The organism is Thalassobellus sediminis (assembly GCF_044386045.1).
GTDB classification, from domain to species: Bacteria; Bacteroidota; Bacteroidia; order Flavobacteriales; family Flavobacteriaceae; genus Thalassobellus; species Thalassobellus sediminis.
This window is the reverse complement of record NZ_JBISCD010000040.1, coordinates 288,357-519,042: the sequence shown is the minus strand read 5'-3', so window position 1 is coordinate 519,042 and position 230,686 is coordinate 288,357. Positions and strand designations below refer to the sequence as shown.

175 protein-coding genes, 3 tRNA genes and 1 pseudogene (1 of these 179 running past the window's edge) are annotated in these 230,686 nt (G+C 31.4%); 112 read left to right on the top strand and 67 right to left on the bottom strand.

Translation table 11 applies throughout. The features are described from left to right. The 3 genes from ACH5TW_RS08935 to ACH5TW_RS08925 all read right to left on the bottom strand — a co-directional run. Positions 1-49, bottom strand: partial view of a SusC/RagA family TonB-linked outer membrane protein gene (locus ACH5TW_RS08935; RefSeq protein WP_439336159.1) — the start only. 2,984 nt of this gene lie to the left of the window's left edge; 49 of the gene's 3,033 nt are visible here — the first part of the coding sequence; its start codon is at positions 47-49; its stop codon lies off the left edge, out of view. A 457-nt stretch (positions 50-506) separates the two neighbouring features. Next, positions 507-4,667, bottom strand: a complete 4,161-nt coding sequence (locus ACH5TW_RS08930; protein ID WP_439336158.1) for a two-component regulator propeller domain-containing protein — start codon at positions 4,665-4,667, stop codon at positions 507-509. 664 nt (positions 4,668-5,331) lie between these two features. Further along, positions 5,332-5,411: transfer RNA gene (locus ACH5TW_RS08925), tRNA-Leu, on the bottom strand. A 145-nt stretch (positions 5,412-5,556) separates the two neighbouring features. Here ACH5TW_RS08925 and ACH5TW_RS08920 point away from each other — a divergent pair. From ACH5TW_RS08920 to pth, 3 genes are all read left to right on the top strand, one after another. Further along, positions 5,557-6,498, top strand: a complete 942-nt coding sequence (locus ACH5TW_RS08920) for a ribose-phosphate pyrophosphokinase (protein WP_439336157.1) — start codon at positions 5,557-5,559, stop codon at positions 6,496-6,498. A gap of 82 nt (positions 6,499-6,580) precedes the next feature. Continuing rightward, positions 6,581-7,207, top strand: coding sequence for a 50S ribosomal protein L25/general stress protein Ctc (locus tag ACH5TW_RS08915; RefSeq protein ID WP_439336156.1), 627 nt, complete (start codon positions 6,581-6,583; stop codon positions 7,205-7,207). Positions 7,208-7,348: 141 nt separating this feature from the next. Beyond that, positions 7,349-7,915: an aminoacyl-tRNA hydrolase gene (gene pth, locus ACH5TW_RS08910; RefSeq protein WP_439336155.1), complete on the top strand. Its 567-nt coding sequence runs from the start codon at positions 7,349-7,351 to the stop codon at positions 7,913-7,915. A gap of 14 nt (positions 7,916-7,929) precedes the next feature. Here pth and ACH5TW_RS08905 read toward each other — a convergent pair whose 3' ends face one another. After that, complete coding sequence (locus ACH5TW_RS08905; protein WP_439336154.1) at positions 7,930-10,587, bottom strand: zinc-dependent metalloprotease; 2,658 nt, start codon at positions 10,585-10,587, stop codon at positions 7,930-7,932. Positions 10,588-10,671: 84 nt separating this feature from the next. Between ACH5TW_RS08905 and ACH5TW_RS08900 the strand changes: the two genes are divergently transcribed. The 13 genes from ACH5TW_RS08900 (at position 10,672) to ACH5TW_RS08840 (ending at position 23,013) form a co-directional block, all read left to right on the top strand. Beyond that, entirely contained in the window at positions 10,672-11,607 is a 936-nt protein-coding gene (locus ACH5TW_RS08900) for a bifunctional riboflavin kinase/FAD synthetase (protein ID WP_439336153.1), read from the top strand. Positions 11,608-11,727: 120 nt separating this feature from the next. Beyond that, complete coding sequence (gene serS / locus ACH5TW_RS08895) at positions 11,728-12,999, top strand: serine--tRNA ligase (RefSeq protein WP_439336152.1); 1,272 nt, start codon at positions 11,728-11,730, stop codon at positions 12,997-12,999. Between the two features lie 540 nt (positions 13,000-13,539). After that, a complete protein-coding gene (locus tag ACH5TW_RS08890) occupies positions 13,540-15,324 on the top strand; it encodes a tetratricopeptide repeat protein (protein ID WP_439336151.1) in 1,785 nt (594 codons plus the stop codon). Between the two features lie 33 nt (positions 15,325-15,357). Continuing rightward, entirely contained in the window at positions 15,358-15,681 is a 324-nt protein-coding gene (locus ACH5TW_RS08885; RefSeq protein WP_439336150.1) for a DUF4286 family protein, read from the top strand. 71 nt (positions 15,682-15,752) lie between these two features. Beyond that, positions 15,753-16,544 carry a 16S rRNA (adenine(1518)-N(6)/adenine(1519)-N(6))-dimethyltransferase RsmA gene (rsmA, locus tag ACH5TW_RS08880; RefSeq protein WP_439336149.1) on the top strand — a complete coding sequence of 264 codons (792 nt, stop codon included), beginning with the start codon at positions 15,753-15,755 and terminating at the stop codon, positions 16,542-16,544. 21 nt (positions 16,545-16,565) lie between these two features. Continuing rightward, a complete protein-coding gene (gene mgtE / locus ACH5TW_RS08875; RefSeq protein WP_439336148.1) occupies positions 16,566-17,939 on the top strand; it encodes a magnesium transporter in 1,374 nt (457 codons plus the stop codon). 209 nt (positions 17,940-18,148) lie between these two features. Continuing rightward, complete coding sequence (locus tag ACH5TW_RS08870; RefSeq protein WP_439336147.1) at positions 18,149-19,084, top strand: 2-hydroxyacid dehydrogenase; 936 nt, start codon at positions 18,149-18,151, stop codon at positions 19,082-19,084. Between the two features lie 8 nt (positions 19,085-19,092). After that, entirely contained in the window at positions 19,093-20,016 is a 924-nt protein-coding gene (locus tag ACH5TW_RS08865) for an AraC family transcriptional regulator (RefSeq protein WP_439336146.1), read from the top strand. Between the two features lie 26 nt (positions 20,017-20,042). Further along, positions 20,043-20,807 (top strand): sulfite exporter TauE/SafE family protein, encoded by a 765-nt coding sequence (locus ACH5TW_RS08860; protein WP_439336145.1) that lies wholly within the window; start codon positions 20,043-20,045, stop codon positions 20,805-20,807. A gap of 95 nt (positions 20,808-20,902) precedes the next feature. Beyond that, a complete protein-coding gene (locus tag ACH5TW_RS08855) occupies positions 20,903-21,367 on the top strand; it encodes an NINE protein (protein WP_439336144.1) in 465 nt (154 codons plus the stop codon). A 95-nt stretch (positions 21,368-21,462) separates the two neighbouring features. Further along, on the top strand, positions 21,463-21,786 hold the full coding sequence (locus tag ACH5TW_RS08850; RefSeq protein WP_439336143.1) for an ArsR/SmtB family transcription factor: 324 nt from the start codon (positions 21,463-21,465) through the stop codon (positions 21,784-21,786). A 100-nt stretch (positions 21,787-21,886) separates the two neighbouring features. Beyond that, positions 21,887-22,381, top strand: a complete 495-nt coding sequence (locus tag ACH5TW_RS08845) for a DUF6428 family protein (protein ID WP_439336142.1) — start codon at positions 21,887-21,889, stop codon at positions 22,379-22,381. Between the two features lie 11 nt (positions 22,382-22,392). Beyond that, the gene (locus ACH5TW_RS08840) at positions 22,393-23,013 is read left to right on the top strand and encodes an arsenate-mycothiol transferase ArsC (protein ID WP_439336141.1); all 621 of its coding nucleotides are present in this window, start codon (positions 22,393-22,395) and stop codon (positions 23,011-23,013) included. Positions 23,014-23,059: 46 nt separating this feature from the next. On the opposite strand, the gene ACH5TW_RS08835 is transcribed toward ACH5TW_RS08840, so the two are convergent. Genes ACH5TW_RS08835 through ACH5TW_RS08825 form a run of 3 tightly spaced genes read right to left on the bottom strand, consistent with a single transcriptional unit; the run spans position 23,060 to position 26,643 of the window. Then, positions 23,060-24,889: a GNAT family N-acyltransferase gene (locus ACH5TW_RS08835; RefSeq protein WP_439336140.1), complete on the bottom strand. Its 1,830-nt coding sequence runs from the start codon at positions 24,887-24,889 to the stop codon at positions 23,060-23,062. 13 nt (positions 24,890-24,902) lie between these two features. Further along, positions 24,903-26,162, bottom strand: coding sequence for an aspartate kinase (locus tag ACH5TW_RS08830; RefSeq protein WP_439336139.1), 1,260 nt, complete (start codon positions 26,160-26,162; stop codon positions 24,903-24,905). A 1-nt stretch (position 26,163) separates the two neighbouring features. Continuing rightward, entirely contained in the window at positions 26,164-26,643 is a 480-nt protein-coding gene (locus ACH5TW_RS08825; protein ID WP_439336138.1) for a GNAT family N-acetyltransferase, read from the bottom strand. A 122-nt stretch (positions 26,644-26,765) separates the two neighbouring features. Here ACH5TW_RS08825 and fbp point away from each other — a divergent pair, with 122 nt between their 5' ends. Further along, a complete protein-coding gene (fbp, locus tag ACH5TW_RS08820) occupies positions 26,766-27,773 on the top strand; it encodes a class 1 fructose-bisphosphatase (protein WP_439336137.1) in 1,008 nt (335 codons plus the stop codon). Positions 27,774-27,851: 78 nt separating this feature from the next. Here the strand turns inward: fbp and ACH5TW_RS08815 are convergent, their stop codons facing one another. From ACH5TW_RS08815 to gltB, 3 genes are all read right to left on the bottom strand, one after another. After that, a complete protein-coding gene (locus tag ACH5TW_RS08815) occupies positions 27,852-30,422 on the bottom strand; it encodes a carboxylesterase family protein (protein WP_439336136.1) in 2,571 nt (856 codons plus the stop codon). 161 nt (positions 30,423-30,583) lie between these two features. After that, positions 30,584-32,050, bottom strand: coding sequence for a glutamate synthase subunit beta (locus ACH5TW_RS08810; RefSeq protein ID WP_439336135.1), 1,467 nt, complete (start codon positions 32,048-32,050; stop codon positions 30,584-30,586). A gap of 4 nt (positions 32,051-32,054) precedes the next feature. Further along, on the bottom strand, positions 32,055-36,569 hold the full coding sequence (gene gltB / locus ACH5TW_RS08805; protein WP_439336134.1) for a glutamate synthase large subunit: 4,515 nt from the start codon (positions 36,567-36,569) through the stop codon (positions 32,055-32,057). A gap of 465 nt (positions 36,570-37,034) precedes the next feature. Here gltB and ACH5TW_RS08800 point away from each other — a divergent pair, with 465 nt between their 5' ends. The 4 genes from ACH5TW_RS08800 (at position 37,035) to ACH5TW_RS08785 (ending at position 41,202) form a co-directional block, all read left to right on the top strand. Continuing rightward, complete coding sequence (locus ACH5TW_RS08800) at positions 37,035-38,039, top strand: outer membrane beta-barrel protein (protein WP_439336133.1); 1,005 nt, start codon at positions 37,035-37,037, stop codon at positions 38,037-38,039. A 103-nt stretch (positions 38,040-38,142) separates the two neighbouring features. Then, positions 38,143-39,429, top strand: a complete 1,287-nt coding sequence (locus ACH5TW_RS08795) for an ammonium transporter (protein ID WP_439336132.1) — start codon at positions 38,143-38,145, stop codon at positions 39,427-39,429. A gap of 156 nt (positions 39,430-39,585) precedes the next feature. Next, positions 39,586-39,924, top strand: coding sequence for a P-II family nitrogen regulator (locus ACH5TW_RS08790; RefSeq protein WP_439336131.1), 339 nt, complete (start codon positions 39,586-39,588; stop codon positions 39,922-39,924). Between the two features lie 36 nt (positions 39,925-39,960). Further along, entirely contained in the window at positions 39,961-41,202 is a 1,242-nt protein-coding gene (locus ACH5TW_RS08785) for an ammonium transporter (RefSeq protein WP_439336130.1), read from the top strand. 313 nt (positions 41,203-41,515) lie between these two features. On the opposite strand, the gene ACH5TW_RS08780 is transcribed toward ACH5TW_RS08785, so the two are convergent. Further along, entirely contained in the window at positions 41,516-44,107 is a 2,592-nt protein-coding gene (locus ACH5TW_RS08780) for a phosphoenolpyruvate carboxylase (RefSeq protein WP_439336129.1), read from the bottom strand. Between the two features lie 336 nt (positions 44,108-44,443). On the opposite strand from ACH5TW_RS08780, the gene ACH5TW_RS08775 reads away from it, so the two are divergent. The 3 genes from ACH5TW_RS08775 to nadB all read left to right on the top strand — a co-directional run bounded on the left by ACH5TW_RS08775 (position 44,444) and on the right by nadB (position 48,988). Further along, positions 44,444-46,273 (top strand): hypothetical protein, encoded by a 1,830-nt coding sequence (locus ACH5TW_RS08775; protein WP_439336128.1) that lies wholly within the window; start codon positions 44,444-44,446, stop codon positions 46,271-46,273. Positions 46,274-46,498: 225 nt separating this feature from the next. Next, positions 46,499-47,425 (top strand): quinolinate synthase NadA, encoded by a 927-nt coding sequence (gene nadA / locus ACH5TW_RS08770; protein WP_439336127.1) that lies wholly within the window; start codon positions 46,499-46,501, stop codon positions 47,423-47,425. Positions 47,426-47,431: 6 nt separating this feature from the next. Then, complete coding sequence (nadB, locus tag ACH5TW_RS08765; protein WP_439336126.1) at positions 47,432-48,988, top strand: L-aspartate oxidase; 1,557 nt, start codon at positions 47,432-47,434, stop codon at positions 48,986-48,988. Between the two features lie 54 nt (positions 48,989-49,042). On the opposite strand, the gene ACH5TW_RS08760 is transcribed toward nadB, so the two are convergent. Beyond that, on the bottom strand, positions 49,043-49,375 hold the full coding sequence (locus tag ACH5TW_RS08760; protein ID WP_439336125.1) for a single-stranded DNA-binding protein: 333 nt from the start codon (positions 49,373-49,375) through the stop codon (positions 49,043-49,045). A 185-nt stretch (positions 49,376-49,560) separates the two neighbouring features. Between ACH5TW_RS08760 and ACH5TW_RS08755 the strand changes: the two genes are divergently transcribed. From ACH5TW_RS08755 to ACH5TW_RS08740, 4 genes are all read left to right on the top strand, one after another. Further along, complete coding sequence (locus ACH5TW_RS08755) at positions 49,561-50,121, top strand: HNH endonuclease (RefSeq protein ID WP_439336124.1); 561 nt, start codon at positions 49,561-49,563, stop codon at positions 50,119-50,121. 5 nt (positions 50,122-50,126) lie between these two features. Continuing rightward, positions 50,127-50,657, top strand: a complete 531-nt coding sequence (locus ACH5TW_RS08750; RefSeq protein ID WP_439336123.1) for a GNAT family N-acetyltransferase — start codon at positions 50,127-50,129, stop codon at positions 50,655-50,657. A 41-nt stretch (positions 50,658-50,698) separates the two neighbouring features. Next, positions 50,699-51,046 carry a hypothetical protein gene (locus ACH5TW_RS08745; RefSeq protein WP_439336122.1) on the top strand — a complete coding sequence of 116 codons (348 nt, stop codon included), beginning with the start codon at positions 50,699-50,701 and terminating at the stop codon, positions 51,044-51,046. A 64-nt stretch (positions 51,047-51,110) separates the two neighbouring features. Continuing rightward, on the top strand, positions 51,111-51,812 hold the full coding sequence (locus tag ACH5TW_RS08740; protein ID WP_439336121.1) for a hypothetical protein: 702 nt from the start codon (positions 51,111-51,113) through the stop codon (positions 51,810-51,812). A gap of 5 nt (positions 51,813-51,817) precedes the next feature. Here the strand turns inward: ACH5TW_RS08740 and ACH5TW_RS08735 are convergent, their stop codons facing one another. After that, positions 51,818-54,244 (bottom strand): CehA/McbA family metallohydrolase, encoded by a 2,427-nt coding sequence (locus ACH5TW_RS08735; protein ID WP_439336120.1) that lies wholly within the window; start codon positions 54,242-54,244, stop codon positions 51,818-51,820. Positions 54,245-54,440: 196 nt separating this feature from the next. Beyond that, positions 54,441-54,908 carry a CBS domain-containing protein gene (locus ACH5TW_RS08730; RefSeq protein ID WP_439336119.1) on the bottom strand — a complete coding sequence of 156 codons (468 nt, stop codon included), beginning with the start codon at positions 54,906-54,908 and terminating at the stop codon, positions 54,441-54,443. A gap of 298 nt (positions 54,909-55,206) precedes the next feature. Here ACH5TW_RS08730 and ACH5TW_RS08725 point away from each other — a divergent pair, with 298 nt between their 5' ends. Continuing rightward, positions 55,207-55,929 (top strand): tetratricopeptide repeat protein, encoded by a 723-nt coding sequence (locus tag ACH5TW_RS08725; protein ID WP_439336118.1) that lies wholly within the window; start codon positions 55,207-55,209, stop codon positions 55,927-55,929. A gap of 66 nt (positions 55,930-55,995) precedes the next feature. Here the strand turns inward: ACH5TW_RS08725 and ACH5TW_RS08720 are convergent, their stop codons facing one another. Then, positions 55,996-56,514, bottom strand: coding sequence for a hypothetical protein (locus ACH5TW_RS08720; protein ID WP_439336117.1), 519 nt, complete (start codon positions 56,512-56,514; stop codon positions 55,996-55,998). 224 nt (positions 56,515-56,738) lie between these two features. Here ACH5TW_RS08720 and ACH5TW_RS08715 point away from each other — a divergent pair, with 224 nt between their 5' ends. The 4 genes from ACH5TW_RS08715 to ACH5TW_RS08700 all read left to right on the top strand — a co-directional run bounded on the left by ACH5TW_RS08715 (position 56,739) and on the right by ACH5TW_RS08700 (position 62,468). Then, positions 56,739-57,329, top strand: coding sequence for a HupE/UreJ family protein (locus tag ACH5TW_RS08715; protein ID WP_439336116.1), 591 nt, complete (start codon positions 56,739-56,741; stop codon positions 57,327-57,329). Between the two features lie 209 nt (positions 57,330-57,538). Beyond that, positions 57,539-57,970 (top strand): deoxycytidylate deaminase, encoded by a 432-nt coding sequence (locus ACH5TW_RS08710; protein ID WP_439336115.1) that lies wholly within the window; start codon positions 57,539-57,541, stop codon positions 57,968-57,970. Next, positions 57,970-59,562 carry a S41 family peptidase gene (locus ACH5TW_RS08705; protein WP_439336114.1) on the top strand — a complete coding sequence of 531 codons (1,593 nt, stop codon included), beginning with the start codon at positions 57,970-57,972 and terminating at the stop codon, positions 59,560-59,562. Before ACH5TW_RS08710 ends, ACH5TW_RS08705 begins: the two co-directional genes overlap by 1 nt. Positions 59,563-59,747: 185 nt before the next feature. Continuing rightward, complete coding sequence (locus ACH5TW_RS08700; RefSeq protein WP_439336113.1) at positions 59,748-62,468, top strand: T9SS type B sorting domain-containing protein; 2,721 nt, start codon at positions 59,748-59,750, stop codon at positions 62,466-62,468. A gap of 21 nt (positions 62,469-62,489) precedes the next feature. On the opposite strand, the gene ACH5TW_RS08695 is transcribed toward ACH5TW_RS08700, so the two are convergent. The 3 genes from ACH5TW_RS08695 to ACH5TW_RS08685 are packed head-to-tail and all read right to left on the bottom strand — an operon-like array spanning position 62,490 to position 63,902. Next, a complete protein-coding gene (locus tag ACH5TW_RS08695) occupies positions 62,490-63,092 on the bottom strand; it encodes an FAD-dependent oxidoreductase (protein ID WP_439336112.1) in 603 nt (200 codons plus the stop codon). Further along, positions 63,092-63,295 carry a hypothetical protein gene (locus ACH5TW_RS08690; RefSeq protein ID WP_439336111.1) on the bottom strand — a complete coding sequence of 68 codons (204 nt, stop codon included), beginning with the start codon at positions 63,293-63,295 and terminating at the stop codon, positions 63,092-63,094. Before ACH5TW_RS08690 ends, ACH5TW_RS08695 begins: the two co-directional genes overlap by 1 nt. Positions 63,296-63,314: 19 nt before the next feature. After that, positions 63,315-63,902 carry a MarC family protein gene (locus ACH5TW_RS08685; RefSeq protein WP_439336110.1) on the bottom strand — a complete coding sequence of 196 codons (588 nt, stop codon included), beginning with the start codon at positions 63,900-63,902 and terminating at the stop codon, positions 63,315-63,317. A 187-nt stretch (positions 63,903-64,089) separates the two neighbouring features. Here ACH5TW_RS08685 and ACH5TW_RS08680 point away from each other — a divergent pair, with 187 nt between their 5' ends. The 3 genes from ACH5TW_RS08680 (at position 64,090) to ACH5TW_RS08670 (ending at position 68,592) form a co-directional block, all read left to right on the top strand. After that, complete coding sequence (locus tag ACH5TW_RS08680; protein ID WP_439336109.1) at positions 64,090-64,659, top strand: DUF3109 family protein; 570 nt, start codon at positions 64,090-64,092, stop codon at positions 64,657-64,659. Between the two features lie 294 nt (positions 64,660-64,953). Further along, on the top strand, positions 64,954-65,934 hold the full coding sequence (locus tag ACH5TW_RS08675) for a ribonucleotide-diphosphate reductase subunit beta (protein ID WP_439336108.1): 981 nt from the start codon (positions 64,954-64,956) through the stop codon (positions 65,932-65,934). A 174-nt stretch (positions 65,935-66,108) separates the two neighbouring features. After that, positions 66,109-68,592, top strand: a complete 2,484-nt coding sequence (locus tag ACH5TW_RS08670) for a ribonucleoside-diphosphate reductase subunit alpha (RefSeq protein WP_439336107.1) — start codon at positions 66,109-66,111, stop codon at positions 68,590-68,592. A gap of 156 nt (positions 68,593-68,748) precedes the next feature. On the opposite strand, the gene ACH5TW_RS08665 is transcribed toward ACH5TW_RS08670, so the two are convergent. Together ACH5TW_RS08665 and ppnP are read right to left on the bottom strand one after the other, a co-directional pair. Next, on the bottom strand, positions 68,749-69,612 hold the full coding sequence (locus ACH5TW_RS08665; RefSeq protein ID WP_439336106.1) for an OmpA/MotB family protein: 864 nt from the start codon (positions 69,610-69,612) through the stop codon (positions 68,749-68,751). Positions 69,613-69,688: 76 nt separating this feature from the next. After that, a complete protein-coding gene (gene ppnP, locus ACH5TW_RS08660; RefSeq protein WP_439336105.1) occupies positions 69,689-69,970 on the bottom strand; it encodes a pyrimidine/purine nucleoside phosphorylase in 282 nt (93 codons plus the stop codon). Between the two features lie 58 nt (positions 69,971-70,028). Between ppnP and ACH5TW_RS08655 the strand changes: the two genes are divergently transcribed. Continuing rightward, on the top strand, positions 70,029-71,798 hold the full coding sequence (locus tag ACH5TW_RS08655; RefSeq protein WP_439336104.1) for a Na/Pi cotransporter family protein: 1,770 nt from the start codon (positions 70,029-70,031) through the stop codon (positions 71,796-71,798). A 96-nt stretch (positions 71,799-71,894) separates the two neighbouring features. Here the strand turns inward: ACH5TW_RS08655 and ACH5TW_RS08650 are convergent, their stop codons facing one another. Then, on the bottom strand, positions 71,895-74,195 hold the full coding sequence (locus tag ACH5TW_RS08650) for an inorganic phosphate transporter (RefSeq protein WP_439337503.1): 2,301 nt from the start codon (positions 74,193-74,195) through the stop codon (positions 71,895-71,897). 78 nt (positions 74,196-74,273) lie between these two features. Continuing rightward, positions 74,274-75,479, bottom strand: a complete 1,206-nt coding sequence (locus ACH5TW_RS08645) for a porin (RefSeq protein ID WP_439336103.1) — start codon at positions 75,477-75,479, stop codon at positions 74,274-74,276. 384 nt (positions 75,480-75,863) lie between these two features. On the opposite strand from ACH5TW_RS08645, the gene ACH5TW_RS08640 reads away from it, so the two are divergent. Next, entirely contained in the window at positions 75,864-76,214 is a 351-nt protein-coding gene (locus ACH5TW_RS08640; RefSeq protein WP_439336102.1) for a toxin-antitoxin system YwqK family antitoxin, read from the top strand. A 67-nt stretch (positions 76,215-76,281) separates the two neighbouring features. Here the strand turns inward: ACH5TW_RS08640 and ACH5TW_RS08635 are convergent, their stop codons facing one another. From ACH5TW_RS08635 to ACH5TW_RS08625, 3 genes are all read right to left on the bottom strand, one after another. Further along, positions 76,282-77,499: a beta-helix domain-containing protein gene (locus ACH5TW_RS08635; protein ID WP_439336101.1), complete on the bottom strand. Its 1,218-nt coding sequence runs from the start codon at positions 77,497-77,499 to the stop codon at positions 76,282-76,284. 46 nt (positions 77,500-77,545) lie between these two features. After that, positions 77,546-80,389 (bottom strand): TonB-dependent receptor, encoded by a 2,844-nt coding sequence (locus ACH5TW_RS08630; RefSeq protein WP_439336100.1) that lies wholly within the window; start codon positions 80,387-80,389, stop codon positions 77,546-77,548. A 276-nt stretch (positions 80,390-80,665) separates the two neighbouring features. Next, positions 80,666-81,049 carry a carboxypeptidase-like regulatory domain-containing protein gene (locus ACH5TW_RS08625; protein ID WP_439336099.1) on the bottom strand — a complete coding sequence of 128 codons (384 nt, stop codon included), beginning with the start codon at positions 81,047-81,049 and terminating at the stop codon, positions 80,666-80,668. A 183-nt stretch (positions 81,050-81,232) separates the two neighbouring features. Between ACH5TW_RS08625 and dgt the strand changes: the two genes are divergently transcribed. Beyond that, positions 81,233-82,573, top strand: a complete 1,341-nt coding sequence (gene dgt, locus ACH5TW_RS08620; protein ID WP_439336098.1) for a dGTP triphosphohydrolase — start codon at positions 81,233-81,235, stop codon at positions 82,571-82,573. A 119-nt stretch (positions 82,574-82,692) separates the two neighbouring features. Further along, positions 82,693-85,872, top strand: coding sequence for a PA domain-containing protein (locus ACH5TW_RS08615; protein WP_439336097.1), 3,180 nt, complete (start codon positions 82,693-82,695; stop codon positions 85,870-85,872). A 34-nt stretch (positions 85,873-85,906) separates the two neighbouring features. Here the strand turns inward: ACH5TW_RS08615 and dxs are convergent, their stop codons facing one another. Further along, positions 85,907-87,679, bottom strand: coding sequence for a 1-deoxy-D-xylulose-5-phosphate synthase (gene dxs, locus ACH5TW_RS08610; protein WP_439336096.1), 1,773 nt, complete (start codon positions 87,677-87,679; stop codon positions 85,907-85,909). 22 nt (positions 87,680-87,701) lie between these two features. After that, the gene (locus ACH5TW_RS08605; RefSeq protein WP_439336095.1) at positions 87,702-88,691 is read right to left on the bottom strand and encodes an energy transducer TonB; all 990 of its coding nucleotides are present in this window, start codon (positions 88,689-88,691) and stop codon (positions 87,702-87,704) included. 88 nt (positions 88,692-88,779) lie between these two features. On the opposite strand from ACH5TW_RS08605, the gene ACH5TW_RS08600 reads away from it, so the two are divergent. Further along, positions 88,780-89,229: a nucleoside deaminase gene (locus ACH5TW_RS08600; RefSeq protein ID WP_439336094.1), complete on the top strand. Its 450-nt coding sequence runs from the start codon at positions 88,780-88,782 to the stop codon at positions 89,227-89,229. Between the two features lie 115 nt (positions 89,230-89,344). Here the strand turns inward: ACH5TW_RS08600 and ACH5TW_RS08595 are convergent, their stop codons facing one another. The 3 genes from ACH5TW_RS08595 to aspS are packed head-to-tail and all read right to left on the bottom strand — an operon-like array spanning position 89,345 to position 93,170. Continuing rightward, positions 89,345-89,581, bottom strand: a complete 237-nt coding sequence (locus ACH5TW_RS08595; protein WP_439336093.1) for a hypothetical protein — start codon at positions 89,579-89,581, stop codon at positions 89,345-89,347. Next, a complete protein-coding gene (locus ACH5TW_RS08590) occupies positions 89,582-91,369 on the bottom strand; it encodes a chloride channel protein (protein WP_439336092.1) in 1,788 nt (595 codons plus the stop codon). It lies immediately after the preceding gene. A gap of 46 nt (positions 91,370-91,415) precedes the next feature. Next, positions 91,416-93,170 (bottom strand): aspartate--tRNA ligase, encoded by a 1,755-nt coding sequence (gene aspS / locus ACH5TW_RS08585; protein ID WP_439337502.1) that lies wholly within the window; start codon positions 93,168-93,170, stop codon positions 91,416-91,418. Positions 93,171-93,496: 326 nt separating this feature from the next. On the opposite strand from aspS, the gene ACH5TW_RS08580 reads away from it, so the two are divergent. Continuing rightward, the gene (locus ACH5TW_RS08580; RefSeq protein WP_439336091.1) at positions 93,497-96,412 is read left to right on the top strand and encodes a TonB-dependent receptor; all 2,916 of its coding nucleotides are present in this window, start codon (positions 93,497-93,499) and stop codon (positions 96,410-96,412) included. An 86-nt stretch (positions 96,413-96,498) separates the two neighbouring features. On the opposite strand, the gene ACH5TW_RS08575 is transcribed toward ACH5TW_RS08580, so the two are convergent. The 4 genes from ACH5TW_RS08575 to ACH5TW_RS08560 are packed head-to-tail and all read right to left on the bottom strand — an operon-like array spanning position 96,499 to position 103,170. Beyond that, the gene (locus tag ACH5TW_RS08575) at positions 96,499-100,023 is read right to left on the bottom strand and encodes an efflux RND transporter permease subunit (protein WP_439336090.1); all 3,525 of its coding nucleotides are present in this window, start codon (positions 100,021-100,023) and stop codon (positions 96,499-96,501) included. A 32-nt stretch (positions 100,024-100,055) separates the two neighbouring features. After that, a complete protein-coding gene (locus ACH5TW_RS08570) occupies positions 100,056-101,225 on the bottom strand; it encodes an efflux RND transporter periplasmic adaptor subunit (RefSeq protein WP_439336089.1) in 1,170 nt (389 codons plus the stop codon). 12 nt (positions 101,226-101,237) lie between these two features. Next, positions 101,238-102,563 (bottom strand): TolC family protein, encoded by a 1,326-nt coding sequence (locus ACH5TW_RS08565; protein WP_439336088.1) that lies wholly within the window; start codon positions 102,561-102,563, stop codon positions 101,238-101,240. 1 nt (position 102,564) lies between these two features. After that, positions 102,565-103,170, bottom strand: a complete 606-nt coding sequence (locus ACH5TW_RS08560; RefSeq protein ID WP_439336087.1) for a TetR/AcrR family transcriptional regulator — start codon at positions 103,168-103,170, stop codon at positions 102,565-102,567. Positions 103,171-103,294: 124 nt separating this feature from the next. On the opposite strand from ACH5TW_RS08560, the gene ACH5TW_RS08555 reads away from it, so the two are divergent. Next, the gene (locus tag ACH5TW_RS08555; RefSeq protein ID WP_439336086.1) at positions 103,295-104,269 is read left to right on the top strand and encodes a polyprenyl synthetase family protein; all 975 of its coding nucleotides are present in this window, start codon (positions 103,295-103,297) and stop codon (positions 104,267-104,269) included. Beyond that, positions 104,269-104,619, top strand: a complete 351-nt coding sequence (locus tag ACH5TW_RS08550; protein WP_439336085.1) for a hypothetical protein — start codon at positions 104,269-104,271, stop codon at positions 104,617-104,619. Before ACH5TW_RS08555 ends, ACH5TW_RS08550 begins: the two co-directional genes overlap by 1 nt. Before the next feature lie 21 nt (positions 104,620-104,640). Here the strand turns inward: ACH5TW_RS08550 and ACH5TW_RS08545 are convergent, their stop codons facing one another. After that, positions 104,641-105,186 carry an alpha-ketoglutarate decarboxylase gene (locus ACH5TW_RS08545; RefSeq protein ID WP_439336084.1) on the bottom strand — a complete coding sequence of 182 codons (546 nt, stop codon included), beginning with the start codon at positions 105,184-105,186 and terminating at the stop codon, positions 104,641-104,643. A gap of 141 nt (positions 105,187-105,327) precedes the next feature. On the opposite strand from ACH5TW_RS08545, the gene ACH5TW_RS08540 reads away from it, so the two are divergent. Continuing rightward, positions 105,328-108,069: a 2-oxoglutarate dehydrogenase E1 component gene (locus tag ACH5TW_RS08540; protein ID WP_439336083.1), complete on the top strand. Its 2,742-nt coding sequence runs from the start codon at positions 105,328-105,330 to the stop codon at positions 108,067-108,069. A gap of 40 nt (positions 108,070-108,109) precedes the next feature. Further along, a complete protein-coding gene (odhB, locus tag ACH5TW_RS08535; RefSeq protein WP_439336082.1) occupies positions 108,110-109,318 on the top strand; it encodes a 2-oxoglutarate dehydrogenase complex dihydrolipoyllysine-residue succinyltransferase in 1,209 nt (402 codons plus the stop codon). Positions 109,319-109,783: 465 nt separating this feature from the next. Here the strand turns inward: odhB and ACH5TW_RS08530 are convergent, their stop codons facing one another. Next, entirely contained in the window at positions 109,784-110,416 is a 633-nt protein-coding gene (locus ACH5TW_RS08530; RefSeq protein WP_439336081.1) for a response regulator, read from the bottom strand. 35 nt (positions 110,417-110,451) lie between these two features. Then, the gene (locus tag ACH5TW_RS08525; RefSeq protein WP_439336080.1) at positions 110,452-110,892 is read right to left on the bottom strand and encodes a retropepsin-like aspartic protease; all 441 of its coding nucleotides are present in this window, start codon (positions 110,890-110,892) and stop codon (positions 110,452-110,454) included. 83 nt (positions 110,893-110,975) lie between these two features. Here ACH5TW_RS08525 and ACH5TW_RS08520 point away from each other — a divergent pair, with 83 nt between their 5' ends. From ACH5TW_RS08520 to ACH5TW_RS08485, 8 genes are all read left to right on the top strand, one after another. Beyond that, positions 110,976-111,743, top strand: a complete 768-nt coding sequence (locus ACH5TW_RS08520) for a TatD family hydrolase (RefSeq protein ID WP_439336079.1) — start codon at positions 110,976-110,978, stop codon at positions 111,741-111,743. 3 nt (positions 111,744-111,746) lie between these two features. Continuing rightward, on the top strand, positions 111,747-112,775 hold the full coding sequence (locus ACH5TW_RS08515) for an asparaginase (RefSeq protein WP_439336078.1): 1,029 nt from the start codon (positions 111,747-111,749) through the stop codon (positions 112,773-112,775). A 76-nt stretch (positions 112,776-112,851) separates the two neighbouring features. Next, positions 112,852-112,939 (top strand) — tRNA-Ser (locus ACH5TW_RS08510). 75 nt (positions 112,940-113,014) lie between these two features. Continuing rightward, entirely contained in the window at positions 113,015-113,785 is a 771-nt protein-coding gene (locus ACH5TW_RS08505) for a MotA/TolQ/ExbB proton channel family protein (RefSeq protein WP_439336077.1), read from the top strand. 116 nt (positions 113,786-113,901) lie between these two features. Further along, complete coding sequence (locus ACH5TW_RS08500) at positions 113,902-114,336, top strand: hypothetical protein (protein WP_439336076.1); 435 nt, start codon at positions 113,902-113,904, stop codon at positions 114,334-114,336. A 1-nt stretch (position 114,337) separates the two neighbouring features. After that, positions 114,338-114,943 (top strand): ExbD/TolR family protein, encoded by a 606-nt coding sequence (locus ACH5TW_RS08495; RefSeq protein WP_439336075.1) that lies wholly within the window; start codon positions 114,338-114,340, stop codon positions 114,941-114,943. A gap of 33 nt (positions 114,944-114,976) precedes the next feature. After that, entirely contained in the window at positions 114,977-115,450 is a 474-nt protein-coding gene (locus ACH5TW_RS08490) for an ExbD/TolR family protein (RefSeq protein ID WP_439336074.1), read from the top strand. A gap of 84 nt (positions 115,451-115,534) precedes the next feature. Then, a complete protein-coding gene (locus tag ACH5TW_RS08485) occupies positions 115,535-116,233 on the top strand; it encodes a porin family protein (protein ID WP_439336073.1) in 699 nt (232 codons plus the stop codon). Here ACH5TW_RS08485 and ACH5TW_RS08480 read toward each other — a convergent pair. The 12 genes from ACH5TW_RS08480 to ACH5TW_RS08425 all read right to left on the bottom strand — a co-directional run bounded on the left by ACH5TW_RS08480 (position 116,228) and on the right by ACH5TW_RS08425 (position 130,476). Further along, a complete protein-coding gene (locus ACH5TW_RS08480) occupies positions 116,228-116,833 on the bottom strand; it encodes a hypothetical protein (RefSeq protein ID WP_439336072.1) in 606 nt (201 codons plus the stop codon). The two genes, ACH5TW_RS08485 and ACH5TW_RS08480, sit on opposite strands and share 6 nt — an antisense overlap. Then, complete coding sequence (gene rpoN, locus ACH5TW_RS08475; protein WP_439336071.1) at positions 116,833-118,290, bottom strand: RNA polymerase factor sigma-54; 1,458 nt, start codon at positions 118,288-118,290, stop codon at positions 116,833-116,835. The genes ACH5TW_RS08480 and rpoN overlap by 1 nt, the downstream gene beginning before the upstream one ends. Before the next feature lie 86 nt (positions 118,291-118,376). Next, entirely contained in the window at positions 118,377-119,810 is a 1,434-nt protein-coding gene (gene asnS / locus ACH5TW_RS08470; protein WP_439336070.1) for an asparagine--tRNA ligase, read from the bottom strand. A 116-nt stretch (positions 119,811-119,926) separates the two neighbouring features. Further along, the gene (locus ACH5TW_RS08465; protein WP_439336069.1) at positions 119,927-122,332 is read right to left on the bottom strand and encodes an efflux RND transporter permease subunit; all 2,406 of its coding nucleotides are present in this window, start codon (positions 122,330-122,332) and stop codon (positions 119,927-119,929) included. A gap of 47 nt (positions 122,333-122,379) precedes the next feature. Then, positions 122,380-123,639 carry a DUF5686 family C-terminal domain-containing protein gene (locus ACH5TW_RS08460; RefSeq protein ID WP_439336068.1) on the bottom strand — a complete coding sequence of 420 codons (1,260 nt, stop codon included), beginning with the start codon at positions 123,637-123,639 and terminating at the stop codon, positions 122,380-122,382. A gap of 61 nt (positions 123,640-123,700) precedes the next feature. Further along, positions 123,701-124,258 (bottom strand): ribosome recycling factor, encoded by a 558-nt coding sequence (frr, locus tag ACH5TW_RS08455; protein WP_439336067.1) that lies wholly within the window; start codon positions 124,256-124,258, stop codon positions 123,701-123,703. A 46-nt stretch (positions 124,259-124,304) separates the two neighbouring features. After that, positions 124,305-125,012: a UMP kinase gene (gene pyrH, locus ACH5TW_RS08450; protein ID WP_439336066.1), complete on the bottom strand. Its 708-nt coding sequence runs from the start codon at positions 125,010-125,012 to the stop codon at positions 124,305-124,307. Positions 125,013-125,422: 410 nt separating this feature from the next. Continuing rightward, on the bottom strand, positions 125,423-126,397 hold the full coding sequence (gene tsf, locus ACH5TW_RS08445; RefSeq protein ID WP_439336065.1) for a translation elongation factor Ts: 975 nt from the start codon (positions 126,395-126,397) through the stop codon (positions 125,423-125,425). 85 nt (positions 126,398-126,482) lie between these two features. Beyond that, positions 126,483-127,259: a 30S ribosomal protein S2 gene (gene rpsB, locus ACH5TW_RS08440; protein ID WP_439336064.1), complete on the bottom strand. Its 777-nt coding sequence runs from the start codon at positions 127,257-127,259 to the stop codon at positions 126,483-126,485. Positions 127,260-127,447: 188 nt separating this feature from the next. After that, the gene (gene rpsI / locus ACH5TW_RS08435; RefSeq protein ID WP_345273950.1) at positions 127,448-127,834 is read right to left on the bottom strand and encodes a 30S ribosomal protein S9; all 387 of its coding nucleotides are present in this window, start codon (positions 127,832-127,834) and stop codon (positions 127,448-127,450) included. Next, on the bottom strand, positions 127,834-128,289 hold the full coding sequence (gene rplM / locus ACH5TW_RS08430; protein WP_439336063.1) for a 50S ribosomal protein L13: 456 nt from the start codon (positions 128,287-128,289) through the stop codon (positions 127,834-127,836). The genes rpsI and rplM overlap by 1 nt, the downstream gene beginning before the upstream one ends. A gap of 207 nt (positions 128,290-128,496) precedes the next feature. Then, positions 128,497-130,476, bottom strand: coding sequence for a heavy metal translocating P-type ATPase (locus ACH5TW_RS08425; protein WP_439336062.1), 1,980 nt, complete (start codon positions 130,474-130,476; stop codon positions 128,497-128,499). Between the two features lie 218 nt (positions 130,477-130,694). Here ACH5TW_RS08425 and ACH5TW_RS08420 point away from each other — a divergent pair, with 218 nt between their 5' ends. Further along, the gene (locus ACH5TW_RS08420) at positions 130,695-133,346 is read left to right on the top strand and encodes a DUF5916 domain-containing protein (RefSeq protein ID WP_439336061.1); all 2,652 of its coding nucleotides are present in this window, start codon (positions 130,695-130,697) and stop codon (positions 133,344-133,346) included. Between the two features lie 89 nt (positions 133,347-133,435). Further along, positions 133,436-135,388: a YgiQ family radical SAM protein gene (locus tag ACH5TW_RS08415; protein ID WP_439336060.1), complete on the top strand. Its 1,953-nt coding sequence runs from the start codon at positions 133,436-133,438 to the stop codon at positions 135,386-135,388. A 2-nt stretch (positions 135,389-135,390) separates the two neighbouring features. Here the strand turns inward: ACH5TW_RS08415 and ACH5TW_RS08410 are convergent, their stop codons facing one another. Further along, a complete protein-coding gene (locus tag ACH5TW_RS08410; protein ID WP_439336059.1) occupies positions 135,391-136,353 on the bottom strand; it encodes an L-threonylcarbamoyladenylate synthase in 963 nt (320 codons plus the stop codon). A gap of 412 nt (positions 136,354-136,765) precedes the next feature. On the opposite strand from ACH5TW_RS08410, the gene ACH5TW_RS08405 reads away from it, so the two are divergent. After that, positions 136,766-137,833 carry a methyltransferase gene (locus ACH5TW_RS08405; RefSeq protein WP_439336058.1) on the top strand — a complete coding sequence of 356 codons (1,068 nt, stop codon included), beginning with the start codon at positions 136,766-136,768 and terminating at the stop codon, positions 137,831-137,833. 213 nt (positions 137,834-138,046) lie between these two features. Here the strand turns inward: ACH5TW_RS08405 and polA are convergent, their stop codons facing one another. Next, entirely contained in the window at positions 138,047-140,899 is a 2,853-nt protein-coding gene (gene polA / locus ACH5TW_RS08400) for a DNA polymerase I (RefSeq protein ID WP_439336057.1), read from the bottom strand. A gap of 162 nt (positions 140,900-141,061) precedes the next feature. Here polA and ACH5TW_RS08395 point away from each other — a divergent pair, with 162 nt between their 5' ends. Together ACH5TW_RS08395 and ACH5TW_RS08390 are read left to right on the top strand one after the other, a co-directional pair. Then, positions 141,062-142,294, top strand: coding sequence for a metallophosphoesterase (locus ACH5TW_RS08395; protein WP_439336056.1), 1,233 nt, complete (start codon positions 141,062-141,064; stop codon positions 142,292-142,294). 142 nt (positions 142,295-142,436) lie between these two features. Beyond that, the gene (locus tag ACH5TW_RS08390; RefSeq protein WP_439336055.1) at positions 142,437-142,733 is read left to right on the top strand and encodes a thioredoxin family protein; all 297 of its coding nucleotides are present in this window, start codon (positions 142,437-142,439) and stop codon (positions 142,731-142,733) included. 146 nt (positions 142,734-142,879) lie between these two features. Here the strand turns inward: ACH5TW_RS08390 and ACH5TW_RS08385 are convergent, their stop codons facing one another. Together ACH5TW_RS08385 and ACH5TW_RS08380 are read right to left on the bottom strand one after the other, a co-directional pair. Next, positions 142,880-143,542: a polysaccharide deacetylase family protein gene (locus tag ACH5TW_RS08385; RefSeq protein WP_439336054.1), complete on the bottom strand. Its 663-nt coding sequence runs from the start codon at positions 143,540-143,542 to the stop codon at positions 142,880-142,882. Positions 143,543-143,552: 10 nt separating this feature from the next. Then, complete coding sequence (locus tag ACH5TW_RS08380) at positions 143,553-146,918, bottom strand: glycosyltransferase family 117 protein (RefSeq protein WP_439336053.1); 3,366 nt, start codon at positions 146,916-146,918, stop codon at positions 143,553-143,555. Between the two features lie 237 nt (positions 146,919-147,155). On the opposite strand from ACH5TW_RS08380, the gene ACH5TW_RS08375 reads away from it, so the two are divergent. Further along, positions 147,156-147,228 (top strand) — tRNA-Gln (locus tag ACH5TW_RS08375). 25 nt (positions 147,229-147,253) lie between these two features. On the opposite strand, the pseudogene ACH5TW_RS08370 reads toward ACH5TW_RS08375, so the two are convergent. Next, positions 147,254-147,448: pseudogene (locus ACH5TW_RS08370) on the bottom strand (universal stress protein); the annotation flags it as partial. Between the two features lie 426 nt (positions 147,449-147,874). Here ACH5TW_RS08370 and rimP point away from each other — a divergent pair. From rimP to ACH5TW_RS08350, 4 genes are all read left to right on the top strand, one after another. Continuing rightward, positions 147,875-148,336, top strand: coding sequence for a ribosome assembly cofactor RimP (gene rimP, locus ACH5TW_RS08365; protein ID WP_439336052.1), 462 nt, complete (start codon positions 147,875-147,877; stop codon positions 148,334-148,336). A 13-nt stretch (positions 148,337-148,349) separates the two neighbouring features. Next, positions 148,350-149,582: a transcription termination factor NusA gene (gene nusA, locus ACH5TW_RS08360; RefSeq protein ID WP_439336051.1), complete on the top strand. Its 1,233-nt coding sequence runs from the start codon at positions 148,350-148,352 to the stop codon at positions 149,580-149,582. Positions 149,583-149,611: 29 nt separating this feature from the next. Then, the gene (infB, locus tag ACH5TW_RS08355; RefSeq protein WP_439336050.1) at positions 149,612-152,428 is read left to right on the top strand and encodes a translation initiation factor IF-2; all 2,817 of its coding nucleotides are present in this window, start codon (positions 149,612-149,614) and stop codon (positions 152,426-152,428) included. A gap of 203 nt (positions 152,429-152,631) precedes the next feature. Further along, positions 152,632-153,015, top strand: a complete 384-nt coding sequence (locus ACH5TW_RS08350; protein WP_439337501.1) for a phage tail protein — start codon at positions 152,632-152,634, stop codon at positions 153,013-153,015. Here the strand turns inward: ACH5TW_RS08350 and ACH5TW_RS08345 are convergent. Further along, positions 153,012-153,410 carry an SPOR domain-containing protein gene (locus tag ACH5TW_RS08345; RefSeq protein WP_439336049.1) on the bottom strand — a complete coding sequence of 133 codons (399 nt, stop codon included), beginning with the start codon at positions 153,408-153,410 and terminating at the stop codon, positions 153,012-153,014. The two genes, ACH5TW_RS08350 and ACH5TW_RS08345, sit on opposite strands and share 4 nt — an antisense overlap. Positions 153,411-153,623: 213 nt before the next feature. Here ACH5TW_RS08345 and ACH5TW_RS08340 point away from each other — a divergent pair, with 213 nt between their 5' ends. The 13 genes from ACH5TW_RS08340 (at position 153,624) to queG (ending at position 174,103) form a co-directional block, all read left to right on the top strand. Continuing rightward, the gene (locus tag ACH5TW_RS08340; protein ID WP_439336048.1) at positions 153,624-154,919 is read left to right on the top strand and encodes a cytochrome c3 family protein; all 1,296 of its coding nucleotides are present in this window, start codon (positions 153,624-153,626) and stop codon (positions 154,917-154,919) included. 34 nt (positions 154,920-154,953) lie between these two features. Then, positions 154,954-158,055, top strand: a complete 3,102-nt coding sequence (locus tag ACH5TW_RS08335; protein ID WP_439336047.1) for a TAT-variant-translocated molybdopterin oxidoreductase — start codon at positions 154,954-154,956, stop codon at positions 158,053-158,055. Positions 158,056-158,083: 28 nt separating this feature from the next. Beyond that, positions 158,084-159,808 (top strand): helix-hairpin-helix domain-containing protein, encoded by a 1,725-nt coding sequence (locus tag ACH5TW_RS08330; protein WP_439336046.1) that lies wholly within the window; start codon positions 158,084-158,086, stop codon positions 159,806-159,808. A gap of 9 nt (positions 159,809-159,817) precedes the next feature. After that, entirely contained in the window at positions 159,818-160,348 is a 531-nt protein-coding gene (locus tag ACH5TW_RS08325; protein WP_439336045.1) for a DUF3341 domain-containing protein, read from the top strand. A 7-nt stretch (positions 160,349-160,355) separates the two neighbouring features. Next, positions 160,356-160,901, top strand: coding sequence for a c-type cytochrome (locus ACH5TW_RS08320; protein WP_439336044.1), 546 nt, complete (start codon positions 160,356-160,358; stop codon positions 160,899-160,901). A 20-nt stretch (positions 160,902-160,921) separates the two neighbouring features. Further along, entirely contained in the window at positions 160,922-162,304 is a 1,383-nt protein-coding gene (locus ACH5TW_RS08315) for a quinol:cytochrome C oxidoreductase (RefSeq protein ID WP_439336043.1), read from the top strand. Between the two features lie 31 nt (positions 162,305-162,335). Beyond that, positions 162,336-163,403, top strand: coding sequence for a cytochrome c oxidase subunit II (locus ACH5TW_RS08310; protein ID WP_439336042.1), 1,068 nt, complete (start codon positions 162,336-162,338; stop codon positions 163,401-163,403). Positions 163,404-163,431: 28 nt separating this feature from the next. Further along, a complete protein-coding gene (locus tag ACH5TW_RS08305; RefSeq protein WP_439336041.1) occupies positions 163,432-165,225 on the top strand; it encodes a cytochrome c oxidase subunit I in 1,794 nt (597 codons plus the stop codon). A 226-nt stretch (positions 165,226-165,451) separates the two neighbouring features. Then, entirely contained in the window at positions 165,452-169,093 is a 3,642-nt protein-coding gene (locus ACH5TW_RS08300; protein ID WP_439336040.1) for an Ig-like domain-containing protein, read from the top strand. A 27-nt stretch (positions 169,094-169,120) separates the two neighbouring features. Continuing rightward, positions 169,121-170,080, top strand: coding sequence for a PorP/SprF family type IX secretion system membrane protein (locus ACH5TW_RS08295; RefSeq protein ID WP_439336039.1), 960 nt, complete (start codon positions 169,121-169,123; stop codon positions 170,078-170,080). A 19-nt stretch (positions 170,081-170,099) separates the two neighbouring features. Further along, complete coding sequence (locus tag ACH5TW_RS08290; protein ID WP_439336038.1) at positions 170,100-171,986, top strand: OmpA family protein; 1,887 nt, start codon at positions 170,100-170,102, stop codon at positions 171,984-171,986. 174 nt (positions 171,987-172,160) lie between these two features. Continuing rightward, a complete protein-coding gene (ruvB, locus tag ACH5TW_RS08285; RefSeq protein ID WP_439336037.1) occupies positions 172,161-173,183 on the top strand; it encodes a Holliday junction branch migration DNA helicase RuvB in 1,023 nt (340 codons plus the stop codon). Further along, a complete protein-coding gene (queG, locus tag ACH5TW_RS08280; protein ID WP_439337500.1) occupies positions 173,183-174,103 on the top strand; it encodes a tRNA epoxyqueuosine(34) reductase QueG in 921 nt (306 codons plus the stop codon). The genes ruvB and queG overlap by 1 nt, the downstream gene beginning before the upstream one ends. A 139-nt stretch (positions 174,104-174,242) precedes the next feature. Here the strand turns inward: queG and ACH5TW_RS08275 are convergent, their stop codons facing one another. Next, the gene (locus ACH5TW_RS08275) at positions 174,243-175,268 is read right to left on the bottom strand and encodes a LacI family DNA-binding transcriptional regulator (RefSeq protein WP_439336036.1); all 1,026 of its coding nucleotides are present in this window, start codon (positions 175,266-175,268) and stop codon (positions 174,243-174,245) included. Positions 175,269-175,529: 261 nt separating this feature from the next. Between ACH5TW_RS08275 and ACH5TW_RS08270 the strand changes: the two genes are divergently transcribed. The 31 genes from ACH5TW_RS08270 to tsaB all read left to right on the top strand — a co-directional run bounded on the left by ACH5TW_RS08270 (position 175,530) and on the right by tsaB (position 212,861). Then, positions 175,530-178,163, top strand: coding sequence for a TonB-dependent receptor (locus ACH5TW_RS08270; RefSeq protein ID WP_439336035.1), 2,634 nt, complete (start codon positions 175,530-175,532; stop codon positions 178,161-178,163). A gap of 221 nt (positions 178,164-178,384) precedes the next feature. Then, complete coding sequence (locus tag ACH5TW_RS08265; RefSeq protein WP_439336034.1) at positions 178,385-178,756, top strand: glutaredoxin family protein; 372 nt, start codon at positions 178,385-178,387, stop codon at positions 178,754-178,756. Continuing rightward, on the top strand, positions 178,743-180,071 hold the full coding sequence (locus ACH5TW_RS08260) for an MFS transporter (protein ID WP_439336033.1): 1,329 nt from the start codon (positions 178,743-178,745) through the stop codon (positions 180,069-180,071). Before ACH5TW_RS08265 ends, ACH5TW_RS08260 begins: the two co-directional genes overlap by 14 nt. Positions 180,072-180,094: 23 nt before the next feature. Beyond that, the gene (locus tag ACH5TW_RS08255; RefSeq protein ID WP_439336032.1) at positions 180,095-181,021 is read left to right on the top strand and encodes a carbohydrate kinase family protein; all 927 of its coding nucleotides are present in this window, start codon (positions 180,095-180,097) and stop codon (positions 181,019-181,021) included. 12 nt (positions 181,022-181,033) lie between these two features. Further along, a complete protein-coding gene (locus ACH5TW_RS08250; protein WP_439336031.1) occupies positions 181,034-182,767 on the top strand; it encodes an alpha-amylase family protein in 1,734 nt (577 codons plus the stop codon). Between the two features lie 148 nt (positions 182,768-182,915). Then, on the top strand, positions 182,916-185,213 hold the full coding sequence (locus ACH5TW_RS08245) for an NADP-dependent malic enzyme (RefSeq protein WP_439336030.1): 2,298 nt from the start codon (positions 182,916-182,918) through the stop codon (positions 185,211-185,213). Positions 185,214-185,263: 50 nt separating this feature from the next. Then, positions 185,264-185,845, top strand: coding sequence for a Holliday junction branch migration protein RuvA (gene ruvA, locus ACH5TW_RS08240; protein ID WP_439336029.1), 582 nt, complete (start codon positions 185,264-185,266; stop codon positions 185,843-185,845). A gap of 6 nt (positions 185,846-185,851) precedes the next feature. Then, positions 185,852-193,159 carry a T9SS outer membrane translocon Sov/SprA gene (gene sov / locus ACH5TW_RS08235; protein ID WP_439336028.1) on the top strand — a complete coding sequence of 2,436 codons (7,308 nt, stop codon included), beginning with the start codon at positions 185,852-185,854 and terminating at the stop codon, positions 193,157-193,159. A gap of 66 nt (positions 193,160-193,225) precedes the next feature. Then, complete coding sequence (gene gcvH / locus ACH5TW_RS08230) at positions 193,226-193,606, top strand: glycine cleavage system protein GcvH (RefSeq protein ID WP_439336027.1); 381 nt, start codon at positions 193,226-193,228, stop codon at positions 193,604-193,606. Continuing rightward, complete coding sequence (locus ACH5TW_RS08225; protein WP_439336026.1) at positions 193,599-193,970, top strand: VanZ family protein; 372 nt, start codon at positions 193,599-193,601, stop codon at positions 193,968-193,970. The genes gcvH and ACH5TW_RS08225 overlap by 8 nt, the downstream gene beginning before the upstream one ends. A gap of 69 nt (positions 193,971-194,039) precedes the next feature. Next, positions 194,040-194,759, top strand: a complete 720-nt coding sequence (locus tag ACH5TW_RS08220; protein ID WP_439336025.1) for an energy transducer TonB — start codon at positions 194,040-194,042, stop codon at positions 194,757-194,759. A 182-nt stretch (positions 194,760-194,941) separates the two neighbouring features. Next, positions 194,942-195,679: an energy transducer TonB gene (locus tag ACH5TW_RS08215; RefSeq protein WP_439336024.1), complete on the top strand. Its 738-nt coding sequence runs from the start codon at positions 194,942-194,944 to the stop codon at positions 195,677-195,679. A gap of 114 nt (positions 195,680-195,793) precedes the next feature. After that, the gene (locus tag ACH5TW_RS08210; protein ID WP_439336023.1) at positions 195,794-197,893 is read left to right on the top strand and encodes a gliding motility outer membrane protein RemB; all 2,100 of its coding nucleotides are present in this window, start codon (positions 195,794-195,796) and stop codon (positions 197,891-197,893) included. Positions 197,894-198,107: 214 nt separating this feature from the next. Continuing rightward, on the top strand, positions 198,108-199,001 hold the full coding sequence (gene cyoE, locus ACH5TW_RS08205; protein WP_439336022.1) for a heme o synthase: 894 nt from the start codon (positions 198,108-198,110) through the stop codon (positions 198,999-199,001). Positions 199,002-199,003: 2 nt separating this feature from the next. Continuing rightward, on the top strand, positions 199,004-199,585 hold the full coding sequence (locus tag ACH5TW_RS08200) for a cytochrome c oxidase subunit 3 (protein ID WP_439336021.1): 582 nt from the start codon (positions 199,004-199,006) through the stop codon (positions 199,583-199,585). 126 nt (positions 199,586-199,711) lie between these two features. Then, positions 199,712-200,695: a cytochrome c oxidase subunit 3 gene (locus tag ACH5TW_RS08195; RefSeq protein WP_439336020.1), complete on the top strand. Its 984-nt coding sequence runs from the start codon at positions 199,712-199,714 to the stop codon at positions 200,693-200,695. A gap of 53 nt (positions 200,696-200,748) precedes the next feature. Continuing rightward, positions 200,749-201,129 carry a cytochrome C oxidase subunit IV family protein gene (locus tag ACH5TW_RS08190; protein ID WP_439336019.1) on the top strand — a complete coding sequence of 127 codons (381 nt, stop codon included), beginning with the start codon at positions 200,749-200,751 and terminating at the stop codon, positions 201,127-201,129. Between the two features lie 65 nt (positions 201,130-201,194). Beyond that, positions 201,195-201,908, top strand: coding sequence for a hypothetical protein (locus ACH5TW_RS08185; RefSeq protein ID WP_439336018.1), 714 nt, complete (start codon positions 201,195-201,197; stop codon positions 201,906-201,908). A 19-nt stretch (positions 201,909-201,927) separates the two neighbouring features. Beyond that, positions 201,928-202,674 carry an SCO family protein gene (locus ACH5TW_RS08180; RefSeq protein WP_439336017.1) on the top strand — a complete coding sequence of 249 codons (747 nt, stop codon included), beginning with the start codon at positions 201,928-201,930 and terminating at the stop codon, positions 202,672-202,674. Beyond that, a complete protein-coding gene (locus tag ACH5TW_RS08175; protein WP_439336016.1) occupies positions 202,667-203,194 on the top strand; it encodes a DUF420 domain-containing protein in 528 nt (175 codons plus the stop codon). Before ACH5TW_RS08180 ends, ACH5TW_RS08175 begins: the two co-directional genes overlap by 8 nt. Position 203,195: 1 nt before the next feature. Continuing rightward, a complete protein-coding gene (locus ACH5TW_RS08170) occupies positions 203,196-203,414 on the top strand; it encodes a hypothetical protein (protein WP_439336015.1) in 219 nt (72 codons plus the stop codon). 98 nt (positions 203,415-203,512) lie between these two features. Continuing rightward, positions 203,513-204,334 carry an ABC transporter ATP-binding protein gene (locus ACH5TW_RS08165; RefSeq protein ID WP_439336014.1) on the top strand — a complete coding sequence of 274 codons (822 nt, stop codon included), beginning with the start codon at positions 203,513-203,515 and terminating at the stop codon, positions 204,332-204,334. A gap of 3 nt (positions 204,335-204,337) precedes the next feature. Continuing rightward, on the top strand, positions 204,338-205,141 hold the full coding sequence (locus ACH5TW_RS08160; protein WP_439336013.1) for a hypothetical protein: 804 nt from the start codon (positions 204,338-204,340) through the stop codon (positions 205,139-205,141). A 1-nt stretch (position 205,142) separates the two neighbouring features. After that, a complete protein-coding gene (locus tag ACH5TW_RS08155; RefSeq protein WP_439336012.1) occupies positions 205,143-205,508 on the top strand; it encodes a GntR family transcriptional regulator in 366 nt (121 codons plus the stop codon). A 1-nt stretch (position 205,509) separates the two neighbouring features. Further along, complete coding sequence (locus ACH5TW_RS08150; protein ID WP_439336011.1) at positions 205,510-206,223, top strand: hypothetical protein; 714 nt, start codon at positions 205,510-205,512, stop codon at positions 206,221-206,223. 214 nt (positions 206,224-206,437) lie between these two features. Beyond that, positions 206,438-207,139 (top strand): ABC transporter ATP-binding protein, encoded by a 702-nt coding sequence (locus tag ACH5TW_RS08145; protein WP_439336010.1) that lies wholly within the window; start codon positions 206,438-206,440, stop codon positions 207,137-207,139. Further along, entirely contained in the window at positions 207,132-208,361 is a 1,230-nt protein-coding gene (locus ACH5TW_RS08140) for an ABC transporter permease (protein WP_439336009.1), read from the top strand. Before ACH5TW_RS08145 ends, ACH5TW_RS08140 begins: the two co-directional genes overlap by 8 nt. 2 nt (positions 208,362-208,363) lie before the next feature. After that, entirely contained in the window at positions 208,364-209,608 is a 1,245-nt protein-coding gene (locus ACH5TW_RS08135) for an ABC transporter permease (protein WP_439336008.1), read from the top strand. A gap of 12 nt (positions 209,609-209,620) precedes the next feature. Further along, a complete protein-coding gene (locus tag ACH5TW_RS08130; RefSeq protein ID WP_439336007.1) occupies positions 209,621-210,739 on the top strand; it encodes an efflux RND transporter periplasmic adaptor subunit in 1,119 nt (372 codons plus the stop codon). Continuing rightward, complete coding sequence (locus ACH5TW_RS08125) at positions 210,723-212,078, top strand: TolC family protein (RefSeq protein ID WP_439336006.1); 1,356 nt, start codon at positions 210,723-210,725, stop codon at positions 212,076-212,078. The genes ACH5TW_RS08130 and ACH5TW_RS08125 overlap by 17 nt, the downstream gene beginning before the upstream one ends. A 102-nt stretch (positions 212,079-212,180) precedes the next feature. Next, on the top strand, positions 212,181-212,861 hold the full coding sequence (gene tsaB, locus ACH5TW_RS08120) for a tRNA (adenosine(37)-N6)-threonylcarbamoyltransferase complex dimerization subunit type 1 TsaB (RefSeq protein WP_439336005.1): 681 nt from the start codon (positions 212,181-212,183) through the stop codon (positions 212,859-212,861). A 13-nt stretch (positions 212,862-212,874) separates the two neighbouring features. On the opposite strand, the gene ACH5TW_RS08115 is transcribed toward tsaB, so the two are convergent. The 5 genes from ACH5TW_RS08115 to ACH5TW_RS08095 form a co-directional block, all read right to left on the bottom strand. Beyond that, positions 212,875-213,690: a mechanosensitive ion channel family protein gene (locus tag ACH5TW_RS08115; protein ID WP_439336004.1), complete on the bottom strand. Its 816-nt coding sequence runs from the start codon at positions 213,688-213,690 to the stop codon at positions 212,875-212,877. 69 nt (positions 213,691-213,759) lie between these two features. After that, the gene (locus ACH5TW_RS08110) at positions 213,760-214,113 is read right to left on the bottom strand and encodes a DUF1304 domain-containing protein (RefSeq protein ID WP_439336003.1); all 354 of its coding nucleotides are present in this window, start codon (positions 214,111-214,113) and stop codon (positions 213,760-213,762) included. Next, the gene (locus ACH5TW_RS08105) at positions 214,110-216,146 is read right to left on the bottom strand and encodes a thioredoxin domain-containing protein (RefSeq protein WP_439337499.1); all 2,037 of its coding nucleotides are present in this window, start codon (positions 216,144-216,146) and stop codon (positions 214,110-214,112) included. The genes ACH5TW_RS08110 and ACH5TW_RS08105 overlap by 4 nt, the downstream gene beginning before the upstream one ends. Before the next feature lie 143 nt (positions 216,147-216,289). Next, positions 216,290-216,490, bottom strand: a complete 201-nt coding sequence (locus ACH5TW_RS08100; protein ID WP_439336002.1) for a dodecin family protein — start codon at positions 216,488-216,490, stop codon at positions 216,290-216,292. A gap of 92 nt (positions 216,491-216,582) precedes the next feature. Continuing rightward, positions 216,583-217,485 carry a NifU family protein gene (locus ACH5TW_RS08095; RefSeq protein ID WP_439336001.1) on the bottom strand — a complete coding sequence of 301 codons (903 nt, stop codon included), beginning with the start codon at positions 217,483-217,485 and terminating at the stop codon, positions 216,583-216,585. 173 nt (positions 217,486-217,658) lie between these two features. Between ACH5TW_RS08095 and ACH5TW_RS08090 the strand changes: the two genes are divergently transcribed. Further along, positions 217,659-218,663, top strand: a complete 1,005-nt coding sequence (locus ACH5TW_RS08090; protein ID WP_439336000.1) for a PorP/SprF family type IX secretion system membrane protein — start codon at positions 217,659-217,661, stop codon at positions 218,661-218,663. A gap of 33 nt (positions 218,664-218,696) precedes the next feature. On the opposite strand, the gene ACH5TW_RS08085 is transcribed toward ACH5TW_RS08090, so the two are convergent. Then, the gene (locus ACH5TW_RS08085) at positions 218,697-219,854 is read right to left on the bottom strand and encodes a vWA domain-containing protein (RefSeq protein ID WP_439335999.1); all 1,158 of its coding nucleotides are present in this window, start codon (positions 219,852-219,854) and stop codon (positions 218,697-218,699) included. Positions 219,855-220,060: 206 nt separating this feature from the next. Here ACH5TW_RS08085 and ACH5TW_RS08080 point away from each other — a divergent pair, with 206 nt between their 5' ends. The 3 genes from ACH5TW_RS08080 (at position 220,061) to ACH5TW_RS08070 (ending at position 223,565) form a co-directional block, all read left to right on the top strand. Then, positions 220,061-222,223, top strand: coding sequence for a tetratricopeptide repeat-containing sensor histidine kinase (locus ACH5TW_RS08080; protein WP_439335998.1), 2,163 nt, complete (start codon positions 220,061-220,063; stop codon positions 222,221-222,223). Then, complete coding sequence (locus ACH5TW_RS08075) at positions 222,224-222,958, top strand: LytR/AlgR family response regulator transcription factor (RefSeq protein ID WP_439335997.1); 735 nt, start codon at positions 222,224-222,226, stop codon at positions 222,956-222,958. A 91-nt stretch (positions 222,959-223,049) separates the two neighbouring features. Beyond that, positions 223,050-223,565: a gamma carbonic anhydrase family protein gene (locus ACH5TW_RS08070; RefSeq protein ID WP_439335996.1), complete on the top strand. Its 516-nt coding sequence runs from the start codon at positions 223,050-223,052 to the stop codon at positions 223,563-223,565. A 39-nt stretch (positions 223,566-223,604) separates the two neighbouring features. Here ACH5TW_RS08070 and ACH5TW_RS08065 read toward each other — a convergent pair whose 3' ends face one another. The 5 genes from ACH5TW_RS08065 to ACH5TW_RS08045 all read right to left on the bottom strand — a co-directional run bounded on the left by ACH5TW_RS08065 (position 223,605) and on the right by ACH5TW_RS08045 (position 230,664). Further along, complete coding sequence (locus ACH5TW_RS08065) at positions 223,605-226,733, bottom strand: glycosyl hydrolase 115 family protein (protein ID WP_439335995.1); 3,129 nt, start codon at positions 226,731-226,733, stop codon at positions 223,605-223,607. A gap of 205 nt (positions 226,734-226,938) precedes the next feature. Continuing rightward, positions 226,939-227,835 (bottom strand): T9SS type A sorting domain-containing protein, encoded by an 897-nt coding sequence (locus tag ACH5TW_RS08060; protein WP_439335994.1) that lies wholly within the window; start codon positions 227,833-227,835, stop codon positions 226,939-226,941. A 317-nt stretch (positions 227,836-228,152) separates the two neighbouring features. Further along, positions 228,153-228,932: a glutamate racemase gene (murI, locus tag ACH5TW_RS08055; RefSeq protein ID WP_439335993.1), complete on the bottom strand. Its 780-nt coding sequence runs from the start codon at positions 228,930-228,932 to the stop codon at positions 228,153-228,155. 69 nt (positions 228,933-229,001) lie between these two features. Continuing rightward, positions 229,002-229,508, bottom strand: a complete 507-nt coding sequence (locus ACH5TW_RS08050) for an OmpH/Skp family outer membrane protein (RefSeq protein ID WP_439335992.1) — start codon at positions 229,506-229,508, stop codon at positions 229,002-229,004. A gap of 40 nt (positions 229,509-229,548) precedes the next feature. After that, complete coding sequence (locus ACH5TW_RS08045) at positions 229,549-230,664, bottom strand: OmpH/Skp family outer membrane protein (protein ID WP_439335991.1); 1,116 nt, start codon at positions 230,662-230,664, stop codon at positions 229,549-229,551. Between the last annotated feature and the right edge of the window lie 22 nt (positions 230,665-230,686).

The following is a 230,686-nucleotide window of genomic DNA, read 5'->3' as shown; positions in this document are numbered from 1 at the left end:
ATCCTAACTGTTTAAAGCTTTCTTTTTTTAATAGTAAAAAGTTTGTCATAAAATTTAGTTTAGAATGTGATTAGTAATTTAGTTTTATTTGGTTTAAGAAAGTTTTTTAGATTAAAAAACAATTATGATTAGAAATAGAAATAATGCAATAATTGCAATTATTAAAAATATTTCTATAAACTGTTTCTTGTTATCTGAATTATTTCCCATGTTTTCAAATGTATATTTATGACAATAATATAAATATGAAATATTGCGCAATGAATAAGACGAATCAAGCAAAGCTCTATTTTAAGCAGCTGATGCAACATTTGTAATAATTTTATGCTTCATAATTTTCAAAGTATGTTTTCTAATTGAAAAAATATAATTAACTTATAGAAGTTACTATTCTAACAGTTAGGTTGTTAAGATTAATTTTTTAGATGTTTTAAGCTTATTAAGTAAGAAGTAAGGATTAATAATTCTAATTTTCAATAATAAGTATAGATAAATTATATAGCTCTTTATTTAACTTCTGTAGGTAAATAACCGAAATAACTTTTAAAGCATTTAGTAAAGTAAGAAGGTGATGAGAAACCAATTTTATAACATACTTCACTTATATTAGTATTTCCTTTTTCTATTATTTGTTTGGCTTTTTGAAGTCTAATATTTCTTAAAAATTCATTAGCTGTTTGGTTTGTTAAGGCTTTTATCTTTCTGTAAAATTGACTTCTACTTAAATTCATTTCACTTGCCATAGATTCGACACTTAAATCTGGATTTCCAATATTATTGTTTATGTAATTGAGTACTTTATTAATAAATTCTTTATCTAAAGATGTTGTTTTAATATTTTCAACATCACTTATTAGGCTGAAATATTTATTAAAAATAAGTTGTCTGCTAGTAATTAATTGAGATAATCTTAATTTTAAGAGTCTAATATCAAATGGTTTTATCATGTAGGCATCTGCTCCATGCTCAATGCCTTCCATTCTATCATCTATTTGTGTTTTTGCTGTGAGCATTAATAGAGGAATATGACTTGTTTTTAAATCATTTTTTATGTTTTTACAAAAGTTAAAACCATCCATTTCAGACATTACGACATCTGTAATAATGATATCTGGTAATATTTTTTTTGCTTTTTCAATTCCTTCTTTTCCGTTATTTGCTGTAATTACTTTGTAAACATATTTAAACTCTTCAGTTAAATAATCTCTTAGTTCTACATTGTCTTCAACTATTAGTAAGGTGTAATCTTCATTTGTTTCATTTTCAGATATAGAAGTTACACTTTCTTCTTTAGTGTTATCTATTTTAGTTCTTATAAATGGTTCTTTTTTATTTGAGGTGTCAATTATATTAGTTGACAATTCATTTTCACTAAAATGCATGTTTCCAGATGGTAATAGAATTCTAAAAGTTGTGCCTTTACCTATTTTACTTTTTACTTCTACTTTTCCTTTATGTAATTGAACAAAATTTTGAACAACCTCTAAGCCTATACCGGTACCTCCGTAATACGTTTTATTTAAATTATCGACTTGATAAAACCTTTCAAAAATTCTTTTCACTTGATCTTCTTTTAATCCAGGACCTGTATCTGATATTGCTAGTTCAATTACTTTTGTTCGATTTTCAGTATCAACTAGAGGTAATTCTATTAATTCCTCTTTTGAAATAAGATCAATTCCTATAATACCACCATCTGGTGTTAGTTTTATAGCATTTGATAATAAATTAAATATAATTTTTTCTAGCATACTTTCATCTGCCCAAACACAAAGTTCTGCTACGTCTGAATCTATAGATAGATGTATATTTCTAGAAAAGGCTTCTTCTTTAAAATGGCTAACTACGTCTTGAGTTAAGGAAACTAAATTTAATTTTCTAGCATTAATTCTAACTTTATTTAATTCTAGTTTTCTAAAGTCTAATAATTCATTAATTAATCGATATAGTCTATCTGTGTTTTTATGTATAATATTATGTTTTTGTTTAATTCGCTCTGGAAGATTTAAGCTGGTTTCTCTAATAATATCTTCTAGAGGGTTTTTTATTAAGGTTAAAGGGGTTCTAAATTCGTGTGAAATATTAGTAAAAAATTGAAATTTCTTTTCATTCAATTCCTTTTCTTGAATTCTTTTATTTCTTTCATTATTTATTAATTCTTTTTCCTTAATCCTGCTTTGAGTCATTTTATTTAAGAGAAGAAGTCCTAATAAAAATAAAATGATATAGGTCATTAAAGCCCAATTTGTTTTCCACCATGGCGGTAAAATAGTTATTTGAAGAGACAAAGGCTCTTCGTTCCATATACCATCATTGTTTGAGGCTTTTAGTTTAAAGGTATAGTTCCCGGGATCTAAATTAGTATATGTTGCGCTTCTTAAATCACCGACATAATTGTAATCTTTTTCATAACCTTCTAAATAAAAAGCATATTCATTTTTTTCGGGTCTAGTATAGTTTATTCCAGAGTACTCAATGGTAAAAACAGATTGTTTACTAGTTAGTGAAATGCTATCAGTTTCTGAAATAACTTTTTTTAAAGGAGAGTCTTTTTGAGAAGGGTGAATCCATTTGTTAAATATTTTAAATTCTTTGAGGTATAAAGATGTTAAACTCGTATTTATTTTTATGTCGCTTGGTTTAAAATAGTCAACACCTTGAAAGTTTCCAAAGTAAAGAATTCCATTATTATCTCTAAATGCAGCATTTATATTAAAATCATTAGATAAAAGCCCATCATTATTTGTAAAATTTGTAAAAGTATCTTCTTTTATATTTAATTTAGAAATCCCTGAATTTCCGCTTAACCATATATTGCCATCTAAATCATTAATTATTCCTGAAACATTTTCTTCTGCTAAATCGTTTAATTTATTATACCAAGTAAATGTGTCTTTGTTGTAATCGTATTTACAGAGTCCGGCTCCTCGAGTACCAATCCATAAAGTATTGGTGTCTTTTTTTTCTTGAAATAATGATAAAATATAGTTTGCGCTTGTGTAATTTTTATATTCTTCAGACATTTTGTCTCTCATTGAAGTAATAATCAAATTATCAGGGTTTTCTTTGTTAATTTTAAATAATCCAATTTCTGTTCCTAACCATAAATTATCTCTTGAATCTACCAATACTTTTCTAATATCAGCATTGTTTAAAGAATTTTTTATAAAAGGTTCAGTGTCATAATAGGTGAATTTTTTTTTATTTGGATCGTAGGAGTGAAGCCCTTTATAGAATGAGCCAATCCATATAATTCCATTAGAATCTTCAGCAATGCTAAAAATAGTATTAGACTTAAGCTGTCCTCCTGTTGAGGCCATACTATAATTAATGAATTTTTTAGTTCCTTTCTTTAAAAAAAACAGTCCATGATTCCAGCTTCCTGCCCATATATTTTGTTTACTATCTATAAATAATGTTTCAAAATAATCATTATTTATACCAGAATACGAACTGTTATCAAATTGATTTATGTGAGTAATTTTATTTGTAACTTTATCGTAAACATCTATTCCTCCACCATCCATACATATCCATATTTTACCTAAATGACCTTGAACTATACCAGTTACAGATCCTATATGTAATGAATTGGGGTTGTTAGGGATACTTTCTAAATTTTTAAATTTATCGTATAGTTTGTCATAAATTGCTACTCCTTTATTGTAATATCCTAGCCAAATTCTTTCATTTTTATCTACAAATAATGACCAAATAGAATTGGATAATATGCTTTTTAGATTTGATTTATTTGATAGATAATTTTTTAAAACAACACCATTGTTTTTTATATGAAATAAACCATCATTTTCTGTACCACACATTATACTGCCATCTGGTAACTGTGCCATCGATAAAAATCGATTATTTGAAAAGGAAAAATTATTAAGTTCATAAAAAGAATTAGTATTCATTTTTATATTAAATAATCCATTAGAAACACTTCCAACCCAAAGAGTGTTTGTATTGTCTATTAATAATGTTTGTAAGGGCTCTTTTATACTTATATAGCCATGTTCGCCATTAAATAGTACTGTTTTTAAAGTGTTTGTTTTGTAGTCATACTCTTTTAGACCTTCGCTTGTACCCGCTAAAACACGGCCGTTTTTGTCTGTTTTTAAAGCATGTATTGCTAATATTTTTTGGTCTGGGTTCTCATTAGCAATTTTTTCAATTTCTAAATTACTTAAGTTTAGCTTAAACAATCCTCTTCTAACAGTACCAATAAATAAGTTGTCGTTATTGTCACTTGTTAAGCTGCGAATAGAAATATTAGTTTTATTATTTTTATTTGATTTTAAAATTGGGATTCTTTTAAATTGGTCATTTTCTCTGTCATAAAGATTCAGTCCGTCTTCTGTGCCAATCCAAAGTTTATTAGTCTTATCTATTAAAGAACAATAAATCAAATTGTTACTAATAGATGTGGAGTCATTTAAAACATGTTTGTAATAGTCATAATCAATACCATCAAAGCGGTATAAACCAGAGCCGTTGGTTCCCAGCCAGATAAACCCGTGGTGATCTTGATTGATTGTAGACACACCAGCTTTTGAAATACCATCTTTTATATTCACAAAACGGTATTCTTGATAGTTGTTTTGTGCCCAAATATTTATATTAAATAAATAGATAAAACCAAGGAATAAATAAATTATTCTCTTCATAAAATTAATTGTTTTTAAAAACTATTTGGCACATAAATATATACATTTATTATTCAATGAAGCGTGTTTTTTTGATCGAATAATTATAGTAAAGTTGTTTAAAAGCCTTAAATTTTAATGCCGGTAAAACCTAATATATTATGTTAGTTTGTTTTGTGTAAAACTATTTCTTATTAGTTTTTTTTAGTAGTAAGAATTAAGCACACACTAAAAGATTTGTTGCATCAGCTATCTGGAAAGATATTAATAGAAATATGTTGGGTTATATTTTTTTGTTTGTTAATTTTATAACTTTAGCTACTATGGAGGTTTCATATAATTGATAAAGGCTCAAAATTAATATCAAACCATAAAGAAGATATCAAAATAGAGCCTTTGTAAATTGTAGAAAAATAAGTGTTTCTTTTAGAAGCAAAAAGCTATCTCTTTATGTTTCACTTTTTTAATTCATGTAGCTAACATAGTAAAAATATTTAATAAAATCGTTAAAACGCTTTTTTTTTCGACAAAACGCAATATTGTTGTGGTTTTGATTGATAATAAGGCTCGAATGAATCCTTAAAATTTATTTAATAGAATAAATGTATTATTAGCAGAGCTATTGGTAAAATAAAAACACCCTGTTTTCTAGACTAAAAGAAAATAGGGTGTTAAAAATTAATTGTACTCAAGGCGGGAATCGAACCCGCACTCCGAAGAATCGGATTTTGAATCCGACGTGTCTACCAATTCCACCACTTGAGCTAATTTGGATAGCAAAAATATATATTTTTTCTAGATTAATCATAAAAATACTAGTCAATATACTTTTTAGGTTAAAATAAATGTATAAATTTGCACCTCGTTTAAAATAAGGTGCTGTTTTGCGCTATAAAACAACAAGTTAACTATGCCAATTGTAATTACCGAAGCTAAAATTTTTGCATGTACACAGAGTAAAATGCTTGGTGAAAAAATTGCTAAGGCCTTTGGTGCCGAATTAGGCAACGTAATAACATCTACTTATAGTGATGGTGAGTTTCAACCATCTTATGAAGAATCTATTCGTGGTACGCGTATTTTTATTATAGGTTCTACAAATCCTGGACCAGAAAATTTAATGGAAATGTTGTTAATGATTGATGCCGCAAAACGTGCTTCAGCTAGACATGTGACAGCAGTATTACCATATTTTGGATGGGCTAGACAAGATAGAAAAGATAAACCAAGAGTGCCTATTGCAGCAAAATTAGTAGCTAAAATGTTAGAAGCTGCAGGAGCAACCCGTATTATTACTATGGACTTGCATGCAGACCAAATACAAGGGTTTTTCGAAAAACCTGTAGATCATTTATTTGCTTCTACTATTTTTTTACCGTATTTGAAAAGCTTGAATTTAGACAATTTAACAATTGCTTCGCCAGATATGGGTGGTTCAAAACGAGCGTATGCCTATTCTAAAGCATTAGCGAGCGATGTAGTTATTTGTTATAAGCAGAGAGAAAAAGCTAATATTATTTCTCACATGGAACTTATTGGTAATGTAGAAGGTAAGAATGTGGTATTGGTAGATGATATGGTTGATACTGCCGGAACTTTAACAAAAGCAGCTGATTTAATGATGGAACGTGGTGCCTTAAGTGTAAGAGCTATATGTACACATCCAATATTATCGGGTAAAGCTTACGATAATTTAAACAATTCAAAATTAGAAGAATTAATAGTAACAGATTCTATACCAGTTAAACCTTTAAGTGATAAAATTAGAGTTTTAAGTTGTGCCGATTTATTTGCTGAGGTTATGGAAAAAGTGCATAACAATCAATCTATTAGTTCAAAATTTGTAATGTAAAACCTTGTTAATTCTCTAAAAAAGAATTGGTAAGAAATATTAAATTAAGAATAATTATTAATTAAATTATATATAAACAAAGATGAAATCAATTACAATCAACGGATCTCAAAGAGAAAGCGTAGGCAAAAAATCAACAAAAGCCTTACGTAATGCTGGTCAGGTTCCTTGCGTATTATACGGAGGAGATAAGCCAGTTCATTTTTCAACAACTGAATTAGCGTTCTCTAAATTGGTATACACACCAAATGCGCATACAGTTGTAATTAGTTTAGAAGGAGGAGAAACTTTTAATGCAGTACTTCAAGACATTCAATTTCACCCTGTAACAGATAGAATTTTACATGTAGATTTCTATCAATTATTTGAAGACAAAGAAATTTCTTTAAATATTCCAGTTAATTTAGTAGGTAACTCTAAAGGTGTTAAAAATGGTGGTGTTTTAAGAAGACCTTATCGTAAATTACGTATAAAAGCACTTCCTGCAAATTTACCAGATTTTATTGAGGTAGATATTACACCTTTAAAAATTGGAGATAAAATTGCTGTGGGAGACTTACCAAGTGATAACTATACTTTTTTACACAATGATAATGCAGTAGTGTGTGCAGTTAGAACTTCTAGAACTGCAGTAGTTGATGATGAAGATGAAGATGAAGCAGTAGCTGAAGGAGCAGAAGCACCAGCAGCAGAGGCGGCTCAAGAATAACATATATTCTTAACTAAATATTAAAAAGCATTCTGTTTATTCAGGATGCTTTTTTTATTTTTACAAAAAACAATCTTTTTTATGTGTAGATTTTTGTTTCAATTATTTAAGAAGAAAACACATACTAAAGAGCAAGATTATATGAAGAAATATTTAATTGTTGGCTTAGGGAATATAGGAGGAGAATATGCCAATACACGTCATAATATAGGTTTTAAAATATTAGATTATTTTGCAAAAGAAGAAGACTTAATGTTTGAAACTAAAAAACTAGGAGATATAGTTACATACAAACTTAAAGGTAGAACCTTTGTGTTTTTGAAACCTAATACCTATATGAATTTAAGTGGAAAAGCAGTTTTATACTGGTTAACTAAAGAAAAAATTCCTTTAGAGAATTTATTAGTAATTACAGACGATTTAAACTTACCTTTTGGAAGTATAAGGCTTAAAATGAAAGGAAGCGATGGTGGACATAATGGGTTAAAGGATATTCAAGAAAAGCTAAATACCACAAAATATAACCGTTTTAGATTTGGTATAAGTGATGCTTTTAGTAAAGGAAGGCAAGTAGATTATGTTTTAGGCGAATGGACCGATGAAGAAAACAAAGGTTTAAATAAACGCTTAGAAAAATCTGTAGCACTTATAAAATCTTTTGTACTAGCAGGTGTAAATAATACGATGAATACTTTTAATGGAAAATAAAATAGAGCTTCTTTTTATTCAATTATAATTTTTCTGGTAGATTGTTTAATACCGTTACTAACATTTAAAATATAGATGCCTGATTGTGCATTTTTTAAGCTAATTTTTTTATTAAAATCAGTTCTATTTTCAAAACTATTTTTATAAATACTTCTACCTCTTAAATCGTAAACACCAATATTAATTTTATTTTTATTTAAAGTTGTACTATTTAGTTTAATGATAAATTCTCCCTTATTAGGGTTTGGGTAAACTTTAAAATCAACAAAATCAAATTCATTAATACTTAGAGGTGTTTCTGTTGTTTCGCAAACTTCTATAAACCAAGAATTTAATGTTCCTGTATCTCCATTTTCAAAATCACCTAACTTAATTGTCCAACTCCCAAAAGTATTTTCACCATTAAAACCAGTTAGTAAATCATTTATAGATTTAGAAGCAATATTACTTGCAGCATTAGAACAATTATAAGTAATAGCACTATCATCAAAAACCCCAACAATATTCTCCTCAGAATCGCAGTCATTAGAAGATTTTAGTAATAGTTCTGTGCCATTAGGGCTTAATATAGCAATAGCTAAATCTCCAATATAGGAATGTGAAATATCTAAACCAATATTAATATCTGAAATAATTGAAGAATCATTAATATTAAAAATATGACTTTCAGTAAAATCAGCTCCATTATCAGTAATAGCCAAATCTAAATTTGAAGGCGAATTATATTGAGTACAAGTTGTATTTACAATATAATCTATTGCAAAATCTTCAGAATTTATAGCAAAGAAATTATTATTTGTTGGTTCAATCATTAGTCTACAATAAGGAGCTGGTATATTTGGTACAGTAAGCGAATAACTTCCATTGTTAGGAATATTATTTACAATAGTATTATAGGTTACACCTCCATCTGTTGAAAGTAAAATATTAACATTTGAAGCTCCTGTTAATGCATTAGTGTTATTTACATTCCAGGTAATTGTTTCGTTAGTTCCGCTTGTCCATAAAATTCCAGATGTATTTTGAGAGGTTATTTCAAAAGGGCCATAAGAAGTATCAAAAGTAACTTGCGTATCATCATGCGCATTGTTCGCGCCACCAACTTTATTATCTCTAACAGTTAATCTAAAATCTGCAGTTCTATCTGTGTTTGGTATTTTTTCCCATTGCGTGGAGTTTATACCAAACTTTAGGTCAGTTAAATTAGGAAAATACCTTGTGCTACTTGTTGTTGGAGAATACGATCTAAAAAGAACGGAGTTAGAATTACTTGAATTTGAATTTGGATATATAGTTGCTGCGTTATCTTCATTAATTTGTTCCCAGCAAAAAGTAATAACATCTCCATCAGAATCACTACCAGAACCATTAAGTTTAAAAGCTGTACCTATAGGTAATAATAAATCGCTACCAGCATTTGCTGTAGGTGTTGTATTTCCAGTATTTACAATTGAAGCACAAGACGTACTTTTAATATAGGTAGTAACTTGCTCTATAGATATGGCATGAAAGTAAGCATCACTATGAGATTGAACATTTGTAGAGCCAGTAATACCTGCATATCCCATAATTGTTGAGCCGCTTCCTGGTTCCATTTGAACATCTTCTCCCTCATTTCCATCATGAGTCCAAGTGTGATTAGCTCCAAATTGATGTCCTATTTCATGTGCTACTAAGTCTATATCAAAATTAAATCCATCAGGACTTGTATCTGATGTATATCCACTCCCTTTTATGCCATCAACACAAACACACCCAATACATCCAGAGTTTCCATCAAACCCTATTGCAGATAATAAATGACCAACATCATAATTTGCTTCTAGAATTTGAGTGTCTAAAGTAGATTGTAATTCAGAACCGTAGTTTGAAAATCCTGAGTAAGGATCTGTACCTGAATCTAAATATATTACAACATCATTAGTTGAAATTAATTGTAATGAGACATTAAAATCGTTTTCAAAAACAGCATTTACATTGGTTAGAGTTGATGCTATAGCGGCATTTATTGACGCAAGTGTACCTCCATGAAAAGAAGCATATTCACCAGTAACAGAAATTGCTATTCTGTATGTTCTTTTTAGACTATCATCAGCGTCTTTTGTACTAAACGATTTTGATAAATTTTCTAAATTAGAACTTATTGTAGAGCAATTAAACCTATCTGTTTTATAACTATTAGATTTGTTTAATACCGTAAATTGGTTTGTTATTTTAGAATTAGCTTCGAAAATTTGAGTTTCTTTTTTCCCTAAAACAATTCCTGATAAACCTTTATAAGGAGATAAACTAAATCTTAAATATGCTGATGGATTATCTATACCGTAACCAATATAAGATTTTATATCAGGATATTTAGCTTGTAAATCAGGATGCATAACTGATGATTCTTCAATTTTAAATCTTTCAAATTCGCCTTTAGTATTAGGTAAACTAATTATTATGTTGGGTATTTTTCCTTTAGAAGATTTATTTGAAGAATTTGATAATGCATTTGATAATGCCTTATAATCAAACTCAAAAGTAATTTCTTTTTCAAGATCTTTACTTTTTGTTTTAGATTGGAGGGTGATGCTCTTTTCAATTTTGACAAATAAATTTTTTTGCCCAAAAACCGAAAAACTAATCAAAAATATGGTAGTTGCTAAAACATAATGTAGTTTTGCTTTCATAAAATATTATTTGGGGGTAATCTTATTTAACATTACTTACAAATTTAGTTTTTTTTTAATTAAAATGGCAAATTAGTGCTTTTTATGAGTGAGGTTAAAAATATTGAAGCGTATAAATCTAAAGAATCTACAGTCGTTACTATTGGTACTTTTGATGGCGTACATATAGGGCATCAAAAAATAATTAAGCACTTAATAAATACTGGTAAAGAGGAAGGTTTAAATTCTGTAATTCTTACTTTTTTTCCACATCCTCGTATGGTCTTACAAAAAGATTCAAACATTAAATTAATTAATACTATAGATGAGCGAAGTCAAATCTTAAGAGATTTAGGTTTAGATTATTTACTTATTAAAAAATTTACGAAAGATTTTTCAAGACTTTCTGCCGAAGATTTTGTAAAAGAATTGTTAGTTGATAAGTTGTATGCAAAGAAAGTTATTATAGGATACGATCATCGTTTTGGAAGAAATAGAAATGCCGATATTAATGATTTAAAAAACTATGGAGACTTTTATGGTTTTGATGTTGAAGAGATTTCAGTTCAAGATCTAGATGATGTTGCTGTGAGTTCTACAAAAATAAGAAACGCTTTAGGTGAAGGAGATATTGCTAAAGCTAATAGTTTTTTAGGTTACAATTTTATGTTAAACGGTACGGTTGTAAAAGGTAAAGCTTTAGGAAGGCAAATAGATTATCCTACGGCTAATATTTTAATAGAAGAAAATTATAAGTTAATACCAAAACAAGGTGCTTATATTGTTAGCTCTGTAATTGATGATGTATTAATTTATGGTATGATGAACATAGGAGTAAACCCAACAGTTAATGGCGAAAAAGAAACTGTTGAAGTTCATTTTTTAAATTATAGTGAAGATATTTATGGTAAAAAAATTCAAATAGATTTGTTAGAGCGTATTCGCGATGAGAAAAAATTTGAATCGGTTGAAGCTTTAAAAATTCAATTAGCAAAAGATAAAGAAACCACACTTGAATATATAGCAAAACATTTTGATTAATAATAAGCTGATTTAAAAAAACATCTAATTCCTTTTCATCAATTTTTTAGAAAGTTAGTTTCAAAATAATTCCTTACTATCTCCGCAATTCCCTAAATTTGTTCCTTAAATTTTAAACAAATGTTACAAGTACCTTTTATTAGAGACAACAAAGATTTTGTAATTACTCAATTAGCAATTAAGAACATAGATGCTACGAGTATAATTGATGCCGTTATTGCATTAGATGAAGACAGAAAGCGTATTCAAACATTATTAGATAATACGTTGGCAGAATCTAATGTGTTGTCTAAAGAAATTGGGAATTTGTACAAATCCGGAGAAACTCAAAAGGCTAATCTTTTAAAGAAAAAAACCAGTCAGTTAAAAGACAAATCAAAAGAATTAACCGATGAGCTTGGTAATAAAGTTAACGAGCTAAACGAATTACTTTATAAAATACCAAATGTTCCAAATGCCATTGTACCTGCTGGAAATTCAGAAGAAGATAATGAAGAAGTTTTTAAAGAAGGAACTATTCCTGTTTTACATGAAGGTGCATTACCACATTGGGAGTTAGCAAAAAAATATGATATTATAGATTTTGAACTTGGTAACAAAATCACAGGTGCTGGATTTCCTGTTTATAAAGGAAAAGGTGCTAGGTTACAACGTGCATTAATTGCTTATTTTTTAGATAAAAATACAGCAGCAGGGTATACCGAATATCAGTTACCACATTTAGTAAACGAAGCATCTGCTTTTGGTACAGGACAATTACCAGACAAAGAAGGGCAAATGTATCATGTTACTGGAGATAATTTATATCTAATCCCAACGGCCGAAGTACCAGGTACTAATATTTTTAGAGACACGTTGCTTAACGAGAGTGATTTACCTATTGGTATTACAGGGTATACACCATGTTTTCGTCGTGAGGCAGGAAGTTATGGTGCGCACGTAAGAGGTTTAAATAGATTACACCAGTTTGATAAAGTTGAAATTATTCGTGTTGAACACCCAAGTAAATCTTATGAAGCTTTAGAAGGTATGATTGATCATGTAAAAAGCATTTTAAATGAGTTAAAATTACCATACAGGCTTTTACGATTATGTGGAGGAGATACATCGTTTGCTTCGGCTTTAACATACGATTTTGAAGTGTTTTCAACAGCTCAAGACCGTTGGTTAGAAATTTCATCAGTATCAAATTTTGAAACTTTTCAAGCAAACCGTTTAAAGCTTCGTTTTAAAAATAGTGAAGGTAAAAACGAACTAGCACATACATTAAACGGAAGCTCTTTAGCGTTACCAAGAGTACTTGCTGGTATTTTAGAAAATTATCAAACTAAAGACGGTATTGTTATCCCTGAGGTACTTCAACCTTATACTGGTTTTAATATTATTGATTAAAAAATATCATACCACAAAAAGAAAGTAAAAACCTGCAAAATTGCAGGTTTTTGTATTTATAATCGATTAAGTGTAGTATAATTAAGCTGTTTAACGATTTTAGGTTCATTTGTTTTGTGTTTTCATATTTGTTTTTGACATTAGCATAACCAAACCTAGTAAACTTAACCTACCATGAAAAATGTTAAACGCCTTGTGCTTTTATTTGCATTGATTTTTTTCGCAAGTAAGGTTTTGTTTTCAGATTTCGAAATATCTAAATCCGAAAATAAAACAGTAGCAATTGTAAGTAAATAATTAACGGTTTTATGAAAATTATACCTTAATACAACGTGTTAAGGCTTCGTTTATAATGGATATTTTTAATAAAAATTAAAGATTGTCCCCAATCATGTACGACATTGTTTTTTTTTAACGGTTAGTTAAATAAAATAGGACATTTATTTTGGTTGGTTAGTGCCCGAATTTTATTCGGGCATTTTTTATAATAATATTTAAACGAGTTCAACATCTAAAAATCACAATTGTTATATTTACAGCATGAGATTTTCAATTCTTTTTATTGTTTGCCTTTTTACTAGCACTATTATGTTTGCTCAGGCAGATGATATACTTGCTAAAGACTATTATAAAAATGGGGAATACGAAAAGGCTTTACATGAATATAAAAATCTATATAAAAAATCGCCTTCTAATATTACGTATATAAATCAAATAGTTAGTGCATATCAACAGTTAGAACAATATAAAGAGGCTGAGGTTTTTTTGTTAAAATTATTAAATCGAGTAAAATATCCTGCTTTTATAGTAGAGTTGGGGTATAATTATCAACTTCAAAACGATTTAGAAAATGCTACCATAAATTATAATAAGGCTATTGCTACTATTGATGATAGGCCAATTAATGCATCACGTTTGGCTAGAACTTTTCAAAGTCACTCGCTCTTAAAAGAAGCCATTGTTTCTTATGAAAAAGCGATGTTACTAAAACCCGATTATAATTTTAATTTACAATTAGCTCAGCTATATGGAGAACAGGGTGATATTGAAAAAATGTTTATTAGTTATATTGATTTTATAGAAAAAACCCCTAATCAATTAAGAAACATAAAACGTCCGATTAATGATTTTATATCTGAAAATAGTGAGAGTGAAAATAATATATTGTTCAGAAAAATTCTCCTTAAAAAAAATCAACAAGAACCTAATTTACTATGGAATCACTTATTAAGTTGGTTATTTATTCAGCAAAAAGATTATAAAAAAGCTTTTATACAAGAAAAGGCTATTTTTAATAGACAGCCAGAAAGTTTAAGTAGTATTGAAGATTTGGCTGATATGTCTTCTAGTGATAATGATAATGAAACTGCAAAAGAAATTTATGCATTTATAATACAAACAGCGCAAGATCAAGATACATTATTACACGCGCAATACAGGCTACTTCAATTAGAAATAAAAGAAGCAACAAAAGAAGATTATAATATTATAAAGATTAAATATTTAGCTTTATTTGAAGAATTTGGAAACTTTTCACAAACGTTAAACCTTCAAATATCATATGCGCATTTTTTAGCGTTTTATATGAATGAAACAGCAAATGCAACATCTTTTTTAGAAAAAACTTTAAAATTACCTTTAACCGAATTAGAAAAAGCAGCTGTTAAATTAGAATTAGGAGATATTTTAGTATTACAAGAAAAATTCAATCAAGCTTTAATTTATTACACTCAAATTCAGCGGAATTTAAAAAACAGTACCATTTCTCAAGAAGCTAGGTATAAAGTAGCAAAAGCAAGCTATTATAAAGGCGATTTTAAATGGGCAGAATCTCAGCTTAAAATTTTAAAAGCATCTACATCTCAGCTTACAGCTAATGATGCACTCGAATTAAAACTACTTATTACAGATAATAAATATGAAGACTCTCTACAAACAGCACTAAAACTATATGCAAAAGCTGATTTGTTAGCTTTTCAAAATAGAAATAATGAAGCTATTAGTTTATTAGGCAAAGTTTTAAACGAACACAAAACTGAGCCTATTATAGCACAAGCATTATACAAACAAGGACAATTGTTTGAAGGAAAACAACAATTTGAAAAAGCAGCTGCAAATTATAAATCTATTATTGCTAACTATCGAGACGGTATTTTAATAGACGATGCCCTTTATAAATTAGCAGAACTGTATACAAAGTATTTAGAGCAACCCGAAGAAGCTAAAGAATTATACGAGCAAATTCTTTTTAATCATGCCGATAGCATTTATTTTGTTGAAGCTAGAAAACGTTTTAGGGCTTTACGGGGCGATGCAATTAATTAGATAATTAAACATACAAAAAACGAATAACTTCCAATGTACATATATAACGTAACAGCAAACATAGACGAATCTATTCACGATGAATGGTTAATTTGGATAAAGCAACATATTCCAAAAGTATTAGCCACTGGTAAATTTGAAAAAGCAACTTTAACCAAGGTTTTGGTTGAGGAAGATATGGGAGGGCTTACTTATTCGGTACAATACCGTTCGTATTCTCGCGAAGCTTTAGATGCTTATTTTAGAGACGATGCCGATAAGTTAAGAGAAGAAGGTATGAAAAAATTTGCCGATAAAATGTTAGCTTTCAGAACCGAACTTCAAATTATTGATGAGTATACGGTAAACTTTAAATAGTTTTTGTTATTCCTGTAAAGGCAGGAGTCCATTTAATAGATTACTTTTGCATTTCAAACATTCGTAAATTCGTGGCATATAACAACCAAAATCAAGTTAAAGCAAAGAAACATTTAGGGCAACACTTTCTAAATGATGAATCTGTAGCGCAACAAATTGCCGATACACTAGCTTTAAAAAACTATAAAAATGTTTTAGAAATTGGTCCAGGAATGGGTGTGCTTACTAAGTATTTACTTAAAAAAGACATCACAACTTATGTTATTGAAATAGATACCGAATCGGTAGAATATTTACAAGCCAATTACTTAAATCTGGCGCCTAGAATTATAGAAAAAGATTTTTTAAAATACGATTTAAACGAAGTTTTTAAAGAAGAACCTTTTGCAATAATAGGAAACTTTCCATATAATATTTCAACACAAATTGTTTTTAAAACGTTGGAAATGCGTAATCAAATTCCAGAATTCTCTGGAATGTTTCAAAAAGAAGTTGCACAACGTATTTGCTCGAAAGAAGGCAGTAAAGTCTACGGGATTTTATCGGTTTTAGTACAAGCATTTTATGATGCCGAGTATTTATTTACTGTACCACCAAATGTTTTTAATCCGCCACCAAAGGTAGAATCTGGTGTTTTAAGACTTACTAGAAAAGAAGATTATTCATTACCATGTGATGAAAAGTTGTTTTTTAAAGTTGTAAAAACAGCCTTTCAGCAACGTCGAAAAACCATTCGTAACAGTTTAAAAACATTGAATTTAAGCGATAGTTTAAGAGAAGATAGTATCTTTGGAAAACGTCCAGAACAATTAAATGTGCAACAGTTTATAGAACTTACCCAATTAATTGAAAAAGACGTTTAGAATTTTTTAAATTTTTTCCATTTGTTAGAAGAAAACGAAAACATACAATTTCAGTTAACCGATGAACTTATAGAGCAAGTTGAGGTGCTTATCGAAAATCAAAGCGATAAAGAACTTCGAACCTTATTAGATGAGTTTCATTACGCCGATATTGCCGAAATTTTAGATGAATTAAATCTAGAACAGGCTATGTATGTTATTAAGCTTCTAGATTCTGAAACAACTGCAGATATTTTAATGGAACTCGATGAAGACAATCGAGAAAAAGTTTTAAAAAATCTATCATCAAAAGAAATAGCGGAAGAAGTTGAAGAGTTAGATACCGATGATGCTGCCGATATTATTGCAGAATTATCAGAAGAACGCCAACAAGAAGTTATTTCTCATATTGAAGACGAAGAGCATAAAGAAGAAATCACAGAACTTCTTGCCTATGATGAAGATACTGCGGGTGGGCTTATGGCAAAAGAACTTGTTAAAGTTTACGAAACATGGACGGTTGCTGGTTGTATGCGAAGAATTCGCGGTCAAGCCGAAGAAGTAACACGCGTACACTCTATTTATGTAGTAAATAAGCAAGAAAAACTTATTGGTAGACTATCTTTAAAAGATTTAATTGTTGCTAAAAACGAGCAAAAAATAGCAGATCTAGTTAAGATTAATGTAGACTATGTTAATGTACATGATGATGTAGAAGATGTTGCCAGAGTCATGCAAAAATACGATTTGGAAGCCATTCCTGTAGTTGATGATAATCATAAACTTTTAGGGCGTATTACTATTGATGACATTGTAGATGTCATGAAAGAAGAAGCTGAAAAAGATTATCAATTAGCAGCAGGTATTACACAAGATGTGGAGGCCGATGATAGTATTTGGGAACTTACAAGAGCAAGAATTCCTTGGCTTTTCCTAGGGCTCATTGGGGGTATAGGAGCTTTTTTAATTATGGGAGGTTTCGAAGAGTCTTTCACAGGAGATGCTTTTAAACTTTTCTTTTTTACGCCTTTAATAGCAGCAATGGCAGGTAATGTTGGAGTGCAATCAAGTGCTATAATTGTACAAGGTCTTGCTAACGACGATGTTAAAGGAAGTATTAATAGCCGACTAATTAAAGAAATGCTTTTAGCTGCATTAAACGGTTTAATATTAGCTGTCTTTTTATTCCTTTTCGTATGGATTACGCAAGCTGATTTTAATTTAGCGCTTGCCATTTCGGTATCACTTGTTGTAGTTATTATTGTGGCAGGATTAATTGGAACATTTGTACCTTTATTTTTAGATAAACGTGGTATAGATCCAGCAATTGCCACAGGGCCGTTTATAACAACAAGTAACGATATTTTTGGCATTTTAATCTATTTCATGATTGCCAAACTTATTTTAGGAATTTAATATTTGGGCGTTCCCTTTATCCTGAATTTAGTTCAGGAACAGGTCGCGCTTTCCGTTATATCTTTTTAAAAGGTTCTAGCTAATTACGAAGTTCTCTGTTACCTGTTAAATCTAGGGCTTCATTAAAATCAGTTTTATAATTTTTTAAAAAGGATGCCACTGCAATCGCTAACGCAAAACTTCGTAAATTTGAACCTTAATTTTTTCAAATGAAAATCCTTCACCTCGATACCAATCACGAACTATTAATAAATCAACTAAACGATTTAGGATTCACTAATCATGAAGATTATACTTCTTCAAAAGAACACATTGAAGCTAAAATTCAAGATTACGATGGCATTGTTTTAAGAAGCCGATTTACTATAGATAAGCAATTTTTAGATGCAGCAAAAAACCTAAAATTTATTGGTCGTGTTGGTGCAGGATTAGAAAACATAGATTGTGATTATGCCCAAACAAAAGGCATCACCTTAATCGCAGCTCCCGAAGGCAACCGAAATGCTGTTGGCGAACATGCATTAGGAATGCTTTTATCTTTGTTTAATAAACTTAATAAAGCAGATGCGGAGGTAAGACAAGGTAAATGGCTACGCGAAGATAATCGAGGTTTTGAGTTAGATGGAAAAACCGTTGGACTTATTGGCTATGGAAATATGGGAAATGCTTTTGCAAAAAAGCTGCGTGGCTTTGATGTAGAGGTACTGTGTTATGATATTAAAGCAGGCGTTAGTAACGAAAATGCGAAACAAGTTTCCCTGCAGGAGTTTCAAGAAAAGGTAGATGTTTTTAGTTTACATACGCCACAAACACCGCTAACTTTAGGAATGATAAATTCCGATTTTATTAATGGTTTTAAAAAACCGTTTTGGTTCATAAATACAGCACGCGGTAAAAGTGTTGTAACTCAAGATTTGGTTTCAGCATTAAAATCAGGAAAAATATTAGGTGCAGGGCTCGATGTTTTAGAATACGAAAAAGCATCGTTTGAAAACTTGTTTACAGATAAAATGCCTGAGGCTTTTCAATATTTAATAGATTCAGAAAACGTATTACTATCTCCTCATGTTGCTGGCTGGACCATAGAAAGTAAGGAGAAATTGGGACAAACTATTGTAGATAAAATTAAAGCTAAATTTTGTTAGTTTATTAAATGAGTAATTTAGAAAATGATATACAACCCGATTATATTTTCAGAATCAATAAAGCTTTAAAGTTTATTGATGCTAATCTTGATTCCAATTTAACATTAGATAAGATTTCAAAAGTAGCTTTATTTTCTCCTTTTCATTTTCATAGAATATTTAAAGCCATTACAAATGAAACTTTAAATTTATACATAACTAGAATACGCATTGAAAAAGCAGCTTCTGTTTTAATGCGAAAAAAAGACGTGTCTATTTCAGAATTGTCTTTACAATATGGTTTTACAAGTAACACATCTTTTACAAGAGCATTTAAAAAGTTTTATGGCGTATCTCCAAGTGAATTTAGAAAACAAAGCCCAAGTAAATTTAGCAAGATACGTCAAGTTGAAAGCAAGAACGGACAAGAAAGTTTAGTTTTCGAGAAATACATTTGCAACATTAATAATCTAAAACAATGGATAGAAATGAATGCAAAAATTGAGATTAAAGAAACTCCAGAATTAAAATTAGCGAGCATCATTCAAATAGGTGTTGATGGCATTGAACATACTTTTGAAAGATTAATAAAATGGGCGATTCCAAAAGGGTTAATGAACCATCCTGAAGCTAAATTGGCTAGAGTTTTTCATGATAGCTTTAAAATTACAGCACCAAATAAAGTACGTATGAGTATTGGTTTACTTACAAACGAGCCTTTTGAAAATGAGGGAGAAATTATATTAGAAACCATTAAAAAAGGGAAGCGTATTGTCGCGCGTTTTGAGATAACACCAAATGATTTTGAAAAATCATGGAGCAGCCTTTTTATTTGGATGAATGAGAATGGCTATAAAAAAGCAACACAAAATCCTTTCGAAATATATCATAACGATTTTAGAACGCATCCTGATAATAAATTTATTGTAGATTTTTATATTCCTATTGAATAAAACAACTTTTTTAAACCATAATTAATTTGGACTTTTTTGAAATTTTAAGAGATTACCATTTAACCTTATTACAATGGTCAGCCATTGGATTAGCCGTTTTTTTATTAGGTTTATCAAAATCCGGAATTAAAGGTATAGGCATTATTATTGTGGTTATTTTAGCCTTTGTTTTTGGTGAAAAAGCATCTACAGGTATATTATTACCCATGCTTATATGTGCTGACGTCTTTGCCGTTATTTATTATAATAGGCATGCAAAATGGGACATTATAAAAAAACTAATTCCTTGGATGATTACTGGTGTTTTGGTAGGTGTTTGGGTAGGAAATGATATTTCGGAGGTATTTTTTAAAAGACTTATGGCAATCATTATTATTGTGTCTGTACTAATCATGTTTTATTCAGAAAGCAGAAAATCAAATAAAGTACCAACAAATAAATTGTTTTCTAGCGGAACAGGTTTTTTGGCAGGTTTTACAACTATGATAGGTAATTTGGCAGGTCCAATTTCAAATATTTATTTTCTCGCCATGCGTTTTCCTAAAAATGAGTTTATTGGTACTGCAGCTTGGTTGTTTTTTATAATAAATGTCTTTAAACTACCCTTTCATATTTTTGTTTGGAAAACGGTTTCAATAGAAACTTTGGTTTTAAACTCTGTTTTAATTCCACCAGTTATAATTGGATTTTTCTTAGGAGCTTATATTGTTAAGCTTATTTCTAACGTAAACTACAGACGTTTTATATTAATTGTTACTGCGATTGGTGGTGTTATTATGCTTTTCAAATAAATTAATTTTTGTAACATTATTATTAGTTGTTATACAAACAGTTAGTAATAATTCAATTTTTACTATTTTTATAATCTAACCAAAATAATAATATTATGTCTGATGAAAAAAGTTTAAGCGATGACCTAAACGATATGTTAGGAGACGCAAAAGAAGGTTCTAAAAAAGCAGCTGATAAAGCTGGTGAATTTGCAGAAGATGCAAAGGAAAAAGCTAAAGAATTTGCTGAGGATGCTAAAGAAACAGCATCAGAGTTTGCAGAAAGTGCCAAAGAAACCTTTGATAAAGCAACTGGAGAAAATAAAAAAGTGCTAGCAGGTGTTTTAGGTATTTTACTTGGAGTTTTTGGAGTTCATAAATTTATCCTTGGTTATCAAAAAGAAGGTATTATAATGTTATGTATTACAGTTATATCAATACCATTGATGTGTTTAATTATTGGGGCCTTAACTATATATATCTCTCCTTTAATTGGTTTAATTGAAGGTATTATCTACTTAACAAAATCAGATGAAGAATTTTATAACACATACCAAGTTGGAAAAAAACCTTGGTTTTAATTAGATAGATATTCTAAAAAAAGTCAAAAAAATACGTTTTGACTTTTTTATTTAAAATTAACATCGTAATATTGCAATATATAAATAACAAGAATATGGGAATTACTAAAACAGATATGTTTACTGAAAAGCAAAATGATTTAGCACAGTTTTTTAAAGTGCTAGGTCATCCAGCACGTGTTGCCATACTTCAATATATAAGTAGTCAAAATACTTGTATCTGTAATGATTTAGTTGAGGAAATTGGTTTAGCACAAGCTACGATATCGCAACATTTAAAAGAATTAAAAAGTATTGGTTTGCTTAAAGGAGAAGTAGAAGGGAAAAGCATGTGTTATTGTATTAATGTAGAACGATGGATAGAACTCCAGAATCAATTAAACATGTTTTTTAATACAACTAAGTCTAACTGTTGTTAAACTTTTTGTCATTACTGCAAAGACAGAAATCTTTTAAATTGAAAATAAAATAAAGAAAAAATTTCCTCTTTTGAGGGAAGGAAAATAAAATTACTTAATTATGAAAACACAAGAATTATTTAAAGTATTAGAAGCTAATCAAGACAAATCTTTATTGTTTGAATACGCTCCAAATTTATTAGTTGGAGCTAATTATCATATTACTGAAGTGAAACATTTAACAGTTGATTCTGTAGATTGTGGTTCGCAAACAGATGCATGGAAAGAAACCATTATTCAACTTTGGGAAAGCCCAAGTGAATTAGGTAAAACGGAATACATGACTGTTTATAAAGCATTAGCAATTCTTAAAAAAGTTGGTAAAATGAAACCTTATGTTTTAGATACTGAGGTAAAATTTGAATATAGCAATGCAACATTTCATACGGCACAGTTATTTGTTAACGATTTTGATATACGAGGCAATAATTTAATAGTTAAATTAGCCGTTGAAAAAACAGATTGTAAAGCCAAAGAAATATGTGGTGTTCCAGAGGTAGAAGAAACGGTTTCAAGTAACGAACCTTGTTGTTCACCTGATGGAAATTGCTGTTAATTATAGATAATATGAATAAAACATTATTTACTGAAATTTCTAATAGTATAGATTCACTAGAAATAAATGAAATTTCTGAGGAAAGACAAGAAACCCTTCAAGGCTTAATAGATTATTTAAAAGATAAGCTTGAAGCAAAGCAACCTATTCGCTTAAATTTTATTTGCACGCATAATTCACGCCGTAGTCATTTATCTCAAATTTGGGCACAAACTATGGCTGCTTATTATAATATTAATAATGTGTCTTGTTATTCTGGAGGTACAGAAGCAACCGCCATGTTTCCAAAAGTAGGAGAGACTTTAACAAATCAAGGGTTTAAAATTTCTAAGCTTTCAGAAGAGAATAATCCTGTTTATAGTATTAAGTTTTCTGAAAACGAACCTGCTGTTATCGCATTTTCTAAGCAATTTAGTGATGATTTTAATCCTGCTTCAGAATTTGTAGCAATTATGACTTGTTCTTCAGCAGATAAAGGTTGCCCTATGGTTTTTGGATGCGATAAACGTATAGCAATAACATACGAAGACCCAAAAAAATCTGATGGTACCTCACAGCAAACAGAGACGTATTTAAAAAGAAGTTTGCAAATAGCAACCGAAATGAAATTTGTTTTTTCTAGTTTAACTTAGTTATATAATTGAAAATTAAAACAGAAATTTTTTAAGAGTTTCTGTTTTAATTTCCATTATTGCCCATAAATTTACGTTCTAATTCTGCTTGGAATTCTTCCATAACAGGCTTTACAGTGCTTTCAGGCAAGTCTGCAATTTTAATATACATAAGGCCGTCTACCGAGTTGTTAAATAACGGATCTACATTAAATGCTACTAAGCGAGCATTTTGTTTAATGTATTTTTTTAGCAGTACTGGTAAGCGTAAAGCACCTGGTTCAATTTCGTCAATAAACTTATCGAACTTATTTAAATCGGCCTCGGTTTCATCAAAAACAAAATCTTTGTCAGCATCTTTAAGTTTTACTTTAAACTCTTTTTTAGGATGCACGTATTGAGCAATATAAGGATCGTAATAATGTGATTTCATAAACTCAATCATCAATGATTTTGAGAAATTTGAAAATTGATTACTAATACTAACACCACCAATTAAAAACTTATGTTCAGGAAAACGTAATGTGGTATGTACAATACCTTTCCAAAGTAAAAATAAAGGCATTGGTTTTTGTTGGTATTCTTTAATAATAAATGCGCGCCCCATTTCTATAGATTGACTCATCATTTTATAAAGTTCGGGTTCAAACCTAAACAGGTCTTGTAAATAAAACCCATCAATACCATAGCGTTCAAATATTTTAGAACCTAAGCCCATTCTGTACGCTCCTGATAAAACTTTTTTTTCATTATCCCATAAAAACATATGATGATAGTACGAGTCAAATGTATCTAAATCTATGGCTTCATTGGTACCCTCTCCAACTTCTCTAAAAGTAATTTCGCGTAATCTACCAATTTCTGTAAGGATGTTTGGAATTTTTTCTGCTGGTGCTAAAAACACCTCATAGTTTTTACTTTGTAAAAGTCTAAAATCACCTTTGTAAAGCCCATCAATCTCTTTTGCCATTATAGCACTATCAACAGGTGTTACAATGTTTTTAGGGGCTTTAGGAGTTTTTAATGTAGATGATATATTGTCTAATATTTTCGATTTTTTTTCAAAAGTATTAGATAGCATATATGTTTTACGTCTTAAAAATTCTGAAAATTCTTCAATTGTATTATGTTCTTTTTGATCGGATACTGATATTGGTTTTCCAATTCTTACTTTTATAACACGTCGTTTTTGAGTTAATACTTCCGAAGGTAATTTGGCAGTTCTAAAAGTGTCACTAATTTTTGAAAGTTTATAAAACAGTTTACTGTTTTTAGCATGAAAATAAATAGGAACTACAGGAACTTCTGCTTTTTTTATAAGTTTTATAGCTGCTTCTTCCCAAGGCTTATCAACGACTAATTTACCATCACGATACGTTGATACTTCTCCAGCAGGAAATATGCCTAAAGGGTGTCCTTCTCTTAAATGTAAAATGGAATTTTTAAAACCTGCAATGCTAGATTTTACATCTTTTCTATCCTCAAAAGGATTAACGGGCATGATGTAAGGTTTTAAAGGCTCTATTCTGTGTAATAAAAAATTAGCAATTATTTTAAAGTCTTTTCGTTGCTCTAACATGAGTTTTAAAAGCAGAATACCATCAATACCACCTAGTGGATGGTTTGATACGGTTATATATGCTCCGTCTTTTGGTAGACGTTTTAAGTCTTCTTCAGGAATTTCAAATTTAATTTGGAACTCGCCTAAAATACTATCTAAAAAGTCAATATCTTTTAGATGTTTATTTCTATTGTAAAATTTATTTAGAGTAGATATTTTTAGCGTTTTCATAAGTAACCAACCAATAAATGTCCCGATAAATCCATATTTATCTAAATTTATTGCCTTTGCTACTTCTTTAGCCGTTACTAGTCCCGTATTTTGAGGTTTGGTCATGAATGTAAATGTACTAAATTGTTTGTTTAGTTACTACTTGAACGGTTTCTTGGGTTAATTGTTTTAATAACACAGTTTTATCACTTTCAATTTGAGTAATGGCCTTGTCATTATAATGCCTAATAGTGTAAAGAGACACGTTTTCATGGCATGTAACTTTAAATTTTGCTTTTAAATGATGTAATAATTTTTCAAGATTATTGTAAATATTATCAATACATACTGAAAAGCTTATTGCAGAATTTTGAATAACATCAACTTTCATTTTATACAAATGTAAAAGGTTGAAAATTTCACTAATGTTTTCTTCAACAATGTATGAAAAATCTAAAGATGAAAGTGAAATAAGTACTTGGTTTTTCTTAACAATGAAGCAAGGAATCATTGGCTTTAAAGTAATATCTTTCCCGATTTTTGTACCTGAATCTTCCGGATTTAAAAATGATTTAACAAATAGAGGGATTTCTTTTCCTTGTAATGGTTGTAATGTTTTTGGATGAATGACTGAGGCTCCATAAAATGCTAATTCTATTGCTTCTCGATAGCTTATTTTATTTAATAATTGAGCATTATCAAAATAGCGTGGATCTGCATTTAATACACCAGGAACATCTTTCCAAATGGTAACGCTTTCGGCATTTAAGCAATAGGCAAAAATTGCAGCAGTATAATCGCTACCTTCTCTACCTAGAGTTGTGGTGAAATTATTAGCATCACTACCTAAAAAACCTTGTGTTATATTTAATGTAGATTTATTGAATTTTGAAGATATTAACCGCTGTGTTTCTTCCCAATTAATATTAGCACGTCTGTAATAGTTATCGGTTTTAATATAGTCTCTTGCATCTATCCAATTGTTTTTTAAGCCAATAAAATTTAAATACTCACTTATAATGGTAGTAGAAGTTAATTCGCCAAAACCTATAACTTGGTCGTATAGGAAATTATAATCAGGCGATTTATTAACATTTAAAATACTCTGTAATTCATCAAAAAAAGTATTTATTTTTTTAAAAATAGCGTGGTTTTTGTTTTTAAATAATTCTAAAAGAATATCGTTATGATACTTTTTTACATCTTTAATTGAGTTTTGTAATTCAGCTTTATTTTCAAAATAATTTTTAATAACAACTTCTATACTATTTGTAGTTTTTCCCATAGCAGAAACCACAATAAGGGTGTTTTTAAAACCAACTTTTTGTAAAACAGATGCTAAATTTTTAATACCATTGGCATCTTTTACAGATGCACCACCAAATTTAAATACTTGCATATTATAATTTTGATATATAATTTTTAATACCTTTTTCGTTTAAATGTACAACGCGCCAGTCTTCCATAATATTGGCACCCTTTTTTTTGTAAAACGTTATAGCAGGTTCATTCCAATCTAATACATCCCAAACAATACGTTTTACATTTTCTTTATGACCGTGTTTTATAATTTCATCAAATAGTGCAGAACCTAATCCAGCACCTCTTATTTTTTCTCTAACTATTAAATCTTCTAGGTGTATTGCTTTTCCTTTCCAGGTAGAATAGCGGTTGTATCCTAAAGCAATGCCTTCTATTTTTGAGTTTGCTTCTGCAACAAAACAAAAGAAAGCTGGATGTTCACCAAAACCATCTTTTTCTAAATCTTCTACAGTTATTTCTACAGCTTCAGGCTCTTTTTCAAATTCGGCTAGCTCTTTAATAAGTTGATGGACATGTAGCATATCCTTTTTTTTAGCTTTTCTTATTGTAAAATCCATAATGAATAATAATGTTTTTCAAAGATACTTTAAACTTGTGATTTGTTAAGATTAATCTGTAACGAAAACGATGTAGTTCTTTAAATTTTATAGATATTTGTACAAACCAAAATAACATCTTTATGTCTCATAAAAAGCAAACATTAGGGGAATTTATTATTGAAAACCAGTCATCTTTTAAATACTCTTCAGGAGAATTATCTAGTTTACTTAACTCAATTAGATTAGCAGCAAAGGTAGTAAACCATGAAGTTAACAAAGCGGGTTTGGTGGATATAATTGGTGCTGCTGGCGATACTAATATACAGGGCGAAGACCAACAAAAGCTAGATGTATATGCAAATGATAAGTTTATACAAACGCTAACTAAGAGAAATATTGTTTGTGGTATTGCAAGTGAAGAAGAAGATGATTTTATAACAATTAATAGTCAAGATGAAAATCATCAAAATAAATATGTTGTTTTAATAGATCCGTTAGATGGTTCATCAAATATTGATGTAAATGTATCTGTAGGAACTATTTTTTCTATTTATAGAAGAGTAACTCCAGTAGGTACTCCAGTTCAACTTGAAGATTTTTTACAAAAAGGAAGTGAGCAAGTTGCTGCTGGTTATGTGGTTTATGGTACGTCTACTATGTTAGTTTATACTACAGGTGATGGCGTGAATGGTTTTACTTTAAACCCAGCAATTGGATCATTTTATTTATCGCATCCAGACATGAGTTTTCCTGAAGATGGTACTATTTATTCAGTTAATGAGGGAAATTATATTCATTTTCCACAAGGAGTTAAAGATTATATTAAATATTGTCAGCAAGAAGAAGGAGACAGACCTTATACATCTAGGTATATTGGTTCTTTAGTTTCAGATTTTCATAGAAATATGATTAAAGGAGGAATATATTTATATCCTCAAAGTTCAAAAAATCCTAAAGGAAAGTTACGTTTACTTTACGAATGTAATCCTATGGCGTTTTTAGCAGAACAAGCTAACGGAAAGTCTAGCGATGGATTTACTAGAACTTTAGACGTTGTTCCAACCGAATTACATGAACGTGTTCCTTTTATTTGCGGAAGTAAAAATATGGTTGAAAAAGCAGAAGCATTTATGCGAAATGCTAAGTAGATAATAAACATTAATATATAAAAAAAGCGAACTGAAAAGTTCGCTTTTTTTATATATTATATTAACAAACCATTTAGTTTATTTCCATTCAAAATCACCATTTTCAACAGACCAATCATTCCCAAAAAAACCAGCACATTTCACAGCTGTCATTCCGTTTGTTAAAACCTCATCGTTAAACAATAGTAAATCAGGAAATGTGCTGCCATTAACTAAATAATGATTCATATAGGCTGCTTTCATGCCTTTTTCTCCTGTGGCTGTAATAACGCCAATACTAGCATAGTCACTGTTTTTATTAGGTAGAATAAAATACATTCCCCACTGGTTTCCTTTCAGTTTTTTTCCGTTAAAATCTATTTCATTATTTTTTACTTGGATTGGGCTACCTTTCAATAATTTTTTCCAAGCTGTATTATTACTTTTATTTCCATAAATTATCACATTACGATTGGTGTATTTTTGTATCGAAAAATCAACATCTTTTACAATCTCAACAGAACCATTTGCTCTATACCAAAAAGTTTGAGCATCAAATTTTGCTCGATTATAATACCATTCATTTTCAATTTCAGATCCTTTTGTTGCATAAACAAATACAACATTATTTCTAAAGGCATCTTTAAAACCACCATTTCTATGAGGCCCTTTTTCTTGTAAAGAAGGAGCTTTAGTTAATGTCCAAATATTATCTGTTTTCTTAAAAAATGCTTTAGTATTATTTGATACTTTAAATTTAGCTCCATCAATATCAATGGAGTTAATGGTATCCCTTAATTTTGAAAAATCGATTTCAATCAAAGTAGTATTATCTGTTTTCAAGACATATGATTTTTCTTTTTTAAAATTAAAAGAGCTTATTTCAAAAGGAATTTCTTGCTGATGTATTGTTACAAAATGAGATTTAGAAGATACACCAGGAGATCCTGTATAGAATTCTAAAGTCTTTATATCTGCATCATTTTTTATACTATGCCATTTAAAATAATTAAATATGGGATCCCAATCTAAACTATGATTTCCATACCAGTGTTCACCATCAGGATATTCATAGTAATTATAATCGTTATGAAATTTACCTAAACGTTTTCTCATATCTTGTGCTATATAAGTAGGCACAACATTATCTTTTTCTCCATGTAAAATATAAACGCCATAATGTAAATAATTACGAATTAGCTTAAGAGTTCTACTTGGTGTACCTGCTCTTTCAATTATGGTTTCAACGGGAGTTTTTATATGGTCTATTTTTAAACGTTCTATAGTTTTTGGTGCCATACCTAATTTAAAAAGATCTTCGTCTGGCATTTTTAATGTTTGTTTTAAAAAACCGTCTCTATACAAAAGTAAATCTGGATATCCTGCACAAGGCGCAATTGCAGCAAATTTATCTGGATAGGTTGCTCCTAAATACCAAGTACCATGACCTCCCATAGAATGCCCTGTTAAATATATATGTTTAGGGTCTGGATTGTATATTGTTTTTGCATTTGCTAAAACTTCTATAGCATCCAATCTACCCCAATCTTCCCAGGCAAAACCAAATGGACGTCTATTGGTAGGTGCTATTATGTTACCCCAATCTTTTTGTTTATAAGCATTAGCTTGATTAACAGCTTCTACAGAAGCACCATGAACAGATAAAAACAGCGCGCCATTTTTTAATGTATCATTACTAGATGGTGCCACGCTATAATATTGTATGCTTCCATCTATATTACTTACAAAAGTGCGTTTATGATGTTTATGGTTTGATTTAATTTGTAAGGTGATATCCTGAAAATCTATTGTTTCTTTTTTCTCATTATTTAACTGTAGATTTAATTGACTTTCACCGATTTTGGTATCTTTTGATACAGCAGCTATTTCAAAAGTAACTTTTCTAACACTCATAGGTGAGATACTAGGAATATTAGAGGTTAATGTAATTCCATTAAATTGAGACGTAATAGTATAATTTTTTACCCAATTTTCACTTGCATTTACAATACGTATGGCTCCTTTATATTTGTTGCTTTCTTCTATTAATATGTCAGGTAGTGTTAAATCTCTAGTAGTAAATTGTACTTTAGTTTTCGGTTCTATCAATCTTGCACGAATTCTAGGAAATCGTCCAACTTTTAAAAGAAACGTATTGATGCCTTTCTTTAATGTTAATGGAATTAAATTCCAACCAAAATCGTAATGGTCTCCTTCATGGGGTAGCCCATTAATTAAAATCAAAGAATGTCCAGATGCTTCAAATAGTACTGTTTTTGTGTTTTTTGAATTATAAGTAAAATATATATAGCTAGACTTTAAATTTTTTCCAGTAAAACTATTTGTTGAATCTGTTGTTATTGATTTCCATATCATTTCATTGCCTAAATAATCAATATCAAAAACATCATTATTTTTAACTTTGTATTTAGTGTCTTTTAAAAACTTATCAAAAATTGGATCTTTTGGAAATGATGATGATTCAAAACCAAGTTTTTTAGTTTCTAAAATGAATGCAGATTTGAAGATATGTAAAAGTTTGCCTTCTTTAATATCATTCACTTTTTCTTTTCCAAAATATTCTACAATATTTCCTGTTTTATTCTGCGAGAAAAGAATACTAGCTGAAAAGAAAACAAAAATAAAAATAGAATAATTAATTTTAAGCATAACAAATTTGATTTAAAAGGTATGTAGTAATTAATAAAATTAATTACTACATACCAGTTTCAAATATTTTTCGACTAATAACTATAGATACGAGTTAAATAACAAATAAAAAGCCTCAACATCTGTTGAGGCTTTTTATTTGTTATTTATATTCTATTAATTTAATGTATACCTACTAAATCACCAGAAATATTTTTTGAGGGTAAATCTGATTTACCCATTAAGTATATATCAACTTGACGTGCAGCTTCTCTTCCTTCAGAAATAGCCCATACAATTAACGATTGTCCACGACGCATATCTCCAGCAGTAAATATATTAGGGATATTTGTTTGGTATTTACCATAGTCTGCTTTGTAATTAGAACGTGCATCTCTGTTTAATCCTAATTGATCGGCAATAGTGCTTTCAGGTCCTGTAAATCCAAGTGCTAATAATGCTAAATCACATGGCCATGTTTTTTCGGTTCCTTCAATTTCTATTAATTTAGGACGTTCGCCAGGAATCATTTCCCATTCAACATTAACCGTTTTTAAAGCAATTAGCTTTCCGTTTTCGTCCTTTACAAACTCTTTTGTGTTTATTAACCAGTTACGTTCAACACCTTCTTTATGAGAAGACGATGTTTTTAACTGTAATGGCCAATAAGGCCATGGAGTAGTTGGAGAACGATGCCCTGGAGGTTTCGGCATAATTTCAAAATTAACTACCGATTTTGCACCATGACGGTTAGACGTTCCAATACAATCTGAACCTGTATCTCCACCACCAATAACGATTACATCTTTATCGGTTGCCATAACTTGGTTTTCAATTTTTTGACCGAAAACAACTTTGGTTTGTTGCGTTAAGAAATCCATAGCTTGCACCACGCCATCGGCATCAATACCAGGAGTTGGTAAGCTTCTTCTTTCTGTAGCACCACCACAAAGAACAACTGCATCAAAGGCTTTTAATTCTTTTACATCGTAGTTTACACCAACATTTATATTGGTTTTAAATATAATGCCTTCAGCTTCTAAAATAGCTACACGACGATCTATAATACCTTTTTCCATTTTAAAATTAGGAATACCGTAGCGTAATAAACCACCAATAGCATCATCTCTTTCAAAAACAGTTACTAGATGTCCTGCTCTATTTAATTGTTGTGCAGTTGCTAAACCAGCAGGTCCAGAACCTACAACTGCAACTGTTTTACCGGTTCTTTCCTTAGGTGGTTGTGGTTTTATCCAACCTTCTTTAAAAGCACGTTCAACAATATTTTTTTCAATATTTTCAATAGAAATAGGATCTTCAATAATACCTAATACACAAGCTTGCTCACAAGGAGCAGGACACAAACGACCTGTAAATTCAGGGAAGTTGTTTGTAGAGTGTAATATCCAAGAGGCTTTTTGCCATTCACCTTGGTGTACCATATGATTGAAATCTGGAATTAAATTACCAAGTGGGCAACCACTATGGCAAAAAGGAATACCACAATCCATACAGCGAGAACCTTGTTCGGTAATATCTTTATCACTTAAAGGTACTGTAAATTCATTATAATGTTCTACACGTTCTGGTACAGGCGTGTACGTTTCATCTTTTCTTTCGAATTCTTTAAAACCTGTTACTTTTCCCATCGTATTATGCTATTTCTAATTCTTCAACCATTACTTCTCCTTTTGCTAAACGCTCTAATGCTTTCTTGTATTCAGTAGGCATTATTCGAACAAAGTTCTTTAAGCTATTATCCCAATCGGCTAATAATTTTTTAGCAAGATTACTATCTGTATATAAAACATGTTTTTCAATCCATGATTTTAAATCGGCAGCATCTTCTGGTAAGATATCTTCAAAATCTATAGTTTCTGTATTACACAAACCATTTACAAATTTGTTTTCTGGATCGTATACATAAGCAATACCACCACTCATACCTGCAGCAAAGTTTCTACCTGTACTACCAAGTACGATAACTTTACCCCCAGTCATATATTCACAACAGTGATCTCCTACACCTTCAACAACTGTAGTTGCTCCAGAGTTACGAACTGCAAAACGTTCGCCGGCAATACCGTTAATATAAGCTTCACCTTGTACAGCTCCAAATAAACATACATTACCTACTATAATGTTATTTTCTGCAATAAAATCTGCTTTAGCAGGTTTTTTAACAATAATTTTAGCTCCAGATAAACCTTTACCTAGGTAATCATTGGTATTTCCTTCAAGGTTGAAAGTAAGTCCGTGTGCACCAAATGCTCCAAAACTTTGTCCAGCAGAACCTTTAAAGTTTATATTTAAAGTGTTTTCAGGTAAACCTAGATGTCCGTGAGCTTTAGAAATTTCGTTACTAATAATAGCACCAACTGAACGGTCTATATTGTTAATAGGGAATTCTAAAGTTGTTGGAACTTTATTAGCAATCGCTGTTCTAGAGTGTTTTAAGATGGTAAAATCTAAAACATTTTCTAAACTATGATCTTGTTTCTCAGAATTTTTAACCGGCATCTTGCTATAAGAAGCTGGTCTGTGTAAGATAGATGACAAATCTAATCCTTTTGCTTTATAATGCTTAATGGCTTTATTAGCATTTATTTTATGAGTTTGACCAATCATTTCATCCATTGTACGGAATCCTAATTGTGCCATAATACCTCTTAATTCTTCAGCTATATAGTAGAAGAAATTAATAACGTGTTCTGGTGTGCCTTTAAAGTTTTTACGTAAATCTTTATCTTGAGTCGCAATACCTACAGGGCAAGTATTTAAATGACATTTACGCATCATAATGCAACCTGAAGCTACTAATGGTGCTGTTGCAAATCCAAATTCTTCCGCTCCTAATAAACAAGCTATAGCAACATCGCGACCAGTTTTTAATTGGCCATCACATTCTACAACAATACGAGAACGTAAATTGTTTAATACAAGAGTTTGTTGTGCTTCTGCTAACCCAAGTTCCCAAGGAAGTCCTGCGTGTTTTAATGATGTTAAAGGAGAAGCTCCTGTACCACCATCATAACCAGCAATAAGAACTACATCTGCTTTTGCTTTAGAAACACCTGCAGCAATAGTACCAACACCTACTTCTGATACTAGTTTTACATTAATTCGTGCTTCACGATTTGCGTTTTTTAAGTCGTAAATTAACTGCGCTAAATCTTCAATAGAATAAATATCGTGATGCGGTGGAGGTGAAATCAAACCTACAAAAGGTGTTGAGTTACGTGCCGATGCAATCCATGGTAATACTTTTTCTCCAGGTAATTGCCCACCTTCTCCAGGTTTAGCACCCTGAGCCATTTTTATTTGAATTTCTCTTGCATTAGATAAGTAATGCGAAGTTACTCCAAAACGACCAGAAGCTACTTGCTTAATAGCAGAGTTTCTGCTATCTCCGTTAGCATCAGGAATAAAACGTTTTCTGTCTTCTCCACCTTCACCAGAATTAGATTTTCCTCCAATTCGGTTCATGGCAATGGCTAAATTTTCGTGAGCTTCTCTAGAAATAGATCCGTAAGACATGGCACCTGTTTTAAATCGTTTTACGATATCGGTCCATGGTTCTACTTCATCTAATGGAATAGGATCTAAATTATCAAACTCAAATAAACCACGAATGGTCATTAAGTTTTCTGCTTGCTCATTAACTGCTTTAGCATATGTATCATAACTAGCTTGATCGCTTAATCTAACCGCTTGTTGTAGTTTTGCAACTGTTGTAGGGTTAAACATGTGGCGTTCGCCATTTCGTCTCCATCTATAATCGCCACCAATATTTAAACCTAATCGTTTATCAATATAAGTGTCTGGATACGCATATTTGTAGCGTTCGCTAATTTCTTTTTCAATTTCATATAAACCAATACCTTCAATTCTTGAAGCCGTATATGGGAAATATTTTTCTACGAATTGCGAGTTGAAACCAACAATTTCGAATATTTGAGAACCTCTGTACGAATGTAATGTAGAGATTCCAATTTTGTTCATCACTTTTAAAATACCTTTTCCAATGGCTTTGTTGAAATTATCAACAGCTTTTTGCTCGTCAATACCTTCAATAAAACCTTCTTTTACTTGCATTCTAATTATTTCGTTAACCATGTATGGGTTAACGGCGCTAGCTCCGTAACCAAACAATGTAGCAAAATGATGCGGTTCACGAGGTTCGGCAGATTCAATAATAATATCGAAATAAGAACGCTTACGTAAACGGTTCAATTGATGGTGTACATAAGAACAAGCTAGTAAAGACGGAATAGGAGCAAACTCTTTATTAACACCTCTATCTGATAAGATAATGATATTCGTTTTTCTTAATAAGGCTTTTTCTATTTGTACAATAATATCATCTAAAGCGTCTTCAAGTCCGTTAAGACCTTTTTCTTTTGGATATAACATTTCAATAGTTTCAGCTTTAAAGCTTTCTATTGATATGTTTCTTATTTTTTCTAAATCTGCATTAGAAATAACAGGGTTTTGAATTTTTAATTTTCTACACTGTCTTTCTGTAATACTGAAAATATTTCTATCCTTACCTAATGATAAGCTAATATCTGTTACAATTTCTTCACGAATACCATCTAAAGGCGGGTTTGTAACCTGCGCGAATAATTGTTTAAAGTAATTAGAAATAAGTTGAGGTCTATCAGATAAAACAGCTAAAGGCGTGTCAATCCCCATAGAGCCTAAAGCTTCTTTACCAACTATTGCCATTGGCGTGATAACTTCTTGAATATCCTCGAATGTATAGTTAAATAAACGTTGTCTTGTTTTTATATCGATAGTTTCGATAGGACACGTTGTATTTGTATATGGTACATCTTTTAAATGCAATCTTGTTTTTTCTAACCATTCTTTATAAGGTCTTTCAGAAACAATTTTACTTTTAATTTCTTCATCGTTAATAATACGCCCTTCATTCATGTCTACCAAGAACATTTTTCCTGGCTCTAAACGACCGTGGCTTTCAACGTCTTCTGGTGCAACTTCTACAACACCAATTTCTGAAGACATAATTAATTTGCCACTTTTGGTAACCGTATATCTTGAAGGTCTTAATCCATTACGGTCTAATAAAGCTCCAACATAATCACCATCAGTAAAAGGAACAGAAGCTGGTCCATCCCAAGGTTCCATAATACAAGCATTATAATCGTAAAATGCTTTGCGTTCCTCAGACATGGTTTTGTGTTTTTCCCATGCTTCAGGAATCATCATCATCATTACTTCTGGTAACGAACGTCCAGTATGTGTTAATAATTCAACAACCATATCCATTGAAGCAGAATCTGACTTTCCTGGTAATATAATTGGGAATAATTTATCTATTTGAGGTCCGAAGACATCACTTTTCATAATTTCTTCACGAACACGCATTCTACTTACGTTACCTCTCAAAGTATTAATCTCTCCATTCTGACACATATAACGGAATGGTTGTGCCAATTCCCATGCTGGCATGGTGTTAGTAGAGAAGCGTTGGTGCACTAAAGCTAAACGTGTTACTAAATCTTCTTGTTGTAAATCTGTAAAATAAGGCCCAATATCTTCTGGCATTATAATACCTTTATATATTAAAGTTGTAGTAGATAAACTTGGTATATAGAAGTAATCACTTTGAGATATTTTTGAAAGTCTTATAGTGTGCTCAGCAATTTTTCGAGCAGCATATAATTTTGCTTTAAAAGTAGCTTCATCAATAGCTTCTGTTTTTCCAATAAAGATTTGCTCTATATTAGGTTCTGAAGCTAAAGCTATTTCTCCTAATTGCGAAGAATCTACAGGAACTTCACGCCATCCTAAAATAGAAAGTCCTTGTGCTTTTATTTCTTTTTCAAAAGTGTCTTTACAAAATTGATATTGGTTTGATACTTTTGGTAAAAACAGCATACCTACTGCATATTCTCTTTGAGCTGGGATTTCAAAATCACATACTCTTTTAAAATAATCATGAGGTATATCAATTAATAAACCAGCACCATCACCAGTTTTTCCGTCGGAGCTAACACCTCCACGGTGTTCTAATTTAACTAGAATTTCTAACGCATCATGAATGATTTGATTTGTTTTTTCTCCTTTGAGATTACAAATAAAACCTGCGCCACAATTTTCGTGTTCAAATTCAGGTAAATAGAGTCCTTGTTTCTTCAGCATAATCAACAAATTTTGGTTTAAAAACTTGAGTCGAAAGGCTAAGATATAACCTAGTTTTTAAATAACAATAGAGGATAATTCATTATTCCGATTTTTTAAGAGAAGCAAAGCTAAAAATACTTATATATCAATAATAATGAGATTTTTTAATAAATATTCAATTCATAATAATTAGGCATAAATACATATATGTGAATTAATATTAAAGAATTCTCTTAATGATAAAAATAAAATCATTAAAAACTGACAAATATTGATAAATCCTCAAAGGATTTGATTGCTGAAAAACCAAAAAATCAAAAAATAAACAAAATACCTCTAAAAAAATGGGGTAAAAAATAGAATATTGACAAAAGTAACTCAATTACCCCTATTTTTTATGGGGGTTAAAACTTTTTGATATAGTTTTACGCCATTCTTAAGGAAAAATTAACCAAAAAATTAATAACTTAAAAATTAAACATTATGAAAAAATTAATTACACTTTCAATGCTTCTTATGGCAACTGTATTATTTGCACAGGAGGAAGAAAAACCAGCTTTAACAATTAGTGGTAGTGTTGATGCTTATTATCAAACATATTTAACTGCTTCAGATAATGCAGGACAATCTTTCGGTACTGCTTTTGCAGGTCAATCTGGTTTTGCTGTTGGTATGGGTAATATAATAGCTAGCTACGAAGGAGAAAAAGTAGGAGCTGTTCTTGATTTAGTTACTGGGCCAAGAGGTGCAGGTGCAACCTTTAATACTGATATTGTTGATGGTATTGTAAACCAAGCTTATGTTTACTGGAATGTTTCAGAAGGAACTACTTTAACATTTGGTAGATTTAATACTTTTTTAGGATATGAAGTTATTGCTCCTGCAGCAAACTTTAACTATAGCTGTTCATATTTATTTTCTAACGGACCTTTTTCTCATGTAGGTATGAAAGCAGATTTTGCTTTATCTGATGATTGGAGCTTAATGTTAGCAATAACTAATCCATGGGATACTAATGATATTTCTACTTCTGGTGAATATGCACTTGGAGCACAATTAGGTTTTTATGGACAATATTTAAACTTATATTATGATAGCGGAAATGCTGGAGGTTTAGGTTTTGAAATTGATTATACAGGTGGTTTCGATTTATCTGATTCTTTCTTCTTAGGTATTAACGCTGCATACAACGATAATGACGGTTCTGGTTTCTATGGTGCTGCTTTATATCCTCAAGTTGCTGCTTCTGATGCTTTTTCTTTAGGATTAAGAGGTGAGTACTTTGGTTTACATGGAGATGCTAATCCAGCTGAGGAAAGTGTTTTAGCACTTACTTTAACAGGAAGTTTAGTTATTGAAGATAATTTAATTATCAAACCAGAAATCAGATTAGATTCTTGGACTGACGCTATGCCGTATGTAGATTCAGATGGTCTTGCATCAGATAATTTAGCTGCATTTACTTTAGCTGCAATAGTGACTTTCTAAGGAATTCACAAAATAAAATTAATAAAGAGAATAAATATAGTTTCTGTTCTCTAAGAACAGAAACTATATCCCTTTTTAACACTAACCCTTAAAATTATATATTATGTCAATGTTAAACATGCCCCTTATAATTCAAGACACCGCCGCAATAGAAGGCGACATGGGAATGATGTGGATGCTTATTTCAGGTATCTTAGTATTCTTCATGCAAGCAGGATTTTTCTTAGTTGAATCTGGAATGACAGATTCTAAAAACGCAGTGAATATCGCCATGAAAAATTTCTTGGACATTGCAGTTGGTTCTTTAGCTTTCTGGTTTGTTGGATATTCATTAATGTATGGTGCTGATCAAGGTGGAGGTTTCTTTCACTGGGGAGGATTTACTTTTTCTCAAGGAGCTGCCGATTTATTCTTTCAAACTGTGTTTGCTGCTACAGCTGCAACTATTGTTTCTGGAGCTATTGCTGGAAGAACAAAATACACAACTTATGCAATTTTTAGTATTATATTAACTGCTGTAATTTACCCTATCGCTGGTGGTTGGGAATGGAACGGTGGTTGGTTAAATAATACTGACGGAATTATGCCTGCTGAATTTATTGATTTTGCTGGATCTTCTATTGTTCACTCTGTAGGTGGATGGGCTGCTTTAGTTGCTGCTTGGATGGTAGGACCAAGAATTGGTAAATTCTTAGACGGAAAACCTGTTGAAATGCATGGTCATAACCAAATGTATGCCACTTTAGGTGTATTTATTCTTTGGTTAGGATGGTTTGGTTTTAATGGTGGTTCTCAATTAGCTTGGGGTGGTGACGATGCTACTGCTGCTTCTCAAGTAGTACTAGTAACTAATTTAGCTGCTGCAGCTGGTGCGTTAAGTGCATTATTATTTACTTGGATTAAAAACGGAAAACCTAATTTAGGTATGACATTAAACGGAGCGCTTGCAGGTCTTGTAAGTATTACTGCAGGTTGTGGTAATATGAGCGAAGGTGGTGCAGTATTAGCTGGTTTAATTGGTGGTATTCTTGTTGTACTTTCAATAGGATTTATTGAAAAAACATTAAAAATTGATGATGCTGTTGGTGCTATTTCAGTACACGGTGTTGCTGGTGCTTGGGGGACTTTAGTTATAGGTCTTTGGGGTATTGATGGTGATACTGGTATTGGATTATTCAATGGTGGAGGTGCTGCTCAATTAGGAGCACAAGCTATAGGCGTGTTAGCATATGCTGTATGGGCAATTGTTTTATCTTTTATTTTCTTAGGAATTATGAAAAAGACAGTTGGACTTAGAGTTTCTGAAGCAGAAGAAATTGCAGGTCTTGATATCTCTGAACACGGAACATTAGCTTACCCAGGAAAAAGACAAAGAGAAATGGAAGATTAATTTCTATTACTATAATACACTTTTTTTGAAAATTTGATAAAAAGATGCCTTATTTATAAGGCATCTTTTAATTGTTTAAAAATGGTGGGTTTAGATTTTAAAAGAACCTAAATATTCTTTAATATTGAATACTAAACAATTTAAGATAATATTATTATGAAGAAAATTGAAGCAATTATTAGAAAATCAAAGTATCGCGTCGTTAAAGAAGCTTTGCATGATGTTGGTGTTAATTTTTTCTCTTACTGGGATGTTACTGGTTTGGGAAATGAAAAAGAAGGCCATGTTTATAGAGGGGTATCTTACAGTACCAGCGATATACAAAGAAGGTATATATCAATCGTTGTGAATGATGATTTTGAAGAGGCAACTATACAAGCAATTCTTAATTCTGCTGGAACAGGAGAAGTTGGAGATGGTAAAATATTTGTATCAGATGTTACAGAGTGTTACAGAATACGTACAGGAGAAAAAGGAGGAGATACTTTAAAATAACTAACCGTCAATAAAATAAGACAATAAAATATAATTATGGAATTATTAACAACAAATAATGTATGGATGATGATCTGTACAGCGCTGGTTTTCTTTATGCATTTAGGTTTTGCATTTTTAGAAATCGGATTAACTAGACAAAAAAACACAATAAACATATTATTTAAAAACATTTTTATTATTACTATCGGGCTATTATTATATTGCTTAGTAGGTTTTAATTTAATGTATCCAGGTTTTGCTGAAGGTTCTTCAGGAATTTTTGGTTTTGCAGGTTTTGGCTTAGATTCACCACTAACAGCTGAAGGTGCTTTAGATTTAACATATAATGAAGGCTATACGTATTGGACAGATTTCTTATTCCAAGGTATGTTTGCAGCAACTGCAGCAACCATAGTTTCTGGAGCTGTAGCTGAGCGTATGAAAATTGTACCATTTATGATTTTTGCTATTGTTTATGTTGGGTTTGTTTACCCAATTGCAGGGTCTTGGAAATGGGGTGGCGGATTTTTACAAATGCTAGATACACCTTTTTATGATTTTGCAGGTTCAACTCTAGTGCACTCTGTAGGAGGCTGGGCAGCTTTAGTGGCTGTTTGGTTATTAGGATCTCGTATTGGGAAATTTAAAGATGGAAAACCACAAGCTATTCCAGGTCATAATATTCCATTAGCTACTGCAGGAGTTTTAATCCTTTGGTTAGGATGGTTTGGGTTTAATGGAGGTTCTGTACTTTCTGCCGATCCAGAATTAACATCGTTAACTTTAGTTACTACATGTTTAGCTGCAGCAGCTGGTGGTGTAGTTTGTATGTTAGTTTCTACTGCGATGTTTAAGAATTTAGATTTAACAATGTTCTTAAACGGAATACTTGGAGGTTTAGTTGGTATTACTGCAGGAGCAGATCAAATGAGTCCAACAGATGCTATTATAATCGGAGCTATAGCAGGTGCTTTAATTGTATTTGCAGTGAGTTTTGTAGATAAATTAAAATTAGATGATCCTGTTGGAGCCATTGCTGTACATCTTATTTGTGGTATCTGGGGAACATTAGCAGTTGGTTTATTTGGTAACTTAGCAGGAATGGATCAATTTATTAGCCAATTAATAGGTGTTGGTTCTTATGCCGTATTTTGTTTGGTAACAGCGTTTATTATTATTTATACGCTTAAGAAAACAATGGGAATAAGAGTTTCTGAAAAAGAAGAATTAGAAGGATTAGATGCTCATGAACACGGTATGGATGCTTATCCAGACTTTAGATTAAATGAGCATTAGGATATAATAATATTTAGTTAGTGTTAAAAAGGATGTCTTACTTTATGTAAGGCATCCTTTTTATTTGAATATATCTTTTTAACCTAAGCAGAATTCAATTTATTACACAACAGGATTTATTGCTACTGTAGGTGTTAAGAATAACGGTTGTTTTTAAAGCCTTTCTCCTTCTCTAATGGTTGTTGAAAAATCCATTTTAGGTTCTGCTAAATATGGTTTTAGTGGTAATTATTAAACTTAAGAGCGTGAATTTAATGCATAAAAAAACCTTCTCATTGAGAAGGTTTTTTTATATAAATATTTTAAATATTAATTAAGCAGAATTTCTACTCGCATTAATATTTCCAAATAAAGAACGTGTTACAATTTTTTCATATATTTTTAATTGTTCTTCGTCTTTTACGTCTTCTTTCATAAGCTCTTGAATCTTTTTAAGAGCATATTGTTGTATTGTAAGTAATGGTAAAACTATAGATTCTCTTACTTCAATAGATGCTTTTCCAGAAGGCTCATTTTCCATAAGTTCTTTGTAGCCTGTAAGTTTAAGTAAAAGCGATTTTGTGGTATTGTACTCTGCGTAAATAATCTTCCAGAAATCACCAAATTCTTCGTCTTTAGACATATATTTAGTTAAATCGAAAAACGATTTGGTTAAAGACATCATACTATTTTCTAAAAGTGTTTTAAAGAATTTAGAGTTTTTGTAAAGTTGTTCTACTTTATAAAATTCTCCTTTTTCTTCATATTTCTTTAGAGCTGTACCAACACCGTAAAATCCAGGAACGTTTTGTTTTAACTGACTCCAAGACCCTACAAAAGGAATAGCTCTTAAATCTGAAAATATTAATTTATCAGAAGTTCCTCTTTTAGATGGTCTACTACCAATATTGGTCTTTGCATAAAACTTTAAAGTACTCATTCTTTCTAAGTAAGGAATAAACATCTCATGCTTTTTGAAGTTTTTGTATGCTTCATAGCTTGTTTCAGCTAAATCAGTCATAACAGCTTTGTCTTCTTTAGACATTAAATGTTTGTCTTTTCCAATACGGTTAGACATACCAGAACTAATAAGTTGTTCTAAGTTGTATTGCGACGAATCTAAAGTTCCGAAATTAGAACTAATGGTTTGTCCTTGTATAGTAAGCTGTACTTCTTTGTCTTCAATAGTTGGTCCTAAAGAAGAATAAAATTGGTGTGTTTTTCCTCCTCCACGAGCAGGAGGTCCACCGCGCCCGTCAAAGAATATGGCAGTAATGTCGTATTTTCTAGACATTTCAGTAAGCAGTTCTTTGGCTTTATAAATTCCCCAATTTGCCATTAAATAACCACCGTCTTTTGTTCCGTCAGAGAAACCAAGCATAATAGTTTGTTTGTTGCCACGACGTTCAAGATGTGCTCTATATGCAGGGTTAGTATATAGTTGTTCCATAACATCTGGTGCATTTTCTAAATCTGGAATTGTTTCAAAAAGCGGTGCTACGTCTACTGTTAAATCTTCTTGAAATGCTGTTAGTTTTAGCATCGCAAAAAGTTGCATCACATTAAGAGCTGTTTGGTTGTTACTAATAATGTATCTATTAGCACCTCGTTCACCATTAGATTCTTGTATGTCTTTAATAACTTTAATAGTTTTTAAAGTATTATGAGTCATTTCATCTTCAAAAACATCAACATCTATTAGTGAGTCTGTTTTTACTTCTGATAAAATTTTCACTTGCTCCTTATCGGATAAATCATGATAATTTTTAGGGAACGATTCGTGTCCATTTTCAATTAAATTATTAATAACAGTTGTAAATACACCATGGTGTATTCTACTATCTTGACGAATATCTAAAGTTGCAAAATTAAAGCCAAACAGGTGAATTCTATTTATTAAGTTATTTATTTCACTTACATACAAAGATTGGTGTTTTTCTATAATAAGGTTTCTAATACTCAATAATTCTGTAAGAAGCTCTTTAGCTGTAATGGTTTCAGAAGCGTTTAAATTTACGCTATAGTTATACATGATAGTTTCTAAACGAATAATACGATTTTCAACGCCTCTAAAGGTTAGTTTACGTCTTAATTTTTTAAGATCTGAATAGTATTTTTTTAATATAGCTTGTTTTAGCTTATTAGCAACTTTTAATGTGGTGTCTGGTTTTACAAAAGGGTTTCCATCTCGGTCACCACCAGGCCAAAAGCCAATATTAATTATTTCATTGTGTTTTTTACCATCGTCGTAAATATTCTGTTGAATATAATTGTAAATTTCTCCAAAAGAATGATAAAACACATTTTCTAAATACCATATTAAGCTTTTTGCTTCATCATAAGGTGTTGGCTTTTTGTGTTTAAAGAAAGGTGTTTTTCCTAATTGAGCAAACAAATCATTAATACCAGATAGGTCATTGTTTTTAATAGCGGCTGTTAAATCGGTAATAATACCAAGTACAGTTCCTGGATAAAATTGTGTTGGATGCGCTGTTAAAACAATACGAACTTTAAATTCTTCTAAATAGTTTTTTAATTCTTCTAATTTGTTTTCAGAAGTAGCCGTTTCTTTAAGATTTCTTAAAGTGCCAATACCTTCCATATTATTTACAACTGGGAAAGCAGCATCTTCAACGGCGTCAAATAATACAACTTGTCGTTCTATATATTGTATAAATCTAAATAATAGATTTATTTGACTTTCTTTAGAACGTCTTCCTTGGTATTTCTTGAAAAAAGTATCAACAATAGTGGTTGGGTCGTCTCCGTTTTTAAACCCTTTTTCACAGGTTTCATGAAATAAAGGAAGAAGAACTCCTGTTTTTGTTATAGTATCAAAAGGTAGTGTCATAAATATACTGTTGTATATTTGATATTTAGACAAAACGCTTTGTTTGAATCGTGTTAATTTCGGCTCTACTGACATGGTATCGTTCTATTGAAAATTAGTCATAAAAATAGTAAAGCTAAAGTTAAGGATCATGGTCTTGCTAAAGTTTTATCAATTTTTGTTGTTTGATGAATTCTAGTTAAGAATAATTAAAAAAAACAGGAGCTATCACCATATCTTTCTAATGAATAACCCTATTTAAATAGTCTTTTTTAAGAAACTGCTTATAAGAGACTATGATATATATCATATTTCTAGGTAAAAGAACAGCATACTTTTACAGATTATTATATTAAAAACATATATAGATGAAACACCCATAATTATTATGGATGTTACATGTGATAATTGATAAACAATAAACATAAACACATGAAAAAAGCACATTCATTTCATATTCCAGTAATGGGAATTGGATTCACAATAGATTCTCCTTTAAAGGTGGCTCAATATGGTATAGATTCTGTTATTTCTTTGGTAGATGATATTCTTATAGAGAAATTAAGAAAAATGTATAGTGAGAAATTTGAGATTCCTTATAGCGAAATCACAGATAAAGTAGACGATTTTAGAGCGAAAAGAATCACTTCTTATTTAAACTTGATAAACGATGCTGTTGATAAAAAGTTTGAAGCGTTAAAAAATATAACACTTGAAAAGAGTGATGATATGAAGGCTTATATAAATATGTTGCCTTCAAACTCATCAATAAAAGCAGAGTTTAAAAAATTAACAGAAACAGGATTTAATGTTAATGAAATTAAAAGTTGGGCGTCTAAAAACTTAGTAAAAGGAAGCATAGATGTTAATATCATGACTAAGGTTGATAAGGACAACTATATTAAAAACGAACAATTACCTTCAGAATATAATGATGCTCATGCTGCTTTAAGAGGTTTTGCAAATAGCAAATTAAATGCTTCGGTAGTATTATCTGCAGGAATGAATCCTAGACTGTATGCTTATATGGGGCAGTTTGATGATTTTTATCCAACCGAAGATGGAACTTTTAAAAAGAAAATTATTTTAAAAGTAAGCGATTATAGATCGGCGTTAATTCAAGGTAAGTTTTTAGCTAAAAAAGGATTGTGGGTTTCAGAATACAGAATAGAATCTGGACTTAACTGTGGTGGTCATGCTTTTGCAACAGACGGTTATTTATTAGGGCCTGTTTTAGCAGAATTTAAAGAAAAAAGAGAAGAGTTAAGAGCGTCTATTGAAACATTATTGAATCAAGAATTAGAAAATCAAGGACGTATTATTTCTAAAACACCGTTAAAAATAGATATTACGTCTCAAGGAGGTATTGGTACGCATGAAGAGCAAGAGTTTTTAATTGATGAATATAATTTAGATGCCGTAGGTTGGGGAACGCCTTTTTTATTAGTTCCAGAAGCTACAACTGTTGATGAAAAAACTATAGATAATTTAATTGATGCCAAGGAAGACGATTTGTATTTAAGTGATATTTCTCCTTTAGGAATTCCGTTTAATAACCTTAGAGCAAATACAAAAGATTTAGAAAAAGAAGCCTTAATAAATAAAGGGAGACCAGGGAGTTCTTGTCCTAAAAAGTTTGTGTCACTAAACAAAGAATTTAACGACAAAGGCATTTGTATAGCGTCAAGAGAATACCAATATTCAAAAATAATGGAGCTAGATAATGAAGGTTTATCAGAAGCAGATTATCAAATAAAATTTAATAAAATAGTCGAAAAATCTTGTACATGTGTTGGTTTAGGCACGTCTGCTTTATTGGCTTATAATATAGAAACAAAAGGATTAGGAACAGGGGTGTCTATTTGCCCAGGTCCAAATATGGCATATTATTCTAAATTAATGAGTTTAAAAAATATGACCGATCATATTTATGGAAGGGATAATATGATTTCTAGAACAGATCGTCCTAATATATTTATTAAAGAGCTTTATATTTATATTGATTATTTGAAAAACAAATTAGAAGAAGTAAGTACAGACTTAACTAAGAAAGAAGAGAAGTATTTTAAAACATTTACTCGTAACATGAATGAAGGTCTGGGGTATTATAAATCGTTATTTAACGACTTAAAAAACACATTTCATGACATAAAAGATGAAGTTTTAAATGAATTAGATAAAGGAGAAGAAATATTAAAGCTAATAGCTTTAGAAATTGAAAACTTGTCAATTAACAATCAAAAATCTAAAGTTTTAGCCTAGTTTAAATTTTAGTTTTAAAAATTAGAGTTTTAGTTTTAGTAATTAAATAAGTATTTGTTTAATGAGAATTTAAATAATTGCTAAAAAGCTAATATCTCTTCAATTCTGCCTTATTTTTTGAGGTAAACTTAATTCGTTATAATTTTAATTAAGATATTTGTAAAAAGTAAAGCCTTGGCATAACTATTGGTTTTACTTAATTAAAACTATTTATTTTAATTAAGGATGGATTTAGTAAAAGAAATTAAACGACTTAAGGAAGAAAAGAATGCTGTAATTCTAGCGCATTATTATCAGGTTGCTGAAATACAAGATATTGCAGATTATGTAGGTGATAGTTTAGGTTTGTCGCAAAAGGCAGCTGAAACTGATGCCGATATGATTGTGTTTGCAGGTGTTCATTTTATGGCAGAGACCGCTAAAATTTTAAGTCCAGATAAAACAGTTGTTTTACCAGATTTAAATGCAGGTTGTTCGTTGGCAGATTCTTGTCCACCAGATGCTTTTGAAAAATTTACCAAATCACATCCAGATCATGTGGTTATTACTTATGTAAATTGTTCGGCAGAAATTAAGGCCTTAAGTGATATTGTTTGTACGTCTTCAAATGCTTTAAAAATAGTAGAATCTATTCCAAAAGAAACACCTATTATTTTTGCGCCAGATAAAAATTTAGGCGCTTATATAATTAAGGAAACAGGTAGAGATATGCTTTTATGGGACGGTAGTTGTATTGTACATGAGGCTTTTTCTATGGATAAATTAATTGAGTTACATAAAAAATATCCTGATTATAAAATTATAGCACATCCAGAATCTGAAGAACATATATTAAATACAGCAACGTATATTGGTTCTACTTCTGGGATGATAAATTATGTGAAGGATCATCAAGATCAAAAATTTATTGTAGCTACCGAAGCCGGTATTTTGCACAAAATGCAACAAGAAATGCCAAATACAGAGCTTATTCCTGCACCTGCTAAAGAAGATAATACTTGTGCTTGTAGTGAGTGTCATTTTATGAAAATGAATACACTTCAAAAACTATATGATTGTTTACTTAACGAGTCGCCACAAATTGATGTTCCTCAAGAAATACGAGAACGAGCTTTATTACCAATTGAACGTATGTTAGAGCTTTCTAAATAAACAATAATGACAACAAACTATTTAGTAATTGGTTCTGGAATTGCTGGTTTAACATTTTCGGTTAAAATAGCTGAAAAATTCCCTGACAGAAGGGTTGTTATAGTTACCAAGGCAAGTGAAGATGAATCTAACACTAAATATGCACAAGGAGGCGTTGCCGTTGTTTTAGATAAAGAAAACGACTCTTTTAAAAAACATATAAAAGATACATTAAAAGCAGGCGATGGGTTGTGTAATGAATCTGTTGTAAAAAAGGTTATAGAGGAAGGTCCTGCTAGACTAGAAGAGTTAATGCTTTGGGGGGCAAATTTTGATGTAGATGCAAGTGGAGAATTCGATTTAGGGAAAGAAGGAGGACATTCAGAATATCGCGTGTTACATCATAAAGATATTACAGGTTTTGAAATTGAACGTGCTTTACTTAAACGGGCACATCAATTAACAAATATAACTATTTTACCACATCATTTTGCTATAGATTTAGTTACAAATCACCATATAAAAGATCTTGAAGAAGAAAACTTGAAATGTTTTGGAGCTTATGTTTTCGACCAAAAAACAGGTGATATTTTTACCATAAAAGCGAATAGTACGCTGTTAGCTTCTGGAGGTATTGGTTGTGTGTATGGACATACTACAAATCCTCTAATTGCAACTGGCGATGGTATTGCCATGGCTTATAGAGCAAAAGCACGTATTAAAGATATGGAGTTTGTTCAATTTCACCCTACGGCATTATATGAGGAAAAAGGAGAATCTTCTTTTTTAATTTCAGAAGCTGTTAGAGGTTTTGGAGCCTATCTTAGAAATAAAGATGGTTACCGTTTTATGCCTAATTATGATGAGCGTGCAGAATTAGCATCTAGAGATATTGTATCTCAAAGTATTGATAGTGAATTAAAAAAATCGGGAGAATCTCATGTGTATCTAGATTGTACACATTTAGATATGAATGCTTTTGTTAAGCATTTTCCAAATATCTATAATAAGTGTTTAGAACATCATATTGATATTAAGACCGATTGGATCCCTGTAATTCCTGCATCTCATTATTTATGTGGTGGTATTAAAGTGAATAAAAAAGGAAAAACAACTATTGCAAATTTATTTGCTTGTGGCGAATGTTCTAGAACAGGCTTACATGGTGCAAACAGATTAGCATCTAATTCATTATTGGAAGCTTTGGTTTATGCGCATAATATTTTTAAATATCATACTAAACATGAAGAGTCAATTGTAGATGTAACAATCCCCGATTGGAATGATGAAGGCACAATTATACCTGAAGAACATATTTTAATTCAGCATAACCTTAAGCAATTACAAGCTTTAATGCGAAATTATGTTGGTATAGTAAGAAGTAATAAGCGTTTAAAACGTGCCATAAAACATTTAGATTTAATTTATAATGAAGTTGAAGATTTATATAAAGAATCTAAAATAACAACATCGCTTTGTGAGTTAAGAAATATGGTGAATGTTGCGCATTTAATTATTAGACAGTCTTTAGATAGAACTGAAAATAAAGGCGGTTATTACAATGTTGATAATGTTAAAAAATAAACGAGACTAATTTTTAAATAAAGTCTCGTTTAAAAACTATAATAGGTTAAGTGTTTATTTTCCTAACATTAAAAGTTCGTTACATACTACTTCTGTAATAAAACGTTTATTACCCTCTTTATCATCATAACTTCTCGATGTTAGTTTTCCTTCAATAGCAATTTCTTTTCCTTTGGTAACATACTTTTCAATTATCTCTGCTGTTTTTCCCCAAGCAACAACATTATGCCATTGTGTATCTGTAATTTTTTCACCTTTATTATTGGTGTAACTTTCGTTAGTTGCAATATTAAATTTTGCTAATGTTTTTCCTGATTCTAGATTGATGATTTCTGGATCGTTTCCTAAGTTACCAATCAACTGTACTTTGTTTCTAAGTGTGCTCATAATTTTATATTTAATCGTTAAACAGTTAATACTATCGAGTTCTTATGTTTCGACACTGCAAAGATGCGCTAGGGTACAAATATTATTCGGTACATAAATACTTACTTGCGTTTGTAAGTATTTGTAGTCGTTTGTAAACGGATAAAAAATATTGTAAATTTCGAGCTCTCTCAAAAACTAAAATTATGTTAACTAAATTAAAAAATGAAGAATGGTGTGTTGTACAAAAAGAAGACTGGTTACCTAAAGAGTGTTATCACATTTCAAATATAGGTAGGGTTTATAGTGAGAAGCATGCTAAACGTAAGCTTAATTTTAAACTGACAAATATTAATGGATATGAAGCTTTTTCAGCTATTAGAAAAAATAAGACTATTCATTTAGTATATGTACATAAAATTGTAGCCGAATGTTTTATTCAAAACATTGACAATAAAAGATTTGTAATTCATAAAGACCATGATAAATTAAATAATTTGGCTGAAAATTTAGGATGGGCTACTCGTGAGGAAATGATAAAACATAATCAAAATAACCCTTTAGTTATTGAAGGAAAAATAAAACGAAAAAAGAAACGTTTAAATGCAAAACTATCCATAGGGAAAGTGAAAATGATAAAGCGAAAACTTTTCGATCCAAACCGAAAAACCAGAATGCGACTTATTGCAAAACAATTTGGAATTTCTGAAATGCAGTTATATAGAATAAAATCTGGAGAGAATTGGGGTGATATAACAGATTATTAAAAGCTATGAAATTTTATTTAGAAACTGAGCGTTTGATTTTAAGAGAGCTACAGATTACTGATTTAGAAGATATGTTTGAATTAGATTCCGATCCTGAAGTTCATAAATATTTAGGGAATAAGCCAGTTAAAAAAATTGAAGAATCACAAAAAATTATAGAATCTGTAATTAATCAATATAAAGAAAGGGGTATTGGACGTTGGGCTGCTATAGAAAAATCTACCGGAGAATTTATTGGTTGGTCTGGAATTAGGCTTAATACAGAATATAATATGAATGGTTTTACCAAATATTATGATTTAGGTTATAGGTTTATTAAACGTTATTGGGGTAAAGGCTATGCAACAGAATCAGGTAAGGCTTCTGTTGACTATGCTTTTAATGTATTAAAACTTCCAGTGCTATATGCTACTACCCAAATAGGAAATGAAGCATCTCACAACGCCTTAATAAAAATTGGATTGAAATATCTAGAAGATTTTTATTTTGAACAAGAAAAATTAAACTTAAGATGGTATAATATTGTAAACCCATAATAAGCTTTTAGCAATATAAAAACAACTAAATAATTAAATAAATGCAAAAACAATGTTTAGAATGTGGCGATAAAATTATTGGCAGGATTGATAAGAAATTTTGTAGTGATGGATGTAGAAATACTTATAATAATAAAGTTAATAAAGACAGTAAGAATTTAATACGAAATACGAATAACAGGCTACGAAAAAATTACAGAATTTTAGAAACCCTTAATCCAGAACAAAAAACAAAAACATCTAGAGCAAAACTAATTGAAGCTGGGTTCGATTTTAATTACTTTACAAGTATTTATACCACTAAGGCGGGTACGATATATTATTTTGTTTACGACCAAGGATATTTACCATTAGAAGGCGATTATTACGCTTTGGTTAAACGAGAATAAATGTTTTGTTAGTAACATTTTATGAAATTTATACACTTATTTGGTAAAGGCTTTAATTAACGATATGTCACAAAATACAGAAATATTGATTCCTATTTTGATTGTAGTAGCGGTAGCAATAATTATTTTTTTTGCTATTTATTTTCGTAAAAAGAATATTATTTTAAGAAAATTATCAAAATTTAAGTCTAAGCGAATTTCTCAATTTAAAAATAATGAGCTAACAAAAGTATCTGGTAAAGTTTTACAAGTTGAAGACCCTTTTATTTCCCCATATAGTAAAAGACAATGTGTAGCCTATATTTTTGAAGTTAAACAGAAAGTGAGTTCGGGTAAAAACTCACGATGGAAAACATTGATTAAAAAGGAAGATATTCAAGATTTTTTTATAGAAAAAGAGGGTGAGTTAGTTATGGTGAAACCATCTATTGAAATTAGTAATTATTATAGTTATATGGTTGAAGATAAAAGTGTTTCTTCTGGAACATTTAATGATCCTTCTCCGGAGTTTAAAAAGGTTTTAAATGATTTTGGAATTGAAAGTGAAACATGGTTGGGTTTTAATAAAACATTGAAATATTCTGAAAGAATTATTGAAATAGGCGAAACTATATCTGTTGGTGGTATTGCTAAGTGGAAAGTTTTAAATGAACCCATTGAAGGATATCATTACAGTAAAATAGCTGCATTAGAAAGCAATGAAGTTCAAAAACTTATAATTACAGATTTACCTGAAGCTATTGAAGTAAAACAACGAAAACTTTGATTGTCTTATATCTTGTTTTTTGAAATCATATCCATTAATTTTGCTCGTGCTTTAGCCGAATGCTCCATTAAATTAGGTGTTTTAGATTTTCTGTAGCTTTGCTTTATTGTTTTTTCTGAAAACTCTAACAACTCAAGGAGTTTTTTTGCAGCATTAATTTTAGTATTTGGCATGGTACTGCCAATAGAGTTAAACCATATAGGAGAGCTCTCTGCAAAGGTGTAACTATCCATCATAGGCCACACAGATTTGCTTCCATAAACTCTTGCTGTAATCCATCCGCCCTTTGGAATTTCAATTTTGCCAGTATATGTTTTGCTAGTTCCGTTTTTGCTTTTTTTCGTATCAACTATATCGCCATTCACAAATATTTCTACTTTGTCATAAGGAACAGGGGAATGTACTTCAAGTTTCCAATTGGCTTTACTTTTCTTGGTTTTAATAGCATCACCAACCTCAAAATTTTCTACAGTAAATAATAGCTGAGGTCCATTGGTCATAAAACTTTTTCCTTTTTTTAATGCTTCTAAATAATTTACAACTGTTAATTCTCCTTCTGGTTTTGCATAAACACGAGTGGCTCCAATAGCCATAGTTCTATACAAATCATTCATAACATCACTTCCAGCAGACAAAGCTAACGGAATACCAATATTAAGAAATTCATGCCATAAAGCAGCTGTGCCAATTTCATCACTCCATAAACATCCTAATTCTAAAATATCAACATCTTCCATAATAGCATCGGCTACTAACCCAGTAGGTATATAATAACCACCATTTTCTTGAAAAGGATTTTTTATTGAAACAGGGTGCACATAACCTCCTATTCCACCTTGTTTATGTGCAAATCTAAGTGGTTCGGCATTTGGCCTATCTTCTTTATCGTAAATATCATAATATGGCCCCCAAACCCATGGCCAGTAAACTTCTTTAGTACCAAGAAGATTTAAATGGCCTAAAAAATGCGAACGAGTTTCTTGACCTATTGATACAATTGGTAAGGACTCATGTTTAAAGTTAAAAAGATCTTCTTCAAGAAATCGATTTCCAAGATTTGCTAATAATGGAAATGCAATATCTATTTCTTCAGCTTTAAGATCAAGTAAAATATCTTCTGGTTCTAATTGACTTGTGCCACCGTAATTGAGATGAAAATGTGCGTCAGCTGCATACCAACCATCTTTTTTAGCATTCCAAATTCTATTTAAATCTATTTCTGTTGTTGTATTGTCTGTTTCGAATATAATGGTTTTTGTTGTTTTAACAGTTGAAAACCCATGAACACTAGTAATTGTAAGCGTACCAAGTGGTGCTTCTATTTCAATTTCTCCAGGTGAATAGAAAAAAACAATACCGTTTTGCCCTTCAGAATGTACCAAGCCAGTATTAGGAATTATAGGATGTCCATTTTGGTCTATAATATTCATTCTAACAGCTTCTATTTTTTCATCAACACGACTAATTATTTTTAATTTACCTGTAACTGTTCCCCAATTCCATTTTTTAATATCTAAAGTTTCTACCTTACCGCCGTATATAGTAATACGTTTTAATTCTGAAACTTCATTTTTATTGTTTTCAGAAAAGTAAACCCATTTTCCGTCAAAACTAAATTTTGGTGATAATGGTAACCCTTTACTTTTGGTAAGTAACATTTTGCTTTTTGGAACCGTAATATTTAATAATTTGAGTTCGTAATCATCGCCATTTGGCCAAGTGTAAACTAAAGTTTTGTCATCATTTGATAACGAAAATGAAGCTTGAGATGTGAAGTTTTCTTCAATCAAAGCATTAGATGTTTCTTTGTCTAAATCTAATAATTCTATAGAATCATAAGAAAACCCATTTTTACGAAGATATACAAGGTTTCCTTCTTTTGTTGGAACCGGAAGGCGCTCCAGACCATTATCATTTGTTAAAACTGACTTTTCTAATGACGTTAGATTTATTTTCCATAAGTCTAGAGATCCGTTTTTTGCTGAAGCATAATACACATCTTTTCCATTTGTTGAAAATATTGGATTTAAATCTAAAGCTTCAGAATTAACTAAAACAGTTTCTTTTTTTGTATTTAGGTCTAATAATACGATACTGGTATCCATACTATTATCTCTAACAAAAACGATTTTACTTCCATCTGGCGACCAATTTGGGCTGAAATCCATACCAGAAGAAAACGTTATGCGTTTAGCTTCTTGCGTTTCTAAATTCATGATCCATAACCAACCTTTAGCTGAAAAAACAACTTGGTTGTTTAATGGTGATGGAGCAGGATCTGTAGGTCCTGAATTTAAAACAGGTAATTCATAACCTTCTAAATAAACATGATGCCCATATCCGTTAACTTTTGGGTATCTGTTTTTCCATTGGGCATTTAAAGAAAAGTTAATTAAAAGGAAAAGTGTAAAAAGAATTTTAAAGTTTTTCATTTTAAATACAAAATGTTAAAAACACGACATTATAAATGCTTGTAATTATTATAAAAATGGATAGAAAAGGAAATAGATTTATTAGGCCTGTAAGTAAAATTGTTTTTACAGTTTTATTGCCAATATTTTAATGTCAAAACCTCCAACCAGCTATGTTAGGATATATATGCTTAATATGAATAATAAAATGCACTAGTTATTTCCAAGTTTGTCCTTTAAGTTTCATAGCAGCTTTGAGCACATCTTTCTGGCTTATTTGGCCAACTAATTTACCGTTTTCTACAATAGGAAAACGGCGTCTTTTAGCATTTAAAAACTTGTTGGCAGCATCAAAAATATTCATGTTGCCATCAATAGTTTCAACATTTAAAGCCATGTGTTTTTCAATAGTTTTATCTTGCATGGGCATATTGTAGTAACGACTTTCACTTATTTGTTTTATACAATCACCTTCAGATATAATACCAATTAATTCATTTTTTTCATTTACAACAGGCCCACCAGAAATTCTGTTTTTAATTAATGCCTGCATCACACTTTCAATAGTTTGATTAGGAGTAAACGTAATTAAATTTGTAGTCATATAATCACTAACCTTTAAAGGTGTATTGTCTGTTATATTTGCTTGTTGCCTTCTGGCTCCTTGAAAACTCTTTATCCCCATAATTAATAATTTAGTAATCTTAAATATAGATATTTAATTTTAGAATACCTAAAAAAGTTAATTTCTAAAATAGGATATGGGCGACTTTTAGTGTTTTTTTGTTTGAATAGTTTCATAAAGGGCATAATAATTAAAATAATTAGCATTCTTTTAAGAGTTTAAATGTTAATTTTTTATAGTTTTATCACATTAAATAAGAAATAAAATGATGAAATATGCGTATATAAAAATTCACTTATAATCAGGAATTATTATATGAATGTTACATTTGATTATTGATAACAATTAAAACTAACAAATGAAAAAATTACTAGCGTTGCTATTATTGGTGGGAAGTATGCATTTAGGTGCTCAAGAAAACACAAATTTACTAAAACATTATGAAGCTTATTATAAGCAAATGAAGGCCCAAGGCGATGTGCAAGGTATTATAAACGCGATGACACATTTAAATGTATTATCGTCTTCTGAAGCAAGAAAAGATACTTTGGCCTATATATATATGTCTGAGGGGAAATATTCACAAGCATTAAATACTATTGGTGTAGAAAGAAAAGTTGATGATTCTGAAATTGCTGTTGAGGTAAAGGCTATTTCATTAAAAGCTTTAAAGCAGCCAAAAATGGCTATTGGTCATTTTGAAGAAATGTTTAAACGTAATCCAGATGCTAAAGTTGCTTATGAATTAGCAGAACTTAATTTGCAGATACAAAATATTCCTGGAGCAGAAAAACATATTAATTATGGTTTAGCAAATGCTAAAGATGATATGAAAAAGGCGTTTTATGAAACACAAACACCATACGAAGTTTCTTTAAAGGCAGCTTTTATGTATTTAAATGCATTATGTACTTTTAATAAAGACACAAAAGCAAATATTGATGCCGCTGTAGACATTTTAGATGCGGCTTTAAAAACGGCACCTAATTTTAATTTAATTCAATTAACAAAAACAGAGTTGTTAAGGCAAAAACAAGCCCTACAAGCACAGGCTGCACAATCTAAAAATAATAACAAATAACAAGTTATTAAATAAAAAAGAGGCGTTTCTAAATTAAAAACGCCTCTTTTTTATTGAAAATAATTTTTAAGGCTTTTCAATATTCTGATTGTCATTTTCTATTTTTTTATTCATTTGAAAATTAAGGTTAGAAAAAGATTCTAAAAACTCTTTTATACTTTCCAGTAATTCTTTTTTACTAGTAGATAATAATGTCGATACATCTTCTAGTTTGTAAAGTTTTGTTTCTAAAACTGTTATTCTTGCTAAAATAGGATCGGTATTTACTATGCTAGGAATAGTTTGTATAGCATTTTTCATAAGCTCCTTTATTGGGTCTTCCTCATTATCAAAATAACTTAAATCGCCTTTTTTAACATTGGTTACAATAATCTGTAATTCTTTATAATCATTCCAATCTTCAATGGCTTTTTCGGTTTTTTTATCTAGAGCAAATTCAATATAATTTAGTTTAGAAATATCTTTTTCTGTTATACCACTAATTGTATTAGTGTCTTTATTATTCTCTAAATTAGTTTCTTCTTTTTGTTTACAAGAGAGAAAAATTACAAATAAACTAAGTGCTGCTAAAAATTTAATATTCATGTGTTTTTATTAATTACATCTTTTAATTACATGCTTTGAAAAAAGATTTAGTTCTAGATGATTTACAAAGATATATTAATAGTTTATTTTTTAATTAAGTAAACGCTAATCAAATTGAAAATATTATTTATATGATGCTATTTGTTTTAACAACAGATAAGAATAGTATGATTTTAAATACATCTAATTAATTGTATATTTGAACCACCCTAAATTTAATTATTATGCTTGAAAACTTTTGGTTTAATGTAGAATACGGTATTAACCATGTTCTAGATATTAATGCTTACGATCATGTTTTATTTCTTATTGTACTAACAGTTCCCTATGTTTTTAAAGACTGGAAACGTGCTTTATTGTTGGTTTCTATGTTTACATTAGGACATACACTCTCATTAGTTTTAGCAGCATACAATGTCGTTAGTGTTAATGGTGAAATTGTCGAATTTTTAATTCCGGTTACTATTTTAATTGTTGCTCTTTTTAATGTGTTTACAGCAGGAAAAGGGGCGCAAAAAGAAAAGGTAGGCGTTTTATTTTTATCTACTTTGTTTTTTGGATTAGTGCATGGTTTAGGTTTTGCACGCGAGTTTAAAATGCTTTTAGGAGATACAGATAGTAAATTACTATTATTGTTTGAGTTTGCTTTGGGTATTGAATTCTCGCAAGTTATTATTGTGTTTATAGTGCTGTTTTTGGGCTATTTAGTGCAAACTATTTTTAGATTTTCTAAACGCGATTGGATAATGGTAATTTCTGCTATAGTAGTTGGTTTAGTTATTCCTATGATTTTAAACAGTGATTTTTTATCATAAAACTTTCATAAAACTTTAACGAACTTGCATTGTAATTAAAATACGAACTAAGTATCTTCGTTATATTATTTTGCGTTAAGGATTGCAGTGAAAATCCTTTTGCTTTTTTGCAAAAGATTGTAACGAAAAGCCTGACCCGAATTGTTAAATGGTTTCTTTTTAAAACGTAAAATTTTAAATGAGGGAAACGCCATAATTAAAAAAATTTAATGCCAAAAAATAAACAACTTAAGTACGATAAGGCTTATTTGAGAATTGCACAAGAGTGGGGGAAATTGTCGTATTGTAACCGTAGACAAGTAGGAGCACTTATTGTAAAGGATAGAATGATTATTTCTGATGGGTATAACGGTACGCCATCTGGATTTGAAAATTTTTGTGAAGATGATGAAGGCTACACCAAATGGTATGTGTTACATGCCGAGGCAAATGCTATTTTAAAAGTAGCTGCGTCTACACAATCTTGTAAAGGCGCGACGCTTTATATAACTATGTCGCCTTGTAAAGAGTGTAGTAAGTTAATCCATCAAGCAGGTATTGTAAAGGTGGTTTATAAAGAAGGTTATAAAGATGATTCTGGATTAAAATTCTTAGAAAAAGCAGGAATAAAACTTAAACAAATTGAAGATATAAAAGCTTAATGTCATACCAAAAAAAATATTTGCCCTTAATTTTAGGTGCTGCCATTGCAGCTGGTATTTTTATTGGAGGAAAGTTAAATTTTGCAGATTCGCCAGAACGATTGTTTTCTAAAAACACAAAAAAAGATAAGCTTAATAGGCTAATTGATTATATTGATTACGATTATGTTGATGATATAAATACTGATAGTATTGTTGATGTAACAGTAAATGGTATTTTAGAAAATTTAGACCCTCATTCGGTATATATTCCTAAAGAAGATATGCAGCGTGTTTCCGATAATATGAAGGGTGATTTTGTTGGTATTGGTATTCAGTTTTATACGTATAAAGATTCTATTGCAGTTATAAGAACTACAGAAGGTGGTCCAAGTGAAAAAGCTGGTATTAAAGGTGGCGATAGAATTGTTATGGCAAATGGCGATTCGTTGTTTGGCGAAAAATTAGATGACGGCGAACTCATAAAAAAGCTTAAAGGAAATATAAATTCTAATGTGAATTTAAAAGTTTTTAGAAAAGGAGAACCAGAGCTTTTAGATTTTAAACTAAAGCGTGATAGAATTCCTTTAAAAAGTGTTGATGCTGCTTATATGCTAACCGATAAATTGGGTTATATTAAAATAAATCGTTTTGCAGAAAGTACGTATAGAGAATTTAAAAAAGGTTTAGATAAATTACAAGATTTAGGTGCCACAGAAATTGCTTTAGATTTACGAGAGAATCCAGGTGGGTTTTTAGATATTGCAGTAAAAATAGTAGATGAGTTTTTAGAAGATGATAAACTTATATTATTTACTAAAAATAAACGCGGGAATACCGAAGAAAGTTTTGCTACCGATGAAGGTGATTTTGAAGACGGAAAAATTTATGTGCTAATAGATGAAAATTCAGCTTCGGCAAGTGAGATTGTTGCTGGAGCATTACAGGATAATGATAAAGGAACTATTGTTGGGAGACGCTCTTATGGTAAGGGACTCGTGCAACACGAAATGGAATTAGGAGATGGTAGTGCAGTGCGTTTAACCGTAGCACGTTATTATACACCAACGGGTCGTTCTATACAGCGGTCTTACGAAAATGGAAATAAAGATTATTACGACGAATATTCTATGAGAATTCAAAGTGGTGAGTTGTTAGATTCTGAAAAAATAGAAGTTGTCGATTCTTTAAAATATACTACACCAGGCGGAAAGGTTGTTTACGGTGGTGGCGGTATTATTCCTGATGTGTTTGTACCTATTGATAATACGATGCATAATGAAACGCTTACTTTTTTACAGCGTCGTGGTTTTATTGGGTATTTTGTTTTTGAAGAATTAGAGAAAAGCAGAAATATTTATCAAGATGTTACCAAACAAGATTTTATAGATTCTTTTGAGGTAGATGACGATATGGTATTTGCTTTTCAAGATTATATAAATGTAAGAATGAATTCTAAAATTACATTTGTGGCTTATCATGATGAGGTAAAACAATACCTTAAAGCTACTTTGGCAAATCAATTATATGGTACTGATGCTTATGAAGAAATTATAAATCAGCGCGATATTATGATTGATGAGGTTGTTAGGTTAAGTAAGGGAGAAGAGTAGTTTAATTTTCAATTTTATTATGAACCTTTATGTTTTGTATTATTCCCTAGCTTTATATTTATTCTTTTAGAGGTGTAATACTAATCCGTCTTCGTCGTATTTAATTTAGTTGACCAAATATTTAATATATTTAGTCAACTAAATTAGAGATGTATTGAATGTATAAGTTGGTTACATTGAGTTTTATGCTTTTAATATGCAAGTCGGTGTTTTCTCAATGCCCACCGGGTGATGTGTATTTATTAACTCAGGAAGATGTAATTAATTTTATAGAGGATTATCCAAATTGTGAGACTATATTAGGAGATTTAGTTATTAGCTATTCAGCAAATGATATATCCAATTTAAAGAGTGTAAAACGAATTGAAGGTTCGCTTATAATAGAAAGTTCAGAAATAACGAGTGTTACTAATTTTCAGAATCTAGAGTTTATATTGGAAAATATTTACTTAGAAAATAATAGGAGTTTGGTAACCATTGAAGGGATTAATAAACTTAGTGTTATTGGAGGGGATTTTGTTATTTTTCAACCAGGACCGCTCAAAAACATTGGAGGCTTTGATAGTTTAGAAACAATTGAGGGTAATCTTTATATAGAGGATAATTTTAGGTTAGAAAGTATAACTGGATTTGAAAATTTGTCTAGTATCAATGGTTCTTTGAGTATTTCAGATAATTTAAATTTAATTAGTATACCAGAATTTAAAAAATTAAGTGCCATAGGTCGTAATTTAACCATAGAAGATAATATTGATTTACCTTCTATAAATAGTTTTAATTTTTTAAAAAAAATAGGACAAGATTTAATTATTCAGTTTAATTATTTACTAGTATCAGTTCAAGGTTTTAGAAACTTAAATACGGTTCAGGGTAAAATACTTTTTCATGGGAGTAAAATTCGAAGTATACCTAGTTTCTCTAAATTAGAGACTATAGGCAGTAGTTTAGAAATTGATGATACTAGCCTTACAGATATTAATGGATTTAATAATGTTATTTATATTGGTGGTGCTATAGATACATCGCAACGTAATATTCATATTCATCAAAACACATTACTAACAGTAATATCAGGGTTTCAAAAACTCACTAAACTACAAGGTGGGTTGGATATTACAAATAATGAAAAATTAATCAGCTTAATAGGGTTTAGTAATTTATCAACTACAGGAATTTTAAATATTTCTTTTAATGAATCTATAACAAGTTTATTAGGTTTAGAGAGTTTAAGTAAAGTTGGAGTTACTGGTGGGTCAGCGATACTTTTAAGAGATAATATACTATTAACAGATTGCGCTGCTTTATGTAATTTATTAACTAACGGAACTGTTTTTGGGGATATTAATATTTTTGGAAACCCTTCTGCATGTTTAACTAAATCTGAAATAATAGAAAATTGCCCTAATGATTTTGATGAAGATGGTGTTACAAATGATATTGATTTAGACGATGATAATGATGGTATTTTAGATGTTGTTGAACAAGCAGGCCTTTTAGATAGAGATACTGATAATGACAATTTTCCAGATTATCGTGATTTGAATAGTGATAACGACGGTTGTTTGGATGTTATAGAAGCTGGTTTTTCTGATGGTGATCAAGATGGGGTATTAGGTAGTTTACCTGTTTCTGTTGATTTAAATGGTTTGGTAATTGGAGTTTTTGATGGTTATACAACTCCTCTTGATGCAGATGGTAATGGAGTTTTTGATTTTCAGCAAGATAGCTCTTTTGATATTGGTGAAAATGGTAGTGTAGTAGTTTGTATTTATGACGCTCCAATAGATTTATTTAATAGTTTAATGGGGACACCAGATGCTGGAGGTGATTGGAGTCCTACTTTAACAAGTGAAACAGGATTGTTTGACCCTGCTATTGATTCTGGAGGTGTTTATAAGTATACTTTCCTTAGTGATGCCTGTAGTGGTTTTTCAGAAGTTAGTGTTGACATTAAAACAGAGCTGCCGGTAGCAGGAGGAGATGAAGTTTTAAAAGTTTGTTATACAGATGACCCAATAGATTTATTCGATGTTTTATTGGGGGATCCTGATTCTGGAGGTGTTTGGAGTCCAGAACTAACAAGTGGCACAGGCGTTTTTGACCCTATTATTGATGATGCTGGTGTTTATATCTATACCATTTCGTATGGTTTATGTGGTAGTGATTCTTCTCAGGTAGAAGTTCAAATAGAAACGTTACTGCCTAATGCAGGAACCGATAGTGAATTGGAAATATGTATAAGAAGTCAACCTGTCGATTTATTTGATTCCCTCTTAGGAAATCCCGATTCTGGAGGTGTTTGGAGCCCTCAGCCGTCAAGTGGCACAGGCGTTTTCGACCCTTTAATTGACGAACCAGGTTTGTATTCGTATAGTGTTGGTTTAGAAAGTTCTTGCGCAACAGTGTCGTCAACAGTTGAAGTAAAGTTTATAGAGCTTTTTAAGTTTTATAATTATACTATAAAAACTAAAGGACTTAGTGATAATAATAGTATTGAGATATTTGTTAATTCTCCAATAGAATACGAATATTCAATTGATGGAATTAACTATCAATCATCGTCAATTTTTAATAATTTATTGGGAGGGGAATATACTGTTTTTGGCCGCGAGAAAAATGGTTGTGGTTGGTTTGAGGAATTAGTTTCAATTTTATATTTCCCAAGATTTTTTACACCAAATAACGATGGAGTTAATGATTTTTGGAATTTAGCTGGAGATACAGATTTAAATTATTCCCTTTATATTTATGATAGATATGGAAGACTTTTAAAACTTTTAACTTCGAGTAATAGAAGTTGGGATGGTAATTATAATGGTATTAGTATGCCTTCAAATGATTATTGGTTTAGAGTTATTTTTTCAGATGGAGTATCAAAAAATGGGCATTTTACATTAAAGCGATAAATGTTATTTCTTTATATGAAATTAAATTTTATCATGCACTTTAACGTGCTTCCCATTATTCCAAAGCGTAAGAATATCTGTTGCTACATGTGCGCCACTACCTGAACAAATAGCAAATTGACTACGCCAACCAGCTAAAGAGCCTGCGACATATAAGTTTTCTTCAATTAAATGGTCTGTGTTTTTTAGCCAAATACGATCTTTTTCAATAGCAGCTCTTGGATGTGGTTTTATATAATTTTCAAGACCTTTAATAGTCATTAAATTGGTATAGCCAACGGCTATAACAACAATTTTAGAAGTGTAGGTGTTTTTATTGGTCTTAACTATAAATCCGTTATCAGATTTAGATACGTCGCAAACTTTCTCTTTGTCTATTTGTTCAACATGAGGATATAAAGAGGTAAGTTGTTTTTTGCCATTTTCTAAAATAGAAGCGCCTGTTGTTCCGGGTTCTAGACCTAAAACATTATTAAATAAGGCTGTTTGTAAATGCGATGTTTTTTGGTGTGTAATAATACCAACACGCTTATTTGTAGCAAAGGCTTTGTTTTTAGCAGAACCTAAAACCAATACGCAAGACATGCCAGCGGCACCGCCTCCAATTATTAAAGCATCATACATTAATGGCGTCCTTTTACTTTTTGTTCAATACGTTTTGAAGTTCTTAAAATAGCCATCATTAATATCACGCAAAGAGATGCTGCAATAGTAATTAATGCAATCGTACTTTCTCCTTCAAAAGGAGTGTTAAAGTCAACTTTAGTAAAGTTGAAAATCATAAGCCCTAAAGCAATGACACTTATTGTAATAGTTAATATTTTCATGCGTTTCTATTTATCATTTTTATACAAGATCAAAAAGTGCTTTAATATTATGTGCAAATAATTTAACAGCAATAGCTAGCAAAATTACCCCAAAAACTTTACGAATAATGTTTATACCATTAGCTCCTAAAATACGCTCAATTTTCCCAGATGTTTTTAATACTATAAAGATAATAAGAACATTCATTAAAACTGCAACAATAATATTTTCTATTCTAAATTCGGCTCTTAATGAAAGTAAAGTGGTTAAGCTTCCTGGTCCAGCAATAAGAGGAAAGGCTAAAGGAAAAATAGAGGCTGTTAGAGCAGTATGTTCTTCTTGTTTATATAATGTAATACCTAAAATCATTTCTAAAGCAATAAAAAATAATATAAAAGCACCTGCTACAGCAAATGAATTTACATCAATACCAATAAGGGTTAAAATACTTTTTCCTAAAAAAAGGAAAACAATTAAAATAACTCCAGCAATTACAGCCGCTTTTCCACTTTGTATATGACCAACTTTTTTTCGTAAATCAATGACAATTGGAATATTTCCAATAATATCTATTACTGCAAATAGTATCATAAAAGCAGTAAATATTTCTTTAAAATTAAATTGCATCGTTTTGAGTTTTAAATTGTCTCACAGCTTGCTGCGCTTCTATTGGTTTGACATTCTTGGAAAAACTGTAATTTAAAATTCATAACATCTAAAAAAATGATTTGAATTTTTCCGCAAAAGTAGCTTATTATCTTAATAAAATTCACCTAAAGTTAACTATTTTTGCAGACAACAAGATAAATAATTTATGTTTCAAATAGGAAAGACCATTGTTTCGGAAGATATTATAGAAAAAGATTTTCTATGTAACCTATCTGCTTGTAAAGGAGCCTGTTGTATCGATGGTGATGCTGGAGCGCCTTTAGAGGCAGATGAGGCTAAAATATTGGAAGATATTTATCCTAAAGTAAAACCTTTTTTACGAAAGGAAGGTATAAATGCTATAGAGTCTCAAGGTTCATATACAACCTCTGAAGATGGTGAATTAGAAACACCTTTAATTAATGGGGCTGATTGTGCATATGTTATTTTTGATGATAAAAAAGTAGCGCTTTGTGCTATTGAAGAAGCCTATAATCAAGGCGAAGTGTCTTGGAAAAAACCAGTATCTTGTCATTTATATCCTGTTAGAGTACAAGATTATAGTGAGTTTTCTGCTGTAAATTATCATAAATGGCAAATTTGTGATGATGCCTGTACTCTTGGTGAAGAATTAGGTGTTCCTGTCTATAAATTTGTAAAAGAAGCCTTAATTAGAAAATTTGGTGAAGATTGGTACATGGAGTTGGAAAAAGTAGCCAATTCTAAAAAAAGTTAATCTAGCCTATTTTAAAATTTAAAATAATCTTCAATTTTTTTTGTAAACTTTTTAAAATTAAGAATCCTTATTTTATAGTGCTTAAGCGATTTTTGTCAAAATTAAATTGCTGAAAATCAAATAATTACAATAACGTAAGGTTTTTTGTAATTGTCAAAATTTGTTAAGTTTTGTTAAAAACTTGTTGACAATGTTTATAACTATGCCTTTCATTTATGGCTACATTTTCCAATCTTTGTTAACCCGAAATCAAAGCAAATTTTCGTTTAATTTTATAAAAAAAGAAAAAATCCAATGTCTCAAGCTATAGAACCCATTCTTCAAGAAAACAAAGATCGTTTTGTTATTTTTCCAATTCAACATCATGATATTTGGGAATGGTATAAAAAGCAAGAGGCTAGTATTTGGACTGCCGAAGAAATTGATTTGCATCAAGACCTTAATGATTGGAATAATAAATTAAATGATGACGAACGTTATTTTATTAAACATGTTTTAGCATTTTTTGCAGCTAGTGATGGTATTGTAAATGAAAATTTAGCTGAAAATTTTGTATCTGAAGTACAGTATTCAGAAGCTAAATTCTTTTATGGATTTCAAATTATGATGGAAAACATTCACTCTGAAGTGTATTCATTATTAATTGATACATACGTAAAAGACGATAAAGAAAAAGATGCGTTATTTAATGCTATTGAAGTGTTTCCTGCTATTAAAGAAAAAGCAGAATGGGCACTTAAATGGATAGATTCTCCTAGTTTTGCTGAGCGTTTAATTGCTTTTGCAGCTGTAGAAGGTATTTTCTTTTCAGGAAGTTTCTGTTCAATATTTTGGCTTAAAAAACGTGGTTTATTACCTGGTTTAACCTTTTCTAACGAACTTATTTCTAGAGATGAAGGTTTACATTGTGATTTTGCTGTGCATTTACATGAAAATCATATTGTAAATAAAGTGCCAAAAGATAGAATTACACAAATATTAACAGACGCCTTAGATATTGAGCGTTCATTTATTACTGAATCGCTTCCAGCGAGTTTAATTGGAATGAATGCTAAGTTAATGACAGAATATTTAGAGTTTGTAACCGATAGATTACTAACTGAATTTGGATGCGAAAAAGTTTATAATTCATCTAATCCTTTCGATTTTATGGACATGATTTCTTTGCAAGGGAAAACAAATTTCTTTGAGAAACGTGTTGGAGATTACCAAAAAGCTGGTGTTCTTAATAAAGAAGATGATAAGGATAAGTTCAGTTTTGACGCCGATTTTTAATTGAATTTTCAATTAAAATGACATTCCATTCAATGGAAAACTAAACTAAGTACCATTTATTTAAATTAACCAAAGTAACTGAATTTTAGCTTATTATCATAAAAGCTAAAATGTAGAATAAATAACTAACCATTTTTCTGAAGGTGTGTCAGAAAAACTAAAACCGTGTAGACAATGTATGTAGTAAAAAGAGATGGCAGAAAAGAACAAATAATGTTCGACAAAATTACAGCAAGAGTACGTAAGTTATGTTACGGATTAAACGAATTAGTAGATCCGTTAAAAGTAGCAATGCGTGTTATTGAAGGACTTTATGATGGTGTTACTACCAGCGAACTTGATAATCTAGCTGCAGAAATTGCTGCAACCATGACTACTGCACATCCAGATTACGCACGTTTAGCAGCACGTATTTCTGTTTCTAATTTACACAAAAACACAAAGAAAACCTTTAGTGAGGTTATGGAAGATTTGCATAAGTATGTAAATCCAAGAACAGGTAAAGATGCACCTCTTTTAGCTGATGATGTATATGAAGTAATTATGGCTAATAAAGATCGCCTAGATTCAACTATTATATACAATCGCGATTTTGGTTATGATTATTTTGGTTTTAAAACACTAGAACGTTCATATCTTTTGAAATTAAACGGGCAAATTGCCGAACGTCCGCAGCACATGCTTATGCGTGTTTCAATAGGCATTCATTTAAACGATTTAGATGCTGCTATTGAGACATACGAACTTATGTCTAAAAAATATTTTACACACGCTACACCAACATTATTCAATTCAGGTACACCAAAACCGCAAATGTCTTCATGTTTTCTTTTAACAATGAAAGAAGACAGTATTGATGGGATTTACGATACATTAAAACAAACTGCAAAAATTTCACAATCTGCCGGAGGAATAGGATTAGCTATTCATAATGTGCGTGCTACAGGAAGTTATATTGCAGGTACTAATGGTACAAGTAATGGTATTGTACCAATGCTTCAAGTGTTTAATGACACGGCTCGTTATGTAGATCAAGGAGGAGGAAAACGTAAAGGAAGTTTTGCTATTTATATTGAAACTTGGCATGCCGATATTTTTGATTTCTTAGATTTAAAGAAAAATCATGGTAAAGAAGAAATGCGTGCGCGTGATTTATTTTATGCGATGTGGATTTCAGATTTATTCATGAGACGTGTTGAAGAAGATGGACCTTGGACATTAATGTGTCCTAACGAATGTCCAGGAATGGATGAAGCCCATAGTGAAGCTTTTGAAGCTTTATATTTGAAATATGAAGCAGAAGGAAAAGGACGTAAAACTATAAAAGCACGTGAACTTTGGGAGAAAATATTAGAATCTCAAATTGAGACAGGTACTCCATATATGTTGTATAAAGATGCAGCTAACCGTAAATCTAATCAACAAAATTTAGGAACCATTCGTTCTTCAAATTTATGTACTGAGATTTTAGAGTATACATCACCAGATGAGGTAGCTGTATGTAATTTAGCATCTATAGCGTTGCCAATGTTTGTTAAAAATGGTGCGTTCGATCATAAAGAACTGTTCCGTATTACAAAACGTGTTACTAAAAATTTAAATAGAGTTATTGATAGAAATTACTACCCAGTAATAGAAGCAGAAAACTCCAATATGCGTCATAGACCAATTGGTCTTGGGGTTCAAGGATTGGCAGATACATTTATAAAATTACGTATGCCTTTTACTAGTGATGAGGCTAAAAAATTAAATCAAGATATTTTTGAAACACTTTATTATGCTGCTGTAACAGCAAGTATGGAGGAAGCAAAAGCAGATGGTCCTTACCAAACATATGAAGGGTCACCTATAAGTAAAGGCGATTTTCAACATAACCTTTGGGGATTAAATGATGCCGATTTAAGTGGTAATTGGGATTGGGAAAAACTACGTAAACAAGTGCTTAAAAACGGTGTGCGTAACTCATTATTAGTAGCACCAATGCCAACAGCATCAACATCTCAAATACTTGGTAACAATGAGTGTTTTGAGCCATATACATCTAATATATATACACGTCGTGTATTATCTGGTGAGTTTATTGTAGTTAATAAGCACTTACTTGAAGATTTAGTAGACTTAGGTTTATGGAATGAAGGTTTAAAACAAGATATTATGAGAGCTAATGGTTCGGTACAAGGAATCGATATCATTCCTCAAGATATAAAAGACTTATACAAAACAGTGTGGGAGTTAAGCATGAAAGATATTATAGATATGTCTCGTCAACGAGGATACTTTATAGATCAATCACAATCGCTTAACTTATTCTTAGAAGGAGCAACTATGGCTAAGTTAACATCAATGCATTTTTATGCTTGGAAAAGTGGCTTAAAAACAGGGATGTATTATTTACGTACTAAAAGTGCTGTTGATGCCATTAAATTTACTTTAAATACAGCTAAAAAAGAAGAACCAGTTGCTGAAGTAGTAGAAGTTAATGATGTTGCTCAAGAGAAAGAAGAATCAAAGAAAAAGAAATTAGCAGCTCAAAATGCCGCTAAATTTGCTAAGCAAAATGAACCAGAAGTAGAACCTATGACTGCCGAAGAAATGAAAGCACTTATAGCACAAGCTAAAGAAGCTGAAGGAGATGATTGCTTAATGTGCGGATCTTAATTTATTATATTGGGTTTGTTCCCTCGAAAGGGGGAACCCCAAATTTTTAGAAAAGCATCTCGAAAGAGGTGCTTTTTTTGTGTTATGAAGTAAATAAAAATTAAAAAGCATCCTAATTAGGATGCTTTTTTTATATCAAAAAATTCAATTTATAAATTAATCTAATAAATTATTTTCCGCAACAGTTCCTTCATTTTCAGACATTAAAGCGAAAAATTTGTTAATGTTTGGAAGTATAATAATTCTTGTACGTCTGTTTTTAGATCTGTTTTCAGAAGAATCATTATCTGCAATAGGTTGGTAACTACTTCTACCAGCTGCAATTAATTTTTCAGGAGCTACATTGTATTTTTCTTGTAATTTACGAACAACAGATGTAGATCTTAATACACTTAAATCCCAGTTGTCTGCAATGTTTGCAGTACTTATTGATCTAGAATCTGTGTGGCCTTCAACCATAACATCTAAACTTGGTTCAGAGTTAATAACATCCGCCAATTTTTGTAAAACTGTATCAGCTTTAGAACTTAATCTGTAGCTACCAGTATTAAATAACATATTATCAGCAATAGAAATCATAACAACAGTTTCATTAATATTTACAGCAAAATCGTCATTCTCATCCATGTTACTTTCGCTAATCGTTTTTTCAAGATTGTAAGCAACCGCTAAATTCATAGAGTCTTTAAGTGTTTTAGCCTGACTTAATTTGCTAGCATCAACATGTTTTAATGTTTCACGTATTTTTACTTTAGTGTCATTTGATATTACAGCAACATTACCAACAACATCTAACTTGGTGTCATTCTCTTGTTTAAGAGTCGCTATTTTAGAGTTGTAAGCACTAACTCTAGCTTGAATTTTATCAAACTTAGCTTCTAAATCTTCTTTAGCAACTTTTGTTTTTTGTAATTCACTTTTAATTTCTCCATTTTCTTGTTGTAAGGCTATATATTTCTTTTTAGAAACACAAGAAACTGTAATAATTGTAGCTAATAATAAAATTGAAATGTTCTTCATAATTATAACTTTAGGTTTACATCATTTACGTAATGAAACTCATTATAGATTATGAAGCATGTAACTTTTTTAACAACTATTTATATTGGCATAAATAAGCCGTTTGTGTAGATACTTTTACTTGAAATTTTTCATTGGCTTCAATTTCGTATGATGATCCTGCTTTATAAGTAGCCCAATCTGAAGCTCCGGGAAGTTTAACAGTCATTTCACCTTCTATTACAATCATTGTTTCGTGTGTAGAAGTACCGAATTCGTATTCGCCTGCTTCCATAACACCAATAGTAGATTTTCCTTTTGCTGATGTATAACCTAAAGATTTTACATGCCCTTCAAAATATTCGTTTGTTGAAATCATAAATAGTTTTTTCGTGTCAAAAATACTATATTTAATTTCAATTATTAAATAATTTTATATGATAAGAAAGTCTTTTTTCTTTGGGCTTTTAATTGCCTTAGGAGTTATTCTTTATTTAAATCCAAATTTTAAAACAATTTCAGCAGGAGTAGCTATTCTGCTTTTTGGAATGATAATGTTAGAAGAAGGGTTTAAAGTTTTTACAAAAGGGCCATTACAAAACATTTTAAAAAAGGCTACAAATAAACTTTATAAAAGCATTACGGCAGGAGCACTTGTTACAGCATTAATACAATCTAGTTCATTAGTTTCTGTTATTACCATATCATTTATAAGCGCAGGCTTAATTACCTTGGCAGAAGGTTTAGGATTAATATTTGGAGCAAATATAGGTACAACAGCTACTGCTTGGTTAGTTGCAGGTTTCGGACTTAAAATAAAAATTTCAGCATTAGCAATGCCAATGCTTGTTTTCGGAATTATTTTTTCATTTCAAAAAAAGGTCGCTCTTAAAGGTGTTGGAAATGTTTTAGCAGGATTAGGCTTTTTCTTTCTTGGTATTCATTACATGAAAGAGGGTTTTGATGTGTTTAAAGAATATATAGACTTATCTGAATATGCTGTTTCTGGGTTTTTAGGCGTACTAATTTATACGGGTCTTGGCATTATAATTACCACCATTTTACAATCTAGTAGCGCAACACTGGCGTTAATTTTAACAGCTTTAGCTGCTGGACAAATAGAGTATGAAAATGCCTTAGCATTGGCTATAGGTGCTAATATAGGTACTACTATTACAGCTGTATTAGGAGCGCTTAGTTCAAACAGTGCGGGAAGAAGATTGGCAACCGCACATTTAATTTTTAATGGTATTACAGGGTTAGTGGCCATGGCTTTAATATTTCCGCTGGCAAGATTAGTAAATAACTTATCTGAAATATTACACATTGCTTTTACTAATTATACTTTAAAACTGGCTTTGTTTCATACCATATTTAATGTTTTAGGAGTACTTTTAATGTTGCCTTTTATTAAAAGATTAGAACGCTTTTTATTGAGATTCTTTAAAGAGCATGTTGATAAGGATGTAGACGAACCAAAATATCTTAATCCGGCAGCTTTAAAGTTTCCAGGGTCTGCAATTTCTGCATTAGTAAAGGAGTCGAAATATTTATATAAAAACAGTGTTTTCGAAATAGTTTCACATGCTTTAAATATTCATAGAGAAGATATAAAGTCTGATGAAAAGCTAAAATCAGTTATTAAAAAATCGACAGTAGATTTTAAGACTGATATCGAAGATTTATATTATACAAAGGTTAAAACTATTTATGGTGAAATTATAAAGTATGGTTCCACTGCTCAAAGCACTTTAAATTTAAATAATAGACAAGATAAAGCTATTATGGATATTAAAATTGCTAATAGAAAAATGGTAGAGATTGTAAAAGATGCAAGAGAATTAAATAAAAATATAAGTTTAGTTCTTACTATGAATAATAAACATTTACAAAACGAATACGATAGTTATAGAAAAAAATTGACTAAAGTTTTAAGAGTTATTTATTTGTTTAGAACGGAAGAAAATAATGTAGAAAAATATGCAGCAAAATTAAAACAGTTGAAAAGTAATGCGAAAGAAAATATAAGGCAAAGTAATAAATCTATTGATAGATTAATAAGAAAAGATTTAATAACTGCAGAAATGGCTTCGTCTTTATTTAATGATTATACCAATGTAAATGATATGATTAAAAAGTTAATTGATGTTGCTGAATTATTATATGGTAAAAATGATTCGTTATTAGAAGATACTGATAAAAATTAATAACCCATATCAAAAAATATTTCTGATATGGGCTATGTAATATTTGTTACGAAGTACCTAATAAATTACTCTGTAAGTTATTAGGGTATTGTCTATTTATTCTTCTTCCTTATCAGCAACTAGAGTTTCAGGCTCTATTGTTGCAGGCTCTACGGAACTATCATGAGCTTTGTAATATTCCTCTAAAAGATTCATAGTAGCAGTAAGCAAATCTTTTGTTTCTAAAAGAAGACTAAAGTATAAGGTCGTATTTTTTGGACTAGATTCTTCAGTTCTTGTACGTTCAACTTGTCTTTGAATTTTTTCTGTTACTAAATCAAAAACTTCTTTTTTGTTATTTAAAATATCACCAATTTGCTCGAAAGATTGAGAATCAAAGGCGTTTTTGGTTGTATTAAATAATGTTTCAAGAGTTTCGTCTATTAATTTAAGTTCTTTAATTTGATTGAACTTAAGTTTTTTGTGGTTATTGTTTACGTGTTTATGACTTACTTTAGATATATATTCTAAAGATTGTGTCATGTCTTGTAAGTAACCTAAAATGTTGATGTAGAAATTACTAGCGCCAACACTTGATTCGTCTAGGTTTTTAATAAAGTAGAAAATATTGTCTCGAAGGTTATCAATTTCTTCAGATAGTTTTACAATATTTTTCTTATTCTTTTTTAGTAAAACTAAATCTTGTTTTGCTAAACCATTTATAGCACTAGAATAAATTTTATTACCACGTTTTACAACATTAGCAATATTATTTGCGCTTTCATGAATAACACCTTGAACCGAACTACTTTCTGCTTGAGTTAAGCTGTCTTCTTCAATAGCTTTATTCGATTTTTTCTTATGAGATAAATAGTTTCTTGTTAATAATATTGTTGTTAATAATAACAATATTGGAGCCATTACTTGTGGGTTCCATTTAATTAAGAAAACAACAATACCTGCAGCAATAAAAGCACCTAATGCAGTTCCAAACCAACCACCAATAACATTTAATACACCAGCTACTCTGTAAACAGCACTTTCTCTTCCCCAAGCACGATCTGCAAATGAAGACCCCATAGCAACCATAAAAGTTACGTAAGTTGTAGATAAAGGTAATTTCATTGAAGTAGCAATAGCAATTAATACACCTGCTACCATTAAGTTAACAGAAGCTCTAATCATATCAAAAGCAGGAGCATTAATACTTTGATCTTTTGTTATTGTTTGAGTTGTTGGTTTTTCAAAACTTCTTCCTATTTTTTCTTGAGTCGATTTTGGGACTATAGCACTTAAAGCATCAGATAACCAAGAAGAACCTTTTACAATACCTCTTGATAACATATTAGGCTCAAATTTTTCATGAGTATCTCCTTGACGAGATAAGCTCAATTCAGTTTCTGCAACTGTTTTAGCTTTCTTAGAAAACCATAATGTTAATACCATAACACCTCCAGCTATAAATAAAAGTAAAGGTTCTGCAGGAACTTTTTTATCTAAAACCTCCATAGAAAACATTGTAGGGTCTATTCCTGAAGCAGCCCATGCATCATAAGAATGGTATGCGGCCATTGGTACACCAATAAAATTTACTAGGTCGTTACCAGAGAATGCTAATGCTAAACCAAATGTTCCTACAGCTATAACTACTAATAATATTGATTTTTTAGTGATGGCTTGAAATGCAAAAGAAACTCCTAACCACAAAACTGAACTTGCTAAAATGATAAAGATTTCGTTTCCTTGAACAAGGCCTTTTAAATCTTTATAATATGGCGTACCTTTTAATCCTTTTAAGAAGATAAAATAAGTAATTGCTGTTAAACAAATAGCACCAAATATTGCTCCAAAGTTTTTTATTTTATTTTCATATTGAAATGTAAATACTAAACGAGAAACCCATTGTACCAATGCACCAACAGAAAAGGCTATAAATACAGACATTACAATACCACTGATTATAGTAATTGCTTTTTCTGTGTTAATATAGTTGCCTAAATCTGCAAATGTTTGTGTGTCAGAAGCACTAATTTTTATTAATGACATAACAACAGCAGCACCTAATAAATTAAATACAATAGAAACAGTTGTAGATGTTGGTAAACCTAGTGTATTAAAAAAATCTAGTAATAAAATGTCTGTAATCATAACAGCCATGAATATATACATGATCTCTTCAAAATTGAACATTGCTGGAACAAAGATTCCCTTACGAGCAACTTCCATCATACCACTTGAAAAAACGGCTCCAATAAAAATACCTAAACTTGCAACTATCATTATAGTTCGCATAGATATTGCTTTAGAACCAATTGCAGAGTTAAGAAAATTTATCGCATCATTACTTACTCCAACTATAATGTCAACAACAGCTAAAACTGTAATTGCTATTAACATTAATAAATAAATATTATCCATAGGTTTTAATTGTAAAATGTCTGCAAATATCATGACAATATATGATTAAAATGTTATGTAATTGTTATTTTATAATAATTAAAAGTGAATATCGAAACCTAGTCTAAATGTGATGTTGTCTGCATCACCATTTAAACTTGTATAACTAATGTCACTTTGTACTTTTAATTTATGTCCTACTATAAATTTGTTTACACCAAGCGTATATTGTTTTGTAGGTAATGTGCTAGTAATAGCTTCGTATTTTAAAGTTGTAAAACGTGCAGCTATTTCATAGTTACTTTTAAATAAATAACCGGCTTGTAAGTTTAATGCGTTTCCTGTTAAAACAACATCTCCTGTTGGAGTTGTACCATCTAATTCTGTAGCAATTTCATCATTAGCTGTTCTTTTAGCGTATTCACCCATAAAAGAAAATCCATCGTATTTAAACATAGCATCTGCAAAAATGGTAGTTTGATCTGTTTCGTAAATAGATCCATCCGTTCTAATCATATAATCACCTGCAAAACCTCTTTCTCTAACGGCATCTTGATTGTAGTTATATGTATAACCTAACATTAGTTTTGGTTTATCCTCACGTTTTAAGTCAGATTGACTGTAATCTCCTTTAGATTTGAATGTTCCAAAAGGAAGAAGTTCTAAACGAGCCGTATATTGTAAACCACCTTCATTTCCTTCAGTAACGTTTCGTCCTTCACCTTGAGAAATTGCGAATTTTTCACGCATTAAAAAGTTACCTCCTAAATTTGATTTATGACGAATTTGAATTCCTAAATCACGATCTATATTAAAACGACTATTTAATAAAGAACGATCTATTAATTGAAGATTTGCTGAAGATACCACACGTTCTACGTTTCCAGGTAATTTAGTTTGTCCAGCCCATAATTCCCAGTTTTTTGCAAAACTCCACATAATTACAGCATCTAGTATATAACGAGGCGTGTTTCTATTAAATTGATTAGCACCAGAAATATCTCTATTAGATAATCCTAACTCTAATTTATACTTTAGTTTAGGGCTGTATGCAAAACCATCAAATTTTAAACGGGCGCGTCTAACAATAAAATTATGATCTGGACTACCATATTGGTTACCATCATGATCCCATGAAGACATAGATCTAACTTGAAAACGAGGTGCAAATTTTACACTAAAAGAGCTGTCTTTTGCTGTAAAGTTGATTAATCCTTTTCCAAAGGATGTGTCGCTAATTTCTTGTGCGTTTAAAGAAGTAATTGCAAGTAAAGCTACTGCAATAAGCGTGATTTTAAGTTTCATTGTATTTATTAGTTTTTGTCGCTGCAAATAACTAAAACCAATGTTAACTTAATGTTTCCAAATGATTAATTTAATAACAAAAAAAGACTGCCTTGGCCTAAGGCAGCCTCATTAGAAATCATAATAATGTAGTCGACAAAAACTAATAGATTATATGAAATACTAATTGTTTGTCTTAAGACTAATACAAATATCAAGTTTTAAGGTAACTTTAATGTAACCTCTATATTAAGTAATTATTAATATTCCAATGTTAAATATTTGTTTTTAATCTATTGAAATACAGTTGATTGTGTTTTTAATGTTAATTTAATGTTATGTGAGTATTGTTTAAATGTTAAGCAATTTGTATATTTGATATATAATGTTAAATCCCCCATAATTATGAAGAAGTTTATTTTATTTTTTACCTTTTTAATTACTGTGGTATCTTTTGCTCAGCAAAAGAGAGATTTAAAACTTAATAAAGAAACCAATTTAATTGATGTTGTTTATTATCATGACAATGGAGAAGTAAGTCAAACAGGGTCTTACACTACAGATGGTAAATTACAAGGCGAATGGTTAAGTTTTAACGCAGAAGGTAAAAAAACAATTTCGGGAAATTATGATAATGGTAAAAAAGTCGGCAAGTGGTTCTATTATACAAATGAAACCATTAAAGAAGTAGATTATAACGCTAATGTTATTGCTGGTTTAAAAGAAACAGACGCCAAAGGCGGAAATGATTTTTAAGCAAAATGAAGCATAAAAAAAAGCATCCCATTTGGGATGCTTTTTTTGTTTATAATGGGTTCTAAAATTAATTTCCAACAGTCCAGCTTGCTCCCCAAGTAGCATAATCTGTACCAGTAGCTAATCCATCTCCAGAAATAAAATCAGCTTCAGTAAAAGTTTCACCAGTATCGTTTTTCATTTTAGTAGTAACATCTGTAAAAGTTACGTTAGTAACATCTAAATCACCATTTATTACTCCAGTACCAGTTGGGTTATCGCTAGATGCACCAGCATCACCATCAAGATCGAAACCTTCTTCAAAACCTTGAATTAAGATATTATCAAAAAGGCCTTGAGTACCTGCTCTTAAACGAATAGCTTCAGTTCCAGCTGTATTACCTAAGCCAACTAAAGTTACATCTTTTACAGTTGGTTTAGACCAGAATTTTGGGCTTGATAAGTTTCCTATATCTGTGTTATAACCATCACATTCAAATGCTTTATCGTGGTCTGCACCATGTTTTACGTATGCGTTTGTTACAGAACCAGAGAATCCTTCTGTCCAGTCTATTGAATCATCTTGACAGTTAATAACTGCTACATGATTAACTTCAACAGTACCTCCAAAGAATTCAACACCATCATCAGCACCTTCATATGCTTGAATATAATCAACAGTTGTTCCTGCACCAACTCCGTAAAATGAGATTCCGTTGTTTTCTGAAGATCCATCGGCAGCTCCACCAGAGTATTCTACACGTACATAGCGTAAAATTCCTGAGCTATCTGAAGCATCAGTACCTCCATAAGGTAAACTTCCAATTTCAGAAGTAGATGTTGCACTACCAGTTACAGAATTAATTGGTGCTTTTCCTAATAAAATTAATCCACCCCATTGTCCAGCAGCAGGATTTGCAGATCCAGATGTCATTACAATTGGATTTGCAGCTGTTCCGTTAGCAATAATTTGTGCTCCTTGTGAGATTGCTATATATACATCAGCTCCGGTTGCTACAGCTTTAATAGTTACACCTTCGCCAATAATTAAATTAGCACCATCAGCTAAAATTACAGGACCACTTATTGTATACGTTTTGTTAGCTTCTAAAGTTAAATCTGAAGAATATTCAGCAGCATTAATGGCTATTTCTTCATCAGAATTTCCGTTTCCTCCACCATTATTGGTAGTCGTGTTATTAATGACGCTGTTGTCTGTGATATTAATATCTGCAGTGTCATCTGTAGAGCAAGAGTTAAAAAGCAAAGCTGTAATTGCTAATCCTAATAATAAATTATTTTTCATCGTTTCTAAGTTTTATTTTTTTGTTATTGTTATTAATTGTTTGTGTTTAAAATTTATATTTTAATTGTAATCCTATATTCATTCCTTTTTTATAATTAGAAACATCTTTTCCGTTTGGAGATGTTACAATAATATCACCTTGAGTAGTTTCCCTTATGTATTTTATACTTGGATTTAAAAGGTTTTTAGCAGCTAGATTAATTTCAAATTTTTTACCTATGGTGTTTTTAAATATGAAGTCTAAAGTTGGAATACCTTTTTCTATAACATTACCTAATTGTCCAGAGCCTAAAGCATCAATTCTATCTGAAAAATAAGAGAAAGCTAAAGTTGCAATAGGTTTATAGTTTTCAAAAGATTTAGGAGAATAGCTAATGTCTGCATTAACAATTAGTGGAGAAGCTCCTTGTAACTCTTCTTTCTCTTCAACAAAACTTACATTAAAGTTACTACCAACTATATCAGAATATAAATCTTGTTCGGTATGCATGTATGTAGCATTAATGCCAAATGAAAGTTCTGTTTCATCATCTTCATTAGTGATAATGTTTTTTCTAACTTCAGCTTCAATACCATATATTTGAGCTTTATTTCCTGTTCTAAAGAAACGTTGTGTTCCTGTTGCATCAAATGCTACAATTTGGTTAATAGGGTCTTCTATTTGTTTGTAGAATGCACTTATCGCAATTAATTCAGATTTTGTTACAAACCATTCGTATTTTAAATCGAGGTTTAAAATTTTTGAATAAGACACGTCTTTTACATTTGTATAAGTTTCTCCTTCTTTCTGCCCTAATAAATCCGGGTTACCACCAATACGTTGTGATACACTTTCGTAAACAAAAGGAGCAACTTCTTTAAATTCTGGTAATGAAATAGTTTGACTTGCAGAAAAACGTAAGTTTTGATCGTCGTTTAAAGCATGTTTAATACTTAAGCTAGGTAAATACAATACATCTGATGCGGCTACACTACTGTTACCATTTACACCTAAATTAATAACATCGTATTCAATATATTGTTGGAAAGATTCTAATCTTAAACCTGGAATTACTAACCATTTTTCGCCTAAATTAACTTCGGCATTTAAATAACCTGCATATATATCTAATTTTCCTTTATACGTGTTTTCAGATAAACCAGGTCTGTTAGTGTTACTTAAAGTTGGTGCAGGTTTTATAACTTTTATTTCGTATGTACCTTCATTACTAGTAAGGTTTAAATTATCTAGGGTAAAAAAGCTGTTTAAATTATTAACGTTTTCAATACCACTGTTGTCTATAATATCATAACCGTATCTAATATTGTCAAAACGACGTTCTTTTGTTCTAGCGTTATATCCAACATTTATTTTAGTTTTTTCTGATGCTTTGAAAGCTAAGTTTAAACGACCGTTTAATTCTTCATCTTGAATATTCTGAAAATAACGTTGGTTGTCAAAATCTACATTACTATAAAAAATAGGGTTTGTAGCAGGGTCGTTATCTAAAGCAAATTGATAATTTTCAAAACTTAAACGTTTTCTGTCTGGTTCATGTGCATCAACAAAGTTGTGACCAAATCCCCAATCAACATCTATTTTATCAAATCTATGTTTTCCAATAAGTTGGTTAACATAAATTAAGTTTTCATTAAATTGAATGTTTTGTTGGTAAAAGCCTTCGTCTGTATTGGCAATAGCATCTCTATTTCTTCCTTTACCATCAATACCAAAATATCCAACTTTATCTGATGAACTATTAACAAATAACGAATTAAATTTAATGGTGTTACTAGTATCTATTTTGTAAATAATAGAAGCCATAGCGGTTGTTGTTGTTCCGTACTCAAACTCTTCAGCTTGTTCAAAAGCTTTTTTCTCTACATTGGTGTAATCTATTGAAGATCCTTTTCTGTATTGATAATCGTTTTCAAAAGATCCTGTACCATAAAAGCTAAGTTTAGATCCGTTTTTAAAATCAAATGACTTTCCAAAAGATCCACCAAAATTTGTGTTTATTGGAGCTCCAGCATCTACAGGATCGAAACCATGAGATAGTATTACAGCAAATGGATTGTGCTCATATCTATTGTAAAATCCAAAGTGACCAGTACCTTCGCTTCTTACAAAGTCTTTTCCAACAGCATTTGTGTTTATTTCAGATCCAATTCCAAAATCAAAGAAACCAGAACCCGAATAGTCTTTTGAAGAGATATCTACATTTCCTGCAGCAAAATCGGCATAAAACTTTGAAGAATAGGCTTTGCTTATCGATACGTTTTCAATAACATCTGAAGCAAATAAATTTAAATCAATATTCTTTTTACTTACATCGTTAGATGGTAATGATAAACCATTCATTGTAGTATTTAGGTATCTATCACCTAAACCACGTACATAAACATTACTAGAACCTTCTTGTTTTGATACTCCAGAAATTTTAGCAACAGCTCCTGCTGCATCACTAATTCCTTTTTTAGATAATTCTACAGCTCCAATACTTTGTTTAATTTCAACAGCTTTCTTTTGTTCTAATAATAAAGCCGTTTCACTTTCTCTTTTAGTCGTAGTTGTTATAACAACTTCATCTAAAGACGCAGCACTTGCAGCCATTGATACATTAACCTCTATTGCTTTTCCGGCAACTATTGTTACAGTAATTTCTTGAGTTTCGTAGCCTACAAAACTATATACTAAAGTGTAATCTCCAGCGTCAAGATTTTCAAAACTATATAAGCCATCAAAGTCTGAAGTTGTTCCTGTTGTTGTACCTTTAATTAAAACATTAGCAAAGGCAAGTGGTTCATTGTTATATTCTTTATCTGTTAGTGTTCCTGTTACAGAACCCGTGTTTTGAGCATACGTTAATGTTGCAGTAAACAGTATAAATAATAGTATAAATTTTTTCATTAGTTTTTTTGTAATTTCTTGGTGCAAAGAAACCACAGCATTGTAAAAAGAGTGTTACCTGTAGATTAAAGAACTGTAATAAAAGTGTTAGATAAATGTTATCTAAATGTTGCTTGATTTACCTGTTGGTTACAATTAATTAACATTAAGAATCGAAAATGATTTTTAATACAAGATGTTAGGAAAGTAAAGAGCGTAAAAGTATATCTAGAAAATGAATTATATTTTTCTGTAGACTTAAAAACAACTAAGAATAAAAGTTATGAATTAACTTGCTTATTGAGCAGAACTTGTTTTAGTGTCAGAGTCTGCACTTGCCATAACTAGAGCTAAATCGTCTAAAGAAATGCTGCTAGCAGCTAACGATAATTTTACTTCTGCAGGATTCATAGAATCAACATGAATGTTCATTTCTTGAGATTCATAACCAACAAAGCTACAAACTAAAGTATAATCTCCGGCTTCTAAATTTTCAATAACAAATAAACCTGTTAAGTCTGTTTCAGATTTTATAGAAGTCCCTTTAATAGAAACATTAGCAAGTACTAAAGGAGCGTCATTCATTTCTTTATCTAGTACTTTACCAACAACTAAACCTGTGTTTTGCCCAAAAGAAAAAGCAGTAATAAGAAATATAGAAATGTATAATAAATGTTTCATGTAATATGCTAATAAACAACACAACAAAGAAAAAGATTAATAAATAGGTGTGTGTTACCAAAAGGTTAATGGTTTATAATTAAAATGTTACCTTAATGTTAACTGGTCGGTATTTAAATTTTGATTGTTTAAGTTAAATTTTAAAGCAAGGCTTTATTATATTGCAACTCTTAATAATTTACTATGAACTGGGAACAACTATTATCTTTAAAACGTTTTGGCGATACCAATAAACGTATTAGAAAAGAACAAGACGAAACACGTTTAGGATTTGAAGTTGATTATGATAGAATTATTTTTTCGTCAGAGTTTAGAAGTTTACAAGATAAAACGCAGGTTATTCCATTATCTCAAACCGATTTTGTGCATACGCGCTTAACTCATAGTTTAGAAGTTAGTGTTGTAGGGCGTTCTCTAGGGCGATTGGTTGGAAAAAAATTATTAGAAAAACATCCGCATTTACAAAGTGCTCTTGGGTATCAAGCAAACGATTTTGGAGCTATTGTTGCTGCAGCGGCTTTAGCACACGATATTGGAAACCCACCCTTCGGACATTCAGGAGAAAAAGCCATTGGTGAGTTTTTTAAAACAGGATCAGGAAGCCAATATAAAGCAAAATTAACAGATAAAGAATATCAAGATTTATGCGATTTTGAAGGGAATGCAAACGGCTTTAAAATTTTAACCGAAAGTAGAGCAGGACGCGAAGGCGGATTGCGTTTAAGTTACGCAACACTAGGAGCTTTTACAAAATACCCTAAAGAGTCCTTGCCTAAAAAACCAACAACACATATTGCCGATAAAAAATATGGCTTTTTTCAAAGTGAAAAAGATGCTTATATAGATATAGCAAACGAACTAGGTTTATCAAAACGAAGTGAAAAGGATATTAGTTATGCACGTCATCCGTTAGCTTTTTTAGTAGAAGCGGCTGACGATATTTGTTATACCATCATCGATTTTGAAGATGGTATTAACCTAGGACTCATTCAAGAAGAATTTGCCCTAGAATATTTATCTAAAATAATAAGAGACACCATTAAACCCGAAAACTATTATGCACTTTCTACCAAACAAGACCGTATTGGGTATTTACGAGCTCTTGCTATTGGAACCCTAATAAACGAGGCTGTCGAAATTTTTATGCAGCACGAAGATGCTATCTTAAAAGGTGAGTTCGATTGTGCTTTACTCGATAAAAGTAAATACGAAGCACAAATAAACGATATTCTAAAAATTAGTATCGAAAACATATACCAGTCTACCGAGGTGGTCGATAAAGAAATTGCTGGCTACGGCGTTATAAATACGCTGTTAAGCACCTATACCAATGCTGTGAATAATTGTTTTAATAATACCGCTTCCAATTACGACAAACTCATTATAAAAGGTTTGCCAAAGTCTATAAACACTAACAGTAATAGCTTGTACGAACGTTTATCTAGTGTGTGTTATTATGTGTCCTTGTTGTCAGACAGCAAAGCTATTTTAGATTATAAGAAAATAAAAGGAATAAGTATTTGATACAAAGTGGAATGTAAATTTGTATAAACATTTAAAAATGTAAGTGTTTGTTGTAAATTTTTAAAAAATTTTAATTTTTTATTGCTAAAAATGTATATTTGGTAAATAAAAAAAGCAACATGAGAAAGATATTATTTTCCTTTTTAGGGGTGTTATTTGTATTAACTATTGTCTTATTTCTTAGTAGGTCAGAAGAATCAAATAATATTGCTGAGTTAAGAATACAGCATCAAGAATTTTTAAAAAACAGCCCATTTAAGGAGACTTTAATGCTTTCAAAAAAAGAAAGAAAAGCAAAAAGATTACCTCCTAATAAGTATTCAGAAAGAATGTGGGATCTTACAATGAACCCTGCAATTGGAGCACCAGAGCCTGAAAAACTATTTCAACTTCAAGAAAAACTAAAAGAACAAGCTTCATTTTCAAAAGTACCAGGTGAAAAATTAAATAACTGGGAAGAAAGAGGTCCGGATAATGTAGGAGGACGAACTAGAGCTATAATGTTTGATCCGAATGATGCTACAAATAAAAGAGTATTCGCTGGAGGTGTTAGCGGTGGTTTATGGGTAAATAATGATATAACATCTTCTCTTTCTCCTTGGTCGGAAGTTGATATCCCTAATAACCTAGCTATTTCTTGTATAACTTATGATCCAAACAATCCAATGGTTTTTTATGTAGGAACAGGAGAATCGTATGTTCAAGGTAGTGTAAATGGTAATGGAGTATGGAAATCTACAAATGGAGGTACAAGCTGGTCTAAAGTTTTTGGAGGACCTAATGGAAATACTGCTGTAATTCCAGGGTCTTTTAATCCAAGCAGTGCAAGAGTAGCAGTTAATAGTCCATCTGGTATTGCTGGCGATTATTTTGGAATTAGAGCCGCTTTTGGTGAAAGCTTAACACCAATATCAGGAAGCTTAGTCCTTGCCGATGATGGTACTGCTGCACCTAATGAAGCTTGTAATGCTTTTGTAAATGCAGGAGCTATTAATGGAAATATAGCTATTTTATATAGAGGAACTTGTGATTTTTCACAAAAAGTATTGAATGCTCAAAATGCAGGAGCAGTCGCAGTTATTGTTGTTAATAATGTTGCTGGTGGTCCGAGTATAATGTCTGCAGGTGCGCAAGGAGATTCGGTAACAATTCCTTCTTTAATGCTATCAATGGAAGACGGACAAACTATTATTGACCAATTAGGAAGTGGTGTAAATGTTTCTATAAATGGTTATGCAAATTACTCTGGTTACACTGCAAGATCTGGAGTACAACATATAAATGATGTAATAGTTAGAGATATTGGAGGCGGAAATAGTGAAGTTTATGTAGCTGCTGGTTCTTCTTTTTATGGAAAAGCAAGTCCAAGTGTTTTATTAGGACCAGAAGAATTTGGTTTGTATAAATCTACAAATAGTGGTTCTAATTGGTCTAAAATACCATTATTATCTTCTTCAAACAGTAATGATTATCAACTTCAACCAAATGATATAGAAATAAGTGCAGATAATACCGTTTGGGTTGCTGCAACCACAGATGTTTTTACAGATGGTGGAGGTGAGATTTTATCATCTTCTGATGGTGTTAATTTTACACTGAAGTATAAAGTTCCTTCTGGTCAGCGTACAGAAATTGCAGTTTCAGGAACAAATGCATCAACTTTATATGTTTTAGCTGAAACTTTATCAGAAACTGCTCCGGTTAAAATTATACATACGGATGATGCTTTTGCAACAACAACGAATTTACCTTTACCTGTAGATCTTGATACAGGGATTGATCAAAATGATTTTACAAATGGACAAGGGTATTATAATTTAACTATAGAGGTAGACCCAACAAATGATGCTATTGTCTATGCAGGAGGAATTGATCTTTTTAGGTCGTCTGATTCAGGAAATACTTGGGTACAAATTGCAGAATATTATTCTAGTACAGGTTTGAGTGAGGTTCATCCTGACCATCATGCTTTTGTTTTTGATCCATCTGATCCAACAAAAGCTGTAAATGGAAATGATGGAGGTGTATATTATGCCACTTCATTATCAGGAACACCATCTATAACTGCCAGAAATAAAAATTATAATACGTTACAATTTTATCATGGTTCAATAGGACAGGAAGTAGCTAATGTGAAGTTTTTAGCTGGAGCTCAAGATAATGGGTCACAATTTATAAATAATGCTGCTGCAGGTATAAACGAATCTTCATCGCCTACAGGTGGTGATGGAACGTATGTGTTTATTGATAAAGATAACCAGTATATTATAACCTCTACACAAAATGGTAATTATTATTACCGTGATTATGCTACTGGTGTAACAAGTGGCTATACAATTGAAGGGACAGGTGCTGGAGGGCAATTTATTAACCCTGCGGACTTAGATAGTGAAACAAATTATCTTTTTTCTGATGGAACAATTTTTGAGCCTACAACAACCTATCAAATAAATAGATACAGAGTATTAGTTAATCGTTCAACATCTAGCACAATAAGTAATGCATTGTTAGATTCTTCTCCTACCGCTTTTAAATCTTCTACGAATACTTCACAAACATTATTTGTAGGAACTGAAACAGGTAAGTTGTTAAAAATAACAAATGCCAATGGCACTGAAACATGGGAAGATATTACTGGAGGCGATTTTTTGGGTAGTATTTCTTCAATTAATTTAGGTGCTACCGATTTAGAAATATATATCACTTTCTATAACTATGGAGTTACTAGTGTATTCTATACTTCAGATGGAGGTACAACATGGCAAAATAAAGAAGGCGATTTGCCAGATGTTCCTGTAAGAGCAATATTAGCTAATCCATTAAATACAAGTGAGGTAATAATCGCTACAGACCTAGGGGTTTGGGGGACTTTCAATTTTAATGATATTAGTCCTAATTGGTACCAATCTCAAAACGGAATGAAAGATGTTATTGTTACTAGTTTTGATTTAAGAACATCAGATAATACAGTAATGGCAACAACTTATGGAAGAGGTATTTTTACAGGTGAATTTACTGCAGATGCAAGTTCTTTATCAGTAAATGATAATACTTTTAAGGATTTAGTTAAAGTCTATCCAACAGTGTCTTCTGGGAAATTTAAAATTTCAGCCAGCAATGAAATTAGAAATGGGTTGTTAAGTGTTTTTGATATGAATGGGAGAGAGGTTTTTAAATCTAAGATTGATTTTAATAAAAACCAAACACAAGATATTTCACTTAAAGCATCAAGCGGATTGTATATTGTTCAATTTAATTCTGAAAATAAGCAATCAACTCATAAGATAGTTATTGAGTAAATAATAAACTTAATTTGCATAAAAAAAAGGGAAACTAAACACTTCCCTTTTTTTTATGCAAATTCCTTATGTAGTTACTAAGGTTTTCAACATCCAAACCTATTCGTTTTTGAAGTTCATCAACCTTCCCGTGTTCAATAAATACATCAGGAATTCCTAATGTCTTTATAGTGTTTTTATAATTATGTTCAGCAGCAAACTCTAAAACAGCCGTTCCAAAACCACCTTTTATACTATTATCTTCAACAGTAATAATAGTGTTATGTTTTTCAAAAATAGTATGAAGTAATATTTCATCTAAAGGCTTCACAAAACGCATATCATAATGAGATACATCCATATTCAAAATTGCTTCCGAAACATTTTTAGACATAGTTCCAATACTTAAAATAGCTAGATTCTTTCCTTCTTTAAGCTGAATGCCTTTACCAATTTCTATTTCAGAAAATGGTTGTTTCCAATCAATAGTAATACCTCGCCCTCTAGGGTAACGAATCGCAATAGGTTGTTCTAATCCTAATTGCGCTGTGTACATAATGTTTCTTAATTCAATTTCATTTCTAGGTGCAAAAATCATCAAATTAGGAATACATCTTAAAAAACTTAAATCGTACACACCATGATGTGTGGCACCATCTTCACCAACCAACCCAGCACGGTCTAAACAAAAAATAACGGGTAGTTTTTGAATAGCAACATCATGAATTATTTGGTCGTAAGCCCGTTGTAAAAACGTAGAATAGATGTTGCAAAACGGCGTTAAACCTTGCGTTGCCATACCTGCAGCTAAAGTTACCGCATGTTGTTCAGCAATACCAACATCAAAAGCACGCTCTGGCATTTCTGTCATCATATGTTTTAACGAACTTCCTGTAGGCATTGCGGGTGTAATACCAACAATACGTTTGTTTTGTTTAGCAAGTTCTACTATAGTATGCCCAAAAACATCTTGATACTTTGTGAATTCAGAAGGTGTTTTCGAAATAATATCGCCAGTAGACGCATTAAATTTTCCAGGTGCATGGTATTTTACTTGATCTTCTTCGGCTTGTTTTAAGCCTTTGCCTTTGGTTGTTATTATATGTAAAAACTTCGGACCTTTAATCGATTTTAAGCGTTCAAGTTCCGAAATAACTTTGTCAATATCATGACCGTCAATAGGACCCGAATAATCGAAATTTAAGGCTTTGATAATATTGTTTTTTCTCTGAATCCCTTTTTTAACGTTGGTTAAATATTGTTTTAAAGCTCCAACACTTGGGTCAATACCAATGGCATTATCATTTAAAATCACTAGTAAATTAGCATCTGTAACACCGGCATGGTTTAAGCCTTCAAAAGCCATACCGCCAGCAATACTAGCATCACCAATAACAGCAATATGTTGTTTTTCTGTTTCTCCTTTTAATTTAGAAGCAATTGCCATACCCAATGCTGCCGAAATAGAGGTTGAGGCATGCCCAACACCAAAGGCATCATATATGCTTTCATCGCGTTTAGGGAAACCACTTATGCCGTCTATTTGTCTGTTGGTATGAAAATCATCTTTTCTACCAGTTAATATTTTATGTCCGTAAGCTTGATGTCCCACATCCCAAATAAGTTGATCGTCTGGGGTGTTAAAAACATAATGTAGTGCAATGGTTAATTCAACCACACCCAAACTAGCGCCTAAATGACCTTCTTTGGTGGCGATAATATTAATGATGAACTCACGTAATTCTTTGGCAAGTAGTGGTAATTCTTCTAGCTTTAAAAGACGAAGTTCTTTGGGAGAATTGATATGTTTTAAAAAGGATTTTTGCACGAAGCAAAAGTACAAGTTTTTATTATTCTTCTATTTGAAAAATAATGGGTAAATAATAAACTATCTCAACAGGTTCTCCTTTTTGTTTAGCAGGAATAAGTTTTGGTAAAAGTTTAAGAACACGTTTTGCTTCTTCTTCAAATAACGTGTGAGGTGCTCTGGCTTTGATACCTATTATATTTCCATTTTTATCAATTTTAAATTTTGTGTAAACTTTTTGTTTGCCTTTTAAATCTAAACAAATAGCTGTATTGAAGTTTTTTGAAACAATCTTTGATATTCGTTTTGAAAAATAATCTCTTTTTTCTTTTATTGATAAGTTTTTAGGAGTGTCCTTAAATTCTGGAGGAGTTTCAACGACCGTCATTCCGAAAACGATTTCTTGTTCAATTTCATCTTCTGAGATTATGTCTCCCATAATTTCAACTTCGGGTATTTCAGGAATATCTAATGAATCTTTACTAATTATTTGTTCTTCTACAATTTCAATATCTCCAACAGTTTCAATAACTAATTCCCCATCAGTTACTATGTCAATAATTGTTTCCTTTTTAGGTTTTGTTTTACAAGATTTTTTTTGAAGAGAATCTATTTCTGTTATTTCTCCAATACCACCAAGTATATCAATTCTATTGTTATTTAAAGTATCTATAACTTCAATACTGTCTATTTTCTGTTTGTTCCCATTTTTATTGGTGCAGTTCATTAAAGTGGTTCCCATTACAATAAGTAAAGCTAATAGAAAGGTTTTATGAAAATTTTGACGTTGCTCTAAAAACTTTGATGGAATATAGATATTAATGCTATCTAATTGACTTTGTTTAAAGTGCCCGCAGATACGATTGTTTTTATTGTCGTTTATAAAATTTTGAATTTCGTAAGTGTTCATTTTTGTGAAATCGACCACTGTTTTAACACAAGAATTACAAAATCTACCTTTATCTTTTTGTGTCATTTTATTCCAATCTTCGTGGCAAGGTTCTGGTATTGAAATTGAATAGTAGTTTTTCATGTGTTTATAATGAGAAGTTTAGGCTATATAGGCATCAAATTTCCTGCCGAAACCTTAATAAAGAATCTGAAATTGTATTTTTGCTATTATGATAGAACCTTTTGATGACACCTATTTTATGAAAAAAGCCCTAAATGAAGCTGAGGCTGCTTTAGATAAAGGAGAAATTCCTGTGGGTGCTGTTGTTGTTATTGATAATAGAATTATTGCACGCGGACATAATTTAACTGAAACTTTAAATGATGTGACGGCACATGCCGAAATGCAAGCCATTACCGCTGCTGCTAATTTTTTAGGTGGAAAATATCTTAAACAATGTACGCTATATGTTACTTTAGAACCTTGTCAAATGTGTGCAGGCGCTTTGTATTGGAGTCAGATTTCTAATATTGTTTATGGTGCTAGAGATGAAGCACGAGGTTGTATTAATTTGAATACGAAACTACATCCTAAAACAATTATTAAAGGTGGTGTGATGGCTGAAGAAGCTTCGGCGCTTTTAAAACGGTTTTTTATAGAAAAGCGCAATTTAAATTAAGGACTGTATTTGGCAGACATTTCCGTGTTAGCGATTGCAACGGAAATCCTTTTTGTGAGGTACGAGCAAAAAGATTGCAGTGTAAAGCGCGACCTGAAAGGGAACACCAAAAAAATCACTTACGATTATCGCCTTCTCGTTCTCGCATTTTATCTAAATTTTCTTTTGTTAGCATATAATCTTTAATGTCTTTGCCTTTCCAGCGGTAATATGCGAATAGTGGAAATACTATTAGGAAAAGACCGACTACGCCAAATCCAATAAGTTTTTGTGAGTATTCTAAATTTATAGTAAAGCCTAAAATAATACTTGTAAATGTTGCAATAGCTAATAATAAAATGAGGTATTTCATTTATTTAGTGAAATTAATTAATTGGCGACGGTATGCGGTTAGTAGTTTAGATTTTGAAATGTAACCAAAATATTTGCCGTTTTTTATAACCGGTAAATTCCATGCGCCACTAGTTTTAAATTTATCCATAATTTGGTTCATAGAATCGTTGTCGTAATCAATAATGCCCGCATCTGCATGCATAAGACTTGCGGCATCTACTTTATCGTATAGCTCTGAATTAAACATCATATGTCTAACATCATCAAGTCTAATAACGCCTAAAAATTCGTGTTCATCATTTACCACAGGGAAATGATTTCTAGAAGATTTTGAAACGGCGTTTTTTAAAATATCTCCAAGTAGCATCTCTGGTTTTAAAATAACAAAATTGGTTTCAATAACTTTATCAATATCTAGAACCATGAGCACATTCTGGTCTTTATCGTGTGTTATTAATTCGCCGCGTTCGGCTAATTTCAGCGTGTATATAGAATGAGATACATAATACTTTGTTATAGAAAATGATATGGCCGATACGAGCATTAAAGGAACAAACAACTCGTAACCGCCTGTTATTTCTGCAATTAGGAAAATAGCTGTTAATGGTGCGTGCAGTACGCCAGCCATTAATCCTGTCATTCCTATTAATGTAAAATTAGATTCTGAAACATTAAAATCTAAACCTAGGTTATTAATTATTTTAGCAAAGGCATTACCTAAAGCGCTTCCCATAACCAATGTTGGAATAAAGACGCCTCCTACACCACCAGCTCCAAAAGTAGTTGTCATGGCAATGGCCTTAAATATTGCGATGCCAAGTAGTAAAGCAATAACAATCCAGATGTTTGATAAATCTAACTGAAAAGGTGTGTTTCCAATAGCTGCTAGATGGTCTCCTTTTAGCAGGTTGTTCATAATACCGTAACCTTCACCATATAATGGAGGGATAAAATAAAGCATGGTGCCTATGGCGACACCTCCGATTAATAATCGTAAAGCCCGACTTTCAAATTGTTTGAAAAAATTGGTAATACCAAAAAATACTTTTGAAAAATATACAGAAGCTATGGCAGTCATGAGTCCTAAAAGGATATAAAAGGCGATATCGTTAACTTCAAATTTATCAGTTAATTTAAAATTAAGTAATATATCGGTTCCTAAAAACATATAGGAGGTTACAACTGCCGAAATAGAAGCTAATAAAAGCGGGACTAAGGAAGTGAACGCAATATCTAAACTAAAAATTTCTACTGCAAAAATAATAGCTGCAATAGGCGCTTTAAACATAGATGCCATAGCACCAGCAGTAGCGCAGCCAATTAATAGCATGCGTGTTTTTGTGTTCATATGGAATAACTGAGCTGCGTTTGAGCCTAGAGCTGAACCTAAACTAACTGCAGGACCTTGTAAACCAACAGAACCACCAAAACCGGCAGTTAATGGCGCCGTAATTAATGAGGCGTATATATTATATCTGGGAATAATACCATTTAGTTTTGAAATAGCATGTAATGTTGATGAAATACCATGCCCAATATGTTTTTTTAACCACGTTTGCTTTATGATATAAACGAGTAGTAACCCAATAATTGGAAAAATAAAGTAGAACGTATTTTGGTGATTTTTAAAAAAGTTTAAATCAAAGAGTAACCGGATGTAATGGGTTATATTTTTGAGTGTTACTGTCCCTAAACCTGCTAAAAATCCAACTAGAATACTAAGGATGTAAACAAATTGAAGTTCGGAAATATGTTTGTATTTCCAGATTAAAAATTTTCGTAAAAGGCTTTTAGAATTAAAAGGCATGTTTAAATTTACTAAAAAATCCTGCTTATGCAGGATTTTTTAATTTTTATGATTTTAAATTAAGTTTTAAACTTAATTCTGTTAATTGTTCATCGTCAATAGGAGCAGGCGCATCAATCATAACATCGCGTCCTGAATTATTTTTTGGAAACGCAATAAAATCACGGATGGTTTCTTGTCCGCCTAAAATAGCAACGAGTCTATCTAATCCAAAAGCTAAACCGCCGTGTGGTGGTGCGCCATATTGAAAGGCATCCATTAAAAAGCCAAATTGTGCTTTTGCTTCTTCTTCGGTAAAGCCTAAATGTTTAAACATAATGGCTTGTGTTTCTTTATCGTGAATTCTTATAGAACCACCACCTATTTCATTTCCGTTTAAAACTAAATCGTATGCATTAGCTTTTACGTCTCCTGGATTTGTATCTAATAATTCTAATTGTCCTGGTTTTGGAGATGTAAAAGGATGATGCATCGCATGGTAATGTCCTGTTTCTTCATCTAATTCTAATAAAGGAAAGTCTATTACCCATAACGGAGCAAATACTTTAGGATCTCTTAACCCTAAACGTTCTGCTAATTCCATACGTAAGGCACTTAATTGTGCTCTTACTTTGTTTTTATCGCCAGAAAGCACACAAACTAAATCTCCAGGTTTTGCACCTGTAATGTCTGCCCATTTTGCTAAATCGTCTTGATTGTAAAATTTATCTACGGAAGATTTAAAAGAACCATCATCATTACATCTTGAATAAATCATGCCTAAAGCACCAACTTGTGGACGCTTTACCCAATCAATTAATTTATCAATTTCTTTTCTGGTATAACTATTTCCGCTAGGAACTGCTATTCCAACTACTAATTCAGCATTGTTAAAAACACCAAACTCTTTATGTTGTGTAACGGCGTTTAGTTCGCCAAATTCCATTCCAAAACGAATGTCTGGTTTGTCATTACCATATAAACGCATAGCGTCATCATACAGCATTCTTGGGAATTTTTCAACCTCTACACCATTTACTTCTTTTAGTAAGTGACGCGTTAAGCCTTCAAAAACATTTAAAATATCTTCTTGCTCAACAAATGCCATTTCACAATCAATTTGTGTAAACTCTGGCTGTCTGTCGGCACGTAAATCTTCATCTCTAAAGCATTTTACAATCTGAAAATATTTATCCATGCCACCAACCATCAACAATTGTTTGAAGGTTTGTGGTGATTGTGGTAATGCGTAAAACTGACCTTCATTCATTCTAGAAGGTACTACAAAATCTCTGGCGCCTTCTGGGGTTGATTTTATTAAATAAGGAGTTTCTACCTCTATAAAATCTTCTTTAGATAAATAGTTTCGAACTTCTTGAGACACTTTCGATCTGAAAATTAAGCTGTCTTTTACAGGATTACGGCGAATATCTAAATAACGATATTTCATACGTATATCTTCACCTCCATCGGTTTTGTCTTCAATAGTAAAAGGAGGAAGTAAAGCTTCATTTAAAATGGTTAATTCTGAAACTAATATTTCTATATCTCCTGTTGGAATCTTAGGGTTTTTTGAAGCACGTTCAATAACGGTTCCTTTAACTTGAATAACAAACTCACGACCTAAGTTTTGAGCTTGTTCCATCATGTCTTTTGAGGTGCGTTCTTCGTCAAAAACAAGTTGCGTAATGCCGTAGCGGTCACGTAAATCTACCCAAACAATAAAACCTTTATCTCTTGATTTTTGAACCCACCCAGAAAGGGTTACTTCTGTATTAATATTTGTAGCTGTTAATTCGCCACAATTATGACTTCTGTACATTGTTGTAAAATTGAAGTGCAAATTTAGTGAAATAGAATGGAGTTCAAATTTTTTCATGTTTTTTTTACTCATTTTCTATAAACTAGAAATAGAAAATCATTTTTTATTTTTTTGATTTATTATATAACTAAATCAAATGGTTTTGTTCTTTGAAACCCCTTTGTTAATGCTTTAAAGTGTTGATTATATTATTCTCAAAAAGAATAGCATTTTTTTATTGATATTATTAAAAATTAATAGTTTTTTTATTAAAAAATAATATGCAAGCATAATATTGTTTCAAATTATGCATATCTTAGCCTTAACTAATTCAAAACTATTTAATTATGAAAAGATTATTACAATGTAAATTAATGTTTTTTTTGATGTTTATGGTAACATCAAACTTTATTAATGCTCAAGATGTTTCAGGTACTGTTATCGATGATACATCGCAACCTTTACCGGGTGTTTCTGTAATTGTAAAAGGAACTACTACAGGAACTATTACAGATTTTGATGGGAACTATTCGCTTAGTGCGAATAATGGAGATGTATTAGTGTTTTCTTATGTAGGGTACGACACTCAAGAATTAACCGTAACTGGGAGTAAATTAAACGTTACAATGAAATCTGGAGTTGCTTTAGATGAAGTTGTTTTGGTTGGTTCTAGAAACCCAAGTAGAACAGCAATTGACACTCCGGTTGCAATTGATGTTATTGATGTTACAGAGTTAGCATCAAAGGGCGCACAGACTTCTGTAAATGAAATTTTAAATTATGTTGCGCCGTCGTTTACATCACAAACGCAAACAGTTTCAGATGGTACCGATCATATAGATCCGGCATCATTAAGAGGTTTGGGGCCAGATCAAGTATTAATATTAATTAATGGGAAACGTAGACACAATACGGCATTAATTAATACAAATGGTACGGTGGGTGCTGGTAGTGTTGGTACAGATATGAATTCTATTCCTACGGCTGCTATTAAAAGAATTGAAGTACTAAGAGATGGGGCTGCGGCACAATATGGATCGGATGCCATTGCTGGTGTTATAAATATTGTATTAAAGAAAGCAACAAACGAATTGGACTTAACACTTACAACGGGCGCTAACTTTAGCGAAAATTCAAATCATTTTGAAGGCGGTAGTGATGGAGAAAAAGTTCAAATTGATGCGAATTATGGATTGCCAATTGGCGATAATGGTGGTTTTATTAATTTTACAGGTTCTTTATCTACAAGACAACCTGCTTTAAGAAATAAAGATTATTCAGGAGATATTTTTAAAGGTTTTCATGGCGCAGAGAGGGTTTTCGCAGCAAGCGGAGGTGTTGTAGCAGATATGACATTAGCAGATTACCAAACAGCAGCAGGATCATTATCTTATTTAGACCCAGCTATAGCTTCACAAATTTCGGGTCTAGATGTAACTCAAGAAGCCGATATTGCTACGTTTAGAGATTTACTTGGTTTTGATGCAGACGAACAAGAGTTAGCTGCAAGAGGACAAACAAGAGCCGATTATAGATTTAAAGTTGGAACTTCTAAACTTAGAGAAGGTAAGTTTTTTGCTAATATGTCTATTCCATTAAGTGATGATGCCGAAATTTACTCTTTTGGAGGTATTAGTTACAGACAAGGTTTGGCTTCTGGTTTTTATAGAAGACCTGCTCAAGGAGATGGACGTGCTAATACACCTGCATTTCCAAATGGATTTTTACCAAACATTGGAAGTGATATTGTAGATAAATCTTTAGCTGTTGGAATTAGAGGAAAAGTTAATGATTGGAATGTAGATTTTTCAAATACATACGGACAAAATGCTTTTGGTATTACCGTAGGAAACTCAAGTAACGGAACATTAGGTGTAGCAACACAACGTTCATTTGACGCTGGTACTTTAAGTTTTTCTCAGAATACAACAAATTTAGACTTTAATAAATTTAATGAAGATATCTTTAATGGATTAAATGTAGCTTTTGGAGCTGAATATAAAGTTGAAAATTATAGTATTGAAGAAGGAGAAGAGGCGTCTTTTACAAGTTATGATATTAATGGAAATCCAGTAAATAGTATTACTCCTAGCGATTTATTAGTTACTAATAATTTTACAGGTGCACCACTTGGTGGAGGCGCTCAAGTTTTTAGAGGTTATGACCCTAAAAATGCAACTAATAAATTTAGAAACAGTATAGCTGCTTATGTAGATTTAGAAGCCGATTTAACAGAAGCTTGGTTGTTAAGTGTTGCAGGACGACTTGAAAGTTTTTCAGATTTTGGTGAAACGTTTAATTATAAAATAGCAACGCGTTATAAATTAGACGAAAATGTAGCTTTAAGAGGAGCTCATAGTACAGGCTTTAGAGCGCCATCATTGCATCAACAATTTTTTAGTAGAACGAGTACTGTTTTTGTAGATAATCAACCTTTTGAACAAGGAACATTTACAAACGATAGTAGAGCAGCAAATTTAATAGGTATTGAAAAGCTTAAAGAAGAAACTTCTAAAAGTTTTAGCTTAGGTGCTACTGCTAAATTTGGGAATTTTAAAATTACAGCTGATGCTTACGTTATTGATATTGATGATCGTATTGTGTATAGTGGAAGTTTTGGAGCAGGAACTAATGCCGAACTTCAAGGTATCTTTGATTCTGCTGGAGCTACAAGCGCTCGTTTTTTTGTAAATGCTATTGATACAAAATCTAAAGGAATTGAGGTTGTTGTTTCTCATAATGGAAATATTGGAGATAAAGTTAGAGTTCAAAGTGATTTATCTGCAACTTTTTCTGAAACAGAAGTAGAAGCTATTAGAGTGCCGTCTAAAATTGCTGCAGCAGGACAGAGTGGTTCTTTTTTCGATGGGCAAGAAGAAGCCTTTTTAACTTTAGCTCAACCAAGAACTAAGTTAAGTTTAACAAATGTTGTAAATGTTGGTAAATGGGATTTCTTATTAAGAAATGTTTTCTTTGGTGAAGTTACAGACCCAGATGATTTTTCTGGAGATGCAAGAGTAGCTGGTACACCTGTTAGTGCAGATGCTATTTATGGAGGAAAGTTAGTAACTGATTTAACTATTTCTACAGCATTAATGGATAATTTAACTGTAACTCTTGGAGCTAATAATTTATTTGATGTTTACCCTGATGAAAACAGACCAGGAGGCACTTCGGGAGATCAATTTGTATACTCAAGAAGAACGTCTCAATTTGGTTATTTAGGACGTTATTTATTTGCGAGGCTAAATTTTAAATTATAGTGTTTACTTAAAATACAGAAATGTAAAAGGCTTCAATATAACGTTGAAGCCTTTTTTTGTAATTTGAATTAGTCACTCTATTTAAATTACTCTAATCTTTTATCCATATTAAATGTTTCTTCTTGAGATACGATATTGTATGTCGCAACTCTGTCTTTATATAGCCACATTTTAAATTTGGTAGCTAAGTAAAAAAGTATTGGTACTACTATTAGAGTTAAGAATGTAGCAATGAATAGTCCGTAAATTACGGTCCAAGCAAGTGGTCCCCAGAAAATAACATTATCACCTCCCATATAAATATGAGGATTAAATTCACTAAATAGTGTAAAGAAGTTAATGTTTAATCCTATAGCTAAAGGAATTAAACCTAAAATGGTAGTAATTGCTGTTAATAATACCGGACGCAAACGTGCTTTACCTCCTTTTACAATAGCCTCTAAGAGTTCGCTGTTTTCGATGTATTGTTCTTCATCTAAATGATGTTCTGCTTTCTTTCTGTCAATTAATAATTGTGTGTAATCTAAAAGTACCACACCATTATTTACAACAATACCAGCAAGAGATATAATACCCATCATGGTCATCATAATAACAAATGAACTTCCTGTGGCAACAATACCACCAAATACACCTATTAAGCTCAAGAAAATAGCAATCATAATGATACCAGGTTTAGATACCGAGTTAAATTGAAATATTAAAATGAAAAAAATCAATCCTAAACCGGTAAAAAAAGCACCCATTAAAAAGGCCATTTGTTTGTTTTGTTCTTCAATTTGTCCTGTGTAATTTATTTTAACAGTGTCAGGTTTTTCAGTAAATGCTTGCATTTCATTTTGAATTTGAGATACAATGGCACCAGCATCAGAATAACCTGCCGCTAATGCAGAATATAATAATACAACACGCTTAACATCTTTATGTTTAATGGCACTAAATCCAGATGCATTATTTTGTTTAGCAACAGCAGATACGGGGATTTCTTTAATTTGCCCAGAAGCCATGTCTCTAAATGTTATTTTCTGATTAAACAACGCACTGGTATTATACCTGTTCTCTTCATTAAAGCGAACATAAATATCGTAATCTTCACCGTTTTCTTTATAAACACCAGCTTTTGCTCCAAAAATAGAATTACGCAATTGTTGTCCAACTTGACCCGAATTTACACCTAGTTCTCCAGCTTTTTTTCTGTCAACATGAACTTGCATTGAAGGCTTTGACTTATTCACATCTATTTTTAATTCATCAATTCCTTGAATGTTTTTAGAATTGATAAAGTCTTTCATTTTTTCGGCAGTAGCTATTAATTCAGAATAATCTTCTCCTTTTAATTCTATATTAATAGGATAACCAGCAGGAGGACCAGCGGCATCTTTTTCTACAGAAATTGCTACACCTGGATAAATGCCTTTTAAATCTTCTTGTATTTTTCTAAGTAATTCGTTACTGTCTTCGCCTTTTCTATATTTATATTCGCGCATGGTTGCTGTAATCTTACCACGATGTGGCATGTCGGCAGCAGAACCACCATCTGTCATTGGGTTTCCTGCACCAGCACCTACTTGAGAAACAGCGCTTTCGGTTAAGTAATTAAAATCTCCATCTAAATACATAGGGTCATTTATAACTTTAAAAACACGTTGCTCAATATTTTTTGTAATCGCATTGGTTTTTTCAATATCCGTTCCTTCAGGATATTCTATATATACAGTAATTTGATTGGCAGTAGTATCTGGAAAAAATTCAACTTTAGTACGTTTACTTCCTACAGACAATCCAAACCCTATAAAAGCTAAAAACAATAAAACAAATGTTCCAATTGTAATTATGGCTGGTTTTTTTCCGCTTAAGGCACCTCGTAAAATACGTTCGTAAAAACGTTCCCATTTCGGTAAGCTATTGTTTTGAAAGTTGTTAGCCCATTTTCTAAGAAATAATCTATAAACCCAAAGTAAAATAACAGTAAAAACCATTAATGTACCTAGGCCTCTATAGCTTCCTCCAATTACTAAAATAAAAACCCCTATAGCTCCAAATATTGCTGAGATTTTAATAATTTGTTTTAAAGGCATGTCTTTGTCTTCTGTAGTCATGTATTGAGATACTAATACAGAATTAAAAAAGATTGCTACGAATAGGGAAGACCCTAGCACTATAGATAAAGTTACTGGGAAATATATCATGAATTGCCCCATCATTCCAGGCCATAGACCAAGAGGAATAAAAGCAGCAACAGTTGTTGCTGTTGAAATGATTATAGGAAAAGCAATTTCACTAATTCCTTTTTTTGCTGCGTCTTTCCTGTTCATGCCTTCTTCAGTCATTAAACGGTAAACGTTTTCTACAACTACAATACCGTTATCTACAAGCATACCAAGTCCCATGATTAGTCCAAATAGAATCATGGTGTTCATAGTATAACCCATTAAATCTATTATCATAAGAGACATAAACATAGACATTGGTATTGCGAAACCAACAAACAGGGCATTTTTAAACCCTAAAAAGAACATTAAAACGGTAACTACTAGAATAATACCGAAAATGATATTATTTACTAAATCATCAACCTGACCAATGGTTTTTGAAGATTGGTCGTTGGTAGTGGTTACTTTTAAATCGGGAGGAAATACATTTGCAATAGCATCATCTACAATGACCTTTATTTGTTCTGATGCCGCAACCATATTTTTTCCTGTACGTTTTTTAACATCCAACATGACTACAGGTTTTCCAAACTCTCTAGCATACGTAGTTTTGTCTTCGTCCTTAAAGGTTATTTTGGCAACGTCCTTTAAATAAATTGGATTATTACGTTCAGATTTTACAACAAAGTTTTCAAGTTCTTTTGGGTTTTCTATTTCACCTAAAATTCGAATGGTACGTCGTTGCCCACTTGTAATTAAATTACCAGCAGACATTGTTAAGTTTTCTCTACTTATGGTGCCAATAATATCGTCAAAACTAACTTGCGCAGCCATCATTTTATAGATATCAACAGCTACTTCTACTTCTTTGTCTTGAGCTCCTCGAATATCTACTTGTTTAATTTCTTGAAGTCCTTCAATTTCGTCTTCAAGGTATTCACCAAACTCTTTTAGTTTATCTACAGGGTAATCACCAGAAATATTAATATTAAGTATTGGGATTTCTTCAGACATACTTAAATCGAAAATATTTGGTTCTACTTTGGCACCATTAAATGTTGGCCAATCTTCACCAGACGTTTCAGTATCTACTTCATCCTTTACTTTTTGTTTAGCAGCTTCAACCGATATGTTTTCATCAAATTCTACAACAACTATGGAATAATCTTCTTGAGATGTTGAGGTAATTTCAATAACATTACTAACGGTTTTTAGCTTGTCTTCAATAGGGTCTGTAATAAGCTTTTCAATATCTTCGGCCGTATTTCCTGGGTATACAGAACTAATGTAAATTTTAGTTTCTTTAATTTCAGGAAAATTTTCCCTAGCCATACTAAAATAGGCGCCTGTACCAAGAAATAGGATTAAAGCAATTAAAACATACATGGTTGTTTTATTATTAATTGCCCAAGATGATAATCCAAACTCTTTATCTACTTGTTTTTTCTTTTTTGTCATTTTAAAGTTTTTTTACGGTTTGAATTATTTTATTATTCAACTACAAGAATTTTAACATCTTGTCCGTTTTTAACGCTACGAGCACCTTCATTAATAATTTCAGCGCCATGTTTTAAACCAGAAAGAACTTCTATGTCATCGCCTTGAGTTTTACCTGTTGTTATAATGGTTCTTTTGGCTTTAGCTGTTTCACCGGTTTTATTAGTTACAGTATATATATATTGCTCGCCATCAGCATTTTCTGAAATAATACTTTGCGGAATTAATATAGCTTTAGGATTTGTGTAATCGTTAATTTTAAGTTTTGCCGTTAAATTTGGCTTTATTGATTGATCTTTATTTGAAACAGCAACTTCAACTTTAAAAGAGCGATTGGCAGGATTAATAAAGTTACCCGCTTGACGAATTTTTGCATCCATAGATTTTCCAAGAATAGGAAATTCTATTTGTACATCTTTACCAACTTTAATAGTTGAAATATAACGTTCTGGAACTTCAGTTTCAATATACATGTTTTGTAAATTTACTATTCTAAAAAGTTGGGTTTGTCCAGGTGCAACAACACTTCCTTGTTCTGTAATAACATCGTCTATAGTTCCAGAAAATGGTGCTTTAACAATTGTTTTTGCTACTTGTTGTTTTAATTGACTTACAGCTTGTTGTTGAGCTTCGTAACTAGATTTTGCTTGTAAATATTGAATTTCACTACCTATTTTTTGATTCCATAAACGTTCTTGACGTTCAAAAGTAGTTTTTGCTAAATCTGCTTGAATTTGTAATTGTGCTACTTGTTGGTTTAATCCACCATCATCAATTTTTGCTAGCATTTGTCCTTTAGAAACTTTTTGTCCTTCTTTTACATAAACACGTGTTAATGTTCCAGAGTATTCAGGGAAAATAACAAGATTTTGTTTTGTACTTACGCTTCCTTGAAGTTCCACAAAATGATTAAATACAGATTCCTTTACTTCAAAAGTTGTAATTAAAGGAATTCGTTCTTGAGGGTCTAATTCTTTAATTTTTGCTTCAAGCTGTTTTAGTTGTGTGGCAATGACTTCTTGTTCGCCGTCTAAGGTTGTTTTTCTTTCTCTAATTTTTTCTAAATTATTAGTTGAAATAATATCTTCAACAGATTTTTTCTTATCACCTCCACAAGAGGTTAAAAGAATTGTTACTAGTAAGAGTGAATATATATTTTTCATTTTATGATTTATTTATTGGTTGTTTATTGTGTTTAATACAGTTTCTAATTCTGCTTTTTTGTTTATAACATCAAGCATGGCTTGAAGAAACTCTTGTTGCGAACTATATAATTGTGTTTGCGCTTGTCTTAATTCAAAGCTAGATGCGATTCCTTCGTAGAATTTGGTTTGGTTTTTTCTCTCTATACGTTCTGCGAGATTCAAGTTTTGTTTTTTATTATCGTAATCTTCAATTGCAAATTGATAATCGCTTTTTGCTGATGCAATTTGTAATTTTAGTTGTTGTTCCGTTTCTGTTAAATTGTCTTTAGCTTTTTCTAGATTTATTTTAGCGCGTTGTGTTCTTGCACTTTTAATACCTGAACCAAAAATGGGAATGTCTAAGTTAAACCCAAATGCTGCAGTGCCAGCCCAAACTTGATTGTTATCAGTAAATCTAAATTTATCATTATTTCCAATATATGAACTAGTTATGAAGCCTTTTAAGGTTGGTAGTACTCTGCTTTGCTCTAGTTTAACCAAAAGCTCTTTTGAAACTTTATCATTTTCTGCTATTTGATAATCTATAGTGTTTTCTACATTATTTTCTGTTTCTAACAATGATAGCGACATGTTTTGAATTGTTAAGGTCTCAAGTGTATCTGTTAAACTTATTGTTTTATTGATGTCTATTCCTAAAGTTATATTTAATAATTGATATGTAATCTTTTTTAAACGTTGGGTTTTATTTAGATTACTTTTAACACTAGATAATGTAATTTGTAATTGCTCTATGCTTTCTTCGTCACCTAAACCATTTTCATAAATTTTTGTGGTTTCGTTTAGGTTTTTTTCAAGTATTGAAATATTACTTTCTAATATTTTGATGCTTTCTGTTGCTAAAAGTACGTTGCCATAAGCATTAATTACATTTTTTCGAACTTCCAAATCTGTTTTTGTTTTTGCATTTTTTGAAATTTCTAAAAACACTTTAGCAGATTGTAAGCCTACTAAATAGGAGCCATCAAAAATAAGTTGATTTAATGTTACAGAGGGAGTTATGTTTTGTTTTGCACCAAAATCTACAACATTATCACCATTAAAATCTATACCAGGAAATTGTTGTTTAATATTGTTAGTATAACTTATTTTTCCATCAATTTGAGGTAAACCTGTAGCAATAGTTTCCCATTTTTGTTTTTGTGCAGCCTCTATATCTCGAGATGAATTTTTAGCTATTCTATTGTTTTCTAAAGCATAATCAATAGCTTCTTTTAAGCTGAAACTTTGGGGGGTTTCTTGCGTAAACCCTTTGAATATTATTAGTAAACTAAAAATTAAAATTAGTTTGTTTTTCATTTTATGATTGATTTGATTTAATAAATTTATTTAATAATTGTAATCCTTTGTCTGTAACAATAGCTCTTAAATGGTATTCTAGGTAACTTTCCATTAGATAATCCATAGTGAATAATTTTTGAGGAAAAATAGTTGGGTCTTTAATTCCAGTCATACCATTAAAATACATTCTTGATATAAATTCAACATCTATATTAGATCTAAACAATTCTGTATCTACGCCTTTTTGAAGACTAACCATTACGCAATCTTGCATTTTTTCAAACTGCTTAATCTTTAGTACTTCATATATTTGCGGATAGTATTTTTTTAATTGATATTGAGGCGATGTTTTTTCATTTTTTAAATGATGCATTACAAACATTTTTATATCATAAAGTTCCTCAATAGGATTTTCTGATGTATTACATATACCATCAATGCCTTCACATATTTTTGCAAATATTTCAAAAGTTACAGCTTCAATAAGTTTGGTTTTATTAGCAAAATGGACATATATAGTCTTTTTAGACATGCCAAGTTCTGTAGCTATATCATCCATTGTAACACTTTTAAACCCTAGGTTTAAAAACATTTCTGCTGCTCTATGTATTATTTTTTCTCTCATATTAGAGCGCAAATCTACAACAGGAAACTATAAAAACCTATAGAGTTTCCAAAGTTTTATGATTTTTTAACACTTAATTTACATTCAGACTTTTTAATACCACTAATTAATTTATTTTTACAGTATGCTTTCAATAGAAAAATATCAAAATGTATTTGTTGAATATTTAGAAAAATATTCAACTGTTAAAGAGCCAAAAACCTTATATAATCCTATTCAATATATATTGAATTTAGGAGGAAAAAGATTGCGCCCTGTTTTAACTTTAATGACATCAGAAATTTTTAATCAGGACTATAAATTGGCTTTAAATGCTGCTTTAAGTATAGAGGTGTTTCATAATTTCTCGCTAGTTCATGATGATATTATGGACGATGCACCTTTACGAAGGGGGCAAGCAACCGTGCATGAAAAATGGGATGTAAATACAGGAATTCTATCGGGTGATGCTATGCTTATTATGGCATATCAATTATTTGAAAATTATGAGCCCGATACATTTCAAGCTTTAGCCAAATTATTTAGTAAAACCGCTTTAGAGGTTTGTGAAGGACAACAATATGATGTTGATTTTGAAACTAGAAATGATGTTACTATTGCAGAGTATTTAAAAATGATTGAATATAAAACAGCTGTTTTGGTTGGGGCTGCTATGCAAATGGGTGCTATTGTAGCGAATGCTAAAGAAGAAGATCAAAAAAATATTTATCAGTTTGGAAAGAATTTAGGGATTGCATTTCAGCTGCAAGATGATTATTTAGATGCTTTTGGCGATCCAAAAACGTTTGGAAAACAAGTTGGTGGTGATATTATAGAAAACAAAAAAACATATCTATATATTAAAGCTTTAGAGTTTTCAAATGAAATTGATAAAGCTGAAATTATAGAGCTTTTCTCATCGAACCCAGAAGATGTTTCTTCTAAAATAGAAATTGCTAAGCAGTATTTTGAGTCATCGGGTTCTGCCGAAGCTACTAAAAAAGCCATTCAAGAATACACGCAAGAAGCTTTTAAAACTTTAGAATCATTAAATATTTCTTATGACAAAAAGGAATTATTAAAAGTTTTTGGTAATAATTTAATGAATAGAACCGTGTAATGCAATCACCAAAAACCTTTGAAAATTTAATAGAAGAAGCTAATCAATTAGATTTATATAAAAAGCTTATACAGCAATTAAATAAAGACTTTTTATTAGCTAATATTGATTTAGATTTTCATGAAGAAATTTTGCCTTCTAGTTTAAAACTTCTCCTGCATGAAATTGTTTATAAGCTAATACAAGAGAAGTTTGCTGAATATTTAAACTTGCTATACATTATTGATGTTCCTGAAAAAGAGATAAAAGCATTAAGCGGAGATGATACTCTTAAACTCTCAGAAGAGGTGTCTTTTTTAATTTTAAAGCGCGAATGGCAAAAAGTGTGGTTTAGAAATAAGTATTCTTAATAATTAAATACAAATTTTTGATTAAAAATAAAATCTAACAAATGGCGCCCACGGATCTAAATAAATACTTTTTTCATTGTCATATAAAATATCATATCTAATACCAAAAGTAATATTACCTTGTCTGTAACCAGCTCCAAAATATAATGCAGGAATCCAATAATTATCATTTGGAATATTTAGGTTAACATTATAACGTCTATTTACATTTAATTGTTCAAATTCTGCCGAAAGCTGAACTTCATTAATAACATTAAAAAGTCCAATAATACTGCCACCAACAATAGTCGATTTATAAACGTTTTTTTGATTATTGAATGTGGTGTTTAATCCTAATCCAAAAGCTAATTTGTTATTAACTTCGTATATAGCACTTGGAGCTATAGTAGTGCTAAAAAAACCGTTAGTGAAGTTTAATCCAAAACCGCCACCAAAACGAACATCTTTCCAGAAATCATTTTTGTTATCTTGAGCGTTTGAAAAATAAAAAAAAGAGAAAACAATTAAGAAAATTAATAGTTTTGTTTTGTTGATTGTAGAAATTAGGGGCATAAATTTATAATTCATTAAAAAATTAACATTAAAAATAACTTATTAATGATAACGATTCTCATTATCTTATAAATATAGTAAAAGAAACATCTATTTTTGTTAAAAGTTGTATTTTTGACCCCAAATTTGACTAAACGATAGTGAATAATAATAATAATGGATAAATTTTCCTTTTTAAACACAGCACATACGGCATATTTTGCTGATTTATACGATCAATATTTACAGAATCCAGATGCTGTAGAGCCAAGTTGGAGAGCTTTTTTTCAAGGCTATGATTTTGGTAGTGAGAATTATGAGCTAGAGGGTGAAATAGTAGAAGGCGTTTCAACTCAAATGCCTGAAAAACTTCAAAAAGAATTTCAGGTTTTAAAACTTATTGATGGTTACAGAATGCGAGGGCATCTGTTTACTAAAACAAATCCAGTTCGTAGTAGAAGAACCTATACACCAACATTAGAAATTGAAAATTTCGGTCTTTCCTCAAACGATTTAGATACTGTTTTTAATGCAGGTGAGATTTTAGGAATTGGTGCTCAAACTTTAAGACAAATTATTGTTCATTTAGAACGTATTTATTGTAGTTCTATAGGTGTTGAATACATGTATTTACGTAATCCTGAAGTAATTTCATGGTGGCAGGGTAAATTGAATTCTAATGATAATCATCCAGATTTCTCTGTAGATAAAAAGAAATATATACTTTCAAAATTAAACCAAGCGGTAAATTTTGAAAACTTTTTGCAAACCAAATATGTGGGGCAAAAACGATTTTCTTTAGAAGGAGGCGAATCATTAATACCTGCAATAAGTAATGTACTTTTTTATGCTGTTGAAAAATATGATGTAAAAGAGTGTGTTTTAGGAATGGCGCATCGTGGACGTTTAAGTACGCTTGTAAATATTTTTAGAAAACCAATGAATGAGCTTTTAAGCGAGTTTGATGGTAAAGATTTTGAAGATGAAGATATAGATGGTGATGTAAAATATCATTTAGGTTTAACCTTAGATAAAACGTATCAAAACGGAAAAAGTATCAAAATGAATTTGGTGCCAAATCCTTCCCATTTAGAAGCAGTAGCATCTGTTGCTGAAGGGATTACAAGGGCGAAAATTGACGCGGATTATGATGGAGATGACCAAAAAATAATACCAATAATCGTGCATGGTGATGCTGCAATAGCAGGTCAAGGTATTGCTTATGAAGTAGCACAAATGAGTCAATTAAATGGCTATAAAACAGGTGGGACTGTACATATAGTAGTTAATAACCAAATTGGTTTTACAACTAACTATTTAGATGCACGTTCAAGTACCTATTGTACCGATGTTGCAAAAGTTACTTTATCTCCAGTATTACACGTTAATGCCGATGATGCAGAGGCGGTTGTTCATGCTGTAGAATTAGCATTAGATTATAGAATGCGTTATAAAAAAGATGTTTATATCGATTTATTAGGCTATAGAAAATATGGGCATAATGAAGGTGATGAGCCTCGATTTACTCAGCCAAAATTATATAAAGAAATAGCAAAGCATCAAAACCCTTTTCAAATATATTCTAGTAAGTTAATTGCTGAAAATACAATTGATAAAACATATTTAGATACTATTGTAGCAGAGTTTAAAGATACTTTAGAAAAAGAGTATATAAAGTCAAAAGAAGCAGATTCTTCTAAAGTTAGAGAGTTTATGCAAGAGCGTTGGACAGATTTTAAACGCCAAGGTATAGAAGGTATGTTAGTGTCAGCCGACACATCATTCCCTAAAGAGAATTTAGAAAACATTTCTAAAATTGTTTCTACGGTTCCTGAAGGTGTTAAGTTTTTAAGAAAAGCTGAGAGGATTTTAAACGGACGTACAAAAATGGTTTTTGAAACCGATACTTTAGATTGGGGTATGGCCGAAACATTAGCTTATGGTAGTTTATTAGAAGAAGGCTTTAATGTGCGTATTTCAGGTCAAGATGTCGAGCGTGGTACGTTTAGTCACAGACATGCTATTTTACGAGATGAAATATCTGAAGAACGTATAAATTTACTAAATACGAACCCTGAGAATAAAGGTAAAATGGATATTTATAATTCCTTTTTATCAGAATACGGTGTTTTAGGTTTTGACTATGGTTATGCTATGGCAAATCCAAATACATTAACTATTTGGGAAGCACAATTTGGAGATTTTAGTAATGGTGCTCAAATTATATTTGACCAATACTTATCGGCTGCCGAAGATAAATGGAAAGCACAAAATGGTATCGTTGTATTATTACCACACGGCTATGAAGGTCAAGGATCAGAACACTCGTCGGCAAGAATAGAACGTTATTTACAACTTTGTGGTAATGATAATATGACGGTTGCAGATTGTACAACGCCTGCAAATATTTATCACTTATTGCGTCGTCAAATGAAACGCGATTTCAGAAAACCATTAGTTGTTTTTACTCCAAAAAGTTTATTGCGTCATCCAAAAGCAGTTTCAAGCTTAAATGAATTAGCTTCAGGAGAATTCCAAGAAGTTATTGATGATACAGTAAAACCAGAAAATGTAAAGAAACTTGTTTTCTGTACAGGTAAGTTTTATTATGATTTATTAGCTGAAAGAGACGTATTAGGAACAGAAGATGTTGCTTTAGTTAGAATTGAGCAGTTATTTCCTTTACATTTAGAAAAAATACAAGAAGTAATAAATAGATACCCTAATGTTACCGAATATTCATGGGCTCAAGAAGAACCAAAAAACATGGGTGCTTGGAGTCATATGTTACAGCGTATGGATTTAGTTAAATTAGAAGTTTATTCTAGACCATATAATTCGGTGCCAGCACCAGGATCTAGTACAAGAGATAAAGGCAGACAGCGTCGTGTAATTAATGCTGTTTTTGATAAAAATTAGTTATAAAAAAGAGAATCAATTAAAGTAAAATTATAAAAAAATGATTTTAGAAATGAAAGTGCCTTCACCAGGCGAGTCTATTACAGAAGTAGAAATAGCAACATGGCTAGTAGAAGATGGCGATTATGTAGAAAAAGATCAAGCCATTGCTGAGGTAGATAGCGATAAAGCAACGCTAGAGTTGCCTGCAGAAGCTAGCGGAATTATTACGCTTAAAGCTGAAGAAGGTGATGCTGTAGCTGTTGGAGCTATAGTGTGTTTAATTGATACAAGTGTAGCAAAACCAGAAGGTGATGCTCCTAAAGTTGAAAAACAAGAAGAAGCACCTAAAGTTGAAGCTCCAAAAGTAGCTGTAGCAGAAGCAAAAACGTATGCTACTGGTTCTGCAAGTCCTGCTGCAAAAAAGATTTTAGCAGAAAAAGGTATGGATGCTGCTTCAATTTCTGGAACAGGAAAAGACGGTAGAGTTACTAAAGAAGATGCAATAAAAGCAGTTCCTTCAATGGGAACACCAACGGGAGGTAATCGTGGAACTACTAGAAGTAAAATGTCTATGTTACGTCGTAAAGTGGCAGAGCGTTTGGTTGAGGCTAAAAATACAACGGCGATGTTAACTACTTTTAACGAGGTTAATATGTCACCAATTTTTGCTTTACGTAATGAATATAAAGAAACCTTTAAAGCGAAACACGGTGTTGGTTTAGGTTTTATGAGTTTCTTCACTTTGGCAGTAGTAAGAGCATTAGAAATGTATCCTTCGGTAAATTCAATGATAGATGGTAAAGAAATGATTTCTTATGATTTTTGCGATATCAGTATTGCCGTTTCTGGACCTAAAGGTTTAATGGTGCCGGTAATTAGAAACGCTGAAAATTTAAGTTTTAGAGGTGTAGAATCTGAAGTAAAGCGTTTAGCAATTCGTGCTAGAGATGGTCAAATTACTGTTGATGAAATGACTGGAGGAACTTTTACAATTACAAACGGAGGAGTTTTTGGTAGTATGTTATCTACACCAATTATTAACCCTCCACAGAGTGGTATTTTAGGAATGCACAACATTATTGAAAGACCTATTGCTGTAGATGGAAACGTTGTTATAGCTCCAATGATGTATGTTGCTTTATCTTATGACCATAGAATCATTGATGGGAAAGAAAGTGTTGGCTTTTTAGTTGCAGTAAAAGAAGCTCTAGAAAACCCAATAGAATTATTAATGAATAATGATGTTAAAAAGGCTTTAGAGCTTTAATCTTAAAAAAATAGAATATAAAATAGCTGCCAATTTTGGCGGCTATTTTTGTTTTTAGATTATAGTAATAATATTAATGGATATAATAATGACTACTAATACGGCTAAGCCAATGGTAAGATATTTTTCTATATTACTATTATTTTTTTTCATGATTGGGTTTGAAAACAAGTTTTATTATTTTATTAATAAAATAATAAAACTTTTATGTGCTGTTTTACTAGTGAATAAAAGTACATGTAAGAGAGTTTTTTTGTGAATTAAAAACTCAGTAAAAGTATACAGCAAAAAGTATATAAAAAATACGCACTTCTACGTATTTTTTATATTTGGATAGTTTGTTAAAAGCGAAAACTCTAAATCATAACAATTTAGAGTTTTCTATAATTCTCCCTAAGAACTAATTAATAGCACTGTAAATGTAAAGTATATATACGTTAAAAAAAATACGCAGTTCTACGTATTTTACAAATTTGTTTTATTAACGTTTGCCCAAATAGAAAGTGATGTAGGTTTGTTGTCTAAGCCTAGCTTAGCAACTATATTACTTCTATGCTTGTCTACAGTTCGTACAGAAATGTTTAGTTCTTTAGCTATGTCTTGACTAGTTTTGTTTTCAGATATCAGTTTTGTTATTTTTAGTTCAGATCTAGTTAAAAGTTCTAAACCTTTTGGTTTTTCATTATGTATGTTATGATTTAAATAAGATTGAATTTCTTCACTAAAATAAGGTTGATTATTAATGACATTTTCAATACAAATTTCAATTTCTTCAATTGCAAAATCTTTTAAAATATAACCATATACATTATGTTCTTTTGCTTTATCATATAAATCTTCTTCTTTATCAAAAGTGATAAGAATAATTTTTGTTGGTAAGTTGTTTTTTTTACAAGCCTCAGCAATTTCTATACCGGTTTTATGCGGCATTCTTATATCTAGGATGGCAATTTCTGGTTTTAATTTTACGATAAGATTATAAGCACTATTTCCATCTGTAGCACTACCTACAATGTCAAAGTTTTTAGAAGTTAAAAAATCGGTTAAACCTCTTAACATTAAAGGATGGTCATCTGCAATTACAATAGAGGTACTCATTAATTAAGGGTTAAATGCTATTAGTAGTTGATAATTTATAATTTTAAATATAGATATTTCTTTTCGTAATCTATAATGGCTTTTCCCTTTTTCAAAATATCCGCACCAATAATACCATCTACAGGTTTTGAGTTATGATTAATTAAAGCCGAATTTACGTGGCTAAGGTTAAATAAAACTAAAATAACTTTGTCATTTTTCCATTTGCCAATTTTCACCTTGTTTTTTTTAGACATTTTTGTTTCCATACCTGTAGCTCCAGCTCCAGCAGCTTTAATTTCAGAATCCTTAACTTTTAGGTTAAAGGTGTCAACAGCTTCAAAACCAACACAAGAACTTGATGCTCCAGTATCTAAAATAAATAACCCTTTTTTGCTATTTATTGATGCTTTAATTTCAAAATGATTAGTTTGGGTTAAATGTAATTTTATTTTAGTGTAGCCTTTGTCGAGAAGAAATTGTTGAAGCTTTGCCATAAATTAATTTTAAACAAATATAATGATGTAAAAACAATTATTTTTACAAAAAAAATATAAGTAGAAATTTTAAACTTTAGTATTTGATAGTTACAGACACACATACACATTTATATAGTGAAGCATTTGATGAAGATAGAAGCGACATGATGAGTCGTGCTATAGAACAAGGTGTTTCCAGATTTTTTATTCCAGCAATTGACTCAACGTATACCGAATCGATGCTTCAGCTTGAAAAAGAGTATCCAGAGAATGTATTTTTAATGATGGGGTTACACCCTACGCATGTAAAAGAGAATTATAAAGAAGAGTTAAAGCATATTGAAGAAATGCTTGCAAGCCGAAAATTTTATGCAGTAGGCGAAATTGGTATTGATTTGTACTGGGATAAATCAACATTGGGAATTCAAAAAGAAGCCTTTAAATATCAAATTCAATTAGCAAAAAAGTATCAGTTGCCAATTAATATACATTGTAGAGATGCTTTTAATGAAGTTTTTGAGGTTTTAGAGAGTGAGAAAAGCGATGATTTATTTGGCGTTTTTCATTGTTTTACCGGAACTTTAGAACAAGCACGTCAAGCTATTTCTTATAATTTAAAATTAGGAATTGGTGGTGTCGCTACTTTTAAGAATGGAAAAATAGATCAGTTTTTAAATCAAATAGATTTAAGGCACATTGTTTTAGAAACCGATGCGCCATATTTAGCACCAACACCATACAGAGGGAAGCGAAATGAAAGCGTATATATTATAAAGGTGTTAGAGAAATTAGCTGTCCTATATAATAGGACTCCAGAAGAAGTTGCAACTATTACAACTCAAAACTCAAAAAACGTTTTTAAAGTTTAAAGTATGAATAAATCAAAAGCTAACATATTGCTTATATATACTGGTGGAACTATAGGTATGATTAAAGATTTTAAAACGGGAACGTTAAAGGCTTTCGATTTTAAAACACTTCTAGAGAAAATACCAGAGTTACAATTATTAGATTGTAATATAGATACAGCTTCATTTGAGCCAATAGACTCTAGTAATATGAAACCTGAGTATTGGATACAAATAGCAGAACTTATAGAAACAAATTACGAAAAGTTTGATGGTTTTGTTGTTTTACACGGAAGTGATACCATGAGCTATACAGCATCTGGTTTAAGTTTTATGTTTGAAAATTTAGATAAGCCCATAATATTTACAGGTTCTCAATTGCCAATTGGCGATTTACGCACTGATGCAAAAGAGAACTTAATAACCTCTATTCAAGTAGCGTCTTTAAAAAGCGAAGGAAAACCTTTAATAAAGGAAGTATGTTTGTATTTTGAATATAAATTATATCGAGCAAATAGAACAACAAAAATTAATGCAGAAAATTTTCAAGCATTCGCTTCTTTTAATTATCCAGATTTAGCAGAATCTGGAGTGCATTTAAAAATTAATAACAAATATTTATTCAAGCCGAGTTTGAATAAAATGTTTCAAATTCATAAAAAATTAGATAATAATATAGCTCTTATTAAGTTGTTTCCGGGTATTTCTGAAGATATAATTATGGGAATTATTAAATCACCTAAGCTAAAAGCAGTCATAATTGAAACTTTTGGCTCTGGAAATTGTACTACAGAAAAATGGTTTATCAAGATGTTAAAAGAAGCAATTTCAAAAGGGATTCATATTGTCAATATAACACAATGTTCTGGTGGTAGTGTTATGATGGGGCGGTATGAGACTAGTAATCAGTTAAAAGAGATAGGTGTTATATCAGGAAAAGATATCACTACAGAAGCAGCAATTGCAAAGTTAATGTTTATGTTGGGGCAAAATATTTCAAGTGAAAAATTTAAAAGCTTGTTTGAAAAATCGCTGAGAGGAGAAATGTCTTAAATTTAACTTATAAAATTTTAGCTTTTAAACTTTTTTTCGTTATTTCATACCCTGTAATTTAACTAAGATTAAATACAGAGAGGTGGCCGAGTGGCTTAAGGCGCACGCTTGGAAAGCGTGTATACGTTAATAGCGTATCGAGGGTTCGAATCCCTTTCTCTCTGCTGTTATTTTTTACTTTTAATTACTTTATTTTTTATATCTTTAACACTTTAACTAATAAAATTAAGATCGAGAACATGAAAAGATTATTTTCTATCCTTGCTATCGCTGGAATGATGGCATTCGGAACTGCTAATGCAACTACAAGTAATAGTGCAGCAGTAACAACTGTAACAACAACAACAACTCAAGAAGCTGATCCAGCACCTGCTGAAGAGCTAGGATTTCATCAAGAATTAAAGAAGCGTTTTATTGAAGGTGGCCCAGGTTTTATGGGAATAGTACTTTTATGTTTAATTCTAGGTTTAGCTATTGCTATTGAAAGAATTATCTTTTTAAACCTTTCTACTACAAATTCAAAAAAATTAACTCAATCTGTTGAAGATGCGTTATCATCTGGTGGTGTTGAAGCTGCAAAAGAAGTTTGTAGAAACACTAAAGGGCCTATAGCCTCTATTTTCTATCAAGGTTTAGATAGAGTAGATGAAGGTGTTGAAGCTGCAGAAAAAGCTGTTGTAGCTTATGGTGGTGTACAAATGGGACAATTAGAGAAAAATGTATCTTGGATTTCATTATTTATAGCATTAGCGCCAATGCTTGGTTTCATGGGTACTGTAATTGGTATGATTCAGGCATTCGATAAAATTGAAGCAGCTGGAGATATGAACCCATCTTTAGTAGCTGGTGGTATTAAAGTAGCACTTTTAACTACAGTATTTGGTTTAGTTGTAGCAATCATACTTCAAATTTTTTACAATTATATTATTGCTAAAATTGATAGCATAGTTAATGATATGGAAGATTCTTCTATTACATTAATGGACTTGTTAATTAGAAACAAGAAGTAATAATTTAAAAATTGTAAGTATTATGAAATGAGCCATATATAATTAGGGTTGTATTAACCTTATATATGATTTTGGTGAATTACATCTGACTTATTAACACAATAAAATTTAAACAGATGAAAAAAATATTAACTATATTATTAGCGGTTGTAGGAGTGCTTTCTATTGTATTTCTAGCTATGATAATATCGGCAGGAGATGAAGCTATAAAAGCTGGGGAATCAAGTGGATCTGTAAATTCGTTTATGTATATAGGATACATTGTTTTCTTTTTAACATTAGCTTTTGTAGTTATTTTTAGTTTGAAAAACATAGTGTCTGATGGAGATAAGCTAAAAAGCACTTTAAAAGGTGTTGGAGTTTTTGCTTTACTATCAGCTATATGTTATTTCGGATTAGCTAATGGAGTTGAAACACCATTAAAAGATGGAGGTTCTTTGTCAGCAGGAGGTTCACAATTATTAGGAGCAGGATTATGGTTATTCTACTTACTTCTTTTAATAGCAGGAGGTTCTATGTTGTTTTTCGGAATTAAAAAAATGGTAAAATAATATGGCAAAAAGAGCAGCACCAGAAGTTAATGCAGGCTCAATGGCCGACATTGCTTTTTTACTATTAATTTTTTTCTTGGTTACAACTACCATTGAAAAAGATTCTGGTATTAATCGAAAATTACCACCTATTGATGATTCTGAACAAGATGTTGTTATTAAACAGAAGAATATATTTACTGTTATAATAAATAAAAATGATCAGTTGTTAGTCGAAGATGAGGTGATGGAACTTAAAGATTTAAGGCAAGCAGCTGTTGAATTTTTAGATAATAATGGAGATGGTTCTTGTAGCTTTTGTCAAGGAAATAAAAACCCATCATCTTCTGATAATCCTGTGAAAGCAATTATCTCTTTAGCTAATGATAGAGAAACTTCTTATTCATCATATATATCTGTACAAAATGAATTAGTTGCAGCTTATAATGTTTTAAGAAATAGACGAGCACTCCAATTAGGTCCTCAAAAAGGATTTTCTGGTATGGATTTTGTTCAAATGCAAAATAACTATAAAAATGTTCAATGGCCTGGTAACAAGGATAAGTTGAAAGACCTTATAGATTTGATTAAAGAAGAAATTCCTCAAAAGCTATCTGAAGTGCAATAGTAGGTAATGTAGAATTAAATAAATAGAGATAATATGTCTAAATTTAAAAAGAAAAAAGATGGAGGATTAGCTCCAATTAACACAGCATCATTACCAGATATTGTATTTATGTTATTATTCTTTTTTATGGTTGCTACCGTAATGAGAGAAGATACACTTAAAATAAAGAATGCATTGCCATTAGCTAACCAAATAGAAAAACTAGATAAAAAGAATCCTGTTAGTTATATATATATGGGAAAACCTAGTGATAACTATAAGAACTTTGGTACTGAGGCAAGAATTCAATTAAATGATAATTTTGCTGAAGTTACTGATATAGCAGCTTTTATAGGTGCCGAAAGAGCTGCGTTAAGAGAAGAACTTATACCTTATTTAACAGTTTCTTTAAAAGTAGATAAAGATGCTAATATGGGTATAGTTGGAGATGTTAAGCAAGAGTTGAGAAAAGTAAATGCATTAAAAATTAATTACACAACTGGTAGTGGAGATGCATTGAATAATTAAGTAAAATAATCTTAATTTGTTAAATATATAAGGGTGTTCTTTAATAGAATGCCCTTTTTATTTTCGGTATATTATAATCTAGTTATGATGAAGAAATTGTTTACTTTGATACATATTACTTTTTTTGTGATAACAATTAATGCCCAAGAAGTTGTTAATGCAGAGATTGATTCACTATATCGCGAAGATCAATTTTATATAGGTGTAACAAATAATTTATTTGGGAATAAGCCTAAAGATTTATCCCAAAGCGGATTTTCAAGTGGTTTTCATTTAGGTTTCATTAGAGATATGCCAATAAATAAAAATAGAAACGTTTCTATTGGTTTAGGGTTAGGTTATTCTGCTAATTCTTTTATTGAGAATTTACTTATTAGTAAAGATAATTTAGGGATCGTATCTTATAGTGTTTTAGTAGATGATAATACATATACTAAAAATAAATTTTCTAGTCACTTACTTGAAGTTCCTCTAGAGTTTAGATGGCGAAGTTCCACGCCAACAGAGTATGATTTTTGGCGTATTTATACAGGTTTTAAGATTAGTTATATGTTTGCGCATACAACTAAATATATTGGAGATTTAGGTAGTTTTAAATATACTGATATTGATGCTTTTAATAAGATACAATATGGTTTAACATTAAGTGCTGGTTACAATACTTGGAATGTTTACATGTATTATGCTTTAAATTCCGTTTTTTCTAATAATGCTAAATTAAAAAATGGTCTGTCATTAAATATGAATGCTATAAAAGTTGGTTTAATGTTTTATATACTATAACCAATATGGTACTAATATGAGTTGAGGAATTATACCAACAAATATTCCCATAATTAATTCTTTGTAGGGATGTGCTTTTAAATGTAATCTAGAAGTAGCTACGGCTCCAATTAAAATCATCATTAAAGCCAAAGTAGCGTTAATGTTAATACTAAAATGAATACTTAAGGCTACAGAAAACATAAAGACTCCTGAAACAGAAATCATATGTATACTTGCTTTAAACTTCATAACGGCAAGTAATAAACAGGCCATTGTAGATATTAATATGCCAACAAAGAAATAGTAGAGTTCTAAAACTTGTGTAGGAGTTAAAATACGTTGAATTATAATAAGAATAACAATGCAATTAAGTGCTAAAGGGTAAATTCGTTCGTTTGTGCTTTTTAAGTAAATAGATTTTACCTTCCCCAATGTTTTTAATAAAAAATAGAGTAATATAGGCAGAATGATGGTAAGTATAATTAGAGAAACTATTTTCGCCTGTTTAATCTCAGTAGGTATAAATCTAGGCGATTTTGAAAAATAAAAAAGAACACCTAGAAGCGGCATTAGTAATGGATGGAATATATACGATATACTTTTTAAAAGCCAATTCATTATATTTTTTTACGTAATCGTGCTACTGGTATATCTTGTTGTTCTCTGTATTTAGCAACAGTACGACGCGCAATGGGATAGCCTTTTTCTTTTAAAATAGAAGCTAATGTTTCATCTGTTAATGGTTTTTTCTTGTCTTCTTCTTCAATAACAGTTTCTAATATTTTCTTTATTTCTCTTGTTGAAACATCTTCTCCTTGGTCATTTTTCATCGATTCAGAAAAGAATTCTTTTATCAATTTAGTTCCGTAAGGTGTGTCAACATATTTGCTATTTGCAACTCTAGATACTGTTGAAACATCCATAGAAATTTCATCTGCAATATCTTTAAGAATCATAGGTTTTAAATTGCGCTCATCACCTGTTAAAAAATACTCACTTTGGTAGTGCATAATAGCACTCATTGTTATAAATAAGGTCTGTTGACGTTGTTTTATAGCTTCAATAAACCACTTAGCGGCATCTAACTTTTGTTTTATAAAAGTAACGGCATCTTTTTGTGATTTTGATTTGTCCTTAGCTTCTTTATAGCCGTTAAGCATATTGCTATATTCTCTTGAGACATGAAGGTCTGGAGCATTTCTTCCATTTAAGGTTAACTCTAATTCACCATCAACAATTTTAATTGCAAAATCAGGAACCACATGCTCAACAATTCTATTGTTTCCAGCGTAAGAACCTCCTGGTTTTGGATTTAAATGTTCGATATTTGAAATAGCATCCTTTAACTGATTTTCTGAAATATTAAATTTCTGAAGTAATTTTTTATAGTGTTTTTTAGTAAACTGCTCAAAAGCATTATCAATAATATTAATGGCTAATTCACAATCTGCTGTTTTTTCTTTTCGATGCAATTGAATGCTTAAGCATTCTTGTAAGTTTCTCGCTCCAACTCCAGCTGGATCTAATTGGTGTACTATTTTTAAAACTTTTTCTATATTCTCTTCGGTTGTGTAAACATTTTGTGTAAAAGCCAAATCGTCCATAATATCAGTGAGTTCACGACGTATATAGCCACTTTCGTCTACACTGCCAACTAGAAACTCGGCAATATCTCTTTCTTCATCAGATAATCTATAGGTGTTTAATTGATTTACTAAATGTTGTGTAAAAGATGTTCCTGCTGCATATGGCATGGTTTTTTGCTCATCATCACTACTGTAGTTATTAGCTTGTGTACGATAATCTGGAATTTCGTCATCACTTAAATATTCATCAACATTAATATCTTCAGCATTTATAGTTTCAGTATCTCCAAAATCATCGGTATTGTCTAAATCTGAATCATATTCGTTTTCAATGTCTTCTTTACCTCCTTCAAGAGCAGGGTTTTCTTCCAATTCTTGTTTTAAACGTTGTTCAAATGCTTGAGTAGGCAACTGAATCAATTTCATTAATTGAATTTGTTGCGGTGATAATTTTTGCGATAATTTAAATTGTAAATATTGCTTAAGCATGTTTCGATTTAAGGTTGTTGCTCAAAGATAAAAAAAGGAATTAGCATACCAAAGTTGTGCCAACTTTCCTTTTTTATGAAAATTTACTAAAATTGTGCGTTTTGAGGTGTTCTTGGAAATGGAATTACATCTCTAATATTGCTCATTCCTGTGGTAAACATAACCAAACGCTCAAAACCGAGCCCGAAACCAGAATGTACTGCAGTTCCAAATTTGCGTAAATCTAAATACCACCATAAATCTTCTTCAGGGATATTAATTGCGGCCATTTTTTCTTTTAAAATATCTAAACGTTCTTCACGTTGTGCACCACCAACAATTTCTCCAATACCTGGGAATAAAATGTCCATTGCTCTAACTGTTTTGCCATCTTCATTTAAACGCATATAGAAGGCTTTTATGTTGGCAGGATAATCAAACAGTATTACTGGGCATTTAAAATGTTTTTCTACTAAAAAGCGTTCGTGTTCACTTTGTAAATCGCAGCCCCATTCATTAATTAAATATTTGAATTTTTTCTTTTTATTAGGTTTGCTATTTCTTAAAATATCAATAGCTTCTGTATAACTAACACGTTTAAAGTTGTTTTCTGTTACGAAATTTAGTTTTTCAATTAAACTTAAATCACTTCGTTCTACTTGAGGTTTAGATTTTTCTTCGTCTAATAAGCGTTTGTTTAAAAATTCTAAATCTTCAGAATTATTTTCTAAAATATATGTTATTACATATTTAAGAAAATCTTCAGCTAAATCCATATTACCAGCCAAGTCCATAAAAGCAACTTCGGGCTCTATCATCCAAAATTCTGCTAAATGGCGTGATGTATTTGAGTTTTCAGCTCTAAAAGTAGGTCCAAAGGTATAGACTTTACCTAAAGACATGGCGTATGTTTCTGCTTCTAGTTGACCGGACACCGTTAGGTTCGTTTCTTTTCCAAAGAAATCTTTAGAATAATCTACATTTCCTTCGTCATTTAAAGGAGGGTTTTTTGCATCTAAATTAGAAACTTTAAACATTTCACCAGCACCTTCTGCATCGCTACCGGTAATAATTGGAGAATGCATATAATAGAATCCGTTCTCGTTAAAATATTTGTGAATAGCGAATGATAATGTAGAGCGCAAACGCATTACAGCACTAAACGTATTTGTTCTTGTACGTAAATGAGCGTTTTCTCTTAAAAATTCAAAAGAGTGCTTTTTGGGTTGAATAGGATATGTTTCAGGATCTGAGTCTCCTAAAACCTCCAATTCATTTACTTGTATTTCAATTTTTTGTCCCTTGCCTTGACTTTCAACCAATTCGCCTTTAATATGAATAGCAGCACCTGTTGTAACTCTTTTTAAAAGAGCTTCATCGAATTTTTCAAAATCTAAAACACACTGTATATTGTTAATTGTTGAACCGTCATTTAAAGCTATAAATCGATTTGCTCTAAAAGTTCTAACCCATCCTTTAATTTCTACTTCAGTTAAAATAATATTTTGAGTTAATAATTCTGAAACGGTACGTAATTGCATAAACACTTATTTTGAAATGTAAATATAATGGTTTAAATTATTAAAATTGAAATTATAAATTGCAAAAATTTGTTATAATTTATTTTTTTTAACATAATTAGGTTCTAATCTGTAATTTACATGTTAAAATTCTGTTTTTCAGTATCGTCTTCTTCTGGAATGATATTAATAGAAGGTTTTCTTAGTACTTGTTTATTAGCAATACTGCGTTCTAAAGAGAGTAGCAGTGAAGGTAGTAATAGCAAGTTAGATAACATGGCAAATAACAAGGTTGCAGATACTAAAGCACCTAAAGCTACGGTACCACCAAAACTAGAAATTGTAAAAACTGAAAAACCAAAGAAAAGTACTATAGAAGTATAAAACATACTTACTCCTGTTTCTCGTAAAGCGCCATAAACAGATATTTTAATCTTCCAGTTATTGGCTTGTAATTCTTGACGGTATTTTGCTAAAAAGTGAATGGTGTCATCTACCGAAATTCCAAAAGCGATACTAAAAACTAAAATAGTTGAAGGTTTTATAGGGACACCTAAATAACCCATTAAACCAGCGGTAATAACCAGCGGTAATAAGTTAGGAATAAGAGATACAACAACCATACGTCCAGACCTAAACATATATGCCATAAAAATTGATATTAATAATATGGCTAGAGATAAGGAAATAGCTAAGTTTTTAACTAAATATTTTGTTCCTTTTTGAAAAACCAATGCTTTTCCTGTCATGGTTACATTGTATTTTTCTTTAGGAAAGACTTTGTTTATTTTAGTTTGCAGGTTTTCTTCGATACGTTCCATTTTATCAGTGCCAATATCTTTCATAAAGGTTGTAATACGCGCATATTGACCGGTCTTATCAACAAAATTATTTAACAAATCTGTATTAGTAGATGAGTTTTTTGCATAAGATAAAATAAAACTATTTTCTTGAGATGTTGGTAATTGATAAAATTTTGGATTCCCGTTATAATATGCTTGTTTAGAATATTTAACTAAACCTACAACAGATATTGGTTTAGATAATTCTGGAGTTTCAATAATTAAATCTTCTAATTCATTCATACGTTTTAGCGTAGAAAGTTTCATAACGCCTTTTTTACGCTTCGTATCTACCATGATTTCTAAAGGCATGATACCATTAAATTCATTTTCAAAAAAACGAATATCATTTACGAATTCAGATTCTTGTGGCATATCTTCAATTAAACTCCCAGATATTTTTATTTGATAAATGCCAATAATACTAGCAACAAGAAGAATAAGCGAAGTTACGTAAATAGCAATACGTTTTTTACGAACCATCCATTCCATCCAATTAACGAATCCTCCAATCCACTTTTTATTTAAATGTTCTAAATGTCTGTCTTTAGGATAGGGTAAAAACGTATAAATAATTGGTATAATTAACAAGCAAAGGATGAAAATAGCTAAAATACTTAGTGAAGCTACAACACCAAATTCTTTTAATAATGCGCTTTCTGTTAGAATAAAAGTAGCAAAACCAGAGGCTGTAGTAACATTGGTCATTAGCGTTGCATTCCCAATTTTTGTAATAACACGTTGTAGTGACTTTACTTTATTGCCATGTAATTTAACTTCGTGTTGATATTTATTAATTAAAAAGATACAATTAGGAATCCCTATAACTATAATTAATGGAGGAATAAGAGCAGTTAAAACACTTACTTCATATCTCAATAAACCAATAATACCTAAAGTCCAAGCAACACCTATACAGACAACAATTAACGAAATAAAAGTGGCTCTAAATGACCTAAAAAAGAAAAAGAAAATTAAAGAGGTTACCAATAAAGCAGCGATAACGAAAAGGTTAATTTCCTCAATAATATTTTGCGAATTTAAAGTTCGAATATAAGGCATGCCCGAAACTCTAACATCTAAATTGTATTTAGCCTCAAATGCTTCAATGTTTGGGATTAATACGTTAACAACAAAATCTTTTCTAGCAGCAGTATTTACAATGGCTTTGTTTAAGTAAAGGGCACTTCTAATTGTTTTTGTGTCTTTATTAAATAAGAAGTTATCGTAAAATGGGTACTTGTTAAAAAGTTCGTTTTTAAGAACTTCTATTTCTTTAATTGAGGAAATGGAGTCCTTAATAAAAGGTTCTAAAGCAAATTTTTCGTTTTTAGTATCTTTTACAAGTTTTTGTAAATCTTTTATAGATATAACAGATTCTACTGCAGTATCATTTTTAAAAGTATGAGATAATTCATTCCAAGCATTTAATTTTTCTACAGAAAATAGCGTGCTGTCTTTTACGCCAATTACAATTAAGTTTCCTTCTTCACCAAATTTTTGTAAGAAGTCATTATATACCATATTTACTTCATGATCATCAGGAAGTAAATTAGCTTCGGTATACGTAAAACGCATGTATTTCCATTGCGTACTAAATAGTAAAGTAATTATAACGATACCTATAAGAATGATAATTTTATTACGCAAAATTAATCTTGCAATAACGTCCCAAAAGTCTTTAGAAAAAAGTTTAAACATGCCTTGTATAAAAGATGCGCAAAGGTAGAAAAAAGGAGTGTATTACCTCATAAAGAGACGTTAAATGTAAACTTAAAAGCAACATTATCTCCAAATTCAGGTAAGTGATATGCACCATATCGGTATGTAAAGCTTAATCCGAAGCCAAATAACAATTTATTAAGTTCAAATCCAGATTCTGTATAGCCTTTTTTTAAAGAGCCAAAAGTAATGTTTTGGTGTCTTTCTGAGTTTTTCATGTCGCCAATGGCATAGCGTGTTATTACAACCAATTGAGGTTTAAAACGTTCTGTGATATTAAAAGGTTTTAAATAATGTTTTATTTGAAGGGTTGAAAACTTATCAGAAAAGAACTCGTTAAAAAACATGGTTTCAAAACTATTTAATCCAGCAACCGAGAAACGTTGTAAAATGGTCTCTTTGTTTATGTTGTTTGGGTAAGCATGATATAAATGAGTTATGGGTATATTTCCATTAGCTATACCAGAAACTAATGTGATTTTTGTTAAGCTATTACCTTTTGTTCCTATTTCATGAATGGTTCTAAAATCTAATTTAGAGAAGTTAAAATCACTTTTAAATATATTTTTAAAATTTTTGGTATACTGTAGTGTAAATTTAGGAAAGCCTTCTTTAGTTTTTTTAAACCCTTCTGGCGAAGTTTTATATTTACTAAACGGACTCCACTGAAGTGCTATTTTGGTAATACTTAAGTTGAAGTTTTCAAAGGTGTTGCCATCAACGTTATAACTGTAATTATAAGTAGGATCTATTTTACTTATTGCTAATTCAGTCTCAGTTAATAAATGTGGCGTTAATTGATGCTCTAAATCTATTGATTTTGTAATATGTTTATGAAACAAATCAATATTAAGCAAGCGGGGTTCAAAGAATTGAAAAAACCGTTTGTCTGTTAAAAATTTAGTGCTACCAGTTTCTTGTAAATCATCGGTATATGAAACGTTTAACCAAGTATTTGTTTTTTCAGCTAATCTAAAGCCCCCACCAATACTGTATTTATATCGATGGTCTCTAAACCCATAAACCACATAACTATTTATACGGTATTTTTTTGAGAAAGCATCATTAGTAATGCCTCCTATGCCTGTTCTTAGACCTTCATATTGATTGTATTTAATTAAATACCTTAAATCGAAGTTAAAGTATTTTGTAGGGATGTACCCGTTTCCAAGGTGTTTAATAAATTCACTTTTCCCAATGGAATCTTGTACTGGTACATTGCTAGTTTGACTATACGTTAATGTGTAGTAAAAAATAAATAAAAAAAGAAAACAATGCTTCAACATTTATTTAAATAAAATAGGAGTGGATTTATAAAAAAAAGCGACAATGTTGTCGCTTTTCAAATTATACTGTCATGATTTCTTTTTCTTTAGCGTCGAAAACGTCCTCTATCTTTTTAACGTAACTATCTGTCATTTGTTGTACATCAATCTCTGCATTCTTTTTTAAGTCTTCAGAAACATCATCGTTTTTTTTAATCTCATTATTAGCATCTTTACGAGCTGTTCTTACGCTTATTTTTGCGTCTTCAGCTTCTGCTTTCGCTTGTTTTGCTAAATCTCGTCTACGCTCTTCTGTTAAAGGTGGCACATTAATAATAATAGTATCACCGTTATTCATAGGGTTAAAACCAAGATTTGCATAAGCAATACCGCGTTCTATTTCTTGTAGCATATTTTTCTCCCAAGGTTGTACTGTAATGGTTCTTCCATCAGGAGTGTTTACATTTGCTACTTGACTTAGAGGTGTTTGCGATCCGTAATAATCTACCATAACGCTACCAAGCATTGCTGGACTAGCTTTTCCTGCTCTAATGTTTATTAATTGCTTTTCTAAATGCTTAATAGCATTATCCATTGCTTCTTTTGTGCTATCTAATATAAATTGTATGTCTTCGTTCATTGTTTTAAACTTTAAAGTTCAATAAATACAAAAATTACGCCAAATGTTAAACGTTTACTTCGGTTCCTATGTTTTCACCAGAAACCACTTTAAGTAAATTACCTTTTTTATTCATATCAAAAACAATAATTGGTAATTCGTTTTCTTGACTTAAAGTAAAAGCTGTAGTATCCATTACTTTTAAGCCTTTACGTAAAACATCATCAAAAGATATGAAATTAAATTTAATTGCGTTATCATCTTTTTCCGGATCTGCATTATAAATACCATCTACACGCGTACCTTTTAAAATAACATCTGCTTCAATTTCTATGGCACGTAAAACGGCTGCAGAATCTGTAGTAAAGTATGGGTTTCCTGTGCCACCACCAAAAATTACCACACGTCCTTTTTCTAAATGGCGCATCGCTTTTCTTCTAATAAAAGGCTCAGCAACTTCATTAATTTTAATAGCCGTTTGTAATCTTGTTGGCATACCAGCATCTTCTAAAGCACCTTGTAATGCCAACCCATTAATAACGGTTGCAAGCATGCCCATATGGTCTCCTTGTACACGATCCATGCCTTTGCTAGCTCCAGCAACACCTCTAAAAATATTACCCCCTCCAATAACTATGGCAACTTCTATACCTTTGTCAGTAATTGTTTTTATGTCTTGAGCATATTCGGCTAAACGGTCTGGGTCTATACCGTATTGACGATTTCCCATTAAGGCTTCGCCAGATAGTTTTAAGAGTATTCTTTTATATTTCATGAGTAGTTTATCAGGTGTCCACAAATGTGGAATCAAAAGTTTAGCAAAGCTACATAAATTTTTTATTTTTTTGAATTTATTAAGTGCAATACCAATCGATGTTTTTAAATATTGTTAAAATAGTTTTGGACGGGTTTTTATTAAAAATAAAAAGCGAGCTATCCCCTATATCTTTTTATATGAAGTATATTCTAGTATTTTAATTAAACTAACGAATGCAGAATGTATTTTACTTTCTATTTATAAAGCGAAAGCACATAAAAAGGATGCCGTTTCTATCTCTCCCGCATTAATCTGCCAAAAACAGTTACAACACTAACTAATTATTGACTTGTTTGCATAAAAAAAACCACTACTCAAAACGAATAGTGGTTTAATATTAAAGATTTCTGTTTTTACAGAAAATAGGGTTATCCTAAAGTAACACGTTTAAAACCTGTTAAAGCAACATCTCCGTAAGATGCTACATATTTTGCAACGTCTATTTTTTCATCTTTAATAAACTTTTGATCTAATAAACATTGTTCTTGATCTAAAGTTGTATTATCAGAAATGTAACGCTCCATTTTTCCTGGTAAAATTCTATCCCAAATTTGTTCTGGTTTACCTTCAGCTTTTAATTCTGCTTTTGCAGTTTCTTCAGCAGCAGCTAATACTTCAGGAGTTAATTGTGCCATAGAAATATATTGAGGTACGTTTTTAAGTGTTTTACCTAAACGACCTAATTCAATATTATCTTTTTCAATAACAGCAATTCTTGCTTCAGTTTCTGCAGCAATGTAAGCAGGATCAAAATCTTTATAAGATAATGTAGTTGCACCCATTGATGCAATTTGCATAGCAACATCTTTAGCTAAAGTTTCAGCTTTATCAACGTTAGCTGATAAACCAACTAAAGCAGCAATTTTGTTAATATGTACATAAGTACCAACGTAAGCAGCTTCTAATTTTTCAAAACCGTTGATTTCTAATTTTTCACCAACAACTCCAGTTTGCTCAATTAATTTTTCAGCAACTGTCATACCATCAAAATCAGCAGCTAAAAAAGCTTCTTTAGTATCGCAGTTTAAAGCAATATCAGCCAATTGATTAGCTAGTGCTAAAAAGTTTTCGTTTTTACCAACAAAATCAGTTTCACAACCTAATACAATAGCAACACCAGCAGTGTTATCTGCATTTATTTTAGAAACAGCAGCACCTTCGCTAGACTCACGGTCAGCTCTTTTTGCAGCCACTTTTTGACCTTTTTTACGTAAAACTTCAATAGCTTTATCAAAGTCTCCTTCAGCTTCAACTAAAGCTTTTTTGCAGTCCATCATACCTGCACCAGTAGCTTGTCTTAATTTATTTACTTCAGCCGCTGTAATTTTTACTGTAGTACTCATAGTTATTATAATTTAAATAAGTCGCCCAATAAATTTTCAAAAAAGAAAAGAATTAAACGACTTATTTGTGTTGTATTAATGTTATTTATTCTTCTTCTTCAGCAACAACTTTTTTAGCTGGAGCTGCTTTAGCTTTAGTAGCTTCTTCTTTTGAAGAAACGGCTGCATCTTTTTCAGCTTTACGTTCTGCTAATCCTTCAGATACTGCAGATGTTACGTGAGATAAAATTTTATCGATTGATTTAGAAGCGTCATCGTTTGCAGGTATTACATAATCAACTTGACGTGGGTCAGAATTAGTATCAACCATTGCAAAAATAGGAATGTTTAATTTTTGAGCTTCTTTAATCGCGATGTGCTCACGTTTAATATCTACAACAAATAAAGCACCTGGTAAACGAGTCATGTCTACTATAGAGCCTAAGTTTTTTTCTAACTTAGCTCTTAAACGATCAACTTGTAAGCGTTCTTTTTTAGATAATGTTAAGAAAGTACCATCTTTCTTCATTCTATCAATAGAAGCCATTTTTTTAACAGCTTTTCTAATAGTAACAAAGTTAGTTAGCATACCACCTGGCCATCTTTCAGTGATGTATGGCATGTTAATTTCTCCTGCTTTTTCAGCAACGATATCTTTTGCTTGTTTTTTTGTTGCAACGAATAATATTTTACGTCCAGAAGCTGCAATTTTAGCAAGTGCTGCACCTGCTTCATCAATTTTAGCTGCTGTTTTGTAAAGGTTTATAATATGGATGCCGTTACGCTCCATATATACGTAAGGAGCCATGTTTGGATCCCATTTACGTGTAAGGTGACCGAAGTGTACACCTGCTTCAAGTAATTCTTTTACTTCTACTGCCATTTTGTAATAGTTTACGTTCTGTTGAATTAGCAATAATTAAGTGGTCATTTTTAAAATTCGCCTTAACTATTTAGATGCTAAACTAAATCCTGTTTTTATACTAGGACAACAATAACTTGTTTAAATTTTGTTTTGTTTGAAAATGATAAAGGATTCTGATTATCAGATCCTGAACCAAGTTCAGGATATTAACGTTTAGAGAATTGAAATTTCTTACGAGCTTTCTTCTGACCGAATTTCTTACGTTCAACCATTCTCGGATCTCTTGTTAATAAACCTTCTGGTTTTAATGTTAATCTGTTTTCAGCATCAACTTCGCACATTGCACGAGAAATTGCTAAACGAACAGCTTCTGCTTGACCAGTAATACCACCTCCATATACATTTACTGTAATATCAAAGTTGGCGTCATTGTTAGTCAAAACTAATGGTTGTTTTACTTTGTACTGTAAAGTAGCAGTCGTAAAATAATTAGCTAAGTCTTTTTTATTGATTGTAATGTTACCTTTTCCTGGGGCAACATAAGCGCGCGCAACAGCCGTTTTTCTACGGCCAATTTTGTGAATTACATCCATTATTTGAATTCGTTTAAGTTAATTGTTTTTGGCTTTTGAGCTTCGTGTTTGTGCTCTGTACCAACAACAACTGTTAGATTACGGAATAACTCAGCACCTAATTTGTTTTTAGGTAACATTCCTTTAACTGATTTTTCTACTACTCTTGCAGGATCTTTTCCATACAATTCTGTAGCAGTTAAACTTTTTTGACCTCCTGGATACCCAGTATGACGAATGTACGTTTTATCGTTCCATTTGTTACCAGATAACGTGATTTTTTCTGCATTGATAACAATAACGTTATCTCCGCAATCAACATGAGGTGTGAAGTTTGGCTTGTGTTTACCTCTAATAAGTTTTGCAACTTTAGATGCTAAACGACCAAGCGCCTGACCTTCAGCATCAACTAATACCCACTGCTTATCTGCAGTAGCTTTGTTGGCTGAAATCGTTTTGTAGCTTAATGTGTCCACACTAATTAATTTTTATTTATTAAACATTCCTCTCTTAAAAAGAGTTTGCAAATGTACGACAATCTGATTGATTACCAAATAGTAACACAGTAATTTTTTGCCTGATTAATCAATATACTTATATCGAATAAAAATACTTGATTATAAGAGGGTTGATAGTTAAATGATATGCTTTTGAATCTTGTTTTAAAAATTCATTTAGATTCTTTATTCTGAATGGTTGTAGTTTAATAATCTAAGGGCATTCAATACAACAATTAAAGTAGATCCTTCATGACCTATTACTGCAGGCCCAAGAGCAATAGTTCCTATAATGGTTAATGGCACTAGAATAATTACCATGCCTAGGCTGATAATTAAATTTTGTTTGATGATACCTTTTGCCTTTCTGCTTAAACCAATGGCAAAGGGCAAGTTATTTAGTTTATCTGCTAACAAAGCAATATTTGCAGTTTCTAAAGCAACATCAGATCCTGCTGCTCCCATGGCAATACCAACGGTGCTTTTTACCATTGCAGGGGCATCATTTACGCCATCGCCTACCATGGCTACATTACCAAGGTCTTCTTTTAATTTTTCTATTGCTTTTACTTTTTCTTCTGGAAGTAAACTTCCTAGTGGATCTGTTATACCAATTTTTTTTGCAATAGCATCAGCTACTTTTTGATGGTCTCCCGTCAGCATAACCATCTTTTTTATGCCCATTTTCTTTAAAGCTGAAAGCGTAGCAGTTGCTTCAGGACGTGCAATATCCATAACAGAGATAATTCCTAAATAGGTATTGTTTTGATGAACAATCATCGAGGTATGACCGTTCGATTCTAGTTCTAACATTTTTTCATGAATCTCACTTGGTACTTTTTCTCCTGTTAATTCTTCAAATAGCCTTCGATTACCAATATGTACTATAGTTCCATCCCATTGGGCTTGAATACCACGAGCTGTTAATGATGTTAAATTTTCTGCAGGTAAAATGATGGTATATCCAAGTTCCTTTTCGCCTCCTAGAACAATAGCATCAGCTAGTGGGTGGTCACTTAATTTCTCTACTGCTATTGCGGCTTTTAGTAATTGTTTTTTGGTGTTTTTTTCAAATGGAATAGCATGCGTAAGAGTTGGCTTGCCTTGAGTAAGCGTTCCTGTTTTATCAAACGCAATAGCACGTACATTGCCTAAATCTTCTAAAGGACGCCCACCTTTTATTAAAACACCTTGTCGTGCAGCTCTTGCAATACCTGCTAGTACAGCACTAGGTGTAGAGATGGCTAGCGCACAAGGTGAGGCTGCAATTAAAACAGACATGGCTCTGTAAAAACTTTCTTGAAAAGTTTCATTTATAACTAAAAAACCAAAGCATAACAAAAACACCACAGCTAAAACTATAGGTACATAATTTTTTTCAAATTTATCAGTTAGTTGTTGTGTTGGCGATTTTTGTGTTTCAGCCTCTTTAACTAGATTTATTAATCTAGATAATGTACTATCTTTAGATTGTTTTAAAACTTTAATTTCTAAAACACCATTACCATTAATGGTTCCAGCAAATACACGATGTTCAGATGTTAGTTTGGTAACCTCACTTTCATTTTGCCAATTCTCAGATGGATATTTATCAACAGGAACGCTTTCGCCAGTTATTGGAGCTTGATTAACGGCACTTGTTCCTTTAATAACAACACCATCTGCGGCAATTTTAGAATTAGGTTTTACTATAATAATATCACCTAGTTCCAGTTGCTCTATAGAAATTTCAGTTATAATATTATGTGTTCTAACTAATGCCATAGGAGGTGTTAAGTCTGAAAGTGCAGCAATTGATTTTCTTGCTCTTTTCATGGCATAATGCTCTAAGGCATGCCCTAGACTAAATAAGAAAAGCAATAAAGTGCTTTCTCCGTATCTGCCTAAAGCGGCAGCACCTAATGCCGCGAAAAGCATTAAAAAATCTATTTGAAGTTTTCCTTTAAGAATATCTTTACCGGCTGTAATAAAAGTAAAATAGGCTCCAAAAAGTCCGCCTATAATAAAAAGAACAATCGGTATAAATTTAGGAGTACTTGAAATGAATGATAATGCAATACCTAAAATCCAAAAGCTTCCACTAGTTATTGCAAAATAAAGTTCGGTGTTTTCTCCAAAAAGTTGAAGATATTTAGGAACGTTAATATGATCTTCCTGTTTAGCCATTTTGTAATTATAATGTTCTATAAGTTTTAAGGCTTAAATATCTTTTAATTTTGAAGGTCTAAAACCATTTAGAAAATGAAAAATTTGATTATATAAAAATAAACTATTTTTTGGAGTTAAAAAATGTGAGATTATTCCGTTAATTATTTATTAAAAACTATAAAAACTGTAACAATAGTGTTAGCTTTATCTCTTTAGTAGAAACAAAACTAAACTCAATGAATATTACAAAATTTGTAATATGTATCCTCACTATAATAGTTTATAGTGTTACAAATGCGCAAGATGCTAACAAAATACTAGAGAAAAGAATATTTACTACCCAAGAGGTTGATGCCAAGGATGCTCCTGTTATTGATGGAGTAATGAATTTTGAAGAATGGAGCAAAGTAGATTGGGCCGATAATTTTACACAACGAATTCCTAACGAAGGCGATAAACCAAGCCAAGACACCAAGTTTAAAGTGTTATACGATGCTAAAAATATTTATATAGGCATACGTAGTTTTGATACCCAGCCAGATAGTATTGTTAAGCGTTTGGGGCGAAGAGATTCTTTTCAGGGCGATTGGGTAGAGGTTAATATTGATAGTTACCATGATTTGCGTACCGGATTTTCGTTTACTATTACATCTGCAGGAGTAAAAGGAGATGAATTTATATCTAATAATGGAAACAATTGGGATAGTAGTTGGAATCCAATATGGTATACAAAAGTTAGTCATGATGATAAAGGCTGGACAGCCGAAATGAAAATACCATTAACGCAATTACGTTTTGGTAAAGGAGAAGAGCAATTATGGGGTTTTCAGGTTCAGCGTTATTTTTTCAGAAAAAATGAACGTTCGTTTTGGCAACATATGCCACAAAAGATAAACGGTTGGGTAAGTAATTTTGGTGAGTTACATGGTTTGAAAAATATAGAACCGCAAAAGCAAATTGAAATTCAGCCCTATACTGTAGCTAGGTTTGAAACTTTTGAAGAAGTAGCAAAGAATCCTTTTGAAGATGGAAGAGATGCTAAAATATCGGTTGGGCTAGATGGTAAAATAGGAGTAACAAATGATTTGACTTTAGATTTTACAATTAATCCAGATTTTGGACAAGTAGAAGCAGATCCGGCTGCAATTGCTTTAGATGGTTTTCAGTTGTTTTTTAGAGAACAGCGTCCGTTTTTTGTCGAAAATAAGAATATTTTTGATTATAGGTTTTCGCGAACAAATTCAGGAAATACTTTTGGAAATGATAATTTGTTTTATTCCAGAAGAATTGGTCGTAGTCCACAACACGCTTCAGATTTAAATGATGATGAGTTTGCAGAAGCTCCTGAAAACACAACAATTCTTGGAGCTGCGAAATTTTCTGGAAAAACTAAAAACGGCTGGTCTATAGGTGTTTTAGAAAGTATTACAGCAAAAGAAACTGCCGAAATTGATAACCTTGGAGAAAGAAGAAAAGAAACGGTTGAGCCTTTTACAAATTATTTTGTTGGTCGATTACAAAAAGATTTTAATGATAGAAACACTTTTGTAGGTGGTATTTTTACTGCTACAAATAGGAATTTAGAAGAACATTTAGAGTTTTTGCATAAAGCGGCATATACTGGAGGATTCGATTTTAAGCACCAATGGAAAGAAAGGTCTTGGTATTTACAAGGGAATATGGTTCTTAGTCATGTTGAAGGAAGTAAAGAAGCAATCTTAGAAACACAAGAGTCTATTGTTCATTTATTTCAGAGAACAGATAACGAACATTTAGAGGTAGATCCAGACAGAACATCATTAACAGGTACTGGTGGTAGATTACAATTGGGTAAAGGAAGTGGTAATTTTATCTTTGAAGGTGGTTTTACATGGCGATCTCCAGAGTTAGAACTTAATGATATTGGTTTTCAAAGACAAGCAGATGATTTCAGACATAATTTTTGGATGGGCTACCGTTGGCGAAAACCTTTTGGAATTTTTAGAAATATAGGAGTTAATTATAATCATTTTTCTGCTTGGGACTTTGAAGGTAATCACAATAGAATCGAGTGGAATATTAATGGATTTGCACAATTAAAAAGCAATTGGAGATTTAATACAGGGTTTCAAATAAAGCCTAAACTCTTTTCTAATACAGCGCTTAGAGGTGGACCACGTTTTAAAAACTCAGATGAATTTTCAAATTGGATTAATATTAATACCGATAACAGAAAAAAGGTTCAGTTTAATTTTAATTCATTTATGTCATTTGGTCAAGAAAACACGTGGTCAAATTATGAGTTAAATTTGGGGGCTACTTACAGACCTTTAGATGCTATGAGTATATCAATAAACCCTGGGTATTCAAGAAATATTAATAAAGTTCAGTATGTAGATCAGTTAGATTTTGGTTCTAGTAAACGTTATATAACAGGGAATATAGATCAACAAACCTTGAGTGCTTCAATAAGACTTAATTATACTTTAAACCCCAATTTAACAATTCAGTATTATGCACAGCCTTTTATTTCTTCAGGGCGATATAATAGGTTTAATTATGTAAACAATCCTATTGCTAAAAAATTAGCAGGCAGAATTACTGAGTTTAGCGAGAGTCAAATAGCTTTCGATGCTTTAGATGAAGTATATAATATTGATGAAAACAAAGATGGTACAACAGATTATAGCTTTGATAAACCAGATTTTTCATTTGTACAATTTCGTTCTAATTTAGTGGTGCGTTGGGAATATATTCCAGGATCCGAAATATTTTTGGTGTGGTCGCAAGGTGTTACCGGTAATGATGATTCTACTAATAATTTATTAAGAAATTTAGATAATCAAATATTACAAAAACAAATAGAGAATATCTTTTTAATTAAAGCGACATATAGGTTTGTGCTTTAAGTTTAGAATGTAAAATCTTCAACATATAAAAAAGAGGTATATCGTATAATACGATATGAGAAGCAATTTTTGTCTATTTTTGCAACGCTATGCAAGAATTAAAACTTTCAGATTGGTTACCTACCACAAACAAAGAGGTTAAAATACGCGGTTGGGATGCGCTAGATGTTATCCTATTTAGTGGCGATGCTTATGTTGATCATCCTTCGTTTGGGCCCGCTGTTATTGGTCGTATTTTAGAAAGTTATGGTTTGCGTGTTGCCATTGTACCACAGCCCAATGTAAAAGATAATCTTCAGGATTTTGTAAAAATGGGTAAACCAAAATTGTTTTTTGGTGTTACTGGTGGTTGTATGGATCCTATGCTTAGCAATTATAATGCTAATAAGAAGCGTCGAGATAAAGATGCCTATACCCCAAATGGCGATATTGGTTTTAGACCAGATTATGCAACAACCGTTTATTCGAATATTTTAAAAGAAAAATGGCCAGATACACCTATTTTAATTGGAGGTATTGAAGCGTCATTACGTCGTGTGACACACTATGATTATTGGAGTGATAAGTTAATGCCTAGTATTTTAGAAACTTCGAAAGCCGATATGTTGGTGTATGGTATGGGCGAGCAGCCTTTAAGAGAAGTAGTGCGTTTACTTCAAAAAGGCGTTCCGTTTTCTAGTATTACAACTATTAAACAAACCGCCGTTTTATTGGATGCTGGTGCAAAAATTCCTAAAAACAGTAATTGGGAAGATGTAGAAATCGCTTCACATGAAACCTGTTTAAAGGATAAGAAAAAATATGCATCTAACTTTAAGGTTATAGAACAAGAATCTAATAAGCTAGCGGCAAGACGTATTTTTCAGAAAGTAGGCGATAAGACCTTGATGATTAATCCGCCATGTCCAACCATGACCGAAGACGAAATTGATGCGTCTTTCGAGTTGCCTTACACGCGTTTACCACATCCTAAATATAATAAACGAGGTCCTATTCCTGCTTACGAAATGATTAAGTTCTCTATTAACATACATCGTGGATGTTTTGGAGGTTGTAGTTTCTGTACTATTTCGGCACATCAAGGAAAATTTATTGCGTCTCGTAGTCAAGAATCTGTTTTAAAAGAAGTTGATATTGTTGCAAATATGCCTGATTTTAAAGGCTATTTATCTGATATTGGAGGGCCGAGTGCGAATATGTATAAAATGAAAGGTAAAGTACAATCTATATGCGATAAGTGTGTAGCGCCAAGTTGTATTTCACCTGTTATTTGCAGTAATTTAGATACGTCGCATAAACCATTAACCGATTTATATCAAGCTGTTGATAAGCACCCAAAAATTAAAAAATCGTTTATAGGTTCTGGTATCCGTCATGATATGTTGGTGCCCGAGTTTAATAAAAATGCTGACCCCAAAGAGTTAGATGATTATACGGAAGAAGTGATGACCAAACATGTTTCTGGTCGACTAAAAGTAGCACCAGAACATACTAGTGATCCAGTTTTGAAACTGATGCGTAAACCATCATTTTCATATTTTCATAAGTTTAAAGAACGTTTTGATAAGATTAATATTAAGAAAGGATTAAAGCTTCAATTAATACCTTATTTTATTTCGAATCATCCAGCTTGTGAAGTTGAAGATATGGCAAATTTGGCTGCCGAAACTAAAGATATGGGGTTTCAGTTAGAGCAAGTACAAGGTTTTACTCCAACACCTATGACGGTGGCTACCGTTATTTATTATAGTGGTTATCATCCGTACACACTTCAAAAAGTTAATACGCCAAAAACACGAAAAGAAAAAGACGAGCAACATCGTTTTTTCTTTTGGTATAAAGATGAAAATAAAGCTTGGATTAAAAATACCTTAAATAAATTAGGTCGTAAAGACTTGTTAAAAGTTTTACTTCCTGAGAAATCAGAAAAGTGGCGAAAAAACAAACCTTCAGGCGAAGTTAAAAACACTTATGATGATGCCATTCCGTTTAACAAACGCAAAAATAAAGCTAAGTTTAAAAGTAAGAAGAAAAGACGCTAGTATTAGTCTTTAAAAGTAGCTCTTTGCAATCTGTCGTTTATAGATTTTCCTAAACCATAATCTGGAAATTTTTCAGCAATTATAACATCTAAATGTTCACTATCAAGTTGGTGCAAGGCATTATATAAATTGGCTGTTGCTTCATTTAAATCGGCTTTTTCAGAAAGGGTGATAAGTTTTTTTATAGAATCATTTTTTAATAAAGTATTAAAAACAATAACACCAATTTGTTTACCAGAATGCTTTTTTATTTCTTCTAAAATATTATCTGTTAAAATTGTGTCTGTCGATGGTGCATAATGGCGTGCCAGCATTCCAGGAGCGTCTGGTTTAATCTCTTTTTTATTATTAACTGAAATTTTACCAACTACAGATTCTATATCTTCAATTGAAATAGAGCCTAATCGATAAATAACTGGGTTTTCATTTTCGAAACCAACAATGGTTGATTCAATACCATTTTTACAGGCGCCGCCATCTAAAACCATTTTAATGTCATTTTTAAAATAGTTCTCTACATGTTTTGCAGAAGTTGGGCTAATACTACCAAAAGGATTTGCACTAGGAGCTGCCAAAGGAAACGAGAGTTTCTCTAATAATTCTAGTGTTAACGGATGATTTGGTACTCTAACAGCAACAGTGTCTTTACCGGCTGTAATTATATCTGGAATATTTTGTTTCTTTTTTAAAACTAAAGTTAAAGATCCTGGCCAAAAAGCATTTGCTAATTGTTTTGCTTTTTCAGGAATGTTTATAGCAATAGTTTCTAAAGCATCAATAGAAGGAATATGTACAATTAACGGATTAAAAAAAGGTCGTTTTTTAGTTTTGAAAATAGCGTTAATAGCCTTGTCACTATAAATATTTCCAGCTAAACCATAAACGGTTTCGGTTGGAATAGCAACTAAGTCTTCATTATTTAAAATGGAAATTGCTTTTAAAATATCTTTCGAAATTATACTCATAACATTAAAATGAATGCAAAATTAAATTAAAATAATGAGTTTTAATGCGTCACCAACTAATTTAAACTACTATCTATTTCCGTATCAAAAAAATAAGAACTCATTTCTGCTTTTTTATTAAAGCCAAACCATGGCTTTTTATGGTTTATATATTCCTTTAAAATCATTCCTTAAACCTGTTTTAAAAAAGTACCTTTGTCTCATTATTTATCTGTTGATATTAATTAACATTTCGCATGACTTCAGCGAAATTTTTAGACTTTCTTTCTTAAGTCTTTAATTTGATTAATGAAACCCTAGTGGCCAACTTAATGCCTGATTGCTAGTAAGTAACTATTATAATAGTGAATTTTTAATCTTACGACTTGCTAAAGTCATTACTCTGCAATCCGTTTCAATTTAGAACAAAACGATGATTACAGATATACATGTAAACAAACCCGTGCCTTTTTTACCAGAAAAGCCATTAGCACAATTTAATAAATCTATAAATATTACGCGTACCATTAAAGGTTTAGAAGCCGGTAAGCCTATACAAATAACAGAATTTTATAGTAACGGTTTATTGCTACTTAATGAGTTGCATAAGCATCTTAAAAAAACTTTGCCTAATAAAACATTTCAAGAGCAACGCGCGTATCGTTCGGCATATAGAAAGTTATCAAGTCTTATTTATATAAAAATTGTAGATCATAAATTAACCGTAAAAAAAGCACCTGCTATTGGTTGGTTAGCAAAATTGTATCCAGAAGTTAGTCATTTCTTATTGCCTTTTTCTAAAGTTCAAGGATTAAATAGCTCTTGGCAATGGCATCAAAATGGTATTTTACTTCCTGTATTACGAAATAAAATCCATCCTTATTATGGTGTTTATTTTCCAACAAGGTTCGATCATTTAATACTGTTCGATAATTGGTTGAAACGTTACGGAGGTGCTAAAAAATCGGCTATAGATGTGGGTATTGGAAGTGGCGTATTGGATTTTCAAATGGTAAAACATGGTTTTCAAAAGGTTTTCGGAACCGATACCAATCCTAATGCTATTGTTGGACTTACAGAATCTATGGGCGACACAAAAATGTCTCGGAAAATAGAACTCGATTTCGCTTCGCTTTTTGGTAAGTTTGAAAAGCAGACCGAATTGATTGTTTTTAACCCACCGTGGTTGCCAGCATCTCCAGACATGGATAAAAATGATGAAGCTATTTTCTATAATGACACCCTATTTCCAGAGTTTTTTACTGAAGCTAAAAAAAGACTTTTACCAGAAGGAAAACTCGTTATTATATTTTCGAATTTAGCCCAAATAACCGATGTTGCAAAAGACCATCCTATAGAGAAAGAATTAGCTAAAGGCGGACGTTTTAAATTAGACGCCTGTTTAAAAAGAAAAGTGAAAGCGGGGTCTAACAAAACCATGCGTGAGCAAAATTGGCGTTCTGAAGAAGAAGTGGAGCTTTGGGTGTTGGTTAATGGTTAATGTTTTTCTGTACACCTCTATAATCCACTCAAGGGGATATTTGTTCAAGTTGTTATAATGTTTTTAGTTCTTTTTAGAATTTTTTATTAAAGAAATGAGCTTTCTGAGTTTCAGTATTTAAATAAAGAAGTCTAATTTGTACATGCTTTATTAAAATTTAAAAGAAATGCTTATTGGCCTAGATTGTCCCCTCGAGGGGACTTTAGGGGTGTTTTAATGCGCCTCCAACCAATCGATCCCAATACCAACTTCAACATCTAACGGCACATCTAATATAAACGCATTTTCCATTTCGGTTTTAACCAATGTTTTAATAGTTTCTAGTTCAGGTTTATAAACATCAAACACCAATTCATCATGCACTTGTAAAAGCATTTTGGTTTTGTAGTTGCCAGCTTCTAGCTTGTTATAAATATTAATCATGGCAATTTTAATAATATCGGCAGCACTACCTTGAATAGGTGCGTTAACGGCATTACGTTCAGCAGCACCACGCACCACAGCATTTCGCGAATCGATATCTTTTAAATAACGACGACGTCCTAAAACGGTTTGTACATAACCATTATCGCGAGCAAAATCGACTTGCTCACTCATGTAAGCGCGAAGTTTCGGATAGGTTTCATAATAGGTATCAATAAGTTCTTTGGCTTCTCCACGAGATAAATCGGTTTGGTTGCTCAATCCGAAAGCAGACACGCCATAAATAATTCCGAAGTTTACAGTTTTCGCATTGCTACGTTGTTCACGAGTCACGTCTTCTAAAGCCACATTAAATACTTTTGAAGCGGTAGACGCGTGAATATCTTCGCCATTTTTAAAAGCTTCAATCATGGTTTCTTCCTTACTTAAAGCCGCAATAATACGAAGTTCTATTTGCGAATAATCTGCAGCTAATAAAGTGTACTCGTCATTACGAGGAACAAAGGCTTTACGCACTTGTCTTCCACGTTCGGTACGAATAGGAATGTTTTGTAAATTCGGATTGTTACTACTTAAACGCCCAGTAGCAGCAACGGTTTGCATATAATCGGTATGTACTCTGCCTGTAGCTTCTTCAACCTGTGTTGGAAGCGCATCTACATAAGTGCTTTTTAGTTTCGCTAAGCCGCGATAGTCTAAAATATTCTGAATAATATCGTGCTCTTTTGCTAAATAGGATAAAATATCTTCGCCAGTGGCATACTGTCCTGTTTTCGTTTTTTTAGGCTTATCAACTAGTTTTAGTTTTTCAAAAAGAATGATTCCTAACTGTTTTGGAGATGCAATATTGAACTCCTCACCAGCGGTTTCATAGATTTTTGTTTCTAATGTTTTTATGTCGTTATTCAAGTCTTCCGAAAGGGAATTTAAAAAAGCAACATCTAAATTAATTCCTTCAACTTCCATAGCTGCTAACACACGAAGCAACGGAATTTCAATATCATTAAACAGTTTTTGAGTATTAGCATCGCCTAATTCTTTTTGAAAATGTTCTTTTAATTGAAGTGTAATATCGGCATCTTCAACAGCATATTCGGTTTGTTTTTCTAACGGAACCTCACGCATTGATAATTGATTCTTGCCTTTTTTCCCAATTAATTCTGTAATAGAAATGGGTGTATAGTTTAAATAGGTTTCTGCCAATACATCCATACTATGTCGCATATCTGGATTGATAAGATAATGCGCTAACATGGTATCGAATAATTTGCCTTTTACGGTGATGTTATATTTTGCAAGGACTTTAATATCGTATTTTAAATTCTGACCAATTTTCTGAATGCTCTCACTTTCAAAAAACGGACGTAACTGTTCTATAAGTTCTTGGGCTTCGTCTTTACTTTCAGGAAATGGTACATAAAAACCTTTACCAACTTCCCATGAAAAAGCAATACCCACCAATTCTGCAACAAGCGGATTTAAACCTGTGGTTTCCGTATCAAAACACACCGAGGTTTGGTTCATTAAATTTTTAATGAATAGTTTTGTTGCCATTCCTGGTGTTACACTTTGGTAAAAGTGCGAAGTAGTTTCATTCGTTTTTCTAGTAAATTCGGATACTGTTTCGGTTTCAGTAGCACTAGAAGGATCTGCTCCAAATAATGAAAATTGACCAGCACCTGCCGAAGCCGTTTCTTTTGGTGTAGCAGCTTTAACTTCTGTTTTTTCTGAAGTTTTTTCAGCATCAGTAGGAGGCGCTTCAACAGCAAATGTCTTAGTGAAGTTATCAATTAAGCGTCTAAATTCTAATTCTTGAAAAATCTCGACAACTTTAGGAATATCGGGTTGATCTAATTCAAAATCTTTAGCATTAAAGGTTACGGGTACGTCTAGCATGATGGTTGCTAGCTTTTTTGAAAGCAGACCTAATTCACCATTGGCTTCAATTTTCTCTTTCATTTTACCTTTTAGCTCGTGTGTATTTGCTAAAAGATTTTCCATACTACCATAAGCCGCTAAAAACTTTTTGGCTGTTTTTTCGCCAACACCAGGAAGTCCAGGGATATTATCACTAGAATCTCCCATCATCCCTAAAAAGTCAATTACTTGTATTGGGTCTGTCACTTCAAACTTTTTCTGAACCTCAGGAATACCCCAAGTTTCGTAACCACCACCAAAAACAGGTCGGTACATAAAAATGTTTTCAGAAACCAATTGCGCAAAATCTTTATCGGGCGTTACCATAAAGGTTTGGTAGCCTTCTTTTTCGGCTTGTTTTGCTAGGGTTCCTATAACATCATCGGCTTCAAAACCTTCCTTTACCATGATAGGAATATGCATGGCTTTTAAAATATCTTGAATAATAGGAACGGCTATTTTTATGGCTTCTGGTGTTTCGTCTCTGTTGGCTTTGTACGCCTCGTACATTTCTACACGGTCTGCGCTTCCGCCTTTATCAAAACAAACGGCCAAATGATCGGGGCGTTCTCGTTTTATAACATCTAAAAGCGAATTCATAAACCCCATAATAGCTGAGGTATCTAATCCTTTTGAATTGATTCTAGGGTTTTTTATAAAGGCATAATAGCCACGAAAAATTAATGCGAAAGCATCAACTAAAAAGACGCGTTTGTTGTCAGACATTTTGTTTGTTTTGATAGAAAACCAAAACTACGAAAAGTTATGCTTAAAATAAGATATTCAGATTTCATTCTTTAAAGAGGTAAATCTTAACAATTAGTTAAATAAAACATAGCTATCAATGATTACTTTGCAATACTGTTATCTTTGGTAAAAAAAAGAATTATGCTTCGTTGGATTATTTTTCTAATTATTTTTATTGTTGCAGACTTATATGCCTTTCAAGCCTTTAAAACGGTTGTAAAAAATAATTGGATTCAAATATTATACTGGTTGGTTTCTATTCTAGTATTAGGTAATTTCGTTTTTCGTTATTACGGCTTAAATAGAGATGATTTTACACATGCACACGCTTATGCATTTGGCTTTTTAATAGCTGTTTTAATTCCAAAAATAGTTTTGTCATTTGGTATGCTTGCCGAAGATATTTTTAGAGTGCCCCAAGCTATTTATAGTTATTTTACAGCCGGTGATGCTGCAAAAGGACAGTATTTTGTTTCTAGAAGACAATTTGTAAGCAAACTAGCGCTTGGTTTGGCAGCCATTCCTTTAGCGTCTATAATTTACGGTATTTATAAAGGACGGTACAATTTTAAGGTTTTAAAATACACTATGTATTTTGAAGATTTACCAGCGGCTTTTGATGGTTATAAAGTTACTCAGATTAGTGATATTCATTCCGGTAGTTTTGACGATGTAGAGAAAGTAGAATATGCCATAGACCTAGTAAATGAACAACAGAGTGATGTCATATTATTTACTGGCGATATGGTAAATAATAAAGCTGAAGAATTAAAACCATATATAAATATTTTTGGAAAGTTAAAAGCCAAAGACGGTTTGTTTTCTGTTTTAGGAAACCATGATTATGGCGATTATGTTAAATGGGATTCAGATGAAGCAAAACATCAAAATTTAGAAGATTTAAAAGCGCTTCAAAAGGAAATAGGTTTTGATTTATTATTGAATGAAAGTCGGTTTTTAGAGAAAGGTGAAGAACGCATTGCTTTGGTTGGTGTAGAAAATTGGGGTGTTGGAGGTTTTAAAACGTCAGGAGATTTAAAAAAGGCATCTCAAAATATTGATGCTAACGATTTTAAAATATTAATGAGTCACGATCCGTCGCATTGGGAAAATAAAGTAATTCAAGACGATTATCATTATCATTTAACCCTAAGCGGGCATACCCATGGTATGCAATTTGGTATAGAAATCCCAGGTTGGTTTAAATGGAGTCCTGTAAAATGGCGTTATAAATATTGGGCAGGTATTTATCAAGAAATGGGACAATACATAAATGTAAATAGAGGATTTGGTTATTTAGCATTTCCTGGACGTGTTGGTATCTGGCCAGAAATTACAGTAATAGAACTTAAAAAAGGTGTTAAACCTGCTTAAACGCTAAGATTTATTGTAATTAAAACAAAATTGTTTATATTTATAAATAGGTATAAATCAAAGTGATTAAAATGTTGATTTTCAAACAAAAATAAAAATTGTACGTTTGTAAAATTATAAGTTGACTTAAAACTTTTATGATATGTCAAAATTTGGAGAGCTTATCGATGTAGATATCCCTGTTCTGTTAGATTTTTATACAGAATGGAATGAGCAATCTACAGCTATGCATCCGGTATTACGCGATGTAGCCGCAGCAATGGGCGATAAGGCTAAGGTAATTAAAATTGATGTTGAAAAAAATCAAGAATTAGCAGAAGCTTTACGCGTAAAAGGTTTGCCAACGCTAATTGTTTACAAAAATGGCGAAATGAAATGGCGTCAAAGTGGAGAGCAAGATGCTAATACACTCATTAGTATTATTCAAGAATATATTTAAATACTTGTTCGTTACCACAAGGGTCGGGCTTTCCGCTATATCTTTTTATTTTTGTCATTCCTGCGAAGGCAGGAATCCAACATAAAAAGGATGCCGCATCAATCCCTAACGCAAACTTAGAACATCAATTAGCTTTATTACTAGTTTTAAACAGTCCAATTTAAAGCTTTAAAACAATATCCTTTTTCATTAAAATACTCCAACACTTTAGGTAAAACGTATTGCATATTTTCAGAAGCTTTTATACTATCATGAAATACAACAACACTTCCATCGCTTGTTTTTTTAATCACATTATCTAAACAAGTTTCTTTACTTACATTGGCATCCCAATCAAAAGATAAAATATCCCACATAATTATTTTATAGCCTTTACTTCTTAGTAGCTTTCCTTGTTTAGGAGAAATTTGTCCGTAAGGAGGTCTAAAAAGGTTCGTGGTTAATGATTGATTATTTGGAATCTGATTTTTGAATTCAGATTCACATAACTCAATGTTTTCAATATATGCTTCAGCCTTTGTTTTCCAACCTTTAATATGGTTGTGTGTGTGGTTGCCAATGGCGTGACCTGCTTTTACTATATTTTGAAAAATATCAGGATGTTTGTCAACATTATTTCCAATGCAAAAAAAAGTCGCTTTTGCATTAAATTTTTCTAAGGTTTGTAATGTCCAGTTTGTAATTTCTGGAGTAGGGCCATCATCAAAAGTAAGGTAGATTGTTTTGCTAGTTGAAGCGATGTCCCAAATATAATTTGGGAACATCTTCTTTACAACTAATGGTGTTTTTATTGGGGTTATTAAGGCCATAACCTTAAAACTATTCAATTTCTACGCTACTATCAGTAGGAATATCGATGTCTTGTCGTTGTTCACTTGAAGTTTCACCTTCACCGTATAATGATTTTAATAATATTAGATAATTATTAAATGTTTCACCTTCGGTTTTAGCAAACTCAGTGTCGTATTCAACTAAAACATCAACTAATCCTTTGTAGCGTTGAATATCTGTATAGATATCTTCAAACAAACGCTCTTGTTTATCAACTTTTAAACTACTATAATACGTTAGGTTTTCTTGATATTTATTAGCAACTTCTTTAAATAATTGTTGTGCTTTCTCTTTGTTTCCAACTTCGTAATATGCGCCAATATAAGGTTCTAAAAGGGTGTAATACCCAAAATATTCAACGGGCATATTTGTCATGGCTATATCTGCAATTTCTTCAGCCTTGTCTAGTTTCTTTTCATTAATTAATTTTTCAATTAATCGGGCTAAATTACTTCTATAAGTTATTGAGTTTTTACGAGTTTCAGGATCATGGTAAATATTAGAGCTGCCACTATTGCCCCAATCCCATGTTTTAACCTTTTCATACATTAAATCGGCATCAACCCGTCCCATTTCAAACGGGTTACTTCTGTCAAGCTCGCTTTTAATAGGTACTAATTTGTAGCACATACCGTCTAACTGTAGGTAGTCTTTCATCCAAAGGTAATCATCGTCACCAAAACTTCCTCCTGTAAAATATATAGGACGTTTCCACTCATTATTGGCTACAATATCTAGCATCAACAATCTGTTCTTGTATAGTGCTCCGCCTGTGACATGAATATCAATATAAGGCACAATTTTATCAGTATCTTTTTCTCTTACAATCCCTGATTTTAAAGCATTTTCTTTATTTACCGGAATTCTTAAGTTTGGTGTTGGCATATAACTTGCCTTTAAATCTTGCGATCTTACTTTTGATAAATCATAACCATTATGTTGTAAAACATATTTATATTTTGTTTTAGGATTGTCACTATCAATAAAATTTAAAAACTGTTTAATTTCTAAAGTATCTGGAATGACTTCCTCGATAACTATATAATCATTTGTACCATATTTATATAAATCGTGCGTTAATTGAGATGGAACCGGTTCGCTTTCATAAGCTTTACGCTTCATTTGGTCTATATACCAATCGGTTTGAAATAAACTGGTATTAACAACGCGTACATCAGTTCTGTAACCTTCAATTTCTTGAGCATACCAAAGCGCAAAAGTATCGTTATCGCCAATGGTAAATAAAATACCATTTTTTTCACAGGAATCTAAATATTTTTTTGCCATTGACCTAGCGGTATATTTATCAGATCTATCATGGTCGTCCCAATTGTTAGCAGCCATGATGCAAGGCACTAAAATTAAGCAGGCAATTGATATTATTGGTGCTGCCAATTTTTTTGGTAAATATTTTTTAAGCGTATCATAAACGGCATAAACACCAAAACCTATCCAAAGAGCAAATACGTAAAAAGATCCTACAACCGAGTAATCACGTTCTCTTGGTTCAAAAGGGCGTACGTTGGTGTAAACTTGAATAGCGATTCCTGTAAAAAGGAAAAATATAAGCATCACCCAAAACAGTTTTTTGTCTTTGTTAAATAAAAAGAAGAACCCTAATATACCTAATATAAGTGGAAGCAAGTAATAGGTGTTTCTTGCTTTGTTGTTTTTAACGTCGCTAGGTAAATTATCTTGGGAGTAGCCTAAATGCCATTCGTCAACTAGCTTTATTCCAGACATCCAATTTCCATGGTTGTCGTAACGTCCTTGAATATCATCTTGTCTTCCAGAGAAATTCCACATAAAATAGCGCCAGTACATATAGCCTAATTGGTATTCTAACATGTAGGCTATATTACTGCCTAAAGAAGGCTTTTCTATTTCAATAAAATTCTTTTCTTTTGATAAAAACTTGTCGTAATCTTCGTAGTCTACAAGACCTTGTGCTACTTGGTTTTTAAATTCGATTATTTTTGTTTTATATTGAGTTACTCGATTTAAAGCATAGGTATTCGCTTGTTCTTCCGATGCTCCTAAATTCATAGCTTCGTTGTAAAACGTGTTTTGTAAACTGGTTTTTACCTTAAAATCTAAAAAACCTGAAAACATCATATAATTTTCAGCATGTTCTCCACTCCACATACGAGGAAGAATAGAAGCTTGTTTTTTGTTGTAGTTTTGTTTTGCTTTTTTATAATCGTTTACAATAACATATTCTCCTTTTTCTAAATCTTTTTCATATTTAGGTTTGTCGTCTACATAAGGCTCTTTTTCATCTAAATACGCATATTTATCAGTAAATTGTGGCCCGTAAAACAAGTGTGTTTCAGGATATTGTTCTAAATTATAGTATGCCAATAATTCTCTAGCACTAGAAGGGTTGTTTTCGTTAATAACCACATTAGCATTAGCACGAATAGGCAGCATTAACCAAGTAGAAAACCCAATTATAACAAACGTTAAACAAAGAATAGCGGTATTTAGATGCGTGTATTGTTTTTTTCTAGTGTATTTTAAACCGTAGTAAATAATAGCAATTAATAATATACCTGCAATAATAGATCCTGAATTAAAAGGAAGTCCAATAGTGTTAACAAAAAAGATTTCTAAAGCACTAAATATTTTTAGAATGTTAGGAGCTAATAATTTAAAAACAAACAATAAAACACCAACTGAAACCACATTAGCAATTATGAAGTTTTTAAGAGTAATATCTTTATAGTTTTTAAAATAGTATATAAGTCCGATAGCAGGAATGGTTAATAATCCCATAAAGTGAACTCCAAAAGAAAGTCCAATAACAAAAGCAATTAAAATAAGCCAACGGTTACCGCGAGGCTTATCCATGTCTTGTTCCCAACGTAATCCTAACCAAAATAAAATAGCCATGATTAAGGTTGCCATAGCATAAACTTCGGTTTCAACAGCATTAAACCAAAAAGAATCTGTAAAACAAAAAGCTAAACTACCAACTAAACCACTTCCTAAAATAGCAATAGCTTGATTTTTATTGAAAGCATCATTACCTATAATTAATTTTTTAAGTAATAACGTAATAGTCCAAAACATAAACAGAATAGTAAAAGCACTAGAAACAGCACTCATCATATTCATCATCCAACCAATTTGTGAAGGCTCAAAAGCAAATATGGAGAAAAAAGCTCCCATCATTTGAAACAAAGGAGCTCCAGGTGGGTGTCCTACTTGTAGTTTTGATGATGTTAAAATGTACTCTCCAGCGTCCCAAAAACTAACGGTAGGCTCTACTGTTAAACTGTATGTAATAAGTGCTATTAAAAAAGAGAACCATCCTGTAATGGTATTCCATTTTTTAAAATTAAAATCTATCATAAAAGTTTTTGTTTATTTGCTTTGGCGAATTTAATAATAAATATGAAATGAGGCATAACTATTTAGTTTGTCTTAACATACCTAGAATTAATTTATATGAATTTCTTAAAAAAGTAATAACAATTAATATAGAGAATACAGGGTGTTTTAAATAAACAGTATTTATTTATTATAATTTTTTAAAAAATGCTTGCGCAAAGAAAAATTTCTTCTAAATTTGCACCCTCAATTGCACATTGGCCCATGGTGTAACTGGCAACACGTTGGTTTTTGGTACCAAAGAGTCTAGGTTCGAGCCCTAGTGGGCCAACAGATAATCCTAATTTCGAAAGAAGTTAGGATTTTTCTTTTTGATTAAATGTTATTACAGGTCGTTTAGCATGATTAACTAAATTTTCACTAATGCTACCATTAAAAAAATGAGAAATACCCTGCCTACCATTGGTGCTCATGCCAATTAAGTCTGCTTTTATAGATTTAGAGAAATTCATAATACCTTTTTCTATACTCAAATCATTATAAATATTTATTGTGTATTTAGAAAAGTTGAAATTCAATGTGAATATTTTCGTTCTATTTTAGCTTTTATAGTAGTAATAAACTCAGATTCCTGAAGGAATAACAAAATCTTTAATTTATTAAAACACATAACACCTCACAAATTGTTCTAAGAAGTATAAATGCATGCTTTTTGATGCTAAATTTCGAGTGTGTAAAGTAAGTGTATTTAATAATCCTGTTTTTTATCTAGTTGATTAGCTACTTTTAAGGTGTTTTATGCTTGTTTAGAAAAGCCGGTAGGAACAAGTTTTTATGTATAATTTAGTTTATTGGAGAGGCATATAAATTTATAAATAATTACTTTATAAATCAATTAAAATATCATATATTTGCACCGTTGAAAGGCGAATTAAGAGAATGAGGGGACGTAAAGTCCCCTCTTTTTATACTAAAGAATGTTTAAAAACACCGTTAAAGAATTACTTGAAACTGCTCTAGAAGAGCGTCAAGATTTATTTCTAATAGAATTTTCTATTCAGGGAGATAACCAAATAAAAGTGATTATTGATGGTGATAATGGCGTTTTGGTTGAAGATTGTATGTTTATTAGTAGAGCTATAGAACATAATTTAGATAGAGAAGAACAAGATTTTTCTTTAGAAGTTATGTCGGCAGGTGCAACGGCTCCATTAGTAAATACAAGACAGTACAAAAAACATTTAAAGAGAGTGCTTGGAGTAAAAACAACTTCAGAGGAATTTGAAGGAACTCTTACAGAAGCAACCGACGATAATATTATTTTAGAATGGAAAGTTAGAGAGCCTAAGCCTATTGGTAAGGGTAAAGTAACTATAAGAAAAGAAGCGAATATCGCTTATAAAGATATTGTAGAAGCAAAAGTTATGATTAAATTTTAATTCAATAAGAGTTATGGAGAATATCGCGTTAATTGAATCTTTTTCAGAATTCAAAGACGATAAGCTAATTGACAGAGTAACGTTAATGGCAATTTTAGAAGATGTGTTTAGAAGTGCCTTAAAAAAGAAATTTGGCGATGATGATAATTTCGATATTATTGTAAACCCTGATAAAGGCGATTTAGAAATATGGAGAAATAGAGTTGTTGTAGCTGATGGAGAGGTTGAAGAACCAAACCAAGAAATTACTTTAACCGAAGCTCGTAAAATTGAGCCAGATTTTGAGGTTGGTGAAGATGTATCTGAAGAAGTTAAGCTTATAGATTTAGGAAGACGTGCTATTTTAGCATTACGTCAAAACCTAATTTCTAAGATTCATGAACACGATAATACTATTATCTATAAGCAATTTAAAGATTTAATAGGAGAAATATATACAGCAGAAGTTCATCATATTCGTCACAGGGCAGTTATTCTGTTGGATGATGAAGGAAATGAAATTGTGCTACCAAAAGACAGACAAATTCCATCTGACTTCTTTAGAAAAGGAGATAATGTAAGAGGTGTTATAGATAGTGTAGAGCTTAAAGGAGCAAAACCTACGATTATGATGTCTAGAAGTTCTCCTGCGTTCTTAGAGAAATTATTTGAACAAGAAATACCTGAAGTTTTTGATGGTTTAATAACCATAAAAAATGTGGTTAGAATTCCAGGAGAGAAAGCAAAAGTAGCGGTAGATTCTTATGATGATAGAATAGATCCTGTTGGAGCTTGTGTAGGAATGAAAGGATCTAGAATTCATGGAATTGTTCGTGAACTAGGTAATGAAAATATTGATGTAATTAATTATACTAATAATTTACAATTATATATTACACGTGCTTTAAGTCCTGCAAGAGTAACTTCAATTAAAATTAATGAAGAAACAAAACGTGCCGAGGTTATTTTAAAACCTGAAGAGGTAAGTAAAGCAATTGGTAGAGGTGGTCATAACATACGTTTGGCTGGACAACTTACTGGCTATGAAATAGATGTATTTAGAGAGGGAGCCGAAGAAGATGTAGAATTAAGAGAGTTCTCTGATGAAATTGAAGGATGGATTATAGACGAATTTAGTAAAGCTGGATTAGATACTGCGAAAAGTATTTTAGAGCAAGAAGTCAATGATTTAGTAAAAAGAACTGATTTAGAAGAAGAAACAATTAAAGATGTTATAAGAATTCTTAAGGAAGAATTTGAAGAATAACATATATTTGAGTATTTTAAAGGCGATTTATGGCTGAAACAATTAGATTAAATAAAGTATTACGTGAGCTTAATATCTCTCTTGATCGAGCAGTTGAATTTTTAGATTCTAAAGGTATCGATATTGAGAAGCGACCTACTACGAAAATTTCTGAAGAAACATATGCAATTCTTTCAGGTGAATTTCAAACAGATGCAAATAAAAAAGTAGCTTCTAAAGAAGTTGGTGTTGCTAAGTTAAAAGAGAAAGAAGTATTGCGTGAACAACGTGAACGTGAACTTGAAGAAAAACAAAAAGCATCAGCTAGAAGAGAAGACGTTGTAAAAGCCTCTAAAGTACTTTCTGGACCTAAGCAAGTTGGAAAAATTGATTTGAATCCTAAATCTAAAAATGCTGAAGTTAAAACAGCTGATCTCAAGGAGGAAGTTAAAAAAGAAGACGTTGTTGAAAAAGAGGTTGTTAAGGAAGAAGTTGTCAAGGAAGAAGTTGTCAAGGAAGAAGTTAAAAAACCTACTAAGTCGGAAGTTTCTAAACCAGCTATAGAAGAAAAACCTAAATCTGAGAAAAAAGCATCTTCAAAAGAAGCTCCAATTATTGTTGATGATGAGGTAGTTATACCAGATGAAAAGGTAGAAACACAGTATAAAAAACTGACTGGTCCAAAAATTGCTGGCGATAAAATTGATTTATCTCAATTTAATAAACCAAAGAAAAAACCAGTCGATAAAAAACCTGAAGCTAAAGCAGGTGATACTGCTAATAAGAAAAAACGTCGTCGTATAAGTAAAGTTGGTGGGAATCAACCAGGGAATTCTAATGGTCCAAACAGATCAGGAGGCCCTAATAGATCTGGAGCTGGTGGTCCAAACAGATCAGGAGCTAACGATCGTTTTAAAGGGAAGCCAGGACAAGGAAGACGTAATGTAGTTAAAGAAGAGCCTTCTGAAGAAGATGTAAAGAAACAAGTTAGAGAAACACTTGAAAAACTTCAAGGAAAATCTAACAAAGGTAGAGGAGCAAAAAACAGAAGAGATAAAAGAGATAAGCATAGAGAGCAGACTGAAATCGATCAACAAATCGAAGCAGCAGAAAGTAAAATCATTAAAGTAACAGAGTTTGTTACCGCAAGTGAAATGGCTACTATGATGGATGTTGGGGTGACTCAAATTATTTCTGCATGTATGTCTCTTGGTATGATGGTAACTATGAATCAGCGTTTAGATGCTGAAACATTATCTATTGTAGCCGACGAATTTGGCTACCAAGTTGAATTTGTAACTGCAGACATTGAAGAATCTATAGAAGAAGTTGAAGATAAACCAGAAGATTTAAAATCACGTGCGCCAATTGTAACTGTAATGGGACACGTAGATCATGGTAAAACATCACTCCTAGATTATATTCGTCAAGAAAATGTAATTGCAGGTGAGTCTGGAGGTATTACGCAGCATATTGGTGCTTACGGAGTAGAGTTAGAAAACGGTCAAAAAATAGCCTTTTTAGATACGCCAGGTCACGAGGCCTTTACAGCCATGCGTGCTCGTGGTGCTCAAGTTACAGATATTGCTATTATTGTAGCTGCTGCCGATGATGATATTATGCCACAAACTAAAGAAGCTATTTCGCATGCACAAGCTGCGGGAGTTCCTATTGTTTTTGCAATAAATAAAATTGATAAACCAGATGCTAATCCTGATAGAATTAAAGAGGGCTTAGCGCAAATGAACCTATTAGTTGAAGATTGGGGTGGAAAAATCCAATCTCATGATATTTCAGCAAAAATGGGAACTGGTGTTAAAGAATTACTAGAAAAAGTATTGCTTGAAGCAGAATTATTAGAGCTAAAAGCAAATCCAAAGAAAGCGGCTGTTGGTACTGTAGTTGAAGCCTTTTTAGATAAAGGTAGAGGTTATGTATCTACCATATTAGTACAAGCAGGAACTTTAAAAGTTGGTGATTATGTTCTAGCAGGAAAAAATAGTGGTAAAGTAAAAGCGATGCATGACGAACGTGGTAATGATGTTGCTGAAGCAGGACCTTCAACACCAGTATCTATTCTTGGTTTAGATGGTGCACCACAAGCTGGAGATAAATTCAATGTATTTGAAGATGAACGTGAAGCGAAGCAAATTGCTTCAAAACGTGCACAGTTACAGCGCGAACAATCAGTTAGAACACAACGTCATATTACACTTGATGAAATTGGACGTCGTATCGCGCTTGGGGACTTCCAAGAGTTAAATATCATCCTTAAAGGTGATGTAGATGGTTCGGTTGAAGCCTTAACAGATTCATTCCAAAAATTATCTACAGAAGAGATTCAAGTTAATATTCTTCATAAAGGTGTTGGTGCCATTACAGAAAGTGATGTATTATTAGCATCTGCATCTGATGCTATTATCGTAGGATTTAATGTGCGTCCGGTTGGAAATGCAAGAATGATTGCCGATAAAGAAGAAATTGATATTAGAACATACTCAATTATCTATGATGCTATAAATGATCTTAAAGATGCTATGGAAGGTATGTTATCTCCAGAGCTTAAAGAAGAGATTTTAGGTACTGCCGAAATTAGAGAAATATTTAAAGTAACTAAAATAGGTAGTATTGCAGGTTGTATGGTTACTAATGGTAAAATACTTAGAAGTTCTGGTATTAGATTAATTAGAGATGGTGTTGTTGTATATACAGGAGAATTAGCTTCTTTAAAACGATTTAAAGACGATGCTAAAGAAGTAACAAAAGGTTACGATTGTGGTATGCAAATTAAAAACTACAACGACATTAAGGAAGGCGATATTATTGAAGCTTTCCATGAAGTTGAAGTTAAGAAGAAACTTAAATAATATATCATTTAGATATATCATGAAGTATAAAAGTAAAAGCGACCAATTTGGTCGCTTTTTTTATGATTTTAATTTATTTTTTATCTTGTAGTTCTAATTCTAACAGAATATATATGAAAACTAAATTTTTAATCTTAGTAACTTTTTTAAGTTTATCTACCACGTTTTCTAATGCTCAAGAAGCATTTATAGGAGAAATTAGAATGTTTTCTGGTAATTTTGCTCCAAGAGGTTGGGCATTTTGTGATGGGCAGTTATTGTCTATTAGTCAAAATTCAGCTTTGTTTTCTTTATTAGGAACTACTTATGGAGGCGATGGTAGAACAACTTTTGCTTTACCTGATCTTAGAGGAAGAACTCCAATTCATCAAGGGCAAGGGAAAAATTTAAGTGAAATAGATTTAGGACAAAAAGGGGGAGTCGAATCAAAAGAATTAAGGAAAATAAGTGTCTCTGAAAAACTTTCAGGTAAAACATATGAAACCTATAGTGTTAGAAGTGGTGATTCTGATTTTTATATAAGAAATCCCTATTTAGGAATTAGCTATATTATTGCATTACAAGGTATATACCCCTCTAGAAACTAATCTTTTTTCTTTAGTGGCTTAAAAATAAATGCACTGGGAAATTTAGTTTTTATACGTTTTAATGCTCTATCAGCTTCCAATCGTGTTCTAAAGTTTCCAACCCAAACTTTAAAGTTGGGCTCTTCATATTTATCAGTCGATGACCAGTCTTTAAAAGATTCTTTAAACTCTTTTTGGGCTGTTTGAGCACCTAGTCTATTTCCATTATAAATTTGAATTTTATAGCGGTCGGAATCATTTTCATTTTTATTTATTTCTTTTTTAAGATCAAGTAACGTTTCAATTTTTTTATCTTGATTTAAACTTAAAGTACCTTCTTGTGAAAAAATAGAAGTTGTAGGTATAATACAACATAAAAATGCTAAAGCACTAATTTTCAAACTTAATATTTTCATATTCTTAATATATTTGTACAAATGTATACGTTATAATTTAATTTGTGGTTGTTTTTATTATTTAGAATCTCTCTAAATTATCAATTAACAGTTCTGTAACATTTTGCAAATCGACTTTAAATATTACTTTTGCCTGAGATTTTTATAAGTTTTTTTTTGTCTATTAAATGACAAAAGTCATACCAAAGTTTAGAAGTTAATTTAACCAACAATATGAAACAGGTGATTCACCGTAAATTAAGTAAAAGCATTTTTCATGTCGGCTTAATTTTTTTATTAGCGTTTACTACCTCTCTTTCTGCTCAAGATGGAGATTCAGCAAAAGGAAAATCATTATTTAATGCCAACTGTGCTGCTTGTCATAAATTAGATAAGAAAATGACAGGGCCTGCATTACGAAATGTAGAAGCTCGTTTGTCTGATGAACAAGGTTTAGATAGAGAATGGATTTATGCTTGGATAAAAAATAGTTCAGGTGTTATTAAATCTGGAGATGCTTACGCAAACAAAATTTATAACGAGTATGGCGGCGCAGCAATGACTGCATTTCCGCAATTATCAAATGAAGATATTGATAATATTTTAGCTTATACTGCTGAAGAAAAGAAAGCAGCTCCTACTCCTACTGTTGGACCTGGCGGAGATGTTCAAGTAGCTAAATCTTCAAATGGTATTTCTAATGAAATAATTTTAGGAGCATTAGCTATCTTATTTATATTATTAGCTGCCGGGTTATTTTTAGTAAATAAAACGCTTCGTCGTTTTGCTGCTGCTCAAAATATCGAGTTGCCAGAAGCTTCAAAAAGAACACCGCTTTGGAAAGCTTTTGTGCAAAATCAATTTTTAATGATTGTTGTTGCTATATTCTTTTTGCTTTCTAGTGCATATTTTGTGTATGGGTATTTGTCTCAAATTGGAGTAGATCAAGGTTATCAGCCAGTACAACCAATTCATTTTTCTCATAAAATACATGCTGGCGATAATGGTATAGATTGTAAATACTGTCATTCTTCTGCTAGAGTTAGTAAAACATCTGGTATTCCATCTTTAAATGTATGTATGAACTGTCATAAATCAATTTATGAATATAATGGAGAAACAACTCCAGAGTATTCAAAAGAATTTTATGATGGTGAAATTAAAAAATTATACACTGCAGTAGGGTGGAATGATGCCGATCAAAAATATACAGGAGATTCTCAGCCAGTTAAATGGGTTAGAATTCATAACTTACCAGACTTTGTTTATTTTAACCACTCACAACATGTTACTGTTGCAGGTGTAGAGTGTCAAACATGTCATGGGCCAATTGAAACAATGGAAATTGCAGAGCAATTTGCACCTTTAACAATGGGTTGGTGTATTGAATGTCATAGAACAACCAATGTGAATATTAAAGATAATGATTATTACAAAAAAATACATGAAGAACTAACTAAAAAGTATGGCGTAAAAGAATTTACGGAAGCTGAAATGGGTGGTTTAGAATGTGGTAAATGTCACTATTAATAAATTTTAATAAGAAGTAATTCAATTATATAATATGTCATCAAACAAGAAATACTGGAAAAGTGTTGAAGAGCTAAACGAGAATAGCTCTATTGTTGAGACGCTAAAGCAAAACGAGTTTGTAGCAGAAATACCTACTGATGAATTTTTAGGAGATAAAGATACATTAGAAGCTTCGTCTACAACGCGACGCGATTTCTTAAAATACGTAGGGTTTACTACAGCTGCTGCATCTTTAGCTGCTTGTGAGGGTCCTGTAAAAAAATCTATTCCTTATATAGTACAACCAACGGAAATTATTCCAGGTGTTGCTAACTATTATGCAACAACAATTGCTGATGGATTTGATTTTGCTAGTGTTTTAGTTAAAACGCGTGAAGGTCGTCCAATTAAAATTGAAAATAATGCTTTAGCTACTACCAATGGTAGTGCAAATGCTAGAGTAAATGCTTCTGTTTTAGGTTTGTATGATAGCTTAAGAGTTCAAGGTCCTAAAAGAAAAGATGGAAATGCTATTTCTTGGAGTGATTTTGATGCTGAAACAAGTAAGAAATTAACAGATATTGCAGCGGCTAATAAGGAGATTGTTTTATTAACACAAACTTTTGCAAGTCCGTCTACAAGTAAATTAATATCGGAGTTTAGCGAAAAGTACGGTAATGTTCGTCATGTAGTTTATGATGCTGTTTCCGAATCTGCTGCATTAGATGCATACCAAGCTAAATATGGTGAACGCGCATTAGCTAATTATGATTTTGAAAAAGCGATGACTATTGTATCTGTCGGAGCAGATTTCTTATCAGATTGGCAAGGTGGTGGTTTTGATTCTGGGTATTCTAAAAACAGAATTCCAGATCATGGTAAAATGTCTCGTCATATTCAGTTTGAATCTAATATGTCTTTAACTGGTGCCAATGCAGATAAGCGTGTGCCTTTAAAACCGAGTGAACAAAAATTAGCTTTAGCTAAATTATATAGTTATGTTGTTGGTGGTTCTGTTTCAGGGAGTTTACCAAAACATATTGAAGATGCTGTTAAAAGTGCAGCAACTCAATTAAAGAAAGCAGGAAGTAAAGGTGTAGTAGTTACAGGTATTCAAGATGTAAATGCTCAAACAGTTGCTTTAGATATTAATGAAGCTTTAAGTAGTAAAGCTTTTGATAAATCAGCTCCAATAAAAACAAGACAAGGTAATGATAAAGCAGTTGCCTCTTTAGTAGCCGATATGAAGGATGGTAAAGTTGCTGCTATTATTATGAGTGGTGTAAATCCATTATATACCTTATCAAATGCGTCAGACTTTGCTGAAGGGTTGAAGAAAACAGAATTATCTGTTGCGTTTTCAATGAAAGTAGATGAAACGTCTTCAGAAACTAATTATATAGCTGCAGCACCACATTATTTAGAATCATGGGGTGATGTTGAAATAAAGAAAGGACACTATGCTTTAACACAGCCAACTATTCGTCCTTTATTTGATACGAGACAATTTCAAGAGGCTTTATTAAAATGGACAGGAAACGATGTTTCTTATCATGATTATATTAAAGACGCTTGGGGAACTACTATTTTAGGAGGAAGTTCTTTCAATCAAGCATTACATGATGGTGTTTATGTTGGTGAAATTGCATCTCAAACAGAAGAAACAAGTTCAGAAGAAACAGAAACTCCTGCTGGAAATGCAGCAAATGCTTTAGCTGCTTCAGCTAAATCTAAAGGAGGTTTTGAATTAACATTATATACTAAAGTAGGTATGGGTGATGGTCAGCAAGCCAACAACCCATGGTTACAAGAGTTTCCAGATCCTCTTACAAGAACATCTTGGGATAATTACCTAACTATTTCTAAAGCTGATGCAGATGCGCTTGGTTTAGAAAATAATCATGTTGCTACGGGCGCCTTAAACGGAAGTTATGCTAATGTAACAGTTAATGGTACAACTATCACTGCACCAGTCATGATTCAACCAGGACAAGCAAAAGGTTCTGTTGGTTTAGCATTAGGTTATGGTAAAACAAAAGGTTTAAAAGAAGAAATGCAAACAGGTGTTAATGCTTACGCATTATACCAAGGTTTTAGCAAAGTACAAGACGTTACTATTGAAGCTGCAGCAGGCGAGCATGAATTTGCTTCTGTTCAGTTACAAAACACTTTAATGGGGCGTGGTGATATTATTAAAGAAACTACTTTAGAAATCTTTAATACATCTAGTAGAGATGTTTGGAATAAAGTTCCAACAGTTTCATTAAATCACGAAGAAACACCAGTTACTTCTCCTGAAGTTGATTTATGGGATGAATTTGATCGTTCAATAGGACATCATTTTAACTTATCAATCGATTTAAATGCTTGTACAGGATGTGGTGCTTGTGTTATAGCATGTCATGCTGAAAATAATGTACCAGTAGTAGGAAAAGAAGAAGTACGTCGTAGTCGTGATATGCACTGGTTACGTATTGATAGATATTATTCATCTGAAGAAACATTTGCTGAAGATGATACTAAGAAAGAAGAGTTTTCAGGATTATTTGGAGATAATGGTTCTTTAGGAGGTTTTGGTGAGTTAGAAAACCCAACAGAGAATCCTCAAGTAGCATTCCAACCAGTAATGTGTCAACATTGTAACCATGCACCTTGTGAAACAGTTTGTCCTGTGGCAGCAACATCACACGGTCGTCAAGGTCAAAACCATATGGCATATAACCGTTGTGTAGGTACTAGATATTGTGCAAATAACTGTCCTTATAAAGTACGTCGTTTTAACTGGTTCTTATATAATGGGAACGATGAGTTCGATTATCATATGAATGATGATTTAGGACGTATGGTTTTAAATCCAGATGTTGTAGTACGTTCTCGTGGTGTTATGGAAAAATGTTCTATGTGTATTCAAAAAACACAAAAAACAATTTTAGATGCAAAACGTGATGGACGAGAAATTAAAGATGGTGAATTCCAAACAGCATGTTCTGCAGCTTGTAGTAGTGGTGCAATGATATTTGGAGACATTAACGATAAGGAAAGTAAAGTTGCAAAACTTTTAGAAGATGACCGTATGTATCATTTATTAGAAAGTGTTGGTACAAAGCCTAATGTGCAGTACCATACTAAAGTGAGAAATACAACAGAAGCATAAATTTAATTAAAGAATCAATTATATAATTATGGCGTCTCATTACGAAGCACCTATTAGAAGACCCTTAGTTACTGGGGAAAAATCATACCACGATGTTACTGTGGATGTGGCTAAACCAGTAGAAGGAAAAGCAAATAAACAATGGTGGATAGTTTTTTCTATTGCACTTGTAGCTTTCCTGTGGGGTATTGGATGTATTTTATATACTATATCTACAGGTATTGGAACTTGGGGATTAAACAAGACCGTAGGTTGGGCTTGGGATATTACTAACTTTGTTTGGTGGGTAGGTATTGGTCACGCAGGAACTTTAATTTCTGCAGTACTTTTATTATTCCGTCAAAAATGGAGAATGGCAATTAACCGTTCTGCTGAAGCTATGACTATCTTCTCGGTAGTACAAGCAGGATTATTTCCAATTATTCACATGGGTCGTCCTTGGCTAGGTTACTGGGTATTACCAATTCCAAATCAATTTGGTTCATTATGGGTAAACTTTAATTCACCATTACTTTGGGATGTATTTGCAATTTCAACTTACTTATCGGTATCATTAGTATTCTGGTGGACAGGCTTACTTCCTGATTTTGCAATGCTAAGAGACAGAGCTGTTAAGCCTTTCCAAAAGAAAATTTATGCTTTATTAAGTTTTGGATGGTCTGGACGTGCTAAAGATTGGCAACGTTTTGAAGAAGTATCTTTAGTACTTGCTGGTTTAGCAACGCCTTTAGTTCTTTCTGTACACACTATTGTATCATTCGATTTCGCTACCTCGGTTATTCCTGGTTGGCATACAACAATATTCCCACCATACTTTGTTGCTGGTGCGGTATTCTCTGGATTTGCAATGGTAAATACGCTTCTTATTATTATGAGAAAAGTATGTAACCTAGAAGATTATATAACCGTACAACACATCGAATTAATGAACATAGTAATCATGATTACTGGTTCTATAGTAGGTGTGGCATATATTACTGAGTTGTTTATTGCATGGTATTCTGGTGTAGAATATGAGCAGTATGCTTTCTTAAACAGAGCAACAGGGCCTTATGCTTGGGCATATTGGATGATGATGTCTTGTAATGTATTCTCACCACAATTTATGTGGTTTAAAAAACTTAGAACAAGTATTATGTTCTCATTCTTTATATCAATTGTAGTAAACGTAGGAATGTGGTTTGAGCGTTTTGTAATTATTGTAACATCGTTACATAGAGATTACTTACCATCATCATGGACTATGTTCTCTCCAACATTTGTTGATATTGGAATTTTTATTGGTACTATAGGATTCTTCTTTGTGTTATTCTTATTATATTCTAGAACATTTCCGGTAATAGCGCAAGCTGAAGTTAAAACTATTTTAAAATCTTCAGGAGAAAGCTATAAGAAAATTAGAGAAGCTGGTAATAGTTTAGTAGGAACTGGTGCAGATGAAAGAACATCTGGAAAACAATTAGTAACTTCTATTTCTACATCTACTGAAGATAATTCATCTAAAGTAAATGATTTATTAAGTAGTATAGGTGCTTTTGATTCTAATACTCAAACAGCAGATGATTTAAAGAAAGTTAATGGTATTGGTCCTAAAATGGAAGAAATACTTAATAGTATAGGTATATACACTTTCTTGCAAGTTAGTAAAATGACAAAAAAGGAATATAATTTGTTAGATTCTATCACAGGTTCTTTCCCAGGAAGGGCAGAACGTGATGATTGGTCTGGACAAGCTAAAAAATTAATAAACTAAACATAGTCAATGGAAGCTTCAAAAGTTATTCACGCTATTTATACCGATGATGATATTTTAATGTCAGCTGTTAAAAAAGTTAAGGCAGAAAGATATCACATTGAAGAAATATACACACCATTTCCGGTTCACGGGCTAGACAAAGCTATGGGCTTAGCACCCACACGTATTGCAATAACAGCATTTATGTACGGGTTGGTTGGTTTAACAGTTGCAATTGTAATGATGAATTTTATTATGATCGAGGATTGGCCTCAAAATATTGGAGGTAAACCAAGTTTTAGCTATATAGAAAACATGCCAGCATTTGTGCCTATTATGTTTGAGCTAACTGTATTTTTTGCTGCGCATTTAATGGTAATTACTTTTTACTTACGTAGTAGAATGTGGCCATTTAAGAATGCTGAGAACCCTGATCCTAGAACAACTGATGATCATTTTTTAATGGAAATCGCTGTTAACGGTAATGAACATGAATTAGAAGGGTTGCTTAAGGAAACTGGAGCACTTGAGATTAATTTAATTGATAAAGCGCATTAAGAGAAAGATGAAGAGCTTAATTAAAATATTAGTATTAGCAGTTATTTTCGTAGCTGTATCTTGTAAAAAGGATACGGCACCAAACTACCAATTCATGCCAAATATGTATGAATCGGCAGGTTACGAAACTTATGGTGAAGCTGCATTTGAAAATGGAGTTGAAGCACAGATACCTGCTGAGGGTTCTATACCAAGAGGTTTCGTTCCTTTTGATATTGAAAATTCTACAGAAGGTTATGAATTAGCAAAGGCTACTTTAACAAGTCCATTAGATTCAACACAAGTAGATTTAGCAAAAGGAAAGCAGTTATATAATATATACTGCGGTATTTGCCATGGTAATAAAGGTAAAGGTCAGGGTAATTTAGTTAAAAGAGAAAAAATTCTTGGAATACCAAATTATGCAGATAGAGAAATTACTGAAGGAAGCACTTATCATACTATTTATTATGGTAAAAATGCCATGGGTAGTTATGCTAACCAATTGAACGAGGAAGAGCGTTGGCAAGTGGTTTCTTACGTATTGAACTTAAGAGCTGATTTAGTAAAGTAAGAAGATAAGATTATATAGATATGTACACATTTTCGAATAAATTAAAGACATTTTCTTTCATCTTAATGATATTAGGAGTCATAGGTGTTGGTTATAGTTTTTTGACATCTCATAAGTCTTTTGAAGAGGTTGAAACCTTACTTGCAGGAGAGCATCATGGTGCTGGTCATGCTGAAGAAGCTACACATGCATCTCCAAATCATGATACCCATACATCAAATGATGCTCATGGAGAAAAAGCTCATGCTGATACTGGTCATTCTGATGTTGATGAACACACAAAACATGTAGAACATGTTCAACACCAAATTGCAAATAGACCCTGGTCTGCTTTATATGTAGCAGCTTTTTTCTTTATGATGATTGCTTTAGGAGTTTTAGCATTTTATGCTATTCAAATTGCATCACAAGCTGGATGGTCTCCAGTTTTATTTAGAATCATGGAAGGTATTACAGCATACTTATTACCTGGAGCTTTAATTGTATTAGCTATTGCTGTTGGTTCTCATTATATTGGACATGATAATATCTTTATGTGGATGAACCCTGAAGTAACTAACCCTGATAGTGAACACTATGATAAATTAATTGATGGTAAATCAGGTTGGTTAAATGTTGGTTGGTTTGCTTTTAGAGGATTAATTTTTATTGCCGGTTGGAGTTTATATCGTCATTTTTCACGTAAATTTTCAATTGCACAAGATACAGCAGAAGATAAAAGCAATTTTAAAAAGTCATTCCGTATCTCAGCTGCATTTTTAGTGTTCTTTATTTATACAGAATCTATGATGTCTTGGGATTGGATAATGAGTGTAGACCCACACTGGTTCTCAACATTATTTGGATGGTATGTATTTGCAAGTATGTTTGTAAGTGGCATAACTGTAATTGCTTTAATTACTATATACTTAAAATCTAAAGGTGTTATAGAATTTGTAAATGAAAATCATTTACATGATGTTGCTAAATTTATGTTTGCTTTCAGTATTTTCTGGACATACTTATGGTTCTCCCAATTTATGTTAATCTGGTATTCAAATATTCCAGAAGAGGTAACTTATTTTGTAACACGTTTCCAAGACTATAAATTACCATTCTTAGGTATGGTAGTAATGAATTTTGTATTCCCAATATTAATGTTAATGAATGCAGATTACAAGCGTATTCCTTGGTTTGTAGTTATGGCAGGTTTAGTTATTTTATTTGGACACTATATAGATATTTTCAATATGATTATGCCATCAACTGTAGGAGATCAGTGGTATATAGGTATTCCTGAAATTAGTTCAGTATTATTATTTGCAGGATTATTCATATTTGTAGTATTTACTGCATTAACAAAAGCACCGCTACTTGTAAAAGGATATCCTTTTAGAAAAGAAAGTGAAGAATTTCATTATTAATCAAGATATTAAATAAAGACGAACGATACCAATGACTGCTTTATTAACAATTATAGTTTTAGTATTTATTTTAGTTGCCATTTGGCAAATGGTAAAGATTTTTGATTTAGCTCAAGCTAAAAACGAGAATTCTCAAGTTGCTAGTGACAAGGATAATACCATGAATGGGTATTTAATGATGGGCTTTTTAGCTTTCATTTATATCATTACCATTGTCTGTTTTGTTAAATGGGGTGATTTACCTCTTATGTCTAATTCTGCTTCAGAACATGGACCTACTATTGACAATTTAATGGTTATCTCTATGGTAATTATTTTTATTGTTCAGACAATTACACAATTTTTATTACATTATTTTGCTTTTAAATATAAAGGAGAAAAAGGTAAAAAAGCGTTATTCTTTGCAGATAATAATAAGCTAGAAGCTATTTGGACTATTATTCCTGTTATAGTTTTAGCAGGATTGATTATTTACGGGTTAAGTACTTGGATTAATATTATGGGTGTTGATGAAAGTGATGACCCATTAGTAGTAGAATTATATGCGCAACAATTTAACTGGAAAGCTAGATATGCTGGAGCAGATAATAGTTTAGGAAAAGCTAATGTTCGTTTAATTGATATAGATCGTGCTAATATTCTAGGTTTAGATGAATCAGACCCTAATGCTCAAGATGATATTATTACAACTGAGTTGCACTTACCAGTAGGAAAGCCAGTGTTGTTTAAAATGCGTTCTCAAGATGTATTGCATTCAGCTTATATGCCTCATTTTAGAGCGCAAATGAATTGTGTTCCTGGTATGATTACACAATTTGGTTTCACTCCAACAGTTACTACTGCAGATATGCGTGAAACACCGCAGATGCAAGAAAAGGTAAAAAGAATTAATAAAATTAGAGTTAAAAATAGCGAACCTTTAATAGCTAAGGGTGAAGAAGCTTTAGAACGTTATGAGTTTGATTATTTACTATTATGTAATAAGATTTGTGGAAAATCTCATTATAACATGCAAATGAAAATTGTAGTAGAAACTCAAGAAGAATATGATGCTTGGATTAAAGAGCAAAAACAATTCAAAAACTCTCTAATTAACTAATTTAAAAAAGATAAAACGATATAAGATTATGTCAGCACACGCAGATACTCACGCTCACGACGACGACCATGGACATCATCATAAAGAAACGTTTGTAACTAAATATATATTTAGTCAAGACCATAAAATGATTGCTAAGCAGTACCTGGTTACAGGTACTATAATGGGAGTTATAGGTGTTTTAATGTCTTTAATGTTTCGTATGCAAATTGCATGGCCAGAACAACCTAATGTGTTGTTTGAAGCATTATTAGGTAAATGGGCACCAGATGGTGTTATGGATGCCGATATTTATTTAGCATTAGTTACGATACATGGTACAATCATGGTATTCTTTGTATTAACTGCTGGATTAAGTGGAACATTTAGTAACTTATTAATTCCGTTACAAATTGGTGCACGTGATATGGCATCAGGATTCTTAAATATGGTTTCTTATTGGTTATTCTTTTTATCAAGTGTAATCATGGTAATTTCATTATTTGTTGAAGCTGGACCAGCTGCAGCTGGATGGACAATTTATCCACCTTTAAGTGCATTACCAATGGCACAAGGTGGTTCTGGTATGGGGATGACATTATGGTTAGTATCTATGGCTATATTTATTGCTTCTTCATTATTAGGGTCATTAAATTATATTGTTACTGTAATTAATTTACGAACTAAAGGAATGTCTATGACTAGACTACCATTAACTATATGGGCATTTTTTATTACTGCTGTAATTGGAGTAATATCTTTTCCTGTTTTATTATCCGCAGCATTGTTATTAATAATGGATAGAAGTTTTGGAACATCATTCTTCTTATCAGATATATTTATTCAAGGAGAAGTACTTCATTACCAAGGAGGTTCTCCAGTATTATTCGAACATTTATTTTGGTTCTTAGGCCATCCTGAGGTTTATATTGTAATACTACCTGCTATGGGATTAGTTTCTGAAATTATGGCATCTAACTCTCGTAAACCTATATTTGGTTATCGAGCAATGATTGCTTCAATTTTGGCTATTGCATTTTTATCAACTATTGTATGGGGACACCATATGTTTATTTCTGGTATGAATCCTTTCTTAGGTTCTGTATTTACATTTACTACATTATTAATTGCAATTCCATCTGCTGTAAAAGCATTTAACTGGATAACAACTTTATGGAAAGGTAATTTACAAATGAACCCAGCCATGTTATTCTCAATTGGTTTTGTATCAACATTTATTACAGGAGGTTTAACAGGTATTATTTTAGGTGATAGTGCATTAGATATTAACGTTCACGATACATATTTCGTTGTTGCTCACTTTCATTTAGTTATGGGTATATCTGCTTTGTATGGTATGTTTGCTGGAATTTATCATTGGTTTCCAAAAATGTTTGGAAAAATGTTGAATAAAAATTTAGGTTATATACACTTCTGGATAACTGCAGTTTGTGCTTATGGTGTGTTTTTTCCAATGCACTTCATAGGAATGGCTGGTTTACCTCGTCGTTATTATACAAATAGTAATTTTCCATTATTTGATGATCTTGCTAATGTTAATGTTATCATTACTATTTTCGCTTTAATTGGAGGTGTAGTACAACTAGTTTATTTATACAATTTCTTTAGTAGTATTTTCTTTGGTAAGAAAGCAACACAAAACCCTTGGAAATCTACAACTCTTGAATGGACAACTCCAGTTGAGCATATGCACGGTAACTGGCCTGGAGAAATTCCACATGTTCATCGTTGGGCTTACGATTATAGTAAACCAGGACATGATGTTGATTTTATTCCTCAAAATATTCCTTTAAAAGACGGAGAAGAAGAGCTTCAGCACTAGTAAGTTTTTTCTTTTATAAAATTTTAAACCCACCTAATTAGGTGGGTTTTTTGGGTTTCATAACTTTTTTATCGATGAAATGTAAAAAAAATAAAAAAAAGCCGACGAAATACAAAAAAATCAGTTAAATTGCGAGGGTAATTTATTTCAATGTTGGTTTTTATTAATTTTTAGAGATATTTTATAATAAAAAGTTATTTAATAGTAACCCTAATTTACCAAACCTATGAATACAAAACCCTTTTTTAGGTATGCATTAAAATATGCTGCTTTTTGTTTTGTCTTTTTTGGAACACTTTTAAATCTAAAAGCACAGTGTCCATCAGTAACAAATTCAAATCCAATAATTTTAGATGCCTCAGGATATACTTTCGCCGATTTAAGTGCGGATTTTGTTACTGAAGTTGGTACCAATGGAATCGTTTGGTATACAGATCTTAGTGGAGGAACTTTAATTAGTTCTACACAATTACTTTCACAAGGCACTTATTATGTTGATGATAGTTCTGGTTCTTGTGGTTCTAGAACACCCATTAATGTAACATTCCAAGTACCACCTAGTAATCAAAATTTAGATGGAATTTTTTGTAGTAATGACAATCCAGATTTACAAATGTATATCGATGAAGTACTACAATTCAATATACCATCTGGTGGTTCGGTAGAAATTTATAATGATTTTGCTTTAACAGATTTAGCAAATTCAATTGATTTGTTATCTGGATTTTATACTTATTATATTATTTTTATAGATGAATTTGGTAACAAAAGTCAAATAGTAGAGGGTGAAACTATTGTAGTTGAGTCTCCTTCTGATCCGACTCCTCCATTGACACAAGAGTTTTGTTCTGAAACAAGTCCAATAGTTGGGGATTTAATTACTGGTACTTCATCTTCAAATTTCAACTGGTATATAAGTCTCGATTTAAATGGGAATCCTAGTGGAACACCATTGTCTTCTTCAGATTCTTTATCAATTGGAACATATTATATTCAAGTTAACAACGGATGTAAGAGTAATACTATACCAGTTTCAGTTATTATAGATACTCCGCAAAATGCAGGAACTTCAGCAAGTTTAATATATTGTGAAAATAATATAGTAACTGCAGATTTTAATTTATTTGACGAGTTGACGGGAATTAAAGATACTAATGGAAGTTGGTCTGGATCTTTAACAACTTCAAATGGTTATTTAGGAACAGTTAATATTTCAACTCTAACTGTTGGTACATATATAATGACTTATACAGTACCAAGTACAGGTATTTGTCCTGATGCGACTTCTTCAGTTACTATAACTATCGAACCAGCGCCAGAATCAGGAACAGCCAATACGCCAGTAGAATTTTGTTTAGAAGCAATAACAACAGGAGAGACCTATAATTTATTTGATTTATTAACAGACGAAGATCAAACAGGAACATGGAGTGATGATGATTCATCAGGCGCTTTAAGTGGAAACACAGTTACTCTTGATGGACTTGTACCAGCAACATATAATTTCACTTATGATGTTACAGCTATAGGTAGTTGTGATGATGTAGATGTAACGGTTCAAATTATAATAAATCCACAACCAAATTCAGGAACACCATCACCAGCTATATTTTGTGAAAATGATTTAGCAGGAAACTCTCCATTAGATTTATTTGGTCAATTAGCAGGAAATGATCCAGCAGGAACATGGACTGATGATAGTGGAACAGGAGCATTAACATTAAGCGATTTAGACATCACAGGTTTAGCAGTTGGCTCATATAATTTCACATATAGTGTTACCAATGGATTTGGATGTACAAATAGTTCAACAGTAGTTGTCACTATAGATCCAGCGCCAGAATCAGGAACAGCCAATACGCCAGTAGAATTTTGTTTAGAAGCAATAACAACAGGAGAGACCTATAATTTATTTGATTTATTAACAGACGAAGATCAAACAGGAACATGGAGTGATGATGATTCATCAGGAGCTTTAAGTGGAATTACAGTTATGCTAGATGTTTTATTAGAAGGAACATATAACTTTACATATGATGTAACTGCAGTAGGTAGTTGTGATGATGTAGATGTAACAGTTCAAATTATAATAAATGATACACCAGCACCAACGGCAGATACACCACAAGAATTTTGTGATAGTGCTACAGTTGCAAATTTAGTTACAACTTTAGGAACAAGCATCCAATGGTATGATGCAGCAACTGGAGGAAATCTTTTAACAGATGCAACTGCACTAGTAGATGGTCAAATCTATTATGCAACACAAACAAATGCAACAACTGGCTGTGAATCTTCAGTTAGAACAGCAGTAACAGCTACTATATATCAATCGCCAAATGCAGGAGCACCAAATTCAACAGGTATTGTAGCATGTAATGATAGTACAATCGATTTGAATTCTGGTTTAGATGGTACTCAAGATTTAGGAGGAACTTGGTATGTAGGTTCAGACAATACAGGTACAGTTGTTACTAATCCAACAGCGTATGATGTATCAGGATTTGCAACTAATAATTATCAATTTACTTATTATGTAGTTGCATCTTCACCTTGTATAGATGATAGTACAACAATAACAGTAACTATTGAAGCTCCTTTAAATGCAGGAACAGACAATACTTTAGATGTTTGTAGTAATAACGGAACAATTGATTTGTTCTCACTAATAGGAAGTGCAGATACTGGAGGAAGTTGGTCGCCAGCCATGGCAAGTACAACAGGTGTTTTTGATCCATTAGTGGATGCACCAGGAACTTATATATATTCTTTAACAAATGCTTGTGGAACTTTTACAAGCCAAGTAGATGTAACAGTAACTCAAGCACCAAATGCAGGAAGTGATAATGCTATTACAATTTGTGTTATAGACGGTATAACAGATTTATTTCCTCTCTTAGGAACAGCTGCACAAAGTGGAGGTGTTTGGTCACCAGCTATGGATAGCACTACAGGAGAATTTGACCCTAGTGTTGATACTCCTGGAGTTTATACATATACTGTTGAAGCTACAGGAGCATGTTCTCCAGATTCAACAGCTCAAATAACAGTAAGCGTAAGTGATACTACTGCGCCAGTAGTTTTATCAGTAAGTCCAGAATTTTGTCAAGAAAACAATCCAATTGTTTCAGATTTAAATAGCGCTTTAACGTTAACAGGAACGGTAAATTGGTATGAAGATGCTGCTTTAACTATTGTAGCAAATCCAGTAGACAATTTAATTGACGGAGAAGATTATTATGCTACTCAAACTAATGGTAACGGTTGTGAATCTTCAACAAGTACTACACAAATTACTGTAATTATTAATGATATATCTACTCCAACATTAGCAAATGCTAATCAGGAGTATTGTATAAATGATACCCCTTCACCAACTATTAACGATCTTACTTTAAATATTACAGAGCAGGATACAAATAATGTAGTATGGTATGATGCAGAAATAGGTGGAAATATAATAAATGGTTCTACTGAACTTTCAAATTTAACATCTTATTATGCTGTTTTAGTTGATGCTACAACAGGATGTGAAAGTAGTGAAAGGTTAGAGGTAACTCCAGATATTACATCATGTGGAAAACTTGATTTACCAGATGGATTCTCACCAAATAATGATGGAGTAAATGATACATTCGATTATAATAACTTAGATATTTTATATCCAAACTTTGAAATTGAGATCTTCAATAGATATGGAAATGTTGTTTATAAAGGAAATGCTTCAACACCTCGTTTCAACGGAAAGTCTAATCAATCAAGATCGATTGGAAATGGAGACTTACCAGTAGGTGTTTATTTCTACATTTTCAAATTTAATGATGATATCAACAAGCCCGAACAAGGACGTTTATACTTAAGCAGATAATTTTTTAGATAACACAATTTAGAAACTATGAAACATTTAAATATATATCATAAAATAGCTGCGATAGTAGGATTGACATTCTTAATGTCCGTTCAAAGTTTTGCGCAGCAAGATCCTCAATTTACACAGTACATGTATAATATGAGTGTTATAAACCCCGCATATGCAACTGCAGATGAGGCCATTTTGAATCTCGGAGGTTTATATAGAACACAATGGGTAGGGCTAGAAGGAGCTCCTAAAACAGGAACCTTTTTTGCTCATACACCAATAAATGAAAAAATAGAAGTTGGTATTTCGTTTGTTAACGATAATATTGGCGACATTGTTCAAGAAAATAATATTTATGCAGATTTTGCTTATGTTTTACCAGTTGGTATAGAATCTAAACTATCGTTAGGTTTAAAAGCAGGATTTACTTTTTTCGATGTTAATTTTGATGGCTTTAATTTACAATCAGGAAATGTGTCTACAGATTTAGCATTTAATGAAAACATAAATAAAACCTTTCCTAATTTAGGAATAGGAGCCTTTTTCTTTACAGATAATTATTATATTGGTTTATCTGCTCCAAACATGTTATCATCTAAACATTTAGAAACAGAAAACGGAGTAAGAGCTACAGGAATTGAAAATGTACATTACTATTTAACAGGTGGTTATGTATTTGATGTTAATCAGAATTTAAAATTTAAACCAGCATTTATGGCTAAATCTGTTAAAGGAGCTCCTTTAGCATTAGATATTACAGCCAACGTTTTAATTAATGAAAAGTTAGAAGCCGGTTTAGGATATAGATTAGATGATGCTATTAGTGGTTTGATAGGTTTTAGAATTTCACCAGAACTAAAAATAGGATATGCTTACGATTTTACAACCAATAATTTAGGAAGTTATAACTCTGGATCACACGAGATATTCATTTTATTTGATGTCGATTTATTCGGTTTCAAAGGAGGTTATGATCGTTCACCAAGATTCTTCTAAATTTTAATAATAGGAAACCATGAAAAAACATACATACATATTTGCAAGCCTTTTATTAGTTAGTGGAATAGCATTAGCACAAAAAGGAAACATAAAAAAAGCTAATAAGCTTTTTGAAATGAGAGCCTATAATGAAGCAGCAGAAACCTACGAAACAAAAGAGCGTAGTCAAGAAGTACTTCAAAATTTAGCCGATAGTTATTATTACAATACAAGTCTTCAAAAGGCTATTAAAACCTATAGAGAGTTGTTTATAGAATATGGCGACTCTATTGATATAGAATATCATTTTCGTTATGCACAAGCTTTAAAAGGTGTTAAAAATTATAGTGAAGCCGATAAACATTTAAGTTCTTATTATAATAAACCAATTAATACGAGTGCGTTTATAGAATTGACCAATAAAACAACACCTCATAATTTTGAATTGAAGCAAATTGTGAATGAAAATTCGAGTAGCGATTTTGGTTTGTCTTTTTATGGAGATAATAAAGTAGCTTTTGCTTCAGGAAGAAATACTGAAAATCCATCATACTCATGGAATGAGTTACCGTATTTAGATTTGTATAGTGCAACTTTAACAAATGATAATAAACTTGAAAATATTCAGCCTTTTTCTGAAGCTATAAATACAAATTCACACGAAAGTAGTGCCGTATTTACTAAAGATGGTAAAACCATGTATTTTAATAGAACCAATACCACACGTAAAAAAACAGACGAAGAGCGTATTGCACATATTAAAATTTATAAAGCAGAATTAGTTGATGGCGTTTGGACAAATGTTACTGCATTGCCATTTACATCAAATAATTATAGTACAGAACATCCTGCACTAAGTAAAGATGGAAAAACACTTTATTTTGCAAGTGATATGCCAGGGACTTTAGGAAGTTTCGATATTTATAAAGTTGCAATTAATGATGATGGAACTTACGGAGAACCAGAAAATTTAGGAGCTACAATTAATACAAAACATAGAGAGCAATTTCCTTTTATAAGTGAGTTTAATGTACTGTATTTTTCATCAATAGGTCACCAAGGTTATGGTGGTTTAGATGTGTTTAGAAGTAATATGGTAAATGATACATTTGATAATCCTATAAACTTAGGAAGTTCTATAAATAGTAATTTAGACGATTTCGCTTATGTTATTAGAGAAAAAGATAATATGGGTTATATATCTTCAAACAGAACAGGATTCGACAGACTATTTGGCTTTTCTAGAGAAGAAAATATTTTGTCAAAATATCAAGTAGAAGGTGTTGTACAAGATATAAATAGTAAAGAGTTATTAGTAGGTTCTTTATTAACATTGTTCGATGAATCTGGTACTGTAATTCAAGATACCATTGTTGGTGAAGATGCTTATTATATTTTCAAAATAGAGCCTAATAAAAAATATAAAGTTAGGGGGACTAAGAAAGCTTATATTCCACAAGATGTTGATTTCTCAACAGATAGTAAAGGGAAAGTACAACACAATATTTACTTAAGCTTAGAATCTTTTAAAGATGCAGAAGAGCGTGTAAAAGAAAATGAAAAAGGAGATGTTCAAATTGAATTAGATAAAATTTATTTCGATTTTGATCAATCTAATATTCGTGATGATGCATCAGTAACATTAAATGTATTGGTAGATTTAATGAAGAAATACCCAACTATGGAAGTTGAAGTTTCAGCACATACAGATGCACATGGTGCAGACGAATATAATTTAAAATTATCTAAAAAACGTGCAACTTCAACTCTTGAATATTTAGTAAGTCAAGGGATTGATAGAAACCGATTAAAAAGTATTGGTTATGGCGAAACGCAACCACTTAATGATTGTGTTAAAGAAGGTGTTTGTGACGATGATGAATATGATGTTAACAGGCGTTGCGAATTCACAATTTTAAAATAATAATTAGGAACCAACCATAATTTTAACCAAATTATTTGATTAAGCCTTTCCATTTCGGAAAGGCTTTTTGTTTATATTTGCTTTTAGCGAACTTTTTGTCATTCCCGTAAAGGCGGGTATCTTTTTTAAATTGAACCTAAATGTCACCTTGAGCGCAGTCGAAAGGCATCAAACATGAACGAAAACCTAGATCCAACAAACGATAATTTTTCTCCAGAAGAGCTTGATGTAGAAAAAAAGTTAAGACCTTTAGCTTTTGATGACTTTACAGGGCAAGATCAAGTGTTGGAAAATTTACAGATTTTTGTTCAAGCAGCAAACTTACGTACAGAAGCCTTAGATCATACGTTGTTTCATGGTCCTCCAGGATTAGGTAAAACAACCTTGGCGCATATATTAGCAAGTGAACTTGATGTAGGTATTAAAGTAACATCTGGACCTGTATTAGATAAACCAGGCGATTTAGCTGGTTTGTTAACTAATTTAGATGAACGTGATGTTTTGTTTATTGATGAAATACATCGATTAAGTCCTATTGTAGAGGAGTATTTATACTCCGCTATGGAAGACTATAAAATTGATATTATGATTGAATCTGGCCCCAATGCTAGATCTGTACAAATTAATTTAAATCCGTTTACATTAGTTGGAGCAACCACACGTTCCGGATTACTTACTGCTCCCATGCGAGCACGTTTTGGAATTCAAAGTAGATTACAATATTATAAAACCGATTTACTAACCACCATTGTGCAACGTAGTGCAGGTATTTTAAATATGCCTATTTCTATGGAAGCAGCTATTGAAATTGCAGGAAGAAGTCGTGGTACGCCTAGAATAGCAAATGCTTTGTTGCGTCGTGTTAGAGATTTTGCACAAATAAAAGGAAATGGTTCTATTGATATTAAAATAGCAAAGTTTGCTTTAGAAGCGTTGAATGTAGATGCGCATGGATTGGATGAAATGGATAATAAAATTCTAACAACTATTATTGAGAAATTTAAAGGCGGTCCTGTGGGACTTTCAACGATTGCTACTGCAGTAAGTGAAAGTACAGAAACTATTGAGGAAGTTTACGAACCCTTTTTAATACAACAAGGTTTTATTATGCGCACACCTCGTGGGCGTGAAGTTACTGAGCAAGCATATAAGCATTTAGGAAAAGTAAAAGGACCAACTCAAGGTGGTTTGTTTTGATAAATAATAAAACTAAACACACGCAACTTATTAAAACCGAAGCCAAACGCCTCGGTTTTTTATCTTGTGGTATAAGTAAAGCGGCTTTTTTAGAAGAAGAAGCACCTCGATTAGAAAAATGGTTAAAGAATAATATGCATGGTGAGATGCAATATATGGAAAACCATTTTGATAAGCGTTTAGACCCAACAAAATTGGTTGAAGGTTCTAAAAGTGTTATTTCGTTATTGCTTAATTATTATCCTGAAGAAACTCAAAATAATGATAGTTTTAAGCTTTCAAAATATGCTTATGGTAACGATTATCATCATGTAATAAAGCATAAATTAAAATCACTTTTAAATTTTATTCAAGAAGAAATAGGAGAAGTGCATGGACGAGCTTTTGTAGATTCTGCACCTGTGTTAGATAAAGCTTGGGCTGCAAAAAGTGGTTTAGGTTGGATAGGGAAACACAGTAATTTATTAACCCAACAAGTAGGCTCGTTTTATTTTATAGCAGAACTTATTGTTGATTTAGATTTAGAATACGATTCGGTTACAACAGACCATTGTGGTACTTGTACTGCTTGTATTGATGCTTGCCCAACAGAAGCTATTACCGAACCTTATGTGGTTGATGGAAGTAAATGTATTTCTTATTTTACTATTGAATTAAAAGAAAATATTCCAACTGAATTTAAAGGTAAGTTTGATGATTGGATGTTTGGTTGCGATGTATGTCAAGATGTATGCCCTTGGAATCGGTTTTCAAAAGCACATAGCGAGCCTTTATTTAATCCGCATCCTGAATTACTTTCTATGACTAAAAAAGATTGGGAAGAGATAACTCAAGATGTGTTTAGTAAGGTGTTTCAAAAATCGGCAGTAAAGCGTACTAAGTTTTCTGGGTTACAACGAAATATTTACTTCTTGAAATAATACAGAAATAGTATAAATATTCAATTGAATACGTTTTTTGCGTTAGGGATTGAACGGTTTGTTTGAGCTCGCCGACGATAGGAGGAAGCGAGTAGAGAAAGCCCGACCCTTGTGGTAACGCCCAATTAAATTATATAACTTAGTTTGTAGATTCTCTTTTTACTAGAGCGGTTTCTAATGTAATGGTTTTTGGTGTAATTGGCTTGTTTTTTTTAATTGCTTTAATTTCTTTGTAAAGTTGTTTAAAGGCTGTTTTTCCCATGTCGTATCCTGGTTGATTTATGGTGGTTAAGGTTGGAGATATAACCGATGACATAAACCAATTACTAAAACCAACAATACTAATATCTTCTGGAACTTTAACGCCTTGTCTATTAAATTCTGTTAATGCTCCAATGGCAACTAAGTCGGTATTTATAAAAATACCATCAACATCATTATGATCTTTTAATAGTTGTTGGGCACTTTTTTTGCCTTCTTCAAAACTAATATCACCACATTCGCATATATAAACTAAAGAGGCATCATAAGGCATGTTATTATCTAGTAGTGCTTTTTTGTAACCAAGAAATCTATCTATAGAATTTTGAGGTAAAAGCGGACCTCTAAAATGTGCAATACGTTTGCAACCAGTATCAATTAAATGTTGTGTTGCATCGTATGCTGCTTTTCGATCGTCTATAATAATTTTTGAGCATTTTACAATTTTGGCTATTTTATCAAACATTACGAGTGGCTTATCTAGAGCAATTACATCGGTTAAATGATTAAAATTAGCAGTGCCATTGGCTATGGATATTAAAATACCATCTACACGATGACTTAATAATAAATCAATTTGTTTTTTTTCAAGTTCGTAAGACTCGTTAGATTGTAGAATTATAACTAAATAACCTTTTTTTTCTGCTTGTGCTACAATACCTTTAATGACACTAGAGAAAAAATGGTGAACAATTACGGGAATAATTAATCCAATAGTTTTAGATTCTTTGGTTCTTAAATTAACCGCAAAAGCGTTGGGTTTGTAGTTTAGTGTTTTAGCTAACTCTTTAACTAGTCCTTTTGTTTTTTTACTAACATCAGGATAATCTTTTAATGCTTTTGAAACAGTTGTAACTGAAATGTTTAAATGTTCTGCTATTTGTTTTAAAGTTACTGGTTTCATGTGCTTATAATTGTTGTTTTAATCGGTCATATGTAACATTCATTTAATCATTTTCTTGTGTATCGAAAATTTAGTTATGAATGTTTCATAAAATTTAATTAATTTCTTAATGCTAAATATAGTAAAAAAATCAAAAACGAAAACGTTTTCGGTGTTTTCGAAAACGTTTTCGTTGTTAATTTCGTTTTTTTTGTTACCTATGGTTATAAATTAGCTAAAAATTAACTAAATATTTTATTAAATAACTAAATTTAAGACAAAATGAATTCAACTAAAACTAAATGGAGTTTTTTACTCTTTATGTTATTTTCAGTATCGGCAATTTTTGCGCAATCAACGATTTCTGGAACAGTTAATGATCAAAGCGGTGTGCCACTTGGAGGCGTAAACGTTATTTTGGACGGTACTACAAAAGGTTCGGTTACCGATTTTGATGGAAACTACACTATTGCTAATGTAGAAGATGGAACGTACACATTAATAGCAACCTTTATTGGCTACAAAACTTTTACAAAAAGTGTTGAAGCACAAGGAGGCGATATTACAGTAAGTTTTTCTATGGAAGAAGATGCAGCATCGTTAGACGAGATTGTTGTAACTGGGGTTGTAAATCCAAAATCTAAATTAGAATCGAGTGTATCGGTTTCTACTATGGATGTGAAACTTATTGAGCAAGCATCTCCAAGAAGTGCAGGTGAGCTTTTTAGAAATATACCAGGTATACGTGCAGAATCTTCGGGTGGTGAAGGTAATGCTAACTTTAATGTGCGTGGTGTGCCAATTTCTTCTGGGGGATCAAGATACTTTCAAATTCAAGAAGACGGTTTGCCTTTAAACTTATTTGGTGATACGTCTTTTGGAAATGCCGATAACTTTTTAAGAATTGATTCAAATGTTGGTCGAGTTGAAGCTATTAGAGGTGGTTCTGCATCTACACAAACATCTAATGGGCCAGCAGGTATTATTAACATGATTAGTAAAACAGGTGCTACTGAAGGTGGTTCTTTCGGGACAACTTTTGGATTAGATTACCAAACAAGCAGATTAGATTTTGAATACGGTGCACCAATTGGTGAAGGTTTATCATACCATATTGGTGGCTTTATGAGAAGTGGAGAAGGTCCAAGAGAAATTGGTTACCAAGGTAATAAAGGTGGACAGTTTAAAGCGAATCTTACTAAAAGATTTGAAAGCGGATATGTGCGTGTTTATGCTAAGTTTTTAAACGATAAATCGGTAATGTATTTACCAATGCCAATGTTATTAGAAGGCGATAATGCAAATCCAACTTTTTCTAATCTTCCTGGTTTCGATATTACTAATGATGCAGTACAATCTGCTTATTTACAACAAAGTGCTGGAACGTCTCCTTTTGATGGTGGTGGAACACATGTAAATGATGTTAGAAATGGAAATAACCCTATTTCTAAATCTTTAGGAGCTGAGTTTTCTTTTGATTTAGGTGATGGTTGGAAATTAGCAGCTAAAGGAAGATATTCTAATAATAGTGGCGAATGGGTTGCACCATTTACAGCTGCTGTTGGTACGGTTTCAGAAATTGATGCAACTGCTAGAGCAGCAGCAGGTGCAGGATCTGAACCATTAGTTTATGCAGACGGCGATAGAGAAGCTTTCAATCCATCTAACGGATTAGCTCAAATTATACACATGTTTGATGTAACAGTTGATGATTTAAGTAACTTTTTTGGTGATGTAAAAGTATCTAAAAAGCTTGGTGATAATGTTGGAGTAACTGCTGGTTTATTTACAGCAACTCAAAACACTAAAATTGGATGGCAATGGAACTCTTTCCTTTCTGAAGTTAAAGGAGGAGGTCAAGCTAGATTAGCCGATTTTGATGGTTTTTCAAGAAATGGTCAATATTCTTATGGAACGCCAGTTTGGGGTAACTGTTGTCAGCGTAAATACAATACAGTACATAATGTAAATTCTCCTTATGTTGGTGTTGATGCAGATATTACTGAAAAATTAAACTTTGATGGTAGTGTGCGTTTTGAAAATGTTAAAGTAACTGGTAACATTGCAGGAGGACCAACAAGTCAGGGTAATTACGATTATGATGGTGATGGTGTAATACAAGGTATTGAGCAATCTGTTCCTGTAATTGCAGGTAATGCTGGTCAAATTGTTAATGATGATTATAATTTTGTGTCGTTTTCTGCAGGTCTTAACTATAAGTTAGATGAAGGTGCAGCTGTTTTTGCAAGATACAGTTCTGGTGCTTCTGGTAGAGCAGCCGATAGAAATTCTTATGGAATAGATGGAAAAGCAGATGTGCAGTATGATGAAGTATCTCAATTAGAAGTTGGTTACAAGAAAAGATTAAAAAATGGTGTGCTTAACTTAACAGGATTTATGAGTAATACCGATGAGGGTTTAAGTAACGAATTAAACAGAACAGTTGGTAATCCTTTTAAAGCTTTAGGTTTAGAAGCTGAAACAGCTTTAGCTTTTGGAGATAACTTCTCTGTTAATGGTTCTTTTACTTGGACAAAAGCAGAAATTGATGGTGGTGACAATAAAGGAAATACTCCAAGAAGACAAGCCGATTTAGTTTACAACGTATCACCTTCTTATAATTTTGGTGAAAACAGTCAGCATAGTATTGCTTTAAGTATGTTAGGAACTTCTAAGTCGTATGCTCAAGATGATAATGATTTAGTAATGCCAGCTTATGCATATTTTAATTTAATAGGAAGAGTAGGTTTAACAGAAGGTCTTTCGTTAGTATTAAGTATGAATAATATTTTTGATACTGTCGGTATAACAGAAGTTGAAGGTAACGGCGATGGAGCTTTTGGTGGAAATCGTTTAGTAAGAGCAAGATCAATTAGTGGTAGTTCTTCGACCATTTCTTTACAGTATAAATTTTAACAGATTGTGATTATTAATAGCAAAAAGTTTGTTTGGTTTTTTAAGTGATTAGTAATTAGGGTTGATGTAATCTCTCACTAAATGTCAACCCTTTTTATTAATTTAATTTTACAAGCTTTTAAATTTATGAATAAGAAATATCGATAACTAAATCACGATGACTAATGAAATGATTTAATGGATAATACATGTGACTAGTAAATCACAAAAAATATAAACACATGAAATATTTAGTATTGATAATTGTTCTTTTTGTTTCTCTTGAAAGTAGTTCTCAAAATATAAATAGTGCTACTAAATTTGATAAGCAAGAAAAAATAATAGTTTATGGTAGCGATACATGTCACTATTGTATTGATACTAAAACTTATTTAAAGGAAAGGAAAATAGAATTTATATATTATGATGTTGATGTAAATATAGAAAAGCAAAGAGAAATGATCATTAAACTGCAAAAAGCAGGTATTTCACTTGATAATTTGTCTTTACCAGTTGTGGATTTAGGTGGTAAATTGATAATGAATACTCCTACTGATTTTGAAGAGTTTCTTAAAAAATTAATAACCAAAAATAGTAAAGATGGAAATAACTAAACCAAAGTTAACTTTCTGGCAAATACTTAATATGAATGTTGGTTTTTTTGGCATTCAGTATAGTTTTGGTTTGCAACAAAGTGCAGTAACACCAATTTATGATTTTTTAGGAGCGAGTCCAGATCAGATACCATTGTTACATCTTGCTGGTCCAGTAACAGGATTGTTAGTGCAGCCTATTATTGGAGCATTAAGTGATAAAACATGGAGTCCTAAATTTGGAAGACGAAAGCCTTTTTTCTTAATTGGAGCTATCTTATGCAGTATAGCTTTACTAGCATTTCCGTTTAGTAGTACTTTATGGATGGCAGCAGGTTTGTTGTGGATTCTAGATGTTGGTAATAATACAGCAATGGAACCTTATAGAGCATTAATTGCAGATAAGTTAGATGATGAACAACAACCGTTAGGTTTTCAAATGCAAAGTTTTTTTACTGGCTTTGGACAGGTTTTAGCTAATTTATCGTTATTTATTTTTCCTTTAATTTTTGTTGGCATGACAGGCTCATTGCCAAAATGGGTTTATGCATCCTTTTTCTTGGGCGCTTTTTGTTCAATAGCTACAATTTTATGGAGTATTAGTAAGACCAAAGAAATTCCACCAACAGCAGAAGAATTAACAAAACTTAAAAGTGAAAAACGAAGTGTTTTAGGTCCTTTGCTAGAAATTTTTGGAGCTATTAAAGATATGCCAAAAGTTATGTGGCAATTAGCATTAGTTTATTTGTTTCAATGGTATGCCTTGTTTTGTTATTGGCAAAATTCATCAAAAAGTGTAGCGCTTTCAGTTTGGAATGCTACGCCAGATAATAAAGAAGCTTACAGTGAAGCTGTAAGTTGGACGGGGTTAGTTAATGGTTGGTATAATGTAGTTACTTTTTTAGTAGCATTTGCTTTAGTTGGATTTGCAAAAAAATACAGTGCAAAAAAAGTTCATGCCTTCTGTCTACTTATCGCGGCAATAGGTTTCTTAGCTTTTCCGCATATAGAAAACAAGAATTTATTGTTTTTCGCAATTACAGGGTTTGGTATTGGTTGGGCAAGTATGATGGGTATTCCATATTTAATGGTAGTTTCAGAAATTCCAAAAGAGAGGTATGGCGTTTATATGGGAATCATTAATATGATGATTGTAGTGCCTATGATTATACAAACATTGTCTTTTGGTTATGTTTTAAAACATTTCTTGAATAATGATCCTCGTAATGCAATCACTTTTGCAGGGGTGTTATTAATTATTAGTGCTGTTTTAACACTGTTTATTAAGACTAAAAAGTTTGCTGATAATATAACAATAGCGCCAACAGCGCATTAAGTACCTTATAATATTTAATTTTTATGAAGAATATAGATATTCTATGTGTTGGCGAAGTCCTGGTTGATTTTATCGGTCACCAATCTGGAGTACAGATTAATAACACAAGAGATTACCATAGATACCTAGGCGGCTCTCCTACGAATGTAGCGATGAATTCTGCTAGGCTTGGTTTAAATGCAATGATGATAGCAACTGTTGGAGACGATGGTTTTGGAGAATATATTTTTGAAAGACTTAACGAAGTAGGTGTTGTTACTAGCAATATTAATAAAATAGATGACAAACCTACTAGCGTTATTTTTGTGTCGAGAACAGATAGTACACCAGATTTTATTCCTTTTAGAAAAGCTGATTATTGTATTGATGAAGACCAAATATCGACTGAAATACTTTCAAGAACCAATATCTTTCACACAACTTGTTTTGCGTTAAGTGAAAATCCAGCGCAGTCAACCATTTTAAAAAAGGCCGAAGAAGCCTTTGATTTAGGTTGTAAATTAAGCATTGATGTGAATTATGCTAAAAAACTGTGGAAAAGTCAAGAGGAAGCACTCCGTGTAATTAAAGCCTATTGTAAGTTTAATCCGTTAATAAAAATTAGCGAAGATGATATGCTACGTCTTTTTGAAAAGGAAATGCCTCATGACGATATTTTTAATTTTTTCCATTCAGAAGGTGTCGATACTGTGTGTTTAACTTTAGGAAGTAAAGGGGTTAAATTGTCTCAAAAAGGAAAAGGGATTATTCAGTTACCAGCCATAAAAATTGAAAATGTTATGGATGCTACTGGAGCAGGAGATGCTTTTTGGTCTGGATTTTTATTCGCTTATATTAAAGAAAAACCTATTGAGAAATGTTTAGAAGTAGCATTACAATTAGCAGCTTTGAAACTTCAAAATGTAGGCAGGTTGCCAGATAATATTAATATACTATCAGAACTTTTGTAAAGTAATAAAATAATGTCAAAAGAAAATAAAATAGCTAATGGTGTGATGCTAAATGCATACCCAGACAGTATAGGTGGTAATATGAGCGACATAGTTGCTATGTTAAAAAAGCCTGAGTTTAAAGATGTGTTTTCATTGTTTTATGTGTTGCCAACGTTTTTTAATAGCGATTTAGATAGGGGCTTTTCAGTTATAGATTATAATTTAAATAAGGAATTAGTTTCTGAAGCGGATTTAAAAGATTTGGAAAGTCTTAATATTAAATTAAAATTTGATATTGTATTAAATCATTTATCTGTTGCCTCTCCTCAATTTACTGATTTATTAAAACACGGAAATCAATCAAAATACAAAGATTTTTTTATTAATTGGAACACCTTTTGGGAAGGGAACGGAGATCTGGGAGATGATGGTATTGTAGTGCCTCATGAAGAATTTCTTAGTAAATTATTTATGAGAAAATCAGGTTTGCCTATTTTAAAAGTGCGTTTGCCTGATGGTACAGAAAAACCATATTGGAATACCTTTTATCAGCAAATAACATATAATAAAATTTCGATTTCCGATTTAAAAAGCATTAAAGGACTCTCTCATGAGAAAGCATTATTAATTTGTTATAAGGCCAATATTGCTATTGATAGTAAAGAAGATATTAAGACGATTGATTTTGAGGAAAGTAATGAGTTTAAAGATGCTGTTTTAAACATAATAGAACAAAATCGTTCTTATTTAGGTCAAATGGATGTGAATGCGAAATCGCCATTAGTTTGGGATTTCTACGAAGAAACACTTAAAAAAGTTAGCGATTTTGGTTGTTCTATATTACGGTTAGATGCCTTTGCTTATTTGCATAAAGAAATAGGGCAAACCAATTTTTTTAATAAGCCTGGTACTTGGGATTATTTAGAACGTATAAAACAAATTGCCAATAAAAATGATTTAACACTATTACCAGAAATTCATGCCGAATACGGATTGCATCTACACGATGAGGTAGCAGATAAAGGCTATCAAATTTATGATTTCTTTTTACCAGGATTAACAATACATACCATAGAAAACGGAACAAGTAAAGCGCTTTTGACTTGGGCTAAAGAAATTATAAATAAAGGCTATAAAACCGTTAATATGTTAGGGTGTCATGATGGAATACCTGTATTAGATTTAAAAGGGAAAGAAGTTGCTGGTGTTTATAATAAAGGCTTGTTAGAGGATGATGAGATTGAAGCTATTATGAGTATAATTATGGAGCGTGGTGGTCGTGTAAAAAACCTTTATGATCCTTCAGGAAATAAGATTTCTTACTATCAAGTTAATGCTACTTTTTTTAGTGCTTTAGGAGAAAGTGAACAGAAATTATTATTAGCAAGAGCCATTCAAATGTTTATGCCTGGGATGCCACAGGTGTGGTATTTAGATGTTTTTGCAGGGGCTAACGATTATAATGCTGCCGATAAAGGCGGAAGTGGCGGTCATAAAGAAATAAATAGGACTAATTTAACAATGCAAGATGTTGAGGATGGTCTTAAAAAAGAGATTGTTAAAAATCAGTTAGAAATCATTCGTTTAAGAAACACTTCTAAAGCGTTTTTAGGAACTGTAAAAATTAATGATACATCAGACAGCGAATTAGATATTTTATGGGAAAATGGCGATGATTATGCTCAACTAAAAGCAAATCTTGTAACTCATACGTTTACGGTTACTTATTCAGAAAATAAAATTTCAAAAATTTCTACGTTTTAATACCATATTGTTTCAATTTGTTAATTATAACTAGATAATATTTAATAATTTTTGGTTAAAAAAGTACCTTCAATAATTCAAAATATTGAAGGTTTCCTTGTATAGGATTGTTATATTTGCTAGATATAATTATTAATAATTATTTCTAATGAGTAAAGAAAGTAAACGTAGTGATGCTTTATTATATCACGAATTGCCAACTCCAGGTAAAATACAAGTAGTTCCAACTAAAAAATACGCAACACAAAGAGACCTTTCTTTAGCATATTCTCCAGGTGTAGCAGAACCTTGTTTAGAGATTGAAAAAGATAATGATAACGCCTATAAATATACCGCAAAAGGAAATCTTGTTGCAGTAATATCTAATGGTACTGCGGTTCTAGGTTTAGGAAATATAGGTCCTGAAGCTTCAAAACCTGTAATGGAAGGTAAAGGTTTGCTTTTTAAAATTTTTGCAGATATAGATGTTTTTGATATTGAAGTTAACACTGAGAATGTTGATGAGTTTATTGCTACAGTTAAAAACATAGCCCCAACATTTGGAGGTATTAATCTTGAAGATATTAAAGCGCCTGAAGCTTTTGAAATTGAAAGACGCTTAAAAGAAGAGCTTGATATTCCTGTAATGCATGATGATCAACATGGAACAGCTATAATATCGGCAGCAGCATTAATTAACGCTTTAGAAATAGCAGGAAAGAAAATTGAAGAGGTACAAATAGTAATAAGTGGTGCTGGAGCAGCAGCCATTTCATGCTCCCGTTTATATCAAGATTTTGGTGCTAAACGAGAAAATATGGTTATGCTAGATAGTAAAGGTGTAATAAGAAATGATAGAGATAATTTGTCATCTCAAAAAGCAGAGTTTGCTACAGATAGAAAAATAGATACGCTTGATGAAGCTATGCAAAATGCCGATGTATTTATAGGTTTGTCAATGGCCGATATTGTATCTCCTGAGATGTTGTTGTCTATGGCAAATAATCCTATTGTGTTTGCTATGGCTAATCCAAATCCAGAAATAAATTACGATGTTGCTATTGCAACGCGTAAAGATATTATTATGGCTACGGGAAGAAGTGATCATCCTAATCAAGTAAATAATGTTTTAGGTTTTCCGTTTATATTTAGAGGTGCTTTAGATGTTAGAGCAACTAAAATTAACGAAGCTATGAAAATGGCAGCAGTTAAAGCTTTAGCAAAATTAGCGAAAGAACCTGTGCCAGAACAAGTAAATATAGCATATGGAGAAACTAGATTAGCATTTGGTAAAGATTATATTATTCCTAAGCCAACAGATCCGAGATTAATTGCCGAAGTACCACCAGCAGTTGCCAAAGCAGCTATAGATAGTGGTGTGGCTAAAAAGCCTATTGCAAATTGGGATGCTTATAGAGATAAATTAAGAGAACGTTTAGGTTCTGATAATAAAATGGTAAGGCTGCTTCTTAGTAGAGCTAAATTAGATCCAAAACGTGTTGTTTTTGCTGAAGCAGATCAGTTAGATGTTATTAAGGCAGCTCAAATAGTCTATGAAGAAGGTGTTGCAATTCCTATTTTATTAGGAAGGAAGGAAACTATAAAAAATTTAATGGCAGAAATTGATTTTGATGCCGATATTCTTATAGTTGATCCAAAAACAGATGAAGAAAACGATAGAAAAGATAAGTATGCTAAAGTATATTGGGAACAACGCAAGCGTAGAGGTGTAACACTTTATGCAGCAGAGCGTTTAATGAGAGAACGTAATTATTTTGCTGCTATGATGGTGAATGAAGGTGATGCAGATGCATTAATTTCTGGATATTCACGTAGTTATCCATCGGTAGTAAAACCTATGTTAGAACTTATAGGTATGGCTAAAGGCGCTAATAGAATTGCAACAACCAATGTTATGATGACTAAGCGTGGGCCGTTATTTTTAAGTGATACCTCAATAAATATTAATCCAGGTTCAAAGGAATTAATAAAAATAGCAAGAATGACTTCTCAGGTTGTTAAAATGTTTGGGATGAATCCGGTTATGGCCATGATTTCGTATTCAAATTTTGGATCTTCAAAAAATATTGACGCATCAAAAGTTCGTGATGCCGTAGCATATTTACATCGTCATTATCCAGATATGATTGTTGATGGGGAGTTGCAAACAGATTTTGCTTTAAATGCAGACATGCTTAAAGAGAAATTTCCATTTTCAAAATTAGTAGGTAAAAAAGTAAATACACTTATTTTTCCAAATTTAGATTCAGCAAATATTACTTATAAATTATTAAAAGAATTAAACGAAGCTGAATCTATAGGACCAATTATGATGGGTATGAAAAAACCTGTTCATATTTTGCAATTAGGGGCAAGTGTAGATGAAATTGTTAATATGACCGCCATTGCTGTAATTGATGCACAACATAAAGAACAATTAGAGTTAGAAAAGGTTAGTGTTAAATAATTTAGTGAAAATAATTTTATTACATTTGATGCATTAACCGAAAGAGCTAAATGATAACACATATTCAAGGGAAACTTGTTGAAAAAAATCCAACACATGTTGTTATTGATTGTAATGGTGTTGGGTATATGTTAAATATTTCATTACATACGTTTTCTAAAATATCAGACACTGAAAAACTTAAGTTATATACTCATTTGCAAGTAAAAGAAGATTCGCATACACTTTATGGGTTTTCATCATTAGCAGAGCGAGAAATTTTTAGATTATTACTTTCTGTAAGTGGTATCGGTGCTAGTATTGCTCGTACTATGTTATCGTCTTTAACGCCTAAGCAAGTAAGAGAAGGTATTGCTACTAGTGATGTTGCTTTAATCCAGTCTATAAAAGGCATTGGTGCTAAAACAGCACAGCGTGTTATTTTAGATTTAAAAGACAAAATCTTAAAAATTTATGATATTGATGAAGTTTCTGTGTCTAAAGACAATACCAATAAAGATGAAGCGTTATCTGCTTTAGAAGTGCTTGGTTTTGTTAGAAAACAGGCAGAACGTGTCGTAGATAAAATTGTTATAGCACAACCAGAAGCGACAGTAGAAACTATAATTAAACAAGCTTTAAAAAATTTATAATAGATTTTGAGTATAACTAACCTTATTTTTTATAAATCAAATAAGAAATGTCAAATAAAGCGCAATCAAAGTGCTTTTTTAATTTTTGCATTATTATTTTCATTAGTCGGCTGGTCTCAGCAACCTGCAGTTCAAGACTCTGTTAAAACAGGTTTTGATTTAGGTACTATTAAACTACCAAACCCTAATAGTGTAGAATCTAAATATACTTATGATGCTACAACCAATCGTTATATTTATACTGAAAAAATAGGGAGCTTTAATATTAATTATCCTATAATATTAACACCTAAAGAGTATTACGCTTTAGTAGCAAAGGAAAATTTAAAAGCTTATTACAAAGAAAAAACAGATGCTTTTGATGGTAAAAAAGATGGTGCTGACGATGGACAAAAAAATCTATTACCAGAGTTTTATGTAGATTCAGATTTCTTTAAGAGTGTTTTTGGAAGTGATGTTATTGAAGTCATTCCTCAGGGTTCTGTTGAAATGGATTTAGGTGTATTATTTTCAAAACAAGACAACCCTTCTTTTTCGCCAAGAAATCGAAGTAATTTTACCTTTGATTTCGATCAAAGAATTAGTTTAAGTCTTATAGGAAAAGTAGGTACAAGGTTGCAAGTGAATGCACAGTATGATACACAGTCGTCTTTCGATTTTCAAAACCTTATAAAGTTAGAATACACGCCAACGGAAGATGATATTATACAAAAAATTGAAGTTGGTAATGTAAGTATGCCTTTAAACAGCTCGTTAATTACAGGAGCACAGAGTTTGTTTGGTGTAAAAGCGCAATTGCAATTTGGAAAAACAACTGTTACAGGTGTGTTTTCTGAGCAAAAATCACAGGCAAATACAGTTGTGTCGCAAGGTGGTGGTACACTTGAAGAGTTTGATTTATTTATTAGAGATTATGATGAAAACAGACACTTCTTTTTAGCACAATACTTTAGAGATACTTATGATAGAGCTTTAGTAAATTATCCTTTTGTTGATGTTAAGGGTTTACAAATAACAAGACTTGAAGTTTGGATGACAAACCGAAGTAATAGAACTGATAATGTTAGAAATATAGTAGCTATTCAAGATTTAGGGGAGTCTTTTTACGACCCTGCTAACCCAGATAACGATAACTTATTATTAGATCCAATTCCAGGTGGATTTATTAATAGTGCTAATGCTTTACCAGATAATAAGAATAATGATTTTGATCCAACAACTATTGGGTCTGGGTCTATTTTAACAGACCAGATTAGAGATGTTGCTACTGCACAACAAGGTTTTGGCTCATTATCTTCAGTTGTTAGAGAAGGTTCAGATTATAATAAAATTGAAAACGCTAGAAAATTAGTAAACGGACAAGAATATTCTTTTAATAGTCAATTAGGTTATATCTCATTAAATCAACGATTAAATAACGATGAGGTTTTAGCTGTTGCGTTTCAATTTACGGTTGGTGGTAAAGTGTATCAAGTGGGTGAATTTGCAAATGATGGTGTTGATGCAACCAATGTTACTACAAATGGTAATGGAGATGTAACAAATGTTGTAAACTCTAATTTAATATTAAAGTTATTAAAAAGTAGTATCACAAATGTGAATCAGCCTGTTTGGGATTTGATGATGAAAAACATTTATGATACAGGTGCTTATAACTTAAGTTCAGATGATTTTAAACTTAATATTTTTTATAATGAAGCTTCGCCATTAAACTTTATTTCTCCTGTTGGAACTACTGCGTTTCCAGCTCCAGGTACAAATGAAGATCCTTTAGACGAAACACCTTTATTAAGAGTGTTTAATTTAGATAAGTTAAATTTTAATAACGACCCGCAATCAAAGGGAGATGGTTTTTTCGATTTTGTTCCAGGGATAACGGTTATTCCTCAAGCGGGAAGAATAATTTTTCCAAGTGCAGAACCATTTGGAGAATTTCTATTTAAAAAATTATCGCTTAGTTCTGGTGAAAATTATTCAGACCCTAATACGTATAACGAAAATCAAGTAAAGTATGTTTACGATATACTTTATAGTAGCACAAAAGCAGCTGCTTTAGAAGAGGTTGAGAAAAATAAGTTTAAATTAAAAGGGCGTTATAAATCTTCTGGAAATAATGGTATTCCAATAGGTAGTTTTAATGTGCCACGTGGTTCGGTAAGAGTTACTGCAGGTGGCCGTGTGTTGGTAGAAGGGATCGATTATACCGTTAATTATACAGCAGGAACGGTTCAAATTTTAGATGAAGCTTTAAAAGCATCAAATACACCTATTGAAGTATCTACAGAAAATAATGCTGTTTTCGGACAACAAACAAGACGTTTTACAGGTATTAATGTAGAGCATAAGTTTAACGAAAATTTTGTATTGGGTGCAACGCTATTAAATCTTAACGAACGACCAATAACACAAAAGGCAAACTATGGAACAGAGCCTATAAATAATACTATTTTTGGTTTTAATGGCAACTATGCAACTAAAGTGCCTTTCTTAACAAGACTAGCTAATAAGCTGCCTAATATAGATACCGATGCAGAATCTAATTTTTCACTTAGAGGCGAATTTGCATATTTAGCGCCAGGAGCACCAAAAGGAACTAATTTAAATGGAGAGTCAACGTCTTATATTGATGATTTTGAAGGCTCTCAAAATGGTATTGATTTAAGATCGCAACAATCATGGTTTTTATCTAGTAGACCTGCCGATTTAGATGGTGATGGAGAAGATGATGGAATCACAGGAATTGAAAGTGGTTACAACAGAGCGATGCTAAACTGGTATAGCATTGATCCTATTTTTTACAGCAGCCAACGTCCAAATGAAATAACAGATGAAGATATGTCTAGTTTATATACGAGTCGTGTATTTATAAACGAGCTGTTTCCTGATAGAGAATTAGTGCAAGGGCAAAATTCTGTGCTTTTTACATTAGATTTAGCTTATTATCCAGAGGAGAGAGGCCCTTATAATTTTGATACTACAACTTTAGATGGTATAAGTCCAACTGAATCTAGAGCTAACTGGGCAGGTATTACTCGTCAATTAACATCTACAGATTTTGAACAACAAAATGTAGAATATATAGATTTTTGGTTACAAGATCCTTTTCAAGATAATGAAACAAACCCTGGAGGAAAGCTTGTATTTAATTTAGGTAATATTTCAGAAGATATCGTTAAAGATGGTAGAAAATTATATGAAAATGGTTTGCCTATAAACGGAGATGTAAGTTTATTACCAGTAACTGATTATGGTACAGTTGTACCGCAAAATCAATCGCTAATTTATGCATTCGATACTACTGGAGAAGAACGAACAAATCAAGATGTAGGTTATGATGGGTATAGTGATGATGATGAAAGGAGTTTTGCTTTAAGAGAAAACCTGCCAATAGAGTTTCAAAATTTAGAAGATCCTTCAAACGATAATTATACTTACTTTTTAAATACTGAGGGTAATATATTTGAGCGCTATAAAAAATATAATGGTGTAGAAGGTAATACGCCTGAAACATTTACTAATACAGACCGTGGAGCCAATACACAACCAGATGTAGAAGATATTAATCGTGATAATACTATGAACACGATTGATAGTTATTTTGAATATGAATTAGATCTTACAAGACAAAATTTACCAGAATCTCAAGCCGATTTTGAAAATTTACCAAATAGTAATCCATTAAAAGAGTTTTTAAGAGATTTTAAAGATAGACCACGTGTTTTACCAAATGGAGAAACAAGAAATGTTAGATGGTATCAATTTAGAATTCCTGTACAAGGAGCACATGCAAAAGCCGTTGGAGGAATTAGTGATTTAAGGTCGGTGCGTTTTACGCGTATCTTTTTAAAAGAGTTTTCCCAGCCAACAGTTTTTCGTTTTGGAACATTAGATTTAGTTAGAAGTGATTGGAGACGTTACACGCAAGCTTTAGATAAAAATGACCCAACACCTGATGATCCTCAAACAGAATTTTCTGTAGGTGTTATTGGTACACTAGAAAATGAAGGAAGTTATGATAGACCTCCAGGAATTGAGCCTGAAGAATTGTTTAATAATAATACGGTTGTTCCGCAGAATGAGCAATCATTAGTGGTAAAGGTTTGTAATTTAGAAGCTGAAGATTCTAAGGCTGTTTATAAAAATATAAGTGTTGATATGCGTCAATTTAAGCGCATGAGAATGTTTATGCATGCAGAGGATAATGAATCATTAACACAATTAGAAAGTAACGATATAGTTGGTTTTATAAGATTAGGTAATGACCTTACCGAGAATTATTATCAAATAGAAATACCCTTAGAAATTTCAACGTCTACAAGTAGAGAAGGGTTATGGCCAATAAATAACGAAATCAACTTGCCAATAGAAATTCTTGGAAAAATTAAAGCGCAAGGTATTTCAGATATGACCTTGGGTAATGAAGATCCAACATTTTATGATGTTATAGATGGCGATGTCGTATTAGCTTCAGATCCATTTGGTGGTTATGTACCAGGACAGCATCGGGTGGGTATAAAAGGAAATCCAAATTTTGGAGATATAAGAACTTTAATGGTTGGGGTTAAAAATGCTACAGATAGAGACGATGTTTGTGCAGAAGTTTGGTATAACGAACTTCGTTTGTCTGACATGGATAACGAAGGTGGTTGGGCAGCTGTTGTTAGTTTAGATACTAATATTGCCGACTTTATGACGTTAAGTGCTACAGGGAGTCAGAGCACATCGGGTTTTGGTTCTATAGAACAAGGTCCAAGTCAGCGTAGTTTAGAAGATGTTAAACAATATGATGTTGTTACCAACATAAATGTTGGACAAATATTACCAAAAAAATGGGGTATTCAAGTGCCATTTAATTATGGGCAAAGTGAAGAACTCATAACGCCTAAATACGATCAGTTTTACAAAGATTTAACTTTAGAATCTAGACTAGATGCTGCTAATACAAATGCTGAAAGGGATCAGGTAAAACAAAATTCTGAAGATTATACGAGGCGTCAAAGTATCAATTTTATTGGTGTTAGAAAAATTAGGACTACCGATGCTAAACCGCGTTTTTACGATGTAGAAAACCTAACACTTAATTATTCATATAATAAGGTTGAGCATCGAGATTTTGAAATTGAAAATTCGGTTAATAAAACATTGCGATTAGGAGCCAATTATGCATTCAATTTTAATCCTATAAAAGTGGAGCCTTTTAAAAAGAACGACTCCTTGTTTAGAGGTAAGTATTGGAAAATTTTAAAAGATTTTAATTTAAATTTATTACCAGCAAGCTTTACGGTTAATACAGATTTAAACAGACAATTTAATAGTCAGAAATTTAGAGAAATCGATTTAGGTCAAGGTAATATTGGTATTGAAGAATTATATAGAAGAAATTACACATTCGATTTTCAATATGGTGTTAATTACAATTTAACAGATGCTTTGCAGTTTAATTTTACTGCGTCTAATAATAATATTGTTAGAAATTATTATAAGGATAACGATTTAATACGTGGAGAACAAGATGAAACTTTAGATGTTTGGGATGGACTTCTTGATTTTGGCGATCCAAATAGGCAATCTCAAGATTTAGGCATAACTTATAAGTTGCCAATTAATAAAATACCAACATTTAGTTTTATAGATGCTACTTACCAATACAGTGGTAATTTCCAATGGCAAAAAGGTTCAGATTTATATGGTGAATTAGAACTTACTTATACAGATCCTAATGACCCTAACAATCAATTAACAGGAACATTTGATCTAGGAAATACCATCCAAAATGCCAATACGCATAATATAAATACAACTTTAGATATGAATAAGTTGTATAAATATATTGGCCTGGTAAAGAAACCTATTCGAAGAGTAAGAAGCAGAGCAAATTCGGCAGGAGCACCTCCAGGGGTAAATCAGAAAAATGGAAATCCAACACCAAAAGTAAAAAACCAATCGGCGGCAAAATTATTAAATGCAGGTGTTGATATTTTAACAACTATTAAAAGAATTCAATTTAGTTATAGAGAAAATAATGGAACGTTTTTACCAGGATATTTACAAACACCAGGTTTTGTAGGAACCTTAAAACCAACCACAGGATTTACATTTGGAAGCCAAAGTGATATAAGAAATTTAGCTGCAAGAAGAGGTTGGTTAACTTTGTTTCCTGAGTTCAACCAGCAATATACCACAACCAATACCAAAGAATTAGATATGTCTGCTAGTTTGCAACCAGTTAGAGATTTAAAAATTGATATTGTAGGTAATAGAACTTATTATGAAAATTATACTGAAAATTTTAGAGTTAATAGTGTTGGTAGCGATTTGGAATATCAATCTTTAACACCCAACACATTTGGGAATTTTAATATTTCAACACTTTTAATTAAAACAGCATTTAGTAAAAGTAATGAAACAACCTCTGATGCTTTTAACGAATTTAGGGGTAATAGGCTTGTAATAGCTAATAGACTTGCAGAGAAGTATTATGGAACAACTTCGTTTCCTACAGATCCAGATACAGGTTATCCTGTAGGTTTTGGAAAAAGTAGTCAAGCAGTATTATTACCAGCATTTTTGGCAGCTTATTCCGGTCAAGATGCTAGTCAGGTTAAAACCAGTGCTTTTAGAGATGTACCAATTCCTAACTGGGATTTAAAGTATACTGGATTTATGAAGTTTGCATGGTTTAAAAAACGTTTCAAGCGTTTTTCATTAACACATGGCTATCGTTCAACATATACCATAAATCAGTTTCAAACTAATTTAGATTATGATAGTAATAACCCTGAAGCTTTAGATCAAGGAGGTAATTTTAAAAACGAAACATTATTTAGTAATATCAACTTAACAGAAATGTTTAGTCCGTTAGTTAGAATTGATTTCGAAATGAAAAATTCTGTTAAGATTCTAGCAGAAATTCAAAAGGACAGAATGATATCATTAAGTTTTGATAATAATTTGATGACAGAAGTTTTAGGCAACGAATATATAATTGGCTTAGGTTATAGAATTAAAGATTTGCGTATTCGCTCTAATTTAGCAGGACCAAGTAAACGTATTGTGAGTGATTTAAATATGAAAGCAGATATTTCTGTTAGAGATAATAAAACCATTATTAGATATTTAGATTTAGAAAATAATCAAGTTACTTCGGGTCAAACTATCTGGGGATTAAAATATTCAGCCGATTATGCTTTTAGCAAAAACTTAACAGGTATCTTTTATTTTGATTATACATTCTCTGAATATGCCATATCTACTGCGTTTCCACAAACTACTATCAGATCAGGATTAACAATTAGATATAATTTTGGTAATTAACATATATTCTGTTTGAATTTAAAGTTTGAATAAATACATTTGTCTTCTACAATTAAAAATAATAAAATGAATATTCCATCAGAATTAAAATATACTAAAGACCACGAGTGGATTAAAATAGATGGCGATATAGCTACCATTGGTATTACCGATTTTGCACAAAGTGAGTTAGGTGATATTGTTTATGTTGAAGTTGAAACTCTTGATGAAACTTTAGAAGCCGAAGAGGTTTTTGGAACTGTTGAAGCTGTTAAAACGGTGTCTGATTTATTTTTGCCTTTATCAGGTGAAATAATAGAGTTTAATGAATCTCTAGAAGATGAGCCAGAAAAAGTAAATACTGATCCTTATGGAGATGGTTGGATGATAAAAGTTAAATGTTCAGATATATCTCAAGTAGATGGTTTAATGTCTGCTGATGATTATAAAGCTTTAATTGGTGCTTAAAAAAAAAGCATTAGCAATAAGTATAATTTATACACTCGTATTAATTTATGCTAGTTTAGTAAAGCTTAATAATGTTCCTGATATTGGAGTAAGTTTTGGAGATAAAATATTTCATTTTCTTGCCTATAGTTTGTTAGCCTTTTTATGGTTTTGTACATTTCGATACAATTTTAGTTATAAAGAAAAAAAGGCAATTACTTATGCTGCAGTTATTTCAATAATTTTTGGTATAATTATTGAAGTGTTACAAGATACATTAACTGTTTACAGGTCAATGGACATTTATGATGTTTTTGCAAACTCATCAGGAGTATTATTAACAGTTCTAGTTTTAGTTCTGAAAAAAAATATTGGCGTTAAATAAATATAAAGGCTTGCTTTTTTGGTAAATAAATAGTTATTTTAGCAATCCTGAGTAAAACAATAAAAAATTATGGAACCTAAAAAAAATCCTAAAGCAAATGTTGGACGTAATAGTTCACTTTATTTCGCAATTGGCTTAGCTTTAATGTTGTTTTTAACAAATTTTGCTATCAATTACAAAACTTATGACAAGTCTGATATTGATATAGGACAACTAAATTTAGATGATTTGGATGATGAAGAAATTCCAATTACCGAACAATTACAAACACCTCCACCTCCGCCACCACCTCCAGCAGCTCCTGAAGTAATTGAGATTGTAGAAGATGAAGAGGAAGTTGAAGAAACTGTTATAGAATCTACTGAAGTTGATCAAGAAACAGAGATTGTTGAGGTTGAAGAAGTAGAAGTTGGAGAAGTAGAAGAAGATGTTGATGTGCCATTTTCTGTTATTGAAAATGTACCAGTTTTTCCAGGTTGCGAAAAAGGCAGTAATACTAAGAAAAGAGATTGTATGTCTAAAAAAATAACTCAATTTGTGCAAAGGAAGTTTAATACTGATTTGGCAAGTGATTTAGGATTAAGTGGCAGACAACGTATTAATGTTATATTTAAAATTGATAAAACTGGAGCTATTACAGGTATTCGTGCAAGAGCTCCGCATCCAGCATTAGAAAAGGAAGCAGCAAGAGTTATTAATATGTTACCAAAAATGAAGCCAGGGAAACAACGTGGTAAGCCAGTAAACGTTCCATATTCTTTACCTATTATTTTTCAAGTACAAGATTAGTTAGTTTGTCATTCCTGTGAATGACAGGAATCTATAATATAAAATCCCGTTACAAGTTTTGTAACGGGATTTCTTTTTTGGTATGCTTATTGCGACTTTATCATAATATTAACATATAAACTTTAATTATTATGAGTAATCAAAAGAAAACTCACGAACTCATTCGGCAAAATGAGCAAATCGTGAAAAAATCACAAAAGCATGATGCAAATTTACAAAAAAACTCCACCCTTTACTTCCAAGTAGGATTAATTGTGTGTTTACTAGCAGCCTATGGTTTGCTTGAGATGAAGTTTGAAACAAGAATTTCTAAGTATGGTGATCTACCACCAATTGAAATTGATTCATCTATTAGTATTCCAATTATTAAACCAGAGGTTAAAGTTGTTAATGAGCCTGTAGAGCAAAAAGTTAAAGCGCCTACAGAAAAATTTATTGAAGTACCAGATACTACACCAGATATTTTTATTACTGATACTTCTGATCCAATATTACAATCAGATCCAGTATTAAAACCAACAGATGTCATTGTGAGTGATGAACCAAAAGAAATAGACGATATTCCTGTTGCTTTTATACAAAATGTGCCTGTTTATCCAGGATGTGAAAATAAAAAGTCAAATGATGATAAACGTAAATGTCTGTCTCAAAAAATTACAAAACTTATTCAAAGGAAGTTTGATGGAAGTGATATTGCTTCAGACTATGGTTTATCTGGTAGACAAAAAATTGATGTTCAATTTACTGTCGACAAAACAGGTCGTGTGACTAATATAAAAACAAGATCACCACATCCAAAATTAGATGAAGAGGCAGAACGTGTCATTAATATGATTCCAGAAATGACTCCAGGAAAACAGAATAATAAAAATGTTGGAGTTCTTTATAGTATACCTATAGTGTTTCAAGTACAGAATTAAAGAGTTACAATTTTAAATACTTATAACCGTTATCATCTCAATATGATAGCGGTTTTTTATACCAGTATTTTAAAAAATACTATCTTTCGGATTTAATTAACTTTTAATAAAATTATGAGGCAATACATTGTACTACTCCTACTTTTAGTTCAATACAATATGTATGCTCAAAGTCATTCTTATTACGAAAAGCCACCAGTTTTTTCAAATTGTGAAAGTGCCGCTATAGATTCTCTTCAAAATTGTTTTGATAAAAATGTATTTACTCATATTTATGAGAATTTTAAAATACCTCAAAAGGTTTTAAATAAAAATTATAAAGGTGAAGTTATTGTCCTTTTTGAAGTAGATACAACAGGAGTGTTTCGTGTGATTTATGTGGATGCCATGTATGATGAGCTAAAAACCGAAGTTAAGCGTGTTTTTTCAAGCTTTTCAAAAATAAAACCGGCTACTTATAATGGTAGAAAGACTTACAAGCAGTATTCTATTCCAATTAAGATACCTTTAGTTAATCAAACAGTTACAACGCAAGATTTAGCAAAGGAAAAAGAAATTTCAAAATTAGAACAGGAAGCAAAATCAGAGTTTGATAGAGTTAATGATGATTTAAAAGTTTTTGAAAACGAAGCTTATAAAAGTCAGTTAAATATTCAGTTTACCCATAGCGATTACTCAAGGTTTGATAGACAAATGAATCTTATAGGAACCAACAGTCATACTGCTTCAAAACCATTTGTTTATGAGGAAGTTTCAAAATATTACGATTTTAAAGCTGAAAAACAAAAGTTATTAAAAGAAACAGACACTTGGGCAGGAAGAAAACTTTGGAATGAACATTTAGTGCAATTACAGGGTGAAGATTATTGGTTTACTATCGATCCTATTTTCGATTTACAAATTGGAAAAGATACCGATGCTGAATTTAATACAACATATAATAATACCAGAGGTTTTTTAGTACAAGGAGGTTTGGGTAAAAAGTTTAATTTTTACGCATCGGTTTTTGAAAGTCAAGGACGTTTTGCACAATATGTAAACAATTATGCTGAAAGTTTAAAAGCTTTTGGTCCAGATCCAGCAATTATTCCTGGTCGTGGTATTGCAAAACGATTTAAAACCGATTCTTATGATTATCCGGTTGCAGAAGCTTATATGTCGTATACGCCAGCAAAGTTTATTAATGTTCAATTTGGGCATGGTAAAAATTTTATTGGTGATGGATACAGGTCGTTATTGTTAAGTGATGTTGCAAGTCCACATCCATTTTTAAAATTGAATACCAAGTTTTGGAAAATAAAATATACCAATACATGGATGTGGCTAAAAGATGTAAGACCCGAAGTTGAAAATGATAAAGCCTTTTTAACAAAATATATCGCCAATCATTATTTAAGTTGGAATGTGTCTAAACGATTAAATATTGGGTTGTTTGAATCTGTGCTATGGACTAATAGTAACGATAGAGGTTTTGATGTGAATTATTTAAACCCTATTATATTTTACAGGGCTATTGAGTTTGAAACAGGTCAAGGCGCAGGAAATGCTATTTTAGGAGCTTCGGGAAAATATAAATGGAATGATAATGTGAATATTTACAGTCAGTTTATTCTAGATGAATTCTCGTTAAGCGATATTAAAGGCGGAGAAAAAAGTTGGAAAAATAAATTCGGGTATCAAATTGGGGTAAAATATTTTAATGCTTTTAAAGTTGATAATTTAATGCTTCAGTTTGAATATAACCGAGTGCGTCCTTTTACGTATTCTCATAATACGGTTGTTTTAAATTATGCACATAATAACCAATCTATGGCGCATTTATGGGGTGCTAATTTTAGCGAAGCCATTTTTATAGGGCGTTATAATTATAAACGTTGGTATGCCGATGCGAAACTTATTTTTGGTGTTCGTGGTTTAGATTTTAATGATGGTACTGATGATTTTAGTTATGGAGCTGATATTTATAGAGATTATAATGATAGACCTTTTGATACAGGCGTAGAAGTAGGACAAGGTATTAAAACAAATATATTTAACGGAAATTTACAAGCGGGTTATATTGTAAATCCGGCATTTAATTTAAAAGTATTTACAGATATTACTGTTAGAAACTTTAATCCTGAAGCTAGAACAAGCACAACGTTTAAAAATGATACGGTGTGGTTTAATTTTGGAATTCGTACCGATTTATTTAATTGGTATTTTGATAACTAAGTCTGTTAACTTTTTGCGTTAGGGATTGAACGGTATGTTTGAGCTCGCCGACCTAAGGAGGAAGTGAGTAGTGAAAGTCCGCCCCTTTGGTTTACGCCCAAAATATTTTTATTGATAACCATCTATTTTAATTTACCTTTAAAAGCATTGCTCAAAATGGTTTTATAAAGTATCTTTGCACTCGCTATATAAAAGCGATTAAGCGAAAGACACATTGAGTAATTCAAAAACTTCATTATCAGCTCCTTCTGTAATTTCAGATTTTAAAGAAATCACTAAAATGCGATTGGCATTAAGTGTGGTTTTTTCATCTATTGCTGGTTATTTATTGGGCGTAGATACGGTTGACTTTAAAACCTTAATTTTACTAGGCTTAGGAGGTTATTTTATGGTAGGTGCTTCTAATGCATTTAATCAAATTATTGAAAAAGATTTAGATGCTTTAATGGATCGTACCAAAAATAGACCTATTCCTGCGGGACGCATGTCGGTTAACACTGCTTTTATTATCGCCTCTATTTTTACATTATTAGGTATTATTATATTATATACTATTAATAAGCAAACAGCCATGTTTGGGGCTATTTCTATTTTTATATATACCTGTGTTTATACACCATTAAAAACAAAAACACCTATTTCTGTATTTGTTGGTGCTATACCTGGTGCTATACCTTTTATGTTAGGTTGGGTAGCTGCGACAGATGATTTTGGAATAGAACCAGGGACTTTATTTGCATTACAGTTTTTCTGGCAATTTCCTCACTTTTGGGCTATTGGTTGGTTTTTGTTTGAAGATTATAAAAAAGGTGGATTTTTTATGTTGCCTACAGGAAAGCAAGATAAAGGAACAGCAGTGCAAGTTATGATGTATACTATTTGGACGATACTTGTTTCTATTATTCCTGTATTTGGTTTTACAGGAGATTTACATCTATCAATAATACCAGCTATTTTAGTCTTTATTTTAGGGTTAGGTATGTTGTATTATGCGATCAAATTATTTAAAAAAATGACTGAGCAGGCTGCAAAACAATTGATGTTGGCTAGTGTTTTATATATAACACTGATTCAAATTGTTTATGTTGTCGATAAATTTATAAGTTAATCATGGATTTAACACAAGGAACTTCAGAAGAAAAAAATAGTAGAGCAAAAAAAATGATGCTGTGGTTTAGCCTTATTTCACTTTTTATGGCTTTTGCAGGTTTAACAAGTGCAGTCATTATTAGTAGAAATAGACCAGATTGGGCTACAGAATTAGAACTTCCAAATATTTTTTTAATAAGCGTTTTTGTTGTTTTGCTAAGTAGTTTGACTTTTATTTTTGCAAAACAAGCTTTAATAAAAGAAAATAGATCACTTACATCTCTTTTGTTAATATCAACTCTAGGTTTAGGTGTTTTATTTGTGTTTTTACAATTTGCAGGTTTCGAGGCTTTAATAGAAGCTGGTTATCGTTTTACAGGAGAAATAAGTAATCCTAAGTCTTCTTTTATTTTTTTGATAGCATTTTTTCATGTATTACATGTAGTAGCTGGGTTAATATGTATTTTAGTTGTAATTTATAATCATTTTAAACAAAAGTATAGTGCAATAAAAATACTAGGGTTTGAATTAGCTGCAACTTTTTGGCATTTTGTAGGTATACTTTGGGTATTCCTATATTTGTTATTAAGATTTGTAGGGTAGTTTATTTTAATATCATTTAAAATTCAATAAAACTAACATTTATCATAGTTTAAAATTTACGGTTGTATATTTCGTCAGATAAATAAAATGATTATTTTTGTGCAACTTAAAAAATAACCAACGTATATGAGTACTACAGTTGTAACTACTGGAACAGAAGGCAAAACTTGGGGAGGCGGTAACGAACCGTTAAAAGCAAGTTATGGAAAAATGATGATGTGGTTTTTCATTGTTTCAGATGCTTTAACATTTTCAGGCTTTTTAGCAGCCTACGGATTTTCAAGATTTAAGTTTATTGATGCATGGCCAATTGCCGATGAAGTGTTTACGCACGTGCCGTTTTTACATGGTCAAGACCTGCCAATGATATATGTAGCATTTATGACATTTGTGCTTATTATGTCGTCTGTAACTATGGTATTAGCTGTAGATGCAGGACATCATTTAAATAAAGCTAAAGTAACAATCTACATGTTTTTAACCATCATTGGTGGTTTAATATTTGTGGGATCTCAAGCTTGGGAATGGGCGACATTTATTCAAGGGGATTATGGTGCTGTACAAACAAAAGGAGGAAATATTCTTCAATTTGTAGATACTGATGGTCATCGTGTAGCACTTAGAGATTTTGTTGTAGCCGATGCACATGCAGAAAGAGATCAGCATGAAAGAAAAAATGGATTATGGTTTGTTGGAGAAGGAACATTACCAACTTATACTGTTGATGAAGTTATACATGGTTTAGAATCGCATGAAAATGTGTTAGTTAGAACTCAAATAATAAATGATGAAGGTGAGAAAACAGTTTTATCTAGAGAAGAATCATTAAAGCAGTTAAAAACTAATGGTACAGCTGTGGTTGAAGGTGCTAATTTGCATGTAAATGAATATGGTTCTCCATTATTTGCAGATTTCTTTTTCTTTATTACAGGCTTTCACGGTTTTCACGTATTTTCAGGTGTTGTAATTAATATCATTATTTTCTTTAATGTGGTATTAGGAACTTACGAAAGACGTAAAAGCTATGAAATGGTAGAGAAAGTTGGTTTATACTGGCACTTTGTAGATTTAGTTTGGGTATTTGTATTTACATTCTTCTACCTAGTTTAATTATATAATAATATTTTTATTCCTAAATAATCGGGATTTTAAAAGCATAAAAAATGGCACACGAACATAAATTAGAAATATTTAGAGGGCTTTGGAAGTTTAAATCTAATACTCAAAAAATTTGGGGTGTTTTAATCTTTTTAACTTTTGTAACAGCTATAGAAGTTGTACTTGGTATATATAAACCAGAAGTTTTAATGGGGCAGGTTTTGGGTATGAAAGCTCTTAACTGGGTTTTTATTATACTAACTTTAGTAAAAGCATATTATATTACTTGGGATTTCATGCACATGCGTGATGAAACTAAAGGATTAAGACGTTCTGTTGTATGGATAGCAATTTTCTTAGTATTATATTTTATATTCATTTTATTACAAGAAGGCGGATACGTTTTTAGAGTATATGATAATGGATTTATTAAAAGAGATTTTTAACTAAATAATAGTTAAATAGATATATAAAGGCGGTTTTTAAACCGTCTTTTTTTATTTTTGCACTTATGAAATACAAGCAAATAAAAAAAAAACTAATATTAGGTATTTTATTTTTATTACCAGTAATGTTTGTTTTTATTATGTCAATTTCTACTGAGAATTATAAGACATTAGATATTGTTGAAACAAATATAAATGACTTTTATTTTAAAGATAATTTAGACATTAAGTTAAAAGATCACTTAACTGTTTTGGCTTTTTTTGGTAAAAGCCCAATGAGTAAATCTATTGAAGGTTTAAATTTAAAAGAAATTGTCTACGATAAATTTAAAGGGTTTAAAAAGTTTCAAATAGTAGTATTAGTTCCAATAGAAGCTCGAAATGAGGCAGAGGAATTGTTTCGAGAAATTTCATCTTATGAAGATTTACGATTTTGGCATTTTGTTTTTTTGGAAGAATATGATATACAAAACATTTTTAAAAGTTTGAAAAGTGATTTTTTGTTAGACGAAAATTTTGCTTCTGATAAAGTTTTTATTATTGATACAGATTTGAATCAAAGAGGAAGGTTAGACGATAGATCAGATGATGAGAAAGCAAATAATAAACCCATATACGGATTAAATTTTTATAGTTGTATAGAAGTTGCAGAATTGAAAAATAAAATGAGTGCTGAAGATTTGCGTGTACTTTTTACTGAATACAGACAAAAGCGTAAAGGCGATTTTAATTCTGATACCAGGCGTGCTAGCGATTTAAATGGTAATGTTGATAATTAATATAGAATAGACTTTTAAAATGAACAAAAAAACTAATTATTCGTATATAGGTATTGCATTTATTATCTTGGTTTTTGGAATTATTTTTGTTCCAAAAATAGTTGATAGAATTTCTAATGGAGATGTTATTAGAAATGAAAGTAGAAGTGATTTTGCAGATGATAAAAAAGCAACACTTTCAGATTTATCTTTTATTAAAATTAATGGTGAACCTAAAAAAGTGCCTGCTTTTTCATTCACGAATCAAGATGGTAAAATAATAACCAATAAAGATTACGAAGGTAAAGTTTATGTTGTTGAGTTCTTTTTTACAACCTGCCCAACTATTTGCCCTAGAATGAATGCAAACCTTATTCAAGTTCAAAACACATTTAAAGATTTTGATGATTTTGGTGTGGCATCTTTTACTATAAATCCAGATTACGATACTCCGGAAATTCTTAAAGCTTACGCCGATAATTATGGCGTAACAAACCCGAATTGGAATTTAATGAGTGGCGATAAGGATGCTATTTACAATTTAGCTAACACAGGTTTTAATATTTATGTTGGCGAAGGTGACGAATCTGCTGGTGGTTTTGAGCATTCAGGAAACTTTGCTCTTATAGATAAAAATGGTTTTATCCGTTCTAGAAAAGATGATTTTGGAAACCCAATTATTTATTACAGAGGTATTGCTTCAGAAGATGAAAAGGTTGATGATGATGGAGAAACAGAACAAATTAGTGCATTAAAAGAAGATATAAAAAAGTTGCTAAATGAGTAATTCAAAAGAAATTCTAGACGACAAAAAATACAATAAATTAATTATTATTTTATCAATAGTCATTCCCGCTGCTGTTGCTATTCTTTTTGGTGTAAAAATAGATTTAGAGCTGCCTGTGTTTTTACCACCAATTTATGCAACTATTAATGGTATTACTTCATTAGTTTTAGTTTTAGCTGTATTTCAAATTAAAAAAGGAAATAGAAAGTTGCATGAAAAACTCATGAAATTGGCTATTATACTATCGGTTTTGTTTTTAGTAATGTACGTTTTGTATCATATGACTAGCAATTCTACAAGTTATGCAGGTGATTTTAAAATTTTGTATTATTTTATACTAATAAGTCATATTGTTTTATCAATTACAGTTATTCCTTTTGTACTCATAACTTATGTAAGAGCTATTACTAATAATATTGAAAAACATAAAAAGATAGCAAAAATCACATTTCCTTTATGGTTATATGTAGCTATTACAGGTGTAATTGTTTATATAATGATTTCACCATATTATATTTAAAATGAAACATAAAATTTTCTTTTTTCTTTTTTCTTTTCTCTTTTTTATAGAGACTAATGCACAATGCGCCATGTGTCGTGCTGTTTTAGAAAGTGAAGAAGGGCAAACAGCAGCTGAGGGTATTAACGATGGGATTGTTTACTTAATGGCTATTCCTTATATTCTTGTTGGAGGAATAGGTTACTTTATTTATAGGAAGTACAATAAATCAAAGAGTTAATTTTTAAGAAAGTAAGAATAATCAATTTTGTATTTGGTTAGTTGAAATTAAATTATATATTTGTGTCATACTTAAATAGGACACTAATACATTAGTTTATGATTCAATCAAAAAACATATCCTTTTATTATAACAAGAAAAAAGACTTGTTTAAAGATTTAGCCTTTGAGCAAAAGGAAGGCAATATAGTTGGGTTACTTGGTAAAAATGGTGCAGGTAAGTCAACATTATTAAATTTAATTGCAGGCTTAATAGCTCCAAAAAAAGGAAGTTTAGAAGTAAATGGTTATGTGCCTTTTAAACGAAACCCTAATTTTTTATCAGACATTTTTTTAGTGACAGATGAGTTGTTTTTGCCGCCAATATCTATTAATAGTTATTTGAAAGCGTATGCATCTTTATATGAGAATTTTGATTTTGAAAAGATGGCTGGTATTCTATTGGAATTTGAGCTAAATGAAAAGGATAAGCTAAATAAATTATCGCATGGGCAACAGAAAAAATTTATTATTGCTTTTGCTTTAGCTACTAATTGTAAAATATTGCTTTTAGATGAGCCTACTAATGGTTTAGACATTCCTTCTAAAAGTGTTTTTAGAAAAATATTGGTTAGTTCTATCGAAGATAATCAATTGGTTATTATCTCTACACATCAAGTAAAGGATATAGAAACAATAATTGATAAGATTGTAATTTTAGAAGAAGGGCAAATTATTTTTGAAAAAGGAATTACAGAAATTACAGAAAAAGTGCAATTTAAAAAAGTGGCAAATATAACATCAATGCCTAATATATTGTATCACGAAAAATGTCCAGAAGGTTTTAATGCGATGTTGCCTGTCGAGAATGACGAGGAAACAGATATTGATATGGAACTTTTATTTAATGCTATTACTAACAAAACTGAAATAATATTTTAAGCTATGTTTAAAAATCACTTTAATATAAAACGTTTTAATAACACTTTTCGACACGACCTTAAACTTCATGCTAAAACATACTTGTCTTTTTGTATTGGTTTATTTTTAGGACTTATATTTATCGATCTTTTTTTTATTTCAAGCTCATATAAAAACTTTAGAGTTAATGACTATTTACCTCTATTTTATTTTACTTTTTTTATAGGTCTCATTATTGTAGTAGGCACAAGTTTCCCATTATTGAGAAATAAAAAAAGTGCTATTAGTTATTTAATGCTTCCAGCATCTGTGTTTGAAAAGTTTTTAATACAGTTTGTTATTAGAATATTATGTTTTATCATACTTTTTATACCCTTGTTTTGGCTTGATTTTAAAATAGCAGGTAGTATTTACAACTTATTTGAATGGCGGGTACAAACACAAATAGATGATTTTGTGCTTTTTGAAGCTTTTAAGCCTGAGAATGGAATTAAAACTACGTTTGATTTAATAGCAATTTTAGGAGGGTTATTTACATTAGCTGCATTTTTATTTGCTGGAGCTACTTATTTTAAAAAGTATGCGCTATTTAAAACGATATTAAGTTTTACGGGTATACTGGCTTTTGTTTTTTTACTTTTTATGGTTTGTACCATGTTCTTTTTTCCAGAAAAGTTACATTCATATGGAGGACCTATTTTTTTAGAAGATTATAAGTTATCTAAAAATTTATATAATATTCAATTATGTATTTATATAATAGGTGTTGTGTCTAGTTTGTTTTTGTTGCCATTGGCTTATTTTAAATTAAAAGAAAAAGAGCTGTAATATGGAATTTAAATCTAATAAAGGCATCTTTTTACAAATTGCAGATAGTTTGTGCAATCAGATTCTCGACGGGAAATTACTTCCTAATGACCGTGTACCTTCGGTACGAGATTTAGCCTCAGAACTTGAAGTTAATAGAAATACCGTTATGCGAACGTTTAGTTATTTACATGACGAAAGCATATTTACTAATAAACGAGGTGTTGGTTTTTTTGTAGCAGAAAATGCATTACAGTTAATTAAGGAAAAAGAAAAAAAAGCTTTTTTTGAAAATGAAGAACCCTTTCTGCTTGAAAAAATACGTTTACTAAAATTAAATAGTAAAGACCTTCAAAAAATTATATCTGAAATAAAAAACAACGACTAACATGAAAACATCGCAATATATATTACTGTCCTTTTTCGGATTCATAATAACAGCCATACTCGTATTGTATATAGATTCAAAAGATGCTTATACACTTAAACAAGAGGGGAACCCTAAAGGGTATAATTCTAGTCTTAATAGAAAATCGATTCCACCTAAAAGTCTAAAATCTTTTTCAGTAATTGTTGCAGAGCTTGATGCTAATCTTCAGATTGAAAGTGATTCTGTAAATTCAATGTCTGCAGTCTTATTTAAAAAAGATACTGTATTTAATCTTCCAGAGTATAAAATATTAAATGACACCTTATATGTTTCAAAAGGGAATTATGTTGCTCCTACAATTATAAAATGTAAGTCAGTAAAGAGTATTGTTGGGAAAAAAGAGTCTAGTATTTATTTAAATAATTTGAAAAGTGATAGTTTATTTATAACACTTAATAATAGTAAACTTAATGGGAAGCTTGAAAATAAATTAATAGATTATATTGATGTAGATGTAAAAAATAAGTCTAACTTATCTTTAAATGTTAGTAAATCTAATGTTAGTTTAACTAAATTAAATATGAATAATTCTAAAGTGTATTTGTATAGAAGTAATTTATTTAAAACACTAAATGCGAAGCTTGTAAATAAAGCTGATTTACATATTGGTAAAATTGAAAAGTTAATTATAGAATGTGATGCTTCAAGTAGATATCAAGCGATGGGTAATTAGTATTTAATGAAGAATAGCTTTAGATAAAAATATTTTAGAGATTAATTTCAATGCGAGATATGTCTTATTATTTTATAAAGAGAATTAGGTCTTAGTTCCTTTATTTATAATACGTTAAAAAAGTACTAAAAATTTTCTGGAATACTTTTTGTAACATTTCTTTGTTTTAATAGTCTAATCTTTAAGTGGTATAACTTAATCAATCAATCAAGAAATGTTAGAAATCAAACAACTTCACAAATCCTATCCAATAGGTGATTCTAGTTTACATGTTTTAAAAGGAATTGATCTTTCTGTAGAAGAAGGCGAAATGGTAGCAATCATGGGCTCTTCAGGCTCTGGAAAATCTACATTACTTAATATCATTGGCATGCTAGATGAAGCAGATGAAGGTGAATATATCCTCGATGGTTTACCAATTAAAGACCTTACAGAAAAGAAAGCAGCCGTTTATAGAAATAAGTTTTTAGGATTTATTTTTCAATCTTTCAACCTAATTAATTATAAAAATGCTTTAGAAAATGTGGCTTTACCACTATATTATCAAGGCATGAAACGTAAAGAACGTCAAGAACTCGCATTATTTCATTTAGAAAAAGTAGGATTAGCAGATTGGGCAGAACATTTACCTAAAGAACTATCTGGAGGCCAAAACCAACGTGTGGCTATAGCAAGAGCATTGGCAGCAAATCCAAAATTATTATTGGCAGATGAGCCAACAGGAGCATTAGATACCAAAACTTCACATGAAATTATGGCATTTATTCAGCAGTTAAATGATGAAGGGAAAACCATTTTAATGGTAACACACGAAGAAGATATCGCAAATATGTGTAAACGTATTGTTCGTCTTCGTGATGGTGTTATAATGGAAGATAAAAAAGTAGATCAAGTTAGAGCAGAGCAGTATGTTTGATATAGACCTTTGGAGGGAAATATTTCAAAGTATTAACAAAAATAGAACTAGAAGTTTATTGTCTGGGTTTACTGTAGCGTTTGCTATTTTGTTATTTACCATTCTTTTTGGTATTGCCAACGGTTTAAAAAACACATTTAAAGAAGCTTTTGTAGATGATGCTACAAATTCTATAACTATTAGATCTGGTAGGACATCTAAAGCTTCAAAAGGACTTCAGGCAAATAGACGCATACAATTTAAAAACGATGACTTTAATTATATAAAAGATGAATTTGGTAATAAAGTAGAGTTTATTACAGGTAGAATTTATAAAAACGTTACCGCTTCTTATAGAAACGAACAGAATACATATGATTTAAGAGCTGTTCATCCAGATCATCAATTTTTAGAGAAAACTAAAACTTATGAAGGTCGTTATATTAATCAAAATGATATTAAAAATAAAACAAAGGTTGTTGTTATTGGTCGATTGGTGGAAGAAGATTTGTTTTTAAAAACGACGGCATTAGGCAAGTATGTAAATCTTAGTGGCGTACTTTATAAAGTGATAGGTGTTTTTGCTGATGATGGTGGCGATAATGAAGAAAGAAGAATTTATATGCCAATAAGTACGGCTCAGCAAGTTTATGGTAGTAACGATTATATAGACCAAATAAATCTTACCTATAATCCAGAAATGAATTATGATGAGGCTTTATCGTTTAGCAACTTGATTACAAAAAAGCTAAAAGATCGTTTTTCTGTAGCAAGAACAGATCAGAGAGCTATTAGAGTTCGTAATATGGCAGAAGGAACTAAAGCTATTGGTCAAATGACTTTTGGGTTAACTGTTATTATTCTTGTAATAGGTTTTGGAACCTTAATAGCAGGCATCGTTGGCGTTAGTAATATTATGATTTTTATAGTAAAGGAGCGTACTAAAGAAATAGGTATTCGTAAAGCATTAGGAGCTTCTCCTAGATCGATTGTTTTTATTGTTTTATTAGAATCTATATTTATTACGGCTATTGCTGGTTATGTTGGCTTATTGATAGGAGTAGGTGTTTTAGAACTTGTAGGCCCTAGTTTAGAAACATATTTTATAAAAGACCCAGGAGTAAGTAATAGTTTGGTAATAGGAGCAACCCTTACTTTAATAGGAGCAGGAACTATTGCAGGCTATTTACCAGCAAAAAAGGCATCAAGAATTAAACCAATTGTAGCACTAAGAAACGATTAATTATGTTTAAATTTTTATTCGATAGAGATACATGGCAAGAAGTTTTCGATAGCTTTAGTAAAAACAAACTAAGGTCTATCTTAACTATGGTAGGCGTTTGGTGGGGTATTTTGTTATTAATAGGGCTTTTAGGTTCAGCAAGAGGTTTAGAAAATTCATTTAATCGTTTATTTGGCGATTTCGCTACCAATAGCGTGTTTATTTGGGGGCAAAGTACAGGTAAGCCTTTTAAAGGGTTTCAAGAAGGAAAACGAGTAAGGTTATCTTTAACCGATGCTAAAAAAGTTGAAGAAAATGTTGAAGGCATCGAATTTCTTGTTCCAAGAAATCAAAACCAGGCTACAGTAATAAGAAATTTTTCATCTAGTAGTTTTTCTGTAAATGGCGACTATCCTTTACTAGATAAGGTTCAAAAGAAACGATTAATTTATGGGCGTTTTATAAATCAAAATGACATTGATAATACTAAAAAAGTAGCAGTTATATCTGAAGAGGCTTATAAACAACTTTTTGAAAAAGATAAAATGCCTATAGGTGAGTACATTCAAATCAATAAAATCAACTTCAAAGTTGTTGGCATGTTTGAAAATGGCAATCCTAATATGGGCCCTACATCCGATATGCATATTCCATTTACAACCTTTCAACAAATCTATAATCAAGGTGATCAAATTGGTTGGATGATGATTACGGGGAAGCCAGAATATGATATAAAGCAAATAGAAAACGATGCTAAGTTGTTACTTAAAAACTTAAATAAAGTTCATCCAAAAGATAATAGAGCCTTTGGTAGTTTTAATTTAGGAAAAGAATTTGCTAAAATCACCGGATTTTTAATTGGTATGCAATTTTTAACTTGGTTTGTAGGTATTGCAACCTTATTTGCAGGTGTATTTGCTATTGGAAATATTTTGCTTATCACAGTAAAAGAACGAACTAAAGAAATTGGAGTTCGACGAGCTTTAGGCGCAACACCTTTTGAAATAAAACGACAGATAGTTGTTGAAGCAGTGTTTTTAACTTTAGTAGCTGGTTTAGTAGGTATTATAACTGGAGGTTGGATTTTAATAGCGTTAGATAGTGCCTTTGGGCAAGGAAGCGATGCCGTTATTGTAAATGCATCAGTGTCAATAGCCGTTGTATTTATAGCCTTAGTAATATTAGTCGTTTTAGGTACTTTAATTGGGTTAATACCTGCGTTTAAAGCCACAAGTATAAAACCTATAGAAGCATTAAGAGAAGAATAAACAATCAAAAAAATGAACAAAACAGTAAAAATTATTTTAGTAATAGTAGCCATCATACTATTAGCATTTGTACTTAAGTATTTTAAAGATGCAAATTCAAAAGCTATTGAAGATTTTAAAGTAGATGAACCTTTTTATACATCTATAAAAACAGAAGCAGTAGCTACAGGGAAATTAAATCCTGAAGAGGAAATAGAATTGAAACCTCAAATTTCTGGTATTGTAGATGAAATTTTTGTAGAGGAAGGAGATATCGTTAAAAAAGGTGATTTAATTGCTAAAATTAGAGTGGTGCCTAACGAACAAAGTTTGGTAAGTGCTAAGAGTCGAATAGCATCGTCAAGATTGTCGTTTGATAATGCCAAAGTATTATATGAAAGAAATAAAACTCTTTTTAATAAAGGTGTTATTTCTCAACAAGATTTTGAAAATAGTGAGTTGTCATTCAACCAATCAAAAGAATCTTTAGGGCAAGCTCAAAACGATTATCAAATTATAAAACGGGGTTCTATTTCTGGAGGAAGTTCTGCAAATACAAATATCATTGCTCAAATACCAGGAACTATTTTAGAAATTCCTGTTAGAGAAGGCGATCAAGTTATTCAAAGTAACAACTTTAATGCCGGAACTACTATTGCTACCATTGCAGATATGAGTTTAATGATTTTTGAAGGTAAAGTTGATGAAGCCGAAGTTGGTAAACTTGAAGAAGGTAAAGATATTAAAGTGATACTTGGTGCCATAAATGATAAAGAGTTTCCAGCAAAATTAACTTTTGTAGCTCCTAAGGGAATCGAAGAAAATGGTGCTGTACAATTCACTATTAAAGCAAATGTTACTATTGATGCTGAAACTAAAGTAAGAGCAGGTTATAGTGCTAATGCCGAAATAGATATAGAAAGTAAAGACAGTGTTTTTGCTATTAAAGAAGCATTACTACAATATAATAGAATAACAGAGAAGCCTTTTGTTGAAGTACAAAAAGAAGAAGGTAAATTCGAAAAAGTGAATGTTACTTTAGGTTTATCAGATGGTATAAATGTTGAAATAACTGAAGGTATTGAAGAAGGCGATAAAATAAAAGTGTGGAACAAAGCTTCAAAAGACAACGAAGATGAAGAAGAAAAATAATTTTAGAAATATTCACATGAAAAACTACTTTTTGTTTTTAGCGTTTATGATGCTTTGTTTGTCAGTTTCTGCGCAACAAAAACAGTGGACTTTGCAGGAATGTGTGTCACATGCATTAGAAAATAATATTACGGTTAAGCAAACAGAGAATTCGTTGTTAAGTAATGAACAAGATATTTTAGCAGCAAAAGGTCAATTTTTACCATCCGTTAGTGCTAGCGCTTCACAAGGTTTAAGTTTAGGTACTAGTTTAGTAGCCGAAGGTATTTTTGCCAATAGAACAAGTCATTCAACCAATTTGGGTGTTAGTGTGTCTCAAAATGTTTTTAATGGGTTTAGAACATTAAACCTTTACAAACAATCTAAACTTACAAGAGAGACTAACGAGTTAGAATTGAATAGAATTAAAGATGATATTTCTTTAAACGTGGTAAATGCTTATTTAAATGTATTGTTTAATAAAGAAAATTTAGAAACAGCAGAAGCGCAATATAAATTCAGCGAAACGCAATTAACACAAGTAAAAAATTTAGTTGATGCTGGGGTACAACCAAGAGCTAATATATTTGATGCTGAGGCAACCTTAAGTAGAGATGCACAACAAGTAACTATAGCTGAAAACAATTATAATTTAACGCTACTATCTTTGTCTCAATTTTTACAAGTCCCTTTTAATGATTTTAATGTTGTTATTATAGATGTTGATACGCCATCTGAGGCTTTATTATATACTAGTGTAACTCCTGTTTTAAACTATGCCTTAGAAAATAGAAACGAGATTAAAATAGCCGAAAAGAATATTGAAAATGCACAGTTAAATACCGAGATTTCTAAAAGTGGTTATTTACCAAGTGTATCATTAAGCTATGGCTTTGGTACCAATGCATTCTATTCAAATCTAGCTAATAATCAGGCGGCTTTTATAGACCAATTGGATGATAATAAAGGACATAGTTTTAACCTTAGAGTTGGTATTCCTATTTTCTCAAGATTTCAGAATAAAACTTCGGTTGCTAAATCAAAAATTCAAGAAGACAATAGTAAACTTCGTTTAGATCAAGCAAAATTAGACTTAGAATCTAATATACAACGTGCTTACACCGATGCACAAGCAGGATTGAAAGCGTATATGGCTGCAAAAAAATCGATGGCTTCACAAGAATTAGCATTTAATAATTCTAAAGAACGCTATGATATTGGTAATATGACTTCTTTTGAATTAGAGCAGGCAAGGGTTCAGTTAATAAATGCACAATCTTCTTTAATTAATGCTAAGTATGATTTTGTTTTTAAGACAAAAGTTTTAGACTTCTATATGGGAAAATCGTTAACGAATTAGACTTTTTGTTTTAATAAAATTTAAATGATAGTGTTATAGTTATTTCATTGCGGAAATATCAGAACAAAGTGATAGTTTTGCATGGAATAACTTGAAGTTAACATGAGTACATTAATTCTTAGTATAGAAACAGCAACAACCAATTGTTCGGTATCACTTTCAAAAAACGGAGAAACAATCGTTTTAAAAGAAGATTATGATAAAGGCTATTCGCATGCCGAAAGATTACATGTTTATATTGATGATATTTTAAAAGAAGCCAAGGTTGATGCTAAAGATTTAAGCGCCATAGCCATAAGTAAAGGCCCAGGTTCTTATACTGGATTACGTATTGGAGTTTCGTCTGCTAAAGGGCTTTGTTATGCTTTAGATAAGCCATTGATTTCGGTTTCTACTCTAGAAGCTTTAGCATATCAAGTAAATTGTAATGATGGTGTTATTGTATCGATGTTAGATGCCAGACGTATGGAAGTATATTCGGCTATTTTTGATTCAAATTATAATCAAGTAAGAGATACAGAAGCACAAATTTTGGATGAAACGTCCTTTGCAGATTATCTTGAAAAAGGAAACGTCTATTTTATTGGTAATGGAGTTGAAAAAACAAAGGACTTACTAAATCACCCTAATGCTTTTTTTATTGAAGATAAATTACCGTCTGCAAACGAGATGAGTTTGTTGGCTTATAATAAGTACAAAAAAAGCAACACCGAAGATGTTGCTTATTTTGAGCCTTATTATTTAAAAGATTTTGTGGCTTTAAAGCCGAAACCTAAATCTTAAAAAATCATATTTTTTAGCCTTCTTTGTGTATTTCAACTTGGTGTGGGTATGGAATTTCAATACCAGCAGCATCAAGTGCTTCTTTTACATTTTCAGTAACATCAAAGTATACATCCCAATAGTGTTCTGCATTACACCAAGGTCTTACTGCAAAATTTACAGAGCTATCTGCTAACTCAGAAACATTTACAGTAGGGGCAGGTGTTTTTAAAACTTTAGGGTGCGATGTTAAGACATTCATTAAAACTTCTTTGGTTTTTTTGATGTCTGCATCATAACTAACTCCGAAAGTTAAATCTACACGACGTGTTCCTTCAGTCGTATAATTAATAATAGTTCCGTTAGATAAAGATCCATTAGGAATAATGATTTCTCTATTTGATAAGCCAGTTAGTTTGGTTGTAAAAATTTCAATTTCTTTTACAACACCAAGTTCTCCTTGAGCTTCAATTAAATCACCAATTTTAATAGGTTTAAAAATCATGATTAAAACACCACCTGCAAAATTACCTAACGATCCTTGTAAAGCCATACCAATAGCTAAACCAGCAGCAGCTAAAAGAGCAGCAAACGATGTGGTTTCTACACCCATGGTACCAAGAACAACAACAATTAAAACAATTTTTAAAATCCAACTTAGTAAGTTTAATAAGAATTTTTGGAGACTTTCATCATAATCTCTTTTAGACATTACTTTTTCGGTGGTTTTTATAAGTTTTTTTATTACCCAAGAACCAATAATCCAAATAACAATAGCTCCTATAATCTTAAGCCCATATTGTAAAGCTAATTCAATCCATTTTTCTGTGTCGATGTTTTCTAAATCCATATAAATTTTAAAAGTTAAATTAGATACGCAAAATTAAAACTATTATAATCTTTAGCCTTGAAAATTGTACTAAAAAAAGCAGCTTATTAAAGCAAGAATAGCAGGAACTGCCTGAAAGTAAAATAGTTTAATTTGCTTTGTAGAATAAGACCCGTAAATACCTGCGATAGTCACACAAATAAGAAAAAACATAGCGATTTTTATGTCTTTTTGAATGATAGAGAATATTAACCCAGCAGCTAAAAAACCATTATACAAACCTTGGTTTGCTGCCAATACTTTAGTTTGTTCTGCAAACTCTTTAGATTTTATACCAAATGCTTTCATGCCTTTTGGTTTGGTCCATAAAAACATTTCTAATATTAAAAAATAGGCATGTTCAAATGCGACAAAGGCGATTAAAAATAATGTGATAGTGCTCATTCTTTTAAAAGTTTTATAGCTTGGTTTACTTTGGAAACTGGTAGTTTACATGCTTTGTTTACACAAACATAGATAAGTGTGTTGTTGGGGCTATATCTATTTTCTAATAAAGGCATATTGTTTTCAGAAGTGCTTCCTGCAATAAGTTTATTAGGGATATAGGTTTTGTTTAATGCTTTTATTTTTTGTTTAGCATCCTTTCCAACTATGGCTACTTCGTAATAAGGATTTGTAAAGTTTAGCATCAAATCTAACCAATTAGAATATCCAGATGGGTATTCCTGTATTTCTGGTTTTACATTATTTAACATCGTCATGGCTGTTTTTGAAAAGTGTTCGTTATCAAAATAATGAGATAATTTGAACAAATTTTTAGCCATGATAGAATTACTAGCAGGAATTACATTATCACGATATTCAATACTTCTAGATACTAAAGATTTATCTTGATTAGAGGTAAAAAAGAACATGTTGCTTTTATCGTCATAAAAATGATCAAATGTATAGTTTGCCAAATCTCTAGCGGTGTTAAGCCATGTTTCATTTAGAGTGTTTTCATAAAGTGTAATAAAGGCATCAATAGTTGCTGCATAATCTTCTAAATATCCGTTTATGGCACTATTACCATCTTTATAACTGTGATTTAATCCACCATCTTCTCGTAATTGATTCTTAATAATAAAGTGGGCATTCTTTTCGGCAGCAACCAAATATTCTTTGTTTTCAAAAACACGATAGGCATCAACATAGCCTTTAAGCATTAAAGCATTCCAAGATGTTAGTGTTTTATCATCTAATCTAGGTTTCTCTCTTTTATTACGTTCTTTTAAAAGTGTTGCTTTCCATTTTTTTACTTTTTCATTTAAAACGGCATTGGATATGTTGTGTTTTTTTATGATTGAAGCATCATCATTTTTTCTAATTAAAACATAATTATCAGCTTCCCAATGCCCGTAATTATTAATGTTGTAATAGTCAGCAAATAATTCGTAATCATTTTGTAAAATCACCTTTAAGGTGTCTTTATTCCAAACGTAAAAAGCACCTTCTTCAAGTTCTCCTTCAGTGTTATCGCTATCAGCATCTAAAGAAGAATAAAAAGCGCCATTCTCTGTAGTCATATCGCGCTCAACATATTCTAAAGTTTGGGTAACAATGTCTTTATATAATTCGTTTTTAGTGATGAGGTAGGCATCAGCATATAAACTAACTAATTGTGCATTGTCGTAAAGCATTTTTTCGAAATGAGGCACATGCCATTTAGCATCGGTTGAGTATCTTGAAAAACCACCACCAACTTGATCAAAAACACCACCATAAGCCATTTTTGTAAGAGTTAGGTTTACGTAGGTTTGTAATTCTTCGTTATTATTTTGATAAGCTTGTCTCAATAAAAAATGATAATTATTAGGCATCATGAATTTGGGTGATCTATTGATGCCACCTAAATTATGATCAAATTCTTTAGACCAATTACTAACAGCAGAATCAATATCGTTTTTTTTAAAAACAGGTTCGTCTGTATTTAATTCAACAACATCTAGCGATTTAATACCTTGTTCTAATTTATCGGCATATTCGTAAAGTTTTTCAGGTTTTTCAATATATAAAGTTGAAATTTTATCTAACGCATCTAGCCATTGTTCTTTCTTAAAATAAGTACCTCCCCAAACCGGTCTACCATCTGGTAGCGCAATCACATTCATTGGCCAACCACCGCTTCCTGTCATGAGCTGAACAGCACTCATATAAACTTGATCCACATCGGGACGTTCTTCTCTATCTACTTTTATATTAACAAAGTTTTTGTTCATTACTTGGGCTACCAAGCTATCTTCAAAGCTTTCATGTTCCATAACATGACACCAATGGCAAGCTGCATAACCAACACTAATAAGTATTAGTTTTTTATCAGCTTTTGCTTTTTCTAAGGTTTTATTGTTCCAAGCATTCCAATTTACAGGATTGTGAGCGTGTTGCAATAAATAAGGACTGGTTTCATTTATAAGATCGTTGGTGTATTTATGACCCATTGATTTTGAATTTTGTCCACCACAGCTAACAAGAATAGCTAATAATAGTAATTGTAAATACTTCATGTTTCAAAGTTAGCGAAATTTAGGCATAAAAAAAGCGTTCAGTTTATGAACGCTTTGATATGATTGTTTTGAAGTATTTATTCTACTTCAAAAGTAATTTTTAAATTCACTCTAAATTCTGTTACCTCACCATCTTTGACACTAGCACTTTGATCTTGAACATATACAGAACGAATATTTTTTAAGCTTTTAGAAGCGTGCTTTACTGCTTTTTTAGTAGCATCTTCCCAACTTTTCTCAGAGTTTGATAAAATCTCTATTACTTTTAATACTGCCATAATTTCTGTTTTTAAATTATTAAAAATTAAAGTCTCTTTTGTTTGAGACAACTTCTTCTTTGACACATTAAAAAGAGAAAAGTCACATTGTTTTAGCCATTAATAGCCTCAACAGTTTCAATTTTACCAGGTAGCATTTGTTTTAAAGTATTTTCTATTCCGCTTTTTAAAGTATATGTAGATGATGGGCAACCACTACAAGCACCTTGAAGCATCACACTTACATTTTTACTTTCAGCATCATAAGATATAAATTGAATATTTCCACCATCAGTTGCAACCGCTGGTCTTACATATTCTTCAAGGATATTTATTATTTCTTTAGATGTATCATCAAGACTTTCAAAATGAGAATCGATATGTGTTTCTGTCTTTTTAAGTGTTTCAGCCGCTTCTGGTAATACAATATCTTTTCCATCTTCTATATAACTTCTAATAAATTCGCGAAGTTCTATTGTAATATCTTGCCATTCTGCTATATCGTATTTAGTAATAGACACGTAATTCTCATCAATAAATACGCTTTTTACAAACGGAAAGTGAAATAATTCCGTAGCAAGTGGCGATAATTTAGCATCATCAATTGAGGTGAATTCAAAAAGTGCTGTTACTATCTTTTTATTGGCAACAAATTTCATTACCGATGGATTCGGAGTGCTTTCAGCATATACTGTTACAGCTGTTTTCTTAGTTTCAGCTGTGTTTTCAACTACGATGCCACCATCATTTAAATAGGCTTCAATTTGTTCGGCAACTTCATTTTTCACATCATTCCATTCAACAATATCATAACGTTCTACAGCTATAAAATTTCCAGAGATATAAACCTTTTTTACAAATGGTAAATAGAATAATTGTTGTGCTAAAGGCGATGTTTTAGCTTCGTCTATATTATTAAATTCAAAGCTTTGATGTTGCGTTATAAATTGATTTATTTCAAACTTTATTATGGCATTATTGGTTGTTTCTTTAACAGAAACCTTGAAAGTGTTCATTTTAACTAATTTTTTACAAAAATACTAAAAGAAAACTTTAGATATCCATATATTTGAGTTTTGTTGCCCTTTTTAAAGGTTGAAAATAGCGAGCTAACCTTTATTGTTTTTATGTGTAATTTTTTAATAATCAAGACGTTTATATAAAACCTAACCTACATTGTTATAAGTTTATGAAGTTAAAAAATGTTTTTCTACTAGCTATAGCAGTGTTCTTAACAAACATTGCATTTTCCCAAGAAGGATTGCCTATCTATACAGATTATCTTACAGATAATTACTATTTAATTCATCCATCTATGGCTGGTGCTGCAAATTGTTCTAAAGTAAGATTAACAGCTCGCCAACAATGGTTTGGACAGGATGATGCGCCCAAGCTTTTAACAATGAACATTAATGGTAGAATAGGAGATTCTCCTTCTGGAATTGGAGGTATCTTATATACTGATAAAAATGGGTATCACTCACAATCTGGAGCATATTTTACCTATGCACATCATTTAATGTTTTCTAGAAGTACAGCAGATTTAAATATGCTTTCTTTTGGTTTAAGCGCTGGTGTTATTCAATATAAACTAGATGAAACTACTTTTTTGTTTGATGGGCCAGATCCAATTATTGAAGGTATTGTACAAAGTGCTACAAACTTTAATATAGATTTCGGGTTCTCATACCATTACTTAGATTATTATGTACATGGTACAGTAAAAAATGTGCTTAAAAATGCTGGCGTTAATAACGATATAGAAATTACTAGTAATTTGAGACGTTATTTACTTTCTGTAGGAGGTGTTTTTGGGAAGTTTGGAAGTACATGGAGTTATGAACCTTCTATAATGTTTCAATATAAAGATGGAACAAAAGAAGCTTCTATGGATTTTAATGCCAAAGCATACAAACAAATGGATTTTGGTAAGATTTGGGGCGGATTGTCATATAGAACAAGTTTTGATGGTGCTCAATTTTTAACTAGTTCTGGAGCTGTTGATAGTCAAAAATTGCAGCAAATAACACCAATTATTGGAGTAAACTATAATGAGTTTATGTTTGCTTACAACTATACCTATCAAAATAATTCTGTAGTATTTACTAGTGGTGGCTTCCATCAATTTACTTTAGGGTATAATTTTGCTTGTAAGCGAGAAAAGTATAGCTGTAATTGTCCTGCTGTAAATTAAAAGGCCCATTTTTAAAAACGAGCCTCTTTTATATTATTTCCAAGTATATTTTTTCTTTTTAGCTTGTTCTTTAATAGCTTTAGTCATGGCATTTTCTAAACCATTTGTGTTTTTTGTTTTATGTTCAGCAATATAGACTTTACGTTTTGCGTCTAATTCTTGAATCTTTTTTTGAATACGTTCACGCTCTTTTCGTTTTGTATCAACGTAAGCTTTAATTTCATTGGCCGATTTTCCTTTAAGTTCTTCTGGCAAAACATCATCTTTGAGGTCTTCAATAACAACTTCATCTAGTGTTTCAGCATCTACTAAATCCCAAGTTTGGTTTTTATACAAATGCGAACTTTTACTTACAGTTCTACTTACAGCATTCGATTTGCTTAAATAACCTGCTTTAGAATCTTGTTCTGCTTGTAATGCTCTTTTGTCTTTTCCTTTTGAACCATAAATAACATAGGTTTTATTTAATTTTTTATTTAAAATAAGAATTTCATCATCATAAGGAGATGCAACATATACGGTTTTACGGTTCTGATTGATGGCCATATAATCACCATTTGTTAATTGTGCGCCATCTTTCCATGAACTTGAAATACCTTGGTTATAATCACCGCAAAAAATAGTGTTTATAGTAACATCTTTTTCTTTAGCATTTGCAGAAGCATCTTTGTAATTTGTTTTTCCTTGTGTAAAAGGCTCGTTACCAGCAATGAAAATTAGTTTTAAATCATCAGGATTATTAGCCCAATTTAATTGGTTTAATGATGTTTGTATAACCTGTCCGCAATATTCTTCGCCACCATTAGTAGTTAAAGAAAATAATTCTTTGGAGATTTCATCTAAATCGTCACTAAATGCTAATACTTTTTTAATATAGCCTTCTTCACCGTTTAATCGGTCGTTTCCATATTCATACAAAGCAATTTGTAAATTGGGTTTTTGATTACCACATTTAGCATAAGATAGCTCATTAACTATTTCCCAAAGTTGTGCTTTGGCTTGGTCTATTAATCCGTCCATACTATTACTGGTGTCTAGTAATAGCGCTACTTTAATATACTGCTTATTTGGGGTGTGATTGATGGTTTTGTTTTCAGAAGTATTAATAGCTTGTTTTTTGTTGTTAGCATGACAAGCTGTAAGACTTATTAAAGCGATGCTAAATAGGAATGTTTTAAAATGTGTTTTCATAAGATTGTTTTTTGATTAATACTGTAAAACTAAAACCAACCTTTTTTATAAAAAAAGCAAAATGAGTGAAGTAGACGTATAAATGAGTAAAGTGAATTTTTGAATGTGTAAAGCAGACTTTTTAGGTCTATAAGGAGCTGTTTTTGTGTCATATTCATTTTAATATACCAAGTAAAGTGCGTAAGTTTATCAATATAAAATAGTAGATGAAATTATTTTTAAAACATATATGGTTTATAGGCATTGTATTTAGTTCCACTGTTTTTTTTGCGCAAGAAAATGACAATGAAACGATAGAACCAAGATTTTCGGTTAGAGGTTCTGTAATTGAAAGCGATACCAGAGATGCTATACCAAATGTAAATATTGAAGTTAATGGAGGTGGGTATACAACTACCGATATGTTTGGAGATTTTAGAATAGAAGTAAAAAAGGGAGACGAACTTACTATTAGACATAAAGATTTTGAAACCGTTTATTATACCATACAAAGTAATGACCGTATTATAGTAGAAGTGCAACCGAATAAATCTGATAAGTATAAAAGCAAATTTTCAAAATCTAGAATTCCAATATTTAAATCGCTTATAGATTCTGCCGATACTTATTTAAAGAAAGACGCAAAAAAAAGTATTCAATTTGTAGCAGATGCTTTATTAGAAAGTAATTCTGTAAAGGAAAATAGTGAAGCTTATGAGGTTTTAGGCGATATTTATATGTACTGGAAACAATACGATTTAGCTGTTTCAAATTATAGAATTAGTATTCAAAATAGAGAAACTAATGCCGTTAATTTAAAGCTTGCTAACGCCTATAAACTCAATAAAAACTATCAAGAAAGTTTACAAACCTATAATGATATTAATAAAAAGGAACTTTCTAATTGGCAATTAGTGTCTTTGTATGAAGGATTAGGAGATGTGTATCTTTTAACGAAGTCTTACGAGCTATCTGTTAAGTCATATAAAGAAGGGTTACAGCTAGCACAAAAACATTTAATTACTCCTAAAATAACCGATTTAAATTCAAAAATTGCTCAGACTTATAATGATAAAGGGGAGGTTGATGAGGCAGAAGGTTATTTTAAAAAGTCATTAAAATTAGCTAATACAGAAAACAAAAAACGATCTGTTGAAGAGAAAATTAAAGTAGCAGATTTTGAAAATGCAAATAGTAATTATTCTGATGAAATTCAATTAAGAAAAGAAGCCTTAAATACTATTAGTGAATTAAAAGATTCTGTTTTTAATAATGAAAGTCCATTAACAATTCAAAAGCAGAACTATAAAATAGGTAATGCCTATGCTTTACAAAATGATTTTCCAAATGCTATTTCTTATTTAGAAAAAAGTATTGCTGAAGCTGATAAAAAGGAAGATATTATTGTACAAAAAGATGCCACCAGAAAACTATCTGATGTATATCGAGATGCAGGAGATTATAAAAAAGCACTAAGTATTTATCAAGAATACGTAAGTCTTGTAGATAAAGTTTATATTAAAAAAGAACAAGAAATATCGCAAGCAGCCAGATTTAGTAAAGACATTGTAAGTAAACAAAATAGAATTACAAGTTTAGAAAGTGATAGAGAATTGTCTGAAAGTAAATACCAATTAACAACAGAGCAAGCAAAAAGACAAAAGCTAATTATTTATTCACTAATTGGCGGTTTAATTTTATTATTGATTGCAGCTTTTTTAATGATAAAATATATAAAACAACAACGTTTAGCAAACAATTTATTGGCTTTAAAAAGTTTGAGAAGTCAAATGAATCCACATTTTATTTTTAATGCATTAAACTCTGTAAATAGTTTTATAGCTTCTAATGATGAGCGAACAGCTAATAGATATTTAACCGATTTCTCATTGCTCATGCGTGCTGTTTTAGAAAATAGCGAAGAAGATTTTATTCCGTTAAAAAAAGAAATAGAACTCTTGCAATTATATACCAAATTAGAACATTTTAGATTTCAAGATAAGTTTGATTATAATATTCATGTTGATGAGCATATTAATATTAGCGACTTTGTAATTCCCCCAATGCTTTTACAACCTTATATTGAAAATGCCGTTTGGCATGGGTTGCGTTATAAGAAAACAAAAGGGCTTTTAGAAATAAGTATTACACAATTTAAAACAGATGAAATTGTTATTGCAATTACCGATGATGGTATTGGGCGACAAAAATCGAAAGCTTTAAAAACTGAGAATCAGCAAAAACAAAACTCAAAAGGCATGGGTAATATTAAAAAACGTGTTTCTATTTTAAACGATATGTATAAAGATAAAGTAGATGTGTTTATTGACGATTTTCAAGATGAAGAAGATACAGGTACTAAAGTTGTTGTAACACTTAAAAAGGATTAAATGAAACTAACCTCAATCATAGTTGAAGACGAAGAAACAAGTAGAGATATTTTGAAAAATTATCTCAAAAAGTATTGCCCAAATGTTAATGTTATAGGTGAAGCATCAAACATTGAAGAAGCCTTAGTTTTAATTAGAAATAACGATTTAGATTTAGTATTTCTTGATGTAGAAATGCCTTATGGAAATGCTTTCGATTTATTAGATAAAGTTGGTGATGTTAATTTTGAAACAATATTTGTTACGGCCTATAATCATTATGCAATTGATGCTTTAAATGCACATGCTTCCTATTATTTAATGAAACCCATTTCTATAGACGAACTTATAAAAGCCGTGGATTATGTTACCGAAATTAAAACGAAAGAAGACGCGCTTCAAGATGAGGTTTTAATACCAAAAACAAATAGTGTTCATGGTAAAATAACCATCCCGCAACAAAACGGATTTGAAGTCATTAATACAGCCGATATTTTGTATTGTAAAGCCGATGATAATTATACAGATATATACCTAAATAATAATAAGAAGAAACTGGTAAGTAAAACACTTAAATATTTTGAAGACGCTTTAAACAATGCTAATTTTGTACGTGTACATAAATCGTATTTAGTAAACGTAAACGAAGTAGTTAAATATCTAAAAGGAAAAGGAGGAAGCGTGATACTAAGTAACGGACAAGAAATTATGGTATCTGCATCAAAGAAATCAGATTTATTATCATATTTTAAATAAGCATTTTTTGTCATTCCCGTGAAAACGGGAATCTCATTAATATAAAAACAATAAGATTTCCATTTTCGTGGAAAATAAAAATATATAAATTATGCCAGTAATAAAACCAGTAAAAGGAAAATTACCTCAAATACCAGACGATTGTTTCATAGCAGAAAACGCTACCATAGTTGGCGATGTTGTAATGGGAAGCGAATGTAGTGTATGGTTTAGCGCAGTAATACGTGGTGATGTTAACTATATAAAAATGGGTAATAAAGTAAATGTTCAAGATGGAGCCGTTATACATGCTACCTATAAAACAGCCCCAACCACTATTGGTAATAATGTATCTATAGGGCATAATGCTTTAGTGCATGGTTGCACAATTCATGATAATGTTTTGGTGGGCATGGGAAGTATTATCATGGACGATTGCGTTGTAGAAAGCAATAGTATTATTGCGGCAGGTGCCGTATTAACTCAAAATACACATGTAGAATCTGGTAGTATTTATGCCGGTGTACCAGCAAAAAAAATAAAAGATATTAGTCAAGAATTAATTTCGGGACAAATAGATAGAATTGCAAATAATTATATAAAATATTCTAGCTGGTTTAAAGAGTAGTTATTGTTTTAAGCCAGCGAGAATATTTTACAAAAATTTTTATTCTTTAATAATCATTTTAGAGTCTGTAGCACCATTTTCTGTAATAACTCTAAGTATATAAACACCTTTAGATAATCCTGAAGTAGATATAACTACGCTTTGATTATTATTTTTACTAGTCATTTGATATTTTTGAATCTGTTTTCCAGTAATATCTAGAAGTGTTAGATCTGTATTTTCACTTTCAATACCTGCAAGTTTACAAGTGAAACTATCTTTAAAAGGATTAGGAAAAATAGAGAATACTTTTTCATTATTTTCTAATGGTTTTGTATTGCTTAACGTGTCGCCATCATAATAAATTAGCACTTTATCAAAAATGATTCCTGGGTCGAGCGCATAAAGCCGTATTTTGGCAACATCACCCTCAGCTAAATAACTCATAGATGATTTAACATAGCCTCTAATTACATTTTTTTCCCAGTCTAAGGAAGGATAAGGTTGTTGTATACTAATAACTTTAGGTGTTTCACCATTAATGGAAATAGCCATACGAAGATCTCGACCTTCATATAAACGTCTAGTAGGTAAACACCTTACTTCTAAGCTAAAACCTTTTTGTTTTAAACTGATTTCTTTTTCTATATATGGAGCTAGATTCACATTGTTTATACTTGAAGCTGTATAAGGTAAGTTTACTACTGCTTTTTCAGAAGACGATAACCCTTCAATAACCTCCCAAGTAAATCCTTGAGCATTGGTCATTTTATCAAATTCCCAAGCAGGAATAATTACACTTGGATTAAGAATGTAATTAGAAGAATATTCTATTAAACCAGGTTCAGCAATTTTAATAGCTGCTATTTGAGCATTTGGTTCACGCTGATTAATAATTATTGTATTTGTTCCACTAGGAAGCAATAACGTATTAACTTTAATCCACTCAAATGTTTCTCCTGTAGCGTAATTGTTTTGAATAAACTGAGTTCCATTTATATTAACATGCCACGAGTCTTCTTCTACACTAGGTGTACGTACAAAAAAATAAATATCAGCATTTATAGATTGTGGTATTTCAAAAGAAAATTCAGCTTTACCTCCTGTACTTGGAGATAATAAAGCACCTGATTTGTTCCCCATAACAACACCATTTTCATATTTCATAGGAGAAATAAATGTTCCGTCAGAAAGATTGATATCAATTACATCTGCATGTTCTTTGTCTATATCTGCTTGTGTTGCAACAGGAGGCATATCATATACATTCTGACTTCTAATATCTGAACTCATAATTTTATTCCATTTACCATCTTTAATTCCCAAATTATAATAACTTGTTATTTCCTTTATTTTAGCATGTGCCGCTTTTGCAGTTTCTGAATATTGTATGGCGATAGGGTCATTTTTAGCAGCTGCACTAAAACTTTTGTAAGCATACAAGAATTTCTGATTCATATAATCGGCTCCACGAATTGGGTAATATACCATTTCAAAAAAAGCATCTTTTAAATCATCTGGAATTTGACTATAAGTTGCTTCTACTTTATTTGAAATTTCTTTATAGGCATTAAGTCTATATTCTATTTCAGAATCAGGAAATTTTAATCTGTCTATATGTTCTGGTTTTGCACTTTGTGCCAATTGAAAATATAAAGCATAAGCACTTGTTATATCATCTGCATATTCAGCTCCAAAGTTAAATGTAGCCCAATCATTTATGTAGTCGTTTACATTTGAAGCATCCCATTTATTATAATCGTAGGCCAAGTCTAGAGAGAAATTCATTAACATTTCAGCGGGTTTTATATCTCCAACATTGAAAATCCAAATTCTATCACCACCAAAATCTGCTGCTTTTTTCATTTCAGTAGCCAATAAAGCTAGAGGGGTTGAAGCAATCCATAAATAATCTGCAGGACTTCCCCAATAAGAAAGGTGATAATAAACGCCACTTCCACCGGAACGTAATTGTTCGTCCGGATTTGATACTTGACGTATATAACCATGATTGTCATCTACCCACCCCAATGTAATGTCATCAGGCAAATCCATATTGTTATTGTATTGGGCTAATACCTCTTTATAAGGCCAAAAAGTTTGTGGTACTTGCGTAATATCTGAATTAACATATTGAGTTAATAGATTTCTTTGAAGACTAATTACTTCTTCTAATTTTGCTGTTTTATCATTTAATGAACCCCCTATGCCCGAGTCGCCTGCACCACGAATTCCCATAGTATATATATTCTCATATTGTCCATTAGAAGCTACTCGATTTTCTAATACAGACATTATTGTATTTAGATTTGTATACGGATTCCATTGGCTTTTTGCATAAGGCCACTCTTCGGTATTATATAGTAGAGGCTCATGGTGTGAAGACCCCATTATGATGCCATATCTATCGGCAACAACTTTATTGTTTGGATAATAATTAAAAGGTTTAGTACTTGGATGCATTGCAGGCCATATATAATTTGCTTTTAATCTTAAAAGTAATTCAAAAACCTTTTCATAAGTTGTTGGTCCAATATCTTGTACTGGATCAAAAGTATATTGAGACCATTCTTGTAGCCCCCAATCTTCATCATTAATAAAAATACCTCGATATTTAACTGTTGGTTCATTTGATGAAAAATTTATTGGACATACATAAAGGGAATCTTTGTATTGTGGGGTAACATCTGCCCACCAGAAAAAAGGTGATACACCAATTGATTTTGATAATTCGAAAGTGCCAAATGAAGCGCCTCGTCTATCACTACCAATTATTACTAGTGCTTTAGTAATTCCTGAAATTGGAGAATCTATAGTTTGAACTTTATAGCTTTCCCATTTGTTTTCAATTTGACTCACATCAATTTTTCCACTATCAATAAGTTGTTTTATTAGGCCATCAGATGAAACTGTACCAATAATTACAACATATTCATTAATATCGGCAATGTTATTTGTAACAAGATGACTTATTCCAGTTACCATTTCAATATCTGAACTTAATAGGTTTGCGGTTATTCCTATTAATTCTGAATCATTAATATCATAATAAATTTTAGTATCACTTCCGTTAACAGAAAGAGGGAAGTCTGTTCCGCTATTACAATTTATTGGAATCTCAGAAGAACAATATGCTGTAGTAATAATTAATAAAAAGAGTATTGATAATATTTTTTTTAATGTAGTCATCTTTAATTTATAGATTATTAAATATTTGAGCAATATTTAGTACAGCTTGTTAATACACTATTAACTATTGTTTCTCCTTTTTTTAAGTTCTAGAATTAATCATTGTTTAAAGGGAGGGAGTTTAATAAAGAATTATTAGACTACCTCCCTTTAATATGTTTTTCTAATTAAAAGAAATGTTATTTAATTATATTTTTAACTATAATTAATATTTAACTATTTTCATGACACTTCTTTTGTTACTAGATTGTAAGTCTAAAATATAAGTTCCAGATTTTAACGAATTACCATATCTCTTAACACCTAAACTTAAAATACCTTCTTCTACCTTAGCTCCAAGTAAATTAAATATTTTATAAGAAACAGATTGTTCAGTAGTTTTTATGTTAAACCCATTTGAAGATGGGTTAGGGTAAACTTTTACAGATTTTAATGTGTTCTTTTTTGTACTAAGTACAATACCAGCTGCACTATTAAGATCTGCTACTGTATATTCAATATCTGATTTTCCAAAAGCAAACATATCAAACCTTATACCATCTTCTCTAGCTCCTATTTGAAAATCGAAGGTTGAATTATTAGCTAGAACACTATATGCAGTTTGTGCTTCAGCTTTCCCCATTTTTGAAAGATTTATCCATTTCCAAACTTCATTATTAGTGTCAGCAGTTAGTATTTCGCCATTTAAAATATCTGTTGGTTCTATATATCCATGTCTGTTAGTTTCGTTTATTTTAATCCAACTATCTGCTTCGGTAGAATTTTGTACTCCAAAACCTGCTGCACTAAAAAAACTATCATCAGTACCACCTCCAGGACCAATATAAAGCCTTACAAATAAATCGTAGGTTAAACCAAAACCACCATCAGGAAAAGTAACACTGTAGGTGATTACTTTGTCGTCACTACCTGGGAAATCACCACTAATTAAATCAGTTTTTGGTTGTACAAAAGTAACACCACTATCTGTGACTGTTTCATAATCTGTAGTTGCACTGAAAGTACCTGATTCAGCTTCAAAAACTATTGGATTGTTGTTTTGAGCAAAGACAGTAGTTATACTTAATAAAAGTAAATAAATTGGTAAAGTAATTTTTTTCATAAAGTTGTTATTTAGTTGTTATTTAAAATTTTGAAGGTCGATCCTTCTTTTTGGTTGTTAGTTAAACAAAGGTTTGTTTTGTGTTAGTGATTTATTTTAAAACAAAGGTTTGTTTAATAGAAAAACATTAAATGTAATTATTACGTTTTAAATATATTGATAACCATAAGTTTATCTATCCTGTACTTACCTGTTAAGGTGCGTTATTTAGTTGAAATGGTAAAGTATTCAGTTTAAAACATTTTTTTAATGAAGTATATTTAGAATTTTTTATTATTTCTAAACAATTTTATTATATAATTAGTTGTGCTTTAAAGTTAAAAACTCCAAAACTCTACATTTAATTTAGATTGTAAGAGGGATTTTAAAACTTCAGGGTTCCCATTTGTAAAAAACTCATTCTTAGTTTTTGAATAACCTGTGTTTAGTAAATTGTTTTTTTCTAAAACAGCCTTAGTTTGTCTTGCTACGGCTTCACCGGAATCTATTATTTTAACATGACTTGGAAGAATATCAATAAGTAATGGCATTAAATATGGGTAATGTGTACAGCCTAAAACTAAATAATCAATATTAGCATCTATCATGGGTTTTAAATAGATGTTTAAAAGTGTTTTGATCTCATCAGAAAGCAATTTGCCATTTTCAATAAGCTCAACAATGCCTTCTCCTTGCTGTTCTATTACAGTAACGTTACTAGTAAATAATCCAGAAGTTTTAGAGAACAAAGCACTAGTTAAAGTGCCTTTAGTAGCAAGAATACCAATAGCGTTTGTTTTAGTGTTTAAAGCAGCTGGTTTTATGGCAGGTTCTATACCAATGAAAGGTACCTGATAAGTTTTTCGAAGAAAATCTATAGCATTTGTAGTTGCTGTGTTACAGGCTACAACAATTAGTTTGCAACCTTTATTAATTAAATGTTCAGTGTTTTTAAAACTTAAATTAATAATGGCATCTTGCCCTTTAGGGCCATATGGTGCATTCATACTATCTGCCAAATAGATAGTATGCTCGTTTGGTAAAAGATTATGAATTTCTTTCCAAATAGAGGTGCCGCCAACACCCGAATCAAAAATACCAATAGGTTGTATATTCATAGTTTAACAAAAATAAAAAAGCTGCCTTGTAAAAAGCAGCTTTTAATATATTTATTTAAGTAATGTTAATTAGATGCCCAATTCTTTTTTAACATCATCAAGTAAGTTTTTACCATCAGCTAAAATTGTTACTCCTACAGATGAATCTAAAACATACTCATATCCTTGAGCTCTTCCAACTTTTAAAATAGCTGCTTTAGCTTTTTCAGTAATAGGTTGGATTAATTCTGCTTGTTTAGATTCTATATCTTTTCTAGCATCTGCTTCAAATTGTTGAAGGCGTTGTTGTTTTCCTTGAAGCTCTTGAGCTCTTATTGCGTTTTCTTCAGCAGTTTTTGTAGCTGCTTCAGCATCATATTGTTTAACTGTAGTTTGGTATTCTGTAATAGATGCTTGCATATCTGTTTGATATGTTTTACTTAAATTTTCAAGTTCTTTTTGAGCAGCTTTCATTTCTGGCATAGCAGAAATTAATTCTTGTGTGTTTATATGGGCAACTTTACTTTGAGCTTGTGTGAAACTGAAAGTTCCAATACATAATGCAGTTGCTAATAATAGAGTTTTAAATTGTTTCATTTTAAATAGTATTAATTGTGTTATAAATTATTAATTGTTTTTAGTTTAAACTGTCTTTTGCCTTTTGGCGTTCTTCTAAAATTTTCTTTTTTCTTTCTGCTAATTCTTTTATTCGAGCTTTTCTATCTGCTAATTTTTTTTGTCTATTTTCTTCAATTAGTTGAGCCCTTGTTTTTGTTTCAACTTTAACTTCTTTTGTGATTTCAGATTTTGCCGTGTTATCTGAATCATTAACTGTTTCTGTTGCTGTATTACTACTAGATGATTTTTCTTGTTTTAATTTTTCTCTTTCAGCTAGTTTCTTTTGTCTGTTTTCTTCAATTATTTGAGCTCTAGTTTTTGTTTCAACTTCAGCTTTCTTTGTTTCCGATTTAGCTGTTTCATCTTTATCATTCGCTGTTTCTGATATTGTATTTCTTTCAGCTAATTTTTCTTGTTTAGCTTTTTCTCTATCGTCTAATATTTTTTGACGTCTGGCTTCAGCTGCTTTTACTTTTGCTTCTCTTGCTGCTAATTTTTCTTGTCTGGCTTTTTCAATTGCACTTTCACGTGCTTCTTTCTTTTCTTCTAGTGCTTTTTCACGTGCTTCTTGTTCATAATTAATTTCTGGAACTAATTCTTCTTCTTTAGCTGCTTTTTTCTCTGCTTTTGATACCGCTTGTGTACGTTTTGCAGATCTTGTAATACTTCTTATAATTTGATCGCTTAAATCATATTGCCTTGCCGAATATAGCATAACAGCATCTGATGATTTATCAAAAATAAAATCATATTTTCTACTTGCGGCTAAATCTTGTACTGCTGCAAAAATTTGATCTTGTATGGGTTGCATCAATTGCTTTTTTTGAATAAACAAATCGCCATTAGGTCCAAAACGTTTTTGTTGGTAATCTAGGATTTCTTTTTCTTCAAAAGTAATATCTTCTTCACGTTCACTAATAAGTTCAGAAGTTAAAAGCGCTTTTTCATTACTTAGATCTTTTCGTTTTTGCTCAATAGTACTTAATTTAGTTTGAATTTCATTTTTCCATTTATCGGCTTTAGCATTTAATTGCGTTGTTGCTTCTTGATATTCTGGAACATTCTCTAAAATATATTCTGTATCTATATAAGCTATTCTTACTCCACGTTGCGCATATGAAGAAAAGCTTAGCATAAAAACTATTGTCAGTAAAAAA

Coding starts and splice junctions, on each gene's coding strand:
- ACH5TW_RS08930 (WP_439336158.1), bottom strand. CDS start 4,667: ATGAAGAGAATAATTTATTTATTCCTTGGTTTTATCTATTTATTTAAT.
- ACH5TW_RS08920 (WP_439336157.1), top strand. CDS start 5,557: ATGCCAATTGTAATTACCGAAGCTAAAATTTTTGCATGTACACAGAGT.
- ACH5TW_RS08915 (WP_439336156.1), top strand. CDS start 6,581: ATGAAATCAATTACAATCAACGGATCTCAAAGAGAAAGCGTAGGCAAA.
- pth (WP_439336155.1), top strand. CDS start 7,349: ATGAAGAAATATTTAATTGTTGGCTTAGGGAATATAGGAGGAGAATAT.
- ACH5TW_RS08905 (WP_439336154.1), bottom strand. CDS start 10,587: ATGAAAGCAAAACTACATTATGTTTTAGCAACTACCATATTTTTGATT.
- ACH5TW_RS08900 (WP_439336153.1), top strand. CDS start 10,672: ATGAGTGAGGTTAAAAATATTGAAGCGTATAAATCTAAAGAATCTACA.
- serS (WP_439336152.1), top strand. CDS start 11,728: ATGTTACAAGTACCTTTTATTAGAGACAACAAAGATTTTGTAATTACT.
- ACH5TW_RS08890 (WP_439336151.1), top strand. CDS start 13,540: ATGAGATTTTCAATTCTTTTTATTGTTTGCCTTTTTACTAGCACTATT.
- ACH5TW_RS08885 (WP_439336150.1), top strand. CDS start 15,358: ATGTACATATATAACGTAACAGCAAACATAGACGAATCTATTCACGAT.
- ACH5TW_RS08870 (WP_439336147.1), top strand. CDS start 18,149: ATGAAAATCCTTCACCTCGATACCAATCACGAACTATTAATAAATCAA.
- ACH5TW_RS08865 (WP_439336146.1), top strand. CDS start 19,093: ATGAGTAATTTAGAAAATGATATACAACCCGATTATATTTTCAGAATC.
- ACH5TW_RS08855 (WP_439336144.1), top strand. CDS start 20,903: ATGTCTGATGAAAAAAGTTTAAGCGATGACCTAAACGATATGTTAGGA.
- ACH5TW_RS08850 (WP_439336143.1), top strand. CDS start 21,463: ATGGGAATTACTAAAACAGATATGTTTACTGAAAAGCAAAATGATTTA.
- ACH5TW_RS08845 (WP_439336142.1), top strand. CDS start 21,887: ATGAAAACACAAGAATTATTTAAAGTATTAGAAGCTAATCAAGACAAA.
- ACH5TW_RS08840 (WP_439336141.1), top strand. CDS start 22,393: ATGAATAAAACATTATTTACTGAAATTTCTAATAGTATAGATTCACTA.
- ACH5TW_RS08835 (WP_439336140.1), bottom strand. CDS start 24,889: ATGACCAAACCTCAAAATACGGGACTAGTAACGGCTAAAGAAGTAGCA.
- ACH5TW_RS08830 (WP_439336139.1), bottom strand. CDS start 26,162: ATGCAAGTATTTAAATTTGGTGGTGCATCTGTAAAAGATGCCAATGGT.
- ACH5TW_RS08825 (WP_439336138.1), bottom strand. CDS start 26,643: ATGGATTTTACAATAAGAAAAGCTAAAAAAAAGGATATGCTACATGTC.
- fbp (WP_439336137.1), top strand. CDS start 26,766: ATGTCTCATAAAAAGCAAACATTAGGGGAATTTATTATTGAAAACCAG.
- ACH5TW_RS08815 (WP_439336136.1), bottom strand. CDS start 30,422: ATGCTTAAAATTAATTATTCTATTTTTATTTTTGTTTTCTTTTCAGCT.
- ACH5TW_RS08810 (WP_439336135.1), bottom strand. CDS start 32,050: ATGGGAAAAGTAACAGGTTTTAAAGAATTCGAAAGAAAAGATGAAACG.
- gltB (WP_439336134.1), bottom strand. CDS start 36,569: ATGCTGAAGAAACAAGGACTCTATTTACCTGAATTTGAACACGAAAAT.
- ACH5TW_RS08800 (WP_439336133.1), top strand. CDS start 37,035: ATGAAAAAATTAATTACACTTTCAATGCTTCTTATGGCAACTGTATTA.
- ACH5TW_RS08795 (WP_439336132.1), top strand. CDS start 38,143: ATGTCAATGTTAAACATGCCCCTTATAATTCAAGACACCGCCGCAATA.
- ACH5TW_RS08790 (WP_439336131.1), top strand. CDS start 39,586: ATGAAGAAAATTGAAGCAATTATTAGAAAATCAAAGTATCGCGTCGTT.
- ACH5TW_RS08785 (WP_439336130.1), top strand. CDS start 39,961: ATGGAATTATTAACAACAAATAATGTATGGATGATGATCTGTACAGCG.
- ACH5TW_RS08780 (WP_439336129.1), bottom strand. CDS start 44,107: ATGTCAGTAGAGCCGAAATTAACACGATTCAAACAAAGCGTTTTGTCT.
- ACH5TW_RS08775 (WP_439336128.1), top strand. CDS start 44,444: ATGAAAAAAGCACATTCATTTCATATTCCAGTAATGGGAATTGGATTC.
- nadA (WP_439336127.1), top strand. CDS start 46,499: ATGGATTTAGTAAAAGAAATTAAACGACTTAAGGAAGAAAAGAATGCT.
- nadB (WP_439336126.1), top strand. CDS start 47,432: ATGACAACAAACTATTTAGTAATTGGTTCTGGAATTGCTGGTTTAACA.
- ACH5TW_RS08760 (WP_439336125.1), bottom strand. CDS start 49,375: ATGAGCACACTTAGAAACAAAGTACAGTTGATTGGTAACTTAGGAAAC.
- ACH5TW_RS08755 (WP_439336124.1), top strand. CDS start 49,561: ATGTTAACTAAATTAAAAAATGAAGAATGGTGTGTTGTACAAAAAGAA.
- ACH5TW_RS08750 (WP_439336123.1), top strand. CDS start 50,127: ATGAAATTTTATTTAGAAACTGAGCGTTTGATTTTAAGAGAGCTACAG.
- ACH5TW_RS08745 (WP_439336122.1), top strand. CDS start 50,699: ATGCAAAAACAATGTTTAGAATGTGGCGATAAAATTATTGGCAGGATT.
- ACH5TW_RS08740 (WP_439336121.1), top strand. CDS start 51,111: ATGTCACAAAATACAGAAATATTGATTCCTATTTTGATTGTAGTAGCG.
- ACH5TW_RS08735 (WP_439336120.1), bottom strand. CDS start 54,244: ATGAAAAACTTTAAAATTCTTTTTACACTTTTCCTTTTAATTAACTTT.
- ACH5TW_RS08730 (WP_439336119.1), bottom strand. CDS start 54,908: ATGGGGATAAAGAGTTTTCAAGGAGCCAGAAGGCAACAAGCAAATATA.
- ACH5TW_RS08725 (WP_439336118.1), top strand. CDS start 55,207: ATGAAAAAATTACTAGCGTTGCTATTATTGGTGGGAAGTATGCATTTA.
- ACH5TW_RS08720 (WP_439336117.1), bottom strand. CDS start 56,514: ATGAATATTAAATTTTTAGCAGCACTTAGTTTATTTGTAATTTTTCTC.
- ACH5TW_RS08715 (WP_439336116.1), top strand. CDS start 56,739: ATGCTTGAAAACTTTTGGTTTAATGTAGAATACGGTATTAACCATGTT.
- ACH5TW_RS08710 (WP_439336115.1), top strand. CDS start 57,539: ATGCCAAAAAATAAACAACTTAAGTACGATAAGGCTTATTTGAGAATT.
- ACH5TW_RS08705 (WP_439336114.1), top strand. CDS start 57,970: ATGTCATACCAAAAAAAATATTTGCCCTTAATTTTAGGTGCTGCCATT.
- ACH5TW_RS08700 (WP_439336113.1), top strand. CDS start 59,748: ATGCTTTTAATATGCAAGTCGGTGTTTTCTCAATGCCCACCGGGTGAT.
- ACH5TW_RS08695 (WP_439336112.1), bottom strand. CDS start 63,092: ATGTATGATGCTTTAATAATTGGAGGCGGTGCCGCTGGCATGTCTTGC.
- ACH5TW_RS08690 (WP_439336111.1), bottom strand. CDS start 63,295: ATGAAAATATTAACTATTACAATAAGTGTCATTGCTTTAGGGCTTATG.
- ACH5TW_RS08685 (WP_439336110.1), bottom strand. CDS start 63,902: ATGCAATTTAATTTTAAAGAAATATTTACTGCTTTTATGATACTATTT.
- ACH5TW_RS08680 (WP_439336109.1), top strand. CDS start 64,090: ATGTTTCAAATAGGAAAGACCATTGTTTCGGAAGATATTATAGAAAAA.
- ACH5TW_RS08675 (WP_439336108.1), top strand. CDS start 64,954: ATGTCTCAAGCTATAGAACCCATTCTTCAAGAAAACAAAGATCGTTTT.
- ACH5TW_RS08670 (WP_439336107.1), top strand. CDS start 66,109: ATGTATGTAGTAAAAAGAGATGGCAGAAAAGAACAAATAATGTTCGAC.
- ACH5TW_RS08665 (WP_439336106.1), bottom strand. CDS start 69,612: ATGAAGAACATTTCAATTTTATTATTAGCTACAATTATTACAGTTTCT.
- ppnP (WP_439336105.1), bottom strand. CDS start 69,970: ATGATTTCAACAAACGAATATTTTGAAGGGCATGTAAAATCTTTAGGT.
- ACH5TW_RS08655 (WP_439336104.1), top strand. CDS start 70,029: ATGATAAGAAAGTCTTTTTTCTTTGGGCTTTTAATTGCCTTAGGAGTT.
- ACH5TW_RS08650 (WP_439337503.1), bottom strand. CDS start 74,195: ATGGATAATATTTATTTATTAATGTTAATAGCAATTACAGTTTTAGCT.
- ACH5TW_RS08645 (WP_439336103.1), bottom strand. CDS start 75,479: ATGAAACTTAAAATCACGCTTATTGCAGTAGCTTTACTTGCAATTACT.
- ACH5TW_RS08640 (WP_439336102.1), top strand. CDS start 75,864: ATGAAGAAGTTTATTTTATTTTTTACCTTTTTAATTACTGTGGTATCT.
- ACH5TW_RS08635 (WP_439336101.1), bottom strand. CDS start 77,499: ATGAAAAATAATTTATTATTAGGATTAGCAATTACAGCTTTGCTTTTT.
- ACH5TW_RS08630 (WP_439336100.1), bottom strand. CDS start 80,389: ATGAAAAAATTTATACTATTATTTATACTGTTTACTGCAACATTAACG.
- ACH5TW_RS08625 (WP_439336099.1), bottom strand. CDS start 81,049: ATGAAACATTTATTATACATTTCTATATTTCTTATTACTGCTTTTTCT.
- dgt (WP_439336098.1), top strand. CDS start 81,233: ATGAACTGGGAACAACTATTATCTTTAAAACGTTTTGGCGATACCAAT.
- ACH5TW_RS08615 (WP_439336097.1), top strand. CDS start 82,693: ATGAGAAAGATATTATTTTCCTTTTTAGGGGTGTTATTTGTATTAACT.
- ACH5TW_RS08605 (WP_439336095.1), bottom strand. CDS start 88,691: ATGAAAAACTACTATTCAATTTCAATACCAGAACCTTGCCACGAAGAT.
- ACH5TW_RS08600 (WP_439336094.1), top strand. CDS start 88,780: ATGATAGAACCTTTTGATGACACCTATTTTATGAAAAAAGCCCTAAAT.
- ACH5TW_RS08595 (WP_439336093.1), bottom strand. CDS start 89,581: ATGAAATACCTCATTTTATTATTAGCTATTGCAACATTTACAAGTATT.
- ACH5TW_RS08590 (WP_439336092.1), bottom strand. CDS start 91,369: ATGCCTTTTAATTCTAAAAGCCTTTTACGAAAATTTTTAATCTGGAAA.
- aspS (WP_439337502.1), bottom strand. CDS start 93,170: ATGTACAGAAGTCATAATTGTGGCGAATTAACAGCTACAAATATTAAT.
- ACH5TW_RS08580 (WP_439336091.1), top strand. CDS start 93,497: ATGAAAAGATTATTACAATGTAAATTAATGTTTTTTTTGATGTTTATG.
- ACH5TW_RS08575 (WP_439336090.1), bottom strand. CDS start 100,023: ATGACAAAAAAGAAAAAACAAGTAGATAAAGAGTTTGGATTATCATCT.
- ACH5TW_RS08570 (WP_439336089.1), bottom strand. CDS start 101,225: ATGAAAAATATATATTCACTCTTACTAGTAACAATTCTTTTAACCTCT.
- ACH5TW_RS08565 (WP_439336088.1), bottom strand. CDS start 102,563: ATGAAAAACAAACTAATTTTAATTTTTAGTTTACTAATAATATTCAAA.
- ACH5TW_RS08560 (WP_439336087.1), bottom strand. CDS start 103,170: ATGAGAGAAAAAATAATACATAGAGCAGCAGAAATGTTTTTAAACCTA.
- ACH5TW_RS08555 (WP_439336086.1), top strand. CDS start 103,295: ATGCTTTCAATAGAAAAATATCAAAATGTATTTGTTGAATATTTAGAA.
- ACH5TW_RS08550 (WP_439336085.1), top strand. CDS start 104,269: ATGCAATCACCAAAAACCTTTGAAAATTTAATAGAAGAAGCTAATCAA.
- ACH5TW_RS08545 (WP_439336084.1), bottom strand. CDS start 105,186: ATGAATTATAAATTTATGCCCCTAATTTCTACAATCAACAAAACAAAA.
- ACH5TW_RS08540 (WP_439336083.1), top strand. CDS start 105,328: ATGGATAAATTTTCCTTTTTAAACACAGCACATACGGCATATTTTGCT.
- odhB (WP_439336082.1), top strand. CDS start 108,110: ATGATTTTAGAAATGAAAGTGCCTTCACCAGGCGAGTCTATTACAGAA.
- ACH5TW_RS08530 (WP_439336081.1), bottom strand. CDS start 110,416: ATGAGTACCTCTATTGTAATTGCAGATGACCATCCTTTAATGTTAAGA.
- ACH5TW_RS08525 (WP_439336080.1), bottom strand. CDS start 110,892: ATGGCAAAGCTTCAACAATTTCTTCTCGACAAAGGCTACACTAAAATA.
- ACH5TW_RS08515 (WP_439336078.1), top strand. CDS start 111,747: ATGAATAAATCAAAAGCTAACATATTGCTTATATATACTGGTGGAACT.
- ACH5TW_RS08505 (WP_439336077.1), top strand. CDS start 113,015: ATGAAAAGATTATTTTCTATCCTTGCTATCGCTGGAATGATGGCATTC.
- ACH5TW_RS08500 (WP_439336076.1), top strand. CDS start 113,902: ATGAAAAAAATATTAACTATATTATTAGCGGTTGTAGGAGTGCTTTCT.
- ACH5TW_RS08495 (WP_439336075.1), top strand. CDS start 114,338: ATGGCAAAAAGAGCAGCACCAGAAGTTAATGCAGGCTCAATGGCCGAC.
- ACH5TW_RS08490 (WP_439336074.1), top strand. CDS start 114,977: ATGTCTAAATTTAAAAAGAAAAAAGATGGAGGATTAGCTCCAATTAAC.
- ACH5TW_RS08485 (WP_439336073.1), top strand. CDS start 115,535: ATGATGAAGAAATTGTTTACTTTGATACATATTACTTTTTTTGTGATA.
- ACH5TW_RS08480 (WP_439336072.1), bottom strand. CDS start 116,833: ATGAATTGGCTTTTAAAAAGTATATCGTATATATTCCATCCATTACTA.
- rpoN (WP_439336071.1), bottom strand. CDS start 118,290: ATGCTTAAGCAATATTTACAATTTAAATTATCGCAAAAATTATCACCG.
- asnS (WP_439336070.1), bottom strand. CDS start 119,810: ATGCAATTACGTACCGTTTCAGAATTATTAACTCAAAATATTATTTTA.
- ACH5TW_RS08465 (WP_439336069.1), bottom strand. CDS start 122,332: ATGTTTAAACTTTTTTCTAAAGACTTTTGGGACGTTATTGCAAGATTA.
- ACH5TW_RS08460 (WP_439336068.1), bottom strand. CDS start 123,639: ATGTTGAAGCATTGTTTTCTTTTTTTATTTATTTTTTACTACACATTA.
- frr (WP_439336067.1), bottom strand. CDS start 124,258: ATGAACGAAGACATACAATTTATATTAGATAGCACAAAAGAAGCAATG.
- pyrH (WP_439336066.1), bottom strand. CDS start 125,012: ATGAAATATAAAAGAATACTCTTAAAACTATCTGGCGAAGCCTTAATG.
- tsf (WP_439336065.1), bottom strand. CDS start 126,397: ATGAGTACTACAGTAAAAATTACAGCGGCTGAAGTAAATAAATTAAGA.
- rpsB (WP_439336064.1), bottom strand. CDS start 127,259: ATGGCAGTAGAAGTAAAAGAATTACTTGAAGCAGGTGTACACTTCGGT.
- rpsI (WP_345273950.1), bottom strand. CDS start 127,834: ATGGATGTAATTCACAAAATTGGCCGTAGAAAAACGGCTGTTGCGCGC.
- ACH5TW_RS08425 (WP_439336062.1), bottom strand. CDS start 130,476: ATGGCTAAACAGGAAGATCATATTAACGTTCCTAAATATCTTCAACTT.
- ACH5TW_RS08420 (WP_439336061.1), top strand. CDS start 130,695: ATGAATATTACAAAATTTGTAATATGTATCCTCACTATAATAGTTTAT.
- ACH5TW_RS08415 (WP_439336060.1), top strand. CDS start 133,436: ATGCAAGAATTAAAACTTTCAGATTGGTTACCTACCACAAACAAAGAG.
- ACH5TW_RS08410 (WP_439336059.1), bottom strand. CDS start 136,353: ATGAGTATAATTTCGAAAGATATTTTAAAAGCAATTTCCATTTTAAAT.
- ACH5TW_RS08405 (WP_439336058.1), top strand. CDS start 136,766: ATGATTACAGATATACATGTAAACAAACCCGTGCCTTTTTTACCAGAA.
- polA (WP_439336057.1), bottom strand. CDS start 140,899: ATGTCTGACAACAAACGCGTCTTTTTAGTTGATGCTTTCGCATTAATT.
- ACH5TW_RS08395 (WP_439336056.1), top strand. CDS start 141,062: ATGCTTCGTTGGATTATTTTTCTAATTATTTTTATTGTTGCAGACTTA.
- ACH5TW_RS08390 (WP_439336055.1), top strand. CDS start 142,437: ATGTCAAAATTTGGAGAGCTTATCGATGTAGATATCCCTGTTCTGTTA.
- ACH5TW_RS08385 (WP_439336054.1), bottom strand. CDS start 143,542: ATGGCCTTAATAACCCCAATAAAAACACCATTAGTTGTAAAGAAGATG.
- ACH5TW_RS08380 (WP_439336053.1), bottom strand. CDS start 146,918: ATGATAGATTTTAATTTTAAAAAATGGAATACCATTACAGGATGGTTC.
- rimP (WP_439336052.1), top strand. CDS start 147,875: ATGTTTAAAAACACCGTTAAAGAATTACTTGAAACTGCTCTAGAAGAG.
- nusA (WP_439336051.1), top strand. CDS start 148,350: ATGGAGAATATCGCGTTAATTGAATCTTTTTCAGAATTCAAAGACGAT.
- infB (WP_439336050.1), top strand. CDS start 149,612: ATGGCTGAAACAATTAGATTAAATAAAGTATTACGTGAGCTTAATATC.
- ACH5TW_RS08350 (WP_439337501.1), top strand. CDS start 152,632: ATGTTTTCTGGTAATTTTGCTCCAAGAGGTTGGGCATTTTGTGATGGG.
- ACH5TW_RS08345 (WP_439336049.1), bottom strand. CDS start 153,410: ATGAAAATATTAAGTTTGAAAATTAGTGCTTTAGCATTTTTATGTTGT.
- ACH5TW_RS08340 (WP_439336048.1), top strand. CDS start 153,624: ATGAAACAGGTGATTCACCGTAAATTAAGTAAAAGCATTTTTCATGTC.
- ACH5TW_RS08335 (WP_439336047.1), top strand. CDS start 154,954: ATGTCATCAAACAAGAAATACTGGAAAAGTGTTGAAGAGCTAAACGAG.
- ACH5TW_RS08330 (WP_439336046.1), top strand. CDS start 158,084: ATGGCGTCTCATTACGAAGCACCTATTAGAAGACCCTTAGTTACTGGG.
- ACH5TW_RS08325 (WP_439336045.1), top strand. CDS start 159,818: ATGGAAGCTTCAAAAGTTATTCACGCTATTTATACCGATGATGATATT.
- ACH5TW_RS08320 (WP_439336044.1), top strand. CDS start 160,356: ATGAAGAGCTTAATTAAAATATTAGTATTAGCAGTTATTTTCGTAGCT.
- ACH5TW_RS08315 (WP_439336043.1), top strand. CDS start 160,922: ATGTACACATTTTCGAATAAATTAAAGACATTTTCTTTCATCTTAATG.
- ACH5TW_RS08310 (WP_439336042.1), top strand. CDS start 162,336: ATGACTGCTTTATTAACAATTATAGTTTTAGTATTTATTTTAGTTGCC.
- ACH5TW_RS08305 (WP_439336041.1), top strand. CDS start 163,432: ATGTCAGCACACGCAGATACTCACGCTCACGACGACGACCATGGACAT.
- ACH5TW_RS08300 (WP_439336040.1), top strand. CDS start 165,452: ATGAATACAAAACCCTTTTTTAGGTATGCATTAAAATATGCTGCTTTT.
- ACH5TW_RS08295 (WP_439336039.1), top strand. CDS start 169,121: ATGAAACATTTAAATATATATCATAAAATAGCTGCGATAGTAGGATTG.
- ACH5TW_RS08290 (WP_439336038.1), top strand. CDS start 170,100: ATGAAAAAACATACATACATATTTGCAAGCCTTTTATTAGTTAGTGGA.
- ruvB (WP_439336037.1), top strand. CDS start 172,161: ATGAACGAAAACCTAGATCCAACAAACGATAATTTTTCTCCAGAAGAG.
- ACH5TW_RS08275 (WP_439336036.1), bottom strand. CDS start 175,268: ATGAAACCAGTAACTTTAAAACAAATAGCAGAACATTTAAACATTTCA.
- ACH5TW_RS08270 (WP_439336035.1), top strand. CDS start 175,530: ATGAATTCAACTAAAACTAAATGGAGTTTTTTACTCTTTATGTTATTT.
- ACH5TW_RS08265 (WP_439336034.1), top strand. CDS start 178,385: ATGAAATATTTAGTATTGATAATTGTTCTTTTTGTTTCTCTTGAAAGT.
- ACH5TW_RS08260 (WP_439336033.1), top strand. CDS start 178,743: ATGGAAATAACTAAACCAAAGTTAACTTTCTGGCAAATACTTAATATG.
- ACH5TW_RS08255 (WP_439336032.1), top strand. CDS start 180,095: ATGAAGAATATAGATATTCTATGTGTTGGCGAAGTCCTGGTTGATTTT.
- ACH5TW_RS08250 (WP_439336031.1), top strand. CDS start 181,034: ATGTCAAAAGAAAATAAAATAGCTAATGGTGTGATGCTAAATGCATAC.
- ACH5TW_RS08245 (WP_439336030.1), top strand. CDS start 182,916: ATGAGTAAAGAAAGTAAACGTAGTGATGCTTTATTATATCACGAATTG.
- ruvA (WP_439336029.1), top strand. CDS start 185,264: ATGATAACACATATTCAAGGGAAACTTGTTGAAAAAAATCCAACACAT.
- gcvH (WP_439336027.1), top strand. CDS start 193,226: ATGAATATTCCATCAGAATTAAAATATACTAAAGACCACGAGTGGATT.
- ACH5TW_RS08220 (WP_439336025.1), top strand. CDS start 194,040: ATGGAACCTAAAAAAAATCCTAAAGCAAATGTTGGACGTAATAGTTCA.
- ACH5TW_RS08210 (WP_439336023.1), top strand. CDS start 195,794: ATGAGGCAATACATTGTACTACTCCTACTTTTAGTTCAATACAATATG.
- ACH5TW_RS08200 (WP_439336021.1), top strand. CDS start 199,004: ATGGATTTAACACAAGGAACTTCAGAAGAAAAAAATAGTAGAGCAAAA.
- ACH5TW_RS08195 (WP_439336020.1), top strand. CDS start 199,712: ATGAGTACTACAGTTGTAACTACTGGAACAGAAGGCAAAACTTGGGGA.
- ACH5TW_RS08190 (WP_439336019.1), top strand. CDS start 200,749: ATGGCACACGAACATAAATTAGAAATATTTAGAGGGCTTTGGAAGTTT.
- ACH5TW_RS08185 (WP_439336018.1), top strand. CDS start 201,195: ATGAAATACAAGCAAATAAAAAAAAAACTAATATTAGGTATTTTATTT.
- ACH5TW_RS08180 (WP_439336017.1), top strand. CDS start 201,928: ATGAACAAAAAAACTAATTATTCGTATATAGGTATTGCATTTATTATC.
- ACH5TW_RS08175 (WP_439336016.1), top strand. CDS start 202,667: ATGAGTAATTCAAAAGAAATTCTAGACGACAAAAAATACAATAAATTA.
- ACH5TW_RS08170 (WP_439336015.1), top strand. CDS start 203,196: ATGAAACATAAAATTTTCTTTTTTCTTTTTTCTTTTCTCTTTTTTATA.
- ACH5TW_RS08165 (WP_439336014.1), top strand. CDS start 203,513: ATGATTCAATCAAAAAACATATCCTTTTATTATAACAAGAAAAAAGAC.
- ACH5TW_RS08160 (WP_439336013.1), top strand. CDS start 204,338: ATGTTTAAAAATCACTTTAATATAAAACGTTTTAATAACACTTTTCGA.
- ACH5TW_RS08155 (WP_439336012.1), top strand. CDS start 205,143: ATGGAATTTAAATCTAATAAAGGCATCTTTTTACAAATTGCAGATAGT.
- ACH5TW_RS08150 (WP_439336011.1), top strand. CDS start 205,510: ATGAAAACATCGCAATATATATTACTGTCCTTTTTCGGATTCATAATA.
- ACH5TW_RS08145 (WP_439336010.1), top strand. CDS start 206,438: ATGTTAGAAATCAAACAACTTCACAAATCCTATCCAATAGGTGATTCT.
- ACH5TW_RS08140 (WP_439336009.1), top strand. CDS start 207,132: ATGTTTGATATAGACCTTTGGAGGGAAATATTTCAAAGTATTAACAAA.
- ACH5TW_RS08135 (WP_439336008.1), top strand. CDS start 208,364: ATGTTTAAATTTTTATTCGATAGAGATACATGGCAAGAAGTTTTCGAT.
- ACH5TW_RS08130 (WP_439336007.1), top strand. CDS start 209,621: ATGAACAAAACAGTAAAAATTATTTTAGTAATAGTAGCCATCATACTA.
- ACH5TW_RS08125 (WP_439336006.1), top strand. CDS start 210,723: ATGAAGAAGAAAAATAATTTTAGAAATATTCACATGAAAAACTACTTT.
- tsaB (WP_439336005.1), top strand. CDS start 212,181: ATGAGTACATTAATTCTTAGTATAGAAACAGCAACAACCAATTGTTCG.
- ACH5TW_RS08115 (WP_439336004.1), bottom strand. CDS start 213,690: ATGGATTTAGAAAACATCGACACAGAAAAATGGATTGAATTAGCTTTA.
- ACH5TW_RS08110 (WP_439336003.1), bottom strand. CDS start 214,113: ATGAGCACTATCACATTATTTTTAATCGCCTTTGTCGCATTTGAACAT.
- ACH5TW_RS08105 (WP_439337499.1), bottom strand. CDS start 216,146: ATGGGTCATAAATACACCAACGATCTTATAAATGAAACCAGTCCTTAT.
- ACH5TW_RS08100 (WP_439336002.1), bottom strand. CDS start 216,490: ATGGCAGTATTAAAAGTAATAGAGATTTTATCAAACTCTGAGAAAAGT.
- ACH5TW_RS08095 (WP_439336001.1), bottom strand. CDS start 217,485: ATGAACACTTTCAAGGTTTCTGTTAAAGAAACAACCAATAATGCCATA.
- ACH5TW_RS08090 (WP_439336000.1), top strand. CDS start 217,659: ATGAAGTTAAAAAATGTTTTTCTACTAGCTATAGCAGTGTTCTTAACA.
- ACH5TW_RS08085 (WP_439335999.1), bottom strand. CDS start 219,854: ATGAAAACACATTTTAAAACATTCCTATTTAGCATCGCTTTAATAAGT.
- ACH5TW_RS08080 (WP_439335998.1), top strand. CDS start 220,061: ATGAAATTATTTTTAAAACATATATGGTTTATAGGCATTGTATTTAGT.
- ACH5TW_RS08075 (WP_439335997.1), top strand. CDS start 222,224: ATGAAACTAACCTCAATCATAGTTGAAGACGAAGAAACAAGTAGAGAT.
- ACH5TW_RS08070 (WP_439335996.1), top strand. CDS start 223,050: ATGCCAGTAATAAAACCAGTAAAAGGAAAATTACCTCAAATACCAGAC.
- ACH5TW_RS08065 (WP_439335995.1), bottom strand. CDS start 226,733: ATGACTACATTAAAAAAAATATTATCAATACTCTTTTTATTAATTATT.
- ACH5TW_RS08060 (WP_439335994.1), bottom strand. CDS start 227,835: ATGAAAAAAATTACTTTACCAATTTATTTACTTTTATTAAGTATAACT.
- murI (WP_439335993.1), bottom strand. CDS start 228,932: ATGAATATACAACCTATTGGTATTTTTGATTCGGGTGTTGGCGGCACC.
- ACH5TW_RS08050 (WP_439335992.1), bottom strand. CDS start 229,508: ATGAAACAATTTAAAACTCTATTATTAGCAACTGCATTATGTATTGGA.
- ACH5TW_RS08045 (WP_439335991.1), bottom strand. CDS start 230,664: ATGCTAAGCTTTTCTTCATATGCGCAACGTGGAGTAAGAATAGCTTAT.